Annotated in this window: 197 protein-coding genes and 1 pseudogene (1 of these 198 cut by a window edge); 121 read left to right on the top strand and 77 right to left on the bottom strand. The window is 71.1% G+C overall.

Annotation, left to right across the window (positions count from 1 at the left end; genetic code table 11):
• The first annotated feature begins 158 nt into the window (after positions 1-158).
• From ACFYUV_RS16290 to truA, 39 genes are all read left to right on the top strand, one after another.
• Complete coding sequence (locus tag ACFYUV_RS16290; protein ID WP_357982792.1) at positions 159-4034, top strand: DNA-directed RNA polymerase subunit beta'; 3876 nt, start codon at positions 159-161, stop codon at positions 4032-4034.
• A 559-nt stretch (positions 4035-4593) separates the two neighbouring features.
• On the top strand, positions 4594-4968 hold the full coding sequence (gene rpsL / locus ACFYUV_RS16285; RefSeq protein WP_020542315.1) for a 30S ribosomal protein S12: 375 nt from the start codon (positions 4594-4596) through the stop codon (positions 4966-4968).
• A gap of 2 nt (positions 4969-4970) precedes the next feature.
• Positions 4971-5441 carry a 30S ribosomal protein S7 gene (rpsG, locus tag ACFYUV_RS16280; RefSeq protein WP_043623423.1) on the top strand — a complete coding sequence of 157 codons (471 nt, stop codon included), beginning with the start codon at positions 4971-4973 and terminating at the stop codon, positions 5439-5441.
• A gap of 90 nt (positions 5442-5531) precedes the next feature.
• A complete protein-coding gene (gene fusA, locus ACFYUV_RS16275; protein ID WP_387669283.1) occupies positions 5532-7580 on the top strand; it encodes an elongation factor G in 2049 nt (682 codons plus the stop codon).
• Positions 7581-7689: 109 nt separating this feature from the next.
• Positions 7690-8883 carry an elongation factor Tu gene (tuf, locus tag ACFYUV_RS16270; protein ID WP_352327252.1) on the top strand — a complete coding sequence of 398 codons (1194 nt, stop codon included), beginning with the start codon at positions 7690-7692 and terminating at the stop codon, positions 8881-8883.
• A 253-nt stretch (positions 8884-9136) separates the two neighbouring features.
• Entirely contained in the window at positions 9137-9445 is a 309-nt protein-coding gene (rpsJ, locus tag ACFYUV_RS16265; protein ID WP_012887830.1) for a 30S ribosomal protein S10, read from the top strand.
• A gap of 14 nt (positions 9446-9459) precedes the next feature.
• The gene (gene rplC / locus ACFYUV_RS16260) at positions 9460-10113 is read left to right on the top strand and encodes a 50S ribosomal protein L3 (protein ID WP_358282128.1); all 654 of its coding nucleotides are present in this window, start codon (positions 9460-9462) and stop codon (positions 10111-10113) included.
• A complete protein-coding gene (gene rplD / locus ACFYUV_RS16255; protein ID WP_352362901.1) occupies positions 10110-10760 on the top strand; it encodes a 50S ribosomal protein L4 in 651 nt (216 codons plus the stop codon). Before rplC ends, rplD begins: the two co-directional genes overlap by 4 nt.
• The gene (gene rplW, locus ACFYUV_RS16250; RefSeq protein WP_352327250.1) at positions 10760-11062 is read left to right on the top strand and encodes a 50S ribosomal protein L23; all 303 of its coding nucleotides are present in this window, start codon (positions 10760-10762) and stop codon (positions 11060-11062) included. Before rplD ends, rplW begins: the two co-directional genes overlap by 1 nt.
• A gap of 106 nt (positions 11063-11168) precedes the next feature.
• On the top strand, positions 11169-12005 hold the full coding sequence (rplB, locus tag ACFYUV_RS16245; protein WP_125644676.1) for a 50S ribosomal protein L2: 837 nt from the start codon (positions 11169-11171) through the stop codon (positions 12003-12005).
• Between the two features lie 11 nt (positions 12006-12016).
• Entirely contained in the window at positions 12017-12295 is a 279-nt protein-coding gene (gene rpsS / locus ACFYUV_RS16240; protein ID WP_030451498.1) for a 30S ribosomal protein S19, read from the top strand.
• A 31-nt stretch (positions 12296-12326) separates the two neighbouring features.
• A complete protein-coding gene (gene rplV, locus ACFYUV_RS16235) occupies positions 12327-12680 on the top strand; it encodes a 50S ribosomal protein L22 (protein ID WP_080043235.1) in 354 nt (117 codons plus the stop codon).
• A complete protein-coding gene (gene rpsC, locus ACFYUV_RS16230) occupies positions 12680-13525 on the top strand; it encodes a 30S ribosomal protein S3 (RefSeq protein ID WP_352362898.1) in 846 nt (281 codons plus the stop codon). Before rplV ends, rpsC begins: the two co-directional genes overlap by 1 nt.
• 2 nt (positions 13526-13527) lie before the next feature.
• Positions 13528-13947, top strand: coding sequence for a 50S ribosomal protein L16 (gene rplP, locus ACFYUV_RS16225; RefSeq protein WP_125644673.1), 420 nt, complete (start codon positions 13528-13530; stop codon positions 13945-13947).
• Positions 13947-14183 carry a 50S ribosomal protein L29 gene (gene rpmC, locus ACFYUV_RS16220; protein ID WP_080047279.1) on the top strand — a complete coding sequence of 79 codons (237 nt, stop codon included), beginning with the start codon at positions 13947-13949 and terminating at the stop codon, positions 14181-14183. Before rplP ends, rpmC begins: the two co-directional genes overlap by 1 nt.
• Entirely contained in the window at positions 14176-14469 is a 294-nt protein-coding gene (gene rpsQ, locus ACFYUV_RS16215) for a 30S ribosomal protein S17 (RefSeq protein WP_357982781.1), read from the top strand. Before rpmC ends, rpsQ begins: the two co-directional genes overlap by 8 nt.
• Before the next feature lie 191 nt (positions 14470-14660).
• A complete protein-coding gene (rplN, locus tag ACFYUV_RS16210) occupies positions 14661-15032 on the top strand; it encodes a 50S ribosomal protein L14 (protein WP_090769698.1) in 372 nt (123 codons plus the stop codon).
• 8 nt (positions 15033-15040) lie between these two features.
• On the top strand, positions 15041-15328 hold the full coding sequence (rplX, locus tag ACFYUV_RS16205) for a 50S ribosomal protein L24 (RefSeq protein ID WP_352327499.1): 288 nt from the start codon (positions 15041-15043) through the stop codon (positions 15326-15328).
• Positions 15328-15903: a 50S ribosomal protein L5 gene (gene rplE, locus ACFYUV_RS16200; protein WP_352327490.1), complete on the top strand. Its 576-nt coding sequence runs from the start codon at positions 15328-15330 to the stop codon at positions 15901-15903. The genes rplX and rplE overlap by 1 nt, the downstream gene beginning before the upstream one ends.
• 4 nt (positions 15904-15907) lie before the next feature.
• Positions 15908-16093: a type Z 30S ribosomal protein S14 gene (locus tag ACFYUV_RS16195; RefSeq protein ID WP_020542298.1), complete on the top strand. Its 186-nt coding sequence runs from the start codon at positions 15908-15910 to the stop codon at positions 16091-16093.
• Between the two features lie 145 nt (positions 16094-16238).
• A complete protein-coding gene (gene rpsH, locus ACFYUV_RS16190; RefSeq protein ID WP_125644666.1) occupies positions 16239-16637 on the top strand; it encodes a 30S ribosomal protein S8 in 399 nt (132 codons plus the stop codon).
• Between the two features lie 16 nt (positions 16638-16653).
• Complete coding sequence (gene rplF / locus ACFYUV_RS16185; protein ID WP_352327491.1) at positions 16654-17196, top strand: 50S ribosomal protein L6; 543 nt, start codon at positions 16654-16656, stop codon at positions 17194-17196.
• Between the two features lie 2 nt (positions 17197-17198).
• The gene (gene rplR, locus ACFYUV_RS16180) at positions 17199-17582 is read left to right on the top strand and encodes a 50S ribosomal protein L18 (RefSeq protein WP_125644663.1); all 384 of its coding nucleotides are present in this window, start codon (positions 17199-17201) and stop codon (positions 17580-17582) included.
• 25 nt (positions 17583-17607) lie between these two features.
• Entirely contained in the window at positions 17608-18237 is a 630-nt protein-coding gene (gene rpsE / locus ACFYUV_RS16175; RefSeq protein WP_049572667.1) for a 30S ribosomal protein S5, read from the top strand.
• Between the two features lie 2 nt (positions 18238-18239).
• Positions 18240-18422, top strand: a complete 183-nt coding sequence (gene rpmD / locus ACFYUV_RS16170; RefSeq protein ID WP_080043226.1) for a 50S ribosomal protein L30 — start codon at positions 18240-18242, stop codon at positions 18420-18422.
• A 2-nt stretch (positions 18423-18424) separates the two neighbouring features.
• Positions 18425-18880 carry a 50S ribosomal protein L15 gene (rplO, locus tag ACFYUV_RS16165; RefSeq protein ID WP_352327492.1) on the top strand — a complete coding sequence of 152 codons (456 nt, stop codon included), beginning with the start codon at positions 18425-18427 and terminating at the stop codon, positions 18878-18880.
• 171 nt (positions 18881-19051) lie between these two features.
• The gene (secY, locus tag ACFYUV_RS16160; protein ID WP_387669260.1) at positions 19052-20356 is read left to right on the top strand and encodes a preprotein translocase subunit SecY; all 1305 of its coding nucleotides are present in this window, start codon (positions 19052-19054) and stop codon (positions 20354-20356) included.
• Positions 20356-21006: an adenylate kinase gene (locus tag ACFYUV_RS16155; RefSeq protein WP_352327494.1), complete on the top strand. Its 651-nt coding sequence runs from the start codon at positions 20356-20358 to the stop codon at positions 21004-21006. The genes secY and ACFYUV_RS16155 overlap by 1 nt, the downstream gene beginning before the upstream one ends.
• Positions 21007-21132: 126 nt before the next feature.
• Positions 21133-21942: a type I methionyl aminopeptidase gene (gene map, locus ACFYUV_RS16150; RefSeq protein WP_387669259.1), complete on the top strand. Its 810-nt coding sequence runs from the start codon at positions 21133-21135 to the stop codon at positions 21940-21942.
• Between the two features lie 17 nt (positions 21943-21959).
• Positions 21960-22385: a DUF1707 domain-containing protein gene (locus tag ACFYUV_RS16145; protein WP_387669257.1), complete on the top strand. Its 426-nt coding sequence runs from the start codon at positions 21960-21962 to the stop codon at positions 22383-22385.
• Between the two features lie 108 nt (positions 22386-22493).
• Complete coding sequence (locus ACFYUV_RS16140; protein WP_387669255.1) at positions 22494-22871, top strand: hypothetical protein; 378 nt, start codon at positions 22494-22496, stop codon at positions 22869-22871.
• Positions 22872-23147: 276 nt separating this feature from the next.
• Positions 23148-23369 (top strand): translation initiation factor IF-1, encoded by a 222-nt coding sequence (gene infA, locus ACFYUV_RS16135; RefSeq protein WP_012887858.1) that lies wholly within the window; start codon positions 23148-23150, stop codon positions 23367-23369.
• Positions 23370-23393: 24 nt separating this feature from the next.
• A complete protein-coding gene (rpmJ, locus tag ACFYUV_RS16130; RefSeq protein ID WP_003956441.1) occupies positions 23394-23507 on the top strand; it encodes a 50S ribosomal protein L36 in 114 nt (37 codons plus the stop codon).
• Between the two features lie 213 nt (positions 23508-23720).
• Entirely contained in the window at positions 23721-24101 is a 381-nt protein-coding gene (gene rpsM / locus ACFYUV_RS16125) for a 30S ribosomal protein S13 (RefSeq protein ID WP_125644650.1), read from the top strand.
• 42 nt (positions 24102-24143) lie between these two features.
• Entirely contained in the window at positions 24144-24548 is a 405-nt protein-coding gene (gene rpsK / locus ACFYUV_RS16120) for a 30S ribosomal protein S11 (protein ID WP_020542285.1), read from the top strand.
• Between the two features lie 23 nt (positions 24549-24571).
• The gene (rpsD, locus tag ACFYUV_RS16115; protein ID WP_352327498.1) at positions 24572-25198 is read left to right on the top strand and encodes a 30S ribosomal protein S4; all 627 of its coding nucleotides are present in this window, start codon (positions 24572-24574) and stop codon (positions 25196-25198) included.
• 103 nt (positions 25199-25301) lie between these two features.
• Positions 25302-26318, top strand: a complete 1017-nt coding sequence (locus ACFYUV_RS16110; RefSeq protein ID WP_043623495.1) for a DNA-directed RNA polymerase subunit alpha — start codon at positions 25302-25304, stop codon at positions 26316-26318.
• Between the two features lie 159 nt (positions 26319-26477).
• Positions 26478-27014: a 50S ribosomal protein L17 gene (gene rplQ, locus ACFYUV_RS16105; protein ID WP_387669254.1), complete on the top strand. Its 537-nt coding sequence runs from the start codon at positions 26478-26480 to the stop codon at positions 27012-27014.
• Between the two features lie 80 nt (positions 27015-27094).
• Positions 27095-27994 carry a tRNA pseudouridine(38-40) synthase TruA gene (gene truA, locus ACFYUV_RS16100; RefSeq protein WP_387669252.1) on the top strand — a complete coding sequence of 300 codons (900 nt, stop codon included), beginning with the start codon at positions 27095-27097 and terminating at the stop codon, positions 27992-27994.
• On the opposite strand, the gene ACFYUV_RS16095 is transcribed toward truA, so the two are convergent.
• The 3 genes from ACFYUV_RS16095 to ACFYUV_RS16085 form a co-directional block, all read right to left on the bottom strand.
• Positions 27959-30094, bottom strand: coding sequence for a hypothetical protein (locus ACFYUV_RS16095; RefSeq protein WP_387669251.1), 2136 nt, complete (start codon positions 30092-30094; stop codon positions 27959-27961). The genes truA and ACFYUV_RS16095 overlap by 36 nt on opposite strands.
• A 1546-nt stretch (positions 30095-31640) precedes the next feature.
• Complete coding sequence (locus ACFYUV_RS16090) at positions 31641-32771, bottom strand: hypothetical protein (protein WP_387669249.1); 1131 nt, start codon at positions 32769-32771, stop codon at positions 31641-31643.
• 54 nt (positions 32772-32825) lie between these two features.
• A complete protein-coding gene (locus ACFYUV_RS16085) occupies positions 32826-33587 on the bottom strand; it encodes a CAP domain-containing protein (protein WP_364338135.1) in 762 nt (253 codons plus the stop codon).
• Between the two features lie 322 nt (positions 33588-33909).
• Here ACFYUV_RS16085 and rplM point away from each other — a divergent pair, with 322 nt between their 5' ends.
• The 3 genes from rplM to glmM are packed head-to-tail and all read left to right on the top strand — an operon-like array spanning position 33910 to position 36252.
• Positions 33910-34353 (top strand): 50S ribosomal protein L13, encoded by a 444-nt coding sequence (rplM, locus tag ACFYUV_RS16080; RefSeq protein ID WP_352328322.1) that lies wholly within the window; start codon positions 33910-33912, stop codon positions 34351-34353.
• Between the two features lie 26 nt (positions 34354-34379).
• Positions 34380-34901 (top strand): 30S ribosomal protein S9, encoded by a 522-nt coding sequence (gene rpsI / locus ACFYUV_RS16075; RefSeq protein ID WP_125644639.1) that lies wholly within the window; start codon positions 34380-34382, stop codon positions 34899-34901.
• Position 34902: 1 nt separating this feature from the next.
• The gene (gene glmM / locus ACFYUV_RS16070; RefSeq protein ID WP_387669247.1) at positions 34903-36252 is read left to right on the top strand and encodes a phosphoglucosamine mutase; all 1350 of its coding nucleotides are present in this window, start codon (positions 34903-34905) and stop codon (positions 36250-36252) included.
• A 43-nt stretch (positions 36253-36295) separates the two neighbouring features.
• Here the strand turns inward: glmM and ACFYUV_RS16065 are convergent, their stop codons facing one another.
• The 5 genes from ACFYUV_RS16065 to ACFYUV_RS16045 are packed head-to-tail and all read right to left on the bottom strand — an operon-like array spanning position 36296 to position 40646.
• Complete coding sequence (locus ACFYUV_RS16065) at positions 36296-37012, bottom strand: ABC transporter permease subunit (RefSeq protein WP_387669246.1); 717 nt, start codon at positions 37010-37012, stop codon at positions 36296-36298.
• On the bottom strand, positions 37013-37927 hold the full coding sequence (locus ACFYUV_RS16060) for an ABC transporter ATP-binding protein (protein WP_352362865.1): 915 nt from the start codon (positions 37925-37927) through the stop codon (positions 37013-37015).
• On the bottom strand, positions 37924-38778 hold the full coding sequence (locus tag ACFYUV_RS16055; RefSeq protein ID WP_387669244.1) for an ABC transporter permease: 855 nt from the start codon (positions 38776-38778) through the stop codon (positions 37924-37926). The genes ACFYUV_RS16060 and ACFYUV_RS16055 overlap by 4 nt, the downstream gene beginning before the upstream one ends.
• Positions 38771-39679, bottom strand: a complete 909-nt coding sequence (locus ACFYUV_RS16050; RefSeq protein ID WP_352362861.1) for an ABC transporter ATP-binding protein — start codon at positions 39677-39679, stop codon at positions 38771-38773. Before ACFYUV_RS16050 ends, ACFYUV_RS16055 begins: the two co-directional genes overlap by 8 nt.
• 40 nt (positions 39680-39719) lie before the next feature.
• Positions 39720-40646 carry a DUF389 domain-containing protein gene (locus ACFYUV_RS16045; protein WP_387669243.1) on the bottom strand — a complete coding sequence of 309 codons (927 nt, stop codon included), beginning with the start codon at positions 40644-40646 and terminating at the stop codon, positions 39720-39722.
• Positions 40647-40709: 63 nt separating this feature from the next.
• Here ACFYUV_RS16045 and ACFYUV_RS16040 point away from each other — a divergent pair, with 63 nt between their 5' ends.
• Positions 40710-40844: a hypothetical protein gene (locus ACFYUV_RS16040; protein WP_352318657.1), complete on the top strand. Its 135-nt coding sequence runs from the start codon at positions 40710-40712 to the stop codon at positions 40842-40844.
• On the opposite strand, the gene coaA is transcribed toward ACFYUV_RS16040, so the two are convergent.
• Positions 40816-41718 carry a type I pantothenate kinase gene (gene coaA, locus ACFYUV_RS16035; RefSeq protein WP_352362923.1) on the bottom strand — a complete coding sequence of 301 codons (903 nt, stop codon included), beginning with the start codon at positions 41716-41718 and terminating at the stop codon, positions 40816-40818. The two genes, ACFYUV_RS16040 and coaA, sit on opposite strands and share 29 nt — an antisense overlap.
• Before the next feature lie 205 nt (positions 41719-41923).
• On the opposite strand from coaA, the gene ACFYUV_RS16030 reads away from it, so the two are divergent.
• From ACFYUV_RS16030 to tsaD, 12 genes are all read left to right on the top strand, one after another.
• Positions 41924-43327 carry a PhoX family protein gene (locus ACFYUV_RS16030; protein ID WP_387669242.1) on the top strand — a complete coding sequence of 468 codons (1404 nt, stop codon included), beginning with the start codon at positions 41924-41926 and terminating at the stop codon, positions 43325-43327.
• Between the two features lie 13 nt (positions 43328-43340).
• Positions 43341-43691 (top strand): holo-ACP synthase, encoded by a 351-nt coding sequence (locus ACFYUV_RS16025; RefSeq protein WP_357982729.1) that lies wholly within the window; start codon positions 43341-43343, stop codon positions 43689-43691.
• 102 nt (positions 43692-43793) lie between these two features.
• Positions 43794-45257, top strand: a complete 1464-nt coding sequence (locus ACFYUV_RS16020) for an NAD(P)H-hydrate dehydratase (RefSeq protein WP_387669240.1) — start codon at positions 43794-43796, stop codon at positions 45255-45257.
• A 98-nt stretch (positions 45258-45355) separates the two neighbouring features.
• Positions 45356-46504, top strand: a complete 1149-nt coding sequence (gene alr / locus ACFYUV_RS16015) for an alanine racemase (protein WP_387669281.1) — start codon at positions 45356-45358, stop codon at positions 46502-46504.
• Between the two features lie 19 nt (positions 46505-46523).
• Positions 46524-47576: an alpha/beta fold hydrolase gene (locus ACFYUV_RS16010; RefSeq protein ID WP_387669239.1), complete on the top strand. Its 1053-nt coding sequence runs from the start codon at positions 46524-46526 to the stop codon at positions 47574-47576.
• Positions 47576-48028 carry a tRNA (adenosine(37)-N6)-threonylcarbamoyltransferase complex ATPase subunit type 1 TsaE gene (gene tsaE / locus ACFYUV_RS16005; RefSeq protein WP_352318666.1) on the top strand — a complete coding sequence of 151 codons (453 nt, stop codon included), beginning with the start codon at positions 47576-47578 and terminating at the stop codon, positions 48026-48028. Before ACFYUV_RS16010 ends, tsaE begins: the two co-directional genes overlap by 1 nt.
• Before the next feature lie 172 nt (positions 48029-48200).
• Positions 48201-48890, top strand: coding sequence for a hypothetical protein (locus tag ACFYUV_RS16000; protein WP_387669237.1), 690 nt, complete (start codon positions 48201-48203; stop codon positions 48888-48890).
• A 3-nt stretch (positions 48891-48893) separates the two neighbouring features.
• Positions 48894-49430, top strand: a complete 537-nt coding sequence (locus ACFYUV_RS15995; RefSeq protein ID WP_352318670.1) for a class F sortase — start codon at positions 48894-48896, stop codon at positions 49428-49430.
• A gap of 10 nt (positions 49431-49440) precedes the next feature.
• The gene (locus ACFYUV_RS15990) at positions 49441-50370 is read left to right on the top strand and encodes an aminoglycoside phosphotransferase family protein (protein ID WP_387669235.1); all 930 of its coding nucleotides are present in this window, start codon (positions 49441-49443) and stop codon (positions 50368-50370) included.
• A 27-nt stretch (positions 50371-50397) separates the two neighbouring features.
• On the top strand, positions 50398-51042 hold the full coding sequence (tsaB, locus tag ACFYUV_RS15985; protein ID WP_387669233.1) for a tRNA (adenosine(37)-N6)-threonylcarbamoyltransferase complex dimerization subunit type 1 TsaB: 645 nt from the start codon (positions 50398-50400) through the stop codon (positions 51040-51042).
• Positions 51043-51053: 11 nt separating this feature from the next.
• Positions 51054-51485 (top strand): ribosomal protein S18-alanine N-acetyltransferase, encoded by a 432-nt coding sequence (gene rimI, locus ACFYUV_RS15980; protein WP_387669280.1) that lies wholly within the window; start codon positions 51054-51056, stop codon positions 51483-51485.
• Positions 51478-52509 carry a tRNA (adenosine(37)-N6)-threonylcarbamoyltransferase complex transferase subunit TsaD gene (gene tsaD, locus ACFYUV_RS15975; protein ID WP_352318676.1) on the top strand — a complete coding sequence of 344 codons (1032 nt, stop codon included), beginning with the start codon at positions 51478-51480 and terminating at the stop codon, positions 52507-52509. The genes rimI and tsaD overlap by 8 nt, the downstream gene beginning before the upstream one ends.
• A 59-nt stretch (positions 52510-52568) precedes the next feature.
• Here tsaD and ACFYUV_RS15970 read toward each other — a convergent pair whose 3' ends face one another.
• The 3 genes from ACFYUV_RS15970 to ACFYUV_RS15960 form a co-directional block, all read right to left on the bottom strand.
• Positions 52569-54377 carry a hypothetical protein gene (locus ACFYUV_RS15970; RefSeq protein ID WP_387669231.1) on the bottom strand — a complete coding sequence of 603 codons (1809 nt, stop codon included), beginning with the start codon at positions 54375-54377 and terminating at the stop codon, positions 52569-52571.
• Positions 54378-54572: 195 nt separating this feature from the next.
• Positions 54573-55736, bottom strand: a complete 1164-nt coding sequence (locus ACFYUV_RS15965) for a methyltransferase domain-containing protein (RefSeq protein WP_387669230.1) — start codon at positions 55734-55736, stop codon at positions 54573-54575.
• 30 nt (positions 55737-55766) lie between these two features.
• Positions 55767-56264 (bottom strand): MarR family winged helix-turn-helix transcriptional regulator, encoded by a 498-nt coding sequence (locus tag ACFYUV_RS15960; RefSeq protein WP_387669228.1) that lies wholly within the window; start codon positions 56262-56264, stop codon positions 55767-55769.
• A gap of 104 nt (positions 56265-56368) precedes the next feature.
• Here ACFYUV_RS15960 and ACFYUV_RS15955 point away from each other — a divergent pair, with 104 nt between their 5' ends.
• From ACFYUV_RS15955 to ACFYUV_RS15930, 6 genes are all read left to right on the top strand, one after another.
• Complete coding sequence (locus ACFYUV_RS15955) at positions 56369-57223, top strand: NAD-dependent epimerase/dehydratase family protein (protein WP_387669227.1); 855 nt, start codon at positions 56369-56371, stop codon at positions 57221-57223.
• 171 nt (positions 57224-57394) lie between these two features.
• The gene (gene groES / locus ACFYUV_RS15950) at positions 57395-57709 is read left to right on the top strand and encodes a co-chaperone GroES (RefSeq protein ID WP_226899011.1); all 315 of its coding nucleotides are present in this window, start codon (positions 57395-57397) and stop codon (positions 57707-57709) included.
• A gap of 69 nt (positions 57710-57778) precedes the next feature.
• Positions 57779-59398 (top strand): chaperonin GroEL, encoded by a 1620-nt coding sequence (gene groL, locus ACFYUV_RS15945; protein ID WP_352318685.1) that lies wholly within the window; start codon positions 57779-57781, stop codon positions 59396-59398.
• Positions 59399-59762: 364 nt separating this feature from the next.
• Positions 59763-60302 (top strand): GNAT family N-acetyltransferase, encoded by a 540-nt coding sequence (locus ACFYUV_RS15940; RefSeq protein WP_387669225.1) that lies wholly within the window; start codon positions 59763-59765, stop codon positions 60300-60302.
• A gap of 1064 nt (positions 60303-61366) precedes the next feature.
• Positions 61367-62002, top strand: coding sequence for a sigma-70 family RNA polymerase sigma factor (locus ACFYUV_RS15935; RefSeq protein ID WP_090930520.1), 636 nt, complete (start codon positions 61367-61369; stop codon positions 62000-62002).
• Positions 61999-62199, top strand: coding sequence for a hypothetical protein (locus ACFYUV_RS15930; protein ID WP_387669224.1), 201 nt, complete (start codon positions 61999-62001; stop codon positions 62197-62199). The genes ACFYUV_RS15935 and ACFYUV_RS15930 overlap by 4 nt, the downstream gene beginning before the upstream one ends.
• On the opposite strand, the gene ACFYUV_RS15925 is transcribed toward ACFYUV_RS15930, so the two are convergent.
• Positions 62160-62537 (bottom strand): DUF5319 domain-containing protein, encoded by a 378-nt coding sequence (locus tag ACFYUV_RS15925; protein ID WP_090930411.1) that lies wholly within the window; start codon positions 62535-62537, stop codon positions 62160-62162. The two genes, ACFYUV_RS15930 and ACFYUV_RS15925, sit on opposite strands and share 40 nt — an antisense overlap.
• Before the next feature lie 39 nt (positions 62538-62576).
• Positions 62577-63587: a LuxR C-terminal-related transcriptional regulator gene (locus ACFYUV_RS15920; RefSeq protein ID WP_358282180.1), complete on the bottom strand. Its 1011-nt coding sequence runs from the start codon at positions 63585-63587 to the stop codon at positions 62577-62579.
• 435 nt (positions 63588-64022) lie between these two features.
• On the opposite strand from ACFYUV_RS15920, the gene guaB reads away from it, so the two are divergent.
• From guaB to ACFYUV_RS15890, 6 genes are all read left to right on the top strand, one after another.
• The gene (guaB, locus tag ACFYUV_RS15915) at positions 64023-65504 is read left to right on the top strand and encodes an IMP dehydrogenase (RefSeq protein WP_387669222.1); all 1482 of its coding nucleotides are present in this window, start codon (positions 64023-64025) and stop codon (positions 65502-65504) included.
• Between the two features lie 4 nt (positions 65505-65508).
• Entirely contained in the window at positions 65509-66630 is a 1122-nt protein-coding gene (locus tag ACFYUV_RS15910; RefSeq protein ID WP_352362831.1) for a GuaB3 family IMP dehydrogenase-related protein, read from the top strand.
• 195 nt (positions 66631-66825) lie between these two features.
• Positions 66826-68037 carry an RNA polymerase sigma factor gene (locus tag ACFYUV_RS15905; protein WP_387669220.1) on the top strand — a complete coding sequence of 404 codons (1212 nt, stop codon included), beginning with the start codon at positions 66826-66828 and terminating at the stop codon, positions 68035-68037.
• Position 68038: 1 nt separating this feature from the next.
• On the top strand, positions 68039-68725 hold the full coding sequence (locus tag ACFYUV_RS15900) for an SDR family oxidoreductase (protein WP_387669219.1): 687 nt from the start codon (positions 68039-68041) through the stop codon (positions 68723-68725).
• 81 nt (positions 68726-68806) lie between these two features.
• A complete protein-coding gene (locus ACFYUV_RS15895) occupies positions 68807-69583 on the top strand; it encodes a phosphotransferase family protein (RefSeq protein WP_387669217.1) in 777 nt (258 codons plus the stop codon).
• Complete coding sequence (locus tag ACFYUV_RS15890; protein WP_358282190.1) at positions 69580-70014, top strand: GNAT family N-acetyltransferase; 435 nt, start codon at positions 69580-69582, stop codon at positions 70012-70014. Before ACFYUV_RS15895 ends, ACFYUV_RS15890 begins: the two co-directional genes overlap by 4 nt.
• Here ACFYUV_RS15890 and ACFYUV_RS15885 read toward each other — a convergent pair.
• The 4 genes from ACFYUV_RS15885 to ACFYUV_RS15870 are packed head-to-tail and all read right to left on the bottom strand — an operon-like array spanning position 70004 to position 73743.
• Entirely contained in the window at positions 70004-70828 is an 825-nt protein-coding gene (locus ACFYUV_RS15885; protein ID WP_387669216.1) for a ketose-bisphosphate aldolase, read from the bottom strand. The two genes, ACFYUV_RS15890 and ACFYUV_RS15885, sit on opposite strands and share 11 nt — an antisense overlap.
• Before the next feature lie 10 nt (positions 70829-70838).
• The gene (locus ACFYUV_RS15880; RefSeq protein ID WP_387669215.1) at positions 70839-71741 is read right to left on the bottom strand and encodes a 1-phosphofructokinase family hexose kinase; all 903 of its coding nucleotides are present in this window, start codon (positions 71739-71741) and stop codon (positions 70839-70841) included.
• On the bottom strand, positions 71741-72874 hold the full coding sequence (gene nagA, locus ACFYUV_RS15875) for an N-acetylglucosamine-6-phosphate deacetylase (RefSeq protein ID WP_387669213.1): 1134 nt from the start codon (positions 72872-72874) through the stop codon (positions 71741-71743). The genes ACFYUV_RS15880 and nagA overlap by 1 nt, the downstream gene beginning before the upstream one ends.
• Complete coding sequence (locus ACFYUV_RS15870) at positions 72871-73743, bottom strand: SIS domain-containing protein (protein WP_387669212.1); 873 nt, start codon at positions 73741-73743, stop codon at positions 72871-72873. Before ACFYUV_RS15870 ends, nagA begins: the two co-directional genes overlap by 4 nt.
• Before the next feature lie 128 nt (positions 73744-73871).
• Here ACFYUV_RS15870 and ACFYUV_RS15865 point away from each other — a divergent pair, with 128 nt between their 5' ends.
• Entirely contained in the window at positions 73872-74642 is a 771-nt protein-coding gene (locus ACFYUV_RS15865) for a DeoR/GlpR family DNA-binding transcription regulator (protein ID WP_358282199.1), read from the top strand.
• 70 nt (positions 74643-74712) lie between these two features.
• Entirely contained in the window at positions 74713-76449 is a 1737-nt protein-coding gene (locus ACFYUV_RS15860; RefSeq protein WP_352362815.1) for a glycerol-3-phosphate dehydrogenase/oxidase, read from the top strand.
• Positions 76450-76479: 30 nt separating this feature from the next.
• Here ACFYUV_RS15860 and ACFYUV_RS15855 read toward each other — a convergent pair whose 3' ends face one another.
• Entirely contained in the window at positions 76480-78477 is a 1998-nt protein-coding gene (locus ACFYUV_RS15855) for a beta-propeller domain-containing protein (protein ID WP_387669210.1), read from the bottom strand.
• Between the two features lie 32 nt (positions 78478-78509).
• Entirely contained in the window at positions 78510-80681 is a 2172-nt protein-coding gene (locus ACFYUV_RS15850) for a protein kinase (RefSeq protein WP_387669208.1), read from the bottom strand.
• 124 nt (positions 80682-80805) lie between these two features.
• Between ACFYUV_RS15850 and ACFYUV_RS15845 the strand changes: the two genes are divergently transcribed.
• From ACFYUV_RS15845 to ACFYUV_RS15825, 5 genes are read left to right on the top strand one after another with little or no spacing between them, the layout of a single operon-like run.
• Positions 80806-82311 carry a succinic semialdehyde dehydrogenase gene (locus ACFYUV_RS15845; protein WP_387669206.1) on the top strand — a complete coding sequence of 502 codons (1506 nt, stop codon included), beginning with the start codon at positions 80806-80808 and terminating at the stop codon, positions 82309-82311.
• Complete coding sequence (locus tag ACFYUV_RS15840) at positions 82308-83966, top strand: FAD-dependent oxidoreductase (protein ID WP_387669204.1); 1659 nt, start codon at positions 82308-82310, stop codon at positions 83964-83966. Before ACFYUV_RS15845 ends, ACFYUV_RS15840 begins: the two co-directional genes overlap by 4 nt.
• 2 nt (positions 83967-83968) lie before the next feature.
• The gene (locus tag ACFYUV_RS15835; protein WP_387647186.1) at positions 83969-84574 is read left to right on the top strand and encodes a TetR/AcrR family transcriptional regulator; all 606 of its coding nucleotides are present in this window, start codon (positions 83969-83971) and stop codon (positions 84572-84574) included.
• 5 nt (positions 84575-84579) lie between these two features.
• Positions 84580-85320, top strand: coding sequence for an MBL fold metallo-hydrolase (locus tag ACFYUV_RS15830; protein WP_352318722.1), 741 nt, complete (start codon positions 84580-84582; stop codon positions 85318-85320).
• Positions 85321-85343: 23 nt separating this feature from the next.
• On the top strand, positions 85344-86321 hold the full coding sequence (locus tag ACFYUV_RS15825) for a PLP-dependent cysteine synthase family protein (protein WP_387669203.1): 978 nt from the start codon (positions 85344-85346) through the stop codon (positions 86319-86321).
• Here the strand turns inward: ACFYUV_RS15825 and ACFYUV_RS15820 are convergent.
• Complete coding sequence (locus tag ACFYUV_RS15820) at positions 86296-87009, bottom strand: alpha/beta fold hydrolase (protein WP_387669202.1); 714 nt, start codon at positions 87007-87009, stop codon at positions 86296-86298. The two genes, ACFYUV_RS15825 and ACFYUV_RS15820, sit on opposite strands and share 26 nt — an antisense overlap.
• A 50-nt stretch (positions 87010-87059) precedes the next feature.
• Between ACFYUV_RS15820 and ACFYUV_RS15815 the strand changes: the two genes are divergently transcribed.
• The 4 genes from ACFYUV_RS15815 to ACFYUV_RS15800 all read left to right on the top strand — a co-directional run bounded on the left by ACFYUV_RS15815 (position 87060) and on the right by ACFYUV_RS15800 (position 91858).
• Positions 87060-88058 carry a LacI family DNA-binding transcriptional regulator gene (locus ACFYUV_RS15815; protein ID WP_387669201.1) on the top strand — a complete coding sequence of 333 codons (999 nt, stop codon included), beginning with the start codon at positions 87060-87062 and terminating at the stop codon, positions 88056-88058.
• A gap of 133 nt (positions 88059-88191) precedes the next feature.
• Complete coding sequence (locus tag ACFYUV_RS15810; protein ID WP_387669200.1) at positions 88192-89433, top strand: MFS transporter; 1242 nt, start codon at positions 88192-88194, stop codon at positions 89431-89433.
• A gap of 10 nt (positions 89434-89443) precedes the next feature.
• Positions 89444-90934 carry a DUF885 family protein gene (locus tag ACFYUV_RS15805; RefSeq protein WP_387669198.1) on the top strand — a complete coding sequence of 497 codons (1491 nt, stop codon included), beginning with the start codon at positions 89444-89446 and terminating at the stop codon, positions 90932-90934.
• A gap of 39 nt (positions 90935-90973) precedes the next feature.
• Positions 90974-91858, top strand: coding sequence for an SDR family NAD(P)-dependent oxidoreductase (locus ACFYUV_RS15800; RefSeq protein ID WP_387669197.1), 885 nt, complete (start codon positions 90974-90976; stop codon positions 91856-91858).
• Here the strand turns inward: ACFYUV_RS15800 and ACFYUV_RS15795 are convergent.
• The gene (locus ACFYUV_RS15795) at positions 91803-92756 is read right to left on the bottom strand and encodes a hypothetical protein (RefSeq protein WP_387669196.1); all 954 of its coding nucleotides are present in this window, start codon (positions 92754-92756) and stop codon (positions 91803-91805) included. The genes ACFYUV_RS15800 and ACFYUV_RS15795 overlap by 56 nt on opposite strands.
• A gap of 97 nt (positions 92757-92853) precedes the next feature.
• Here ACFYUV_RS15795 and guaA point away from each other — a divergent pair, with 97 nt between their 5' ends.
• The 4 genes from guaA (at position 92854) to ACFYUV_RS15775 (ending at position 97948) form a co-directional block, all read left to right on the top strand.
• The gene (guaA, locus tag ACFYUV_RS15790; RefSeq protein ID WP_364338178.1) at positions 92854-94401 is read left to right on the top strand and encodes a glutamine-hydrolyzing GMP synthase; all 1548 of its coding nucleotides are present in this window, start codon (positions 92854-92856) and stop codon (positions 94399-94401) included.
• Positions 94402-94689: 288 nt separating this feature from the next.
• A complete protein-coding gene (locus tag ACFYUV_RS15785) occupies positions 94690-95868 on the top strand; it encodes a fused response regulator/phosphatase (RefSeq protein WP_358282222.1) in 1179 nt (392 codons plus the stop codon).
• On the top strand, positions 95865-97487 hold the full coding sequence (locus ACFYUV_RS15780; RefSeq protein ID WP_387669195.1) for a CHASE3 domain-containing protein: 1623 nt from the start codon (positions 95865-95867) through the stop codon (positions 97485-97487). Before ACFYUV_RS15785 ends, ACFYUV_RS15780 begins: the two co-directional genes overlap by 4 nt.
• Positions 97484-97948 carry a response regulator gene (locus tag ACFYUV_RS15775; RefSeq protein ID WP_352318742.1) on the top strand — a complete coding sequence of 155 codons (465 nt, stop codon included), beginning with the start codon at positions 97484-97486 and terminating at the stop codon, positions 97946-97948. The genes ACFYUV_RS15780 and ACFYUV_RS15775 overlap by 4 nt, the downstream gene beginning before the upstream one ends.
• On the opposite strand, the gene ACFYUV_RS15770 is transcribed toward ACFYUV_RS15775, so the two are convergent.
• The 10 genes from ACFYUV_RS15770 to ACFYUV_RS15725 form a co-directional block, all read right to left on the bottom strand.
• Positions 97945-99423: a hypothetical protein gene (locus ACFYUV_RS15770; protein ID WP_387669193.1), complete on the bottom strand. Its 1479-nt coding sequence runs from the start codon at positions 99421-99423 to the stop codon at positions 97945-97947. The two genes, ACFYUV_RS15775 and ACFYUV_RS15770, sit on opposite strands and share 4 nt — an antisense overlap.
• A 28-nt stretch (positions 99424-99451) precedes the next feature.
• Positions 99452-100126: a polysaccharide deacetylase family protein gene (locus tag ACFYUV_RS15765; protein WP_387669191.1), complete on the bottom strand. Its 675-nt coding sequence runs from the start codon at positions 100124-100126 to the stop codon at positions 99452-99454.
• Between the two features lie 85 nt (positions 100127-100211).
• Positions 100212-100910, bottom strand: a complete 699-nt coding sequence (locus tag ACFYUV_RS15760; RefSeq protein WP_364338183.1) for a class I SAM-dependent methyltransferase — start codon at positions 100908-100910, stop codon at positions 100212-100214.
• A complete protein-coding gene (locus ACFYUV_RS15755) occupies positions 100897-102147 on the bottom strand; it encodes a glycosyltransferase (protein WP_358282230.1) in 1251 nt (416 codons plus the stop codon). Before ACFYUV_RS15755 ends, ACFYUV_RS15760 begins: the two co-directional genes overlap by 14 nt.
• A 106-nt stretch (positions 102148-102253) precedes the next feature.
• Positions 102254-104428: a hypothetical protein gene (locus ACFYUV_RS15750; protein ID WP_387669189.1), complete on the bottom strand. Its 2175-nt coding sequence runs from the start codon at positions 104426-104428 to the stop codon at positions 102254-102256.
• Between the two features lie 231 nt (positions 104429-104659).
• On the bottom strand, positions 104660-105928 hold the full coding sequence (locus tag ACFYUV_RS15745; RefSeq protein ID WP_387669188.1) for an acyl-CoA reductase: 1269 nt from the start codon (positions 105926-105928) through the stop codon (positions 104660-104662).
• Positions 105928-106956: an acyl-protein synthetase gene (locus tag ACFYUV_RS15740; RefSeq protein WP_387669186.1), complete on the bottom strand. Its 1029-nt coding sequence runs from the start codon at positions 106954-106956 to the stop codon at positions 105928-105930. Before ACFYUV_RS15740 ends, ACFYUV_RS15745 begins: the two co-directional genes overlap by 1 nt.
• Positions 106953-108272, bottom strand: coding sequence for an AMP-binding protein (locus ACFYUV_RS15735; RefSeq protein WP_387669184.1), 1320 nt, complete (start codon positions 108270-108272; stop codon positions 106953-106955). Before ACFYUV_RS15735 ends, ACFYUV_RS15740 begins: the two co-directional genes overlap by 4 nt.
• Entirely contained in the window at positions 108272-109030 is a 759-nt protein-coding gene (locus ACFYUV_RS15730) for an SDR family NAD(P)-dependent oxidoreductase (RefSeq protein WP_387669182.1), read from the bottom strand. Before ACFYUV_RS15730 ends, ACFYUV_RS15735 begins: the two co-directional genes overlap by 1 nt.
• Positions 109005-109253 (bottom strand): acyl carrier protein, encoded by a 249-nt coding sequence (locus ACFYUV_RS15725; RefSeq protein WP_352362763.1) that lies wholly within the window; start codon positions 109251-109253, stop codon positions 109005-109007. Before ACFYUV_RS15725 ends, ACFYUV_RS15730 begins: the two co-directional genes overlap by 26 nt.
• A gap of 162 nt (positions 109254-109415) precedes the next feature.
• Between ACFYUV_RS15725 and ACFYUV_RS15720 the strand changes: the two genes are divergently transcribed.
• The 3 genes from ACFYUV_RS15720 to ACFYUV_RS15710 are packed head-to-tail and all read left to right on the top strand — an operon-like array spanning position 109416 to position 113895.
• Complete coding sequence (locus ACFYUV_RS15720; protein ID WP_387669180.1) at positions 109416-110351, top strand: hypothetical protein; 936 nt, start codon at positions 109416-109418, stop codon at positions 110349-110351.
• Positions 110348-111985 (top strand): hypothetical protein, encoded by a 1638-nt coding sequence (locus tag ACFYUV_RS15715; RefSeq protein ID WP_387669178.1) that lies wholly within the window; start codon positions 110348-110350, stop codon positions 111983-111985. Before ACFYUV_RS15720 ends, ACFYUV_RS15715 begins: the two co-directional genes overlap by 4 nt.
• A 29-nt stretch (positions 111986-112014) precedes the next feature.
• Positions 112015-113895 carry a glycosyltransferase gene (locus ACFYUV_RS15710; protein ID WP_387669176.1) on the top strand — a complete coding sequence of 627 codons (1881 nt, stop codon included), beginning with the start codon at positions 112015-112017 and terminating at the stop codon, positions 113893-113895.
• 9 nt (positions 113896-113904) lie between these two features.
• Here the strand turns inward: ACFYUV_RS15710 and ACFYUV_RS15705 are convergent, their stop codons facing one another.
• Together ACFYUV_RS15705 and pseB are read right to left on the bottom strand one after the other, a co-directional pair.
• On the bottom strand, positions 113905-115032 hold the full coding sequence (locus ACFYUV_RS15705) for a DegT/DnrJ/EryC1/StrS family aminotransferase (protein ID WP_387669175.1): 1128 nt from the start codon (positions 115030-115032) through the stop codon (positions 113905-113907).
• Complete coding sequence (pseB, locus tag ACFYUV_RS15700; RefSeq protein WP_387669173.1) at positions 115032-116009, bottom strand: UDP-N-acetylglucosamine 4,6-dehydratase (inverting); 978 nt, start codon at positions 116007-116009, stop codon at positions 115032-115034. The genes ACFYUV_RS15705 and pseB overlap by 1 nt, the downstream gene beginning before the upstream one ends.
• 78 nt (positions 116010-116087) lie before the next feature.
• Here pseB and ACFYUV_RS15695 point away from each other — a divergent pair, with 78 nt between their 5' ends.
• Both ACFYUV_RS15695 and ACFYUV_RS15690 read left to right on the top strand, forming a co-directional pair.
• Positions 116088-116843 carry a cytidylyltransferase domain-containing protein gene (locus ACFYUV_RS15695; RefSeq protein ID WP_387669171.1) on the top strand — a complete coding sequence of 252 codons (756 nt, stop codon included), beginning with the start codon at positions 116088-116090 and terminating at the stop codon, positions 116841-116843.
• Positions 116840-117814 (top strand): PseG/SpsG family protein, encoded by a 975-nt coding sequence (locus ACFYUV_RS15690; protein WP_387669170.1) that lies wholly within the window; start codon positions 116840-116842, stop codon positions 117812-117814. The genes ACFYUV_RS15695 and ACFYUV_RS15690 overlap by 4 nt, the downstream gene beginning before the upstream one ends.
• On the opposite strand, the gene pseI is transcribed toward ACFYUV_RS15690, so the two are convergent.
• Positions 117807-118850: a pseudaminic acid synthase gene (gene pseI, locus ACFYUV_RS15685; RefSeq protein WP_387669168.1), complete on the bottom strand. Its 1044-nt coding sequence runs from the start codon at positions 118848-118850 to the stop codon at positions 117807-117809. The genes ACFYUV_RS15690 and pseI overlap by 8 nt on opposite strands.
• The gene (locus tag ACFYUV_RS15680) at positions 118847-119356 is read right to left on the bottom strand and encodes a GNAT family N-acetyltransferase (protein ID WP_387669167.1); all 510 of its coding nucleotides are present in this window, start codon (positions 119354-119356) and stop codon (positions 118847-118849) included. The genes pseI and ACFYUV_RS15680 overlap by 4 nt, the downstream gene beginning before the upstream one ends.
• A gap of 139 nt (positions 119357-119495) precedes the next feature.
• On the opposite strand from ACFYUV_RS15680, the gene ACFYUV_RS15675 reads away from it, so the two are divergent.
• From ACFYUV_RS15675 to ACFYUV_RS15665, 3 genes are read left to right on the top strand one after another with little or no spacing between them, the layout of a single operon-like run.
• The gene (locus ACFYUV_RS15675) at positions 119496-120953 is read left to right on the top strand and encodes a glycosyltransferase family 2 protein (protein ID WP_387669166.1); all 1458 of its coding nucleotides are present in this window, start codon (positions 119496-119498) and stop codon (positions 120951-120953) included.
• Positions 120954-121001: 48 nt separating this feature from the next.
• Entirely contained in the window at positions 121002-121859 is an 858-nt protein-coding gene (locus ACFYUV_RS15670) for a CDP-alcohol phosphatidyltransferase family protein (RefSeq protein WP_358282254.1), read from the top strand.
• Between the two features lie 21 nt (positions 121860-121880).
• The gene (locus tag ACFYUV_RS15665; RefSeq protein WP_387669164.1) at positions 121881-122912 is read left to right on the top strand and encodes a sulfotransferase family protein; all 1032 of its coding nucleotides are present in this window, start codon (positions 121881-121883) and stop codon (positions 122910-122912) included.
• On the opposite strand, the gene ACFYUV_RS15660 is transcribed toward ACFYUV_RS15665, so the two are convergent.
• The 8 genes from ACFYUV_RS15660 to ACFYUV_RS15625 form a co-directional block, all read right to left on the bottom strand.
• A complete protein-coding gene (locus ACFYUV_RS15660) occupies positions 122909-123970 on the bottom strand; it encodes a glycosyltransferase (protein ID WP_387669163.1) in 1062 nt (353 codons plus the stop codon). The two genes, ACFYUV_RS15665 and ACFYUV_RS15660, sit on opposite strands and share 4 nt — an antisense overlap.
• Positions 123967-126600, bottom strand: a complete 2634-nt coding sequence (locus ACFYUV_RS15655) for a CDP-glycerol glycerophosphotransferase family protein (RefSeq protein ID WP_387669162.1) — start codon at positions 126598-126600, stop codon at positions 123967-123969. Before ACFYUV_RS15655 ends, ACFYUV_RS15660 begins: the two co-directional genes overlap by 4 nt.
• 89 nt (positions 126601-126689) lie before the next feature.
• Entirely contained in the window at positions 126690-127391 is a 702-nt protein-coding gene (locus ACFYUV_RS15650) for an SRPBCC family protein (protein ID WP_387669160.1), read from the bottom strand.
• Between the two features lie 75 nt (positions 127392-127466).
• Positions 127467-128321, bottom strand: coding sequence for an FAD binding domain-containing protein (locus ACFYUV_RS15645; RefSeq protein ID WP_387669158.1), 855 nt, complete (start codon positions 128319-128321; stop codon positions 127467-127469).
• Entirely contained in the window at positions 128318-130663 is a 2346-nt protein-coding gene (locus ACFYUV_RS15640; protein ID WP_387669278.1) for a xanthine dehydrogenase family protein molybdopterin-binding subunit, read from the bottom strand. The genes ACFYUV_RS15645 and ACFYUV_RS15640 overlap by 4 nt, the downstream gene beginning before the upstream one ends.
• A 50-nt stretch (positions 130664-130713) precedes the next feature.
• On the bottom strand, positions 130714-131196 hold the full coding sequence (locus ACFYUV_RS15635) for a (2Fe-2S)-binding protein (RefSeq protein ID WP_352362730.1): 483 nt from the start codon (positions 131194-131196) through the stop codon (positions 130714-130716).
• Between the two features lie 72 nt (positions 131197-131268).
• Positions 131269-131472, bottom strand: a complete 204-nt coding sequence (locus ACFYUV_RS15630; RefSeq protein ID WP_387669156.1) for a hypothetical protein — start codon at positions 131470-131472, stop codon at positions 131269-131271.
• Positions 131462-133168 (bottom strand): PspC domain-containing protein, encoded by a 1707-nt coding sequence (locus ACFYUV_RS15625; RefSeq protein ID WP_387669154.1) that lies wholly within the window; start codon positions 133166-133168, stop codon positions 131462-131464. The genes ACFYUV_RS15630 and ACFYUV_RS15625 overlap by 11 nt, the downstream gene beginning before the upstream one ends.
• A gap of 114 nt (positions 133169-133282) precedes the next feature.
• Between ACFYUV_RS15625 and ACFYUV_RS15620 the strand changes: the two genes are divergently transcribed.
• From ACFYUV_RS15620 to ACFYUV_RS15610, 3 genes are all read left to right on the top strand, one after another.
• The gene (locus tag ACFYUV_RS15620; RefSeq protein ID WP_358282268.1) at positions 133283-134491 is read left to right on the top strand and encodes a PspC domain-containing protein; all 1209 of its coding nucleotides are present in this window, start codon (positions 133283-133285) and stop codon (positions 134489-134491) included.
• Positions 134488-135120, top strand: a complete 633-nt coding sequence (locus ACFYUV_RS15615; protein ID WP_352323887.1) for a response regulator transcription factor — start codon at positions 134488-134490, stop codon at positions 135118-135120. The genes ACFYUV_RS15620 and ACFYUV_RS15615 overlap by 4 nt, the downstream gene beginning before the upstream one ends.
• Positions 135121-135296: 176 nt before the next feature.
• Entirely contained in the window at positions 135297-136187 is an 891-nt protein-coding gene (locus tag ACFYUV_RS15610; protein WP_387669153.1) for a L,D-transpeptidase, read from the top strand.
• A 183-nt stretch (positions 136188-136370) separates the two neighbouring features.
• Here ACFYUV_RS15610 and pcrA read toward each other — a convergent pair whose 3' ends face one another.
• Entirely contained in the window at positions 136371-138599 is a 2229-nt protein-coding gene (gene pcrA / locus ACFYUV_RS15605) for a DNA helicase PcrA (protein WP_387669276.1), read from the bottom strand.
• Positions 138600-138724: 125 nt separating this feature from the next.
• Here pcrA and ACFYUV_RS15600 point away from each other — a divergent pair, with 125 nt between their 5' ends.
• Positions 138725-139444, top strand: a complete 720-nt coding sequence (locus ACFYUV_RS15600) for a PIG-L deacetylase family protein (protein WP_387669151.1) — start codon at positions 138725-138727, stop codon at positions 139442-139444.
• A gap of 21 nt (positions 139445-139465) precedes the next feature.
• Here ACFYUV_RS15600 and ACFYUV_RS15595 read toward each other — a convergent pair whose 3' ends face one another.
• The 6 genes from ACFYUV_RS15595 to ACFYUV_RS15570 form a co-directional block, all read right to left on the bottom strand.
• The gene (locus ACFYUV_RS15595; RefSeq protein WP_387669150.1) at positions 139466-139894 is read right to left on the bottom strand and encodes a PIN domain-containing protein; all 429 of its coding nucleotides are present in this window, start codon (positions 139892-139894) and stop codon (positions 139466-139468) included.
• Entirely contained in the window at positions 139876-140013 is a 138-nt protein-coding gene (locus ACFYUV_RS15590) for a hypothetical protein (RefSeq protein ID WP_387669149.1), read from the bottom strand. Before ACFYUV_RS15590 ends, ACFYUV_RS15595 begins: the two co-directional genes overlap by 19 nt.
• Before the next feature lie 178 nt (positions 140014-140191).
• Complete coding sequence (locus tag ACFYUV_RS15585) at positions 140192-140911, bottom strand: CPBP family intramembrane glutamic endopeptidase (protein ID WP_387669147.1); 720 nt, start codon at positions 140909-140911, stop codon at positions 140192-140194.
• Positions 140912-140978: 67 nt separating this feature from the next.
• Entirely contained in the window at positions 140979-141236 is a 258-nt protein-coding gene (locus ACFYUV_RS15580) for a WhiB family transcriptional regulator (RefSeq protein WP_352323895.1), read from the bottom strand.
• A gap of 66 nt (positions 141237-141302) precedes the next feature.
• Complete coding sequence (locus ACFYUV_RS15575; RefSeq protein WP_358282280.1) at positions 141303-141950, bottom strand: neutral zinc metallopeptidase; 648 nt, start codon at positions 141948-141950, stop codon at positions 141303-141305.
• Entirely contained in the window at positions 141947-143347 is a 1401-nt protein-coding gene (locus ACFYUV_RS15570; RefSeq protein WP_387669145.1) for a glutamate--cysteine ligase, read from the bottom strand. The genes ACFYUV_RS15575 and ACFYUV_RS15570 overlap by 4 nt, the downstream gene beginning before the upstream one ends.
• Before the next feature lie 192 nt (positions 143348-143539).
• Between ACFYUV_RS15570 and galE (ACFYUV_RS15565) the strand changes: the two genes are divergently transcribed.
• Positions 143540-144517, top strand: coding sequence for a UDP-glucose 4-epimerase GalE (gene galE / locus ACFYUV_RS15565; RefSeq protein WP_387669143.1), 978 nt, complete (start codon positions 143540-143542; stop codon positions 144515-144517).
• Positions 144518-144597: 80 nt separating this feature from the next.
• Here the strand turns inward: galE (ACFYUV_RS15565) and ACFYUV_RS15560 are convergent, their stop codons facing one another.
• From ACFYUV_RS15560 to ACFYUV_RS15550, 3 genes are read right to left on the bottom strand one after another with little or no spacing between them, the layout of a single operon-like run.
• Positions 144598-145482, bottom strand: a complete 885-nt coding sequence (locus ACFYUV_RS15560; protein WP_387669142.1) for a hypothetical protein — start codon at positions 145480-145482, stop codon at positions 144598-144600.
• Between the two features lie 48 nt (positions 145483-145530).
• Positions 145531-146301, bottom strand: coding sequence for a hypothetical protein (locus ACFYUV_RS15555; RefSeq protein WP_387669141.1), 771 nt, complete (start codon positions 146299-146301; stop codon positions 145531-145533).
• Between the two features lie 21 nt (positions 146302-146322).
• Complete coding sequence (locus ACFYUV_RS15550; protein WP_387669139.1) at positions 146323-147138, bottom strand: hypothetical protein; 816 nt, start codon at positions 147136-147138, stop codon at positions 146323-146325.
• A gap of 353 nt (positions 147139-147491) precedes the next feature.
• On the opposite strand from ACFYUV_RS15550, the gene sucC reads away from it, so the two are divergent.
• The 3 genes from sucC to ACFYUV_RS15535 all read left to right on the top strand — a co-directional run bounded on the left by sucC (position 147492) and on the right by ACFYUV_RS15535 (position 151389).
• A complete protein-coding gene (gene sucC, locus ACFYUV_RS15545) occupies positions 147492-148673 on the top strand; it encodes an ADP-forming succinate--CoA ligase subunit beta (RefSeq protein ID WP_352323902.1) in 1182 nt (393 codons plus the stop codon).
• Between the two features lie 3 nt (positions 148674-148676).
• Complete coding sequence (gene sucD / locus ACFYUV_RS15540) at positions 148677-149552, top strand: succinate--CoA ligase subunit alpha (protein WP_125644468.1); 876 nt, start codon at positions 148677-148679, stop codon at positions 149550-149552.
• A 199-nt stretch (positions 149553-149751) separates the two neighbouring features.
• Entirely contained in the window at positions 149752-151389 is a 1638-nt protein-coding gene (locus ACFYUV_RS15535) for a DUF6350 family protein (protein WP_358282292.1), read from the top strand.
• A 13-nt stretch (positions 151390-151402) separates the two neighbouring features.
• Here ACFYUV_RS15535 and ACFYUV_RS15530 read toward each other — a convergent pair whose 3' ends face one another.
• The gene (locus tag ACFYUV_RS15530) at positions 151403-151822 is read right to left on the bottom strand and encodes a hypothetical protein (RefSeq protein ID WP_352323906.1); all 420 of its coding nucleotides are present in this window, start codon (positions 151820-151822) and stop codon (positions 151403-151405) included.
• Positions 151823-151898: 76 nt separating this feature from the next.
• On the opposite strand from ACFYUV_RS15530, the gene purN reads away from it, so the two are divergent.
• The 3 genes from purN to ACFYUV_RS15515 all read left to right on the top strand — a co-directional run bounded on the left by purN (position 151899) and on the right by ACFYUV_RS15515 (position 154374).
• Positions 151899-152528: a phosphoribosylglycinamide formyltransferase gene (gene purN, locus ACFYUV_RS15525; protein WP_352366616.1), complete on the top strand. Its 630-nt coding sequence runs from the start codon at positions 151899-151901 to the stop codon at positions 152526-152528.
• Complete coding sequence (gene purH / locus ACFYUV_RS15520) at positions 152525-154069, top strand: bifunctional phosphoribosylaminoimidazolecarboxamide formyltransferase/IMP cyclohydrolase (RefSeq protein WP_387669137.1); 1545 nt, start codon at positions 152525-152527, stop codon at positions 154067-154069. Before purN ends, purH begins: the two co-directional genes overlap by 4 nt.
• Positions 154070-154197: 128 nt before the next feature.
• A complete protein-coding gene (locus tag ACFYUV_RS15515; protein ID WP_387669136.1) occupies positions 154198-154374 on the top strand; it encodes a hypothetical protein in 177 nt (58 codons plus the stop codon).
• Here the strand turns inward: ACFYUV_RS15515 and ACFYUV_RS15510 are convergent.
• Positions 154334-155881, bottom strand: a complete 1548-nt coding sequence (locus ACFYUV_RS15510) for an FAD-dependent oxidoreductase (RefSeq protein ID WP_387669135.1) — start codon at positions 155879-155881, stop codon at positions 154334-154336. The genes ACFYUV_RS15515 and ACFYUV_RS15510 overlap by 41 nt on opposite strands.
• Positions 155882-156244: 363 nt before the next feature.
• On the opposite strand from ACFYUV_RS15510, the gene ACFYUV_RS15505 reads away from it, so the two are divergent.
• The gene (locus ACFYUV_RS15505) at positions 156245-156730 is read left to right on the top strand and encodes a MarR family transcriptional regulator (RefSeq protein ID WP_358282299.1); all 486 of its coding nucleotides are present in this window, start codon (positions 156245-156247) and stop codon (positions 156728-156730) included.
• A 541-nt stretch (positions 156731-157271) separates the two neighbouring features.
• Here the strand turns inward: ACFYUV_RS15505 and ACFYUV_RS15500 are convergent.
• Positions 157272-158174, bottom strand: coding sequence for an ROK family protein (locus ACFYUV_RS15500; RefSeq protein ID WP_387669133.1), 903 nt, complete (start codon positions 158172-158174; stop codon positions 157272-157274).
• A 247-nt stretch (positions 158175-158421) separates the two neighbouring features.
• On the opposite strand from ACFYUV_RS15500, the gene ACFYUV_RS15495 reads away from it, so the two are divergent.
• The gene (locus ACFYUV_RS15495; protein WP_358282305.1) at positions 158422-159267 is read left to right on the top strand and encodes a bifunctional methylenetetrahydrofolate dehydrogenase/methenyltetrahydrofolate cyclohydrolase; all 846 of its coding nucleotides are present in this window, start codon (positions 158422-158424) and stop codon (positions 159265-159267) included.
• Between the two features lie 76 nt (positions 159268-159343).
• On the top strand, positions 159344-160495 hold the full coding sequence (locus tag ACFYUV_RS15490; RefSeq protein ID WP_387669132.1) for a C45 family autoproteolytic acyltransferase/hydolase: 1152 nt from the start codon (positions 159344-159346) through the stop codon (positions 160493-160495).
• Between the two features lie 6 nt (positions 160496-160501).
• Here the strand turns inward: ACFYUV_RS15490 and ACFYUV_RS15485 are convergent, their stop codons facing one another.
• The gene (locus ACFYUV_RS15485; RefSeq protein WP_387669131.1) at positions 160502-162085 is read right to left on the bottom strand and encodes a thiamine pyrophosphate-dependent enzyme; all 1584 of its coding nucleotides are present in this window, start codon (positions 162083-162085) and stop codon (positions 160502-160504) included.
• Positions 162086-162290: 205 nt separating this feature from the next.
• Between ACFYUV_RS15485 and ACFYUV_RS15480 the strand changes: the two are divergent.
• A pseudogene (locus ACFYUV_RS15480) lies at positions 162291-162698 on the top strand (helix-turn-helix domain-containing protein); the annotation flags it as partial.
• A gap of 51 nt (positions 162699-162749) precedes the next feature.
• Here the strand turns inward: ACFYUV_RS15480 and ACFYUV_RS15475 are convergent.
• On the bottom strand, positions 162750-163622 hold the full coding sequence (locus ACFYUV_RS15475) for a MurR/RpiR family transcriptional regulator (RefSeq protein ID WP_352328557.1): 873 nt from the start codon (positions 163620-163622) through the stop codon (positions 162750-162752).
• On the bottom strand, positions 163607-165037 hold the full coding sequence (locus ACFYUV_RS15470; RefSeq protein ID WP_387669129.1) for a glycoside hydrolase family 3 protein: 1431 nt from the start codon (positions 165035-165037) through the stop codon (positions 163607-163609). The genes ACFYUV_RS15475 and ACFYUV_RS15470 overlap by 16 nt, the downstream gene beginning before the upstream one ends.
• A 205-nt stretch (positions 165038-165242) precedes the next feature.
• Between ACFYUV_RS15470 and ACFYUV_RS15465 the strand changes: the two genes are divergently transcribed.
• On the top strand, positions 165243-166655 hold the full coding sequence (locus ACFYUV_RS15465; RefSeq protein WP_387669128.1) for a glycoside hydrolase family 10 protein: 1413 nt from the start codon (positions 165243-165245) through the stop codon (positions 166653-166655).
• Positions 166656-166887: 232 nt separating this feature from the next.
• On the opposite strand, the gene ACFYUV_RS15460 is transcribed toward ACFYUV_RS15465, so the two are convergent.
• Positions 166888-167538: an FHA domain-containing protein gene (locus ACFYUV_RS15460; RefSeq protein ID WP_352328563.1), complete on the bottom strand. Its 651-nt coding sequence runs from the start codon at positions 167536-167538 to the stop codon at positions 166888-166890.
• A 181-nt stretch (positions 167539-167719) separates the two neighbouring features.
• Here ACFYUV_RS15460 and ACFYUV_RS15455 point away from each other — a divergent pair, with 181 nt between their 5' ends.
• The 3 genes from ACFYUV_RS15455 to ACFYUV_RS15445 are packed head-to-tail and all read left to right on the top strand — an operon-like array spanning position 167720 to position 170408.
• Positions 167720-168841 (top strand): citrate/2-methylcitrate synthase, encoded by a 1122-nt coding sequence (locus tag ACFYUV_RS15455; protein WP_387669126.1) that lies wholly within the window; start codon positions 167720-167722, stop codon positions 168839-168841.
• Positions 168838-169137, top strand: a complete 300-nt coding sequence (locus ACFYUV_RS15450; RefSeq protein ID WP_358282322.1) for a DUF3017 domain-containing protein — start codon at positions 168838-168840, stop codon at positions 169135-169137. Before ACFYUV_RS15455 ends, ACFYUV_RS15450 begins: the two co-directional genes overlap by 4 nt.
• Before the next feature lie 53 nt (positions 169138-169190).
• Positions 169191-170408: an NADP-dependent isocitrate dehydrogenase gene (locus ACFYUV_RS15445; RefSeq protein ID WP_387669124.1), complete on the top strand. Its 1218-nt coding sequence runs from the start codon at positions 169191-169193 to the stop codon at positions 170406-170408.
• 98 nt (positions 170409-170506) lie between these two features.
• Here ACFYUV_RS15445 and ACFYUV_RS15440 read toward each other — a convergent pair whose 3' ends face one another.
• Positions 170507-171088, bottom strand: a complete 582-nt coding sequence (locus tag ACFYUV_RS15440) for a GNAT family N-acetyltransferase (RefSeq protein WP_387669123.1) — start codon at positions 171086-171088, stop codon at positions 170507-170509.
• A gap of 52 nt (positions 171089-171140) precedes the next feature.
• Between ACFYUV_RS15440 and ACFYUV_RS15435 the strand changes: the two genes are divergently transcribed.
• Positions 171141-172064: a LysR family transcriptional regulator gene (locus ACFYUV_RS15435; protein WP_387669121.1), complete on the top strand. Its 924-nt coding sequence runs from the start codon at positions 171141-171143 to the stop codon at positions 172062-172064.
• Here the strand turns inward: ACFYUV_RS15435 and ACFYUV_RS15430 are convergent.
• Genes ACFYUV_RS15430 through ACFYUV_RS15410 form a run of 5 tightly spaced genes read right to left on the bottom strand, consistent with a single transcriptional unit; the run spans position 172033 to position 176847 of the window.
• Entirely contained in the window at positions 172033-172785 is a 753-nt protein-coding gene (locus ACFYUV_RS15430; protein WP_387669120.1) for a serine hydrolase, read from the bottom strand. The two genes, ACFYUV_RS15435 and ACFYUV_RS15430, sit on opposite strands and share 32 nt — an antisense overlap.
• Positions 172782-174365: an amidohydrolase family protein gene (locus tag ACFYUV_RS15425; protein ID WP_387669119.1), complete on the bottom strand. Its 1584-nt coding sequence runs from the start codon at positions 174363-174365 to the stop codon at positions 172782-172784. Before ACFYUV_RS15425 ends, ACFYUV_RS15430 begins: the two co-directional genes overlap by 4 nt.
• A gap of 31 nt (positions 174366-174396) precedes the next feature.
• Complete coding sequence (locus ACFYUV_RS15420) at positions 174397-175149, bottom strand: amino acid ABC transporter ATP-binding protein (RefSeq protein WP_387669274.1); 753 nt, start codon at positions 175147-175149, stop codon at positions 174397-174399.
• A 1-nt stretch (position 175150) separates the two neighbouring features.
• Positions 175151-175981 (bottom strand): amino acid ABC transporter permease, encoded by an 831-nt coding sequence (locus ACFYUV_RS15415; protein ID WP_358282334.1) that lies wholly within the window; start codon positions 175979-175981, stop codon positions 175151-175153.
• A complete protein-coding gene (locus ACFYUV_RS15410) occupies positions 175978-176847 on the bottom strand; it encodes an ABC transporter substrate-binding protein (protein WP_387669118.1) in 870 nt (289 codons plus the stop codon). Before ACFYUV_RS15410 ends, ACFYUV_RS15415 begins: the two co-directional genes overlap by 4 nt.
• A 122-nt stretch (positions 176848-176969) precedes the next feature.
• Between ACFYUV_RS15410 and lysA the strand changes: the two genes are divergently transcribed.
• A complete protein-coding gene (gene lysA, locus ACFYUV_RS15405) occupies positions 176970-178205 on the top strand; it encodes a diaminopimelate decarboxylase (protein ID WP_387669117.1) in 1236 nt (411 codons plus the stop codon).
• Positions 178206-178230: 25 nt separating this feature from the next.
• Here lysA and ACFYUV_RS15400 read toward each other — a convergent pair whose 3' ends face one another.
• The gene (locus ACFYUV_RS15400) at positions 178231-178746 is read right to left on the bottom strand and encodes a pyridoxamine 5'-phosphate oxidase family protein (protein ID WP_387669115.1); all 516 of its coding nucleotides are present in this window, start codon (positions 178744-178746) and stop codon (positions 178231-178233) included.
• 102 nt (positions 178747-178848) lie between these two features.
• Positions 178849-179307: a MarR family winged helix-turn-helix transcriptional regulator gene (locus ACFYUV_RS15395; protein ID WP_387669114.1), complete on the bottom strand. Its 459-nt coding sequence runs from the start codon at positions 179305-179307 to the stop codon at positions 178849-178851.
• A 66-nt stretch (positions 179308-179373) separates the two neighbouring features.
• Between ACFYUV_RS15395 and ACFYUV_RS15390 the strand changes: the two genes are divergently transcribed.
• Both ACFYUV_RS15390 and ACFYUV_RS15385 read left to right on the top strand, forming a co-directional pair.
• Positions 179374-179871 (top strand): SgcJ/EcaC family oxidoreductase, encoded by a 498-nt coding sequence (locus ACFYUV_RS15390; RefSeq protein ID WP_387669113.1) that lies wholly within the window; start codon positions 179374-179376, stop codon positions 179869-179871.
• 108 nt (positions 179872-179979) lie between these two features.
• The gene (locus ACFYUV_RS15385) at positions 179980-181008 is read left to right on the top strand and encodes a polysaccharide deacetylase family protein (RefSeq protein WP_358282346.1); all 1029 of its coding nucleotides are present in this window, start codon (positions 179980-179982) and stop codon (positions 181006-181008) included.
• On the opposite strand, the gene ACFYUV_RS15380 is transcribed toward ACFYUV_RS15385, so the two are convergent.
• Together ACFYUV_RS15380 and ACFYUV_RS15375 are read right to left on the bottom strand one after the other, a co-directional pair.
• On the bottom strand, positions 181002-182084 hold the full coding sequence (locus ACFYUV_RS15380) for a hypothetical protein (protein ID WP_387669111.1): 1083 nt from the start codon (positions 182082-182084) through the stop codon (positions 181002-181004). The genes ACFYUV_RS15385 and ACFYUV_RS15380 overlap by 7 nt on opposite strands.
• The gene (locus ACFYUV_RS15375) at positions 182081-182500 is read right to left on the bottom strand and encodes a hypothetical protein (RefSeq protein WP_387669109.1); all 420 of its coding nucleotides are present in this window, start codon (positions 182498-182500) and stop codon (positions 182081-182083) included. The genes ACFYUV_RS15380 and ACFYUV_RS15375 overlap by 4 nt, the downstream gene beginning before the upstream one ends.
• 133 nt (positions 182501-182633) lie before the next feature.
• Here ACFYUV_RS15375 and ACFYUV_RS15370 point away from each other — a divergent pair, with 133 nt between their 5' ends.
• The 3 genes from ACFYUV_RS15370 to ACFYUV_RS15360 all read left to right on the top strand — a co-directional run bounded on the left by ACFYUV_RS15370 (position 182634) and on the right by ACFYUV_RS15360 (position 186711).
• The gene (locus tag ACFYUV_RS15370) at positions 182634-182855 is read left to right on the top strand and encodes a hypothetical protein (protein WP_387669108.1); all 222 of its coding nucleotides are present in this window, start codon (positions 182634-182636) and stop codon (positions 182853-182855) included.
• 723 nt (positions 182856-183578) lie between these two features.
• Complete coding sequence (locus ACFYUV_RS15365; RefSeq protein ID WP_387669106.1) at positions 183579-185681, top strand: serine/threonine-protein kinase; 2103 nt, start codon at positions 183579-183581, stop codon at positions 185679-185681.
• Between the two features lie 55 nt (positions 185682-185736).
• On the top strand, positions 185737-186711 hold the full coding sequence (locus ACFYUV_RS15360; RefSeq protein ID WP_358282356.1) for a malate dehydrogenase: 975 nt from the start codon (positions 185737-185739) through the stop codon (positions 186709-186711).
• Between the two features lie 34 nt (positions 186712-186745).
• On the opposite strand, the gene ACFYUV_RS15355 is transcribed toward ACFYUV_RS15360, so the two are convergent.
• Both ACFYUV_RS15355 and galE (ACFYUV_RS15350) read right to left on the bottom strand, forming a co-directional pair.
• Positions 186746-187978, bottom strand: coding sequence for an MFS transporter (locus ACFYUV_RS15355; protein WP_387669104.1), 1233 nt, complete (start codon positions 187976-187978; stop codon positions 186746-186748).
• 219 nt (positions 187979-188197) lie between these two features.
• On the bottom strand, positions 188198-189148 hold the full coding sequence (gene galE / locus ACFYUV_RS15350) for a UDP-glucose 4-epimerase GalE (protein ID WP_387669103.1): 951 nt from the start codon (positions 189146-189148) through the stop codon (positions 188198-188200).
• Positions 189149-189234: 86 nt separating this feature from the next.
• Between galE (ACFYUV_RS15350) and ACFYUV_RS15345 the strand changes: the two genes are divergently transcribed.
• Both ACFYUV_RS15345 and trpS read left to right on the top strand, forming a co-directional pair.
• A complete protein-coding gene (locus tag ACFYUV_RS15345; RefSeq protein ID WP_387669101.1) occupies positions 189235-190548 on the top strand; it encodes a hemolysin family protein in 1314 nt (437 codons plus the stop codon).
• A 14-nt stretch (positions 190549-190562) separates the two neighbouring features.
• On the top strand, positions 190563-191567 hold the full coding sequence (gene trpS, locus ACFYUV_RS15340; RefSeq protein WP_364338250.1) for a tryptophan--tRNA ligase: 1005 nt from the start codon (positions 190563-190565) through the stop codon (positions 191565-191567).
• Positions 191568-191607: 40 nt separating this feature from the next.
• Here trpS and ACFYUV_RS15335 read toward each other — a convergent pair whose 3' ends face one another.
• The 3 genes from ACFYUV_RS15335 to ACFYUV_RS15325 form a co-directional block, all read right to left on the bottom strand.
• Complete coding sequence (locus tag ACFYUV_RS15335; protein WP_358282364.1) at positions 191608-191808, bottom strand: hypothetical protein; 201 nt, start codon at positions 191806-191808, stop codon at positions 191608-191610.
• 95 nt (positions 191809-191903) lie between these two features.
• On the bottom strand, positions 191904-193094 hold the full coding sequence (locus ACFYUV_RS15330) for a helix-turn-helix domain-containing protein (protein ID WP_387669099.1): 1191 nt from the start codon (positions 193092-193094) through the stop codon (positions 191904-191906).
• An 80-nt stretch (positions 193095-193174) separates the two neighbouring features.
• The gene (locus ACFYUV_RS15325) at positions 193175-193702 is read right to left on the bottom strand and encodes a MarR family winged helix-turn-helix transcriptional regulator (protein ID WP_387669097.1); all 528 of its coding nucleotides are present in this window, start codon (positions 193700-193702) and stop codon (positions 193175-193177) included.
• Between the two features lie 92 nt (positions 193703-193794).
• Here ACFYUV_RS15325 and ACFYUV_RS15320 point away from each other — a divergent pair, with 92 nt between their 5' ends.
• Positions 193795-194655, top strand: coding sequence for a haloalkane dehalogenase (locus ACFYUV_RS15320; RefSeq protein WP_387669096.1), 861 nt, complete (start codon positions 193795-193797; stop codon positions 194653-194655).
• A gap of 57 nt (positions 194656-194712) precedes the next feature.
• Here the strand turns inward: ACFYUV_RS15320 and ACFYUV_RS15315 are convergent, their stop codons facing one another.
• Entirely contained in the window at positions 194713-195219 is a 507-nt protein-coding gene (locus ACFYUV_RS15315; RefSeq protein WP_387669094.1) for a MarR family winged helix-turn-helix transcriptional regulator, read from the bottom strand.
• A gap of 61 nt (positions 195220-195280) precedes the next feature.
• On the opposite strand from ACFYUV_RS15315, the gene ACFYUV_RS15310 reads away from it, so the two are divergent.
• Positions 195281-196561, top strand: a complete 1281-nt coding sequence (locus ACFYUV_RS15310; protein ID WP_387669092.1) for an amidohydrolase family protein — start codon at positions 195281-195283, stop codon at positions 196559-196561.
• A gap of 34 nt (positions 196562-196595) precedes the next feature.
• A protein-coding gene (locus tag ACFYUV_RS15305) for a YihY/virulence factor BrkB family protein (RefSeq protein ID WP_387669090.1) crosses the window boundary here: on the top strand, positions 196596-197047 show its 5' portion. 559 nt of this gene lie beyond the right edge of the window; the window shows 452 of its 1011 coding nt (coding positions 1-452); the start codon lies at positions 196596-196598; its stop codon lies beyond the right edge, outside the window.

Genomic DNA, 197047 nt, shown 5'->3' with positions numbered 1-197047 from the left:
CTGTGCCTCAACGTCGAGGTGCTGTCCAGCGACGGCATGTCCATCGAGATGCGCGACACCGACGAGGACGTCTTCCGCGCGGCGGAGGAACTCGGTATCGATCTGTCCCGGCGTGAGCCGAGCAGCGTGGAAGAAGTCTGAGGGGGAGATCGCACACAATGCTAGACGTCAACTTCTTCGACGAGCTCAGGATCGGTCTTGCGACCGCCGACGACATCCGTCAGTGGTCGCACGGCGAGGTCAAGAAGCCCGAGACCATCAACTACCGGACTCTCAAGCCGGAAAAGGACGGACTCTTCTGCGAGAAGATCTTCGGTCCGACCCGCGACTGGGAGTGCTACTGCGGCAAGTACAAGCGCGTCCGGTTCAAGGGCATCATCTGTGAGCGCTGCGGCGTCGAGGTGACCCGGGCCAAGGTGCGTCGTGAGCGGATGGGCCACATCGAGCTGGCCGCGCCCGTCACGCACATCTGGTACTTCAAGGGCGTGCCGTCGCGCCTCGGCTACCTGCTCGACCTGGCCCCGAAGGACCTGGAGAAGGTCATCTACTTCGCGGCCTACATGATCACGCACGTCGACACCGACATGCGTGAGCGTGACCTGCCCTCGCTGGAGGCGAAGATCTCCGTCGAGCGGCAGCACATCGAGCAGCGCCGTGACGCCGACGTCGAGTCCAGGCAGAAGAAGCTCGAGTCCGACCTGGCCGAGCTGGAGGCCGCCGGCGCCAAGGGCGACCAGCGGCGCAAGGTCCGCGAGGGCGCCGAGCGCGAGATGCGCCAGCTCCGCGACCGTGCCCAGCGCGAGCTGGACCGGCTCGACGAGGTCTGGAGCCGCTTCAAGAACCTCAAGGTCCAGGACCTTGAGGGCGACGAGCTGCTCTACCGCGAGATGCGCGACCGCTTCGGCCGCTACTTCAAGGGCGGCATGGGCGCGCAGGCGATCCAGGACCGCCTGATCAGCTTCGACCTCGACGCCGAGGCCGAGAACCTGCGCGAGACCATCCGCAGCGGCAAGGGCCAGAAGAAGGCCCGCGCCCTCAAGCGGCTCAAGGTCGTGTCGGCGTTCCTGAACACCACCAACTCGCCGCGCGGCATGGTGCTCGACTGCATCCCGGTCATCCCGCCGGACCTGCGCCCGATGGTGCAGCTCGACGGTGGCCGGTTCGCGACCTCCGACCTCAACGACCTGTACCGCCGGGTCATCAACCGGAACAACCGCCTCAAGCGTCTGCTCGACCTCGGCGCCCCCGAGATCATCGTGAACAACGAGAAGCGGATGCTCCAGGAGGCCGTCGACGCGCTGTTCGACAACGGCCGTCGCGGTCGCCCGGTGACCGGCCCCGGCAACCGGCCGCTGAAGTCCCTCAGCGACATGCTGAAGGGCAAGCAGGGTCGTTTCCGCCAGAACCTGCTGGGCAAGCGAGTCGACTACTCCGGCCGTTCGGTCATCGTCGTCGGCCCGCAGCTCAAGCTGCACCAGTGCGGTCTGCCCAAGCAGATGGCGCTGGAGCTGTTCAAGCCGTTCGTGATGAAGCGGCTCGTGGACCTCAACCACGCGCAGAACATCAAGTCGGCCAAGCGGATGGTCGAGCGCGCCCGCCCCGTCGTGTGGGACGTGCTCGAAGAGGTCATCACCGAGCACCCGGTGCTGCTCAACCGCGCTCCGACGCTCCACCGTCTGGGCATCCAGGCGTTCGAGCCGCAGCTGGTCGAGGGCAAGGCCATCCAGATCCACCCGCTCGTCTGCACCGCCTTCAACGCGGACTTCGACGGCGACCAGATGGCCGTGCACCTGCCGCTGTCGGCTGAGGCCCAGGCCGAGGCGCGCATCCTGATGCTCTCGACCAACAACATCCTCAAGCCGGCCGACGGCAAGCCCGTGACGATGCCCACCCAGGACATGGTCATCGGCCTCTACTGGCTGACCACCCAGAAGGAAGGCGCGACCGGCGAGGGCCGCGTGTTCGGCTCGATCGCCGAGGCGCAGATGGCCTTCGACCGCCGCGAGCTGGAGATCCAGGCGAAGATCCAGATCCGGGTCAAGGACGTCCTGCCGCCGCGCGACTGGGTCGCTCCGGAGGGCTGGGAGCAGGGTGACCCGATCCGGCTGGAGACGACGTTCGGGCGGTGCCTGTTCAACCAGACGCTCCCCGAGAGCTACCCGTTCGTCAACTTCCAGGTGGGCAAGAAGCAGCTGTCCACGATCGTGAACGAGCTGGCCGACACCTACCCCAAGGTCGAGGTCGCCAACTCGCTCGACGCGCTCAAGGACGCGGGCTTCCGCTGGGCGACCCGCTCCGGCGTCACGATCTCGATCGAGGACGTCGTCGCGCCGCCGAACAAGACCGACATCATGGAGAACTACGAGCGCCGGGCCGACAAGGTCCAGCGCGAGTACGAGCGTGGTCTGATCACCGACGAGGAGCGCCGTCAGGAGCTCATCGAGATCTGGACCCACGCCACGGCCGACGTCGAGACCGACATGGTCAACGCCTTCCCGGCGACCAACCCGGTCTGGATGATGGTCAACTCGGGCGCCCGTGGTAACAAGATGCAGGTCCGGCAGATCGCCGGCATCCGTGGCCTGGTGTCCAACACCAAGGGTGAGACGATCCCGCGGCCGATCAAGGCCTCCTTCCGCGAGGGCCTGTCGGTGCTGGAGTACTTCATCTCCACCCACGGTCAGCGAAAGGGTCTGGCCGACACCGCCCTGCGGACCGCCGACTCGGGTTACCTGACCCGTCGTCTGGTGGACGTCGCCCAGGACGTCATCGTGCGTGAGATCGACTGTGGCACCGACCGCGCGGTCCCGCTGCACGTCGGCGAGCGTGACGCGTCGGGCAACCTGGTCAAGGCGGAGAACGCCGAGTCCAACGTGCACGGCCGCATCATGGCCGAGGACGTCGAGGTCGACGGCAAGGTCATCGTCCCGGCGGGTGTCGACATCAACGACATCCACGTGACGAAGCTGGTCGAGGCCGGCGTCGAGACCGTCCGCACCCGCAGCGCGCTCGTCTGCGAGGCCAAGATCGGTGTCTGCGCGACCTGCTACGGCCGCTCGCTGGCCACCGGCAAGCTCGTGGACGTCGGCGAGGCGGTCGGCATCATCGCCGCCCAGTCGATCGGTGAGCCCGGCACGCAGCTGACGATGCGTACGTTCCACACCGGTGGTGTGGCCGGCGCCGACATCACCCACGGTCTGCCCCGTGTCACGGAGCTGTTCGAGGCGCGCATCCCCAAGGGTGTCGCCCCGATCTCCGAGGCCGAGGGCCGGGCCCGGATCGACGAGACCGACAAGACCAGGAAGATCGTCATCACCCCCGACGACGGGTCGGAGGAGATCGCCTACCCGGTCTCGATGCGTTCGCGCCTGCTCGTCCAGGACGGCCAGCGCGTGACGGTCGGCCAGCAGCTGATCGCCGGTGCGGTCAACCCCAACGAGGTGCTGCGCATCCTCGGCCCGCGGGCCGTGCAGCTGCACCTGGTGGCCGAGGTCCAGCAGGTCTACCGGTCGCAGGGTGTGTCGATCCACGACAAGCACATCGAGATCATCGTGCGGCAGATGCTCAAGCGCGTGAACGTGCTGGAGTCCGGTGACACCGACCTGCTGCCCGGTGAGCTGGTGGAGCGTCCGCGCTTCGAGCAGATGAACCGTGAGACGGTGGCCGAGAGCGGCTCGCCGGCCGCGGGCCGTCCGGTGCTCATGGGCATCACGAAGGCGTCGCTGGCCACCGAGTCGTGGCTGTCGGCGGCCTCCTTCCAGGAGACGACCAGGGTTCTGACGGACGCGGCGATCCACGCCAAGTCCGACTCGCTCCTGGGCCTGAAGGAGAACGTCATCATCGGTAAGCTCATCCCGGCCGGTACGGGCATGCCCCAGTACCGCAACATCCGGGTCGAGCCGACCGAGGAGGCCAAGGCCGCCATGTACACCGTCGGCGGTTACGACGGTTCCGCGGCCGACTACACCTTCGGCACGGGCAGCGGCGAGGCCGTCCCGCTGGAGGAGTACGACTTCGGTCAGTACAACCGCTAGCAGTTCGCAGGCGCCGCGCCCGGGTCTCTCTCCGAAGAGGCCCGGGCGCGGCGCTGTTCCGGCCGTACGCGCTGCCGTAGACGCTCCCAGACGCCCTGTGAGGGTGGGGCGGGCCCCGGGGGAGACGGTCCGCCGGCCTGGCGGTCTGTGGGCCGGTTGGGGGGGGGCTCCCCGGCGAATCGGCACACGTCGGTCCCCAGGCCCGGTATCATTGCCGCGGCGCTTCGGATGGGCTGGATGAGACAGGCCCCGGTGGCACGGAGCGGCGAGGCCGACAGGCGTTGCCGTGCCGTTTTGACGTGTCGGCTGGGCCTGGGTAGTCTTGAGCATCGTGCCCGTCTCTAGCGGGCTTTCGGCTGTGCGCTCATATCCATAGGGAGAGCGTCGGCTGGACTCTCAGGCTCGCAAGTCTCCGTGGCTGTGTCTGTGTGAATAGCGCGACACGCCCGACCGCGGGGGCACCGAGACGAGGAAAACCAGCAGGTCATGACACCGGCAGAACCTGCGAAATGCAAGACCCAATGACGTAACACCGGCCAAGGCACGAAACGGAGTGGCAGTGCCCACTATTCAGCAGTTGGTCCGCAAGGGCCGGCAGGACAAGGTCTCCAAGACCAAGACTCCTGCCCTCAAGGGGAGTCCGCAGCGGCGCGGTGTGTGCCAGCGCGTTTACACCACGACCCCGAAGAAGCCCAACTCGGCACTGCGCAAGGTGGCCCGCGTTCGGCTCACGAACGGCATCGAGGTCACGGCTTACATCCCCGGTGTGGGCCACAACCTGCAGGAGCACTCCATCGTGCTCGTGCGTGGCGGTCGTGTGAAGGACCTGCCTGGTGTTCGCTACAAGATCATCCGCGGTTCGCTCGACACCCAGGGTGTCCGCAACCGCAAGCAGGCCCGCAGCCGCTACGGCGCGAAGAAGGAGAAGAGCTAACAATGCCTCGTAAGGGTTCTCCTGGCCGTCGTCAGCTCATGTCTGACCCGGTTTACAGCTCGCCGCTGGTGACCGCCCTGATCAACAAGGTGCTCCTTGACGGCAAGCGCTCCATCGCGCAGTCGATCGTCTACGGCGCCCTCGAAGGCTGCAGGGAGAAGACGGGCAACGACCCGGTCGTCACCCTCAAGCGCGCGCTTGACAACGTCAAGCCCACCCTCGAGGTCCGCAGCCGTCGTGTCGGTGGCGCGACCTACCAGGTGCCGGTCGAGGTGCGCGCCGCGCGCAGCACCACCCTGGCCCTGCGCTGGCTGGTGCAGTACTCCCGCGCCCGCCGCGAGAAGACCATGACCGAGCGCCTCATGAACGAGCTCCTCGACGCCAGCAACGGCCTCGGGGCGAGTGTCAAGAAGCGCGAGGACACCCACAAGATGGCCGAGTCCAACAAGGCCTTCGCCCACTACCGCTGGTAACCCGGCGGGTTCGACGAGACGACGAGGACGCGAGTTAAAGTGGCCGCTACGACCGCTCTTGACCTGGCCAAGGTCCGCAACATCGGGATCATGGCCCACATCGACGCGGGCAAGACCACCACGACCGAGCGCATCCTGTTCTACACCGGCATCAACTACAAGATCGGTGAAGTCCATGAGGGCGCTGCCACCATGGACTGGATGGAGCAGGAGCAGGAGCGCGGCATCACGATCACGTCTGCCGCGACGACCTGTGAGTGGATCGGTCACACCATCAACATCATCGACACTCCGGGTCACGTCGACTTCACCATCGAAGTGGAGCGCTCGCTCCGCGTCCTCGACGGTGCCGTCGCCGTGTTCGACGGTGTCGCCGGTGTCGAGCCGCAGTCGGAGACGGTGTGGCGGCAGGCTGACCGGTACGAGGTCCCGCGCATCTGCTTCGTGAACAAGATGGACCGTGTCGGCGCGGAGTTCCACCGCTGCGTCGAGATGATGGTCAGCCGCCTGGGCGCGACCCCCGCTGTGATCCAGCTTCCGTGGGGTGTCGAGGCCGACTTCAAGGGCGTCATCGACCTCATCAAGATGAAGGGGCTCATCTGGAGCGCCGACGCGGCCAAGGGCGAGATGTACGACACCGTCGACATCCCGGCCGACCACGCCGACGCCGCCCGCGAGTGGCGTGACCGCCTCATCGAGACGGTCGCCGAGAACGACGACGAGCTGATGGAGCTCTTCCTGGAGGGCACCGAGCCCACCGAGGAGCAGCTGGTCGCGGCCATCCGCCGCGCCACGCTGAGCAGCGCCATCAACCCGGTGCTGTGCGGCACCGCGTTCAAGAACAAGGGCGTTCAGCCCCTGCTCGACGCGATCGTCGCCTACCTCCCCGCCCCGACCGACATCCCGGCGTTCAAGGGTTACGCGGTCGGCAACGAGGAGAAGGTGATCGAGCGTCACGCGGACCCGGCCGAGCCGTTCTCCGCGCTGGCCTTCAAGATCGCCAGCGACCCGCACCTGGGCAAGCTCACCTACATCCGCATCTACTCCGGCACCCTCGACACCGGTTCACAGGTCGTGAACTCGGTGAAGGGCAAGAAGGAGCGGATCGGCAAGATCTACCAGATGCACGCCAACAAGCGCGAAGAGCGCCCGCAGGCGATCGCCGGTCAGATCGTCGCCGTCATGGGTCTTAAGGACACCACGACCGGCGACACCCTTGCCGACCCGGCCAACCCGGTCGTGCTCGAGTCGATGACGTTCCCGGCTCCGGTCATCAACGTCGCCATCGAGCCCAAGACCAAGGGCGACCAGGAGAAGCTGTCCACCGCCATCCAGCGGCTGGCCGAGGAGGACCCGTCCTTCCAGGTCCGTCGTGACGAGGAGACCGGTCAGACGGTCATCTGGGGCATGGGCGAGCTTCACCTGGAGATCCTCGTCGACCGTATGCGTCGCGAGTTCAAGGTCGAGGCCAACGTGGGCCGCCCGCAGGTGGCCTACCGCGAGACCATCCGCCGCAAGGTGGAGAAGGTCGACTACACCCACAAGAAGCAGACCGGTGGTTCCGGTCAGTTCGCGCGGGTGATCATCGACCTGGAGCCGCTGGGCGAGGGCAACGACGGTTACGAGTTCCAGAACAAGGTCTCCGGTGGCCGCGTCCCGAGGGAGTACATCCCCTCGGTCGACGCCGGCGCCCAGGAGGCCGCCGAGTTCGGCGTGCTGGCCGGTTACCCGATGGTGGGCGTGAAGGTTACGCTGACCGACGGTGCCGCCCACGACGTCGACTCCTCGGAAATGGCGTTCAAGATCGCCGGCTCGATGGCCTTCAAGGAGGCCGCGCGCAAGGCGGACGCCGTTCTTCTCGAGCCGATGATGGCCGTCGAGGTCACCACGCCCGAGGACTACATGGGTGACGTCATCGGTGACCTCAACGGTCGCCGCGGGCAGATCCAGGCGATGGACGAGCGGGCCGGCGCCCGTGTCGTCCAGGCGCTCGTGCCGCTGTCTGAGATGTTCGGCTACGTGGGTGACCTGCGTAGCAAGACGCAGGGGCGCGCGAGCTACAGCATGCAGTTCGACTCCTACGCGGAGGTGCCTCCGGGCATCGCCAAGGAGATCGTCGCGAAGGCCCGGGGCGAATAACTTCCCGGTCCCTGGCGGGGTGGTGTGAGCCACCCCGCCGCCTAGGGGTCTGGGATTTCCCGGGCCCGAGTGTGTAGACAAGTCAGTCAGATTCTCAAGGAGAGAACCAGTGGGCAAGGCCAAGTTCGAGCGGACTAAGCCGCACATGAACATCGGCACCATTGGACACATCGACCACGGCAAGACCACGCTGACCGCGGCGATCACCAAGGTGCTTCACGACCGTTTCCCCGAGCTCAACAAGGCGACCCCGTTCGACAAGATCGACAAGGCGCCCGAGGAGAAGGCTCGCGGTATTACGATCTCCATCGCGCACGTCGAGTACCAGACCGAGAAGCGTCACTACGCTCACGTTGACTGCCCCGGTCACGCCGACTACGTGAAGAACATGATCACCGGTGCCGCTCAGATGGACGGCGCGATCCTCGTGGTCGCCGCCACCGACGGCCCGATGCCGCAGACGAAGGAGCACGTCCTCCTGGCCCGCCAGGTCGGCGTCCCCTACATCGTCGTGGCGCTGAACAAGGCCGACATGGTCGACGACGAGGAGATCCTCGAGCTCGTCGAGCTGGAGGTCCGTGAGCTCCTGTCCGCGCAGGAGTTCCCCGGCGACGACCTGCCCGTCGTCCGCGTCTCCGCCCTCAAGGCTCTCGAGGGTGACGAGAAGTGGGCCGACAGCATCATCGAGCTGATGAACGCGGTGGACGAGAACGTCCCCGAGCCTCCCCGTGACACGGAGAAGCCGTTCCTCATGCCCGTCGAGGACGTCTTCTCGATCACCGGTCGCGGCACCGTCGTCACCGGTCGTATCGAGCGCGGCATCGTCAAGGTCAACGAGCAGGTCGACATCATCGGCATCAAGCCGGAGAAGACGACGACCACCGTCACCAGCATCGAGATGTTCAACAAGATGCTCGACGAGGGTCACGCCGGCGACAACGCCGCCCTGCTGCTCCGCGGCATCAAGCGCGACGACGTCGAGCGCGGCCAGTGCATCATCAAGCCGGGCACGACGACCCCGCACACCGAGTTCACCGGCCAGGTCTACATCCTGTCCAAGGACGAGGGCGGCCGCCACACGCCGTTCTTCAACAACTACCGCCCGCAGTTCTACTTCCGTACGACTGACGTGACCGGTGTGGTGAACCTCCCCGAGGGCACCGAGATGGTCATGCCGGGCGACAACACCGAAATGCGCGTTGAGCTGATCCAGCCCATCGCCATGGAGGAAGGCCTCAAGTTCGCGATCCGTGAGGGTGGCCGCACCGTCGGCGCCGGCCGGGTCGTGAAGATCATCAAGTAGCTCGACCGTCGGGGCGGCGGTCGGCCCCACATTCAGGGCCGACCGCCGTACCGCGTCAGGGGCCTCGCGTAAAGCGCCGTGATCCAGCAGTCGCTTCGGCCATAGTGACCGAAGTAACTGCCGGATCACGGAAGAAAAGACAGATCAACAGTGTCTGTCTCGTGGGGTCACGCAGGGTCAGACCTGCAGCAACACAGCGGCACAAGGCCGCACGATACTTTTTCAGACGACAGCGAAGGACACCGAGGCCACTATGGCGGGACAGAAGATCCGCATCCGGCTTAAGGCCTATGACCACGAGGTCATCGACAGCTCGGCCAAGAAGATCGTCGAGACGGTGACGCGGACTGGCGCGAAGGTCGCGGGCCCGGTGCCGCTGCCGACCGAGAAGAACGTGTACTGCGTCATCCGCTCGCCGCACAAGTACAAGGACAGCCGCGAGCACTTCGAGATGCGCACGCACAAGCGGCTGATTGACATCATCGACCCGACCCCCAAGACGGTTGACTCGCTCATGCGGCTCGACCTCCCCGCGGGTGTCGACATTTCGATCAAGCTCTGAGGGAACGCACTGACATGGCTAAGACGATCAAGGGCGTCCTGGGCAAGAAGCTCGGCATGACCCAGGTCTTCGACGCGGACAACCGGATGGTTCCGGTGACCGTGGTCGAGGCCGGTCCGTGCGTGGTGACCCGGGTCCGTACCGCAGACAAGGACGGCTACTCCGCCGTTCAGCTCGGCTTCGGGCAGGTCGACCCCCGGAAGGTCAACAAGCCGCTCGGCGACTACCTGCGTAAGCACGACATCACCCCGCGCCGTTACTTCGCGGAGATCCGCACCGACGACGCGAGCGACTACACCCTGGGCCAGGAGCTGCTGGCCGACACCTTCGAGGCCGGCCAGTTCGTCGACGTGACGGGCAAGAGCAAGGGCAAGGGCTTCGCCGGTGTCATGAAGCGGCACGGCTTCGGTGGTCTGGGCGCGTCGCACGGTACGCAGCGCAAGCACCGCTCGCCGGGTTCCATCGGTGGCTGCGCCACCCCGGGCCGCGTATTCAAGGGCCTGCGCATGGCCGGTCGGATGGGTAACGTCCGCACCACTGTGCAGAGCCTCAAGGTTCACTCCGTCGACGCCGAGAACGGTCTCATCCTGATCAAGGGTGCGATCCCCGGCGCGAACGGCAGCCTGGTCCTCGTCCGCACCGCTGCCAAGAAGGGGGCTGCCAAGTGAGCACCACTATTGACGTCCTCGACGCCAGCGGCGCCAAGGCCGGCACCGTCGAACTGCCCGAAGACGTCTTCGGCACGACGGTCAACGTTCCGCTGATCCACCAGGTGGTCGTGGCCCAGCTCGCCGCTCGCCGGCAGGGCACCCACAAGGCCAAGACCCGTGGCGAGGTCAGCGGTGGCGGCAAGAAGCCGTACCGCCAGAAGGGCACCGGCCGCGCCCGTCAGGGCTCGACCCGCGCGCCGCAGTTCACCGGCGGTGGCACCGTCCACGGGCCCGTGCCGCGTGACTACTCGCAGCGCACGCCCAAGAAGATGAAGGCCGCCGCGCTCCGCGGCGCCCTGTCCGACAGGGCCGGTGGCGGTCGCGTCCACGTGGTCAGCACGCTGGTGACGGGGGAGACCCCCAAGACCAAGGCCGCCCTGGACGCCCTTCGCAAGATCACTCAGGCTCCCCGCGTGCTCGTCGTCGTCGACGAGGCCGACGAGCTGACCTGGATGAGCCTGCGTAACGCTCCCGAGGTCCACCTGCTGGACGCCGGGCAGCTCAACACCTACGACGTGCTCGTGCACGACGACGTGGTCTTCACCCAGGAGGCGTACGACCAGGTCGTCGCGCGGCTGAGCCAGGGCGGGAAGGAAGACGCCTGATGGAGAAGATCGCCGACCCGCGCGACATCATCATCAAGCCGGTCGTCTCTGAGAAGAGCTACGGCCTGATCGATGAGAACAACAAGTACACGTTCCTGGTGAAGAAGACCGCGAACAAGACCCAGGTCAAGATCGCCGTTGAGCAGATCTTCGGGGTCAAGGTCACCAGCGTGAACACCATCAACCGGACGGGCAAGCGCAAGCGCACCCGCACCGGTTTCGGCAAGCGTCCCGACACCAAGCGCGCGATCGTGAGCCTGGTCGAGGGCGATCGGATCGACATCTTCGGTCAGATCGGCTAGCAGCGCCATAGATAGGAAGCGGGCCGAAAGGTCTGCGAGGGACGAGACCGTCGCATTTCGGTGCGGCGGGCTCGCCCATGTAACCGACGAAGGATGAACGAAAAAGATGGGCATCCGTAAGTACAAGCCGACGACTCCGGGTCGCCGCGGGTCGAGTGTCTCGGACTTCTCCGAGATCACCCGCAGCACTCCCGAGAAGTCGCTGCTTGCGCCCCTTCACAGCAAGGGCGGCCGGAACGTACACGGCCGGGTGACCGCGCGCCACCAGGGCGGCGGACACAAGCGCGCCTACCGGATCATCGACTTCCGTAGGCATGACAAGGACGGCATCCCGGCGAAGGTCGCTCACATCGAGTACGACCCCAACCGCACCGCCAACATCGCTCTGCTCCACTACGCCGACGGTGAGAAGCGCTACATCATCGCGCCGACCGGCCTCAAGCAGGGCGACCGAATCGAGAACGGCCCCGCTGCCGACATCAAGCCGGGCAACTGCCTGCCGCTGCGCAACATCCCGACCGGTACCTTCATCCACGCGGTGGAGCTCCGTCCGGGCGGCGGCGCGAAGCTCGGTCGTTCCGCGGGCGCCCAGATCCAGCTGCTCGCCAAGGAAGGCCAGTACGCCACCCTGCGTATGCCGTCCGGTGAAATGCGCATGGTCGACGTGCGCTGCCGGGCGTCGGTCGGCCAGGTCGGCAACGCCGAGCAGGCCAACATCAACTGGGGCAAGGCCGGCCGTATGCGGTGGAAGGGCAAGCGCCCGACCGTCCGTGGTGTCGCCATGAACCCCGTTGACCACCCGCACGGTGGTGGTGAGGGCAAGACGTCCGGCGGTCGCCACCCGGTGAACCCCAAGGGCAAGCCCGAGGGCCGCACCCGCCAGGCCAACAAGTCCAGCGACCGGCTGATCATCCGTCGTCGGAGCAAGAGGAAGAAGCGGTAGGAGCAGCCGAAATGCCACGTAGCCTTAAGAAGGGTCCCTTCGTGGACGACCACCTTCAGAAGAAGGTGGACGCCCAGAACGAGAAGGGCACCAAGAACGTCATCAAGACGTGGTCGCGGCGCTCCATGATCGTTCCCGACATGCTCGGGCACACGATCGCCGTGCACGACGGCCGCAAGCACGTCCCGGTGTTCGTCACCGAGTCGATGATCGGCCACAAGCTCGGAGAGTTCGCCCCCACGCGGACGTTCCGCAGCCACGTCAAGGAAGACCGGCGCAGCCGGCGATAGACGCCTTCAGAAGCATTTAGAGGAGTAAGCGATGGAAGCCAGGGCTCAGGCGCGGTTCGTCCGTGTCACGCCCCTCAAGGCCCGCCGCGTGGTGGACCTTATTCGCGGGCTGCCCGCTTCGGAGGCGCAGGCCGTGCTGCAGTTCGCTCCCCAGTCGGCGAGCGAGCCGATCTACAAGGTGCTCAGCAGCGCCATGGCGAACGCCGAGCACAACTTCAACCTCGACCCCAGCACGCTCGTCGTGAGCCGCGCCTGGGTCGACGAGGGCCCGACGCTGAAGCGGTTCCGCCCGCGTGCACAGGGTCGCGCCTATCGGATCAACAAGCGGACGAGCCACATCACCGTGATCGTGGAATCCCGCGAGCCGAAGGGAAGGACCCGATAGTGGGCCAGAAGGTTAACCCGCACGGGTTCCGCCTCGGCATCACGACCGACTTCAAGAGCCGGTGGTACGCCGACAAGCTGTACAAGTCGTACGTCGCCGAGGACGTGGCGATCCGTCGCATGCTGCAGAAGGGCATGGAGCGGGCCGGCATCTCCAAGGTCGAGATCGAGCGCACCACGGACCGTGTGCAGGTGGACATCCACACCGCGCGTCCGGGCATCGTGATCGGCCGCCGCGGCGCCGAGGCGGACCGCATCCGCGGTGACCTCGAGAAGCTGACCAAGAAGCAGGTCCAGCTCAACATCCTCGAGGTCAAGAACCCGGAGATCGACGCCCAGCTCGTCGCTCAGGGCGTCGCCGAGCAGCTGTCCAGCCGTGTCTCGTTCCGCCGCGCCATGCGCAAGGCGATGCAGTCGGCCATGAAGTCCGGCGCCAAGGGCATCCGTGTCCAGTGCGCCGGTCGTCTGGGCGGCGCCGAGATGTCGCGGTCGGAGTTCTACCGTGAGGGTCGCGTGCCGCTGCACACCCTCCGCGCGGACATCGACTACGGCTTCTACGAGGCCCGTACCACCTTCGGCCGCATCGGCGTGAAGGTCTGGATCTACAAGGGCGAGGCTCCGACCAGCCGCGCCGAGCGTGAGGCGGCTGCCGCCGGCGCTCGTGCCGGCCAGCGTCGCGAGCGTGACGACCGTCGTGGTGGCGGCGGCGACCGTCCGCGTCGTGGCGGCGGTGACCGTCCGCGTCGTGGCGGCGGCCGTGGCGACCGCGCCCCCCGTACCGAGGCAGCTTCGCAGGCTGCCCCTGAGACCGGCCCGGCTGCGCAGCCGGGTGCTGAAGGGAGCTGACCATGCTGATCCCGCGCAGGGTCAAGCACCGCAAGCAGCACCGGCCTGACCGCAGCGGAGCCGCCAAGGGCGGCACCAGGGTCGTGTTCGGCGAGTTCGGCATTCAGGCTGTTGAGCACTCCTACGTGACCAACCGCCAGATCGAGTCCGCTCGTATCGCCATGACCCGTCACATCCGCCGTGGCGGCAAGGTGTGGATCAACATCTACCCCGACCGTCCGCTCACCAAGAAGCCGGCCGAGACCCGCATGGGTTCCGGTAAGGGTTCGCCGGAGTGGTGGATCGCCAACGTCAAGCCCGGACGCGTGATGTTCGAGCTGTCCGGCGTGGCGGAGTCGGTCGCGCGTGAGGCGCTCACCAGGGCGATCCACAAGCTGCCGATGAAGTGCAAGATCGTTAAGCGTGAAGTGGGTGAGGCGTGATGGCTAAGGGCCTGACCGCCGGCGAGCTGCGAGTGGAGGACCAGGACACCCTGGTCCAGAAGCTCAAGGAAGCCAAGGAGGAGCTGTTCAACCTCCGCTTCCAGGCAGCGACCGGTCAGTTGGAGAGCCACGGGCGGCTGCGCGCCGTCCGCCGCGAGATCGCCCGTATCTACACCGTGATGCGCGAGCGTGAGCTCGGCATCGTCACGGTCGAGAAGGAGACGAGCGATGGCTGAGACCGAGACCACCGGAACCACCGAGGCGAACGACGCGCGGAACTTCCGCAAGGTCCGTGAGGGCCTGGTCGTCAGCGACAAGATGGACAAGACCGTCGTCGTCGCCGTCGAGGACCGCGTCAAGCACCGTCTGTACGGCAAGGTCATCCGCCGTACGACCAAGTACAAGGCACACGACGAGGCCAACGCCTGCGGCGTCGGCGACCGCGTGCTGCTCATGGAGACCCGCCCCCTCTCCGCCACCAAGCGGTGGAGGGTCGTGGAGATCCTCGAGAAGGCCAAGTAAGGCTCTTCTCGGATATACCGCGCCTCGTGGGGGCCTCAGGGCCCCCATGACGGCGTCCAAGGACGCGAGGTCCTCCGGGCCTCGCGTCGCCTGCGGTGCGGCCCCCTCGTGGACTGTGGCCGTGGGAACAAGACAACGACAGGTTCCGCCAGGCTCAGAGATGAGAACCGGCGCGACTAACAGGAGTTCAAGTGATCCAGCAGGAGTCGCGGCTCAAGGTCGCCGACAACACTGGTGCGAAGGAGATCCTTTGCATCCGTGTTCTCGGTGGCTCGGGCCGACGCTACGCCGGTATCGGCGACATCATCGTCGCCACTGTCAAGGACGCGCTGCCGGGCAGCACGGGCGTCAAGAAGGGCGACGTGGTCAAGGCCGTCGTCGTCCGCACGGTCAAGGAGCGCCGCCGGCCCGACGGCTCCTACATCCGCTTCGACGAGAACGCCGCCGTCATCATCAAGGACAGCGGTGACCCTCGTGGCACTCGTATCTTCGGCCCGGTCGGCCGCGAGCTGCGCGACAAGAAGTTCATGCGCATCATCTCGCTCGCCCCGGAGGTGCTGTAATGCCGAAGCTGCATGTGAAGAAGGGTGACCTGGTTCAGGTCATCGCCGGCAAGGACAAGGGTGCCAAGGGTCACGTCATCGCCACGTACCCGCGCGAGGACCGCGTGGTGATCGAGGGCGTCAACATGATCAAGAAGCACACCAAGGAGTCTCTCCAGGGTCCGCGTGGCGCCAAGACCGGCGGCGTGCAGACGATGGAGGGCCCCATCCACGTGTCCAACGTGAAGAAGCTCAAGGACGAGAAGCCCGCCGACAAGAAGGCCGACAAGGCCGAGGAGACGGGTGAGGACAGCTGATGACCGCCACGACCACTGAGACCGAGCGCCCGACGCCGCGACTCAAGACGAAGTACCGCGAGGAGATCGCGGCCCAGCTTCGCGAGCAGTTCGGCATCGAGAACGTCATGCAGATCCCGGCCCTGACCAAGATCAAGGTCAACATGGGTGTCGGTGAGGCGGCTCGCGACTCCAAGCTCATCGAAGGCGCCGTACGCGACCTCACCGCGATCACCGGCCAGAAGCCGGCCGTCGTCCGGGCGCGCAAGTCCATCGCGCAGTTCAAGCTGCGTGAGGGCATGCCGATCGGCGCGCACGTCACGCTGCGCGGCGACCGCATGTGGGAGTTCCTCGACCGCCTGCTGGCGCTGGCGCTGCCCCGTATCCGGGACTTCCGCGGCCTGTCGCCGAAGCAGTTCGACGGCAACGGCAACTACACGTTCGGTCTGACCGAGCAGGTCATGTTCCACGAGGTCGACCAGGACAAGGTCGACCGCCCGCGGGGCATGGACATCACGGTCGTGACCACCGCGACGAACGACGACCAGGGCCGGGCGCTGCTGAAGCTCCTCGGCTTCCCGTTCAAGGAGGCCTGATCCAATGGCGAAGAAGTCGCTGATCGCCAAGGCGGGGCGCAAGCAGAAGTTCGAGGTCCGGGCCTACACCCGGTGCTCGCGTTGCGGTCGTCCGCGCGCGGTGTACCGCAAGTTCGGTCTGTGCCGCGTGTGCTTCCGCGAGATGGCGCACCGGGGCGAGCTGCCCGGCATCACCAAGTCGAGCTGGTAGATACTCTGGGGGGCGGCTCCGCGTCGTCCCCCGGAGTCCATGTTCAGAAGAAGACAGGACGCTTCGCGTCCATGACCGCGCCGAAGGTCCACCGGCAGAGCGCTGCTTGGCCGACTGGAAACCGCGGCGAGGAAGGCCACTGGCCATGACGATGACCGACCCCATCGCAGACATGCTGACGCGTCTGCGCAATGCGAACTCGGCGTACCACGAGAGCGTGTCGATGCCGTATTCGAAGATCAAGGCGCACATCGCCGAGATCCTCCAGCAGGAGGGTTACATCCAGTCCTGGGCCGTCGAAGACGCCAAGGTCGGAAAGAACCTCGTGGTGGAGCTCAAGTTCGGGCCTACCCGTGAGCGTTCGCTCGCGGGCCTGCGCCGGGTTTCCAAGCCCGGTCTGCGGGTTTATGCGAAGAAGGACAACCTGCCTCGAGTTCTGGGCGGGCTGGGCGTCGCGATCATCTCGACGTCCGCCGGTCTCATGACTGACAAGCAGGCCGGCAAGCGTGGCGTGGGCGGCGAAGTCCTCGCCTACGTCTGGTAGAGGGGAGGAACACAGCATGTCGAGAATCGGACGGCTGCCCATCCCTGTGCCCAGTGGCGTAGACATCACGATCACCGGCCAGGATGTCCAGGTCAAGGGCCCGAAGGGCACGCTTTCTCACACGGTCGCGGACCCGATTACGGTCGGTCGTGACGACGACGGCGCCATCGCCGTCTCCCGGCCCAACGACGAGAACAAGGTCCGTGCGCTGCACGGCCTGTCCCGGACGCTGATCGCCAACATGGTGCAGGGCGTCACCCAGGGGTACACGAAGTCCCTGGAGATCGTCGGCGTCGGTTACCGCGTCCAGGCCAAGGGCCCGACGCAGCTGGAGTTCTCGCTGGGCTTCAGCCACCCGGTCATCGTCGACGCCCCCGAGGGTGTCTCCTTCCGCGTCGAGAAGCCGACCCTGTTCCACGTGGACGGCATCGACAAGCAGAAGGTCGGCGAGGTCGCGGCCAACATCCGCAAGTTGCGCAAGCCTGACCCGTACAAGGGCAAGGGCGTGCGTTACCAGGGCGAACAGATCCGCCGCAAGGTCGGAAAGGCTGGTAAGTAGGCATGGCTCCGAAGACTGCGTTCAGCAAGCACACGGCTGCCCGCACCGTCTCGCGGGCTCGCCGTCACCGCCGCGTCCGCAAGTTCGTCGTCGGTACGGCCGAGCGTCCGCGCCTGGTCGTCAACCGTTCGACCCGTCACATGTTCGTCCAGATCGTGGACGACTCCGTCGGTCACACGCTGGTGAGCGCCTCCACCATGGACGCCTCGCTGCGCACCCTTGAGGCCGACAAGACGGAGAAGGCCAAGAAGGTCGGCGAGCTCCTCGCTCAGCGGGCCAAGGAAGCCGGGATCACCAAGGTCGTCTTCGACCGCGGTGGCAACCGCTACGCCGGTCGCATCGCGGCTCTGGCGGACAGCGCCCGCGAAGGCGGGCTGGAATTCTGATGGCAACTGAGAAGAGGAACCACTGATGGCTGCAGCTCCGCGTCGCGGTGGCGGCACCGGTGGCGAGCGGCGGGACCGTCGTGACGATCGCCGCGGTGGCGCCGCCGACAAGGGCGTCTCGTACATCGAGCGCGTAGTGAAGATCAACCGAGTGGCCAAGGTCGTGAAGGGTGGTCGTCGCTTCAGCTTCACCGCCCTCGTCGTCGTCGGTGACGGCAACGGCCTGGTCGGCGTCGGTTACGGCAAGGCCAAGGAAGTCCCCGCGGCCATCGCCAAGGGCGTCGAAGAGGCCAAGAAGCACTTCTTCAAGGTGCCCCGCATCCAGGGCACCATCCCGCACACCGTGCAGGGCGAGGAGGCGGCCGGTGTCGTCTTCCTGCGTCCGGCGTCGGCCGGTACCGGCGTCATCGCCGGTGGCCCGGTGCGCGCGGTCCTGGAGTGCGCCGGCATCCATGACGTGCTGTCCAAGTCGCTCGGCTCGGACAACCCGATCAACATCGTGCACGCCACCGTGGCGGCTCTGAAGGGCCTTTCCCGCCCCGAGGAGATCGCCGCCCGCCGTGGCCTGCCGATCGAGGACGTGGCTCCGGCTCGCATGCTCAAGGCTCAGCGCGAGGGCATCGCCGAGGCCGCGGCCGCGAAGGCGGTGAGCTAGTCATGGCACGCCTGAAGATCACTCAGGTTCGCTCGAAGATCGGTGGCAAGCAGAACCAGCGTGACTCGCTGCGTTCGCTTGGCCTGAAGCGAATCGGCGATGTCGTCGTCAAGGAGGACCGTCCCGAGATTCGCGGGATGGTGTCCGTGGTGACGCACCTCGTCGAGGTGGAAGAGGTCGACTAGTCATGACTGACAAGGCTCCGCTCAAGATTCACGACCTGCGTCCTGCTCCGGGTGCCAACAAGTCGAAGATCCGCAAGGGTCGCGGCGAGGCGTCCAAGGGCAAGACTGCCGGTCGCGGCACCAAGGGCAGCCACGCCCGTACCACGGTTCCCCTCGGCTTCGAGGGTGGCCAGGTGCCGCTGCAGAGGCGTCTGCCGAAGCTCAAGGGCTTCTCCAACGCCCTGTTCAAGACGACCTACCAGGTCGTCAACCTGGACAGGCTCGGCGAGCTGTTCCCCGAGGGTGGCGACGTCACCGTCGAGGCCCTGGTGGCCAAGGGCGCCGTTCGCAAGAACCAGCTCGTGAAGGTGCTCGGCACCGGCGAGATCTCCGTCGCTGTGAACGTTACGGCTCACGCCTTCTCGTCCGCCGCGAAGGAGAAGATCGCCGCCGCCGGTGGTTCCGTTACCGAGCTGTAGCTCCGCTATGACGAGGCGTGGGGGTTCCGACAATGGGCCCCCACGCCCTTAGTGCGTTAGAGTTCGGCGAGACGGCAGGATTCTGTCCGGCTCGTTTGACTTGAGACTTGACATGGCAGATCCCCGCACCACCGCATACTCACATCGCCATAAAGGCGCGCAGGAGGGACCGTGCTGACCGCGTTTACCCGGGCGTTCCGGACACCGGACCTGCGCAAGAAGTTGCTCTTCACCCTGGGCATCATCGCGCTGTTCCGTCTCGGCTCGGTTCTTCCGACTCCGGGAGTTCACGTCCAGAACCTCGCGGCCTGTTTCGATCAGGCCCGTAACGGAGCCACCGGCAACATCTATGGGATGGTGCAGCTGTTCAGTGGTGGTGCGCTCCTGAAGCTGTCGGTGTTCGCGCTGGGCATTATGCCGTATATCACCGCGAGCATCATTCTTCAGCTGCTCGTCGTGGTGATTCCACGTCTTGAGGCTCTCAAGAAGGAAGGCCAGGCGGGTCAGGCCAAGATCACGCAGTATACGCGTTATCTGACCATCGGCCTCGGCATCCTCCAGTCGACCGCCTTCATCGCGCTCGCGCGGTCCGGTCAGCTGTTCCCCAACTGCCAGCAGGACGTCCTGCTCGACCCCGACAACATCTTCGGCATCGTCACGATGGTCATCATCATGACGGCCGGCACGTCGGTGATCATGTGGCTCGGTGAGCTCATCACCGACCGCGGCGTCGGCAACGGCATGTCCATCCTGATCTTCACCCAGGTCGTCGCGGTCTTCCCGTCCGAGCTGACCAACATCTTCCAGGCGAACAAGTTCACCTTCGCGGTCGTCATGGTCGTCGGTGTCTTCATGATCGCGGCCGTGGTCTTCGTCGAGCAGGCGCAGCGCCGCATCCCGGTCCAGTACGCCAAGCGCATGGTGGGCCGCAGGATGTACGGCGGCACCTCGACGTACATCCCGCTCAAGGTCAACCAGGCCGGCATCATCCCGGTCATCTTCGCCTCGTCGCTGCTCTACCTGCCGCAGCTGCTGACCTCGCTCTTCCCGACCTCGAACAACGCGGTCGTGCAGTGGATCTCCCAGTACCTGGTCAGGGGCGACCACCCGGTCTACATGATCACGTTCTTCGTGTTGATCGTCTTCTTCACGTACTTCTACGTGTCGATTACGTTCAACCCCGCTGAAGTCGCCGACAACATGAAGAAGTACGGTGGGTTCATTCCGGGCATCCGTCCCGGCCGTCCGACGGCTGAATACCTGAACTTCGTGCTCACCCGTCTGACCGCGCCCGGCGCGCTCTATCTGGGTCTGATCTCCATGATCCCGATCGTCGCGCTGGCGGTGGCCGGGGCTAGCCAGAACTTCCCGTTCGGAGGGACGAGCATTCTGATCATGGTTGGTGTCGGCCTGGACACGGTGAAGCAGATCGAGAGCCAGCTCCAGCAGCGTAACTACGAAGGTTTCCTGCGGTAGTGCGTCTCGTTCTCGTCGGGCCCCCCGGAGCGGGTAAGGGGACACAGGCCCAGTACATCGCATCGAACCTGTCCATCCCGAAGATCTCGACAGGTGACATCTTCCGTGCCAACGTCTCGGGCGGCACGGACCTCGGCAAGCTGGCCAAAACCTACATGGACCGTGGCGATCTCGTGCCCGACGAGGTCACCATCGCCATGGTCCGCGACCGACTGTCCGAGGACGACGCGCAGGACGGGTTCCTGCTCGACGGCTTCCCGAGGAACGTCGCGCAGGCGGAGATCCTGCGCGACATGCTCAAGGACTGGGGTCTGGAGCTCGACCTGGTGCTGGAGCTGGTCGTGGACGACGACGAGGTCGTCCGGCGGCTGGCGGGGCGGCGCACGTGCAGTCAGTGCGGCCGTATCTGGCACGTGGAGTTCGACGACAAGAAGGACGACAAGTGCGACGCCTGCGGCGGCGCGCTGTTCCAGCGGGACGACGACAAGGAAGAGACCGTCAGGCACCGCCTGGAGGTCTACCAGGAGCAGACCGCGCCGCTGGTCTCGTACTACGTCGACGAGGGCATCCTCGTGGGCGTCGACGCGACCGGGCCGGTCGAAGAGGTGACGCAGCGGGCCATGGAGGCGATCCGCCCGTACCTGGGATGACGCCGGACACGATCTCCTGCGAAGGTGGCACGGATCTCCGTGCCACCTTGCTTTTTTGTGTGCGGCTATTGTGGGGGAATTAGGGCTCCCACGAGGCCCGTCAGAAACCCCGGGGGGTGCCGAACAATGTTCAAGAGAAACCGACACGGAATCCAGATCAAGTCGCCCGAGCAGCTGGAGAAGATGCGGGCCGCCGGCCTGGTGGTCGGGCGCACGCTCGATCTGCTGAAGCGCTCCGTCGAGCCCGGCATGACGCCGCTCGACCTCGACTCCATCGCCGAGAAGGCGATCAGGGACGAAGGCGCGATCCCGTCGTTCAAGGGCTACCAGGGCTTCCCCGCGACGATCTGCGCGTCCGTCAACGACGAGGTGGTGCACGGCATCCCCACGGACGCCCGCAAGCTGCGCGAGGGCGACGTCATCTCCATCGACTGCGGCGCGATCCTGGAGGGCTGGCACGGCGACTCCGCCGTCACGGTGCCGGTCGGCGAGGTCGACCCGAAGCTGGCCGAGCTGATGCGGGTCACCGAGGAGGCGATGTGGCGCGGCATCGCCGCGCTGAAGGTCGGCCGCCACCTGTCCGACATCGGCTACGAGATCGAGCGCTACGTCAAGACTCAGGGCCGCTTCGGCATCCCCCCGGAGTACGGCGGCCACGGCATCGGCACCGAGATGCACATGGACCCGTGGATCGCCAACCACGGCAAGCCGGGCCGCGGCCCGCTGCTGGAGGAGGGCATGTGCCTGGCCATCGAGCCCATGGTGAACCTGGGCACCGAGCGCACCCGCGTGCTGGCCGACGACTGGACGGTCGTGACGATCGACGGGAAGGCCTCGGCACACTTCGAACACAGCGTCGCGGTGACACATAATGGACCTTGGGTGCTTACCGCCCTGGACGGTGGCGAAGAGCGCCTGAGTCACCTTCAGCCCTGACCCCCGGGAGTGGTGGAATGGCGAACAGCCCCGAGATGCGTGCCTCGGACGTCGACCGCGATCGGGTGGCCGCCATCCTCCGGGAGCACACCGCGCAGGGCCGCATCACGATGGAGGAGTTCAACGAGCGGCTCGAAGAGCTCTACAAGAGCAAGACCTACGGTGACCTGGCCAAGCTGACCGCCGACCTGCCCGACGTCGACCTGCGCCACCGGCCGGCGAAGCCCGAGGCGGCGCCCGCGACGCGCGGCAACCTGCATCCGGGCATGCGGGCGGCCTGGGGCGCCTGGGCCACGGCCAGCGCCATCAACTGGGTGATCTGGCTGATCGTGAGCCTCTCGTCCGATCACATGATCTATCCGTGGCCGCTGTGGGTCATGGGGCCCTGGGGCGTGATCCTGCTGATGAGCACGATCTTCGGGAACGGGCCGAAGCGCAGTTAGCCCGGAGCCGTGTGTGCCGTAATGCACTGTGTGTATTCCTCCGCAGTGCCGGGCGGCGCTGGTTCCTAGCGTGTGCCGTGTCGGGAACACGACTCACGGAGGAATCAGATGCGCAAGGTCCTCGCAGCCGCCGCCCTCGCCGGCTCGATCGCCGTCACCGGTCTCGCCGTCGCCCCCGCCGCCCAGGCGGCCTCGTCCGGGGGGTGGGGCACGTTCTACGCGGCCAACCACAAGGCGTACACGCACGGCAGCACGTACCGGTCGCACGGCAAGGTCTACACCCACTGGTACGGCAAGGAGGCCACGCCGAAGTTCGGCTACGTGTGGTTCCGGTACTACGCGAACGGCAGCTGGCACCAGTTCTCCCGGAAGTGGGACGGGGGCCACGACGAGACCTGGTCCGGCCGGGGGATCAAGAAGATCTACACCTGGACGTGCTGGGGCGGCTCGTCCACGTACTGCGGTGACCGGCACCGCATCTTCTAGGGGCGCTCCGCGAAGGGCTCGCCGGTCCGCCCGGCGGGTCCTTCGGTGTGGGGACGAAGGAGTGCGGGCCGTGGGGTAGACTCTTACATGGTTGTGTCAGGACACCTGGCACGCGTTTCGCGTTTTGGGCTCAGGTGTCGTACACTCCTTAGTCGGCTCACTATGACTATCACGCGTCGGCGGTCTTTGCCGATCGCCGCTCTCTTCGAAGCGTGAGGTCGCGGCTGCTTAGTGAACCGGAGCCTCAGACGACCGATCAGTGAAACGCGAGGGATTTTGGCCAAGAAAGACGGCGCCATCGAGATCGAGGGCACTGTGGTTGAGTCGCTCCCGAACGCCATGTTCCGGGTGCAGCTCGACAACGGCCATAAGGTCCTGGCCCATATCAGCGGACGGATGCGGATGCACTACATCCGAATTCTGCCGGACGACAGGGTAGTCGTTGAACTGAGCCCCTACGACCTGAGTCGCGGGCGGATCGTCTACCGATACAAGTAAGACGTCTGAGGAACACGAAGGACAATGAAGGTAAAGCCGAGCGTCAAGAAGATCTGCGACAAGTGCAAGGTGATTCGCCGGCACGGTCGCGTCATGGTGATCTGCGACAACCTGCGCCACAAGCAGCGTCAGGGTTAGTCGTACGCAAGGTTTCTCCGAGTCCGCCCCGATTTAGGGAGCGGGCTCGACGCATGAGGAGCCCGCGACAGTAATCGCGTCTCACACCTGGGCCGGCGGAGCGATCCGTACCACTCAGGAGACCCCCGGTCGGAGGCCGGGGCCCTCACCCCGGGCATGGGGAGGGGTAGTGCGGCGCAAGACCTCCGCCCAAAAGAAGGAGAATGCCCGACCATGGCTCGCCTGGTTGGCGTCGACCTCCCCCGCGAGAAGCGGCTGGAGATCGCTCTCACCTACATCTACGGAATCGGCCGCACCCGCGCCCAGGAGATCCTCCAGGCGACCGGTGTCAGCGGCGACCTCCGCGTGCACCAGCTCTCCGACACCGAGCTCGTCCCGATGCGTGACTACATCGAGGCGAACTTCAAGATCGAGGGTGACCTGCGCCGCGAGGTCCAGGCCGACATCCGTCGCAAGATCGAAATCGGTTGCTACCAGGGCATCCGGCACCGCAAGGGCCTTCCGGTCCACGGTCAGCGCACGCAGACCAACGCGCGTACCCGTAAGGGCAAGAAGAAGACCGTCGCCGGTAAGAAGAAGCCCGGTAAGAAGTAGTCCACAGCCGCGGACCGAAGATCTCAGGAGTAATGGCAAACAATGCCTCCTAAGAGCCGTCAGGGTGCCCCGAAGAAGGTGCGCCGCAAGGAAAAGAAGAACGTCGCTCACGGGCACGCCCACATCAAGAGCACGTTCAACAACACGATCGTCTCGATCACCGACCCGAACGGGAACGTGATCTCCTGGGCCAGCGCCGGCCACGTGGGTTTCAAGGGCTCCCGTAAGTCCACCCCGTTCGCCGCCCAGATGGCCGCCGAGAACGCCGCCCGCCGCGCCATGGAGCACGGCATGCGCAAGGTCGACGTGTTCGTCAAGGGTCCCGGCTCCGGCCGCGAGACCGCGATCCGCTCCCTCCAGGCCACCGGCCTTGAGGTGGGTTCGATCCAGGACGTCACGCCGGTCCCGCACAACGGCTGCCGTCCGCCGAAGCGCCGCCGCGTCTGAATTTCCCCAGGAGATATTGAGAAATGGCTCGTTACACGGGCGCGGACTGCAAGCTCTGCCGTCGCGAGAAGACCAAGCTCTTCCTCAAGGGCAGCAAGTGCGAGTCCGCCAAGTGCCCCATCGAGATCCGTCCTTACCCGCCGGGTGAGCACGGCCGCGGACGCCCCAAGGAGTCCGAGTACCAGCTTCAGCTTCGCGAGAAGCAGAAGACCCGTCGCATCTACGGCGTCCTCGAGAAGCAGTTCCGCAACTACTACGAGGAGGCCGCGGGCAAGAGCGGCAAGTCGGGTGAGGTGCTGCTCCAGATCCTGGAGAGCCGTCTCGACAACGTCGTCTACCGCGCCGGCTTCGCCCAGTCGCGTGACGCCGCCCGCCAGCAGGTGCGCCACGGCCACATCCTGGTGAACGGCAAGAAGGTCGACATCCCGTCGTACCGCGTTCGCGAGCACGACATCATCGAGGTCCGCGAGACCAAGCGCAACCTGCTGCCCTACGAGGTCGCTCGGGCGACCGCGGGCGAGCGCACGGTTCCCGCGTGGCTCGGCGTCGTGCCGGAGAAGCTCCGCGTCCTGGTCCACCAGCTGCCGGTTCGCCAGCAGATCGACACCCAGGTCCAAGAGCAGCTCATCGTCGAGTACTACTCCAAGTAGTCACTGACGTCCTAGTTCGGGTGCGGATTTCCGTACCCGAACTAGACTGTTTATCGGAGTGGCGTCATATAGCGGGCGCCACACGACAAGGGGAGAACCCACCATGCTGATCGCTCAGCGTCCGACTCTTCTCGAAGAGTCGATCGACGAGACCCGGTCCCGGTTCGTCATCGAGCCGCTGGAGCCGGGCTTCGGCTACACCATCGGCAACTCGCTGCGTCGCACGCTGCTGTCGTCCATCCCGGGCGCGGCCGTGACGAGCATCCGCATCGAGGGCGTGCTGCACGAGTTCTCGACCGTTCCCGGGGTCAAGGAAGACGTCACCGACATCATCCTGAACCTCAAGGAGCTGGTCGTCTCCTCCGAGCACGACGAGCCGGTCGTGATGTACCTGCGCAAGCAGGGCCCGGGTGAGGTCACCGCCGCCGACATCGCGCCTCCGGCCGGTGTCGAGGTGCACAACCCCGAGCTGCGCATCGCCACGCTCAACGGCAAGGCGAAGCTGGAGATGGAGCTGACCGTCGAGCGCGGTCGCGGCTACGTCTCCGCCGCCCAGAACAAGCAGCCGGGCCAGGAGATCGGGCGCATCCCGATCGACTCGATCTACTCCCCGGTGCTCAAGGTCACCTACAAGGTCGAGGCGACCCGAGTCGAGCAGCGCACCGACTTCGACCGTCTCATCCTCGACGTCGAGACCAAGCCCGCCATGAAGCCCCGCGACGCGGTGGCCTCGGCCGGCAAGACCCTCGTCGAGCTCTTCGGCCTGGCCCGTGAGCTCAACGTCGAGGCCGAGGGCATCGACATCGGCCCGTCGCCGACCGACGCCGCCCTGGCCGCCGACCTGGCGCTGCCGATCGAGGAGCTGAACCTGACCGTTCGCTCCTACAACTGCCTCAAGCGCGAGGGCATCCACACCGTGGGTGAGCTCGTCGCCCGCAGCGAGCAGGACCTTCTCGACATAAGGAACTTCGGGGCCAAGTCGATCGAAGAGGTCAAGCAGAAGCTGCACGAGATGTCGCTGGCGCTCAAGGACTCCCCGCCCGGGTTCGACCCGAGCGCGGTGGCCGGCGGCGGCTACGACGACGACGACAGCGCGTACGTCGAGACCGAGCAGTACTGAGCCTCGTGCGGAGACCCGTCTCCGCACGTGCCCCGCACGCGCCGAGTGGCCCAGCCGCTCGGCGCGTGACGAACGTAACGGCCCAGTCGTGGTGACTGCGGCCGGCCCGACTCCGGTACCTGGTACGGCCGGGGCGGGTTAACCCAAGAGGAGAAAGCAATGCCCAAGCCCACCAAGGGTGCACGTCTTGGCGGCAGCCCGGCGCACGAGCGGCTGATCCTGGCGAACCTCGCCACGGACCTGTTCCGCCACGGCAAGATCCGCACGACGGTCGCCAAGGCCAAGCGCCTTCGTCCGCTGGCGGAGCGCCTGATCACCAAGGCGAAGAAGGGCGACATCCACAACCGTCGCCAGGTCCTGACCGTGGTCAAGGACAAGGGCGTGGTTCACCACCTGTTCACCGAGATCGCGGTGACGTTCGCCGAGCGTCCGGGTGGTTACACCCGGATCACCAAGGTCGGCGCGCGTAAGGGCGACAACGCTCCGATGGCCGTCATCGAGCTGGTGTCCGAGCCGCTGAACGGTGTCACCACCCGCCGTACCGAGGCTCCGGCCGCCGCTGCCGCTCCGGCTCCGGCCGCCGAGGAGACCGAGGCCGCCGAGACCGAGGCGCCCGAGGCCGCCGCCGAGGAGACCCCGGCTGCCGCCGAGGAGGCTCCGGCCGCCGAGGCCGAGGCGAAGAAGGACGAGGCCTGATCTCTCAGGCTGGTTGAATCGGGCCCGGATCCCCTTCACGGGGGTCCGGGCCCTTTTCCGTGAACGCGAAAGGGACGATCGTGCTACGGCTCCGCCTGGATCTGGCATACGACGGGACCGACTTCTCCGGATGGGCGAGGCAGCCCGGTCGCCGTACGGTCCAGGGTGAGATCGAGCTGGCGCTCACCAGGATCCTGCGCCTGGGCGAGCCCGCCGCGCTGACCGTGGCCGGGCGTACGGACGCGGGCGTGCACGCGCGCGGCCAGGTGGCGCACGTGGATGTGCCGGCCGCGTCGTTGGCCGAGCTCGACGGCAACCGCGGGCCCCTGGAGCTCGATGAGCGGCTCTCTGCGCTCGTCCGGCGGCTGGGTGGGATCCTGCCGCTGGATGTACGCGTTCATCGGGTCTCGGTGGCTTCTGAGGGCTTTGACGCCCGTTTCTCCGCGATGTTCCGGCGGTACGCGTACCGGGTGTGCGACACGGCGGGCGGGGTCGATCCGCTGCGGCGGCACGAGGTGGTCTGGCACAGCCGTCCGCTGGACCTCGACGCCATGAACGAGGCGGCCCGGCGGCTGGTGGGCGAGCACGACTTCGCGGCGTTCTGCAAGAAGCGCGAGGGCGCCACGACGATCAGGGAGCTGCAGCGCCTGGAGTGGACGCGCGAGGCGGACGGCGTGCTGGTGGCCGCCGTCGTGGCGGACGCGTTCTGCCACTCGATGGTCCGGGCGCTGGTGGGCTCACTGCTGGCCGCGGGCGACGGGCGGCGGCCGGTGGAGTGGCCCGGCCAGGTGCTGACCCGGGCCGTACGCGACTCCGGGGTGCACGTCGCGCCGGCGCACGGGCTGTGCCTGGAGGAGGTGGGCTACCCGGCGGCGGACGAACTCGCCGCGCGGGCCGCCGCCACCCGGCGGGTCCGCACGCTCTCAGCCCTTGGTGACGCGGCCTCAGCCCTTGGTGACGCGGCGCTCCAGGACGAGTGAGGTCTGGTCCCGGAACGCCCCGCTGACCTTGGCCAGCGTCTTGTCGCCGGCGTCCGGGGTGTGGCCGTCGGCGTGGGTGGCGTAGCTGAAGACGATGTACCTGCCCCACACCAGGCCGGCCGCGTAGCCGCCGGCGATGGACACCCGCTCGCCCCCGCTTCCCTTCGCACCCGGCAGCGCGCGGAACCAGACGTTGCGCGAGAGGTTCTTGGCCTGGTCGGTCTGGACGGCGTCCTCCTTGGTCGGCAGCACCGCGATGCCGGTGGTCACGGCGTAGCGGCGCTTGCTGTCGACGAAGGTGGCCCGGATGATCCGGCTGCACTGCCGCTCGCGCAGCGCGTCGGCGAACGCGCCGGTCGCCGCCTTGTCGCAGCTCGTCTCGGTGTCGGTCTTGACCCTGGTGAACGTCGTGCCGGCGGCGGAGACCTTCTTCTTCGGGAACGCCTCCGTCAGGGACATCTTCTTCGGGTCGGTCTCCTCCGAATTGAGCATGGACGCGCCCGGCACGTCGGCGGGCGGGCTGGTGGTCAGCTCCGAGGTGGGCAGCAGCGTGGGCGGGGCGGGGGTGGCGCCCGCGGTCGTGGCGACCGGCGGGGCGGTGTTCAGCGCGCGGTAGGCGAAGAAACCGCCGGTCGCGACGCCGGCCAGGGCCAGGGCGCCGAGGGTCACGAGCAGGGCTCGCTTGCTCTTGCCGCGGGCCGGGGGCGGTGGCGGCGGGATCTGGAACGGGGGCTGCCGGAACGCGCCAGGTGGGAAGGTGGGCGTGCCGTGGGGCGGGGTGGGGAGGTCCAGGGCGGTGCCGGGCCTCTTCGTCCACAGGTCCTGGTTGAAGGGCAGGTCGGGGAGTTTGTCCTGGGTCGGGGACGGGTCCTGACGCGGCTCTGGTGAAGGCTTCAGTTCGGCGTGCTTGTCGTCCTGGCTCTGTTCTGCTGGGTGGGTGTTCTGTGCAGGCGTGTCGGGAGAGTGGCCGGTTGTGCGTTGCGTCGCCTCGTCGGGGCTTTCGTCCGGGTGCCTGTCCTCCGGGCGCTTCTCCTCGGCGGGGGGCATGGGGGGCCATACGGGGACGTCGCCCGGCTCCGGGGGGCGGCCCGTCGGGTTGGTGGGGTGGGGCTCGACGTAGTGGGCCGTCCGCATGGGGCCGGTGGGCTCCTCGCGGGGATCGGACGCGCGCATGCCCTGAGGCGGGGTGTCCAGGGCTGCCGGGTCGTGCTCCTCGTGCGGAGGGGCGGAGGTGGCGTGCTGCTGGACGGTGGCGGCGGCGTCGCGCTTGGCGGCCTCGGGGTCGAAGTAGTGGGCCGCCTTGGGGATGCCGCCCGGACGGGTGGCATCGGGGTCGTACGAACCGGCATCGGGCTCGTACGAACCGGCGCCGGGGGCGTATGACCCGGCATCGGGCTCGTATGAATCGGCTTCGGGAGCGAAGCGTCCGGCGGCGGGGCCGAAGTGTGCGGGCTCGGAACCGAACCGTGTGGCGTCAGGGCCGTCGTGTGGTGCGGCGTCCGGGGTGTCGAGGGCGTCGGCGGGGTACGGCGGGTGGCTGGGGGCGTACGGGGCGGCGTCCTGGTCGTACGGCGTGGCGGGGTCGTGCGGCGTGGCGGGGTCGTGGGGGAACGCCGGTGCGGTGGCGTTCGGGTCGGCGGCCACGCCGGTGGCGGGGGTGCCGGTGGCGGCGGTCGACGGGGTGACCGGCGGCTCTGTGGGGCGGCCGGCCTGGGTGGTCGGGAATCGGGCGGTGGGGTCGCCGAGGGCCGGGTCGTCGGTGTCCGGCTCGGCTACGAGTTCGCCCGTGGCGGCGGGCCACGGGGGCATGACGTGCGGGTCGGCGACCGGGGCGGGCCACACCTGAAGACCCGCGGCGGCGGCCGTGAACGCCGGCGGCGGCTCCCACGGCGGCGCACCCGGTACGACCGGCCCTGGCTGCTCCCACGGCGGCGCACCCGGCGTACCCGGCGCGGCCGACTGGCCTCGCCAGGCGGGAGGGTCTTCCTCCGGGACGGCGGCCCACTGGCCGGGAGCAGGGGTCCAGGAGGCGTCGTCCTCCGGCTGCGGACCCCGCGTGGCGTTCTCCGCGGGCTGTGGACCCTGTGTGGGGTTCTCCACGGGCTGCGGACCCCGGCTGGCGTCGTTCTGGGGTTGCGGACTCCAGGGGGCGCCGGCCTCCGGCTGCGAGCCCTGGGCGGGGCTGCCCCCTGGGTGCTGGCTCCAGCTGGTGTCGTTTTCGGGTTGCGGGCTCCAGGGGGCGTCGGCCTCCGGCTGTGGGCCCACGGCAGGGTTGCCTCCTGGGGGCTGGCTCCAGCTGGCGTCGTTTCCCGGCTGTGGACCCCAAGTGGCTTCGGTGGCGTTTCTGGGGGTCCAGGCGGTTTGGTCGGGAGCTTGGGCGGCCCAGGCGGGTGTGTCGGTGGTGCCTGCGCTCGGCCCGGTCTCGCTGGATGGCCTGGGGCCCCAGCCGGCTTCGGTGGGGGTGCCGAGGGGGCGTCCGGGGCCGGTGACGGCTCTGGGCGGCGACACGGCCTGGTCGGGAGCTTGGGGCGCCCATGAGGGCGGCTGGGCGGGCGATCGGGACGGCTCGCCGGCTGTGTCGGAGATCTGGGGGGCCCAGGCGGGCCTCGTGGGGGCGTCAACAGCCCACTCGGGAGCATCGGCAATCCCTGCGGGATCGGAAGCCGAGACGGGCGTTCCGGGCATGTGGGACGTGGAGGCAGGCGTTCCCGAGGTGCCGGGGGCGGAGGCGGGGGCTCCCGGGTTGGGGCCGGGGGCGGGTGTGCCGGGGATGCCGGATCCGGAGACCGCGGGGCCCGAGGCCGAGGCGGGGGAAGCGCCGGTGGGGGCGGGGGAAGCGCCGGTGGGGGCAGCGGGAGCGCCGGTGGGGGTGTTCGGTGTGCCGGTTGGCCAGGGACCGGTGTCTCTGCGGGGGACCCGTATGGCGGCCACGGTGTCTTCGTCGATTCTCGGGCCCTGAGGGGCGTCGGCCTCGGGAGGCGCGAAGGGGGCGCCGGTGGTGGGGACGGGCGCTCCGTAGGGGGCGTGATGCCCAGGGACGTTGAAGGGGCCAGAAGCTTCGGAGGAGCCCCCCGCGCGGTGGCCGGAGGTCGCGGGAAGGGCACTGGGCCCGGAGGTGGCGCCTGGGGCTGAGGGCCCGGAGACGGCGCTTGGCGAGCGAAGCCCGGAGGACGCGCCTGGGGCATGGGGCCCGGAGGAGGCGACTGGGGTGCCGAAGGGGGTGCTGATGGAGGGGTGTGGAGCGGAGGCGGGGGAGGTCGGGGATGGTGGAGCGGTGGTGTCGGGAGCGTCGTCGGCGAACCAGTCGTAGGGGGCCGAGTCGTCGTCGGCCACCTCCCACGGCTGTACGCCGGCGGACGCCTCCTCGGGCTCCGGTGGAGTGCCACCTGGAACCCGCGTCTCGTCGCCGGTCGGCTCACCTGACGGAGAGAACGCCGACGGGACGCCGCTGCCGATGCGGCCGAAACTCGGCGGTGGCATCGGTGATGCGGTCGTACGGTCGGCTTCCCTGCGATCGTGCTCAGACCCGGGTTCCTGGCCACGCATAGGGCGAGCCTAGCGAGAGTAGCGAGATCGTTATGTCGGTATGGGGGTTCCCCACGGGATCCGCTGCCCTCTTTGGGGGGTTATCGGGCGGGATGCCGGTTCAGCTGAGCGCGCTCCCCGTCATCGAACGGTTGTCCAGAGCCTTGAAGACGGTCGCGTCGCTGAGGTCCTTGATGGCTTCGAGGATGCGCTTCGATTCCTTCTTGTCCGGCTTGCTGCCGTCCTTGTTCTGGAACCACACCATGATCGCGTAGTGGCCGTGGGTCGAGATCTTGGCGCCGCCGCTGCCCGAGCCGAGCATCTTGGTGACGCTGTCCTTGCCGGCCAGCGGCTTGACGTAGTTGCTCGCGTCGCCGACCTTGGCCACCTTGCTGGCGGTGCCGCTCGTCTTGAGGTTGGCCACGCCGATCGTGCCGATCACCTTGCCGGACTTGTCGCGGAAGCTGGCCCGGAGGAGCTGGGTGCACTTGCCCGACTTGAGCGCCTTCTGGAGCTTGTCGCCCAGGGCGCCGTCGGTGCACTTCTTGTCCTTGCTGGTGACCGTCATCTCGTACGAGCGGCCCGAGACGTTGATCTTCTTGGTCGAGCCGAAGATCTCCTTGACCGTGATCGGGTCGGGGTCGGTCTTGCGCTCGGCGGCGAAGCCGTACTTGCCGGGCGGGGCAGAGGGGAGCGGCGCGGAGGTCCTGGTGGGGGCGCCGGCCTCGGCGGTGCTGGGGCCGTCCGCGTTCCACATCAGCGCCAGGCCGCCGCCGAGCAGGCCCAGCAGCAGGACGCCGCCGATCGCGAAGTACAGCGGGGCGCGCGAGCGCCGGCCCTCGTCGTAGGGGCTCCAGCCGACCCGGCTCTGCTGTGGCTGCGGCGGCTGCTCGGACTCCGCCGCCTGCCCTGACTGGCCCGGCTGTCCCGGCTGTCCCGGCTGTCCCGACTGCTCGGACTGCGACGAATACGGCGGCTGACCGAACGACCCCGACTGGCCGAACGATCCGGACTGCCCGAACGATCCGGACTGGCCGAACGACCCCGACTGACCGAACGGCCCCGGCTGGCCGGGCTGCTCGGGCGGCAGGAACTGGCCGGTGCGGGCGGACTGCGGCGGCTGCGAAGGCCCGGGGAAAGGGGACTGCGAGGACGGAGCCTGCGAGGACGGCGGCGGCGGGAACGGAGACTGCTGAGTGGTCTCGCTCTCGGCGGCGCGCTCCCTGCGCAAACGGCGGGGACCGCTGTCCATGCCACGTTCCTCATTGCCGTTGGAAACCATGCGGAGACATTACCGTGATGTTCGTCATTGAGTTCCGAAGTCCTGGGTCCACCATGGGCCGTCCGGTCCGGCGGCGACGCCGACGCCGATGGCCTTGAGGGTGCAGTCCAGGATGTTCCTGCGATGGTCGCGGCTGTCCAGCCAGCCGCGTACGGCCTGCTCGGGCGTGCTGTAGCCGTTGCCGATGTTCTCGGCGGCGCCCCAGTGGTAGCCGGCGCGGTCCATGCGGTCCCAGGGGGAGGCGCCGTCGGGGGAGTTGTGGGCGAGCTGCCCGGTGCGCGCCATCTCCAGCGAGTGCTCGCGCGCCGAGCGTCCCAGCCTGCCGTCCACCCGCAGCGGCCCGCAGCCGTGCTCGGCGCGGGCGGCGTTGGTGAGCGTGACGACCCGGGCGGCCATGCCGGGGATCACCTTGGCCTGGTCGCCGCCGCCGGTGAACACCTGGGTGGGGTCGTCCGCGGCGTCGAAGCCGGCGATCTGCCCTTCGGGGGTCTTCGTGGGCCTCGGGGTGGACCTGCCGCGCGGCGTCCTGACCGTGCTGGCCTGTCGCGGGATGCGGTCCAGCTCGGGCCGGGCCTTCTGCCCGGCGGTGGGCGCGGGACGCGCGGTGGCCGCGGCCGGCGGGGCGGTCTCGTTGAGGTAGATGTGGGCGGTGGGCTCGACGTCGTCGGACAGCCGGCCGAGCAGCACGCCGGTGAACAGCGCGGCCATCAGGCAGGCCAGCACGCCCAGGCTGTTCCGGCGCCGCGCGCCCCGCTGGGTTTGCCGGGTGTGAGAGTTCCGCCACATACCGCAGCTAACGATAGAGATGTCGGGTACTGGGAAAGAAGGGATCCCAGGGAAACGAAATGGAACCGTTCTGCTGTCAGGTAGACTCGTGCAGGGTTACCGGTCTTTTGACCTGCGCGCCGATAGGCGGGTAACCTAATCGTTCGTTGTGTGCATAGGTCCAGCGTGACCGATGCGCGGCGCGTCCGGCGTCATCTCCCATCGTCAAGCCCATCGGGCTCGGGAGACGGAAGGTCCGGGCTGCCGTGTGCCCGCACCGACCGACCCATGTAGCTGTCGCATCCGACAGCGCCGAAGACGCGAGCAAAAGAAGGCTACGACCGTGCGCACGTACTCACCGAAGCCCGCCGACGTCCAGCGTCAGTGGTACGTCATCGACGCGACCGATGTCGTGCTGGGCCGGCTGGCCAGCCACGTCGCGAACCTGCTCCGCGGCAAGCACAAGCCGATCTTCGCCAACCACGTCGACACCGGTGACTTCGTCATCGTCATCAACGCCGACAAGATTGCGCTGAGCGGTAACAAGCGTGAGCAGAAGAAGGCGTACCGTCACTCGGGCTACCCGGGCGGTCTGCGTTCCGTCACCTATGGCGAGCTCATGGACAAGCGGCCGGAGAAGGCCGTCGAGAAGGCCGTCAAGGGCATGCTGCCGAAGAACTCCCTCGGCCGGAAGATGGCCAAGAAGCTGAAGGTCTACGCGGGTTCCGACCACCCGCACCAGGCCCAGCAGCCGGTGCAGTTCCAGATCACCCAGATCGCCCAGTAGTAGTTCGAAAGAGTTAGAGGAGAACCGTGGCTGAGCCCACCGGTGTCGAGACGGTCGTCGAGACCGAGCTGGAGGAATTCTCCGGCGAGGACTTCCCGTCCGAGTACACCACCGAGTCCGCTGCCAGCGCTGACGCGCCCGTGCGCAAGCCCGTCACCACGGGTAACTCGTACGGCACCGGTCGCCGCAAGGAGGCGATCGCCCGCGTGCGCATCGTCCCCGGCACCGGCAAGTGGACGATCAACGGTCGTTCGCTGGACGTCTACTTCCCGAACAAGGTCCACCAGCAGATCGTCAACGAGCCCTTCGTGGTCCTCGGCGCCGAAGAGGCGTTCGACGTCATCGCGCGCATCGACGGCGGCGGCGTCACCGGCCAGGCCGGCGCGCTGCGCATGGGCCTGTCCCGCGCCCTGGCGATCCTGGACGTCGACGTCAACCGCCCGCCGCTGAAGAAGGCCGGCTTCCTCACCCGTGACGCCCGCGCCACGGAGCGGAAGAAGTACGGCCTCAAGAAGGCCCGCAAGGCTCCGCAGTACAGCAAGCGCTAAATTGGCGCGCCTTTTCGGCACCGACGGGGTACGTGGGGTCGCTGGTCGCGACCTCACGGCCGAGCTCGCCATGGACCTGTCCGTGGCGGCCGCCCATGTACTCGGTGATGCGGGCGCGTTCGCGGCCACGGGACGTCGTCCCGTGGCCGTCGTGGGCCGGGACCCGCGAGCCTCCGGGGAGTTCCTGGAGGCCGCAGTGGTCGCCGGCCTCGCGGCGTCCGGAGTGGATGTGCTGCGCCTCGGCGTGCTGCCCACCCCGGCCGTCGCCCATCTCACCGCCGCGCTCGGCGCCGACCTCGGCGTCATGCTGTCCGCCTCGCACAACGCGGCGCCGGACAACGGCATCAAGTTCCTGGCCAGGGGCGGCTTCAAGCTGTCCGACGCGGTCGAGGACGAGATCGAGCGCCGGCTCGGTGAGAGCTGGTCCTTCCCCGTCGGTTCGGGGGTCGGCCGCGTGCGCGACGCGTACGGCGAGGCCGACCGCTACATCTCGCACGTCCTGACCACGATGACCGCCGCGCTTGACGGCCTGCACGTCGTGGTCGACTGCGCGCACGGCGCCGCCCACATGGTCGCGCCCGAGGCGCTGGTGCGGGCGGGCGCCCGGGTCGAGGCCATCGGCGCCAGACCCGACGGGCTCAACATCAACGCCGGGCACGGCTCCACCCACCTGGACAAGCTCCAGCAGATAGTCGTGTCCAGGGGTGCCGATCTGGGCGTGGCCTACGACGGCGACGCCGACCGCTGCCTGGCGGTCGACCACACCGGCGCGGTCGTCGACGGCGACCAGATCATGGCGGTGCTCGCCGCTGCCATGCACGGCGACGGCCTGCTGTCCAAGGACACCGTGGTCGCGACCGTCATGTCCAACCTGGGCTTCAAGCTGGCGATGCGCGAGAGCGGCATCACCGTGATCGAGACCGCGGTCGGCGACCGTTACGTCCTCGAACGCATGAAGTCCGACGGGTTCAACCTGGGCGGCGAGCAGTCCGGTCACGTCATCATGCTCGACCACGCCACCACGGGCGACGGCCTGCTCACCTCGCTCCACCTGCTGGGCGTGGTGGCCAAGTCGGGCGTCCCGCTGAAGGAGCTGGCCTCGGTGATGACCCCGCTGCCGCAGATCCTGATCAACGTCAAGGACGTCGACAAGGGCAAGGCGTCGGTGCCCGAACTCATCGCCGCCGTGGCCGAGGCCGAGGCGGAGCTGGGGGAGACCGGCCGGGTGCTGATCCGGCCGAGCGGCACCGAGCCCATGATCCGGGTGATGGTGGAGGCCGCCTCCGAGGAGCACGCCAACCAGGTGGCGGGCCGCCTGGCCGACGTGGTCCGTACGGCCTGCGCCTCCTGACGCGCCTGGGCGGGTACGGCCGCGCGCCGTACCCGCCGGGCCGCTACTCGTCGCCGGTGAGAGCGAACGCCCGCAGCCTGCGGCCGGCCCAGAAGACCGCCGCCACGGTCACCACGATCAGCGCCGGCACGGCGAAGCCCATCGCGACCTTCGACTGCAGGAACGGCGAGTCGGAGATCTGGTCGGCGATGGCCATGGCCCACGCCTGGATCGAGAACTTGCCCGCCCCCTCGATGAAGCTCACCACGGTGACCTCCCAGACCAGGGCGTAGATGACGCCGATCGTGACCGCGTGCTTGGTCACGACCCCGAGGAGCAGGAAGAGCGCGGCGTAGGCGATGCCGGCGATCAGGGCGCCGAGGGCGAAGCCGGCCGCGATGCCGTCCTCGCCGCCCACCAGGATCCAGGCCGCCACGTACGTCGGCAGGGCCCCGAACACGGCCATGAGCGAGGCCGCCACCCCGAACTTGGTCAGGGCGATCACGGGCCTGGAGATGGGCTTGGACATCAGGTGGATGACGGTGCCGTCGTCGATCTCCGGTGCGATGACGCCGGTGCCCGCGATGACCCCCAGCAGCGGCAGCATCGCCTGGACGGCGAACTTCTGCATCAGGTCCACGGCCAGCTTCTGGTCGGCGCCGGTCGCCACGCGCAGCAGCACGGCCAGGGCGATCAGGGCCAGCGGGAGCAGCAGGAGCAGGATGATGCGGCGACGCCCGAGCAGTGAGCGGTACGTGATGCCCGCGACCACGGTGTTCATTCAGGTGCTCCTGTTGATCAGGTAGGCGAAGACGCTCTCCAGGTCCTCGTCGGCGGGGGAGACCTGGTGCAGGCGCACACCCTCGTCGCGGGCGACGCGGGGGAGCAGCCGGGCGAAGCGCCGCAACTCGGTCGCCTGGACCTCCAGGCCGTCCGGGCGGAGCGTGATGCCGCCGGCCGACTCGTCGCGGATCAGGGCCGCGGCGAGCTTCCTGTCGTCGCTGGACCGGATGACGAACAGGTGGGGCCGGTCGGTCATCAGGCGCCTGATCTCGCGGAAGTTGCCCGAGGCGGCGTGCCGGCCGGACACCAGGACCTCGATGTGCTGGGCGACCCGCTCGACCTCCTCCAGGATGTGCGAGCTGAACAGGATCGTCTTGCCCGCGGTGCCCATGGCGCGGATGAGGTCCATCAGGTGGAGGCGCTGGCGCGGGTCCATGCCGTTGAACGGCTCGTCGAGCAGCAGCACGGCCGGGTCGTGGACGAGGGCGGCGGCCACCTTGACCCGCTGGCGCATGCCCTTGGAGTACGTCTCCACCCGGCGGTCCTTCGGCTCCTCCATCTCGACCGTGGCCAGGGCCTTGCGCGCGGCCTCGACGGGGTCGGGGAGGCCGTGCAGGCGGGCGGCGGACAGGACGAACTGCCAGCCGGTGAGGAAGCCGTACACGCCCTCACGTTCCGGGACCAGACCGATATTTCGGTAGATGTGGTGGTTCTTCCAGACCTGGGTGCCGTCCAGCGTGACCGAGCCGCCGGACGGCGCCAGGAACCCGGCCATCATGTGCAGCAACGTCGACTTGCCCGCGCCGTTGGGCCCGAGCAGGCCGGTGACGCCGGGGCCGATCGTCATGGTCACGTCGTTGACCGCGACCACGTTGCCGTACCAGCGGGACACCTGGGAGAGCTCGATCTTCATCGCGAGGCCGCCTTCCTGTAGCGCAGCGCGAGAGCGGCCAGGCCGACGCCGATCAGCACCACCAGGATCGCCGCCGAGGCGGGACCGTTCGGGTACGGGCCGTCGGCGTGGGACGGGGTGCCGAACAGCCACGACTGCACCGAGTCGACCAGCCAGAACGGGTTCATCAACCAGGCCCAGGCGGCCCCCGACTCGTTCCCGGTGCTGATCATCGTGCCGTAGAGCAGCGGCACCGACGCCGAGGACAGCAGGTAGACCGTGATCACCGAGGCCACCCCCAGCCCGCGCCGCGGCGTGAACGAGGCGAGGGCCAGGCCGAACGCCGACAGCAGCAGCGCCAGCACCAGCGCCATGAGCAGCGCGCCGACGTACTCGCCGGTGGCGGGCGGCCCCGGCATGTCCACGACCAGCTCGCCGATCCACAGCAGCGTCAGCGGCCCGGCGACCAGCAGGAACAGCGCGGCGGTCATCGCGATCACCTTGGCGGCCACGTACTGGAAGACCGAGATCGGCCGCGACAGGTACAGGGGCAGCACGCGGTGGCGCAGGTCGGGGGCGACGACCGTGGGGGCCTGGGAGGCCAGGAAGATGGCCACCACGGCCTGCATGAGGACCGCGAACCCGCTGTAGGGGATGCCGCGCTGCTGGGCCAGCGCCATGAGCGCGATCGACACCACCATGGGCAGCAGCATGATGACGACCAGCGCGAACGGCACGATCTTGCTGCGCGCCGGACGGCCGAGGCCGAAGATGCCGCGCAGGCTGTGGACGGTGAGCGCGCGGGTGGCGTACGCGCCGCCCATGCGGGGGCCGTCGTAGTGCCGGTAGCCGATGTCGTAGATCTCAGACATTGGCCGCCTCCTCCCTGAAGACGTCCTCGATGCGGTGGCGTCCCTGTTCGAGGCGGATCAGGCACAGGTCGAGGTCGACGGCGGCGTCGCGGACGGCGTCGTAGGTCTCGGGCCCGAGCACCTTGACCACCAGCAGGCGGCCCTGCTGGGAGACGGTCTGGCCGGTCTCGGTCAGGCGCCGGGCCAGGGGCTCCAGGCCGTCCTCGACCTCGACCGTGACGGTCTGGGTGGCCTGGGTGAACTCCGAGATCGCCGACGAGCGCAGCAGCCGGCCGCCGTCGATGACGATCACGTGGTCGCAGATGCGTTCCAGCTCGCCCAGCAGGTGGGAGGTGACCAGCACGCTGATGCCGAACTCGGTGCCGATGCGCCTGATCAGCGTCAGCATCTCGTCGCGGCCGCGCGGGTCGAGCCCGTTGGTGGGCTCGTCGAGGAAGACGAGCTTGGGGTCGTGCACGAGAGCCTGGGCCAGCTTGACCCGCTGCTTCATGCCGGTGGAGTAGCCGCCGATCGGGCGGTAGCGCTCTTCGGCCAGGCCCACGTGGCGCAGCACGTCGGCGGCGCGCTCGCGGGCGGCCGTGCGCGGCAGCCCGGAGATCCTGGCGAGGTGGACGACCAGTTCGGTCGCGGAGACGTCGGGAGGGAGGCATTCGTGCTCGGGCATGTAGCCGACGAGCCGGCGGATCTCGGCGCCCTGCGCGGTCACGTCGAGGTCGAGCACTCGCGCGGCGCCCTGGCTGGGCGGCAGCAGGCCGAGCAGCATCTTGATCAGTGTCGACTTGCCCGCGCCGTTCGCCCCCACCAGCCCGGTGACGCCGGATCCCACGGTCACCGTGAGCCCGTCGACCGCGGTGACGGTGGGGAAACGTTTGGTCAGCCCCTCGGTGGCGAGGATGTGCATGTGGCGGACCCTACCGGGCGCGGGGTGGGCCTGGCCTCGTTCACACGGATGAACGCTGTCCTACTTGAGGCCAGAATCTCCGCTGGACCACGAGCGTGGCGGTGCCCGAGATGACCATGCCGAGGATGTTCACCGCGAGCTGCGAGAGCGACCCCGCGACCTCAGCCCAGTCGCCCAGGGCGAGCGCGACGGCGAGGTAGCCCGCCGCCGGAACCGTGGTGACCGAGATGAAGACGCCGATCAGCGCCGAGGACTTGCCCGCGGTCACCGACAGGACCCCGGCCCCTCCGGCCAGCAACGCCACGATGAACGACCATTTGTCGGGCGTGACGATGAAGTGGACCTCGGAGTTGACGGCGAGGTTCTTCTCGGTGATCCAGCCGAGCCAGGTCGAGACCAGCGCGCAGGCGAAGGTCAGGGCGATCGCCGCCGTGAACCCCACGACCAGAGTTCTGAACGAGCCGATGACCAGGTGCCACCGCCCGTGCAGCAGGCCGAAGCAGATCGCGGCGATCGCGCCGAACTCCGGGCCGAGCACCATCGCGCCGACGATCAGGATGGGCGAGTTCTGCAGCACGCCGATGCCCGCGAGCTGCGTCGCGATGGCCAGGAAGGCCAGGTAGGCCCAGGTGATGCGGGAGTCGCTGGAGACCTTGTGGGCCAGTTCCTCCCACACCACCGCGTCGTCGGGATCGCCGGGCGCCTCCTCGACCGCCGCCGTGGCGGCCCTGGACAGCGACAGGTCCACCTGCTCGATGGCGATCGAGCCGACGTCCTCCACCCACTTGAGCCGGCTGATCACCTCGTTGGCCGCCTCGCGGGCGGCGTCGCAGAGGACGACGTCGCCCGCCGGCTCGCGGGCCGCCCCGGGCAGCACGATGACGTTGGTGACGCCCGTGCACTCCTGCAACAGCGCGACGGCCTCGTCGGTGCGGTCGGCAGGGATGATCAGTCGGAGATGCAGCACCCCGCCATTGTTGTCCATCGGACATTGACGTCGCGTTGACCGCCGTACGCGAGGCTGCCTCACATGACTCGCTTCAGATGCCACGATCACGGTGAGGACTGCTGGTTCGCCGACATCGACGACCAGGAGTGCGCGGGCCGGTTCGCCGCCTATGTCTTCGACGAGGTGTTCAGGTCCGGCGAAGCCGTACCCGCCTGACCGCGTGGTCGGCGCCCTTCTGCAGGACGAGGTCGGCGCGTCCCCTGGTGGGGGCGATGTTCTCGACCAGGTTGCGCTCGTTGATGTCGCGCCAGACGTTGACCGCGAAGTCCGTGGCCTGCTCGTAGGTGAGCTCGGCGATGTACTTGAAGTAGGACTTCGGGTCCTCGAAGGCCGTGCGGCGCAGCTTGTGGAACCGTTCGACGTACCAGGTGCGGATGTCCTCGACCTTGGCGTCCACGTAGATGGAGAAGTCGAAGTAGTCGTTGACGGCCAGGGACGTGGGCGGGGCGGGCTGGAGCACGTTCAGCCCCTCGATGATCAAGATGTCTGGATTTTTCACGACCTGGCGGGCGCCGGGGACGATGTCGTACTCCAGATGGCTGTAGACCGGCGCGTACACCTCGGGAGCGCCCGCCTTGACCTCCGCCACGAACCTGACCAGCGCGCGCCGGTCGTAGCTCTCCGGGAAGCCCTTGCGCTGCATGATGCCCTTGGCCTCCAGCACCGCGTTGGGGTAGAGGAAGCTGTCGGTGGTGATCAGCTCCACATGCGGGTGCTCGGGCCAGCGGGCCAGCAGGGTGTGCAGCAGTCGCGCCGTGGTCGACTTGCCGACCGCGACGCTCCCGGCGATGCCCAGGATGTACGGCACGCGCGTCCCCGCGTCGCCGAGGAAGGCGCTCAGCACGCTGCTGCGCTGCTTGGACCCGGTGAAGTGCAGGTTGAGCAGCCGGGTCAGGGGGAGATAGATGTCGGTGACCTCGGTGAGGTCGATGGGGTCATCGACGCCGCGCAGGTCTTCCAGCTCGTCTGCGGTGAGAGTCAAGGGCGTGTTCTTGCGGAGCTCGCTCCACTGCTCCCTGCTCAGTTCCACGTAGCCGTTGTTCACCTAGGCAGCGTAGCGATGGGGGACAAATGCGATCATGGGCGGGTGGCGCGCGGCGGCCATCCACAGCCTGTGGATAAAAACGTGGGATTACCAAAGCATGATTCCGGGAAGAAAGACCGGTCCTGACGATCCGGGCGTGCCGGAACCGGCGGGCGGCTACTGTTCCGGACGTAGCCTCCCGGGAGGTCTTGTGGATCGCCGTCGTTTCCTCGCCAACGTGCTGGCCGTGGCCGGGCCCTTCGCCGGGGTCGCCTGCGCCGGGGCCAGGGGCGGCGTCCGGCCCGCCGCCGGCTACGGGCCGCTGCGACCGGTCGCCGACCTGCGCGACGGCAAGGTGCGCCTGCATCTCCCCGACGGTTTCCGGTACCGCTCGTTCAGCGCCGCGGGCGAGAAGTTCACCGACGGCTCCACCGTCCCCGGCCGGCACGACGGCATGGCGGCCTTCAGCGGCCCCAAGGACAGCACGATCCTCGTACGCAACCACGAGGTCACCGGCCCGGTCGGCGCGTTCGGCGACAAGGAGACCGCCTACGACCCGGCGGCCGGCGGCGGCACCTCGACCCTGCACGTCACCCGCCACGGCGAGGTGCTCAGCAGCGGCCCCTCGCTCAACGGCACCATGACCAACTGCTCCGGCGGCCCGATGCCCTGGCGGGCCTGGGTGAGCTGCGAGGAGACGGTCAACGGCCCCGACGTGGGCGACGACCCGTCCGGGAACGACAACACCAAGCTCAAGCGCAGGCACGGCTACCTGTTCGAGGTGCCGGTCGGCGGGGTCGCGAGCGCGCGCCCGATCAGGTCGGCCGGCCGCTTCCCGCACGAGTCGGCCGCCTTCGACCCCGCCGCCGGAGCCGTCTACCTCACCGAGGACAACTTCTCCTTCCCCTCCGGCTTCTACCGCTACCTGCCGCCCAAGCACCCGATGCGGGAGGGCCGGCTGCTCGACGGCGGCCGGTTGCAGATGCTCGCCGTCGACGGCGTCGAGCGCGCCGACCTGTCGCGCGGGCAGCGGGCGGGGGCCTCCTACGCCACGCGCTGGGTGGACATCGACGAGCCCGACCCCCGCTTCACCGGCAGGCCGCCGTACGAGGAGGCCGTCCAGGCGGTGGGCCGGCAGGGGCGCGCTGGCGGCGCGGCGATCTTCGCCAGGCTGGAGGGCGCGGTCTTCCACCAGGGCGTGGTGTACTTCGTCTCCACCCAGGGCGGAGCCACCGCGCCGGGCGACCGGCCGCCTCCCGGCTTCGGCGACGGGCGGGGCCAGGTGTGGGCGTACGAGACCTGGAGCGGGCGGCTGCGGCTGGTCTACGAGTCGCCGCGCTCGTCGGCGCTCGACCTGCCCGACAACGTGACCGTCAGCCGGCGCGGCACGCTGGTGCTCTGCGAGGACGGCGACGGCGACAACTTCCTGCGCGGCCTCACCAGGACGGGCGAGATCTTCGACTTCTGCCGCCTGCAGCCGATCCCCGGCGATCCGGGCGCCGAGTTCGCCGGCTCGACGTTCGGGCCGGGCGGCCAGACGCTCTACGTCAACGTGCAGGCCGTCCAGGGGCGGTCGTTCGCCATCTGGGGGCCGTGGGAGCGCGGCCTGTTCTGAGTAGCCTGGGACGATGATCCTGGGTATCGGAGTGGACATCGTCGACATCGCCCGCTTCGAGGCGGCTCTCGAACGTACGCCGCAGCTGCGCGAGCGGCTGTTCACGGACATCGAACGGCCGCTGCCGGCGCACTCGCTCGCCGCCAGGTTCGCCGCCAAGGAGGCCGTGGCCAAGGCGCTCGGCGCGCCCAGGGGGCTCGGGCACCTGGAGGCCGAGGTGCGCTGCGACGAGCTGGGCAAGCCCGAGCTGCACGTGTCGGGCAAGGTCGCCGAGGTGGCCTACGGCCTCGGGGTCAAGCGCTGGCACCTGTCGCTCAGCCATGACGGGGGCGTCGCCGTGGCCTATGTGATCGCGGAGGGATAGTTTCGGATCATGCGCGCCAGGGAGTGCCCTCGCGTGGAGCAGCGACCGGAGCGGGGGAAGGCGGCGGCATATGGCGACCGAGCAGCCGAACGGAGTGAGGCCATGAAGACCGCCTACACCGCCGACCAGATCCGCGACGCCGAGCGCACGCTGATGGCGCGCCTGCCCGAGGGCGCCCTCATGCAGCGGGCCGCCCACGGTCTCGCCGCCGCCTGCGCCGACCTGCTGGGCCGGGTGTACGGCGCCCGCGTCGTGCTGCTGGTCGGCAGCGGCGACAACGGCGGCGACGCCCTCTACGCCGGCGAGCGCCTGGCCCGCCGGGGAGCCCGGGTCGAGGCGGTCCTGGCCGGCGCGAAGACGCACGAGGGCGGCCTGCGCGCCCTCCTCGACGCCGGAGGCCGCGTGGCCGGCCCGTCAGCGGTCCAGGAGGTCCGGGACGCCGACCTGATCGTGGACGGGCTGGTGGGCATCGGGGCCGCGGGCGCGCTGCGCGAGCCGTACGCCCGGCTGGCCGAGGAGGCGAACGCGGCCCACGGCACGATCGTCGCGGTCGACGTGCCGAGCGGCGTCGAGGCGAGCACCGGGCGGGTCGCGGGCGCGGCGGTGCGGGCGCGGGTGACGGTGACGATGGGGGCCTGCAAGACGGGGCTGCTGGTCGATCCGGGCGCCGCGCACACGGGCCGGGTCGAGCTGGTCGACATCGGGCTCGGCCCCTTCCTGCCCGACCCCGACGTCGCGGCGCTGACCCGCGCGGACGTGGAGGACCTGCTGCCCAGACCCGGCAACGAGTCCGACAAATACCGCAGGGGCGTGCTCGGGGTGGCCGCGGGCAGCGACCTGTACACCGGCGCGGCCGTGCTGGCCGTGGGCGGCGCGCTGCGGGCGGGCGCGGGCCTGGTCCGCTACGCGGGCACCCACGAGCCGGTCCAGCAGGTGCGCGCCCACTGGCCGGAAGCGGTGATCACGCCGCTCGACCGGCCGTCCGTCGAGGACGTGGGCCGCGTCCAGGCGTGGCTGCTCGGGCCGGGACTCGGCACCGGCGACTGGGCGCACGAGCTGGCCGCCCGCGTGCTGGCCTCGGACGTCCCGGTGCTGATCGACGCCGACGGGCTCACCCTGGTGGCCCGCGACCGGTCGTTGCTGCGCAGGCGGGCGCCCGTGCTGATCACGCCGCACGCGGGGGAGCTGTCGCGGCTGATCGGCGTGAGCCGCGACGACATCGAGGCCGCCCGGCTGGAGCACGCCCGCCGGGCCGCGGCCGAGCTGGGCGTGACCGTGCTGCTCAAGGGCTCGACCACGGTGGTGGCCGAGGAGGCCAGGCCGGTCCGCGTCAACGAGACCGGCACGTCGTGGCTGGCCACCGGGGGCACCGGCGACGTGCTGTCGGGCGTGGCGGGCGCGCTGCTGGCCCAGGGGCTGTGCTGTTACGACGCGGGCTCGGTCGGCGCGTACGTGCACGGGCTGGCCGGCCGGCTGGCCGCCCGCGGCGCCCCGCTCACCGCGGCCGGGGTGGCGGCGGCCGTCCCTGAGGCCATCCGCTCCGTCCACGGCGAATCCCGTCCCTGAGGCGATCCGGTCCGTCCACGGCGAACGCCGTCGCTGAGCGGCGCGAACCGCGCTCGACCACCCGTCTGAGCTGCCACACTGGAGAGATGTACTCCTCGATGGCCACCCCCGCCGAGGCGCGGGTCGACCTGTCCGCGATCCGGCACAACGTGGCCCTGCTCAAGGAGCGGGCGGGCGGCGCCGAGCTGATGGGGGCCGTCAAGGCCGACGCCTACGGCCACGGGCTGGTGCCCTCGGCCAGGGCCGTCCTTGAGGGCGGCGCGTCCAGGCTGGGCACGGCCTTCGTCGCCGAGGCGCTGGCGCTGCGCGAGGGCGGCGTCACCGCGCCCGTGCTGGCCTGGCTGATCACCCCCGGCGAGCCCCTCGACCGGGCCGTGGCACAGGACATCGAGCTGTCGGCCGCCCACGAGAGCCTGCTCGACGAGATCGCGGCCGCCGCCCGCCGGGTGGGCCGTCCGGCCAAGCTGCACCTGGAGGCCGACACCGGCATGAGCAGGGGCGGCGCGCCGCTGGCCGCCTGGCCGGGCCTGCTGAGCAGGGCGCTCGCGCTGCGGGCGGAGGGCGTCGTCGAGATCGTCGGCCTGTGGTCCCACTTCGCCTGCGCCGACCTGCCCGGCCATCCCTCGGTCGACCAGCAGCTTGAGGCGTTCGAGAGCGCGCTGAAGCAGGCCGAGCAGGCGGGCGCCGCCGGGTCGTCGGTGATCAGGCACCTGGCAAACTCGGCCGCCGTCCTGACCCTGCCGGCCGCCCGCTTCGACCTGGTCAGGACGGGCATCGCCATGTACGGCCTGAGCCCCGTCCCCGAGCTGGGCGACTTCGGGCTGCGTCCGGCCATGACCCTGACGGCCAGGATCGCGCTCGTCAAGCGGGTCCCTCAGGAGTCGGGCGTCTCCTACGGTCACCTCTACGTCACCGACCACGAGACCACCCTCGGCCTCGTGCCGCTCGGCTACGCCGACGGCATACTCCGGCACGCGTCGGGAAGAGCCGAGGTGCTGGCGGGCGGGCGCCGCCGGAAAGTGGCGGGCCGGGTGTGCATGGACCAGTTCGTGATCGACGTCGGCGACGACCCCTTGTCGCCGGGCGACGAGGTGGTGCTGTTCGGTCCCGGCGACGGGGGTGAGCCGACCGCCCAGGAATGGGCGGATACCCTCGGCACGATCACGCATGAGATCGTGACCAGGATCGGTTCCCGGGTGCCACGGGTCCACCAGCATGTGACGGCGGGCACTCCGGAGCGGCCATGAGCGGAGAAGGATCGGGGACATGACGACGACAACACGGCGGCGCAGGGTCGGAATCGCCGGCGCGATCGTCGGAGCGGCGTCGGCCGGTGTCGCGGCGGCGGCTCTGGCCAAGCGCTACGCGGTCGGCCGGATCAGGCTGCGGCACGACGAGGAGGCCAGCGAGCCGTTCGGCGAGCTGCGCGGCAGGGAGCGCACGCTCGTCACCTCCGACGGGGTGGCGCTCCACGTCGAGATCGACGGCCCCGAGGACGCGCCGCTGACGATCGTGATGTGCCACGGCTACTGCCTCAACCTCGAATCGTGGCACTACCAGCGCAAGGAGCTGCGCGAGAACCACCGCCTGGTGCTGTGGGACATCCGCTCCCACGGCCGCTCGCAGCGCGGCACGGCCGACGACAGCACGATCGACCGGCTGGGCCAGGACCTCGCCGAGGTGATCGAGGAGTTCGTGCCCGGCCCGTGCGTGGTGGTCGGCCACTCGATGGGCGGCATGACGATCATGGCGCTCGCCGACAGCCGTCCTGAGCTGTTCGGCGACAAGATCCGGGCGGTCGCCCTCATCGCGACCTCGGCGGGCAAGCTGGCCGAGCTGACGCTGGGGCTGCCGGCGATGGTGTCCAAGGCCGTGCACAAGGTGGCGCCGTCCACGGTGTCGCTGCTGGGCAGGAAGGGCGCGCTGGTCGACAGGACGCGGCACGCGGGCAGCGACATCGCGTTCCTGATCACCCGCTACATGGGCTTCGGCGACTCCGCGAACGTGAGCCCGACCGTGGTCGACTTCGCCGAGTCGATGATCAGGCAGACCCCCACCGAGGTGTTCGCCGCCTTCTACCCGGCCCTGATGAACCACGACAAGTTGTCCGCGCTGCACGTCCTCGACCCGGTCCCGACCGCCATCGTCTACGGCGAGCGCGACTGGCTGACCCCGCCCGACCACAGCAGGGCCATCGCGGCGGCGCTGCCCAAGGCGCAGGTCACCGAGATCCCCGACACCTCCCACCTGATCCAGCTGGAGCGCCCGGGGATCGTCAACGACGCGCTGCGCGACCTGATCAAGCGAGTGGAGTTGTAGTGCGACTGGCGACAGCGGAGGACATGCGGGCCTACGGCGCCCGCCTGGCGGCCCACCTGCGGCCCGGTGACCTGATCGTGCTGTCCGGGCCGCTCGGCGCGGGCAAGACCACGCTCGTCCAGGGCATCGCCGAAGGTCTCAAGGTGCGCGGGCCGATCACCTCGCCCACCTTCGTGATCGCCAGGGTGCACCCGTCGCTGCGGCAGGGCCCGCCCCTGGTGCACGTCGACGCCTACCGCCTCGGCGGCGACCTGGAGGTCGACGACCTCGATCTCGACGCCTCGCTGGAGGAGTCGGTCACCGTGGTCGAGTGGGGCGAGGGCCTGGTCGAGGGGCTGGCCGAAGACCGGCTGGAGATCCACATCGACCGGGAGACCGGCGACGACGCCCGCCTGGTGACCCTGCGCGGGGTGGGCGACCGGTGGGCCGACACGCCGTCTGATCCGGCCTAAGGCTAAAACCTCCGTCAATTTCCGGCAAAGCTGTCACCCTTGACGTACCGGACCGATGACATAAATCATGATCGTTGGTCAGGGATTTGCCCAGAATTTCTGGGTATCAGGAGGGGCGACATCCACATTTTTGGTGGATGCTGGGTGCAAGACGGCAAAGTGGGGTGCGGCGGTGCTCAGGGTCAGTCGAGTCGCGTACGCGGGTGCCATCATGGTGGTCGGGCTGACCGGGTGTGCGGCCTCGGCCGAGACCACACCGACAGGCACACCGACGGCCACAGCCACGACGTCCACCACCGCCACCACGACGACCACCGCCACGACCACGACCACCGCGACCGCCCCGCCCACCAAGAGGCCGAGCATCGCGGTCCAGGTCAACCCCGACCGGGTCACCGCGGGGGAGACGTCCAAGGTGTGGATCCTGGCCAACTGCCCGCTGCCGTCCGGCGGACCGGCCCACACCGGCACCGCGACCTCGCGGGCGTTCCTCAACGGCGTCCCGCTCAACCCCGTGCCGGCCGGCTCGGCCACGCCGACCGCGACCAGCAGCCCGGCGAACGGCTCGCCCTGGGTCCGCGGCGAGGCGACGGTCTCCGGCACGGTCAAGCGCGGCTCGTACACCGTCGACGTCAAGTGCGACGGCACCAACGACGTCGGCAAGGCCACGCTCAAGGTGGCCAGGGCCGAGGCCGACCCGACCGGCGTGCCCACCAAGGCGCCCAAGGCGGGCGGCGGCGGCACCTTCGGCCGTGACGTCGACGACGAGTCCTCGATCCCGCTGGGCCCGGCCGGCGCGCTGGTGGCCCTGGTCCTCGTCGGCGGCGCGGTCGTGATGGTCAAGCGGCGCAGCCGGGCTTGATCGATGGCACGTCCAGGACGGGTGGTGCTCGCGGGCGCCGTCACGGGCCTGCTGCTGGTCGCCTTCGGCAAGAGCATGCAGAACTCCTCCACCCCGGCGGCGAGCGTGGTGCCCAAGAGCATCGACATCCCGTCGCTCGATCTTGAGGCCCCGCTGATGAAGCTCGGGCTGAGCAAGGACGGCGAGGTCGAGCTGCCGCCGTACGAGAAGCCGAAGATGGCCGGCTGGTACAGCGGCAGCGCGGTGCCCGGCGAGAAGGGCGCCTCGGTGATCATCGGCCACGTCGACACCAAGACCGCCCCCGCCGTGTTCTACAAGCTCAGGCAGTTACGCAAGGGCGAGACCGTCAAGGTGGAGCGCAGCGACGGCAAGGTCGTCAGCTTCAAGGTGGACGCCATCGAGCAGGTCTCCAAGGACCACTTCCCCGCCCGGCGGGTGTACGTCGACGACGGACTCAAACTCGTCACCTGCGGCGGTAAGTTCGACTACGCCAGAGGCGAATATGTCGACAACATCATCGTCTACGCGTCCCGAGCCTGATCATGGAACGATGAGCACTGACCTCAACCCGCCGGCGTCCGGCGCCCGCGTGCCCTGGCAAGAGGTTCACCCGCTGGTGCGCGAGGCGGTCGAGGGCTTCCTCGGCGGCCGCGTCGTGGAGGCCGTCACCCAGGAGGGCGGCTTCTCCCCGGCGGCCGCGGTGCGCCTGCGGACCGATGACGGCCGGCGCGCGTTCGTCAAGGCCGTCGGCCCCGAGCCCAACCCCGACAGCGTGCGCATCTACCGCTCCGAGCTCAGGAACGCCGCCGCGCTCCCCGAGTCGGTCCCCGCGCCGAAGCTGCTGACGGCGTTCGAGCTGGAGGGCTGGGTCGCCCTGGTCTTCGAGGACGTCGAGGCCGCCCACCCCCAGATGCCGTGGCGGCGCGACGAGCTCGACCGGGTCTTCACGGCCCTGAAGGAGATGTCCGCCGCGCTCACCCCGTCGCCGATCGAGGCCCGCACGATCGGCGAGGTCATGGGCGACTCCTTCCAGGGGTGGCGCAGGCTGCTCGGCGAGGACACCGCCGGGCTCGACCCGTGGGCGCTGCGCCACCTGCCCGAGCTGGCCGAGCTGGAGTCCGGCTGGGAGGCGGCGGCGGCCGGCGACACCCTCGTCCACGCCGACCTGCGGGCCGACAACATCCTGCTCACGCCCGACCGCGTCTACGTGGTGGACTGGCCGTGGGCCTGCCTGGCCGCGCCCTGGTACGACCAGGTGGCCATGCTGCCGTCGGTCGGCATGCAGGGCGGGCCCGCGCCCCACGAGCTGTTCGACGATCCCGACCCGGCCGTCACCGCGGTCGTCGCGGCCCAGACCGGCTACTTCGTCCGGAACGGCCGGCTGCCCGATCCGCCCGGGCTGCCCACGCTCAGGGCGTTCCAGCGGGCGCAGGGAGTGGTCGCGCTGGAGTGGCTGAAACGGCGTACCGGCTGGGTGTGACCCGTCCGGCGGGTAGGCTAAACAGTCGTGCTGGTCCTGGCCTTTGATACCGCGACGCCCGCCGTCACCGCCGCCCTCCACGACGGTGAGCGGGTGCTCGCCGAGTCCACGACGATCGACGCCCGCCGCCACGGCGAGCTGCTCGTCCCCACCATCGAACGCGTGCTGACCGAGTCGGGCGCCGCCCTGCGCGACGTGACGGCCGTCGTCGCGGGCAGCGGCCCCGGGCCCTACACGGGTCTGCGCGTCGGGCTGATGACCGCCCAGGGGCTCGCGACGACGCTCGCCGTGCCCGCGTACGGCATCTGCACCCTCGACGCGGTCGCCTACGGCAGCGGGCTCGGCGAGCCGTTCCTGGTCGCCACCGACGCCCGGCGCAAGGAGGTGTTCTGGGCGCGCTACCAGGACATGCGCACCCGTGCCGGCGGCCCGTTCGTCGACCGGCCCGCCGACGTGCCCGTCGAGGGCCTGCCGGTCGTGGGCGCCGGCGCCGGGCTCTACCCCGACGTCCTGGGCCGCCACGACGCCCCGCCCTACCCCTACGCGGGCGCGCTGGCCGCGCTGGCCGCCGAGCGGCTGGCCGCGGGCGTCCCGCTCGACCCGCCGCGGCCCATCTACCTGCGCAGGCCCGACGCCGTGGTGCCGGGCGCGCCCAAGAGGGTGACGGCGTGAGACTGCGGCCGATGACCGAGGCCGACCTGCCCGCGGTCATGGCGATCGAGCAGGCCACGTTCCCGCTCGACGCGTGGAGCGAGGGCATGATGCGCGGCGAGCTGGCCGACATGCCGCGGTCGCGGCACTACGTGGTGGCCCTGGCCGACGACGAGATCGTCGGCTACAGCGGCATCGCGGTCGCGTCCGACCAGGCCGACGTGCAGACCATCGCCGTGCTGGAGAAGCACCAGGGCACCGGCATCGGCAGCGCGATGCTGACCGAGCTGCTGGCCGAGGCGCGGCGCAGGGGCGCGCGCGAGATCTTCCTGGAGGTACGCGCCGACAACCCGCGCGCCCAGGCGGTCTACCGGCATTTCGAGTTCGAGGAGATCGGCATCCGCCGCCGCTACTACGACGACGGCACCGACGCGATCATGATGAGAAGGAAGCTGGATGGCTGACGCACCCCTGGTCCTGGGCATCGAGACGTCGTGCGACGAGACCGGCATCGGCATCGTCAGAGGCCACACGCTCCTCGCCAACACCATCGCCTCCAGCATGGACGAGCACGCCCGATACGGCGGCGTGGTGCCCGAGGTCGCCTCCCGCGCCCATCTGGAGGCCATGACGCCCACGGTCGAGGCGGCGCTGGCCGAGGCGGGGCTCAAGTTCTCCGACATCGACGCCATCGCCGTCACCGCCGGGCCCGGCCTGGCCGGGGCGCTGCTGGTGGGCGTGGCCGCCGCCAAGTCGTACGCGCTGGGCCTCGGCGTGCCGCTCTACGGCGTCAACCACCTGGCCGCCCACGTGGCCGTCGACCAGCTCGAACACGGGCCGCTGCCCAAGCCGTGCATCGCCATGCTGGTCTCCGGCGGCCACTCCTCGCTGCTGCTGGTGCCCGACGTGGCCGAAGACGTCATCTCGCTCGGCTCGACCGTCGACGACGCGGCCGGCGAGGCGTTCGACAAGGTGGCCCGGGTGCTCGGGCTGCCCTTCCCCGGCGGCCCGCACATCGACCGGGCCGCCCGCGAGGGCTCCGGCACGGCCGTCACCTTCCCCCGGGGCAAGATCGACGACGGCACGCTCGACTTCTCCTTCTCCGGGCTCAAGACGGCCGTCGCCCGCTGGGTCGAGGCGCGCGAGGCGTCCGGGCAGTCGATCCACGTGCCCGACGTGGCCGCCTCCTTCCAGGAGGCCGTGGTCGACGTGCTGACCCGCAAGGCGTTGCAGGCGTGCAAGAAGTACGACGTGCACGACCTGCTGATCGGCGGCGGCGTGGCGGCCAACTCGCGGCTGCGGGCGCTGGCCCAGGAGCGCTGCGACGCGGCGGGCGTGCGGCTGCGGGTGCCCCGGCCGGGGCTGTGCACCGACAACGGGGCCATGGTCGCCGCTCTGGGGTCCGACCTGGTGGCGGCGGGGGTCACCCCCTCGACCCTGGAGATCCCGGCGGACTCGTCGCTGCCGATCACGACGGTCCACGTCTGAGCCCTGGCGGGGCCGGAGGCCGGCGGTGAGGCGCGGGAGGTGCCCCACCGCCGGGCGGGTCAGTCTTTGGTCCTGGTGGGCCGGAGCAGGGCCTCGGCCAGCGCCAGCATGGTCTCCTCCAGCGCGGCCAGCCGCTTGGTGAGGTCGTCGGTGGCCGGCTGCACGATGCCGCTGACCGTCTCGCTCAGCTCGTCGCGGTCGGGCCGGGAGCGCACCAGCTCGGTCAGCGCGTCGGCGGCGGCCGACAGGCGGTCGGCCTGCGCGCCGGCCTGCGACTCGATGAGCTCGCCGACCCGCTCGGGGATGGCCAGGGCGGCCGGGAGCTGGCTGACGTGCTGGTTCATGGCCTCGATGCGGTCGTCGACCGACTCCAGGTGCTCGCCGGCCTGATCGGCGCGGGCGGCCAGGCCGTTGAGGTGGGTGTCGAGGCCGTTGAAGCGGCTGTCGAGCCCGCTGAACTGGCCGTCGAGGGTGTCGAACCGGGTGATCAGGTGCTCCTCCGCCTCGACCAGCCGCTCGTCGATCGACTCCATCTGGTTGTCGAGCTTGTTGAAGCGGCCCTCGCTGCGCACGGCGGTCTCGGCCAGGCGCTGGTCGGTGGCCGAGGCGCGGTCGTCGAGCGCGCTCAGGCGGCCGTCGAGGGCGTCGAAGCGGTCGTCGTGGCGGACGAGGTGGCCGTCGATGGCGCCCATGCGCTTGCCGAGGCCGCCGAGCTGGCCGTCGACCGAGGTGAGGCGCTTGTCGACGCCGCTGATGCGGCCGTCGACGCCGTCGAGCCTGGTGTCGATGTCGGCCAGGCACTCGTCGGCCGACTCCAGCCGGCCGTCGAACCCGGTGAGCCGGGTGTCGAGCCCCATGAGCCGGCCCTCGACCCGGTCGAGCCGGGAGTCGACGCCGTCGAGCCGCCCGCTGAGCCGCAGCTCGCTCTCCCCGAGCTGGACGGCGAGGTGCTGGTCGGCCTCGTCGAGGCGGGCGGTGAGCCGCTGCTCGACGTCGGCCAGCCGGACCGTGAGCCGCTGGTCGCCCTCGTCGAGCTTGGCGGCCAGGCGCTCGTCGGCGCGGTCGAGCCGCTCGTTCAGGCGCTGGGTCAGCCGCTCGTCGGTCTCGTCGAGGCGGCCGGCCAGGCGTTTGTCGGCCTCGTCGAGGCGGGCGGCGATGTGCAGGTCGGTGTCGTCGAGGCGGCCGGTCAGGCGCTGCTCGGCCGCGTCGATCTTGACGGCGACCTGCTGCGACGTGGCCGCGACGCTCTCGGCCAGCTCGCCGACCACGCTCTCGACCCGTTCGGCGCGGCTCGACAGGTCGGCCACCGACTTGTCGAGCCGGGTGAAGCGGCTGGCCGCGGCCTCCATGCTGGAGTTGAGCTGCGTCAGCTTGGCGGCGAAGCCGGACATGTTCTGGGTGATGCCGTCGGTGGTGTCGAGCACCGACTGCAGGCGTTTGAGCGCCTCGTCGACGGCCTCGCCCACGGTGCCCAGGTCCGCCCACAGGCTCGGCAGCTCGGCCACCGGCGCGACCCGGGCGTCGACGTGGCCGATCTTCTCCCCGACGGCGTCGACGTGGTCGCGCACGGCCTCGACGTGCTGGGCCAGGCCCTCCGCCCACATCGGCGGCTTGGCGGTGATGTCGTCGAGCCGCCCGCTCACCGCCTCAAGGGTGCCGCTCAGGCCGCCGAGCTCCCGTTCGCGCACCTCGCGCAGCAGCCACTCCATGCCTTCAAGACGCTGGCGGATCTCGTCGAGCACGGCTCCCTGGGTGCGCTGCTCGTAGACATGGTCCTGGGCGGCGCGCGCGAGGAGGTCTCGCATCCTCTCGGAGATGGCGGACTGGCCGCCTGCCTGAAGAAGGGTGGTGTGGTTGGAATGGTCCACCGAAAGGCTCCTTCGCTCGCCGACGGTCTGCCGCGCAGCGGTGGGATAGGTCCGGTTTGCAGATGAAAGGGCGAGTACGCGGGTTACCGCATAAGGGGGAGAACTCCCGCCCGTCCACCTTAGCCTTTCGATCAAGGTCAGGCGGCGTCGAAGTGAAAGATCGTATTTAGCGGAAGAATGACCGCTTTGGAGTGTTCAGGCAGGTGGGAGGGGGTTGCAGATGATAACTGAAGGCTTATCGAGAATGCGGGTCAGGATAATGACGATCGAGTTCTCGCCGGAAAGGCGGAGATCGGCGCGCAGGCGTTCGATGTCGATCGCCGACGCGCGTTTCTTGATGGTGACATTTCCGATCCGGCGTTCGCGGAGAGCGGCTCGGAGTTTTTTCAGCGAGAACGGCATGACCTCGTCCACCTCGTACCCGGAGGCCCAGGGGGTGTGGCTGGGCTCGTCGGTGGTGATGTAGGCGATCATGGGGTCGGGCAGGCGTCCGCCGATCAGCTCGGCCACCTCGCCGACGAGGTGGGCCCGGATCGCGGCGCCGTCGGGCTCGTAGACGTAGCGGCCCATCGGGCCGACGGCGGCCTGCACGCCGGTGGCGGTCAGCGTGTGGCCGCCGGGCAGCAGGGTGGCGCGCCGGGCGGGGCCGACCTGGGGGCCGGTCCAGAGGGTGGCCTCCTTGACCTCGCCCTTGTAGGAGACCCATTCGGCCTCCGCGCCCTCGGGGATGAACTCGTACGGGATGCCGGGGGCGACCTTGAGACAGGCCCGCGGCGCCCGTGCGACCAGGTCGAGCACGACCGGCCAGGGCGGCGAGTAGGCCATGGGGTCGAACGTGCGGCCCTTGCCGCTGCGCCGGGCCGGGTCGGCGAACAGCGCGTCGTACTCCTCGGGCCGGACCTGCGCCGCGTCGCCCACGCGCACCCGCACCCGGCCGGCCAGCCCGAGGGCGTCGGCGTTGGCGCTGGCCACGGCGACGGTCAGCGGGTCGAGGTCGACGGCGTCGACCTCGCAGCCGGCGCGGGCGAGCGCCAGGAGGTCGCCGCCGACCCCGCAGCAGGCGTCGATCACCCGCCCGGCGCCCATGCGCCGGGCGCGGTGGTCGGCGACCTCCCGGCGGGTGGACTGCTCCAGGCCGTGCGGGGTGAAGTACATGACCGCGGCGTCCGCGCCGAACTTCGCCGCGGCCCGCTCGCGCAGCGCCGCCTGCGTCAGCGCGGCGGAGGTGAGCGCCGCGTCGTAGGAGCGGCGCAGCCTGGTCGCCGCCGCGACCGGATCGGTCCCGGCCAGCTCCGCGGCCTCGGCGAGCGCCCGCTGCCCGCGCGGGGTCAGCAGCTCGCCGAAGGCGTCGAGATCCATGTACGCACTCCGCTCACAACTCGGGATCGCTCACAAGGAGGTGTCGCCCAGGGAGACCAGCAGGCTGCGCAGCAGCCCGGCCAGGGCCTCGCGCTCGCCCTCGGACAGTCCGGCGAGCAGCCGCTCCTCGTTGGCGGCGTGCCGGACGAGCATCTCGTCGGCTACCTTCCTGCCCTCGTCGGTGAGGGCGACCAGCGTCATGCGCCGGTTGTGCGGCGCCGGCCAGCGATGGACCAGGCCGCGCCGGACCAGGTGGTCCATCCGGTTGGTGAGCGCGCCGGGGCTGACCATGGCCGAGCTGGACAGGTCCTTCATGCACATCGTGGCGTCGGCGCCGCTGCGCAGCAGCGTGGCCAGCATGTCGAACTCCCACGCCTCCAGCCCGTGCTCGGCCAGGAAGTCCTTCACGCCGCGCTCCAGCAGGCGCGAGGCGCGTGAGATCCGGCCGATCACGCCCATCGGGGACACGTCGACGTCGGGCCGTGTCCGCGCCCACTGTCCGAGAATCACGTCCACCGCGTCATCCACGGGGCTCACCCTACCAAAGCTTCGACGTTGAAATGTTCGGCATCGTGCAGTACTGTCCACGACGTCGAAATGTTCAACGTAGAAATTTTCGAGGTAGGTTCATCATGAAGGTGCTGGTGCTGGGCGCGACGGGGTACATCGGCGGCGCGGTGGTCGAGCGGCTGGCCGAGCAGGGGCACGAGGTGGCCGTCCTGGTGCGGCCCGCCGCCGACGGCTCCCGGCGCGTGCCGGGCGTGGCGGACGAGCGTCACGGAGACCTGAGTGACGTCGCGGGGCTGGCCGCCGCGATCACCCCGGACATCGACGCGATCGTGGTCGCCGCCCAGCTCGGCGGCGACAAGGAGGCCGACCTCGCCGCGATCGGCGTGCTCGCCGCGTCGGGCCGGAAGGTGGTCTTCACCAGCGGCGTGTGGGTGCTGGGCGCCACCGCCGACGGGCACGAGGACAGCCCGGCCGACCCGATTCCGCTCGTGGCGTACCGGCACGAGATCGAGCAGCTGGTCATCGACGGCGGCGGCTCGGTGATCCGGCCCGGCGTCGTCCACGGGCGCGGCGGCGGCATCCCCGCCATGATGCGCGCGCAGGCCGCCGAGCGCGGGGCCGGGGTCTACGTCACCGCCGGCGGCGAGCCGCACACCTGGACGTTCGTGCACGTCGACGACCTGGCCGAGCTCGTCGTGGCCGTCCTGGAGAGGGGCGGCGCCCGCGTGTACCACGGCATCAGCGAGGAGGCCGTGCCGGTCGCCGAGGTGGCCGAGGCGGCGGCCCGGTCCGCGGGCGTCAAGCCGCAGGCCGAGCCCTGGCCGCAGGCCGAGGCGGCCCAGGTGCTGGGGGCGGGCTTCGCCGAGGCCCTGGCGCTCGGCCAGCGCATCAGCGCGACACGCACGCGCGCCGAACTCGGCTGGAACCCCTCCCGGCCCGGCGTCGTCGCCGATCTGACCGAGGGTTCCTACGTCTGATCGCTCTGAGCAGACGCGTTCGTGTTGACTGTCAAGGCCCTCTTGCATATGTTTCCTGTTGGCACTCTCACCTTGAGAGTGCCAACGTGCGACGAGGCAGGTCTGACACCCGCGACGGCAGGCCCCGCTGGTCGCCTCTTCTAGATCATTCAAATCTGAAGGGGAGGTCCGATCGTGACGACCGCCACCAAGGTTCCCGTTAAGCCGCTCGGCGACCGCATCGTGGTTCAGCCGCTTGAGGCAGAGCAGACCACCGCTTCCGGTCTGGTCATCCCGGACACCGCCAAGGAGAAGCCGCAGGAGGGCAAGGTCCTCGCGGTGGGCCCCGGCAACTGGGATGAGGACGGCGACAAGCGTATTCCGCTCGACGTCTCCGAGGGCGACGTCGTCCTCTACAGCAAGTACGGCGGCACCGAGGTCAAGTACGGCGGCGAGGAGTACCTCGTGCTCTCCGCCCGCGACGTTCTCGCGATCATCGAGAAGTAAGCCGGTTGTGTCGAGCCCCGGGCGCTCTTGAGGGCCCGGGGCTTTCGACGCCAGGAGAGGACTTTCAGCATGGCGAAGATCCTGCAGTTCGACGAGGACGCCCGTCGCGCGCTTGAGCGCGGTGTCAACGCCCTCGCGGACGCCGTGAAGGTAACCCTCGGCCCGCGTGGCCGTAACGTCGTCATCGACAAGAAGTTCGGTGCGCCGACGATCACGAACGACGGTGTGACCATCGCTCGTGAGATCGAGCTGGAGGAGCGCTACGAGAACCTCGGCGCCCAGCTCGCCAAGGAAGTTGCCACCAAGACCAACGACATCGCGGGCGACGGCACCACCACCGCCACCGTGCTGGCCCAGGCCATGGTCCGCGAGGGCCTGCGCAACGTGGCCGCCGGCGCCTCGCCGCTGTCGCTCAAGCGTGGCATCGACAAGGCCGCCAAGGAGATCAGCGACCGGCTGCTGGCCAGCGCGCGCGAGGTGGGCGACAAGAAGGAGATCGCCAACGTCGCCACCATCTCCGCCCAGGACGCCAAGATCGGCGAGCTGATCGCCGAGGCGTTCGACAAGGTGGGCAAGGACGGTGTCCTCACCGTCGAAGAGTCCAACGCCATGGGCATGGAGCTCGAGTTCACCGAGGGCATGCAGTTCGACAAGGGCTACCTGTCGGCCTACATGGTGACCGACCCCGAGCGCATGGAGTCCGTCCTGGAGGACGCGTACATCCTGCTCACCCAGGGCAAGATCTCCTCCATCGCCGACTTCCTGCCGCTGCTGGAGAAGGTCGCCCAGACCAAGAAGCCGCTGCTCGTGGTCGCCGAGGACGTCGAGGGCGAGGCCCTGGCCGTCCTGGTCACCAACAAGATCCGCGGCACCTTCACCTCCGTGGCCGTCAAGGCCCCGGGCTTCGGTGACCGCCGCAAGGCGATGCTCCAGGACATGGCGATCCTCACCGGCGGCCAGGTCGTCAGCGAAGAGGTCGGCCTCAAGCTGGAGCACGTCGGCCTCGAGGTGCTCGGCACTGCCCGCCGCGTCGTCGTCACCAAGGACGCCACGACCATCGTCGACGGCGCCGGCGACCAGCAGGCGATCGAGGACCGCGTCAAGGAGATCAAGATTGCCATCGAGCAGTCCGACTCCGACTGGGACCGCGAGAAGCTGCAGGAGCGTCTGGCCAAGCTTGCCGGCGGTGTGTGCGTGCTGCGCGTCGGCGCCGCCACCGAGGTGGAGCTGAAGGAGAAGAAGCACCGCCTTGAGGACGCGATCTCCGCGACCCGCGCCGCGATCGAGGAGGGCATCGTCTCCGGCGGTGGCTCGGCCCTCATCCACGTGGGCAAGGAGCTCGACGACCTCGGCCTGACCGGCGACGAGGCCACCGGTGTCGGCGTCGTGCGCCGCGCGCTGGTCGAGCCGGCCCGCTGGATCGCCGAGAACGCCGGCCTGGAGGGCTACGTGGTGACCCACAAGGTCGCCGAGCTGCCCGCCGGCCAGGGCCTCAACGCCGCCACCGGCGAGTACGTCGACCTGATCGCCCAGGGCGTCATCGACCCCGTCAAGGTGACCCGGTCCGCGGTGCAGAACGCCGCTTCGATCGCGGGCATGCTCCTGACGACCGAGGCGCTCGTGGTGGACAAGCCCGAGGAGGAGGCTCCGGCCGCCGGCCAGGGCCACGGCCACGGTCACGGCCACTGACCCGGCTGTTTCCCCCGCGCCCGTACGGCCCGCCCGGTTCCCTCCGGCGCGGGCCGTCGGTTTTCCACGGCCCGTTCCCGGTCTCGCCGGTGCGGGCCGTCGGTTTCCACGGCCCGTCCCTGGTCTCGCCGGTGCGGGCCGTCGGCTTTCACGGCCCGTCCCTGGTCTGGCGGATTCGACGGGGTGTTGCAGCACCTGATCAGTTACCGGCCGCAGCCGGCTCAGCGACGGTGCGCACTCTCGGTGTCTTCGGACGCCGGGCGTTCTCCGAGCGGGCCGGACCAGCCGCTCGAAGGATGCCCAAGCACGGGCGCTTTCGGCGATCTTCATGGCATCCTTTCGAGACATGCCCCCTACTCCGCCTGTGTCGGTCGAGCTGTCCACGGCGAAGTTCGTCCTCCGGCCGCCAAGTACGGCGGACGCTCCGGAGGTCCTGCGCCTTGCCAGGGACCCGGACGTGCTCCTCTGGAATCCCCGCTGCCGCATCGAGGACGAGGCCGCAGCCGTTGCGGACTGCCTCAAGGGCGCCGATTGGTCAGACGGGACGCACGCCACGTTCTCGATCCTCGACGCCGAGTCCGGGCGCTACGTCGGCAACATCGCGCTGCATGGGCTTGACCTGGAGAACGCTCAGGCCCGGATCGGATACCGGATCGCGCCTTGGGCACGTGGCCGTGGCGCCGCCACCGCATCCGTCCAGGCGGTCACGACATGGGCGACGTCCACGCTGCAGCTTGAACGGATCGTGCTCACTCATGCCGTCGAGAATCACGCCTCGTGCCGGGTGGCGCAGAAGTCGGGGTTCGTGCTGGAAGGCGTGATGCGATCAGCGAAGAGGTTCGGTGACGGCCGGCTTCACGATGAGCACCTTCATGCTGTCCTGGCCGCAGATCTGGCCTCCTGATCATCTCTCACCCGCCCGGCTACCGGGTCGGTGTACCAGGGGTTCGGTGAGGCGCTCGCTGATCACGACCATGGGGTGCTGTGGCGGGCTGGCGAGGCGGTGCGGGTTGCGCGTGGCGCGACCGGCGTGCAGCGCCTTCGTCAGTTCGCGTCACGCTCCCCGCGCCTTGGATGTAGGGGGCCTGGTGGATGGTCTCGTGGCACGCGTGCGCCTCCGGTCGCTCGGAAAGGCTCGGCGCAGGCTCTGGATGACCTGCTCTGGGCTCCAGCGCTTGTGCGGGTAGTCCCGTAACTCCGGGTTCTGCCCGTTTTTGCTGCGGTTGGGGCGTGGGGTGGGTGCCGCGCGTCGGCGCCGGCCTGGGGCATGCGGCCGGTACTCGCCGTTGCCGCGGTCCTGGTTGCGGTGGATCTCCTGGCTGACGACCGAGGGCGCGCGCCCGAGCTTCCGTGCGATCTGGCGGAAGTGCCGCCGATGTGATCGGCAGCGCCCACGTGCTTGCCGGTCGGGTCGCGGCCATTACGGCATCGTCGGCCGGGTCGGGAGCTGATGCCGGCGACCTGGCACGCCTCCTGGTTGCCCGGGCCCTGCTGCGCGAGCCGCAAGCATGCCGTCCGCTCACGGGAAGGCGCACTGCGACGACCAATCGAAGCACAGCAGCTTCGGTAGGCCGTTGGCCTCTCTCGATCCGGTCTTGATCCCGCCGACAGGACGTCTCGGCCCCTTCGGTGCGGGCCGTTGGTTTCCAGGGGGCGGTGGGTGAGGGGCGGGTAGCGGAGACGGTGCTGGTGGGTTTCGGGTGGTGGGAAATGTGGCTGGGGCTTACGGGGCGGAAGGGGGTGGGGGCGGGGGAAATTGGGGGAAGAGGTGGATTATTGGAGTAAACCGGCAGTGCTGGTTAAGCGTCGGGGTCTGGCAATTGTCGTGCATTTCGGCTTATGGCGTGAAACATTATGTCAGCTCATCAGGCTTAGTGTGGTCGGCTGATTACTGCTAGTTATCGTCGCTTCAATGTGACCAATCCGTAGCCGTTCGCCATGGGGACAGGCCCGATCAGTGCGGGCATCATGCCTATCGTGAGCGAGGGAAGCGTCGCCGACGCCAAAATTGGGGTAAGGCTCGCGTCGAGACTTCCGGCACGGACGGATGACTCCGACCTTAGGGAACTGACGAGCCTCGCCGTGCAGGGAGATCGCAGTGCGATCGAATCCCTGCTCGGGGAGTTGCGTCCCATGGTGGTGCGGTATTGCCGCGCCAGGCTGGGCAGGGTTTCAGGGCAATATCACATTGCCGATGACGTAGCCCAGGAGGTGTGCATCGCGGTGTTGTCCGCGCTGCCGCGATACCGGGACATGGGGCGGCCTTTCGCGTCCTTCGTGTTCGGGATCGCCTCGCACAAGGTGGCCGACGCGCTGCGCAGTTCGGTGCGCTCGGCCGTGCCCACCCAGGATCTGCCCGACGGGCCCGACGACGGCCCGGGGCCCGAGGAGACGGTGGTCCGCTACATCGAGGTCGAGCACGCGCGCAGGCTGCTGGCCAGGCTGCCCGACAACCAGCGGGAGTTGCTGCTGTTGCGGGTGGTGTCGGGGCTGTCTGCCGAGGAGACCGGTAATGTACTCGGCATGTCACCAGGTGCGGTCCGCGTAGCCCAGCATCGGGCGCTGGCCAGGTTGCGGCAGATGGCCGAGCTGGAGTCGGCTTGACGCCGGAGGACGAGCTCCATGCGCTTCTCGAGGCCGACGACCTGCTCAAGACCGACGAGCTGCTCGACGCGGTCGCGCGGGGCCGGGCGCGGGACTCGTCCGACCCTGCGGTGCGGTTGCTGGGCGCGCTACTGAACGATGTCTCGGAGGAAGTCGATCAGCGGCGCTCCTCCGTGTCGATGACGCCGTCGACGTAGCCTCGGGCGTACTCCCAGCTGACGTAGTCGGCGGGGTCGGGGTGGAAGGCCGGCTCGTGCACCTGGGGCTGGCCTTTCTCGATCATCTGGCGAAGGTTGCCGCGCAGCAGCTCCCAGTCGAAGAAGTGCTGCTCGCCGCACTCGGGGCAGTCGAGCACGAGGCCCAGCACCCCCTGCGGTTCGAGCAGGGAGCGAAAGACCTCGACGTCTGCCAGGTCGGTGATGGCCTCGTCGCGCTCGGCCGCGGTGAGTGGCTCGGCGTCGTCGAGAGCGCCCATCGCCGAGGACGGGTCGTTCGGGTCGTCCGCGAACGGGTCGCGGGGGACGTCTTCCAGCACCTTCCCACCATATGACCGAAGCGGCCCCGGCGGAGAGTATTAGCTGAGCCATCCCCGTCTGGCGGCCTCCACGCCGGCGTGGAAGCGCGACTGCGCGCCCAGCTCGGCCATGGCGTCGGCGAACCTGGCCCGCACCGTACGGACCGAGACGCCGAGCTGGCGGGCGATGGAGTCGTCGCACACGCCCTGCGCGGCCAGGCGGAGCACCTGGACCATCCCGTCGCCCCTGCGCCCCCAGGGCAGCGGTACGGCCCGCCCCCAGAGCTCCTGGAACAGCGAGCGCAGCATGCCGACGACGATCGGCGTGCGCACCAGGTAGAAGTTGTAGGCGTGGTCGGGCAGGTTGCCGCCCCACAGCGCGGGCAGGCCGGCGACCTCGGGCCCGGCCGTCATGAACCAGCTCGGCACCCGGTCGAGCGTGCGCACCTTTCCGCCGGTGTCGAGCAGCCGGGTGAGCTGATCGCGTACGCCCGGCAGGCTCAGCGTGGAGACCGGAATGATCGCCTGAACGGTAAGAAGTTGCCGTTTTTGCGCATCAATCCATGGGTCCGCAAATTTACGAACAAAATCTGCCATTGTGCGCTCGTCCGGGATTGCGGTCAACAACTCCATGGGCGGCGATTGCACGGCTATGCCGACGACGCTCTCGTAGAGGACGTCCGCGCCGTTCACCATCTCCACCGGGAATGTGCCGCTCTGATAATCGCGGCCGGCGTCGTAGTCGTGGATCAGGCCGCGGATGGAGCCGAGCGCGGAGTCGATCCTGCGGCTCTCCTCGGCCAGCCGGTCGAGCCGCTCGGCGATGACCCGGCCGAGCGCCGCCGCCGGGTGCCTGGCCAGGTACTCGCCGGACTGCTCGTCGACCACCCCCAGCCTGACCAGGTCGTCGAGCTGGCGGCCGACCTTCTCGACGGGGCCGTCCATGGCCTGGGCGAGGTCGGTGCGCGTGGCCCTGTGCAGGCGTAGCAGCGCCGTGTAAAGGGCGGTCTGCGCCGGGTCGAGGCCCAGCGTCTCGAAGGGCTCTGCGACGCGCCTGGGCTGATTACGCATTATGGGCGGCTCCGTCGGGGGGACACGGGCGTGCCGCGAGGATAACCCCGTACCGCCTGCGTGTCCGGGGCTTGCCGCGGAATCGTCGGCGGAACGTGCAACTTCGTGCAATTGCACGTTTTCACATTGCGTCGTGCCGTTGAGTGACGCAGGCTTTACCTAGCGTCGGCACCCTGAAGCGGGGCCTTGCGGCAGCCGCCATCAGGACGCGGAGGGGGGTTCGGTGGCGTGAACACGCCGCCTGGCCTGGGTGCCGGTGGCCGGGGGATGGGACGGATCACCGACCGTCCCATCCCCCTGCACTTTGCGCGTTCCGGACGGCGAGGCCGGGCGCACGACGGGGCGTGGGGCCGTCGTGCTCCCGGCTTCGTTGCGTTTTGGAGGCAGGCCCTAGACTTAGGTCAATCAGCGCAGAGGTCAGGAGGGGGCCGAGGCATGTCCAAGTTCACCGAGATGGGTTTGACCTTCGACGACGTGCTGCTGGTGCCCGGCTACTCCGATCTCCAACCAGGTGAGGCCGACACCAGATCCCGTCTGTCACGGGACATCACGCTGTCCATCCCGCTCGTCTCCGCGGCCATGGACACCGTCACCGAGGCCCGCATGGCGGTCGCCATGGCGCGCCAGGGCGGCATCGGCATCCTCCACCGCAACCTGTCGGTCGAGGAGCAGGCCCAGCAGGTCGACCTGGTCAAGCGGTCCGAGGCCGGCATGGTGACCAACCCGGTGACCTGCAGCCCCGACGACACGCTGGCCGACGTCGAGCGGCTGTGCGCGACGTACCGGATCTCCGGCGTGCCGGTGACGGACGTGGCGGGCACGCTGGTCGGCATCGTGACCAACCGCGACATGCGCTTCGAGACCGACCAGAGCCGTCCGGTGCGCGAGGTCATGACCAAGATGCCGCTGGTCACCGCGCCGGTGGGGGTCTCGCGCGACGACGCGTTCGCGCTGCTGCGGCAGAACAAGATCGAGAAGCTGCCCCTCGTCGACCCCGACGGCAGGCTGCGCGGCCTGATCACGGTGAAGGACTTCACCAAGAGCGAGCAGTACCCGCTGTCCACCAAGGACGCCGACGGCCGCCTGCTGGTCGGCGCGGCCATCGGCGTCGGCGGCGACGCCGAGCTGCGGGCCAAGGCGCTGATCGAGGCCGGGGTCGACGTCGTCGTCGTCGACGTGGCCCACGGTCACTCCAAGGGCCTGGCCGACATGATCGCCAAGCTCAAGGCCAACAGCAAGGTCCAGGTCATCGGCGGCAACATCGCGACCAGGGCGGGCGCCCAGATGCTGGTCGACGCGGGCGCCGACGCGGTCAAGGTCGGCGTCGGCCCCGGCTCCATCTGCACCACCCGCGTGGTGGCCGGCGTGGGCGCGCCGCAGGTCACGGCCATCCACGAGGCGTCCAAGGCGTGCGCACCGGCCGGGGTGCCGGTGATCGGCGACGGCGGCCTCCAGTACTCCGGCGACATCGTCAAGGCCATCGCGGCCGGCGCCGACACGGTCATGCTGGGCTCGCTGCTCGCCGGCTGCGAGGAGTCGCCGGGCGAGCTGATCTTCATCAACGGCAAGCAGTTCAAGTCGTACCGGGGCATGGGGTCGCTCGGCGCGGTGCGCAACCGCGAGCGCGGCGGCACCTCCTTCAGCAAGGACCGCTACGCGCAGGCCGACGTCGGCGGCGACGACAAGTACATCCCCGAGGGCATCGAGGGGCAGGTGCCCTACCGCGGGCCGGTCGCGGCCGTCGCCCACCAGCTCATCGGCGGTCTGCGCCAGGGCATGTGGTACGCCGGCTGCCGCACGATCGAGCAGATGCACACCGACTGCGAGCTCATGCCGATCACGGCAGCGGGCCTCAAGGAGAGCCACCCCCACGACATCCAGATGACCGTGGAAGCTCCGAACTATCACAGAAGGTAAGTTCATGACTCAGCAGGTGGAGATCGGCCGGGGCAAGACCGGGCGGAGGGCGTACGCGCTCGACGAGATCGGGCTCGTGCCCTCGCGACGCACCCGTGACCCGGAAGAGGTGTCGATCGCCTGGCAGATCGACGCCTACCGGTTCGAGCTGCCCGTCGTCGTCGCCCCCATGGACAGCGTGGTCTCGCCCGCCACCGCGATCGAGATCGGCCGGCTCGGCGGCCTGGCCCCCCTCGACCTCGAAGGGCTCTGGACGCGCTACGAAGACCCGTCCCCGCTGCTGGAGGAGTGCGCCGCCCTCGACGCCGCGGCCGCGACCCGGCGGCTCCAGGAGATCTACGACGCGCCGATCAAGGAGGAGCTGATCGGCCGCCGGATCGAGGAGATCCGGGCGTCCGGGGTGACGACGGCCGTCCGGCTGTCGCCGCAGCGCACGGTCCAGTACCACAAGGCCGTGATCGACGCCGGCGTGGACATCTTCGTCATCCGCGGCACCACCGTCTCGGCCGAGCACGTCTCGGGCCGCGCCGAGCCGCTCAACCTCAAGCAGTTCATCTACGAGCTCGACGTGCCGGTCATCGTCGGCGGCTGCGCCACCTACACCGCGGCGCTGCACCTGATGCGCACGGGCGCGGCGGGCGTGCTGGTCGGCTTCGGCGGCGGCGCCTCGCACACCACCCGCAACGTGCTCGGCGTGGCCGTGCCGATGGCCACCGCGATCTCCGACGTGGCCGCGGCGCGCCGCGACTACATGGACGAGTCCGGCGGCCGGTACGTGCACGTGATCGCCGACGGCGGCATGGGCACCTCGGGCGACATCGCCAAGGCCATCGCGTGCGGGGCCGACGCCGTCATGGTGGGCTCGCCGCTGGCCAGGGCGTCCGAGGCCCCTGGCCACGGCTTCCACTGGGGCTCCGAGGCCCACCACCCCGACCTGCCGCGCGGCCGTCGCGTGGAGTTCGGCACGGTCGGGACGCTGGAGCAGATCCTGCACGGCCCCTCCAGCGTGGCCGACGGCTCGATGAACCTGATGGGCGCGCTCAAGCGCACGATGGCCTCCACCGGCTACTCCGACATCAAGGAGTTCCAGCGGGTCGAGGTCGTGGTCGCGCCGATCCAGCGCTGAGGCGGCGGCTGGCCGACGTCTGCGACGGCTCCCGGGGGTTGCGACCTCCGGGAGCCGACTGCTTTCCGGGGCCTCACCGGCCCGCCGGAGCCGGCTGCTTTCCGGGGTCCCCGCCGGCTCGCGGTGTCGAATCGGGACACCGCCGTTCGTGTAGGACGTGCAAGGTGACGCGCGTGTCGGCGAGGTGGTTGCAGGATGTCCGATCAGGTCGAACGGGCCTTCCGGGAGGAGTACGGCCGGGCGGTGGCCGTGCTCGTCCGCGTGTTCGGTGACATCGACGTCGCCGAGGAGGCCGTGCAGGAGGCGTTCGCGATCGCGCTGCGGCAGTGGCCGCAGGCCGGTCCGCCGCCGAGCCCGGCCGGCTGGATCATCACGACCGCCAGGAACCGGGCCGTCGACCGGCTGCGCAGGGAGTCTGGCCGCCACGACAAGTACGTGCAGGCGGCGCTGCTGCACGCCAGGGACGAGCCCGTCGAGGAGGGGCCCGTACGGGACGAGCGACTGCGCCTGATCTTCACCTGCTGCCATCCGGCGCTCGCCCCGCACGCGCGGGTGGCGCTCACGTTGCGGCTGCTCGGCGGGCTGACCACGGCCGAGATCGCGCACGCGTTTTTGGTGCCCGAGGCGACCATGGCCCAGCGGCTGGTCAGGGCCAAGAGCAGGATCCGGCAGGCGGGGATCCCGTACCGGGTGCCGGCGGCGGCGGACCTGCCAGACCGGCTGCGCGCGGTGCTGGCGGTGATCTACCTGATCTTCAACGAGGGTTACACGGCCAGTTCGGGCGAGCGGCTGGTGCGCGAGGACCTGTGCGCGGAGGCCGTCCGGCTCGGCCGCCTGCTCGCCGAGCTGATGCCGGACGAGCCCGAGGTGTGGGGCCTGCTGGCGCTGATGCTGCTGGTCCAGTCGCGCCGGGCGGCGCGCACCGCGGGCGGCGGCGAGCTGGTGCCGCTGCCCGAGCAGGACCGCGCCCTGTGGGACCGCGCGCTGGTCGAGGAGGGGCAGGCGATCGTCCGGCGCTGCCTGCGGTGGGGGCGGCCGGGGCCCTACCAGGTGCAGGCCGCGATCAACGCCGTGCACGGCGACGCGGCGAGCGCGGGGGAGACCGACTGGCGGCAGATCGTCCAGCTCTACGACCTGCTGCTGGCGTTCACGCCGGGGCCGGTCGTGGCGTTGCACCGCGCGGTGGCGGTGGCCGAGGCGGAGGGCCCCGAGGCGGGGCTGGCGCTGGTGGAGGGGCTGGAGGTGACAGGCTATTACCTGTTCCACGCCGTACGGGCCGACCTGCTGCGGCGGCTGGGACGCGACGAGGAGGCGGCGCGGGCGTACGGCGAGGCCATCGCCCGTGCGGGCAACGAGGTCGAGCGGGAGTTCCTGCGGCGCAGGCGCGCGACGTTGAGGGGGACGTGAGATGGACCGGGTGTGCGTGGTCACGGGGGCCAACCGGGGGATCGGGCTGGAGGTGGCCAGCCAGCTCGCGGCGGCGGGCGACACGGTGGTGCTGACCGCCAGGGACGAGCGCAAGGCCGTCGAGGCGGCGGCCGGGATCGGCGGCGAGGTGCTGGCGCGGCGGCTCGACGTCGCCGACGAGCGGTCGGCGGCCGAGCTGGCGCGGGAGCTGGAGAAGACCCACGGGCGGGTCGACGTGCTGGTCAACAACGCCGCCATCCACTACGACACCTGGCAGCGGGCCTGCGACGCGGACCTGGGCGTGGTGTCGGAGGCGCTGGAGACGAACCTGCTGGGCGCCTGGCGGGTCACGCTCGCGCTGCTGCCGCTGTTGCGCGGCAGCGCGCACGGCCGGATCGTCAACGTCTCCAGCGAGATCGGCTCGCTGGCCTCGATGGGCGGCGGCACGCCCGCGTACACGGTGTCGAAGACGGCGCTGAACGCGCTGACCAGGATGCTCGCGGCCGAGCTGCGCGGGGACGGCATCCTGGTCAACGCCGTCTGCCCGGGGTGGGTGGCGACCGACATGGGCGGCCCCGGCGGGCGGCCGGTCGCCGAGGGCGCGCGGAGCGTAGTGTGGGCCGCGGACCTGCCCGACGACGGGCCGACCGGCGGCTTCTTCCGCGACGGCCTGCCGCTGCCGTGGTGACCGGCGGCTTCTTCCGCGACGGCCTGCCGTTGCCGTGGTGACGGGCGCCGGCTCGTAGGGCAGGCCGTATCCTGCCGTAGCATGGCCGATCTCGTGCACACCCACGTCCTCGACATCGACGGCGACGTCGTCACCAAGCGCTACGTCGACGGCAAGGAGGGCGCGGCCGAGCGCGAGTGGCGGGCGCTCACCCTGCTGGCCGAGCACGCCCCGGGCCTGACCCCGCGGCCGATCGCCTTCGAGGACGGCGTCGTCCGCATGACCAGGATCGACGGCGTGCCCCTGCGCGGCCTGGCGGCCGGGGAGGCGCCGCTGACCGCCATGGCCGAGGCGCTCACGCAGCTGTACGAGGCCGTCCCGCCCGGCGTGCTGGCGGCCGTCCCGGTACGTCCGTGGCAGGTCGAGGCGGTCACCGGCCAGGTCATGGAATGGCTGGCCGCCTGGCGCCCCCGCGGTCCGGAGGCCGACCGCGCGGCCGAGGAGGGCCTGCGCTGGCTGGCGGGCTGGCGTCCGGGGGAGTCGGGCGTACGTCCGGCGTTCGGGGCGGGCGACGGCAACCTGGCGAACTTCCTGTGGGACGGCGTCCGCGTGCGCATCGTCGACTTCGAGGACTCCGGGCGCAGCGACCTGGCCTTCGAGCTGGCCGAGCTGTCCGAGCACGTCTCCATGTGGGTGGACGGCGAGGTGGAGATCGCCGACCGGTTCGAGCTGAGCGGCCCGCAGGCGCGCCGGCTGCGCGACTGCCGCAGGCTCCAGAGCCTGGTCTGGCTGTTCCTGCTCTCGCACGACAGCCCGCGCAATCCGCCCGGCACCTTCGATCGTCAGGTCGACAGGGTGCTGCGATCATTGGGGGCATGAGACTGGCGCAGGAGGCCGACAGGGCCGCCGTCGAGCAACTCGTCCATGACGCCTACCAGCCATGGGCCGAGATCATCGGCACCCGGCCGCTGCCCATGGAGGCCGACTACGCGGCCCTCATCGCCGCGGGCCGGGTGCACGTCACCGACGGCCTCGAAGGGCTGGTCGTGCTCATCCCCGAGGAGGGCGCGCTGCTGGTGGACAACGTGGCGGTGCGGCCCGACCTGCACGGCAGGGGCATCGGCCGGGGCCTGCTGGCCTACGCCGAGCGGGAGGCCGCCCGGCTCGGCCTGCCCGCCCTGCGCCTCTACACCAACGTCAAGATGGCCTCGAACATCGCGCTGTACACCTCGCTCGGCTACGCCGAGATCGGCCGGGCCGACCTCGACGGCCGGTCGGCCGTGGTGATGCGCAAGGAGCTCAGCCGGTGAGCACGCCCAGCAGGTGACTCACCTCGCGGGCCACGGCGTCGCGGCCCGCGTTGAGGTATTTGCGGGAGTCGACCACCCGCTCGTCGTGGGCCAGGTAGTCGCGTACGGCCCGGGTGAACGCCTTGTTCAGGTGGGTGGCGATGTTGATCTTCTTCATGCCGTTGGCCACCGCCTCGCGCAGCACGTCGTCGGGCACGCCGGACGAGCCGTGCAGCACCAGCGGCACCGGCACCGCCGCCCGCAGCTCGGCGATGAGCTCCAGGTCGAGCACTGCGTCCTTGGTGGTCATGGCGTGCGAGGTGCCGACGGCCACGGCGAGCGCGTCGACGCCGGTCCTGGCGACGTAGTCGACCGCCTCGTGCGGCTTGGTGCGGGCGCCGGGCGCGTGCACGCCGTCCTTGCCGCCGACCTCGCCGAGCTCGGCCTCCACCCAGACGCCGCGCTCGTGGCACCAGGCCGCCACCTCGGCCGTGGCCGCCACGTTCTCCTCGTCGGGCAGGGCGGAGGCGTCGAACATGACCGAGCCGAGGCCCAGCGTCACCGCCTCCTCCACCAGCGCGCGGTCGGTGGCGTGGTCGAGGTGGACCGCGACCGGCACCTCCGCGCGGCGCGCGACGGCCAGCGCGGCCAGCGCGACGGGTTCGAGCGCGCCGTGGTAGCGCACGCAGTTCTCGCTGATCTGCAGCACGACCGGCAGGCCGAGCGCCTCGGCGCCGGCCACGATCGCGGTGGCGTGCTCCAACTGGATCACGTTGAACGCGCCCACCCCTGCGGGGGACTGCCGGACGATGTCGCCGATTCCGGCGAGGGCCATGACGAGCTCCTTACGTGATGACGATCTGGGGGTGTATGTCGGCGTAGACCTCGCCGTCGAAGTCGCCGGCGACCGGCGCGGCCACGGCGGCCGCGCCCAGCGCCGCGGCCCGCCGCAGCCGGTCGGGCCACGGGGAGCCCTCGACCAGGCCCAGCGCGAGCCCCGCGACCAGCGAGTCGCCGGCCCCGGTCGGGTTTCCCCGCACGGTGTAGGGCATCCGCGCCCGGAAGGTGCCCTCGCCCGTCACGGCGAGCAGCCCGTCGGCGCCCATGGAGACGACCACGGCCTCGGCCCCCCGCTCGCGCAGCGCCTGGGCGCCCTCCTCGGGGGTGCCGCCGGGAACCGCCCTGGCCAGCTCCTCGGCGTTGGGCTTGACGACAGCCGGACGGCCCTCCGGCGCGTGCCGCAGCGGGTCGCCGTCTGCGTCGACGATGGCCGGCACGCCCGCGCGGGCGGCGACGGCGGCCAGCGTCGCGTAGAAGTCGGCGGGGACGCCGCGCGGCAGGCTGCCGGAGACCACCACCGCGTCGGCCCCGGCCAGCAGCGACGTGTAGTGCTCCACGAACGCGGCCAGCTCGGCCGCGCTCACCTCGGGGCCGGGCTCGTTGAACAGCGTGGCCCCGCCCGGCTCGGAGACCACCAGCGTGGTGCGGGACTCGGCGGCGATGCCGGTCAGCGCGGCGGGCAGCCCCGCGGCTTGCAGGTCGTGCTCGATCGCGCGACCCGTGGGCCCGCCCGCCAGCCCCGTGACCAGGACGTCCTGGCCGAGGGCGGCCAGCACGCGGGCCACGTTGACGCCCTTGCCGCCGGCCCGCCGGTGGACGGCGCCGACCCGGTTGACGCCGTCCCAGGCGACGGACGGGACCTCGTAGGTCACGTCGAGCGCGGCGTTGAGCGTCACGGTGATGATCATCAGGGCTCCGTGATCCAGTCGCCGTTCTTCATCACGCCGTCGACCTCCAGCTCGCCGGAGAGCACCACCAGGTCGGCCGCCTTGCCGACGGCGATCGAACCGATCTCCTCGGCCAGGCCGAGCACCTGGGCGGGGGTCAGCGAGGCCACCTGGACCGCGTCGGGCAGCGACATGCCGAGCTCGCGCACGCCGCGGCGGAAGGCGGCGTCCATGGTGAGGGTGGAGCCCGCGATCGAGCCGCCCTCGACCAGCCTGGCCACGCCGTCGGTCACGCGCACCCGCATGGGGCCGAGCACGTAGTCGCCGTCGCCGAGGCCCGTGGCCGCCATCGCGTCGGTGATCAGCACCGTCCGGCCGGGCCCGGCCACCTCGTAGGCCAGACGCAACATCGCCGCGTGCACGTGGACGCCGTCGTTGACCAGCTCGACCGTGACGCGCTCGTCCTCCAGCAGGGCGGCGATCGGGCCGGGCGCGCGGTGGCCGAGCTGCGGCATCGCGTTGTACAGGTGGGTGGCGACGGTGGCGCCCGCCTCGATGGCGGCGATCGCCTGGTCGTAGTCGGCGTCGCTGTGGCCGAGCGCCGCGATCAGGCCCTCGCCGACGGCCGTGCGGATCGTGTCGAGGCCGCCGGGCAGCTCGGCGGCGACGGTGACCATGCGCGCGTGCCCGCGCGCGGCCTTGACCAGCCCCGACAGCTCCTGCGGCGACGGCTCGCGCAGCAGGGCGGGGTTGTGCGCGCCGCAGCGGGCCTTGGCGATGTACGGCCCCTCGAAGTGGATGCCCGCCAGCAGCCCCTCCTCGCACAGCTCGGCCAGCGAGGCGGCGGCCCTGGACAGCTCGTCGAGCGTGTCGGTGACCAGGCTGGCCATCATCGTGGTCGTGCCGTGCCGCCGGTGCAGGGCCACGGCGTCGCGGGCCTTGTCCTGGTCGCCGGTGGGGAACGACCCGCCCGCGCCGCCGTGGTTGTGGATGTCGACGAACCCGGGGACGACGTGCCGCCCCCCGAGGCTCAGGCCGGGGCTGGGGGCCGATCCGTGGCCGACATGCGTGATGCGGCCGTCTTCGATGGTCAGCCACCCTTCGTGCACCCCTTCGGGGGTCACGATCCGGGCGTCGGCGAGAGTAAGGCTCATGAAGAAAGGATCACAGATCGCGTGAGGTGCATGGGCTCGTCGGGGTTCAGCCCGCGGGCGAAGGCCCGCGCGACCGCCACCCGCTGGGCGCGCACCAGCTCGGCCATGGGGTCGAGGCCGCTCTCGAAGAACGTGCCGCCGGTCGCCTCGACCTGCTCGCGCAGGCCCTCGGGGGCGGTGCCGAGCATCCAGGTGACGCGGCCGGGGCCCGCGATGCTGATCGGGCCGTGCCGGTACTCCATCGCCGGGTACGCCTCCGTCCACGACCGGGACGCCTCGCGCATCTTGAGCGCGGCCTCCTGGGCCAGGCCGACCGACCAGCCGCTGCCGAGGAAGCTGAACTGCTCGGCCTCGACGAGCCCGGCGGGCAGCGGCTCGGCCAGGGCCCGCTCGGCGTCGGCGATCGCGCCGGTCAGGTCCTCGCCGAGGCTGGCGCGGAGCATGGCGAGCTGGGTGGTGGCGAAGCGGGTCTGCACGACGGAGCTCTCGTCGGCGTAGTCGAGCACGATGACCTCGTCGGCGGCCGTCATGACCGGCGTCTTCGGGTCGGCGGTGATGGCCGTCGTGCGGGCGCTCGTCCTGGACAGCAGCTCCAGCACCTCGGTCGTGGTGCCGGACCGGGTCAGCGCGAGCACCCTGTCGTAGGAGCGGCCGACCGGCGCCTCGGACGCGGCGAACGCGTCGGTCTCGCCCTGCCCGGCCCGCTCGCGCAGCGTGGCGTAGGCCATCGCGATGAACCAGGACGTGCCGCAGCCGACGACGGCCACCCGCTCGCCGGGCTCGGGCAGCGCGCCCGCGGGCACGTCGGCCACCGCGCGGCGCCAGCAGGACGGCTGGGACTCGATCTCGGCTTCGGTATGGGTGGTCACCGCGTTCCTCCCCGTTGGTGTTTGTTTCTGCCTTTTTTATACAGTAAAAGCGCAGTTTTGTGCAGTGGTCGCTCTCACCTCCCCGCCTGTGCCACGCTTGATCCCGCCCGGATCTCATTGGAGGCTTCGTGTCCCGCTACGATCGCTGGAACGCCATCCTGGAGCTGCTCGCCCAGGAGGGCAGGCTGTCGGTGGAGGAGGCCGCCCAGGCGCTCGACGTCTCGACCGCCACGATCCGGCGTGACTTCGACCAGCTCGCCCAGCAGCAGATGCTCATGCGCACGCGCGGCGGAGCCGTCGCCCAGAGCGTCAGCTACGACCTGCCGCTGCGCTACAAGACGGCCAGGCACGCCGACGAGAAGCACCGCATAGCGGCCGCGGCGGCCGACCTGGTGAGCGCGGGCGCCGTGGTCGGGCTCAACGGCGGCACCACCACCTCCGAGCTGGCCCGCACCCTCGCCACGCTGTCCACGCTGGAGAGCGGGTTCACGATCGTCACCAACGCCCTGAACATCGCCGCCGAGCTGACCGTGCGGCAGCACGTCAAGATCGTGGTCACCGGCGGGGTGGCCAGGCAGCAGTCGTACGAGCTGATCGGGCCGCTGGCCTCGGGCGTGCTCGAACAGGTCACCCTCGACGTGGCCTTCCTCGGCGTCGACGCGATCGACGTCGAGCTGGGCGCCTCGGCCCACCACGAGGGCGAGGCCAGCGTGAACAACCTGCTGATCAGCCGGGCCGCCCAGGTCGTGGTGGTGGCCGACTCCTCCAAGGTGGGCCGGCGGGCCTTCTCCCGCATCTGCCCGATCGAGCAGATCGACACGCTGGTCACCGACGAGCGGCTCTCCGACGAGCTCACCGGCCGGCTCACCGACGCGGGCGTCAAGGTCGTACGCGCCTGAGCCGTCCCTTGCGTTACATGGAACCGGGCGTACGGGTAGGTACTGACCGCAGTCGACGCAAGGGGAGACGATGACGGCGGGTAGGAGCGTGGCCCGGCTCGGGCCCACCGAGCGCGCGGCGGCGCTGGCGGAGATGTCCGCCCAGGAGTTCGACGTGGTCGTGGTCGGCGGCGGCGTGGTGGGGGCGGGCACCGCGCTCGACGCCGCCACCCGGGGCCTCGACGTGGCCCTGCTGGAGGCCCGCGACTTCGCCTCGGGCACCTCGTCGCGCTCGTCCAAGCTCATCCACGGTGGCCTGCGCTACCTGGAGCAGCTCAACTTCGACCTGGTGCGCGAGGCGCTGCAGGAGCGGGCGCTGCTGCTCCAGCGCCTGGCGCCGCACCTCGTCCGGCCGGTGCCGTTCCTGTTCCCGATGACCCATTTCGGGTGGGAACGCGGCTACGTGGGCGCCGGCGTGGCGCTCTACGACACGCTCGGCTTCGCCTCCGGGGTCACCCGCGGGGTGCCGGGCCACCGGCATCTGTCCAGGTCACGGGCGTTGCGGCTGGCCCCGGCGCTGAAGAAGAGCGCGCTCACCGGCGCCGTCCAGTACTGGGACGCCCAGGTCGACGACGCCCGCTACGTGATGACCATGCTGCGCACCGCCGCCACGTACGGCGCCCGGATCGCGCCGCGCGCCCAGGTGGTCGGGTTCCTGCGGGAGGGCGAGCGGGTCACCGGCGTGCGGGCGCGCGACCTGGAGACCGGCGCCGAGTTCGACGTACGCGCCCAGCAGGTCGTCAACGCCACGGGCGTGTGGACCGACGACATCCAGGAGCTGGTCGGCGGGCGCGGCCAGATCCACGTACGGGCCTCCAAGGGCATCCACCTGCTGGTGCCGCGCGACCGCATCCACTCCCGCACCGGCATCATCCTGCGCACGGAGAAGTCGGTGCTGTTCGTGATCCCGTGGGGCCGCCACTGGATCATCGGCACCACCGACACCGAGTGGACGCTCGACAAGGGCCATCCGGCCGCCTCCCGGGCCGACATCGACTACCTGCTCGACCACGTCAACGCCGTGTTGTCGGTGCCGCTGACCCGCGACGACGTCGAGGGCGTCTACGCCGGGCTGCGCCCGCTGCTGTCGGGGGAGTCCGACGAGACGTCGAAGTTGTCGCGCGAGCACGTCGTGGCGCATCCGGTGCCGGGGCTGGTGATGATCGCCGGCGGGAAGTACACGACGTACCGGGTCATGGCCCGCGACGCGGTGGACGCGGTGGCGCACGGGCTCGACCAGCGGGTGCCGCGCTCGTGCACCGACCGCATCCCGCTGGCCGGGGCCGAGGGCTACCAGGCGCTGTGGAACTCCCGCTACCGCCTCGCCCACACCTCGGGCCTGCACGTCGCCCGGATCGAGCACCTGCTCCAGCGCTACGGCTCGCTCATCGACGAGGTGCTGCAGCTGATCGAGGACGATCCGTCGCTGGGCCGGCCGCTGGCCGGGGCCGACGACTACCTGCGGGCCGAGATCGTCTACGCCGCCACCCACGAGGGCGCCAGGCACCTCAACGACGTGCTGACCAGGCGCACGCACATCTCCATCGAGACCTTCCACCGCGGCCTGGCCGTGGCGCAGGAGGCCGCCGAGCTGCTGGCCGGGCCGCTCGGCTGGGACGCCGAGCAGGTGAAGCGCGAGGTGGAGTACTACACCAAGCGCGTCGAGGCCGAGCGGCGCTCCCAGGAGCAGGACTCCGACCAGGAGGCCGACGCCATCCGGCTGGGCGCCCCCGAGATCGTGCCCGTGGTCGCGCCGGAGCGCGGGTGACCGGCGGACCGATCACCCGCCCTCAGGGGGTCAGCGCAGCGGGATCCAGGCCTGACGGGCCAGCGTCGTGGCGTCGTTGACCTGGAGGCCGTCCCAGGACAGCGTCCAGAGGGCGTCGCCGATGACGATCGAGCGCTGGATGCCGGGCTGGTAGGTGTAGTCCTTGTCCTGGTGGGTGGGGTGCTTGATCATGCCGAGCCTCTTGACGGCCGAGTCGTCGATCTTCAGCACGAGCGCGCCCGACTCCTTGGGGGTCATCAGCGGCAGCACCGACAGGCCGGTCTTCGGCCAGTACAGGAACGCGTGCGGGTCCCACTCGGCCTCGGAGCCCGACTCCTTCTGGAAGAGCTGCGACAGCCTGCGCGGGGCGGCCGGGTCGCTGACGTCGAACAGCGAGACCTGCGTGCCGAGCGTCCTGCCCTTGTCGCTGGCCTCCTGGCCGATGCCGATCAGCCGGCCGTCCGCGCCGGGGTGCAGGTAGGCCGAGTAGCCGGTGATCTTCAGCTCGCCGGTCACCTTGGGGGCGGCCGGGTCGCGCAGGTCGAGCGTGTAGAGCGGGTCCACCTGCTTGAACGTCACGACGTAGCCCACCGGGCCGATGAACCGGACCGAGTAGATGCGCTCGCCCTTCCCGAGGCCGCCGACCTCGCCGGCCTTGGCCATGGTGGCGGCGTCGAGCACGTACACGCTGCTGGCGCTGTTGCCGCCGTCGGTGGCGGTGAGGGTGGTGGCGACGCGGAGGTGGCCCTCGTACTCCGACAGCGAGTACTGGTTCAGCAGGCGGCCGGGGACCTTGCCGGAGGCCACGTACGAGGGGGCGCCGGCGGCGCTGATGTCGAACCGGTGGACCTCGGTCTCCTCGGGCGGAGCCGTGGGGGTGGGCTCGGGTACGGCCTCGGAGGTGGCGGGCGTGGCCGGGGCGCTGCTCGTCACGGCCGGGTCGCTCGGGGTGGGCTCGACGGCCGGGGCGGCGCCGTCGGTGGCCGTCGGCACGGGCTCGACCGGCATCGGCTCGGTGACCACCGGGAACCACCAGCGGGGGTTGCTGGCGACGTACAGGCTCGTGCCGCTGCCGTAGACGGTGTCGCCGTCGGCGGCCAGGCTGATGGGCTCGGTGCCGGTCGCGGCGACGTCCTGGGTCAGGTCGATGCTGTGGACGGTGAGCAGCGAGGTGCCGGTGTAGTCGGCGGGGTGGCTGACCCGCTCGCACTTGACCGTGTCCTTCTTGACCGCGCCGGACCCGCCGGTGATCTCGACGGTGGGCAGCCAGGCGGACAGCGGCGCCCGCCGGACGACGTCCTGGTTGGCCTTCTTGCGGTCGGCCTCGGAGGCGTCCGGGCTCTTGGGCTCGGGGAAGGTGATGTCGGGCTGGCTGCGGGTGACGAGCCGGACCGTGGAGCCGATCATCCTGGCGTCCACGTACGAGCCCTGCGCCCGGATCGTGCTGAGCACCTTCGGCTGTCCGGCCAGGTCGACCACGACGTAACGGGTCTCGCCGGGCGGCGCGAAGGACTTCACCATGATGTCGCCGCCGCGGAACAGCACCAGCGCGCGGTCGCCGGAGAGCAGCAGGTCGGCGGGGGCGAAGGTCGGCTCGTCCTTCTTGGTGAGCTTGAGCGAGGCGGTGACCTTCTTGGTCGCGGTGTCGATGACCCGCAGGGTGCCGTCCACGACCGTGACGATCCGGTTGCCGTCGGTCTTGACCAGGTCGGGCTCGTCCACGCCCGCCTCGTGCACGTTCGTGGTGGAGTGCTCGGGGGTGTCGGAGGTGGTCTTCGCCCGCGCGGTGGCGGCGGTGTCCTCCATGTACATGATCTGCGGGCCGCCGAACCCCCACGGGCCGACGTTCTCCGCGGCGTGCTCCCGCAGGCCCGACAGCATGTCGTCGCAACTGTCGTAGGCGACCAGGCGGACGGCGTCGAGCGTGACCTTCGGCACGGGCGCCTGGCCGGTGGCCGCCGAGGTGCAGGCCGTCGTGGCCATGGCGAGGGCCGCGGCGGTCACGGCCGTACGGAACAGCGTCTTCATGACCTCCATGACGGCTGCGCGGGCCGGATGGTTCAGGAGCCCTTGGCCGGGTTGGCGGTGAAGACCGGGCTGAAGTCGACGTCTTCGGGCACGTCGAGGATCTTGCGGAGCAGGGTGCCCTTGAGGTCGACGACCTGGATCTCGTCCCTGGTGTTGTTGTCCTGCTCCCAGCAGTAGAGGTGGGTCTCGTCGTACCAGCCGAGCACCTTGTCGCAGTCGGAGGCGAACTTGTGCGTGCGGTCGCCCGACTTGACGTCCCACACGCAGGTGTCGCCGTCGCTGCCGTTGGGGCAGGTGGACAGGAACGACTCGCCCGAGGGGGAGAAGACGTCCTGGGTGCCGGCGGGCAGCGTGCCGATCGAGCGCAGGTCGCGGGTGGCCTTGCCGTCGGCGTCGAAGAAGCGCAGGCTGCGGTTCTTCTCCGGGCCGAAGATGTTGATCACGCCCGTGCCCTCGCCGTCCCAGCCGAAGGCGGTCTTGCGGACGGCGGAGTCGTCCACCATGACGGTCTTCGCCTTCTTCGTGGCGACGTCCACGATGACGAAGCCGGGGTAGGTCCAGGTGTCGCCGCTCTTCCGCTCGATGTTGAGCAGGATCTTGGAGCCGTCCTCGGACCAGCCGCGGATGCTGGCGATCAGCGGGCCGCGGACGGTCTTGATCGTGGTGCGCTCGCCCGTCTGGCGGTCGCTGACGATGATGTAGTCGTAGTTGTCGTCGGTGTACTTGCGGCCGCGGGTGGCCAGGTAGCGGCCGCCGGGGGAGACGTTCGACTCCCAGTTGCCGGCGTACTTGCGGAACGGCCCGCGCAGCGAGTCCCTGGCGTGGTCGATCCAGTCCTCCTTCTTCTTGTCGTAGATCTCGTAGGAGGTCAGGACGATCGCGTCGGAGGTGTTCTCGTACAGGCCGATCGCGGCGCCGGGCAGCGCCTTGCGCGGCCCCTCCTCGGGGACGGAGACCGGCGCGACCGACGCCGCGACCGACGGCGTGGCGGGCGGCACGCTGCGCCCGGACGGCCGGCCGGACGCGGGCGTCGTGACGCCGCCGTCGGCGGCCAGGGTCGTCCTGTTGTTGGCGATGAGCACGGCGAGCCCGGCCAGCACGAGTAAGGCGACGGCCAGCGTGGCCCCGATGACCAGCGGCGCCCTGCCCTTGCCGGCCGGCTGCCGGGGGTGGACGCCCGGGTGGGTGGGCTGCGCGTACGGGCCCGGCGGGTGCCACTGCTGCTGCGGGTATGGTTGCCGGCCCCCCGGCACCGGGCCGGTCATCGGCCCGTGCGCAGGCCCCTGTGCAGGCCCCTGCGCGGGCCCGTGCGGCGGCCCCTGCGGCGCTCCCTGCGGGTGCTGCTGCGGCGGCCCCGCCATCGGCCCCGCCATCGGCCCGGTCATGGGCGGCCCGGCGGGGCCGGCCTCGGCGGCGGCCGCGGCGAGGATGGGCGAGTTCGCCGGCATCGGGTGCTGGAGCAGACGCATGATCACCTGCTCGGCCGTCGGCCGCTGCGCCGGGTCCTTGGCCAGGCAGGCGGCCACGACGTCACGCAGCGCGCCGTCGAGCACGCCCAGGTCGGGCTGCTGGTTGAGGACCCGGTTGATCACCGCGGGCATGGTGTCGCTGCCGAACGGCGCCCGCCCCGACGCCGCGTAGACCATCGCGCTGGCCCACGAGAACATGTCGGCCGCCGGCCCGGCGGTGTGGCCCATGATCTGCTCGGGCGGCATGTACGACGGCGTGCCCACGACCATGCTGCTGATCGTCGAGGTCGCGTTGAGCGCCCGCGCGATGCCGAAGTCGATCACCCGCGGGCCGTCCGCGCCCAGGATGACGTTGGCGGGCTTGAAGTCGCGGTGGACGATGCCGGCCTGGTGGATGGCGGCCAGCGCGGTCGCGGTGCCGATGGCCAGCCGGTGCAGCGTGGACCCGGTGCGCGGCCCCTCCTCCTGCACCACCCGCTGCAGGGATGGCCCCTCGATGAACTCGCTGACGATGAACGGCCGGTCCAGCTCGACGCCGGTGCCGAGGACGGCCGCGGTGCAGAACGGCGCCACCTGCTGGGCCACCTGGACCTCGCGCAGGAACCGCTCGACGCTCACGTCGTCGCCGGACAGGTCGGGGCGCAGCCATTTGACGGCGACGTGCGCGCCGGAATGATCTTTCGCGAGGTAGACGACGCCCTGGCCGCCCTCGCCAAGCCTGCCGAGGAGATCCATGCCGGCCAGACTCGCCGGATCTCCCGGGCGTAGCGGAGCGAACGATGGCATAAGAGGATTCTGACCCCACCCCGCGAATCCGCAAAAACTACCCGCCGGTAGCCAAGCGGAATATCCTTCGGGCATGCACGTCACGTCCAGCGGCAAGACCCGGCAGATCACCGCCCCCTTCACCGGCGAGCCGCTCGCCGAGCTGCCCATTTCCACGGCCGACGACGTACGCCTGGCCTACGAGCGCGCCAGGGCCGCCCAGGCCGAGTGGGCGGCCAGGCCCGCCGCGGCGCGGGCCAGACCGTTCCTGCTGCTGCACGACGCCATCCTCGACCGCAGGGACGAGATCCTCGACATCGTCCAGAACGAGACCGGCAAGGCCCGCAAGCACGCCTTCGAGGAGGTGCTCGACGTCGCCGGGTGCAGCCTCTACTACGCCCGGCGGGCGTCCGGCCTGCTCGCGCCGCGCACCCGCAAGGGCATCTTCCCCGGCGCCACCCGGGTGACCGAGCTGCGCCAGCCCAAGGGCGTGGTCGCGCTGATCTCTCCGTGGAACTACCCGCTCTCGCTCGGCGTCACCGACGCCGTGCCGGCGCTGCTGGCCGGGAACGCGCTGGTGCACAAGCCGGACACCCAGACCGCCATGTCCACGTTGTGGACCATCGACCTGCTGGCCGAGCTGGGCATGCCGCGCGAGATCTGGCAGGTCGTGCTGGGCGAGCCCGCCGAGATCGGCGACGCGCTGCTCGACGACGCCGACTACGTCGCGTTCACGGGTTCGACCAGGGGCGGCAGGAAGATCGCCGAGGAGGCGGCCAAGCGGCTCATTGGCTGCTCGCTGGAGCTCGGCGGCAAGAACCCGATGGTGGTGCTCGAAGACGCCGACGTGCCGCTCGCCGTCCAGGGGGCGATCCGGGCCTGCTTCACCAACGCCGGCCAGCTCTGCCTGTCCATCGAGCGGCTGTACGTGCACACGTCGGTGTTCGACGACTTCGCCGCGCGCCTGGTCAGGCAGGTCGGCAACCTCAAGCTCGGCGCGGGCCACGACTGGTCGGTCCAGATGGGCTCGCTCACCTCGCAACGCCAGCTCGACGCGGTCAGCGCCCACGTGGACGACGCCGTGGCCAAGGGCGCGACCGTGCTGACCGGCGGCCGGGCCAGGCCCGACCTCGGCCCGCTGTTCTACGAGCCGACCGTGCTCACCGGCGTGCGCGACGACATGGACCTGTGCCGCAACGAGACGTTCGGGCCGGTGGTCGCCCTCTACCCCTTCGACTCCGAGGAGGAGGCGATCGAGCTGGCCAACGACACCATCTACGGCCTGAACGCCTCCATCTGGACCACCAATCCGGCCCGCGGCCGCGCCCTGGCCGCCCGCGTCAAGGCCGGCACGGTCAACATCAACGAGGGGTACGGCTCGGCCTACGCCTCCTACGACGCGCCCATGGGCGGCATGAAGGCGTCGGGCCTCGGCCGCCGGCACGGCGCGGAGGGGCTGCTGCGCTACACCGAGTCCAAGACCGTGGCCTCGCAGGCGTCCTGGCTGGGCTTCGAGCCGCCCTTCGACCTGACGTACGAGACGTGGGCCGACGTCCTGGCCGGCACCCTCAAGGCGATGCGGAAGCTGCGGATCAAGTGACGTTCGACGTTCTGGTCATCGGGTCGGGGTTCGGCGGCAGCGTCTCGGCGCTGCGGCTGAGCGAGAAGGGGTACAAGGTCGGCGTGCTGGAGGCGGGCCGCCGGTTCGACGACTCCGCGCTGCCGGCCACCTCGTGGAAGCTGCGCGACTTCCTGTGGGCGCCCTGGCTCGGCATGAAGGGCATCCAGCGCATCCACGTGCTGCGCGGCGAACGCGGCACCGGCGTGATGGTGCTGGCCGGAGCCGGGGTGGGCGGCGGGTCGCTGGTCTACGCCAACACCCTCTACGAGCCGCTCGACCCGTTCTTCCGCGACCCGCAGTGGGCCGGCATCACCGACTGGAAGTCGGAGCTGGCCCCCCACTACGACCAGGCCAGACGCATGCTCGGCGCGGTCACGAACCCCACCGTCACCCGCGCCGACGACGTCATGCGCCGGGTCGCCGAGAAGATGGGCGTGGGCGACACCTTCCACCTGGCCCCGGTCGGCGTCTACTTCGGCGAGGACGGCGTCGACCCGTACTTCGGCGGCGCCGGGCCGCGGCGGCGCGGCTGCATCGAGTGCGGGCAGTGCATGACCGGCTGCCGCCACGGCGCCAAGAACACGCTGGTCAAGAACTACCTCCACCTGGCCGAGCGGGCGGGGGCCCGGGTCTACGCCGAGTGCACGGTCACCTCGGTGCGCCCGCTGCCCTCCGGCGGCTACCGGGTCGTCGCCCGCCGGACGGGGTCGGCGCTGCGCCGCCGTTCGTTCACGGCCAAGCAGGTGATCTTCGCGGCCGGCACGTACGGCACCCAGCGCCTGCTGCACAAGCTGCGCGCCACCGGCGACCTGCCCGGCCTGTCGCCCAGGCTCGGCACGCTGACCAGGACCAACTCCGAGGCCCTGCTCGGCTTCGAGCGCACGTCGGCGGGCGGCGAGAAGCTCAACAAGGGCGTGGCCATCACCTCCTCCATCCACCCCGACGCCGAGACCCACATCGAGCCCGTGCGTTACGGCGACGGCTCCAACGCCATGGGCCTGCTGCGCACCCTGCTCGTGGACGGCGGCCAGCCGAGGTGGCCGGCGCTGTTCCGGGAGATCGCCGCCCGGCCCCTGGAGGCGCTGCGGCTGCTCGACCTGCGCCGCTGGTCGGAACGGACCGTCATCGCGCTGGTCATGCAGGCCAAGGACAACTCGATCACCATCCGGCGCACCCGCTGGGGCCTGCGGTCGGCCCGCGGCCACGGCGAGCCCAACCCGACCTGGATCCCGGCCGGGCACGAGGCCGTCCGGCACGCGGCGGCCGAGATCGGCGGGGTGCCCGGCGGCACCTGGCTCGACCTGTTCGACATCCCGACGACGGCCCACTTCCTGGGCGGCTGCGTGATCGGCGACTCGCCCGAGACCGGCGTGATCGACGCCTACCACCGCGTCTACGGCCACGAGGGGCTGCACGTCGTGGACGGCTCGGCGGTGTCGGCCAACCTCGGGGTCAACCCGTCGCTCACCATCACCGCGCAGGCCGAGCGGGCCATGTCCCTGTGGCCCAACGCCGGCGACCCCGATCCCAGGCCCGCCACGGGCTCGCCGTACGTCCGGCTGCCCCCGGTGGCGCCCCGCCGGCCCGCCGTGCCGGAGCGGGCGCCGGGGGCACTCCGCCTGTATACACTGTAAACGTGAGCGAACGAGGGACGGCTGCGCGCATCGAGGCCGTGGCCCGGCAGATCCTGCTGGAGGAGGGCGCCGACGCCGTCAGCATGCGGCGGGTCGGCGAGGCCGTGGGCGTCACCGCCATGGCCATCTACCGGCACTTCCCCAACAGGGAGGCGCTGCTGCGCGCCGTCGCCGACGCCGCCGCCCGCGAGCTGGCCGAGGCGTGGACCCGCCGGCCCGGCACGGGCGACGTGGAGGAGCGCATGATGGCGGCGCTCGACGACTTCCTCGACTTCGCGCTCGGCAGCCCCCACCTGTACAACTTCCTGACCTCCGACGCATGGGCGCGGGCCCGCCGCTTCCCCGACGACTTCCGCGACGGGGAGGGCCCTCCGTTCAGCGTGGTGGTGGCGCTGGCCGAGGAGGGCATGCGCGCGGGCGTGCTGCGCGAGGACGACCCGCTGGAGACCGCGCTCGCGGTCACGGCGAGCACCCAGGGCCTGGTCCAGCAGTACCTGAGCGGCCGGATGAGCATGGCCGAGCCCGACTTCCGCGCCCTGTGCCACCGCACGGTGACCCGCGTGCTCAACGGCGTACGGAATAAACCTTATGTACCCCCGTGTCCTTGACGGACATGAAGATTCGTTACGCCGGTGGCCCGACCGCCGTCATCGAGCTGGGCGGCGTCCGGCTGCTGGTCGATCCCACCTTCGACGCGCCGGGCGACCACCCGGTCGGCGCCAGGGTGCTCAAGAAGACGGCCGGCCCCGCCTTCGGCCCCGACGAGGTGGGCCCGGTGGACGCCGTGCTGCTCTCGCACGACCAGCACCCCGACAACCTCGACGACGCGGGCCGCGCGTTCCTCGCCACGGCCCCGCTGGCGCTGTCCACCGCCTCGGCGGCCGAGCGCGTCGGCGAGCCGGTGCGCGCCCTGCCCAACTGGAGCGAGACCGAGGTCGGCCCGCTGCGGGTGACCGGCGTGCCCGCCCAGCACGGCCCCGACGGGACCGAGCACCTGACGGGCGAGGTCACCGGCTTCGTGCTCAGCGGCGAGGGCCTGCCCACCGTCTACGTGAGCGGCGACAACGCCTCGCTCGACGTCGTGCGGGCCGTGGCCGCCAGGTTCCCGCGGATCGACGTGGCGCTGCTGTTCGCGGGCGGCGCGCGCACCCCGCTGGTGGCCGGGTTCCTGACGCTGACCAGCGAGGACGCCGTCACCGCCGCCGACATCCTGGGCGCGCGGCACGTCGTCCCGCTGCACTTCGAGCAGTGGGCGCACTTCACGCAGGGCCGCGACACGCTGGAGAAGGCGTTCGCGGGGCTCGGCGAGCGGTTCGTGCTGCTCGCCCCTGGCGAACAGGTCGAGCTTTCCTGAGCTCGTCCTGACAAGGTGGTCCGGTGAGCTGGAGCACGCGCGCGCTCGACGCGCTGGCCGCCGGGCCGCCGACCAGGCTGATCGACTTCCCCGTCCGGGTCCCCGGCGTGCGCCTGCTGTTGAAGGACGAGTCCGGTCAGCCCACGGGCAGCCTGCGGCACCGGCACGCCAGGGCGCTGTTCCGGCGGGCCGTGCTCGACGGCTCGATCACCGAGGGCACCACCGTGGTCGAGGCGACCGGCGGCAACGCGGCGGTCGCGCAGGCGTGGTTCGCCCGGCGGCTCGGCCTGCCCTACGTCGTGGTCATGCCGGGCGCGCCCGACCCGGCACGGGCCCGCGCGGTCGAGGCGCTGGGCGGCGAGTGCAGGTTCGTGACGCCGCCCCTGGCCATCTACGACGCGGCCATGGAGGCGGCCGGGCAGGTCGGGGGCCACTACCTCGACCAGTTCGGCCGGGCCGCGCCGCACGACCTGGCCGAAGAGCTGTTCGCCCAGGTCCGTCCCGACTGGGTGGTGACCGGCGCGGCCACCGGCGCGACCTCGGCCACGCTCGGCGCCGTGGCGGGGGAGCACGGCTGCCGGGTGGCGGTCGCCGATCCCGACAACTCCGCCTACTTCCCGGGCTGGACCCTCGACGTGCCCGACTACGCCACCGGCATGCCCTCGCGGATCGAGGGCGTCGGCCGTCCGCGCGTGGAGCCGGGGTTCCGGCCCGACCTGGTCGATCTGGTGGTGCCGGTGCCCGACGCGGCGAGCGTGGCGGCGGCCAGGCGCATCAGGGAGGTCACCGGGCTGCCGGTGGGCGGCTCGTCCGGCACCGCGCTGTGGGCCGCGCTCGAACTGGCCGGGCGCATGCGGGCCAGGGGCGAGAGCGGCACGATCGTCTCGCTGGTGGGCGACGCGGCCGAGCGGCACCTGGCGACGTACCACGACGACGCCTGGGCCGCCGGCAAGGGCCTCGACGTCGCCGGCCGCCTCACCGAGCTGCGGCAGCGGGTCTGATCCAGCCTTCCAGCCCGGCCAGGAAGTCCTCGAACAGGTGGCGGTGGATCGTGTGCTCGGCCCCCGTGACCACGCGCACCTCGAACCCCTTGCCCCGCAACTCCTCCTGGAACGCCGGCGGCACCAGCAAGCTCGGATCGGCCACCTGCACCAGCGACGGCACGACGGGAGCGGGCGTGAAGTCCATGCCCGACGCCTCGACGAGCGACAGCGCCGACCGCCGGTCCCAGCGCGCGAGCATCTCGACCTCGACCGCCACCTCCTCGGCCGAGAAGCCGGGGTGCAGGGCGGCGATCAGCTCGCCGGTCTCGTCGGTGAAGCCGGCCATCGACTCCAGGGCGCCGCTCTCCGGCGTCGGCAGGCGGAAGGCCGGGTCGGAGTAGATCGCCCGTCCGGGCATGAGCCGTTCGACGGCGAGGCCGAGCGTGAGGCCGCCCAGGGAGTGCCCGATGGCCAGTTCGGGGCGCGCGGGCACCGACTCCGCCAGCGACGAGGCGAACAGCTCGGGCGGGTAGGCGTCGGCGCGGGGGCTCTCGCCGTGGCCGGGCAGATCGACGGCGATGACCCGGTAGCCGCGCGCGGCCAGCTCGGGGCCCACCCGCCACCAGCATCGCGAGTCGGCCATGATGCCGTGGACGAGGACGGCCAGGCGGTCGCCCGAACCCCATTCACGAGTGTGCAGCTTCATGCGGCGGCCTCTCCTGATTATACGTATAAGCAGTTGATACCATCCACCCCGTGAACACGACAAGGGGGGACCGTCCGCCGACCAGCGTCGACGTGGCCAGGGCCGCGGGAGTCTCCCAGGCCACGGTCTCCTACGTGCTCACCGACAACCCCCACGCCCGGGTGAGCGAGGAGACCCGCAGGCGGGTCCGCGACGCCGCCGCCCGGCTCGGCTACGTCCCCGACGCCGCCGCCCGCGCGCTGCGCACGGGCCGCAGCAACATCGTGCTCATGCCGCTGTCGCGGGCCAGGACGGGCCGGCTGGCGCAGCAGGTGTCCGAGGAGCTGGAGGAGGAGTTCAGGACCCGCGGCTACACCCTGGTCCAGTACGGCGAGCGCACCCTCAAGGGCGTGGCGGCGGCCAGGAGCTGGCTCGCCCTGCGGCCCTCGGCCGTCCTCGTCGAGGCCGCGCGGCTGACCAGGCCCGCCGTGGACCTGCTGCACGCCTCGGGCGTCCGGGCAGTCGTCGGCCTGTCCGACCAGCCCTCGCCGCTGGTGCCGGCCCTGGTGTTCGACCACCGGGCCCTCGGCGCCGTGGCCGCCCGCCACCTGGTCGCGCGGGGGAGCAGGCGGCTGGCGGCCGTCGTGCCCCGGGAGGAGGGCGTCGACGCCATGGGGCGGGCCCGGCTGGCGGGGGTGCGGGAGGTCGTCCCGGGGGCCGCGCGCATCGACCTGGCCTTCTCGGAGGAGGAGGCGGGGCGGATCGTCCGCGCGGGCGACCTGCCCGACGGCGTCTTCGCCTACAACGACGAGTACGCGATGCTGCTGATCAGCGCGTTGCAGGACGCCGGGCTGCGGGTCCCCGGCGACGTCGCCGTGGTCGGCGCCGACGACCTGCCGATCTGCACGCTCATGCGGCCCCGGCTGACCAGCGTGCACTTCGACGCCACCGCCAGCCCGGCCGATCTGGCGGAGGAGATCGACGGGATAGTCCGCGGTGTGCGGCCGTCCGTGGCGGGCGAGGTCGTCGCCCGGTTCGAGCCCCGGCTGGTGGTCCGGTCCAGCGCCTGAGGCGCGTGACGAGGGGCCGGCGCCTGAGGCGCGTAACGAGTTGGACGCGCGTCTTGTCAGCCCTTCCCGCGCGACCTACAGTCCAGAGCAATCGTCGGTGATACGTATCACCATCGCTCGGAGAGGTCCCCCCATGGCTGAAGTTCTGAGCGGCGCGCACCGGGACACCCGGCGCCTCGGGCCGCTCTACCTGACGCTTCCGCTGGCCAACGTCGCCGTCATGTTCCTGTGGTTGAGCGTGGGCGCGTTCGTCCTGCCCGTTCACGTGCAGCGCATCACCGGCGTCAACGACGTGGCCGCGCTGGGCCTGGCCAACTCGATCGGCCCGCTCATGGCCACGCTCGCCAACCCGGTCTTCGGCCAGATCTCCGACCGGACCAGGTCGCGCTTCGGCCGGCGTTCGCCGTGGATACTCGGCTGCGTCGTGCTCGGCGTGCTCGCCCTGTTCGCGCAGGCCAATGCGGGCAGCGTGCTCATGCTCGGCCTCAGCTGGGCGGGCGTGCAGACCATCATGAACGGCTACCAGGCCGCCATGACCGCGATCCTGCCCGACCGGGTCCCGCCGAGCCGGTACGGCACCTACTCCGGCCTGTTCGGGCTCGGCACGCCGCTGGCCACGATCGCGGCGGCGATCATGTTCATCGTGTTCCCGCAGCTGGCCGCCGGCGGGGCGTACTACGTGGTGATGGCGCTGCTGCTGGTCGCGGCGGTGCTGGTCGTGGTCGCGACGCCGGACACGTCCTCGGTGGGGATGGCGCGCGAGCCGTTCGGGCTGGGCGCGTTCCTGGCCGGGTTCCTGCGGCCGCTGAAGACCCCGGACTTCGCCTGGGCCTTCGTGTCGCGTTTCGGCGTCATGCTCGGATATTTCGTCATCTTTACCTTCAACCTCTTCCTCCTTGAGGACTTCATCAAGATCCCCAAGGGCGAGGTGGTCGCCACGATGGGCCTGCTGATGCTCATCGGCCAGGCCGCCACGCTGCTCGCGGTGCTCGTGATCGGCCCGATCTCCGACCGCCTCGGCCGCTTCCGGCTGTTCGCGCTGGTCGCCGGGCTGTCCTCGGCGGTGTTCCTGGGCATCCCGCTGGCGATGCCGACGTTCGAGGGCATGATCGTCTACAACGTCGCGCACGGCATCGCGTTCGGCGTCTACATGGCCGTGGACATGGCCCTGGTGACGAAGGTGCTGCCGGACCCCGGCGACGCGGGCAAGGACATGGGCGTCCTCAACATCGCCAACGCCGGGCCGCAGATCCTGGCGCCCGCCCTCGCCGCCGTCGTGGTGGGGACGGGCGGCTATCCGGCGCTGTTCGTCGTGGGGATCGTGATCTCGCTGGTCGGCTCCGTCGGGGTCCTCAGGATCAGGGGTGTGCGCTAGCGTCGGCGACATGACGGAACTTGACCCCAGATTGCGCGCGATCACCGATTTGATGGTGTCCGAGGCACGCGAGGGGGGCGGCAGGCACGAGTACGACGGCCAGATCCAGGACCTGTCGCCCGAGGGCGTACGGGACGGCCTGGCGCGCCTCGGCAAGGGCGACGCGCCGGCCGACCCGCACGACGCCGAGCATCTGCAGATCTTCGAGGAGGCCATGCGCGTCCAGTTCGGCGAGCTGGAGCTGCACCGCAAGAACCCGCTGATCCACCTGTCCAACCTCGACCTGGCCTGCTACGACCGCGACTACGGCCCCGAGGCCGAGCGCGCCGCCGCCAGGGCCGCCCACCTCGCGCAGTGGCCGGCCGCCGTGGACGCCGCGGTCGCCTCGCTCGACCAGGTCGCGGCCCCGGTCGCCACGTCCCTGCTGGGCGCGGTCAAGGGCCTGGCCGCGGGCATCACCGACGAGGCCGCGATCGAGGCCCACGGCAGGCTCGTGGCCCACGTGGCCCGCGCCGCCGCCGAGGGCGACCCCGACGCCGCGCTCGGCGGCGCGGCCCTGGTCAAGCTCATGAGCAGCGCCGAGGGCCTGCCGGTCGACCTGGGCAGGCTGGCCGAGCGCGCCGACGCCGAACGCGACCGGCTCATGGGCCTGCTCGCCGAGTCCTGCGCCAAGCTCGGACGTTCCGAGCGGCCCCTCGACGTCGTGCGCGAGCTGGTCAAGGACCACCCCGACGCCGACGGCGTGATCGAGGCGGCCCGGGTCGGCACCGAACGGGCCATCGCCTTCACCCGTGAGAAGGACCTCGTGCCCTACCACGACGGCGAGTGCCAGGTCGGGCTGGCGCCGGAGTCGCGCCGCTGGGCCATGGCCATGATGGCGTGGAACTCGCCGGGCGAGCCCGAGGGGCCGTCCTGGTACCACATCACGCCGCCGGACGCGTCCTGGAGCCAGCAGGACCAGGAGGAGTGGCTGGAGGTCTTCAGCGCCACCACGCTGCCCGCGATCAACGTGCACGAGGTGGCCCCCGGCCACTTCTCGCACGGCCGCGCGCTCCGCCGGGCCCCCTCCGACGTGCGGCGGCTGCTGCAGTCGATGGCCTTCGTCGAGGGCTGGGCCCACTACGCCGAGGAGCTGTGCGTCGAGGAGGGCTACGCGCCCGACGACCCGCGGTTCGAGATCGGCGTCTGGGTGGAGGCCCTGATCCGGGTCACCCGGCTGGCCTGCGCGATCGGCGTGCACACCGGGCAGATGACGGTCGAGGAGGGCGCGCGGCGCTTCGAGTCCGACACCCACCTGGCCGGTCCCGCCGCGCTGTCGGAGGCCCGCCGTGCCTCCTTCGACCCGACGTACGGCCGCTACACCTGGGGCAAGCTGCTCATCCTCGACCTGCGCGAGCAGGCGCGCACGCAGTGGGGAGCGGGGTTCACGCTCCAGCGCTTCCACAAGGCGCTGTTCGACCTCGGCTCGCCGCCCCTGGGCCTGATCGGCGCGATCCTGTAGCGTCGGGGTAGCCGAGCGAGCGCTAGGGAGGTTCAGGCGGTGCGTGAACTGTCCGGCAGGGTCGCGGTGGTGACGGGCGCGGCCAGCGGCATCGGCAGGGCCCTGGCCGTCCGGTTCGCCGCCGAGGGCATGGCGTTGATGCTGGCCGACGTCGATCCCGGCGGGCTGGCCGAGACGGCCGCGCTCGCGGGGAAGGCGTCCGCCGGGCCGGGCGAGGTGCTCACGCAGGTCACCGACGTCTCGGACGCGGCGGCCGTGCAGCACCTGGCCGACCGGAGCTTCGGCGAGCTGGGCGCGGTGCACGTGCTGTGCAACAACGCCGGCGTCCACCAGGGCGGCCGCCTGTGGACCAGGACCGCCGAGGACTTCGCCTGGCTGCTCGGCGTGAACCTGTGGGGCGTGCTGCACGGCGTGCGCGCGTTCGTGCCGCGCATGATGGCACAGGACACCGAGGGGCACGTCGTCAACACCGTGTCCGTGGCGGGGCTGCTCGCCGCGCCGGGCGCGGGCGGTTACGCGGTCACCAAGTACGCCGCGCTGGCCGCCTCGCAGTCGCTGGCCCAGGACCTGGCCGCCGTGGGCTCCAAGCTCCGCGTGACCGCGCTGTGCCCCGGCGCGGTCAGGACGCGGATCGACGACTCGGCCCGCTCCCGCCCGGCCGACCTGGTCAGCACCCCGACGGACGACGAGACGGCCGCCCGCGAGGCCGTCGGGGCGGCCATGGCGCGCGGCGTCGAGCCCGCCGAGGTGGCCGCCCTGGTCGTGCGGGCCATCCACGAGGAACGGTTCCTCGTGCTGACCCACCCCGAGTTCGCCGACCGGCTGCGCAGGCAGACCGAGCTGCTGCTGGCCGGCGAACTGCCCGGCGCTACCAGCGGCGCTCGTGGGACAGCACGCTCACCACGCTCCCGCGCCGCGGATTGACCAGCAGCCGGACGAAGTCGCCCGGCAGCACGTCCTGGTAGACGCGCTCCTTGGCCCGGTACGCCGGCGCCCGCTCCGACGTGCCGTCGTGCACCGCCAGGTAACAGGTGCGTGAGGAGGACAGGTCGTCGCCGTGCTCGGTCACGATCCAGCGCTTGACCACCCGCCCCTCGACCTCCTGCCGCTTGGGCCCGCCGCCGTCGCGCGGAGCGGGCTCGACCAGGACGCCGCGCCACCCGTCGCCGGTGAAGATCCACTCCTGCCGCGGGTCCACCGGAGCCGGCTCGGGCCCGGCGACCTCACGGCCGAGCGGCGTCAGCACGAACCCCCGCCCGCCCAGCAGCAGCGCGGCCCCGGCCACGAACGCCCCCGCCGTCGCGATCCAGCCGGGCCACGACACGCCCGCCTGCGAGATGGTGACGTACCAGGGCACGGCGAGCCCGGCGGCCAGCAGCAGCGGCACGAGCATGCTCTGCCAGCGCCGCCGGGCCAGCCCGAGGTCGATGGCGCTCTGCCGCACCAGGGGCACGAACTCGGCGTCGAGGTCGCCGCTGTCCGGCATCAGGGCGACGACCGGCGCCTGCGGCGCTCCGCCCATCCGCGCGGCCACCCGGTCGAGCACCCATCGCTCGTACGGCCACACCTGCCCCTCGCCCGTCGCGGAGAGCGTGAGCCGGTCGCCCCGGATCGTCAGGAACCCGCGCCTGGCCAGCTCGAAGACCGTGGCGTGGAAGACCTCACCGGCCCGCAGCCCGCGTAAGAGCTCGACGACGGCGGGCGGCGCCGGGGGAGCAGGGGCCGCCGGGGGCGCGGCGGCCCGGCGCGTCGTCAACCCGAACGCGGCGGCCAGCGCGGCGAACCACAGGGCCCACGCCGAGGCCGGCCAGACAAGATCCACCGTTCTGTGTTAGCACGAGTGACGGTGTGAGGCCAGGCGTAATACCCGAGGCCGATACAATGAAGGCACCGCATTTCGCCTTTGGGGGGTTCTCACGGTGTCTGAATTCGACACAGTGCTGGTGGTCGACTTCGGCGCACAGTACGCGCAGCTCATCGCGAGGCGGGTGCGCGAGTGCCACGTCTACTCCGAGATCGTGCCGTCGTCGATGTCCGTCGAGGAGATGATGGCCAAGAAGCCCAAGGCGATCATCCTGTCCGGCGGCCCGTCGTCGGTCTACGCCGAAGGCGCGCCGCCCGTGCCGCACGGCCTGTTCTCGACCGGCGTGCCCACGTTCGGCATCTGTTACGGCTTCCAGGCCATGGCCCAGGCGCTGGGCGGCGAGGTCGCCCGCACGGGCGTCGCCGAATACGGCGGCACCGCGCTGGAGGTGCTCGACGAGGGCGTCATCTTCCAGGGGCTGCCCGCCGCGCAGACCGTCTGGATGTCCCACGGCGACAGCGTGGCCGCGGCCCCCGAGGGCTTCGCGGTCACCGCCTCCACGAGCGAGACGCCGGTCGCCGCCTTCGAGCACCCCGAGCGCGGCCTGTACGGCGTGCAGTTCCATCCCGAGGTGCTGCACTCCGAGCACGGTCAGGCCGTGCTCAAGCACTTCCTCGACGCGGCCGGCTGCCGGCCGTCGTGGACCATGCTCAACATCGTCGAAGACTCCGTCGAGGCCGTGCGCCGGCAGGTCGGCGACGGCCGCGCCATCTGCGCGCTGTCGGGCGGCGTCGACTCCGCGGTGGCCGCGGCGATCGTCCAGCGGGCCATCGGCGACCGGCTGACCTGCGTCTTCGTCGACCACGGGCTGCTGCGCAAGGGCGAGGCCGAGCAGGTCGAGCGCGACTTCGTGGCCGTCACGGGCGTCAAGCTGCGCGTCGTCGACGCCGCCGACCGCTTCCTGAAGGCGCTGGAGGGCGTCACCGACCCGGAGGAGAAGCGGAAGATCATCGGCCGCGAGTTCATCCGCGTCTTCGAGGACGAGCAGCGCGCCATCATGGCCGACGGCCCGGTCGACTTCCTGGTCCAGGGCACCCTCTACCCCGACGTCGTCGAGTCCGGCGGCGGCACGGGCACCGCCAACATCAAGTCCCACCACAACGTCGGCGGCCTGCCGGAGGACCTCCAGTTCAAGCTGGTCGAGCCGCTGCGCGCGCTGTTCAAGGACGAGGTCCGCCGGGCCGGCGAAGAGCTGGGCCTGCCGCCCGCCATGGTCTGGCGGCAGCCGTTCCCCGGCCCGGGGCTCGGCATCCGCATCGTCGGCGAGGTCACCCGCGACCGCCTGGCGCTGCTGCGCGAGGCCGACGCCATCGCCCGCGAAGAGCTCTCCCGCGCCGGCCTCGACCGGCAGATCTGGCAGTGCCCGGTGGTGCTGCTGGCCGACGTGCGCTCGGTGGGCGTGCAGGGCGACGGCCGCACCTACGGCCACCCGGTCGTGCTCCGGCCGGTGACGTCCGAGGACGCGATGACGGCCGACTGGGCCCGGGTGCCCTACGACGTCCTGTCGCGCATCTCCACCCGCATCACCAACGAGGTGCGCGAGGTCAACCGGGTGGTGGTCGACGTCACGAGCAAGCCCCCGGGCACCATCGAGTGGGAATAACGCCGTGTGCGAACGGCCCGGACCGGCTGACGGTTCCGGGCCGTTCGCATGTCCGGCTATGAGCGGTTAATGCAGGTCAGGGCGTTGGTTATGGTGGAAGGAGGTCGATTCGCCAGACCCCCTCGACCCCGGCCCGTGACGATTGCTCAGCTCGTGGACGCATACCGGAAAGTTTCTTGGGAAAAGTGTGTGAGTTTGGGCCACTTCTTGGCCGTAGTGGGCAGTGGGGCACCTGAGGCGTCGATTCGTTAGAGCTCGGTGCCGGTGACGAAGGGTGCAATTGCCAACATGGCCCATGCGAGTGAGGATGTCCGGCAGCCGTTGGTGTTGCTCGTGGAGGACGATCCGCAGGATGCGCTGATCGTCCAGGAGCTGCTGGAGGACAGCGGCCTTGCCGTCCGGCTGGAGTGGGCGCGTTCGGTGGACGAGGCCCGCAGGGCGCTGGCCCGGCTGCGCCCTCAGTGCGTGCTGCTCGACCTCGGCCTGCCCGACGCCTACGAGTTCTCCGCCCTGTCGTCGGTGCTGGAGGAGGCCGGGGACGCCGCGGTCGTCGTGCTGACCGGCCTGGCCGAGGAGAGCGCGGGCCTGGCCGCGGTGACCGCCGGAGCCCAGGACTACCTGGTCAAGGGCCGGGTCGAGGCCGAATGGCTGGGCCGCACGCTGCGCTACGCCATGCAGCGCAAGCAGGCCGAGCAGGCGGCCGTGGCGCTGCACACCGCACGCATGCGGGCCAAGGAGAACGCCCGCCTGGAGCGCGGCCTGCTGCCGACGCCGCTGCTGCAGGAGATGCCCCTGGAGGTCGCCTCCCGCTACCGGGCCAGCCGCGGCTCGGCCACGCTCGGCGGCGACTTCTTCGACGTCGTCGAGACCGACGACAAGGTCGTGCACGCGGTGATCGGAGACGTCTGCGGCCACGGGCCCGACGAGGCGGCGCTCGGCGTCTGCCTGCGCATCGCCTGGCGGGCGCTGGTGCTCAACGGCATGACCGGCGTCCCGCTGCTGCGCCAGCTCGAACGCATCCTGCGGGCCGAGCGGGCCGGCTCGGAGATCTTCGTCACGATGTCCACGGTGGTCCTGGAGCCCGACCGGCACACGATGCGCGTCTGGCGCGCCGGACACCCCGGCCTGCTGGTGCACACGGCCGACTCCGTGCTCCTCGCCGACCCGCGGCAGGGGCCCGCGCTCGGCCTGCCCATCGAGGCCGACTGGGAGGAGGACCTCCTGGAACTGCCCGAGGGCGGCGGCGTGACGCTCTACACCGACGGCCTCTTCGAGCGCCGGCTGCCGGGCGACACGCCGCGGTGGCTGGGCGAGGAGGGCCTGCTGGAGCTGTCCTCCCGGTGGACGGGTCTGGGCAGCGAGGAACTGCTCGACGCGATCCTCGCCGACGTCGAGGCGGCCTCCGTCCACGACGCGGCGGCCGACGACGTCGCCGTCGTGCACCTGCGCTGGAAAGACGAATCGTGAGCGAACAGGCGTCCGTGCTGGAGAGGCAGGCCGTGCAGAAGGTTTCCCGTACGCGTGGCGGCGAGCAGGGCTGGCGGCGGCTGACCGTCCACGGCTGGTTCGTGCTGATGATCGCGGCCGTGTCGGTCCTGGTGGTCACCTGCGTCGTCGTCGCCACCGTGATGCTCGACCGCACCGCGCGGCTGTCCGACCAGGTCATCCTGCGCATCTCGCCGGCCAGGATCGAGGCCGCCCAGTTGCGCAGCACCCTGATCGACCAGGAGACCGGCGTACGCGGATTCCTGCTGACCGGCAACGAGGACTTCCTCCAGCCGTACACGGCGGGCGTGGCAGCCGAGCGGCACAGCCGCGAGCGCATCGCCGCGCTCATCGGCGACCGTCCGGAGCTGGTCAGTGAGCTGAACGCGGTCAGGGACGCGGCGGCCACCTGGCGGCGCGACTACGCCGAGCCGCTCACCGCCGACAAGCGGGCCGACGGGGTCATCTCCGCCGCCCGCATCGAGAGCGGCAAGCACGCCTTCGACCAGATCAGGGCGCTGCTCGACCGGCAGGACGACCGGCTGGCCAAGGCCCGGCAGCGCGCCCAGGAGGAGCTGCGACAGGTCGAGCAGATCCGCAACCTGGCCTTCGTCATCATGCTGATCCTGTTCCTGGTGGCCGGCGTCGCGATGGCGGTGCTGCTGCGGCGGGCGATCGGGCGTCCGCTCGACGAGCTGCGCGAGGCCGCCCGCGACATCGCCGCCGGCGACTTCGACCGTGCGATCCCGGTCACCGGGCCGGCCGACATCCGCGAGGTCGCACAGGACGTGGAGTCGATGCGGACGAAGATCGTCTTCGCCCTCGAAGAGTTCCGCAAGCAGCACGTCGTGCTGCGCGAGCAGGCGGCCGGCCTCGACGCCCAGGCAGAGGAGCTGCGGCGGTCGAACGCCGAGCTGGAGCAGTTCGCCTACGTCGCCTCCCACGACCTCCAGGAGCCGCTGCGCAAGATCGCCACGTTCTGCCAGCTCCTCCAGAAGCGCTACGGCGACGTGCTCGACGAGCGCGGCCTCCAGTACATCCACTTCGCCGTGGACGGCGCCACCCGCATGCAGGTCCTGATCAACGACCTGCTCACCTTCTCCCGCGTCGGCCGCCTGTACGACGACCGCAAGCCGGTCGACCTGGCGGAGTCGCTCGACAAGGCGCTGGTGGACCTGTCGGCGGTGATCGAGGAGACCGGCGCCGAGATCGAGCGGCCCGACCCGCTGCCCAACGTGATCGGCGACCCCACCATGCTCGGCATGCTCTGGCAGAACCTCGTCGGCAACGCGCTGAAGTTCCGCGCCCCCGACCGTGCCCCGCGCATCCGGATCACCTGCGAGCAGCGGGAGAACGAGTGGCTGTTCTCGGTCATCGACAACGGCATCGGCGTGGAGGCCGAGTTCGCCGATAAGATCTTCATCATCTTCCAGCGCCTGCACAGCCGGGAGGCCTACAGCGGCACCGGCATCGGCCTGGCGATGTGCAAGAAGATCGTGGAGAACCACGGCGGTACGATCTGGCTCGACACCGGCCACACCGAGGGAGCCCGGATCAGCTTCACCCTGCCCGCCGTCACCGACGAAGGAGCAACCGCATGACCGTCCAGCCCATCGAAGTGCTCCTGGTCGAGGACGATCCCGGTGACGAGCTCATCACCCGCGAGGCGTTCGAGGACAACAAGATCCGCAACAACCTCCACGTCGTGCGCGACGGCCTGGAGGCGCTCGACTTCATCTACCAGCGCGGGGCGCACGTGGGCGCGCCGCGGCCCGACCTCGTCCTGCTCGACCTCAACCTGCCCAAGTACGACGGGCGGCAGGTGCTGGAGAAGATCAAGGGCGATCCGGAGCTGCGGGCGATCCCGGTCGTCGTCCTGACCACCTCCTCGGCCGAGGAGGACATCCTGCGCAGCTACAAGCTGTTCGCCAACGCGTACGTGACCAAGCCCGTCGACCTTGAGCAGTTCATGGCCGTCATCCGGCAGATCGACGAGTTCTTCGTCACCGTGGTGCGGCTGCCGGGCCGTACCCGGCTGCCCGACGGCCAGGGCCTGGCCTAGCCGCCCTGGTCGTCCGGCCCGGTCTTGGCGGCGGGCGGGGCCGGCCGGCGCAGCGCGCGCCACGCCGACCGGGCCGCGGCGCGCAGCAGCCGCCCGGCGCTCGCCAGGAGCAGCGGCACCAGCAGCAGCCCGACGAAGATCGGCGCGGCCATGTACCGGAAGTCCTGGGCCGAGATGTTGGCCAGCACGGCGAGCTGCTGCCCGGCCACGACCGCCGCCACCCCGGCCACGTAGCGGTTGCGCAGGGCCAGCGCCCCCAGCGCCACCGCCGCGTACGACAGGTAGGCCCACGAGGCTCCCCGCCACAACACCCAGTCCCACTGCGGGAGCAGCGCCCCCGTCAGCCACGGCTCGGCCACCTGGTTCAGCTCGGCCGACAACGGCCGGAGCGAGAACACCCCCCGGCCGGCGAAGTCCGGCACCTTGCCGGGCCCCACGTAGGTGTCGGCGGTGGGCCGCCGCGAGAACCGGTACGTCATCCCGCCGACCACGTACGGGTCCTGCACCGGGCTCCACGCGATCGCCCCCCGGCACAGGCGGGTGCCGACGATCATCCCGGGGTCACTGGTCAGCAACCGCTCCCACAGGCCGAGCAGCTCGCCCGCGTGCGCGTCGGCGGCCGGCCAGCTGAAGTCGCGACGCCAGATCAGCAGGTTGACCGTGGCGCAGGTGCCGCCCTCCCACCACCTGCTGAGCGGCGCGACCGAGGTCATCAGCGCCTTGTCCTGCTCGGTGAACAGCTCCGGCCGCTCCCTGAACGCCACCGCCACGTCGGCGTAGGCCGTGTGGTAGACGTACGTGCTGGACGGCGGCGTGATGCCGAACCGGGGGAACAGCAGGTTCGTGAGCAGCAGCGGCACGGCGGCCGCCACCGTGCCGACGAGCGCGAGCCGGACCCGCCGCGTGGCGACGACCACCAGCAGGACGACGACGGCGATGCCCACCACCAGGAAGCCGTTCGCGCGGAACAGCCCGAGCAGCGTCATGAGCACGCCGAGCCCGGCCAGGGAGACCCGCCGGTGCGCGGCCATGCGCGCGCAGACCCCCGCGATCATGATCGCGCAGATCGTGAACGGCACGTCCTTCCACAACGTGACCGTGAACGCCCCCACCGTCGGCGTCACCGGCGCCAGCACCGCCACCAGCGTCGTGGCCCACCGCGGCGCCCCCAGCGCGCAGAGCGACCGCGCCAGGTACGTCAGCGCCCCCGCCATCGCCGTGGTCTGCGCGAACGTGACCGCCCCGAGGTCACCCGTCTTGGTGAAGCTCAGCCACAACAACGCGTCGTAGGCCACCGAGTGATCGCTCACCCACGGGCCGACGATCGTGTGGCTGAGATAGAGCACCGAGTCGCGGCTGAACAGCCCGGGGTAGAAGGCCGCCCACCAGCAGGCGAGCACCGCCTGAATGATCAGGAAGGTGACGAGGGCGACCCACGGCCTGGGACGTGCGGCGGCGGGGCTGACGCTCTCCATGGTTCCAGCACTCAGGAGGGAGACGTGCTCAGAAGTAGCTCAGTCCGGAGTCGGGCCCCTTGCCGCGCAGCAGCGTCGGGACGGTGACGAGGGTGTAGCCCTGCTTCTTGAGCTCCTTGAGGATCTCGGGCATCGCCTTGACGGTCTGCGGGACCGTGTCGTGCATGAGGATGACGCCGTCGCGCTTGGCCAGCTTGAGCACGGTCGCCTTGATCTTCTTGGCGTCGCGCAGCTTCCAGTCGAGGGTGGTGCCCGTCCACAGGATCTCGGCGAGGTCCTGCTGGTCGGCCATCCGCAGCACGCGTTCGTCGGTGTGCCCGTAGGGCGGGCGGTACATCGTCGGCCGCCGGCCCGTGGCGTCCTGGATGAGGGCCTGGGTGGTGCGCAGCTCCTCGATGATGTCGTCGTCGCGCAGCGTCGGCAGCGAGGGGTGGGAGTAGGTGTGGTCGCCGATCGCGTGCCCCTCGGCGGCCTGCTGCCGGGCCAGCGCCGGACGCCGCTCGACCTGCTTGCCGACGAGGAAGAAGGTGGCCTTGGCCCCCTCCTTCTTGAGCGCCTTGAGCAGCGTCGCCGTGTGCTCGCCGGGGCCGTCGTCGAAGGTCAGCGCCAGGCACTTGAGCCGGGCGCAGTCGATCTTCGGGGCGGCGGCCGCGGGCGTGGCGGTCAGGGCCAGGGTGGCCGCGAGGAGGGCGTGAATCACCACACGCGACAGCCTAGAACCATCCGGGCCCGTCCGCGTCACCGGACATCGACTTGAGACCTGACCCGGGCCTGTGGTGCGGAACCCGTCACCTGCCCAGTCTGGCCCGCAGGAACAGCGTCACGCCCTTCAGCGACCTGACCGGCAGGTAGCGCTCGGCGCGCACCACCATCGACAGGCCCGCGTTGACCACCGCGGGCGTGCGCTGCAGGTCGCTGCCCCTCGACCGCCGCCGGTGCCGGGCCACCAGCGGACGCAGCAGCACGTTCCAGCTCCACAGCCGGTCCACCCTCAGCCCGGCCTTCTCCACCACGACGGTCAGCGTGTCGCGGCCGTAGCGGCGGACGTGTCCCACGGCGTCGTCGTGCGCCGACCACAGCGCCATGTCGCACGGGACGGCGATCAGCGCGTGCCCGCCGGGCGCCAGCACCCGGGCGATCTCCTCGGTGACGAGATGGTCCTCGTGGATGTGTTCGAGCACGTCGAACGCGGTCACCAGGTCCATGCTCGACGACTCGAACGGCAGTGCCCGCGCGTCGGCGTGCACGGCCTTGAGCCCGCGTTCCCTGGCGACCTCGACCGCCGTCTCGCAGTAGTCCGTCGCGGTGGCGTCCCAGCCCGCCTCGACCAGCACCCGGGTGTTCCCGCCGCCGGCCGCGCCGACGTCGAGCGCCCGTCCGGGACGGCCCAGCTCGCGCAGCTCCCTGCGCAGGATCGCCCGGCGCTCGCGGTACCACCAGTGGGTGTCCTCAAGGTCGAGCAGCCGGCGGATCTCAGTGGTTTCCATGTGGTTGGTTCCTTGTGCGGGAGAAGACCCAGCGGTCCAGAGCGGTGAAGCGGATCAGGGTGAGCAGTCCGTACGTGGCGACCACCGCGCTCATCTCCATCAGCCGCCCGGCCCCCGGCGACACGCTGCGCAGGCCGAGCACGGCGGAGGTGGTCAGGAGGTAGTTCGCCAGGAAGAGCAGCGCCGCCCGGAAGTGCATCGCGGTACGCCGTCCGCCCAGCCGGTTGAACGTCCAGCGCCGGTTCGCCTCGGTGTTGACGAACCCGGTGAGCACCAGCGCGCCCAGGTTGGCCGGCGCGGGCGCCCAGACGCCGCGCAACGGCAGGTAGATGAGCGCGTACAGCAGGACGGAGAACACGCCGATCGCGGCGAACGAGGCGAACTTCGCCAGCGTCACCGCCCTCGGCCGGGCGACCACCGCGTCGGGATGCGTGGGCCTGAGCTCCGAACGCGCCACCTCGACGTCGGCCCGGCCCATGGACATCGACCAGGCGACCCTGGCCAGGCCCTTGAGGTCGTCGATCGCCGTCCTGACCACGCGGACGCGCGAGTCGGTGTCCTCGATCCAGTCGACCGGCACCTCGTGCACGCGCAGGCCGTTGTGCTCGGCCAGCAGCAGCAGCTCGGTGTCGAAGAACCAGGCGTCGTCCTCGATCTTGTCCATGAGCGGCCGGACCACGTCGGTCCTGGCCGCCTTGAACCCGCACTGGGCGTCGCTGAACCTGACCCCGAACCCGTACCTGAGCAGCGCGTTGTAGCTGCGCGAGACCACCTCGCGGCGGATCGAGCGCAGGGTGCGGGCGCTGTGCGCGAGCCGGGTGCCGATGGCGATCTCGGAATGCCCGCTCGCCACCGCCGCGACCAGCGGGAACAGCGCGCCCAGGTCGGTGGACAGATCGACGTCCATGTACGCGACGATGTCGGCCGGGCTCTCCCGCCAGGCCGCCTTGAGCGCGGCTCCGCGGCCCCGGATGTCCAGGCGGCGGGCATGCACCCGGTCGTGCTCGGCGGCCAGCCGGGTGGCGATGGGCCAGGTGTCGTCGGTGCTGCCGTTGTCCACGACCGTGATGCGCCACGGCAGCGGGAACCTGTCCTCCAGGAACGCGGCCAGCGTGCGCACGCAGCCCGGCAGCGCCCGCTCCTCGTTGAGCACCGGGATGACGATGTCGACGGTCGCCAGGCCGGCCGAGGTGTCCAGGACGTTGGGGCTCGGGTCCATGGCGGCACGCGTGTCCATAGAATTCCCTGATCGCTTGCGGCGGTAGGTTCACGGAAATGGTGCTGGGGGCGTCCAGCGGGGCGCGTGCCGTTTCTGCTCACCATTCCATGAACGGGGACAAGCTTTACCCGGTCGTGAGCTCGTACACGGAGACGTCGGCGTTGCGGAAGCGCAGTTCGGCGTATTTCTCCAACGCCGGATCATTGCTGGTGAACAGCCATTTGACGCCGTATTTCCACCGGAGCCGGCGGACGTTCGCGGCCGACGGCTCGCGGAAGGCCGCGTCGTTGTCCGCCAGCCTGGCCTGGTCGGCGAACGGCACCTGGAGGTAGGGGGTCACGAACATCTCGGCGCGCGACAGCGTGCTCTCGGCGTACGCCCAGCCCTCGACCAGCACCCGCCGCTCGGTGAACCCCGACACCCAGAAGTGCCTGCTGTCGCACGTACGGCGGGGCGCCGGGTTGCGGCAGTGGAGGTCGGTGGCCACCACGTCACCGGGCGCGGAATGGTCGCGCAGCCACCGTCCGGCCTCCAGCGCCCCGGCCGGGATCAGCCGCTCGCGCTCCCACGGCTCGGGCGCGACGTGCACGACCACCTCCCGCAGCGAGGTCGGCACCGCGTACCCCGCCAGCAGCGCCACCACCGCCAGCGAGAACCCCCTGCGCCGGAACGCCAGCACCACCACGGCCACCCCCGCGAGCACCAGGTACGGGACCAGCACCCGCACCAGCACCGCACCCGGCGGCACCAGCCGCGCGGCCGCGACGGCCACCGCCGCCCCCGCCCCGGCCAGGCCGGCGACCACCGCCCACGGCACCCGCCGCCGCTCCACGGCCGCCACCACCCCGCACACCGCGGCCACCGACAGGTACGGCCGCACCCCCTCCAGGAAGTAGAGCTGCGCGTCGGACGGATGACCGAGCACCATGATCGCGCCGATGCCCGCCAGCCCGACGCCCACCGGCAGCAGCACCCCCGGGTCCAGCAGCCGGGCCTTCAGCGCCGCCACGCCGCCCCACACGCAGAGCAGGCAGAACAGGTGCACACCGGCGAACACCAGCACCGGCCCCCACGGCTCGGCGGCCAGCGCGGGCGGCTGCACGTCCGCCACCACCCCCCACAACGTGCGCATCGTGGCGAACGGCGCCACCACCGTGCCCTGCGCCCCCCGCCCGAACACCACGAACTGCGCGATCAGCAGGCAGCCGGACGTGATCGCCGCCGGCACCAGCCACTCCCGCCGCAGCCGCCGCTCCACCGGCAACCGCACGACCAGCACGAACACCAGCCCGGCCAGCAGCAACGGCAGGAACGTCGCCTTCGCCCCGGTCAGCGCCAGCAGCAGCACGGCCACCGCCGTCCACCCCCGCGGCCGCATGGCGGTGAGCAGCAGCATCACGGGCGCGAACAACAACGCGCCGAACGTCTGCGTCGGGCTGGCCCACGCGGTGAACATCGACCGCGAGGTGAACACCACGCCCTCCTGCAACACCGGCGCGAACAGGAAGTACGTGACGCCGACCGCCGCGAGCCCCGCCCCCCACCGCCCGCCGAGCCGCCGCCCGAGCACCGCCACGAGCACGACCATCGCGAACGTCATCGGCAACGTGGACAGCCGGTAGACCAGCGTCACCGGCTCGATCCCGGTGACCCAGCTCGTGGCCGCCATCTCGGCGTAGACGAACCAGTGGTAGGACAGCCGCTCGCCCAGCACCGACGGCAGCGTGGGCGGCACGTGGTTCCTGACCTCGCCGAGCAGGGCCAGGTGGTAGGGCATGTCGACGTACGCGTCGGTGATCGGCACGCGGTAGAGCGACCGGGCGCAGAAGGCCAGCAGGTAACCGGCGACCCCCGCCAGCGACCAGGCGCACCACCAGGGCATCCGTTCGCGTTCGGCCCGGCCCCGCCAGTGGCGCCGCAACCGCGGCACCGCGAGGAACAACGCGACGGCGGTGACCGGCCAGCCCAGGACGAGCAGCGGCAGGCCGGCCGCGCGGGCGGGGATGTAGACCAGGACCTCGACCGCGTACCCGAGGGCCAGCCCGGCGGCCACGTCCTCGGCGAACGACCGGCCGCCGCCGGTGAGTGCCCGCCAGAGCAACGTCCCCGGCAGCGCCACCCCGAGCAGGACGTACGCGCCGAAGGCCGCCAGATCGCCCGCCGGAACGCCGCACCAGAGCAACACCCAGGCCGCCCCGCCCAGCACCGTCCCGGCCGGCAGCCACCCCGCGAGCAGCCGCCGCGCCCATTCCGGCGCCCGCGGTTCCCTGACCGCGGCCTCCGCCACCACAGCCGTCATCCCCAAGCCACCCCCTCATGCCCCCGAGCCCCGGCCAGGGATCGCGGGTCGTGTCCAGCCCGCATCGGCGCGACGACCACGAAGGAGAGCGCCAGGCGCCGGGGGCCGCCCGTCCCGGATGACGGGCCGGTCGCCACGGGGGGATCACCGCCCGGCGGCGCGATGGCCTGCGGAGGAGCGGTCGTCATCGGTGCTCCGGCCCCGAGTGCGGCCGGTTCGTCCGATGAGGGCTCATCTGACCACGGTCACCAGTCGCGTGAACTCGCCCGGCAGGTCGACGCCGTCCCACACCCGGTGGAAGCTCAACGCGCTGCCCACCGGCACCATGCGATCGACCCCGCGCCCGGCGAGCTCCCGGGCCAGCTCCTCCAGCTCGCCCAGCGAGAAGCCGAAGTGGGTCAACGTCTGGTCCTTGCGCTCGACCATCGGGATCAGCTCCGCCAGGGTCCGCACCCGCGCGTGCGCGAACGTGCCCGCGCCCAGCCACCGCCGCGGCATGGCGGCCGCCGCCGCCAGCGTCACGTTGGCCAGCGCGTTGCCCCGGAACTCGATCAGATCGACCAGCCCGTCGGCGGCCAGCCCGTAGACCGAGACCCGCTTCTCCACCGCCATCGCGGCGTCGACGTCCCAGCCGCGCCCGGCCAGCACCCGCGACACCTGCTCGGTGAAGTCGGCCCGCGCCGCCTCGCAGTCGTCGTCGGCCCCCACCCAGAACACGGTGCGGGGGGAGGAGCAGGCGGCCTGGTCGAACCAGTAGCTGTCGTTGACGAACCCCTCGGCCGCCGCCACCCTGGCCGCGCGCGGCGCGCACAGCCAGGCCGCCGCGTTCACCACCGCGAAGGACGAGCGGTCGGGGAAGGTCAGGTCGCGGGCGTGCGGCGCGAGCGGGTGGCGGCGCACCTCGCGTACGGTGTCGTCGCCGCCCCAGATCACCCGCAGGTCGCAGGCCGCCGACAGGGCGGCGGTGACCGCCTCGGCACGCCGGTCGTAGGAGACGATGCGCTGCGTGGCCGTCACCACCGGATCGGCGTCGGCCAGCGCCTCCCGGAGCGTGTCGAGGACGACCGCGGCGACCGCCCCCGCCCGCGGCGACAGGCGGACGACGTTGCGGTTGCCCATCAGGGCCGACAGGGCCCAGGAGTAGACGAAGACCGTGTCGACGTTGGCCGGCGGGAGGTGGAAGACCAGGCCGCGCGGCACGCGTACGTGCGGGGTGCGCAGCTCTTCGAGGGTGCGGGCCAGCTCGCTGGGCCGCAGGAAGAACCCCAGCGAGCCCAGCTCGGGATGGCGACGGGCCAGCGCGGGCCGCAGCAGCCGCTTGCCGAACGCCGCCAGGAACGCGCGCATCCGCTCGTCGCCCACCTCAAGGGGCTCACCCTGCCGCACCTGCGCGACCAGCTCCTCGACGGGGACGGGCGAGCCGCCGGGCGGAAAACGCACCTCGACCCCGCCCGCGTCGCCCACTCGCGGGATCCGGGTGGTGATCGATCGATCGGTCATCAGCCGCCCTGCCCGAACGTGTCGCTGCAGCCGCGCGCCTCGGCCCGCGGCAACCTGCCCAGCACGGTGAACCGCTTGCCCGGCCAGTGGCCGTCGTCGACGCCGTGCACCATGCCGAGGTCTTCGGTCAGCAGCGCGTGGCCGGGATAGGAGGTGGGCAGGGTGCTGACCACCTCGATCAGCCCCGGCTCGCCGGGCGGGACCTCCCGCCAGGTGCCGGGGTCGCGGATGACGACGTCGGCGAAGTCGGGGCAGTAGAGCCCGTCGCCGTCGGGGCCCTCCAGGAAGACCGTGCCGATCTGCTCGACCATGCCGTAGAAGTTGTGGACCCTGGTCAGCCCGCACTCGGACGCCAGCCGCCGGCGGAAGGCGTCGTTGTCGACCGCCTGCTCGGCCAGCCGCTTCCAGCCGCCCGAATGGATCAGCACGCCCTGGGACAGATCGGCCCCCAGGCCGAGCAGGTGGAGCCAGACCATGAACGTGAACCCGAAGACCAGGAACGGCTCGCCGCCGTGGCGGGCCAGGAACGCCCCGACGGCCGCCGCGTCGACCTCGCCCTGCTCGTCGAGGACGAAGGTGTGGTCTCTGCCGAAGTTCATCATCCCGAGCACCCCGGCCCCCCGGGCGCTCAGGGCCGGGCCGCGGACGACCGAGCGGCCGTCGACGATCAGCATCGGCAGCCGCCGCTCGCCCAGCACCGCCCGCAGGGTCGCGGCCAGCATGCGCGGCTGCGCGGCGGCCGCCTCCCGGTCGAGGTAGACCCGGCTCGGCCGCTGCCCGGTCGTGCCGCTGGAGGTCAGGACCCGGAACACCGCCTCGGCCGGGACGCTGCGCAGCTCGTGGGTCTTGAACAGCCGCACCGGCAGCCACGGCAGGTCGGCCACCCGCTCGTAGGGCGGACGGGCGCCGATCGCGTCGAGGATCCGCCGGTAGGGCGGGCACGCCCGCCGGTGCCGCTCGGTCAGCGCCGCCAGCTCCCCGGCCAGCACCTCCTCCCGCGCGGCCGCGTCGAGCGTGAACACGCTCACCGCCCGGCCTCCGCGGCCGACTCCAGCGCCCGGTAGTCGATCTTGCCGGTGGCCAGCAGCGGCAGCCGTTCGACGGCGCGCACGTCGAAGCCGCTCCAGTGGAGCCGCAGCTCGGCGCCCAGCCGACGGGCCAGGTTGCGGCACCCGGCCGCGTCGAGCCCTTCGGCCCACACCGTGACCCGGTCGTCGCCGCTGGTCGCCGCGACCGGCACGGTGTCGCGCAGCAGCTGCTCGACGTCGTCGAGGTTGATCCGTACGCCGAAGATCTTGGCGATGCGCCTGAGCCGGCCGGTGACGTAGAGGAAGCCCTCGTCGTCGAGCCGGCCGAGGTCGCCGGTGCGCAGCACCCCGCCCAGGTCGTCGGGCCTGGCCAGGTCGGCGGCGGTCTCGGCGTAGCCCATCATCACGTTGGGCCCCTGGTAGACGACCTCGCCGCCGTCGATCGTCAGCCGCCCGCCGGGGACGGCCTGCCCGGCCGAGCCCGGCTTGTCGGCGAGCCGGTCGGGCGGCAGGACGGCGATGCGGGCCGTGGCCTCCGTCTGCCCGTACATGACGAAGAAGCGGTCGGCCTGGGCGGCGAACAGGGACACCAGCTCGGGGCTGAGCCGGCCGCCGGCCTGGGTGAGCGTGCGGATCGTGGGATGCTCGGCGCGGTCGAAGCGGAGCCTGCGCAGCATCTCGTACTGGTAGGGGACGGCCGCGAGCGAGGTGCACTTGTGCTCGTCGAGGTGTGTCCAGAAGGACCGTTCGAGCAGCCCCGCCTCGGTCAGGACGACCGTCGCCCCCGCGTGCAGGTGGCTGTTGAGCACCGACAGGCCGTAGCTGTAGTGCAGCGGCAGGCTGGTGGGCGCGATCTCGCCGGGCATGATCGACAGCGCCGAGGCGATGGCGGCGGCGTTGGCCGCGACCGCCTCCCGGGACAGCCGCACCAGCTTGGGGTTGCCCGTCGAGCCCGAGGTGGCCAGGAGCACGGCCAGGTCGGGATGCGGGTCGGGGGCCTGGCCGCGGGCGCCCGGCGGCCCGTCGGGCGCGTGGGTGAACCCCACCAGCGCCGCGGGCCGGAACCGGCCCACCAGGTCGGCCAGGGCCGCGGCCGACAGGTCGGGGTCGAGCAGCGCGATCGGCCTGCCGGTCTGCCAGGCGGCGAGATAGCGCAGCACGGACGCCAGGTTGTTGCGCATGCCGCAGAACAGCGGCCCAGGGCGCAGCCGGGACAGGGCCTCGGCCACGCGGGCGACGCGCCGGGCCAGCTCGTCGCCGGCCAGCCCCTCCTGCTCGCCGGCGACGACGAGCCCGGCCTGCCGGGATGGGAACATCACGGCACCAGCCCGCCGTCGACCCCGAGCACCTGGCCGGTGATGTACGACGCGGCGGGCGAGAGCAGGAACGCCACCGCCTGGGCGACGTCGTCGGGCCGGCCGATGCGCCGCAACGGGGTCGCCGAGATCGCCGTCTCGCGGTCGTCGGGCCGCAGCGTCTTCAGCATGTCGGTCTCGACGTAGCCGGGGGCCACGGCGTTGACCCTGATGCCGGCCGGGCCCATCTCCCTGGCCGCGGCCAGGGTGAGGCCGATGACGGACGCCTTGGTCGCGGAGTAGGCCGCCTGGTTGGCGCCGCCCGCCCGGCCCATGAGCGAGGAGACCAGCACGACGGCGGGGCCCTGCCCGCGCAGCAGCAGCCGGAACGCCAGCTGCAGCGTGTGGGCCGGGGCCAGGGCGTTGGTGCGGTAGAGCTCGTCGAGGGTCTCGGCGCGGGTCATGGCCAGCGGGCCGGAGGCGTAGACGCCGGCGTTGACCACCAGGGCGTCGAGCCGCTCGTGGCGCCGGCCGATCTCGCGCATGTGGCCGGCGACCACGGCCCGGTCGGCGACGTCGCCGTGGACGGACCATGTGCGGCCGCCGGTCGCCGCGGCCACCTCGGCGGCGGCCTTCTCGGCGCGCTCGGCGTCGCGGCCGTGCAGGACGACGGTGTGGCCGGTGGCGGCCAGGGTGGTGGCGATGGCCCGGCCGATGCCCCTCGTCGACCCCGTGACCAGGGCGACGCGGGCCTCAGACCGCGGCTGCGCCGATGCCATGCTTCTCCAGCAGCTCGCCCGCCTTGGCGAACGAGCTCATGTCGATCATGTCGTCGGTGTCGATCATGATGGAGAACTCGTCCTCCATCGCCGCGATCAACGCCATGTGGGCCAGGGAGTCCCACTGGGGGATGCCGCGGTATTCGAGACCGTCGACGTGTGCGTCGGCCGGCAGGTTGAGCGCCGTGCGGAAGACGGCCCGCAGGCGGTCGAGATGACTCATGATGTCTCACTCTCTGTCCTCAAGCCACGACGCAGTGTAGCGGGGATTGCGGTGGCAGGAGAAACCAAACCCCCGACGTGAGTAATGGAAGCGTATAACGGCGCGTGGCCGTCGTTCGGGGCTGGGAATGTCCCAAGGGGCGCGCCAACCGCTACAGGGGGAATGATGGACGAATCCAATCACTGGTACGGGCACTCGCGCATTCTGGGCAGGTACTGCGAGCTGCCGGACGAGACGCCGAAGCGAATTCAGGGCTTCCTTCAACACGGATGGAACTATCTCCACGGATTTCCCCCGAACGACCATTGGTGCAGCCCCGGATATCCCCGTTTCGTCTGGTCTGACGTGCTTCGTCGCCGGGGCTGGTCGATGGGCAGACGCGGCCACTACCTCATCGGCGCGCCCTGGATCTACCTGCTTCACCTGGAGCCTGAGCTCGGCGTGGTCTCCGAACGCAAGGGTACGATCTGGTATCCCTTTCATGGGTGGGAGAAGTCGTCCGTGACCGGGGATCATGCCCTCCTCGCCGACGAAATCCGAAATGTCGAGACCGAACCGGTAACTGTCTGTCTTTACTGGCTGGAATATGCGAATCCGGACATTCGGCGGGCGTACGAATCGAGGGGATTCAAGGTCATCTGTCACGGCGAGCGCGGCTCCCGGTGGGAGAGCAAGGGGCGCGACTTCCTGCGCCGGCAGCTGATCCAGTTGCGGCGCCACCGCAGGGTGGCCTCCAACCGGCTCGGCAGCGCGCTGTTCTACGGCGCCTCCGTCGGCTGCGAGGTCGCCGTCTACGGAGACCCGATGCAGTACGAGGACGAGCGCCCCGAGTACGGCGGCACGGCGCGCCGCATGCGGCTCTGGCCCGAGCTGCACGGCACGCACGTCGATCCCGAGCTGGCCGCCGAGGTGGCGCGGCAGGAGCTGGGATTCGAACATCAGGCGACACCGGAGGAGCTACGGCGAATGTTCGGATGGAAGCGGGTGCCCGGGGGAGCGCCGCCGGGCGGAGGCGCGCCGGGAGCCGGACGTCCCGGGCCCTGGTTGAGGGCGACCGCCTCCGGGCGGCCGGGTGCGCTCCACGGGGTGACGTCATGAGCGAGCGCGTGAGCGAGGCGCCCGCGAACGTGCGCCTGATCGGCGGCGAGATGCTGCTGTGGTCGGACCTGTCCAACGTGGCCGGCGTCACCGACTGGCGCGGCGCGGCCCTGGAGCTGGTCAGCCGCGTGATCCCGGCGACCGGCCGGGTGCTGCTGGTCGGGCCGCACCCGCAGGTGCTGGTCGACGACGTGGTGGACCGGGCCGGCGAGACGGCCGTGCTGCTGCGCTCCTACCCCGACGCCTGCGCACTCGGCGAACGCCATCCGCGGCTCGCCGTCCACTGCGGGCGGCTCGACCTGTTCGACGCGGCCGAGCCGTACGACCTGGTGCTGGCGCTCGACGGGCTGCTGCGCACGCACTCGGCCGAGGCGCCGGCGGCGGCGTGGATCGAGTCGCTGCACGCGCTGTCGGCCCTCGTCGCGCCCGGCGGGCGGCTGGTGCTGGGCGTGCGCAACGACCTGGGCGTCGACCGGTTCATCGAGGCCAGGCCCGCCGACCGGGAGGGCGGCGACGACCAGTGGGCCCCGCACGGGTTCGACCCCAGCCACCCGAGCGGGCCCGGCGCGCTCGACGGCGCCCTTGAGGGGGCGGGGCTGAGCGTCGAGCGCTGCTACGCGGCCTATCCGGGGCGGCAGGCCCCCCGGGCGTTGCTGGCGCGCGAGGCGCTCGCCTTCGACCTGCCGGAGGCGATCACGTTCCCGCTGAGCGCCAAGGGCGGCGACCGCCTGCTGGTGGCCGACCCGCTGCGGCTGACCCGGCTGGTGTTCCGCCACCGGCTGGGGGAGGAGCTGGCCCCGCTGTGGCTCGCCGTCGCCACCCGGCCGCCGTCGCCCCCGCACACGCCAGGCGCGGAAGCGGCGGAGGGCGCGGTCGAGCTGCCGCTCGGCCTGTTCGAGGAGGGGGCCGTCGTCCACGAGCTGACCAGGGGCGGCATGCGGCGGTTGCCCGACGGCGCCGAGCGTCCGGTCCCGGCCGGCCGGGTGGTCGAGGAGATCCTGGTCGAGGCGTGCGCCCGCGAGGACACCAGGGCCGTGCGCGAGCTGCTGTCGGCGCTGGCCGACTGGCTGGAGACCGACGGCGGCCCGTGCGTGACCGCCGACGGCCTGGTCCACGACGGCGAGCGGTTCGCCGCCATCGTCCAGACCGCCGCGCCGGCCGTGCCGCCCGAGCCGCGCGTGGTGCTGTGCCGGGTCCTGTGGCGGTTCGCCGTACGGCTGCTCGCCGCGGGCCACCACCACCCGTGGCCGTGGCCGCTGGAGGCCGACCAGCTCACGCTGACCCTCTGCGGCATGGCCGGACGTCCGTGCGACCAGGGCGACCTCGACCTGGCCCGCAAGTTCGACGCCGAGCTGGGCCACCCGGCCGAGCACGCCGACCCGCCCACCTACCGTGACCTGCTCGGCGCCCGCGACCGCCTGGCCGACCAGCTCACCGCCGCCCTGGCCAGGATCTCCCGGCTGGAGACCAAGCTCTCCTACCGCGAGCGCGAGCTGGTGCGGGCCAGGTCCAAGCTGAGAAGGACCCAGCGCAAGACCGCCGCCTACCGGCGCACGCTCGGGTACCGCCTCTCCCGCCGTCTGGCCCGCCCGCGCAAGGTCGCCCGCCGGGTCTTCCGACTGCTGTCCGGCTGACGAGCCGACGACAACGCTGAGGAGTGCATGTGCCGGTTCTTTCGGTGATCGTCCCGTTCCACAACGTCGAGAAGTACATCGGCCCCTGCCTGGACTCCATCTCCGGCCAGACGATGTCCGACCTGGAGGTCATCTGCGTCGACGACGGCAGCCGCGACGACGGGTGCGCCGAGGTCGAGTCCAGGCAGGCGGCCGATCCCCGGATCCGTCTCATCAGGCAGCCCAACCAGGGCGTCGGAAAGGCCCGCAACGTCGGCCTTACCCAGGCCACCGGCCGCTACCTGGCCTTCGTCGACGGCGACGACACCGTGCCGCGGGAGGCGTTCAAGCGGCTGGTGTCCTCGCTGGAGTCCACGGGCTCCGACCTGGCCTGCGGGAACGTCATGCGGCTCTACCGCAACCTGCTCATCCCCTCCTGGGCCCATCGGGAGGCGTTCGCGACGCCGATGCGGCGTACCCACATCACCCGCCACCCGCTGCTGATCCGCGACCGCATGTTGTGGAACAAGGTCTACCGCCGGTCCTTCTGGGACCGGCTGGGCCTGAGCTTCCCCGAGCGCATGTACGAGGACCAGCCCGTCGCCATGGCCGCCCACGTGGGCGCCCGGTCGGTGGACGTGCTGTCCAAGGTCGTCTACCACTGGCGGCAGCGCGACGAGCCCGGCTCCTCGATCACCCAGCGCCGCCTGGAGCCGGGCAACCTGCGCGACCGGATGTTGTCGGTGCTGCAGACCGCCGACCTGCTGGCCCGCGACGCGCCCGGGCTCAAGCCCGACTTCGACCGCGACACGCTCGACATCGACATGACGGTGGCGGTCGAGGCGGCCGCCACGACGGGGATGCGGCCCGAGCTGCTCGACCTGATGGTCCGCTACCTCGACGGCGTGTCCCGCGAGTCCTGGCTGAGCGTCCCGTTCGAGCACCGGATCCAGGTGCACCTGCTGCACCGGCGGCGGCTGCAGGAGCTGGCCGGGGTGCACGAGCAGGCCCGCGAGGGCCGGCTGCAACCCCGCGTCAGACCGGCGGGCCTGCTGCGCAGGCGCTGGTTCGGCCGCCACCCGGCGATCCCGGCGCACCTGTCGGAGGTCTCCGAGGAGCTGGCCCTGACCGCCCGCCTGGTGTCGCTGGAGTGGCGCGACGGCGTGCTGACCGGGGCGGGCCGGGCCGCGCTGGGCCGCTTCGACGCCGGCGCGCTGCGCCGTGTGCGCCTGCGCGCCTGGCTGGCCGAGCGCGCGACCGGCGAGGTCATCCGCCTGTCGGACGAGGAGAGCGCCCCGGTCTGGGAGACCGTCGAGCTGGAGGAGGGCGTCGAGGCGCCCGAGCACGCCTTCCCGTTCGCGTTCGCGGTCGATCCCGCGGTGTTCACGCCCGTCCAGCTCGCCCGTCGCGGGCACTGGGACCTGCGCGTGCAGCTGCGGGGCCACGGGCTGAGGCTCGACGCCAGGGTGGCCGGCCCGCGCTGGCTGCCGCCGCAGGTGCCCGCGCCGCGCCGCAGGTCGGGCGTGTGGCTGGTGCCGGCGCGCGGTTCCAAGGGCGGGTGGGGGCTGCGGCTGCGCAACGCCCAGGCGCTCATCGGCGAGTGCCGCGTGGACGACGGCGACCTGGTGTTCTCGGGCCGGATCAACGACCTCGGCGACGGCGAGCCGGTGGTGCGGCTGCGGCGCAAGAGCGACGGCGAGGAGATGTACTTCCCCGTCGCGCTGGCCGGCCAGGACTTCTCGGCGCGGGTGCCGCTGGCCGGCATCGACGAGAGCGTCGGCCGCGAGTCGTGGTGGGAGGTGGTCATCGACCAGGGCCGGCCCATCCGCCCGCTCGTGCGGCGGGCCGGGCGCCAGGTCGCCACCGTGGACGACCGGCGCTTCCTCATCGACCGCAGCGAGGACGGCTGCCTGCTGCTGGCCGAACGCTGAGCGCCGGGCTCATCCGGCGAGGATCGAGGTGAGGGTCTCGACGACGAGGTCCTGCTCGCCGTCGGTCAGGTCGGCGAACAGCGGCAGCGACAGCTCCTCGGCGTAGTACGCCTCCGCGCGCGGGCACAGCCCACGCCGGTAGCCGAGGTCCTCGAACACCGGGTGCCAGTACGCCGGGATGTAGTTGACCTGCACGCCGATGCCGGCGGCCCGCATGCGGTCGTAGACCTCCCGGCGGCGGCCGTCGCGCACCCGGACGGGGTAGAGGTGCCAGCTCGGCGTGACGTAGGCCCGCCGGCCGGGCAGCGTGAGGCCGGGCACGTCGCGCAGCAGCGTGTCGTACCGGGCGACCAGCTCGGAGCGGCGGGCGCGGAACCGTTCGAGGCGGCGCAGCTGGCTGACGCCAAGCGCGCAGAGCACGTCGGGCAGCCGGTAGTTGAGGCCGAACTCGTGCACCTCCTGGTGCCAGCCGCCGTGGCCGGGGTCGCGCTGCCCGGCCGGGTCGCGGACCAGGCCGTGGTCGCGGAACCGGGCGGCCCGGTCGAGACGGCCGGGGTCGGCCACCGCCACCGCGCCGCCCTCGGCGGTCGTGACGGTCTTGGTCGGGAAGAACGAGAACGTCGTCAGGTCGGCCACCGACCCCACCGGCCGGTCCTTGTACGACGCGCCGATCGAATGGGCCGCGTCGGCCACCAGCACCGCGCCGGCCCGCTCGGCGACCGTGCGCAGCTCGTCGTAGTCGGCGGGATGGCCCGCGTAGTCGACGCCGGTGACGGCCTTCGTGCGGTGGGTGACCAGCGCGGCGACCGAGTCGGGGTCGATGTTGCCGGTGTCGGGCTGGACGTCGGCGAAGGCCACCCGCGCGCCGCGCAGCACGGCCGTGGCCGCCGTGGCGACGAACGTGAGCGGCGAGGTGATCACCTCGTCGCCCTGGCCGACGCCGGCCGCCACGTAGGCGACGTGCAGCGCGGCCGTGCCGGACGTGACCGACACGCAGGGCACGCCGCCGGTCCAGCGGGCCAGCTCGTCCTCGAACAGCCGGACCGCGGGGCCCGTGGTCAGCCAGTCGCCGCGCAGCACCTCAGCCACCGCCTCGATGTCGGACTCGATGATGGACTGCCGTCCGTAGGGCAGCATCAGCCGGCCACCATGTCACGCAGGTCGCGCACGGACAACCACCGGTCGTTGGTGTCGGAACGGTAGGAGAAGCCCTCGGGCAGCAGCTCGCCGGTCTGCGGCGCCTGGTAGCCCCAGGTCGCGATCGTGGGCTGGACGACGTAGCGGTCGGCCAGGCGGAGGGTGCGGCGGCCGTCGTCGGGGCCGATCATCTCCTCGTGCAGCTTCTCGCCCGGCCTGATGCCGATCTCGTAGACCGGGCTGTCGGGGGCCAGCGCCTCGGCCAGGTCGGTGATGCGCATGCTGGGGATGCGCGGCACGTAGAGCTCGCCGCCCTGCATGAGGTCGAAGGAGTCGACCACGAACCGCACGGCCTGGTCGAGGGTGATCCAGAACCGGGTCATGCGCTTGTCGGTGATCGGCAGGCTGCCACCCTGCTCGGCCAGGCGCAGGAAGAACGGCACCACCGAGCCCCTGCTGCCCACGACGTTGCCGTAGCGGACGACGGCGAAGCGGGTCTCGTGGGCGGCGGCGTAGTGGTTGGCCGAGACGAACAGCTTGTCGGCGACCAGCTTGGTGGCGCCGTAGAGGTTGATCGGGCTGGACGCCTTGTCGGTGGACAGGGCGACGACCCTGCGCACGCCGCAGTCGATGGCCGCCTCGACCACGTTCTGGGACCCGGCGACGTTGGTGCGGACGTACTCGAACGGGTTGTACTCGGCGGTGTCGACCTGCTTGAGCGCGGCGGCGTGGACGACGTGGTCGACGCCGTGCATGGCGCGGGTGAGGCGGTCGCGGTCGCGGACGTCGCCGATGAACCAGCGCAGCCGGTCGTCGTCGCGGAAGAGCTGCTTGAGCTCGTACTGCTTGAGCTCGTCGCGGGAGAAGACCACCAGGCGGCGCACCCCGAGCGAGTCGAGCGCGTGGCGGATGAACGCCTTCCCGAACGACCCCGTGCCTCCGGTGATCAGAATGGACGATCCACTGAGAATGCTCACGCGGCCCCCTGAAAATCGCGCTGACGAACTGTGGTCGTTGGAGCAGGCCGGTAGCATAGCGCGATCGATCAACCACGTATGGTCACACGGGGGAATGTGGTTTTGATGCGTATTGTCGGAATCATCCAGGCTCGGATGGGCTCCACTCGGCTGCCCGGGAAGGTGCTGCGCGACCTCGGGGGGCGGTCCGTCCTGGGCTGGGTCGTGCGCGCCGCGCGCGAGTCGCGGGCGCTCGACGACCTCGTGGTGGCCACGACGACGCAGGCCGCCGACGACGCGGTGGCGGCCGAGTGCGACCGGCTCGGCGTGGCCTGCCATCGCGGGCCCGTCGACGACGTGCTCACCCGGTTCGTGCAGGCGCTGGCCGGCCGCGAGGCGGAGGCGGTGATGCGGTTCACGGCCGACTGCCCGCTGCTCGACCCCGTCGTGATCAGGGAGGCGGCGCTGGTCTTCCGCGCGGTCCCGGGCCTCGACTACCTCAGCACGAGCCTGGCCAGGACGCTGCCGCGCGGGCTCGACGTGGAGATCGTCGGCCGGGCGGCCCTGGAGCGCGCCGACGCCGAGGCCACCGGTTTCCACCGCACCCACGTGACCTCTCACGTCTACGCGCACCCGGGCGAGTCGCGGCTGCTCGGCCTCGCCCACCAGCCCGCGGCCGACGACCTGCGGGTCACCCTCGACACCGAGGACGACTGGCGGCTCATCGCCCGCGTGGTGGAGGAGCTGGGCGACGCCTGCGTCCCGGTGCGCACGCTGGTGAGCTGGCTGCGGGCCCGGCCCGAGGTCTGCGAGCTCAACGCCCACGTGCGCCAGAAGGAGCTGCAGGACGCATGAGCGGGCGGGTGGGCGTGCGCTGCGACGCCGCGGCGGGGAGCGGGGCCGGACATCTGGTGCGGTGCGTGGCGCTGGCCGAGGAGCTGTGCGCGCGGGGCGTCGAGGTGGTCTTCCTCGGCGCGGTCTCCGGTTCGGAATGGGCCATGGACCAGCTCAGGAGCCGTGGCCTGCCGCTGGTGGCGGCCCCCGGGCGGCCCGACCGGCTCGCCGCGCTGGCGTGCGAGCTGCGGCTCGACGCCGTGGTGCTGGACTCCTACGAGCTGCCCGAGGGCACCGGCGGGGCGCTGCGGGCGGCGGGCTTCCCGGTGCTGGCGATCGTCGACGGCGACCCGCTGGGCCAGGAGGCCGACCTCTACCTCGACCAGAACCTGGGCGCCGAGGACCGGCCCTTCCCGCTGCCGCGCGACTCCTGGCGGCTCGCCGGCACCCGGTACGCGCTGCTGCGCGACAGCGTCCGGGGGCGGCGCAGGGTGCGGCAGCCGGGGCCGGTGCCGCGGGTGTTGTGCTTCTTCGGCGGCACCGACAGCGCGGGCGTGGCCCCCGCCTGGGCGGAGGCGCTGGCCTGCACGGGCGTGCCGTTCCAGGCCACGCTGGTCAGCCCGGAGCCGTTCGAGGCGGGCGAGGGCATCACCGTCATCCCGCCCACCGACCGCCTGCCCGAGCTGATGGCGGCCGCCGACCTCGTGGTCACCGCCGCCGGGTCGGCCATCTGGGAGCTGCTGCACCTCGGCGTGCCCACGGCGCTGAGCTGGGTGGCCGACAACCAGCTCGCCGGCTACCGGGCGCTGGTGGGCCGGGGGGTGGCCGCCGGGCTGGGCCGGGCGGCCGACGCCGAGGCCGTCGGCGTGCTCGCCCGGCTGCTCGCCGACCCCGCGCTGCGGGAGGAGCACGGCAGGCGGGGCGGCGGGCTGGTCGACGGCAAGGGCAGGGAACGCGTCGCCGACGCCTTCCTCGACCTGTGGGTCAGATGAGGTCCCAGGTCAGCGGCGTGCCGAGGGGCGCGTCGCGGGTGAAGCGGCGGCCGGTCACCTCGTCGATGGCGTCGGGGGGCAGGCCGCCGGCGGGGCGGATCGACCGGACGTTCTCCCTGGTCACCGCCTCGCCCGCGCGAACGTCGCGCACCACGTGGAGCGAGCGGCGGAAACGCAGGCCCTCGCGCTCGGACTCGCGCGGCCCGAGCACCGGCCGGCCCAGCGACTGCCACGCGCGCTCGCTCTCCTCCACCAGCGCCGCCAGCTCGGGCGGCTCCAGCGAGAAGGCCGCGTCGACGCCGCCGTCGGCCCGCGACAACGTCACGTGCTTCTCGATCAGGCACGCGCCCAGCGCGACCGCCGCCAGGGCGGCCCCGATGCCGGGAGTGTGGTCGGAGACGCCGACCTCGGCGCCGGTGAGGGCGGCCAGCAGCGGCAGCGAGCGCAGGTTGCTCTCGGCGGGGGAGGCGGGGTAGGAGGCGGTGCAGGACAGCACGGCGAGCTGCGTGCAGCCCGCCTCGCGGGCCGCCGTCACCGCCGCCTCGATCTCGCCCGCCGTGGCCATGCCGGTGGAGATGACCAGCGGCTTGCCGGTGGAGGCGGCCAGCCTGATCAGCGGCAGGTCGACGATCTCCGACGACGCGATCTTGTACGCCGGCGTGTCGAGCTTCTCCAGCAGCTCCACGGCCGTGGGGTCGAAGGGCGCGGAGAAGGCCAGCAGGCCGTGCTCGCGGGCCCGCTCGAAGATCGGCTCGTGCCACTCCCAGGGGGTGTGGGCGCGTTCGTACAGCCGGTAGAGGTTCTCGCCGCCCCACAGCGCGTGCCCGTCGCCCACGCGGAAGGCGGGGCCGTCGGCGTCGACGGTGATCGTGTCGGGCCGGTAGGTCTGCAGCTTCAGCGCGTGCGCCCCGCCGGCCGCCGCCGCGTCGACGATGGCGAGGGCCCGCTCCAGGCTGCCGTTGTGGTTGCCGGACATCTCGGCGATCACGAACGGCGGCCGGTCGGCCCCGATCGTCCGCCCTCCGATGGACATCATCCTTGCTCCTCCTTGGTCAGCTGGACGGCGACGACCTCGCGCGGCACCCCGTCGACCGGCATCCGGTAGGTCGCGACCTCGGCGAACCCGAAGCGCCTGTGCAGCCGCCGTACCGACTCGTTGTCGGCCAGCACCTCGCCGCGCAGGGTCGTCAGCCCGAGCGGGCCGAACGCGTGGTCGATGGCGGCCCGCTCCAGGCCCACCCACGCCCTCAGCACCGCGCCGGACCGTTCGAGGCCGTCGAGGTCGAGGTAGAAGCCCCAGTAGGCGCTGTCGCCGCCGAGCTCCGAGTACGTCACGACCCCCGCGCCGGTTCCGGCGTGGTCGTAGATCAGCACCTGCCTGGTCGCGTCCGCGCGGACGGCGGCCCACCAGCGGGCGTGCTCGTCCTCGGAGATCTCGTGGCCGGTGAAGCTGGCGGCGCGCACTTTCGGATGGTTGCGCCAGTGGCGCATAACGGGCAGATCATCGTCCCGGACGCGTCTCAGCACCGCTCCCCCTACCATTCGTGCTCGACTCATTGCACAACGTAGCGGATTCGGTGCCGGGTAAAGAGCTCATCAGGGACGGGCATCGAACGCGGAACAGGCGAGGCGGCCACGGCATGCTGCCCTCGACCGCCTTCCACGAAAGCCAAGGAGCGTCATGATCCCCCTGCTCAGTGTCGTCGTCCCGGTCCACAACGTGGAGCCGTACCTGACGGAGTGCCTGAAATCGCTGGCCGCCCAGACCATGGAGGACTTCGAGGTCATCATGGTCGACGACGGCTCGATCGACGGCAGCCGGCGGCTGGCCGACGACTTCGTGGCCCGAGATCCCCGCTTCACGCTGATCGAGCAGCAGAACCTGGGGCCGGGGCCGGCCCGGAACGAGGGCGTCAGGCGGGCCAGGGGCACCTACCTGGCCTTCGCCGACAGCGACGACGTCGTGCCGCCGCACGCGTACGAGGTGCTGATCGCCAAGCTCGGGGAGACCGGCTCCGACCTGGCGTGCGGCGCGGTCAGGCGCATGGTGGACGGCGTGCTGGAGGAGTCGATCCTGCACGAGCGCGTCTTCCGGCGGCCCGTGCTGTGCACCCACATCACCGACAAGAAGGTGCTGGTCAGGGACCGTACGGTGTGGAACAAGGTCTACCGCGCCGACTTCTGGCGGCGGCACGGCCTGCGCTTCCCCGCCGGCATCTACGAGGACGTGCCGGTCGCCATGCAGGCCCACGTCCTGGCCACCAGCGTGGACATGGTGAACGACGTCGTCTACCACTGGCGCCGGCGCGACGAGGGGGAGACCTCGATCACGCAACGCCGCTCGCAGCTGCCCAACCTGCACGAGCGCCTGACCGCCATCCGCGCCGTGCGCGCCTTCCTGGACGACGGCGCGCCGGAGCTGCTGCCCGAGTTCGACGCCCTGGTGCTGGAGAAGGACATCGTCTTCCTGTTCCAGGCGCTGGAGTCGGCGCGGGAGGCGGGCGAGGACCTGGTGCCGCTGCTGGGGCTGGCCGACGCCTGGCTGGACGAGCTGAGTCCCCGCGCGCTGGCCGGCGCGCCCTCGCTGCGCCGCCTGGAGCTGCACCTCGTCCGGCGCGGCATGATCGACGAGCTGCGCGCGGTCCGCGACTTCCGGCGCAGCCGCGTGGACGGCACCCGCGTGCGCCCCCGCGGCTTCCGCACCGTCAACTGGTACGGCGACTACCCCTACTTCCGGCGGCGACGGCGGCTCGGCATCCCCGACGACGTCTACGACGCCCGCGACGAGCTCAAGCTGATCGCCAGGGTGGACGACTGCTCCTGGACGGGCGCCGCGTACCGCCTGCGCGGCGAGGTGGCCATCCACCGGGTCGAGCGCAAGGTGGGCAAGGTCAACGTGTGGCTGAGCGACGGCCGCCGCCGGGTGCCCCTGGAGGTCCGGCGCACCGGGCGCCACGGCGTGGTGGCCGACATCGACCCCAGGGCGCTCGAAGGCGGCGGCCCGACCTGGCGGCTCCTGGTCAAGGCCGAGACCCGCGGGCTGGTGCTCAAGGGCTCGTTCCGGGACGGAGACGCGCACGGTGCGTGGCGGTTTTCCCTGCAGGGTTGGTCAAGAAGCGGCATGGACATGCCCCAGTAGTTCCAGACAGTAATCGTCAGACGGCGTTCCGTAGCCATGCTGGGATCCATGAGGACCTATTCGCTGGATGACGTCTACGAGACACGCAAGCGGAGAGACTCCTGGTGGACCGTGTATTTCGTGGATCCGGTCGCCTGCCGGGTCGCCCTTCCCGTCGCCAACCGCACCCGGATCACGCCCAACGGGCTCACGGTGTTCTCGCTGGTCCTCGGCATGGTGTCAGCCGCCTGCTTCGCGCTGGACCAGCTCGTCGCCGGCGCCCTGATGTTCTACCTGAGCTTCACCATCGACTGCGTGGACGGCAAGATAGCCCGGCTCAAGGGCACGGGGACGCCCTTCGGCCTCTGGCTGGACTACGTGGGGGACCGGGTCAGGGTCGTCCTGTGCGCCGGGGGGCTGGCGTACGGGCAGTACGTCCTGACGGACGATGTCCGCTACGTGGTGCTCGGCGCGGCGGTGGCCGTGCTCGACCTGTTCAGGTACGTCAACGCCCCGCAGATGAAGCGGGTGCGCGAGGCGGTCAGGGAGGAGCGGGGCGAGCCGGAGCTGCCCGGCGAGGACACCGTCCCGCTGGAGTGTGCGCCCGCGGACCTCGACCTGCACCTGCTCGTGGAGCGCGGTCCGCGCCCCGGCGGCCGCAGGCGGCGGCTGCCTTCCTTCTTCAGGCGCCTCAACAGGTTCCTGGCCAGGCACCGGGTGCGGTCGCACCTGATCAGCGGCATCGAGTTCCACGCCGCGGTCTTCGTGGTGGCCCCGCTCGCGGGGGCGTGGGCGCTGATCCCGCTCGCCATGGCCGCCGGCGTCCTGCTCCTGGCCAACGAGATCTTCCTTGTCTACCGGATGTGGCTCTTCACGCGCAGGCACAGCGTGCCCTCCCAGGAGAGCCGAGAGCACGTTCTCGTCTAAGTTTTCGGGGGTTAGTACGAAATGTCCGACCGGCCAGTCTTCGTCATTGGATGCCCGCGGTCCGGCACCACGATGCTCCAGCTCATGCTCCACTCGCACCCGCGCATGGCGGTGCCGCCGGAGACGCGCTTCCTCGTTCCCGCTTATTACCGGCGCCGCACATGGGGCGACCTGCGGGTCCCCCAGCGGCGCAAGGCACTGGCGCAGTGGATCGCGACCGACCGCAGCACGAAGTTCCGCGAGCTCAAGATCGACAAGGACGAGTTCATCCGGCAGGCCGTGGAGGGGCCGGGCTCGCTCGGCTCGGTCATCGGCACCGCCTTCCGCATGTACGCCGACCGCTTCGACAAGGCCCGCTGGGGCGACAAGAGGCCCAGCTACGTCAAGCAGACCGACCTGCTGCTGCGCCTCTTCCCCGACGCCCAGTTCATCCACCTGATCAGGGACGGCCGCGACTGCGTGGCCTCGCTGAAGGAGATGCCCTGGTACACGCTGGACTCCTTCCACGCGATCTCCACCTGGGCCGAGGCCATCGACGCCGGCGAGCGGCTGCGGCGCACGCTGCCCGACGACACCTACTACGAGCTGCGCTACGAAGACCTCACCGACGACCCGATGACCGAGATGAAGAAGCTCTGCCACTTCCTGGAGGAGGACTTCGCGCCGTCGATGATCTCCCCCCGCGAGGCCGCCGTCCAGGCCGTCCCGCAGCACAAGGTCTGGCACAGCAACACCCACCGCGAGGTCACCCGCAGCCGGGTCGGGAGCTGGGCCAACCGCCTGGACGACTGGGAGATCGCGCTCTGCGAGCAGGTCCTCGGCGAGCGCCTCCAGGCCAACGGCTACGAGCTGACCGGCGCGCCCAGGCCGGCCAAGGAGCACCTGACGGCCTGCCAGAAGACCATGCAGAAGCGCAAGGCCAGCCGGTCGCGCAAGGCCATGCGCGACCGCTTCAACCGGCTGCGCGAGCCCAGCCCGGTCGGCGCGCTGCTCACCTCCACGCAGAAGACGCTGGCCGGCATCCCGCAGCAGCGTCCCGAGGTGACCGTCTAGCGCTGGATGTGCGCGAACAGCCGCTCCCAGCGGTCCAGCACGTGGTCGAGGCGGAACGCCTCGGCCCGTGCCCGGGCGGCGGCCCCCAGCCGCCGCCGCTCCGGCGCCGATCCCATCAGCGCGGCCAGCTCGGCGGCGAACGCGTCCACGTCCCCCGGCGGCACCCGTACCGGGCCCGCCGAGCGCACGCCGCCCGACACGTCGAAGGCCACCGACGGCACCCCGTGGGCGCACGCCTCCAGCAGCACGACCGGCAGGCCCTCGTGCTCGCTGGTCAGCGCCACCAGCGAGGCGTTCAGGTACTCCTCCCGCATCCGGTGAGCGGGCACCAGGCCGCGGAAGACCACCCGGTCCGCGACGCCCTCCCGGGCCGCGTGCGCCCGCAGCCGCTCGCGTTCCGCGCCGTCGCCGATCAGATGCAGCTCCCAGGACGGCGGCGGCTCGGCGCGGGCGAACGCGCTGATCAGCCGGTCGAACCGCTTGACGCCCTCCAGCCGCCCCACGCCCAGCACCCGCGGCACGTCCAGCGCCGACGTCTCCCGCGGCCAGGCGCCCAGCGGGTTGGGCAGCGTCCAGGCGTTGGGCAGCAGGGCGTGCTCGGAGAAGGCCCAGGCGTCGTCGTCGCTGAGGAAGAGCGCCTGGTCGAGGTCGGGGTAGTGCTTCTTGATCGAGGCCAGGTGCCAGCAGTCGCGGGCGTGGTCGTAGGAGCCGTGGTACTGGCCGATCGAGCGGAACCCGGCGGGCAGCAGCCCTGACAGCCTGGTCACCACCGACGGCGACGTCAGCACCGCGTACCCGGGGCGCACGCCGCGCAGCAGCTCCTTCACCCTGCGGTCGGCCAGCCGCCTGGCCAGCGGGCCCTGCTCGCCGAGCGGGCCGCCCACGACGTGCTGCCGGTAGAGCGGCCGGTCCACGTAGCGGAAGGGCGCGGCGGCGCGGTGCAGGCCGACGACGTGCACCTCGTGGCCGCGTTCGGCCAGGCCCTGGGCCAGGGTGTGGGTGACCCGCTGGACGCCGCCGAGCGTGTCGGCGTCCAGGCAGGCGAAGACGACGGTCATCGCGCGCGCCCTTCGAAGAAGTCGTCCACGATGCGGGCGGAGGCGTCGCCGTGCTCGTCGGCGCACCACAGGGCGCGGAAGGCGGCGTACTTGGCGGCGAAGGCGGCGTGCACCTCGGGCAGGTTCCGCAGCACGTCCACCAGCTCCGCCGTGGTCGTCACGCACGGGCCAGGGGCGATGGCGGGCAGGTCGTGGTAGACGCCGCGCTCGGAGAGCCGGTAGTCGTCCCAGTCGTCGATGAGGAACACCATCGGCCGGCCGGTCAGCGCGTAGTCGCACATCACGGACGAGTAGTCGGTCAGCAGCGCGTCGGAGGCCAGCATCAGGTCGTTGATCTCCGGATAGGACGCGGCCGGCCGCACGAAGTGCCTGAGCCGCTCGGGCGGGTCGTACTTCTCGACCGGATGCGTGCGCAGCACCACCACCCACTCGCCGGCCAGCTCCGCGGCCATGAGGTCCAGGTCGGCGCGTACCGAACGGCCGCTCGTCCTGTCCCGGTCGCGGTAGGTGGGCGCGTAGAGCAGGACCTTGCGCCCCGGCGGGATCTCCAGCCGGGCCCGCACGTCGCCGGCCGCCTCCGCCCGCACCAGCGCGTCGCAGCGCGGGGTGCCGCACCGGTAGACCTTGCCGTCGTAGCCGTTGGAGGGCAGGAACACCCGCGAGAACTCGGCGCTCGGCGAGACCAGCGCGTCCCACCGGGCGACGGCGGCCCGCCACTGCTCGCGCGGCCGGTCGAAGTCGCCGCGCAGGTCGGGCGCGTCGAAGCCGATCGACTTGATGCCCTGCCCGTGCCAGGTCTGCAGGTAGCGGGTGCCGGGCGGCTTGGGGTAGTCCAGCGGGAAGCCGTGGCTGTCCACCCAGATCCCGGCGCGGGCCATCGTCCACAGGTAGCGCCAGCTTCCCCGGCGGACCAGCCGCACGTCGGCGGGGAAGTTCTTGCGGCCCTTGGCGACCGACCAGACCGCCTCGATCGGCAGGCCGCGCCGCCGCACCTCCTCGTAGATGGCGCGGGGGCTGCCGTTGTAGCCCTTGCCGACGTCCGACTCGAACAGGGCGAGGTCGTCGCGCCGCGGCACCACCCTGATCAGCAGCTTGTACGCGCGCAGCTTGGCGCGCGGCGTGTTGAGCTTCCTGAGCAGCAGCCGCCGCGCCCGCCGCAGCGCCGAGCGGGTGCGCGAGTGCGTGCGCACGCACAGGTAGGCGGCGTAACCCTCGGCCTTCACCGTGCAGGCGGGCAGCTCGATCGGCTCCAGGTTGGGGTCCACGATCAGCCGGTCGGTGGTGACGTGGCCGTCGGAGCGGCGCCGGAAGCCGATGCGCGGGTCGCTCCTGCCGCAGGGCGCGAAGACGACCTCGCTGACGTAGCCGCCGTCGCCCGAGGGGACCGGCCGGATCGGCACCCGTTCCCGGCCCGCCTCCAGGAAGGCGTCCCACTCGGCCGGCAGCACGCCGAACGGGTCGTAGGTGCGCACGGTCATCCGCACCCGCTCGCCGTTCGTGGCCAGGCCGGTCACCTCGTGCCGCAGCCGGGAGTCGGTGTAGGGCAGCTCGGCCAGGCGCAGCGCGGTGATGTCCAGCCCGGGCGCGGCCGTGGTTCCCCAGTACGTGCGCCCGTCCACCTGCACGGCCGCCCGCGGCGCGGCCCGGGGGCCGGTCAGCGAGCCGGCCGCCACGCGCAGGTCCTCGATCCGGTCGTCCAGGATGAGCCGGCAGCAGACCCGGTCCATCGGCTCGATCCGGTCGAACACCGCGCCGGGGATCTCCTCCAGGTACGGCCGCACGACCGAGGCGAACTCCTTGACCCACACCAGGTCGCGCGCGGGCAGCGGGTTGAGGTAGACCCGCAGGTCCTGTCGCAGGAACCGGTACTGCCGGTGCGGCACCAGGTCCTGCGCGCCGTAGCCGCGCAGGATGTCGTCGCTCAGCCGCGCCGCGATCACCCGCTGCCGCACGTTGTCCATCTCGTCGATGCTCAGGGAGATCGACTCGTTCGAGCTCGCCCGGTGCCAGTGGTAGACCACCCACGGCACGATCGCGAACCGGCGGGCCAGCGCGTACAGCTCGGTGGCGAAGACGTGGTCCTCGTAGTGGATGTCCTCGGGAAAGCGCAGCACGTTGTCGCGCAGCCAGGCGACGTCGTAGAGCTTGTTGGTGCTGAAGGAGTCGAGGAAGAGCTCGGGCTCCGCGCGGATGCCCTCGACCACCCGCCGCCGGGCGAACAACGACGGATAGTACGGGCGCAGCCGTCCGTCCCGCTCGAACAGCCGGGAGATCTGCCCCGACACGAAGTCGGCGCCGGTGCGCTCGATCTCGGTGAGCAGGCTCTTGCACGCGTGCCTGGGCAGCTCGTCGTCGCTGTCGAGGAACATGGCGTACGGCGCCCTGGCCGCGTCGATGCCGTCGTTGCGCGGGGCTCCGCAGCCGCCGCTGTTGCTCTGCCTGCGCAGGTAGCGCACCCGCGGGTCCTCGGCCATGAGCCGCGCGGCCACCTCGGGCGTGCCGTCGGTGCTCGCGTCGTCGGAGATGATCACTTCCAGGTCGCGCAACGTCTGCCGCAACACCGAACGCACGGCCCTGGGCAGGCGGGCCGCGTCGTTGTACGAGATCACGACGACGCTGCAGTCCGGCATGCCCATGTCCCCCCAGAAATGACCTGCGGGAATGGCACTTCCCCCTGATAGCGGGAAGTGACCGGACTTTATGTGGTTTTTGCTGAAAATCAGCGCATAAGGCGACGAACCACCCAGATGAGGATCGTGAGCGCCAGCAGGCCGCCCGCGATCGGCGCGAGCCGCCTGAGCAGCGGCTGTCCGGCGATCTCCATCAGGTCGAGCGCCTCCTCGTCGGGCGTGCGCGAGGTCCGCAGCGTGCCCGCGGGCCGCACGTCCGGCTCGGGGACGGTCACCGTGCTCAGGTGCCGCTCCTCCTCCTGAGGCTGCTCCTGCTCCTGGGGTGCGACCGGCTCCACCATGGGCTCGGAGAGGAGCTGGGCCAGGTTGCCGGCGAACCTGTCGATCAGCTTGGCCCCGACCTCGGCCATGACCCCGCGCCCGAACTGCGCCGGCCGCCCGGTCACGTTGAACGTCGTCTCCACGGCCACCGACGTGCCTCCCTCGGCCGGCGTCATGCGCGCCCTGACCGTGGCCGAGGCCGTGCCGGAGCCCCGGGCCTCCTTGCCCGACGCCTGGATGGCCAGCGTGTGGGAATCCTTGTCGACGTCCTCGAACCTGGCCGAGCCCCGGTAGGTGACGGTGATCGGGCCGACCTTGACCTTCATCCGGCCGGTGAACTCGTCGCCCTCGAAGATGTCGAGCGTCGCCCCGGGCAGGCACGGCGCGACCCGTTCGACGTCGAGCAGCACCGCCCACGCCTGCTCGACCGGAACCGGGACAGTGAACTCGTGCTCGAACCGCATCGCCATCGATCCGCTCCTTCCGAGGTTGGTTGCGACACTACGTCGGGGCGGGGGCGCCCGGAAGAGGCGCCCCCGCCTCACTCAGGGGGTCCCGGCGGCCGTGCGCACTGCCCGATGGGTCAGCACCCGGGCCAGGTGACGGCGGTAGTCGGGCTGGGCGTGCAGGTCGGCGGGGGGCGAGGTGCCCTCCGCCGCCTCCTCGCACGCCTGCCGCACCCGGTCGCCGAGCTCGACGCCGCGCAACGCGGCCTCGGTCGCGCGGGCGCGCACCGGGGTCGGGCCCATGTTCGTCAGCGCGACCCTGGCCTCGGCGATCGAGCCGTTGGCACGCCTGACCGCGGCCGCCACGCCGACGATCGCCCACGACTGCGCGGTCCGGTGGAACTTCTCGTAGTGGAAGCCCCAGCCCTCGCCCAGCTTCGGCACCTTCACGCCGACCAGGATCTCCCCGGCGCGCAGCGACGTCTCCAGGTAGTCGACGAAGAACTCGGCGGCCGGGATCTCCCGTTCGCCCCGCGCCGACGCGGCCACGATCACGCCGTCCAGCGCCAGCACCACGGCCGGCAGGTCACCGGCCGGGTCGGCGTGCGCCAGCGAGCCGCCGAACGTGCCCCGGTGCCTGATCGCGGGGTCGGCCACCCTGGCCGTGGCCAGTGCCACCAGCGGGGCGCCGGCGTTCACCACCGGCGACCGCATGACCTCGTCGTGCGTGGCCAGCGCGCCGATGAAGACGTGGTCGCCCCGGTCGTGCACGCCGTTCAGGCCGGGCAGCCGCCCGATGTCCACCAGCTTGGACGGATACGCCAGCCGCAACCGCAACAACGGCAGCAACGACTGCCCGCCGGCCAGCGCCTTGGCGTCCTCGTCGGCGGCGAGCTCCGCGCAGGCCGCCGAGAGCGAGTCGGGACGCACGTAGTCGAACGGTGCGGGGATCATCGCCGCGCTCCTTCCAGCGCTCGCCAGACACGCTCGGGCGTGCACGGCATCCGGATGTCGCCGACGCCGTAGGGCCGCAGCGCGTCCACGATCGCGTTCACCACCGCCGGGGTGGAGGCGATCGTGCCCGCCTCGCCGACGCCCTTGACGCCCAGCGGGTTGCCGGTCGCGGGGGTCTCGGTGCGGTCCGTCGTGAACGACGGCAGGTCCGCCGCCGACGGCAGCAGGTAGTCGGCCATGGTCGCGGTCAGCAGGTTGCCCTCGGAGTCGTGGACGGCCTCCTCGAACAGCGCCTGCGCCACGCCCTGCGCGATGCCGCCGTGCACCTGGCCCTCGACGATCAGCGGGTTGACCACCTTGCCGACGTCGTCCACGGCCACGTACGAGCGGATCCTGGTCATGCCCGTCTCGGTGTCCACCTCCATCGCGCACAGGTGCGTGCCGTGCGGGAAGGAGTAGTTGTCCGGGTCGAAGGTGGCGTCGGAGTCCAGCCGCGCCTCCACGCCGTCGGGCAGGTCGTGCGCCTGGAACGCGGCGTAGGCCAGCTCCTGGATCGTCCGGCCCGACCCGGTGCCGCGCACCTTGAACACGCCGCCGTCGAACTCCAGGTCGTCGGGCGAGCACTCCAGCATGTGGGCGGCCAGCTTCCTGGCCTTCTCCCTGACCTTCTCGCACGCCTGGAGCACGGCGATGCCGCCCACGACCAGCGAGCGCGAGCCGTAGGTGTCCATGCCCTTGTGCGCGACGGCCGTGTCGCCGTGCAGCACCCGTACGTCCTCGAACGGCACGCCCAGCGCGTCGGCCACGATCTGGCTCCACGCCGTCACGTGCCCCTGGCCGTGCGGGGACGTGCCGGTGATGACCTCGACCTTGCCCGTCGGCAGCATGCGCACCGAGCCGTGCTCCCAGCCGCCCGCCCCGAACCTGGCCGCCCCGAGCAGCCTCGACGGCGCCAGCCCGCACATCTCCGTGTACGTGCTGACCCCGATCCCGAGCTGCACCGGATCGCCCCGGTCCCGCCGGTCGGCCTGCTCGGCCCGCAGCTTGTCGTAGCCGAACAGCGACAGCGCCCGCTCCGTGGCCGCCTCGTAGTTGCCCGAGTCGTAGGTCAGCCCCGAGATCGTCGTGTACGGGAACTCCTCGTGCCTGATCCAGTTGCGCCGGCGCACCTCCAGCGGGTCCAGGCCCAGCTCGGCGGCGAGCTCGTCCATCGTCCGCTCGATGCCGAACGTCGCCTCGGGACGGCCCGCGCCCCGGTAGGCGTCCGTCGGCATCTTGGTGGTGAACACGCCCCGGCAGCCGAACTCGTAGGCGTCCATCTTGTAGATCGCGTTGAACATGGACGCCCCGAGCAGCGGCACCCCCGGCGTCACCAGCATCAGGTACGCGCCCATGTCGGCCAGCAGGTCGACCTGGAGCCCCCGGATGCGCCCGTCGGCGTCGGCCGCGAGCCGGATGTGCTGGAGCTGGTCGCGGCCGTGGTGCACGGTCAGGTTGCCCTCGGAGCGGGACTCCGTCCACTTGACCGGCCGGCCCAGCCGGCGCGCCATCAGCAGGCAGAGCACCTCCTCGGCGGTGACCTGCAACTTCGAGCCGAAGCCGCCGCCCACGTCGGGGGCGATCACCCGCAGGTCGTGCTCGGGGATGCCGGTCACCACCGCGAGCATGACGCGCAGGATGTGCGGGATCTGGGTGGAGGTCCACATCGTGAACGAGTCGCCGTCGGTGTCCACCAGCACCGCCCGCGGCTCCATGGCCGTCGGGATGAGCCGCTGCTGCACGTACGTCCGGTCGATGACGACGGCGGCGCCCTCGAACGCCGCGTCGACGTCACCCGAGGTGATCTTCATGGAGAACGCCTGGTTGCCCGCCTCGTGCACCTTCGGGCTGTCCGGCGACAGCGCCTCGGTCATGTCGAGCACCGCGGGCAGCGGCTCGTAGTCGACCTCGATGGCCTCCAGCGCGTCGGCCGCCCGGTACCGGTCGGTCGCGACCACGCAGGCCACGGCCTCGCCGACGTACCGGACCTCGGAGGTGGCCATCGGCGGGTGGTCGGGGATGACGACGTCGTCGGTCACCGGCCACGCGCACGGCAGGCTGCCCTGCTCGGCGGCGAAGTCCTGGCCGCTGAACGCGGCCACCACGCCGGGCAGGCCGCGGGCCGCCGACACGTCCACCCGGACGATCCGGGCGTGGGCCATCGGGCTGCGCAGGAACATCACGTGCAGCGTGCCGGGCCTGGAGAGGTTGTCCGTCCAGCGCGTCCGCCCCGTCAGCAGCCGGGCGTCCTCCTTGCGCCGGCGCGGCCGGCCCACCTCGTGCACGCCGGCCGGCTCGTTGATCTGGCCGCTGCCGGCGATCTGCCCGGCGACGGCCTCGGGGCTCAGCTCGCTCACTGCGTCCTCACCGCCTGCCCCATCTCCTGCGCGCCGCGCTTCACCGCGCGCACGATGTTGCAGTAGCCCGTGCAGCGGCACAGGTTGCCCTCCAGCCCGTGCCTGATCGACTCCTCCGACGGCTCCGGGTCCTCCCGGACCAGGTCGATCGCGGCCATGACCATGCCGGGGGTGCAGTAGCCGCACTGCAGGGCGTGCTCTTCGTGGAAGGCCCGCTGCATCGGGTGCATCGACCCGTTCGCGCCCAGGCCCTCGACGGTGACGACGTCGCCGCCGTCGGCCTGCACGGCGAGCACGGAGCAGCTCTTCACGCTCTTGCCGTCGAGCAGCACCGTGCAGGCGCCGCAGTTGCTGGTGTCGCAGCCGACCGGGGTGCCGGTCCTGCCGAGCCGCTCACGGAGTAGATGGACGAGGAGGAGCCGCGGCTCGACGTCCTCCTCGTACTTGATCCCGTCGACGGTGACGGTGATTCGGGGCATACGTCCTCCCTCAGGAGCAGGGGGAAAGGCGGACACACCCGAAACTACGCCGGTGTTTTTCCCGGTCAAGGGTTACTTGCCGCGGACCACCCGAGCGATGATCGCCACCACCCCCGCGAAGGCCAGCCCCACCACGGTCAGCCCGGCCAGGAGCAGCGCGTCCGTGAGCACGCGGGTCACCACCAGGATGCCGAGCACCACGAACAACGTGCCGCTCAGCAGGGCCATCCAGTCGGTCCGGTGCACGCGCCGGACCCGCTCGACGTCACGCGCCACGCCGCACCTCCATGTCGCCCAGGCCGCCCCGCAGGTTCAGCACGATCGTGAACTCCTCGTCCTCGGACCTGACCTCGGGCTCCAGCACCTTGTCGAACTTGACGTCCACGCCGCCCCTGATCGACTGGTCGACCTTGATGTCGCCGACCTTGTTCATCGCGTGCACCTCGACCCTGGCCGTCGGCGGCACGATCACCGTCAGCTCGCCCACGGAGACCCGGGCGTCGAACGTCAGGCTCGTCCCCGGCAGCGCCTTCAGCTCCGTCAGGTCCAGCCGGCCGTCGCCGACGCCGACGTCGTAGACCTTGCCCGCCTCCGAGGGCTTGGTCAGGTACCAGGTGGAGTCGCCGAAGTTGCGGGGCAAGCTGCCCAGCATCAGCCCCACGCCGATCAGCAGCGCGACCGTGGTGCCCGCCGCGACGAGACCGGCGCCGCGGCCCCACCAGGCGGCGATGAGCAGTCCGGCGCCGATGGTGATGAGCACGGCGCCGCCGACGATGGTCGGGCTCACGCCCGCGGCCGACCTGGCCTGGACCGCCACGACGATCCCTCCCACTATGATCGCGAGCAAGATGGTGATGACCCCGATGAACGACCTGGGGCGCCGGGCCCGGGGGGCCGGGGCGGGGGCCGGGCGGCCGTACAGGGCGGGGTCGTAGGGCGACTGGCCGGGCCGCCTGGCCGGGTCGAGCGGGCGGTAGGGGCCCTTCGGGGCGAAGGGCTCGCCGTAGCCGCTGTAGTCGATCGCGGTCCTGGGCTGGGGGCGGTAGGCGGGCGGCTCCTGCCGCGACGCCGCCTGAGCCTCGGCCTGCGGCCGCGGGGCCTCGACCTGTGTCTTCGGGGCCTCAGGGGCCTCTGTGTCTGGCGTCTGTGCCTGGCGGGTCGCGTCGCGGGGGAGCTGGTGCTCCGCCGTCACGGCGCCGGCGGCCTCCATCGCCTGTGCGGCCTCGATCTTCGACATCTCGGCCTGGCCGGCCGCCGCCTGTCCCGCTTCAGGGGTTTCGGGCCGGTCCGTACGGGGTGTCCCGGCCTGCCGGCCGGCGGACATCGCCCGCAGCCGGGCGGCCACGGCCTCGGCGTGCGCGGCGGCCGTCGGCCGGGGAGCCGGGGCCGGGGCCGGGGACTCGGGGTGGGCCGTCACGGTGTCGCCGAGGCCGGACCAGCCGGGTTCGGCGGGACGTACCCGAGGTGCGGACGCGGGCGGCGCGTAGGGCGGCGCGGGCGGCTCCGCGTCGGGGGAGCGCCGGCGACCGAGCCGCTCGGGCATGGAGCGGGCCAGGCCCAGCAGGTCGACGCCTCTGGAGTGGGCCGCGAGCAGCGAGACGGCCAGCAGCACGCCGACCACCAGCGTGCCGGTGTCGAGCCAGACGGTCGCGAGGTTGAGCGCGAGGCCGAACCCGAGCACCGCCGTGAGCAGCGCCATCACGGCCTCGGCGTCGAGGTCGCGGCGGGTCCACTGCTCGATGATCCCCGGCCCGCCGTTGGGCTCCTTCATCAGCAGGTAGGCCGCGATGTACAGGAAGATCCCGATGCCCGAACCGAGCAGGAGCACGGCGAACGCCACGCGGAACACCACGGGGTCGATGCCGGTGTGCCGCCCGAGACCGGCGCAGACGCCCATGAGGAAGCGCCCCTCGCTGCTGCGTCGCAGCTCCCGGGGCGGGGCGGCGGGTTGCCTGGGCGGAGCTTCTGTCATGGAACCATCGTGGACCGTCGGGCGGGGTGGCCGCATCCGGGAGACCCCTGACTCGACCCTGGGGGTTGTTCCCTGATGCCCGAAGTGCCCGCGACATGTGACGATGGCGATGTTATGGCAGACCAGAAGACACTTGCCGAGCCCACCGGCGATCGACCCTATCGCCGGATGCTCCGCCCCATGGAGGGCCGCCTGCTCGGCGGCGTGGCCCAGGGGCTGGCGGCGCAGCTCTCCCTCGATCCCGTCGTGATCAGGCTGATGTTCGTGCTGCTCAGCGTCGTGGACGGGGTCGGCATGGTGGCGTACGCCGTGCTGTGGATGATCACTCCGCGTGAGCCGTACGAGGGGCAGCCGCCGCAGCGCGACTGGAGCCAGCTCGCCGCGTTCAGCGCGATCGGCGTGGCGCTGGCCGCGTTCGGCTGGCTGACCGGGGCCTCCAAGGGCGGGATCGGCATGTTGCCGTTCGCCGTCGGCGGCATCGGCGCGCTCATCCTGTGGCAGCAGGCCGACCCCGAACGCCGCAAGAACTGGGTCAGCGGGGCCACCAAGAGCATCCGGACCAACCGGGTCCGTACGCTGCTCGGCGTGACGCTGGTCGTCATCGGCGCGGCCGGCTTCCTGTACGCCCAGGGCGAGCTGGCCCAGGCCAGGCCCGGTCTGCTGTTCACCGTCGTCGTGGTCGGCGGCATCGCGGTCATCGCCGCGCCGTGGCTGGCCGGCCTGTGGAAGGAATTGCAGCTCGAACGGCGTGAGCGCATCCGCCAGGAGGAACGCGCCGAGGTGGCCGCCATGGTGCACGACTCGGTGCTGCACACGCTCACCCTCATCCAGCGCGTCTCCCACGACCCCCGCGAGGTCACCAGGCTGGCCCGCTCCCAGGAGCGCGAGCTGCGCAACTGGCTCTACCAGCCCGCCCAGGACGCCGACGCCACCGTGGCCGCCGCCGTACGCCGGATCGCGGCCGAGGAGGAGGACTCGCACGGCGTGCCCATCGAGGTCGTCTGCGTCGGCGACATCGACCTCGACCCGCAGGGCAAGCTGGCGGCGATGCTCAAGGCGTCCAGGCAGGCGATGGTCAACGCGGCGAAATATTCTGAGAGCCCGGCCATCTCCGTCTACGCGGAGGTGGAGGGCTTGGAGGTGACCATCTTCGTGAAGGACCGCGGCAAGGGCTTCGACCTTGAGGCGGTGCCCCTCGACAGAATGGGCATCAGGGAGTCCATCATCGGGAGAATGGAACGTCACGGCGGCACGGCCAGGGTCCGCACCGAGCCCGGCGAGGGCACGGAAGTGATGCTGACGATGAAGGTGGACAAGCAATGACACGCGTGTTGATCGTCGACGACCACCGGCTGTTCAGATCCGGCGTACGCGCGGAGCTGGGCGACTCGATCGAGGTCGTGGGCGAGGCGGAGGACGTCGAGACGGCGGTCAAGGCCATCGCCGAGCACCAGCCCGACGTGGTCCTGCTCGACGTGCACATGCCCGGCGGCGGCGGCCAGGAGGTGCTGCGCCGCGTCCTCAGCACCGGCTCGCAGGTGCGCTTCCTCGCGCTGTCGGTCTCCGACGCCGCCGAGGACGTCATCGGCGTCATCAGGGGCGGCGCGCGCGGCTACGTCACCAAGAACATCAGCGGCAAGGAGCTCACCGACGCCATCCGCCGGGTGGCCGACGGCGACGCGGTCTTCTCGCCGCGGCTGGCCGGGTTCGTCCTCGACGCCTTCGCCTCCTCCGAGGCGCCCTCGATCGATCCCGAGCTCGACTCGCTGACCCAGCGCGAGCGCGAGGTGCTGCGGCTGATCGCCCGCGGCTACGCGTACAAGGAGATCGCCAAGGAGCTGTTCATCTCGGTCAAGACCGTGGAGACGCACGTGTCGTCCGTGCTGCGCAAGCTCCAGCTCTCCAACCGGCACGAGCTGTCCCGCTGGGCCACCGCGCGCCGCCTGGTCTGACCCTGCTTTCTGGACCGTTACAAGGTCGTTACGGCGATTCGTAGACGAATCAGGCGTCTCAGTAGTCACACATGGAAGGAGAAGCACATAATCCAGGAGTAACCCCCTTGAATCGCGTCCCCCGGTTGCTTGCCATGGTCGCACTGGTCTCGGCTGCGGCCTGTTCGGCAGAAGGCGTGCCAGCCTCGCAGGCCCCGGCGGTCCGGACGACCGCCCCCGTGGGCGTCGCCGCGGCTGCCCACGTCGCGGCTCCGGCCAAGAAGGTCAAGCTCGACATCGCCGACATCACGCCCATGGCGGAGACGGCGGAGAAAGTCGGTGTCGGTTTCCCGATCATCGTCACGTTCGACCGGGATGTGAAGGACAAGGCCGCCGTGGAGGCGCTGCTGGAGGTCCAGGCCGACAAACCGGTCGAGGGCGCCTGGCGCTGGGTGTCGGCCCGCAAGGTCATCTACCGGACGAAGACGTACTGGAAGCCGCACCAGAAGGTGCTGTTCACCGCGCGCCTCAGCCAGCTGCCCGGCAACAAGGCCGAGGACGTCACCCGCCGCTTCGCCGTCGGCACCGCGAACATCTCGGTCGTCGACACCCGCAGGCACCAGATGAAGGTCTACCGGGACGGCAAGATCGCCAAGAAGATCGCGATCAGCGCCGGCCGGGGCGGCCTCGTGCGCAACGGCGTGGACGTCTACCTCACCACCAGCGGCGTGCATCTCACCATGGGCAAGAAGTCCGTCGAGACGATGACGTCGTCCTGGATGGGGGTGACCGACCCCAAGGACCCGCGCTACTACAAGGAGGAGATCCCTTGGGCGGTGCGCATCTCCGACAGCGGCGAGTACGTGCACCAGAGCGCCGGCTACTACCAGTACCTCGGCCGCTCCAACCAGAGCCACGGCTGCGTGCGCGCCACTCCGCAGGGCGCCAAGTGGTTCTACGGCATCGCCCAGCGCGGTGACGTCGTCAAGATCACCGGAACCAAGCGCAAGCTCGACTGGCGCAACGGCTGGAGCTACTGGCAGCTCAACTGGACCCAGTGGAAGCAGGGCAGCGCCCTCAAGCCCTGACCCGGAGGCGGAGCGGCAGGGCCACCTCCAAGCGCCCTGCCCTCACCACCGCGAACCAGGCGCCTCACCCCCCGACCCGCCGCCGGGACCCGGCTCCTCAGAGCCTGGCCCCCGCTGTCGTGGGCCGGGGCCTCAGAGCTCCGATCCGCCCTGCGCCGTCGGGCGCCCGTCGACCCTCAGAGGTCAGAGCTTCTCCAGGGGTGCGTACGCCAGCAGCAGCGTCTTCTCCCCGTCGGCGCCGAAGTCGATCTTGACCTTGGTCTTCTCCGCCACCCCGTCCACGGCCACCACCGTGCCGAGCCCCCACTTGTCGTGCGTCACCCGATCGCCGGGCGTCAGCGACAGGATCTGCCGCGACCCGCCGCCGCCGCTCCTGGGCGCCGGCCGCGCAGCCGGCTCCCGCCGCGTCGCCGCGCTCCAGGCCGACTTCTCGGGGTCGGTACGCCAGTCGATGAGCTGCCCCGGCACCTCGTTGACGAACCGCGAGGCGGGGTTGAACGACGGCGACCCCCACGAGCTGCGCACCGCCGCCCGCGTGAGGTAGAGCCGCTTCTGCGCCCGGGTGATGCCGACGTAGGCCAGCCGCCGCTCCTCCTCCAGCTCCTTCGGCTCACCCAGCGACCGGACGTGCGGGAAAACGCCGTCCTCCATCGCGGTCAGGAAGACGACCGGGAACTCCAGCCCCTTGGCCGTGTGCAGCGTCATCAGCGTGACGACGCCCTGCCCGCCGTCGGCGTCGGGGATCTGGTCGGCGTCGGCGACCAGCGACACCTGCTCCAGGAACTCCACCAGCGTGCCCTCGGGGTTGGCCTCCTCGAACTCCGAGGCCACCGAGACGAGCTCGTTGAGGTTCTCCAGGCGGGACTCGTCCTGGGGGTCTTCGGAGGCCTCCAGCTCGGCGCGGTAGCCGGTGGCCACCAGGATCTCCTCGGCCAGCGTCGACGGCGGCACGCCCTCGGCCTTGGCGATCAGCTCCTCCAGCATCGCCACGAACTCGCGCACCGCGTTGAGCGAGCGCGTCGCCATGCCGTACGCCTCGTCGGCCCGGCGCAGCGCGTCCCAGAACGAGATGCGCTCGCGCGAGGACAGCGCCTCGATCATGGCCTCGGCCCGCTCGCCGATGCCGCGCTTGGGCACGTTGAGGATGCGCCGCATCGACACGACGTCGGCCGGGTTGGCCAGCACCCGCAGGTAGGCCAGCAGGTCTTTGACCTCCTTGCGCTCGTAGAAGCGCACGCCCCCGACCACCTTGTACGGCAGCCCGGTGCGGATGAAGATCTCCTCGAACACGCGCGAGGCGGCGTTGGTCCGGTAGAACACCGCGACCTCGCTCGGCTTGACGCCCTCCTCGTCGCTGAGCCGGTCGACCTCCTGGGCCACGAACATGGCCTCGTCGTGCTCGTTGTCGGCGACGTAGCCCACGATCTTGGGACCGTCGCCCTGGTCGGACCAGAGGTTCTTCGGCTTGCGGCCCTCGTTGCGCGCGATCACCGCGTTGGCCGCGGCCAGGATGTTCTGGGTGGAGCGGTAGTTCTGCTCCAGCAGGATCGTGCGGGCGTCGGGGTAGTCGCGCTCGAACTCCAGGATGTTGCGGATCGTCGCGCCGCGGAAGGCGTAGATCGACTGGTCGGCGTCGCCCACCACGCACAGCTCGGACATGTCGGCGCCCGGACGCACGACGTCGCCGTCGGCGGTGCGCAGCTCGGGATGGCCCACCAGCTCGCGGATCAGGATGTACTGGGCGTGGTTGGTGTCCTGGTACTCGTCGACCAGCACGTGCCTGAACCGCATCCGGTAGTGCTCGGCCACCTCGGGGAAGAGCTGGAACAACGTCACCGTGTTCATGATGATGTCGTCGAAGTCCATCGCGCCGGCCTCGGTCAGCTTGAGCTGATAGGCCTTGTACGCCTGCGCGAGCGTCTTCTCCAGGTGGGAGCCCGCCCTGTCGAGCGCGGTCTCGTAGTCGACCAGCTCGTTCTTGAAGTTGCTGACCTGCGCCGAGAACGAACGCGGCGGGTAGCGCTTCGGATCGAGCTCCATCTCCCTGCAGACCATCGCCATCAGCCGCTGGGAGTCGGCCTGGTCGTAGATCGAGAAGCTGGACGGGAAGCCCAGCCGCTTGGCCTCGCGCCGCAGGATGCGCATGCAGGCGCTGTGGAACGTCATCACCCACATCGCCTTGGAACGCGGCCCGACGAGCTTGTCGATGCGCTCCTTCATCTCCCGGGCGGCCTTGTTGGTGAAGGTGATGGCCAGGATCTCGCCCGGATGCGCGTTGCGCTCGGCCAGCAGGTAGGCGATGCGGTGGGTGAGCACCCGCGTCTTCCCCGACCCCGCCCCCGCCACGATGAGCAGGGGGCTGCCATGATGGATCACGGCCTCGCGCTGCTGGGGGTTGAGGCCGTCGAGCAAGGGGTGGTCAACAGAGACTTGGGTCGGCACCCACCTAGGTTAAGACGCGCCACCGACAAACGGCGCCCGGAATGCCTCCGACGGGGTGCCGGTTGTCCTCCGTACAGGGTCCAGGAAGGGAAGCCATGCTGGCGAAAGCCGAGATCAACCGGGTACTTGTCGTGACCGCGCATCCCGACGACGTCGACTTCGCGGCGGCGGGAAGCGTGGCGCTGTTCGTGGAGCGGGGCGTGGAGGTCACGTACCTGCTCGTCACCGACGGCGACGCCGGCGGCAACGAGCGCACCCTCGACAACTCCGGCATGGCCGAGCTCCGCAGGACCGAGCAGCTCGCCGCGGCCAAGGCCGTCGGCGTGACGGACGTGCGCTTCCTCGGCTACTCCGACGGCCGGGTGGTGCCCTCGCTCGACCTCCGGCGCGACATCGCCCGGGTGATCCGCCAGGTACGCCCCGACCTGGTCATCACCCACCACCCCGACCGCAACTACCAGTTCGTCGCCCCCAGCCACCCCGACCACCGGGCCGTGGGCGGGGCCGCGCTCGACGCGGTCTACCCCGACGCCCGCAACCCCTACGCCTTCCCCGAGCTGCTGCGCGAGGAGGGCCTGGAGGCGTGGACGGTCAGGGAGGTCTGGCTGAACGGCGGCTCCACCCCCAACCACTGGGTGGACGTCACCGCGGTCATGGACCGCAAGCTCGCGGCCTTGCAGTCGCACGTCAGCCAGGTCGCCCACGTCGAGGGCTTCGTCGACTTCGTCCGTGGCCGCTTCGCCGCCTGGGCCGAGCAGGCCGGCTTCGGCGAGGGCCACTACGCGGAGGGCTTCCAGGTCGTGCCCACGGCCTGACCCGGTCGTTCCGCTCCCGGCTCAGGGGATCGAGCCCGGCGGCACCACCCAGAGCGCGGGCTGCCCGGTGACCTCGGAGATGATGTCGAAGGCCCGGTCGTAGTGCAGGATCGTCGCCTGGTGCACCTCGGCACAGGCGGCGATCAGCAGGTCGCTCGGCCCGATGCCGCGGTGGTGAGAGATCCCGACCAGCTGCCTCTGCACCTCGACGGCCCGCGACTGCACCTCCTGGTTCAGCGGCAGGCTGACGCACTGGCGCTGCGCACGCAGGATGCGCCGGTAATGGGGGAGATCACAGGCGCTGCGGAGCACCTCCAGATCGATGACGGCGCAGGTCGCGACGACCCGGGCCAGATAGAGCGGGTGAAGAGCCCTGGCGACCGCGTCGCTCGTCCGGATGCGGGTGAGGGCGCTCTTGTCGAGGAGGTACGTCAGTCCTGTGGTCGCCACACATGCCGGATGATCCCCCGGTCCAGGAGATCCGGGCTTCCCTCGGTACGCCAGAACTCGAATGCCTCGAATGCGCCGGCCCTCTCCTGGTCCCTGTCGACGTCGATCAGCGTACGCATGCAGCACCACCTCCGTACCTCCACCGCATATCAGGACTTTGATCTTGATAGCCGCATTCAGGGAGTCAGTGAGAGCTCCCGCGATGCGTGTCTCGGGTGAAGGTAAAGGCAGCGAGGCGAACTTCCTGGACCGTTCCAAGGACGTGAGGAAGGATTCTCATCTTCTGAGGTGGAAATCTCATCCCCCGCCGGAGGAAGTCTTCCCCCGGCTGTCGCGCCCGGCCTTCGCCGCGATCCTCGCGAAGAGGTAGCCGAGCGAGTTGGTCGCCAGGTGCAGCATCGACGGCGCCAGCAGCCCGCCGCGCCGTCGGAGCTCGCAGAAGAGCACCCCCGCCGCCGCCGTGGACACCACGCTGCCCGCCACCACCCGCGCGACGTCGAGACGGGCGGGCGACTCGCCCGCGGTCAGCGCGCCGAGCGCCGGGTTCGCGCGGGCCATGTCGATCGCCGGGAGGATGTGCCAGAGGCCGAACAGGGCCGAGGAGACCGCCGTGGCGGCGGCCGGGCCGTGGCGGCGGGCCAGCATGCCGTGCAGCGCGCCGCGGAACCCGACCTCCTCCAGCAGGACCGTGCCCAGGGGGACCTGGAGCAGGGCCTCCTCCAGGGCGCGGGCGCGCGAGAGCGACAGGGCGCGCTCGTCGTGGAAGAGCGGCCTGGTGCGGGGCACGGAGATGCCCACGGTGTAGATGGCGGCCACCGCTGTCGCCAGCGCGCCGCCGACGGCCGCTCCGCGGGACGCCTTCTCGAACCCCAGCTCACGCCACGACACCCCGTGCCCGCGTGCCATGGCCACGAGCGCGGCGGTGGCGGCGGCGGAGGTCAGCGGAGCGAGCCTGGGGGCGATCTTGTTGTTGAGGACGTTGGCGGCGGTGAGGACGGCGATCGAGCGCAACAGCACCCTTGCAGGCTACGTCGCATCACAGAACGCCGGCGCCCGGTGGGGGCGGGGTGGTCGGTGGGTGGGGTCAGGAGGCGGCGGAGTTGCGCCAGCCGGCGGGGAAGCGGGTGCGGCGGCGTTCCTGGGGGGTGAGGCCGCCCCAGATGCCTTCCGTCTCGCCCTCGCGTAAGGCGTAGGAGCGGCACTCGTCGATGACCGGGCAGCGGGCGCAGACCGCCTTCGCGCGGGCCTCCTGCAACGGTGAGGGCGCGAGCGGGAAGAAGAGGTCAGGGTCGCTGGACCTGCACGCGCCTCTGCGCAGCCAGCCGATCTCCTCCAGTGGCATGCCTCCACCGTAGAGGCAGGTCATGATCAGACACATCATCCTCTGGGTTGACCCGCGCGTACACCCTCAGCAGGCGCCCACGCCGTCCTCGTAGCCGCCGGCGAAGGAGGACTGGCGTTGCTCGGCGGTGCCGTGGGCGGCGGGGTCCAGCCAGTCGTCCGTGGGGTCGCCGGCGGCCTCCAGGCTGGTCATGAGCTCGTCCTCGTCACCGGGCTGGGCGCGCAGGGAGCCTGAGCCGACCAGGGCCGCCAGCGTCCCGCCGGCGTAGCAGTCGGCCTGCAGCTCGGCCTGGACGTTCAGCTCGAAGCCGGTCCTGAGCTGGGCCTGTACGGCGTGCCCGAACTCGTGGGGGATGATCACGTACACCGAGCCGTCGCCCATGTCGTTCCACAGGGACTCCATCCAGGCCTGGTCGTAGGCGATGAAATGGCCCTCGGGGCAGTAGAAGGCGTTGTTCGGCACGGACGGCTCGCCCCCGCAGGAAGGCCCCGAACTCCCGGAGTAAGGGATGAAGTCGGCTATAGGCCGATAAGTCATCCCCTGCTGGTCGAAGAACTCCGTCCAGAACGACTCGGTGAGCGTGCGCGCGGCCCGGATGTCGTCCTCGAACGTGTCGGCCCCCTGGACGTCCCTGGACGCGGGCCGGGTGAGGCCGCAGCCGGCCAGCAGCAGGACGAGGGCCAGGACGAGGAGGCGGGGTCGCACGAGGTTCACACGTCCCAAGTGTGCACCGGATCGTTGCCGTGCATGCGCTCGATGTAGTCCAACGTCATGGCGCGTAACGCCTCGTGGCGGTCGCCGCCCTGCGCGCGCACCCGTTCGACCTGCCACGTCGCGCCCGTGCGGCCGGTCAGGCAGCGTCCCTCGATGATGCCGAGCAGCCGGTCGGCGACCGGCGTGTGCACCCCCCACGCGGCCAGGCCCTCGCGCGCCATGGGCAGCAGCCGGCGCAGGATCAGCTCGGCCGCCGGCACCTCGCCCAGCCCCGGCCAGTACAGCCGGGCGTCCAGGCCGTGCCGGGCCGCGGCGGCGAGGTTGTCCTCGGCGGTGCGGAAGGACATCTGGCTCCAGATCGGCCGCTCGGCCGACGGGAGCACGCGCATCAGGCCGTAGTAGAACGCGGCGTTCGCGGCGATGTCGGCGACCGTGGGCCCGGCGGGCAGGACGCGGTTCTCCACGCGCAGGTGCGGCACGCCGTCCACGACCGCGTAGACGGGCCGGTTCCAGCGGTAGATGGTGCCGTTGTGCAGGGTCAGCTCGTGCAGCTGGGGGATGCGTCCCTGGTCCAGCTCGGCCCGCGGGTCCTCCTCCTCGCACAGAGGCAGCAGCGCCGGGTAATAGCTGACGTTCTCCTCGAACAGGTCGAAGACGCTGGTGATCCAGCGTTCCCCGAACCACACCCGCGGCCGCACGCCCTGCGTCTTCAGCTCGGCCGGACGCGTGTCGGTGGCCTGCTCGAACAGCGCGATCCTGGTCTCGCGGTGCAGCTCCTTGCCGAACAGGTAGGGGGAGTTGGCCGCGACGGCGACCTGGGGGCCCGCGATGACCTGGGCGGCGTTCCAGTGCGGCGCGAACGCCTCCGGGCTGACCTGGAGGTGGAGCTGGACGCTGGTGCACGCGGCCTCGGGCGCGACGCTGTCGGCGTGGGTGTCGAGGCGTTCCACGCCCTCGATGCACAGGTGCAGGTCCTCGCCGCGGGCGGCGAAGATCTGCTCGTTGAGCAGGCGGTAGCGGGGGTTGGCCGACAGGGTGCCCTCGCTGATGTCCTGCTCGCGCAGCGTGGGCAGGATGCCGACCAGCACCAGGTGCCCGTCCTGGGAGCGGGCGCGCTCCTCGGCGTGGTTGAGCCGCCTTCGTACGTCCGCCTCCAGGTGGAGCGGGCCGTCGCCGGTCAGCTCCCGGGGCTCGACGTTGATCTCGATGTTGAACTGGCCCAGCTCGGTGGCCCAGTCCGGCTGCTCGATCGCGGCCAGCACCTGGGCGTTGCGCATGGCGGCCTCGCCACGGGCGTCCACGATGTTGAGCTCGATCTCCAGGCCGGCCTGGGGGCGGTCGAACTCGAAGCGGGACTCGCGCAACATCTGGGCGAAGACGTCGAGACATCGACGCACCTTTTCCCGATATTTCCGGCGATCGTCCCGGCTGAACACGACGACTGGCACGTCCCTGCCCATACCAGGAAATGTCGCACGGCTGGGCCGTCATGACCAGCCGGAGATCGACACGATGTCTCCCGCGGGCCGGACCACACGAAGATCATCGAGACGGCGCGCGCCCCCCTGACATCCCCGTAGGGTTCGGGCATGCGCGTATTGATTACCGGTGGGGCGGGCTATATCGGCAGCACGATCGGGTCGGCGTGTCTCGACGCCGGCATCGAGCCCGTGATCCTCGACAGCCTCGTGACGGGCCGCAGGGAGTTCGCCGACGGACGGATCTTCTACGAGGGCGACATCGGCGACGGCGCCCTCGTCGACAAGATCTTCGCCGAGCACCCCGACATCGAGGCCGTCGTCCACTGCGCGGCCCTGATCGTCGTGCCCGACTCCGTCGCGGACCCGGTCGGCTACTACCGCGCCAACGTCGCCAAGAGCCTGGAGTTCGCCGACCACCTGCTGCGCAACGGCTGCGAGCGGATGATCTTCAGCTCGTCCGCGTCGATCTACCAGGCCGGCGCGGACCACACCGTGGACGAGAGCTCGCCGCTCGCCCCGCAGAGCCCGTACGCGCGGACCAAGGCGGTCTGCGAGGCCATGTTCGCCGACATCGCCGCCACCCGGCCGATCCGCATCCTGTCGCTGCGCTACTTCAACCCGATCGGGGCCGACCCGGCGATGCGCACGGGCCTGCAACTGCGCCGTCCCAGCCACGCCCTGGGCAAGATGATCGAGGCGTACGAGGACGGCGTGCCGTTCGCGATCACCGGCACCGACTACCCGACGAGCGACGGCACGGGCATCCGCGACTACGTCCACGTCTGGGACCTGGCCGCCGCGCACGTGGCGGCGCTGCGCCGGTTCGACTCCCTGGACGCCGACGTGATCAACCTCGGCACCGGCGCTGGCACGACGGTCCGCGAGCTGGCCGAGGCGTTCAACCGGGTCGTCGACCGGCCGATCGACGTGGTCGAGGCGCCCGCCCGGCCCGGTGACGTGGCGGGGGCGTACACGCGCAGCGACCGGGCGCGGCGGCTGCTCGGCTGGGAGACGAGGTTCACCGTCGAGGAGGGCATCAGGCACTCGCTGGAGTGGGCCGCCCTGCGCGACTCCCGCCTCGCCTGACCCGGGCCCGGCGGGCCGGGCGCCGCGCCCGTCCCGCCAAGCGGCGACGGGACGGGCGCGGGCCTCGGCACGGGCGGGTGCTACTTGGCGACGCTCACGCCGAACGGCAGGTCGAGGGAGGAGATGTCGTCCTTGCCGTTCTCGAACTCGCTGGAGACGTCCTCAGCCGTCGGAGCCTTGATCGACACGGCGCCGCCCCAGCCGGTGAAGCGGGTGTCGACCCGCACGCCGTCCTTCTTGGAACCGGAGCCGGTGATCGCGGCCTGCGGGAACGTGGCCACCAGGCGCACCGGCAGGCCGGCCGCGTCGAGCGTGAGCTTCCAGCTGATGACGCTCTTCAGCGCCTTGGCCGTGGGCCGCGTGTCGATCCCGGTCGCCCGGTACCAGGGCGAGACCTTCCGCAGGTCGCGGACGGTGATCGTGCCGGCGTAGCCGCCGCTCACCGGCTTGGCGGTCTTGAGCAGGGTCTTGAGCGTGGCCTGCTCGGCGACGTTCACCGGCTGGCCGAACACGCCGGTGATGCCGCCCGTCGGGCCGTTCTTGGCCTTGAACCAGGTCTCGCCCTCAGGCAGGACCGTGGTCCACATGCCGCCGGACAGGTACGACGTCGTGCCGATCCGGATCGTGCGCTCGGGCGTGGCGAGGGCCTTGAGCTCTTCCGAGGCCTCGTCGCCCAGGTCGGACATGTTGAGGGCGAACTTGCCCGTGATGTCCGAGGCGGCGACACCCGACCTGCTGAACTGGAAGGTTCCCGTGCGCCGGATGAAGACCTCGCTGCGCACGCCGTCGGTGACGCTGATGCGCTCGCTGAACTTCACCCCCTTGCCGGGGACGAGCTGCTTCTTCACGGCGGCCACGGGGTTCTTGGGCGCGGCCGCCTGGGCCGGAGTCGCGAGCAGCGCGGGGGTGGCGGCCACCAGGGCGGCGGCCGTCGCCAGCGCGACGCCGGTGAGGGTTCGCTTCATGTGCGGTTGTGTCCTTGATTCGAGGGGGATTGTCGACAGCTCGGCGGCTCAGTCGAACAGGCCGAGCGAGCTGGTTGAACCGTCGGGGATGGCCTGGCGGAGCTTCTCGGCTCTCGCCCGCTTCTCGGCCATCAGCTCCTTGTAGGTGATGACCTCGTCCACCGGAGGGGCCTTGACGCTGACCTTCGCGCCCCAGCCCGAAAGCCGGGTCTCGACGACGCTCCGCGAGCCCGGGGTGAGGCTCTGGCCGGTGACGACGCGGTCGGGCAACGCCTGGGCGTTCAGGCCCAGCCGGTAGCGGAAGCCTTCGTACGCGCCGGCCCCGCGCGCCTGCGCGAGCGTCAGCGCGCCCTGGCGGAGGCCGTCCTTGACGCCGGCGGCATGCGAGACCAGGGCCTTGACCGTCCTGGGCGCCAGCACGTCGACCGGCTGGGCCGAGGTGATCACCTTGCCCTTGAGGTGCTCCATGAGCACCCACGTCCTGCCCATGGGCAGGTCATCGGCCAGGTCGGCCGCCTGCACGTAGACCTTGCCGCCGACGCTGATCCAGCGTTGCCGGCTGTCGTCCGCGCCGATCGTCCGGAACACGACGTCGGCCGCGACGGGCCCGGACGCGCCGAACTCCACGGAGCCGGCCATGCGGGTGACCTGGCCGTCACGCGGACGCTTCGACTCGGTCCGCGCGGTCTCGGAGATCGTCACCCCGTGGCCGGGGACGAACTGCCGCTTCAGGGCGGCGACCGGGTCCACGGCCGCCTGTGCGGGGACGGCCGGGATGAGAGCCGCGGCCGTCACCGCGGCCGCGAGCAATCGCTTCATGAGTGTCCTTAGGAGGGGGGGCTACCTGATGCTGCCCAGGGAGTTGAGGGAGCCGTCCGGGATGTCCTGCGGAACGGCGCTGTCGTCGCCGAGGTCGGTGATGTCGGCCACCTGGTCGGCCGGCGGGGCCTTGACCTTGACCTTGGCGCCCCAGCCGGTGAAGCGGGTCTCGGTCGTGCTGTGGCTGGCGCCGAGGATGCCGAAGTCGAGGGTCCAGTCGCTGACGACCCTGGTGACCAGGCCCTTGGAGTTCACGGCGAGCAGGTACGAGACCTTGACCTTGGCGATCTTCTTCTCGACGCTCTGGCCGTAGATCTTGCCGAGTTCCTTCACCGTGACCGAGCCGCGGTAGATCCCGCCCTTGGTGCTCGCGGCGTGGGAGACGAGCATCTTCAGCACCTTGGGCTCGAAGACGTCCAGCATCTGGTTGGAGGTGCTCATCCGCAGGCCGGTGTCGGGGTAGCGGACCCACTTCTTGCCCTCGGGCAGGCCCTCGCTGTAAAGGCCGCCCTGCGCATATACGTGCTTGCCCACGGTGATGGTCCGCGACGGCAACAGTGACGCGTACAGGTCGGCGTTCTTGCCGGTGCTGCGATTGCGTACGTCCGAGGCGACGATTCCGGACCTGCCGAACTCCAGAACGCCGGACGTCTTCATGGTTCCGGTGCTCTTGCCGTCCATCGAGGAGCGGGACGTCTCGGTGAACCGTACGCCGTGTCCGGCGACGTACTGCTTCTTCAGCGCCTTCGCCGGATCCGCGGGCGCGGCCTGGGCCGGGGTCGCGGTCACGAGCGCCGCCGCACTGGCCAGGGCCAGGCCCGCGATAATTCGCTTCATCCGATTCCTTCAGATCAAGAATGAGGGGAGCAGGAATCCTGCCAATTGAAGATCACGACCATATATCGACAGACACCGCATAAGGCAGCAAATTGGTGCACTTTCGGTGCAGAGGAGGACATGGTGAAGTGAGATCACCGTCACATAGCGGAAGAACCGTGCCCCGATGACCTGTGCAGGTCAAGCTTGGGGCTAGGCTTCACTGGCGGAAACGCCCGGCACGCACCCCTGAGCGTAGGAGCTCGCCGTGAGAGAGCGAGGCACGAAGCCGACACGAGCGGCGAGCGGACGCGACCGTCAGCGCAGTTGCCCGGGCCGTCGAACATCAGTCGGATAAGCAAGGACGGACCCTCGTGGACCTGTTCGAACATCAGGCGAAGGAGCTCTTCGCTGACTACGGCATCCCGGTGCCACGCGGCATCGTCGCCAACACCGTGGAGGAGGTGCGGGCGGCGGCTGAGGAGCTGACCGGCCGCGTTGTCGTCAAGGCCCAGGTCAAGACCGGCGGTCGCGGCAAGGCCGGCGGCGTGAAGGTGGCCGACGACGCCGCCGACGCCGTCGAGAAGGCCACCGCCATCCTCGGCATGGACATCAAGGGCCACACGGTCCACAAGGTGCTCGTGGAGGAGGCCAGCGCGATCGCGGAGGAGTACTACTTCTCCTTCCTGCTCGACCGCGCCAACCGTACCTTCCTCGCGATCTGCTCCGCCGCCGGCGGCATGGACATCGAAGAGGTCGCCCACAGCACGCCCGAGAAGGTCGCCAAGGTGCCGGTCTCGGCCCTCGACGGCATCGACCGCGCCAAGGCCCGCGAGATCGCGGTGGCCGGCGGGCTGCCCGAGAAGTCGCTCGACGGCGCCGCCGAGCTCATCGAGAAGCTGTGGCACTGCTTCGTCGACGAGGACGCCACGCTGGTCGAGGTCAACCCGATGATCCTGTCGGCCGACGGCCAGGTGAAGGCCCTCGACGGCAAGGTCACCCTCGACGAGAACGCCGGCTTCCGCCAGGCCGACCACGAGGCGCTGGCCGACAAGGCCGCCGAGGACCCTCTGGAGGCCAAGGCCAAGGAGAAGGACCTCAACTACGTCAAGCTCGACGGCAACGTCGGCATCATCGGCAACGGCGCGGGCCTGGTCATGTCCACCCTCGACGTGGTGGCCTACGCGGGCGAGGCGTTCCCCGGCAAGCCGTCCCCGGCGAACTTCCTCGACATCGGCGGCGGCGCCTCGGCCGAGGTCATGGCCGCGGGCCTGGAGATCATCCTCTCCGACCCGAGCGTCAAGTCGATCTTCGTGAACGTCTTCGGCGGCATCACCGCCTGCGACGCCGTGGCCAACGGCATCGTCTCGGCGTTCAAGCTGCTGGAGAGCCGCGGCGAGGCCGTGACGCACCCGCTGGTGGTCCGCCTCGACGGCAACAACGCCCAGCTCGGGCGGCAGATCCTGGCCGACGCCGCGCTCCCGCGGGTCGAGCTGGTTGACACGATGGACGACGCGGCCAAGCGGGCCGCCGAGCTCGCTGCGGTAGGTGCGTGAGTCATGGCTATCTGGCTGACCGAGAACAGCAAGATCATTGTTCAGGGCATGACCGGCGGTGAGGGCACCAAGCACACCCGCCGCATGCTCGCCTCCGGCGCGAAGGTCGTCGGCGGCGTCAACGCCCGCAAGGCGGGCATCACGCACGAGGGCCTGCCCGTGTTCGGCACGGTGAAGGAGGCCATGGAGCAGACCGGCGCCGACGTGTCGGTCGTCTTCGTGCCGCCGGCCCACACCAAGGCCGCCGTCAAGGAGGCCGTCGACGCCGAGATCCCGCTCTGCGTCGTGATCACCGAAGGCATCCCGGTCCACGACTCGACCGAGTTCTGGGCGTACGCGGTGGCCAAGGGCAACAAGACCCGCATCATCGGGCCCAACTGCCCCGGCATCGCCTCGCCCGGCGCCTCCAACGCCGGCATCATCCCCGCCGACATCACCACCGCCGGCCGCATCGGCCTGGTCTCGAAGTCCGGCACGCTGACCTACCAGCTCATGTACGAGCTGCGCGACTTCGGTTTCTCGACCGCGGTCGGCATCGGCGGCGACCCGGTCATCGGCACCACGCACATCGACGCGCTCCAGGCCTTCCAGGACGACCCCGACACCGACGCGATCGTGATGATCGGTGAGATCGGCGGCGACGCCGAGGAGCGTGCCGCGGCCTACATCGAGCAGCACGTCACCAAGCCGGTCGTGGCCTACGTCGCGGGCTTCACCGCCCCCGAGGGCAAGACGATGGGCCACGCCGGCGCCATCGTCTCCGGCTCGGCCGGCACCGCCCAGGCCAAGAAGGAGGCCCTGGAGAAGGTCGGCGTCCGCGTCGGCAAGACCCCCTCCGAGACGGCCCGCCTGATGCGCGAGATCATGCAGTCCCGCTAGTCACGCTGGAAAAGCCCCGCCTGGCCGCCGCCATGCGGGGCTTTTCCATGCCGCCGGGCGTCCCAGGGCCCGCCGGGCGGCGCGTAAAGGGCGGGAAAAGGGCGCGGGGCGCGTTCGCGGGGGTCTCACGGCGACAAAGTGGACCCGCTGCGGCGCGTCAACCAAGCGATGGTTGGGAAAGATTGAGAAAATCACATCTGTGACGGCCATTCTCGACCAGTTGCGTACCGCCCCCAAGTCGGTGCTCGGCAAGCTCCCCGGGGTCTCGACCGACGACGACGAGACGAGGCGGCCGCTACCCGTGTCGGGCATGCTCGCCGCCGCCTGCACGCTCGGCGTCGGTCTGGCCGTGCTCACCACGCTCACCCTCGTCGGCTGGATCGCCGCGCCGCGCGGCACGCTCGGCGCGGGCCTGCCCGGCGTGTTCCGCGCCGCGGCGCAGCTCTGGCTGGCCGCGCACCACGCGGGGTTCGCCATGCCCGGCGGCCGGGTCGGGCTGCTGCCCCTCGGGCTGATGGTGCTGCCCGCCTTCCTGCTCTACCGCGCCGGCCGGTGGATGGCCCGCGACGCCGACCTGCGGCTGCGCCTGCCCGCCCGGCTGCCCAAGAACAGCCCGCGCGAGCAGGCCAACGCCCGCCGCCGCGCGCAGCTCGTGCTGGTCGGCCAGGCCGGCGTCTCGCTGGCGGCCCCCTACGCGCTGCTGGCCGGGCTGATCGCGCTGGTGGCGAGCAACGAGATCACCCAGCCGTTCATCGGCGAGGCGCTGCTCAGCCACTTCGTGCTGGCCTTCCTGGCGGGCTCGCTGGCCACCGCGCGCATGATCGGCCCGTGGCGGATCATGCTCAAGCTGCTGCCCGAGCGGCTGCGGGCGGTCACGGTCGGCACGGCGGTCGCCACCACCGCCCTGCTGGCGTCCGGGCTGGGGCTGGTGCTGGTCGCGGTCGTGCTGAACTTCGGCCAGGTCAGGGACCTGTCGAACGTGCTCGCGCCCGGCTTCGTCGGCGGCGTGCTGCTGTTGCTGCTCCAGCTCCTCTACCTGCTCAACGCCGTGATCTGGGCCTCCTCCTACATCGCCGGCCCCGGCTTCGCCATCGGCGCGGACACGCTGGTCGCCCCGACCGGCGTCGAGCTCGGCACGGTGCCGAGCCTGCCGCTGCTGGGCGCGCTGCCCGAGAGCGGGCCCGTGCCCGCGTGGATGATGGCGGTGATCGCGCTGCCGTTCGCGGCGGGCGCGGTGGCGGGCGTGTTCGTGGCCCGGATCTCGCCCTCGCATTCGTACGAGGCCGCCCCCCTGTGGGGCTTCCTGACCGGCGTCTCCACCGGCCTGGTCGCCGGCCTGCTGGCCGCGCTGTCCGGCGGGCCCATCGGCGGCGGCCGGCTGTCGGCGATCGGCCCGTCCCCCTGGGAGGTGGCCCTGTCGGTGGCCCTGGAGGTGGGCGTGGCGGCCGGCATCTCGGCGGGCGTGGCCAACCTGCTGCTGCTCAACAAGAAGGCCCGCGCGCCGCTCGACAAGGCCGCCGCCCCGGTCCGCAAGGCGGGGGCGGCCATCGCCAAGGCGGCCAGCAAGGTGGGCCTGGCCGAGTCCGACCCGCGCCCCCTGCCCGGCCACTGGATGGACGCCACCGAGGCCGACACCCAGGAGATCCCGGTCATCAGGGACGACTGGCAGGACGAGCACGCCTCCGCCGAGGCCGAGACCCTGGCCCAGGCCCGCCCCCGCCCGGCCGAGCCCTCGGACGGCCCGGCCCGCCCGCCGCGCAAGGACATCGTGGACGAGTCCGACGACCGCGGCGGCCACGTCATCTACGTCGACCCCTACGCCTGGGACCGCGACTAGCCGGGGCTCGGGGCTAGGACTGCATCGCCCCGAGCAGCTGGAGGACGTCGGGCGGCAGCTTGCGCTGCGCGGCGTCCCTGAACTGGGTGAAGCACTCGCCCTGGGCCGAGACCGTGCCCGCGCCCTTCATGCACTCCTGGTAGGCGGAGTATTCGTCCATCAGGTAGAGCTGCATCCCCGTGGCCATCGCCGACAGGGCCAGCGCGATGGAGGAGATCGTGATGCCGCCGACGGCCGTGCCGGTGGGCTTGTGGGCGCTGCGCAGCCGCGGTAGCGCGCGGATGCCCGACATGAGTGCGAACAGGGCCATGACCAGGCCGGCGAGCGGCAGCATGAACGTCATGGCCAGCGCCGCGATGGACAACCAGATCGCACGGCGACCCGCTGAATCGGCGGGCTGCTGACCCGCCGGTGCCTGCACCGGTGTCGACACCTGACCTCCTCTGCGTCGCCGGGCGAGGAACAGATACCCTGTCAGCCCCACCCTGTTTCCATTCTTTGGAGTGTGCGTGTCAAAGGCTGGGCGGCTCGTCGTCCTCGTCTCCGGCTCTGGAACCAACCTACAGGCCCTGCTGGACGCTTCCGCCGACCCGTCGTACGGTGCGCGCGTGGTGGCGGTGGGCGCGGATCGGGACGGCATAGAGGGCCTGGCCAGGGCCACCAGGGCAAATGTCCCGACATTTGTTGAAAAACTGGGCGATCATGCGACTCGGGCGGACTGGGATGCCGCTCTCGCCGCCAGGATCGCATCGTACGAGCCCGACCTGGTGGTGTCGGCGGGCTTCATGAAGATTTTGGGCGCGCCCACGCTAGACGCGTTCCCCGTGCTCAACACCCATCCGGCGCTGCTGCCGTCCTTCCCCGGCGCCCACGGCGTGCGCGACGCGCTGGCCCACGGGGTGAAGGTGACCGGCTGCACCGTGATGCTGGCCGACGCGGGGATCGACACGGGCCCGATCGTCGCCCAGGAGGCGGTGCCCGTGCTGCCGGACGACGACGAGCCGGTCCTGCACGAGCGCATCAAGACCGTCGAGCGCCGCCTGCTCGTCGACATCGTCGGCCGGATGGCCCGCGAGGGCTGGACGGTCAGCGGACGCACCGTCCGCATCGGCAACCAATCAGGAGGGGAAAGCACGTGACTCGCATCGCCATCCGGCGCGCGCTGATCGCTGTCTACGACAAGTCCGGGCTCGAAGAGCTGGCCAGGGCACTCGACGGCGCCGGCGTGGAGATCGTGTCGACAGGCGGCACGGCCGCCGCGATCGCGTCCCACGGGATCCCGGTGACCAAGGTGGAGCAGCTCACCGGCTTCCCCGAGTGCCTCGACGGCCGGGTCAAGACGCTGCACCCGCGCGTGCACGCCGGCCTGCTGGCCGACCTCACCAAGCCCAGCCACGTGGCCCAGCTCGACGAGCTGGAGATCGACCCGTTCCAGCTCGTGGTGGTCAACCTCTACCCGTTCCAGCAGACGGTGGCCTCCGGCGCCTCCGACGAGGAGTGCGTCGAGCAGATCGACATCGGCGGGCCCGCGATGATCAGGGGCGCCGCCAAGAACCACGCCACCTGCGCGGTCGTGGTCGACCCCGCCGCCTACGGCGACGTGCTCACCGCGCTGGACGAGGGCGGCTTCACGCTGCACGAGCGCCGCCGCCTGGCCGGGGTCGCCTACGCCCACACCGCCGCCTACGACGTGGCCGTGGCCAACTGGTTCGCCGGGCCGTACGCGGGCGGGGAGGAGGAGTTCCCCGAGTTCACCGGCGTCGCGTACGAGCGCAAGGCGACCCTGCGCTACGGCGAGAACCCGCACCAGCGCGCCGCCCTCTACACCGCCGGCTCCGGCGGCCTGGCCAACGCCGAGCAGCTGCACGGCAAGGAGATGTCCTACAACAACTACCTCGACTCCGACGCCGCCTGGCGGGCGGCCTGGGACTTCGCCGAGCCGTGCGTGGCCATCATCAAGCACCAGAACCCGTGCGGCATCGCCGTCGGCGCCGACGTGGCCGAGGCCCACCGCAAGGCCCACGCCTGTGACCCCGTCTCGGCCTACGGCGGCGTGATCGCGGTCAACCGCGAGGTCACCGTCGAGCTGGCCCGGCAGATCGCCGACGTGTTCACCGAGGTCGTCGTGGCCCCCGGCTTCAGCGCGGAGGCGCTGGAGGTGCTGCGCGCCAAGAAGAGCCTGCGCCTGCTGCGCTGCCCGGAGGGGCCGTCCCAGCCGCTGGAGTTCCGCCGCGTCGACGGCGGCCTGCTGCTGCAGGCGGTCGACCGGATCGACGCCGGCGGCGACGACCCGTCGGCGTGGGAGCTCAAGACCGGCGCGGCCGCCTCGCCCGAGCTGCTGGCCGACCTGGCCTTCGCCTGGCGCGCCTCGCGCTCGGTGAAGTCGAACGCGATCCTGCTGGCCGCCGGCGGCGCCACGGTGGGCGTGGGCATGGGCCAGGTCAACCGGGTCGACTCCTGCCGCCTCGCGGTGAGCCGGGCGGGGGAGCGGGCGGCCGGCTCGGTCGCCGCCTCCGACGCGTTCTTTCCGTTCCCCGACGGGCCGCAGGTGCTGATCGAGGCCGGGGTCAAGGCGATCGTGGAGCCGGGCGGCTCGATCCGGGACCAGGAGGTGATCGACGCCTGTGAGCAGGCGGGCGTCACCCTCTACTTCACCGGCACCCGCCACTTCTTCCACTGATCACCGGTTCATCGGATAGAGGGCAACAAGAGATCACTTGTTGCCCTTTATCCGTTTTGGCGGCGAGCATCGGCACTCCCCGGTTACCCTGATTGCCGCCCTGCTGTGCTGATTCCCCCGGAGTTTCCATGCTCGACGCGACCCTGCATGCCTTCGTGACCATGAACGGCTTCTCGACCAGCCCGTTCGTCCTGCTGGTCCTCGCCTTCATCGGTGCCTACCTCGGCGGCCGGGTCGTCGAGCTCATCCCGTACACCCGCCGGATCATCGAGCGCCGCGAGGCCCGCTTCGCCGAGCGCGACTAGCCGCCGGTTCTCGCATCTGCTGACGGACGCCGACGCCGTCGAGGTAGGTCTCGATCGCGCCGAGTTCGGCGGTGCCGACCACGGCCGCGACGTATCCGTCCGGCCGGATGAGCGCCCACTGCTCGGGCGACAGCCCGTACGCGCTCCGGACATGGCCTCCGGTGTCGAGGACGTCGTCGCCGATGACGTGGATGCGCAGGCCCCTGCGCGGTTCCGGGACCGCGGCGTCGCCGGGCTCGTAGCCGAGCAGGGTCCAGTGCGGTCCCTGGAACAGGCTGAACAACCGCGTGGCCGGCCCGCCCGCGCCGGTGACGGGGGCGTCGGGCGCGCGGTCGCCGGCCGCCACGCCCTTGGAGGGCTCCAGGCCGGTCAGCGACAGCGAGGAGTCCGGGTAGCCGACATCGAGCTGGGTCACCTCGCGGCCCCGGCGCATCTCCCGGTTCCTGGCCGCTTCGAGCAGCTTCTCGGACAGGCCGAGGACCGCCTCGGCGACCGGCCGGCGCTCCTCCTCGTAGGTCGCCAGCAGTGACTCCGGCGCGCCGTCGAGCACGGCGGCGAGCTTCCAGCCGAGGTTGTAGGCGTCCTGGATGCTCGTGTTCAGGCCCTGCCCGCCGGTCGGCGGATGGCAGTGCGCGGCGTCCCCGGCCAGGAGCACGCGCCCACGCCGGTAGGCGTCGGCCAGCCGGGCCTGCATCGTGAACACCGATGCCCAGGAAACCTCGCGGATCACGATGTCGTCCTGACCGCCGCGCTCGTGGAGCAGGGCGGTGAGCCCTTCGGCCGAGAGGTCGACGTCCACGTCGAGGGGGACCGGGGCCATGTACTGGAACATGCCGGTGCCGTGGAGCGGGCACAGCGAGACGCTGCGCTCGGGCTGCTCGTCGCCCCAGCGGTGCCAGACGCGCGACGAGGCGCCGTCGGCCCGCACGTCGGCCACGAGCGCCCGCACGCCGAGGGACTTCCCGCGGAACTCGATGCCGAGGGCCTTGCGGACGAAGCTCGATCCGCCGTCGGCGCCGACCAGGTAGGCGGCTCGCACGGTCCGCTCCCCGCCGGAGGTGGCCATCCGCGCGGTCACGCCGTCGGGGTCCTGGTCGAAGCCGACGAGTTCGCAGCCGTACTCCGGGGCGTGGCCGAGTTCGGCCAGCCGCTCCCGCAACCGGCGCTCGGTGCGGAACTGCGGAACGAGCAGCGGGATCTGGTACGGCTCGGCGGGCGTCGGCTCCGGCAGGATCCCGGCGTGCTTGTCGACCGGTCCGTCGGGGGTGTAGGTGCGCAGGGGAGGATATTCGCCTCCCGAGGCGACGATCCGGTCGACCACGCCGAGGTCCTCGAACACCTCCTCGGTGCGCGGCTGGATGCCCTTGCCGCGTGAGCCGATGAACGGATGCGGCGCCTTGTCGATCAACCGGAACGCGATGTTCCTGCGGGCGAGATCGATGGCGAGGGTCAATCCCGCCGGACCGGATCCACAGATGATCACATCAAGGTCTTCGTTGCGTGCCACGGTTCACTCTCCGTCGGTGGCGGCCGGGCAGGTCGGCCCGCCCGGTGCGAATTTATGTGTATTTAGCACGGAGTATGATCCGTGACTGGAGCGGCCGTCAAGCCGCCGGCCACGGTCGACGCGGCTTCCTGGTCATCGAACACGCCGTCTTGAGCTGCTCTTTCATGGTCAGCCATGTAGGGAGAAAAGTCCGATCCGGGTGTTGTGATCACGCTGTCCCGATGCCTGGAAATTATGTGTATTGTGAGCGCATCTTCGCGTCCTCGCCGTGCGGAGGCGGCGTCTCCGCAGGGCTGCCCGGAGGCTGCCGGTATCCTTGGCACCTCCCCGTCCGCAAGGGCACGTAAGGCATCGGTGGCGAGCATGGCTTCCCAACACCGCCGGCACATCACGTTCCGGCGCCTGCATGAATCGCTCGTCGACCTGATCGCGCTCATGAACCTGCCGCAACGCGACGAGGTCCTCATGGCCGAAGCGGGCATCGATCTCGACCGCGCGTTGTTCAAACTGATCGTCGGAATCCGGCGGTTCGGGCCGATCGGCGTGGTCGAACTCGCCGAACGGGCCGGACGCGACCACACCACCGTCAGCCGGCAGGTGGCCAAGCTCGCCGAGCTCGGCCTGATCGAGCGGCGTCCGAACCCGGCGGACCGACGGGTCAAGGAAGCCGTCATCACCAGCGCGGGCCGTCGCGTGACGGACGCGCTTGAGGAGGCCCGGCAGCGGCTCGTCGACTCCGCGTTCGCCGAATGGAGCGACCGGGACCTCGTTCAGTTCGAGCAACTGATGCGCAGGTGCGTCGACGACATGCTCGCCATGTCCGCGGCCGACAAGGAAGAGAGCGGCTAGGGCGTCGAAGCCGGCGGGCCGCCCCCGGCCATCGCCTGCTGCGCCAGGTTGTCGACCGGCTCGGCGACGACCGGCGTGCCGAGCGCGACCTGCAGGACGTGCTCGCCCCGGCCGACGGTCGCCGATGTCGGGCTAGTGGAAGTGACTGCCGGACGGCTCGGCCGCGGCCCGCAACCTGCGCAAGTCGGGACTGGCGATCGCCGGCTCGCCGACGGGTTCGCGCAGGTGGACGTCAGCCTCACCGAGCTCACCCTCCAGCCCGCCGCGCAGGCCGTCTGACGCGGCCTCCCGCCCGGCTCCGCGCGAGGAGCCGGGCCGGCCTCCGCCCGGCGCTCCACCATCTCGCCCGAGCCGGCCGAACGACGCCCGGACAGCAAGAGCCGCCCCCGGGCGTCTGACGCGGCCTCGGCCGGCGCGACCGGGTGGACGCGGAGGGCCGGCGGCGCTCCAGCTCGGCGAACCAGCGCTCAACCTGGTCGAGCCGGCAGCAGGACCGCCGCTCGCGGCCGGCGCACTGGCCGGATGGCCGCTCGCGGCCGGCTCACTGGCCGGACAGGCGCCAGGCCAGCCGGGCGGCCCCGGCCAGGCCCGCGCGCACGCCCAGCGTGGTCGGCCGCACCTGGACCGCCCGGACGAACGCCAGCCCCGCGACGTCGTCGAGCGCCCGCTCCAGCGGCCCGAACAACACCGCGCCGGCCGCCGACACGCCGCCGCCGATGACCACGGTGTCGAGTTCGACTGCGGCCGCCGTGGAGGCGATCAGGCCGGCCAGCGCCCTGGCGCCGCGCTCGAAGGCCGAAAGCGCCACCGGATGCCCGGCGGACGCGTCGGCGGCCAGCGCCCTGGCGTCGCGGTCGCCGGCGGGCGCCCAGCCGTTCTCCAGGGCCCAGCGGGCCAGGTTGGGGCCGCTGGAGTAGCGCTCGACGCAGCCCCGGCCGCCGCACTCGCAGCGCTCGCCGCCGGGATCGACGCTCATGTGGCCGACGTGCCCCGCGTTGCCCGCCGGGCCGAGCAGCGGCGCGCCGTCGATCACCAGGCCGCCGCCGATGCCGGTGGACACGACGACGCCGAGCAGCGACGTGCTGCCCTGCCCGGCCCCCAGCCAGTGTTCGCCGAGCGCCATGCACTGGGCGTCGCCGGCCAGCACCACGGGCAGGCCGGTCAGCCGCCGCAGCTCGTCGCGCAGCGGGAAGCCGCGCCAGCTCGGCATGTTCACCGGGCTCACCGTGCCCGTGGTGAGGTCGAGCGGGCCCGCGCAGCCGACGCCGACGGCGTGCGGTGCCGGCCCCCCGCCGGTCACCTCCGCGACGAGGGCCGCCAGCGCGGACATGACGTCGGAGCGCGGCGTGGGCCGCGCGGCGGAGCGCAGCAGGGAGCCGGCCTCGTCGACCAGCGCGGCGGCGAGCTTGGTGCCGCCGATGTCGACGGCGAGTACGCAGGTCATCCGGGTATGGGGTGGCCGGGCCGGCGGAGGCCGCCGAGGCGTGGCAGGGGGCAGCGGGCGCGCAAGGGGAACCTCCGTGGGACAGGGTGCCGGCGCCCGACACGATATGCCCTTCCTTGATCGATGACAACGATGTCATCGTTTCCCTGTGGACAACGGACGCCGCCTGCCTCCCATCTGTGGAAAAACTGTGGACGGACGCGCGGCCGGTGCCGGGAAGCCGACCAGTCATGGAAGGATTGACGGCATGAGCGCAGTGAAACTCGACGGCAAGGCGACAGCCGCCAGGATCAAGGCAGACCTCGCGACCCGGGTGGCCGCGCTCAAGGACCGCGGCATCACGCCCGGCCTGGGCACCGTCCTGGTGGGCGACGACCCCGGCAGCCAGATCTACGTCGCGGGCAAGCACCGCGACTGCGCCGAGGTCGGCATCGCCTCCATCCGCGTCGACCTCCCGGCCACCGCCACCCAGAAGGACGTCGAGGCGGCCGTCGACGAGCTCAACGCGTCCCCGGCCTGCACCGGCTACATCGTCCAGCTCCCGCTGCCCAAGCAGATCGACACGATGGCGCTGCTGGAGCGCATGGACCCGGCCAAAGACGCCGACGGCCTCCACCCGGTCAACCTCGGCCGACTCGTCCACATGGTCGACGCGCCCCTGCCCTGCACGCCCCACGGCATCGTGCTGCTGCTCCAGGAGTACGACGTGCCGATCAAGGGCGCCGACGTCGTCGTGGTGGGCCGCGGCATCACCGTCGGCCGCTCGCTCGGCCTGCTGCTGACCCGCCGCAGCGAGAACGCCACGGTGACCCTCTGCCACACCGGCACCCACGACCTGGCCGCCCACGTGCGCCGCGCCGACATCGTCGTGGCCGCGGCCGGCGTGCCCGAGCTCATCACGCGGGACATGGTCAAGCCCGGCGCGGCCGTCCTCGACGTGGGCGTGTCCCGGGTCCACGGCAAGATCGCCGGTGACGTGGCCCCCGACGTCGAGGAGGTCGCCGGTTTCCTCACCCCCAACCCGGGCGGGGTCGGGCCGATGACCCGCGCGCTGCTGCTGTCCAACGTCGTGGAAGCGGCCGAGCGTTCCTGAGTGATCGGGGGATGAAGCCCTGACGGGGGGAATGGGAAGAAGAGCCAGCCCTACCCCCATCACGGAAGGCCGATTCATGGACACCCCGCTCATCGCTGTCGAGGGCACCTACGAGGAGATGGGGGCCGAGGTCGGCCACCGTACCGCCGACCTGGTCGCGCGGAGCGTCGAGACCTACCTGCGGCGGTTCCGCGACAAGTCCGGGCTCTCCTCGGCCGACGTGCTGCGCTGGGGCCAGACCTTCCTCGACGTGGCCAGGGCGTACGACCCGAGCATCGCCGCCATGCTGGAGGGCCTGGCGGCGGGCGCGGCGCAGCCGGTCGAGCACATCGCCGCGCTCAACGCCCGTACCGAGCTGCTCGACGGCACCGGCTACCACGACGACGGCTGCACCGCGCTGGCCGTCCTGCCCAAGTACACCCGCGACGGCCACACCCTGCTCGCCCAGAACTGGGACTGGCATCCCGAGCAGGGCGCGGTCACCTTCCTGCTGGCCACCCGCGACACCGAGGGGTTCGCGGTGCTCACGCTGGCCGAGGCGGGCATGCTCGCCAAGTCGGGGCTCAACTCGGCGGGGCTCGGCGTGTGCGCCAACCGCCTGCAGTCCGACCGCGACCAGGCCGGGGCGGGGGTCCCGTACCACTTCCTGCTGCGCGGGGTGCTGCAGTCCGACCGCATGAGCCGGGCCCACCGCAAGGTGCTCGACGTGCCGCGCGTCTCCTCGGGCAACCTGCTCATCGCCGACGCCGGAGGCGAGGCCATCGACCTGGAGGTGGCTCCGGGCGCGTTCGGCGCGCTGCTGCCGCGCGACGGCCTGCTCACCCACGCCAACCACTTCGAGGCCGAGCTGCCGCTGGAGGACATGAAGGCGGCCAGGTCCGGCCTGACCCTGCTGCGCCCCGAACGCGTGCGCCACCTGCTGGAGGACACCGCCGCCGAGCGCGCGGTCGGCCTCGAACACGTCGTCGCGGCCCTGCGCGACCACTACTCCTTCCCCGACGGCGTCTGCCGCCACCTCGACCCCGACGCCGGCCCGGCCGAGGAGTGCCACACGGTCTACTCCGTCGTCATGGACCTCGACGCCCGCGAGCTGGCGATCGCCGGCGCGCCGCCGTGCGCCCGCCCGTACGAGCGGTGGGCCCTGGACGAGGTCTTCAAGCCGGACGCCGCCCCCGAGCTCTGCTTCGACCCGGCAGCCGACGACGGTCGCCGCCCTCCGGCCTGGTGAGCCGGCTCACGGCCGGAAGTCCCGGTCCACGGCCACGGTGACGTCGAGCAGCAGGGGCTCCTCGCGGGCGGCCAGCGACGGGATCACCTCGTCGAGCACGGTCCCCAGCTCGGCGGGGCCGTCCACCCGCCGGGCGGGGCAGCCCAGCGATCTGGCCAGCGCGGCCATGTCCACCTCCGCGAACGGCGGCCAGGGGGCCTTGCCGCCCTGCCGGTCGGCCAGCCGGTCCATGACCGCGTAGCGGCCGTTGGCGAGCACGACGAACAGCGCGCCCACCCGGTAATGGGCGGCGCTCCACAGGGCGTGCACGCCGTACAGCGCCGAGCCGTCGCCCACGACCGCGACCACCGGGCGTCCGGGCAGCGCCATGCGCAAGCCGACCGCGGCCGGCACGGCGAACCCGAGCCCGCCCATGGCCGCCGAGACGAAGCCCAGCGGGTTCCTGGCCGGGACCAGCCGGTGCAGGTCGGGACGGGACGACGGGGTCTCCTCCAGCAGCACGACGTCGCGGGGCAGCCGCCGGGCCAGCTCGCGCAGCACGTACGCGGGCCGCAACGGCTCCCCGCCGGGCACCTCAGGAGCCGGGGCCGGTGGAACGGCCGCCGCGGCGGCGGGACGGGCCGGCAGCAGGGCCGCCAGCCGCTCGCAGACGGCCCCCGGCGGGGCCAGGACGGCGAGGTCGGCCGGGCTCCGGTGCGCCTCGGCCGGGTCGTCGGTGACCACGGCGACCGCCGTCCCCGGCTCGACCAGCGGTCCAGGCGCGTACGGGTACTGCCGGAAGACCGGCGCCCCCACGGCCAGCACGACGTCGTGCGGCGCGAGCACGGCCCGCAGCCGCTCCCGGTCGGCCGGCAGCACCCCCGCGTACTGCGGATGGTCCTGCGGGAACCCCGCCAGCGCCCCGAACGACTCCTGGAACACCGGGCACGCCAGCCGCTCGGCCAACCGCACCAGCGGCCCCCAAGCCGCCCCCGCCCCCGCCACGATCGCCGGCGACCGCGCCCCGGCCAGCAGCTCGACCAGCGGCGCCAGGCCGGCGTCGGGCACGGCGGCTGGCCGCAGCACCCGGGCCGGGGCCGCCGGGGTCTCGCCGGCGAAGGGCGCGTCCCAGTCGTCCATCGGCACCACGACCAGGGCGGGGCCCCGGTGCGTGACCGCCTCGTGAAAGGCCCTGGCCAGCGCGCCGGGCACGTCCTGCGCCCGCACCGGCTGGTCGGTCCACACCGGGTAGTCGCCGGCCAGCCCGGCCAGCCGTCCGGCGAGGAACGGCTCCAGCGCCAGGTGCCGCCGGTCCTGCTGCCCCACCAGGACGACCAGGGGCGCCCGGTTCGCCCGGGCCGTGGCGAGGGCGCCCACCGCGTTGCCCAGCCCGGCCGTGGTGTGCAGCACGGCCAGCGCGGGCTCGGCGTGCCCGATGGCCCAGCCGGTGGCCATGCCGACGACCGAGCCCTCGTGCAGGGCGAGCACGAAGCGGAGGTCGTCCGGCAGGCCGGTCAGCAGCGACACCTCGGTCGAGCCGGGGTTGCCGAAGATCGTCGTCAGGCCGTACCGCCGCAGCACCTCGAACGCCGCCGCCCGCACTGTGCTCATCGTGCCCCTCTCGCCTGCTGGACCCGCCGGTGGACCTGCCCGCGCAGCTCGCCGAAACGCGGCAGCGACCGGGTGGTGAGCTGGTCCCCGTCGCGCGGCAGGTCGATGGCCAGGTCCTCCAGGTCGGCCCTGGTCTGCGCGTCCGCGGCGGCGAACGGCTCGTGGCGGAAACTACGCCCTTGTCGGCTTCTGTCAAGGGATCACCATGGTCGATCATGTGCAGTCGCCGGCCAGAGGGCCGGCGGTGATCCGCGCGTTCAGCGCCGCGGCGCCCGAGCTGACGCTCAGCCAGGTGGCGCGGGCGACCGGCCTCAGCCGCGCCGCCGCCAGGCGTTTCCTCGTCACGCTGGCCGACCTCGGCTACGTGCGCAACGACGGCCGGCTGTTCGCGCTCACCCCGCGCGTCCTGGAGCTGGGGTACGCCTACCTGTCCGGCCTGTCGCTGCCCGAGGTCGCCGGCCCGCACCTGGAACGCCTGGCCGCCGAGGTGCACGAGTCCGCCTCGGTCGCGGTGCTCGACGGCGAGGACGTCGTGTACGTCGCCCGCGTCGCCACCGCCCGGATCATGAGCGTGTCGATCAGCATCGGCACCCGCTTCCCGGCCTGCTGCACAAGGTCTCGGTGACCCGCGCCTGACGCCCTCCTGCCGGTCGCCGGTCGTCCGTCACCGGTTGCGGTAGCGGTCGGTCGCGTCGCGGGTGGCCCGGATCGCCGCCTCGGCCCGGTCGTAGGTGCGCTGGGCCAGGCCGACGAAGATGCAGTCGACGATCAGCAGCTGGCTGATCCGGCTGGCCAGCGCGCCGGGCCGGAAGGCGGTCTCCCGGCCGGCCGACACCAGCGTGTGGCTGGCCAGGTCGGCCAGCGACGAGCGCGGGTTGTTGGTGATGGCCACGATCAGCGCCCCCGCCTCGGCCGCCGTACGGGCCGGGACCAGCACGTCGGGCGTCTCGCCGCTGCAGCTGATGGCCACCGCGACGTCGCCGTCCCGCAGTAGCGCCGCGCTGGTCAGGGCCAGGTGGGCGTCGCTGAACGGATGGCTGGACAGGCCGATGCGCAGCAGCTTCTGCGACATGTCGGCGGCCACCAGCCCGGAAGCCGCCACGCCGTAGACGTCCACCCGCCGGGCCACCGCGATGGCCTGGACGACCTCGCCGAGCTGGTCGGGGTCGAGCTGCGCCGCCGTGTCCGCCAGCGCGTCGGACTCCGCCCGCGCCACCTTGGCGATCACGTCGGTCAGCGGGTCGTCGGGGGCCAGGTCGCCGGGCACCAGACGTTCGGGCTGCTTGGCCACGGCGGCGGCCAGCGCGAAGCGCATTTGCGAGTAACCGGCGAAGCCGAGCGCCCGCGCGGTGCGCACGATCGTCGCCTCGCTGGTGCCCGACACTGCGCTGAACTCGGTGATCGTGCTCCGCACGACCAGTCCCGGGTCGTCCAGGATGATGCGCCCGATGGCCTGCGCCGCCGGGGTCAGCGACGGCAGCACCGCCCGCACGGTGGCGACCGGGTTCGCGGGCTCGGTGTTCAACGGGTCAGCCATTCGGCCGCCGCCTGCGCGGAGACGCGGGAGATGCCGTGCGTGGCGAGATGGGCGGCCCCGACGGGCGCGTCGCTGATGCCGGTGTCCACCACGATCGCGTCGGGCCGGACGGCCAGCGCCCGCGCCAGCGCCTCGCGCACCCACGGATGCCGGGCCGCGTCGTGCACCACGAGCACCACGGGACGGTCGTCGAAGGCGGGCAGCTCGCCGTCGCGGTCGAGGCGCACCCTGGCGGTGTTCGGCAGGCGGGCGGCCAGCGCGGCCGCGATGCCGGTCGGCGTGGCGGGATCGACCGCCTGGTTGAGCCGGGTGTTGACCTCCACGACCAGCGGCCCCCGGTCGAGCACGGCGGTGCCGGTGGTGGTCAGCGCGGCCCTGGCGGCCTCGAGGCCGACGCCCTCGTCGATGTCGGCGCGGGCCTTCTCGCGCAGCTCGGACCGCTCGGCGTACCAGGCGGACAGGGCGAGCACCCGGCCGGCCGCCTCGGCCAGCCGCTCCTCCGCCAGCCGGCCCGTGCGCACCGCCTCGACGACGGCGTCGCGCATCTCGTGCAAGCTGCGCTCGTCGGCCCGGCCGGCGCAGATGGTGTCGACGCCGGCGGCCAGCGCGCGCACCGCGATCTCGCCGGGGCCGAACATGGCGGCCACGGCCTGCATCTCGATCGCGTCGGTGACCACCACGCCGTCGAAGCCGAGCTCGCCCCTGAGCAGGTCGGTCAGGGCGCTGTGGCTGAGCGTGGCCGGCATCGACGGGTCGAGCGCGGGCACGAGCAGGTGGCCGGACATGATCGAGCGCACCCCGTGCGCGATGGCGGCCCTGAACGGCGGCAGGTCGCGCTCGTCGAGCACCGCCCGCGAGGCGTGCACGGTGGGCAGCGCCAGGTGGGAGTCGGTGGTCGTGTCGCCGTGCCCCGGGAAGTGCTTGGCGCAGGCGGCCACGCCCGCGCCCTGCACCCCGGCCACGTACGCGACGGTGTGCCGGGCGACCAGCTCGGGGTCGGGCCCGAACGAGCGCACGCCGATGACCGGGTTCTCCGGGTTGGCGTTCACGTCGGCGGAGGGGGCGTAGTCGAGGGAGATGTCCAGTTCGGCGAGCATCCGGCCGATCTGCCGGCCGACCCGCTCGGTCAGCTCGACGTCGTCGGCCACGCCCAGCGCCCGGTTGCCGGGGAAGGAGCTGCCGGCGAGCACTTCGAGCCGGGTGACCGCGCCGCCCTCCTCGTCGATCGCGACGATCGCGCCGGGGTTCTCGGCGCGCACCGAACGGACGAGCTGCTCGCCGATGGAGTTGCGGGCGAACAGGATGACGCCGCCCAGGCCCTCGCCCAGCGCGCGGCGCAGCCAGTCGGGAGGCGACGTCCCTTCGAACCCCGGCTGGAGCACCGTCATCGCAAGTCGGACCAGCTCTGCGCTCATGCGGCATTTTCCTTCACGGTTGTTGATCTGAAGGTAATTTTCTGTCATCGTCGCCCTCGACACAACCATTGTCGAGAGGCCACCCCCCATGCCCAGCAGAAGGACTCTCCTGAAGGGTCTCGCTCTCGCCGCCGCCGCGTCAGCCGTGCCGCTGCCGGCCTTCGCCCAGGCAGACTACGTCCCCCCGCTGCGTCAGATGCGCGGCATGTGGATCGCTTCCGTGGTCAACATCAACTGGCCCTCGAAGCCGGGGCTGAGCGCCGACGAGCAGAAGGCCGAATACCTCGCCTGGCTCGACGTGGCCGTGCAGCGCAAGCTCAACTCCGTGTTCGTGCAGATCAGGCCGACCGCCGACGCGTTCTGGCCGTCGCCGTTCGAGCCCTGGTCGCAGTATCTGACCGGCACCCAGGGCCAGGACCCCGGCTACGACCCGCTTGGGTTCGCCGTGGAGGAGACCCACAAGCGCGGCCTGGCCTTCCACGCCTGGTTCAACCCCTACCGCGTGTCGATGCAGCCCGACCCGGGCAAGCTGCACCCCGATCACCCCGGCCGCAAGAACCCCGACTGGATCCTGCCGTTCGGCGGCAAGCTCTACTACAACCCGGGCATGCCCGAGGTCCGCAAGTTCTGCCAGGACGCGATGATGGACGCGATCACCCGCTACGACATCGACGGCCTGCACTTCGACGACTACTTCTACCCGACCAACACCACTGCTTTCGACGACAGCGCCGCCTTCGCCAAGTACGGCGCCGGCTTCCCCGACCTGGCCTCCTGGCGGCGCAACAACGTCGACCTCATGGTCAGCGAGATGCAGCAGCGCGTCCTGCAGGCCAAGCCGGAGATCGCCTGGGGCATCAGCCCGTCGGGCATCTGGCGCAACAAGGGCACCGACCCGCTCGGCTCCGAGACCAACGGCGGCCAGTCCTACGACAACCTGCACGCCGACACCCGCGGCTGGGTCAAGAAGGGCTGGTTGGACTACATCGCGCCGCAGCTCTACTGGTACATCGGGCAGCCGCCGGCCGACTACTCCAAGCTCGTCCCGTGGTGGTCGGACGTGGCCGCGGGCACGAACACGCTGCTGTGGATCGGGCAGGCGGCGTACAAGGCGGGCGACCCGGCCCAGGCCGCCGAGTGGCAGAAGCCGGACGAGCTGTCCAGGCACCTGACGCTCAACCGCGCCCACCCCGAGGTCGGCGGCGACATCTGGTACAACGCCAACGACGTCAAGGTGGACCGGCTCGCCTCCATCACGACCGCCGTCAACGACCACTACCAGCGCCCCGCGCTCGCGCCCGTGCTGCCCCGCCTGGCGAACGGCGAGCCGCCGCGCCGCCCGGTGGTGGCGTACGCGCTGCGCCGCACCGGCGGCGTCGAGGTGCGCGTGGTCGCCACCGGCCGGGACGAGCCGTTCCAGTTCGCCATCTTCCGCTTCCCGGACGAGGCCGGCCAGAACGCCTTCGCCGACGCGCGCAACCTGGTCGCCGTCGTGCCCGCCGACCGTCAGATCCGCTGGACGGACCCCGACGGCAAGCGCGGCGACCACTACTACGCGGTCGCCGTCGACCGGGCCAACAGGACCAGCAAGCCCAGCCACGGTTTCCGGGTGATCTGAAAGACACCGGTGAAGGAACGCTGACCTCCGGCGTCGCGCGCATGGCTCACCAGCGCGCGTCGCCGGCACGTTCCCTGACCGGCGTCGAGCACGGCGCGCGCCACCGGCCTGTCGGCCCGCGGTCGCCCGCCGTCGCCCGTTCCGCGCCCAGCAGGGGTGAGCGCAGTGATCTCTCGATGGTTCCGACGCTGCCGGAACCCCTCGCCGAAGCCCCGGTCGCGATCTGGTTCCTCTAGGAAGCCCTCCTACCGGCCGCCGACGGCTGCTGCTCAGCCGTGGCGCCCGCCGACCGCTGTGGTGGCACCACAGGGGTCGGGCGCACCAGCCCGAGCGCGACGACCTCGTTGGCGAGGCGCGTGCGGCGGTTGGTGCCCTCAGGAATCCTGAACTTCTGGTACAGCCGCAGCAGGTGTTGCTTGACCGCGGCTTCGGTCACGACCAGGTCGTCGGCGATCTCGCGCGCCGTCGCCGGAGCGACGAACGCCTCGTCGGACAGCGCCGGCCTGCAGAGCGAGGTCAGCACATCGACCTCGCGCCTGGTCAGCTCGGGCGCCGCCGCCCTGCGCAGCTCGACCTCGGGGGTGAAGTCCTCACGGGGGACTCCACCGATGCGACCCCGCGCCGCGCCGAACGAGACGACGTCTCCGTCGTCAAGGACCCTCCGGGCGATCGGCCTGCCGTTCACCCGTGTGCCGTTGCGGGACAGGCCCAGATCAACGACGTACAGGTAGGGTCCTCGTCTGACGAACTCGGCATGGAGTCGAGACACACTGGGGTCGGTGAGCCGGATGTCCACACCCCGGCCTCTCCCGACCGTCGTGATCTCGGGGCGCAACGGGACCACGTCGCCGGTGTCCTCGATGCGTATGAACGGCCCCTCCACGGCAGTTCCTCCCCAGGTAGCCCGCCGTAACTATTACTACAGCTCCGGCTTACCCAACCGAGGGGATGCGGAATCTCCTTTGCCGAAAGGAGAATCCCCCGTGAAATTGGTCTGGACCTCTGCGGACGGTTTTACCTGCTCACGGGTAGACTTCGGAGGAAGATAAGCGGAGGAAACACTCATGGCGGACAAGCCCACGAAAGGCCTGGCCGATGTCGTCGCCGCGTCCACAGCGCTGAGTGACATCGACGGCAAGGCCGGTCGCCTGTTCTACCGTGGATACGACATCCACGATCTGGCCGGCCGAGCGACGTTCGAGGAGACCGCGTACCTGCTGCAGCGCGGCAGGCTGCCCGACCGGGCCCAGCTGGAGGCGTACGGCGCCGACCTGGCCCAGGGCAGGGAGCTCGGCGCGCTGGTCGCCGCCAACGTGGCGGAGATCGCCGAGAAGCAGAAACCCATGGAGGCGCTCCGCTCCCTCGTCTCACTCTCCGGCGCCGACGACCCCGACAAGGACTCCACCGCCCCCGACGCGAACCTGCGCAAGGCGGCCCGCCTGACCGCGCAGCAGCCCGTGCTGGTCGCCCGCTACCACGCCGCGCGCACCGGCGGCGCGGCCCCCGAGGCCGACCCCGAGCTCAGCATCGCCGGCAACTTCCTGCTCCAGGTCACCGGACGCGCCCCCGAGCGGCGTGCGGTGGAGATCTTCGACGAGTGCCTGGTGCTGCACGCCGACCACACGATGAACGCCTCGACGTTCGCCGCCCGCGTCTGCGCCGCGACCCTGTCGGACATGCACTCGGCCATCGTCGCGGCCATCGGCACGCTCAAGGGCCCGCTGCACGGCGGCGCGAACGAGCAGGTCATGAAGACCCTGGAGTCGATCCCGCCGGGCGGGGTGGCCCAGGCCGTGCGCGACAAGCTCGCCGCGGGCGAGAAGATCATGGGCTTCGGCCACCGCGTCTACAAGACCGAGGACCCGCGCGCGACGCACCTGCGCCGCATGTCCGCCGAGCTGGCCGAGGCCGCCGGCGACGACACCTACTACCGGATGTCGAAGGAGATGGAGGAGGTCGTCTTCGAGACGAAGGGCCTCTATCCGAACGTCGATTTCTACGCGGCGTCGGTCTACCACTACCTTGGCATTCCGACGGACCTGTTCACCCCCGTCTTCTCGATCAGCCGCATGTCCGGCTGGACCGCGCACGTGATCGAGCAGCATGCCGACAACAGGCTGATCCGGCCCGACAGTGAATACATTGGCGAGCGCGATCAGAAGTGGAAGCCAATAGAAGAGCGTTGAGCCGAGAGAACGAACGTGAACGCTGGGGACCGTTCCCGCTGATCGTGGCGGGAGCGGTCGCCGCCGTGCTCGTGATCCTGTTGGTGGACCCGCGCTGGGGCGGGTTCGCGCTGGGCGGTGTGCTGATGGTCGCCGCCGCGCTCCGGTTCGCCGGGTTCGACGGGCAACTGGCCGTCCGCGACAAGAAGACGGACGTCATCACGCTGATCGCGTTCGGCTTCCTCATGGCCCTGACCTCGCTCGCGCTGTACAACAACGGGTTCAAGGCCTGGCTCCTGTCCCTTTTGGCCGGTTGACGGGACGGTCCGATAGCCTCAACGCATCCATTCATTGAAGGGGAACCATTCGCATGCCCAAGATCAAGGTGGAGGGTCCGGTCGTCGAGCTCGACGGCGACGAGATGACCAGGATCATCTGGCAGTTCATCAAGGACCAGCTGATCCTTCCCTACCTCGACGTCGACCTGAAGTACTACGACCTGGGGATCGAGTACCGGGACTCGACGGACGACCAGGTCACCATCGACGCCGCCAACGCCATCAAGAAGTACGGCGTCGGTGTGAAGTGCGCCACCATCACCCCCGACGAGGCGCGGGTCGAGGAGTTCGGGCTCAAGAAGATGTGGAAGTCCCCCAACGGGACCATCCGCAACATCCTCGGCGGCGTGATCTTCCGTGAGCCGATCATCATGTCGAACGTGCCGCGCCTCGTGCCCGGCTGGACCAAGCCGATCGTCGTCGGCCGTCACGCCTTCGGCGACCAGTACCGCGCCACCGACCTGGTCATCCCCGGCGAGGGCACCCTGACCCTCACGTACACGCCGAAGGACGGCTCCGAGCCGATCGAGCTCGACGTGTACGACTTCCCGGGCGGCGGCGTCGCCATGGCGATGTACAACCTCGACGAGTCGATCCGCGACTTCGCCCGCGCCTCCATGCGCTACGGCCTGGCCCGCAACTACCCGGTCTACCTGTCGACGAAGAACACCATCCTCAAGGCGTACGACGGCCGCTTCAAGGACATCTTCGCCGAGGTCTTCGAGGCCGAGTTCAAGGCCGACTTCGAGAAGGCCGGGCTCACCTACGAGCACCGCCTCATCGACGACATGGTCGCCGCGGCGCTCAAGTGGGAGGGCGGCTACGTCTGGGCCGCCAAGAACTACGACGGCGACGTGCAGTCCGACACGGTCGCCCAGGGCTTCGGCTCGCTCGGCCTGATGACCTCCGTCCTCATGACCCCCGACGGCCAGACCGTCGAGGCCGAGGCCGCCCACGGCACCGTTACCCGCCACTACCGCGAGCACCAGAAGGGCAACCCCACCTCCACGAACCCGATCGCCTCGATCTTCGCGTGGACGCGTGGCCTGGCCCACCGCGGCAAGCTGGACAACACCCCCGCCGTGACCGACTTCGCCAACAAGCTGGAGCAGGTCTGCATCGAGACCGTCGAGAGCGGTCAGATGACCAAGGACCTCGCCATGCTGGTCGGCGGCGACGCCAAGTGGCTCACCACCCAGGACTTCCTGGCCGCCCTGGACGAGAACCTCAAGAAGAAGATGTCTGCTTGAGAGAAAGCGGCCTCTACCTGCGGCTTCGTCGCACGGTAGGGGCCGTTTCGCATGTCCGGGGCCGTCCGCGGGCCGTCCCGGCTCACCCGCTCAACCGGTCACCCGTTCGCGCGGCGCCAGTCGCTCGCGGTGAGGCGGTACAGGACGTGGCGGCGCAGCCGGTGGCCGGGCGGCAGGACGGGATGGTCGAAGTCCCCCTCGGGGTCGTGGACCATCCCGAGGCGGCGCATGACGGCACTGGAGCGGGTGTTGACCGTGGCCGTGAAGGAGACCACCTCCGTCAGGCCGAGCCGGTCGAAGGCGAAGCCGAGCGCGGCTCCGGCCGCCTCGCTCGCGTAGCCGTGCCCCCACGACCCGCGGTCAAGCCGCCAGGCGATCTCCGTCGCGGGCATGAAGGGGGCCTCGAACGTCGGCCGGTGCAGGCCGGTGAAGCCGATGAACTCGCCGGTGTCCAGCCGTTCCAGCGCCCAGCGTCCCCAGCCCTGCCGGGTGATCAGGTCGTCGCTGGCGTCGGCGAGCGCGTCGCTCTGCTCGCGGCTGAGCGTGGCGGGGAAGTGTTCCATGACCTCGGGATCGGCGTTGAGCTCCGCGAAGGGCTCGCGGTCGGAGGGGCGCCAGGGCCGCAGCAGCAGGCGCTCGGTACGCAGCTCGACCGGCGGCAGGTGGGTGGAGTCGATCACCGGGAACATCTTATGCGCGGGGCGAGGTGGGGAAGCTCGTACTCTTGGTCCCGTGTTGAGTAGTAACCGGCTGCGTGTCCTGCTTGAGGTGTTCAGGACAGGCAGTATCGCCGGTGCGGCCAGGGTGCTGAAGTTGTCGCCGTCCGCGGTGTCCCATCAGCTGTCCCGGCTGGAGCAGGAGGCGGGGGTCGGGCTGGTCGAGCGCAACGCCCAGAGCCTGCGGCTGACCGAGGCGGGACGCCGCCTGGCCATCCGCGCCCAGGAGGTCGTCGACATCATCGAGGCGGCCGAGAAGGACCTGCTCGCCCAGGCCAGGGTGGACGCCGGCGAGCTGCGCATCGGCTTCTTCGCCTCCGCCGGGTACCGGCTGCTGCCGCTGGCGTTGTCGCGGTTCGCCTCCCGGTATCCCAAGGTGGCGCTCGACCTGGTGGAGGGCCAGCCGTACGAGCTGCTGCCCGATCTGGAGCGCGGCGCGCTCGACGTGCTGGTGGTCTTCGAGCACGCCCTGGACCCGTGGCAGTGCCCGGAAGGGGTGGAGGTCGTCCACCTGTTCGACGAGCCGCAGCTGCTGGTCCTGCCGACCGGCCACGCCGCCGCTCAGCGGCCCAAGGTGCGGCTGGCGGACCTGGCCGAGGAGCCGTGGATCACCACGTTCGGCGCCGAGCACCCGGTGTCGATCCTGGAACGGGCCAGCACGCTGGAGGGCTTCTCACCGCGGATCCGCTGCCGCAGCGACCACTACGAGGTGACGATCGGCCTGGTACGGGCCGGGCTCGGCGTCGCGCTGGTGCCGAGCCTCGGCCTGCAGGGCGCGACCGGGCTGCACACCTGCCGGCTGGCCACGCCGAACCTGTTCCGCCGGATCGGCGTGGCCAGGCGGCCGACCAATCCCAACCCGGCCGCCCGGTCGTTCCTGGCCTACCTGCGTACGGCCTCGGCCCAGCTCAGGAACTCGCTGGAGCCGTCGCTGCGCTGAGGCGGGCGGCGACGTCCAGGCCGGCCCGCCGTACGGCGGAGGTCAGGTCGTGCTCGCTGCCCGCGGGGCCGTGGGCCAGGACGGCGTAGGCGATGCGGCCGTCCATGATGCCGACGTCGGACCGGACGCCCTCGTCGGTGCCCGTCTTGTTGGCCAGCCAGTCGCCCTCGGGATCGTGCCTGACCAGGGCGGGGACGAGCCCGTGGTCGGTGTTCTGCCGCATCCAGCCGCGCATGAGCGCCTGCCAGCCGCCCGGACCGGCGAGCAGCGCGGCCAGGCCGGACAGCTCGGCCGCGGTGCCGATCGCGAACGTGGGCGGGTCCTGCGGGGTGCGCGGTTCCCTGATGCGGTCGAGCAGCCTGGTCCGCGACAGCCCGAGGGCCGCGGCGGCGGCGTTGACCCGGTCCAGGCCGATCGTGCGCAGCAGCGCGTTCGTGGCGGTGTTGTCGCTGACGGCGGCGGTCAGCAGGGCGAGGTCGCCGATCGTCCAGGCGCGCGCGGACAGCGACGTGAGCAGCCCGGAGCCGCCGCAGTAGTCGTCGTCGTGCAGCGTCACGGGCGTGTCGGGGGCCAGGATGCCGCCCTCGACGCTCATCGCCACCTCGGCCAGCAGCAGCAGCTTGCCGACGCTGGCCAGCGGCAGCTCGGCGTCCTCGTTGACGCCGTGGAACTCGCCCGTCACCAGATCGCGCGTCGCGACGGCGAGCGTGATGTCGTTCACCGCCCGATGATCCTTCCTGGTCTGTCCTCGGTGAGCCTGTTGTCCTCCACGGCGAGCCGTCCGGCCACCACGACGGCCCTGATGCCGACGGGAGGCAGCAGCGGGTCGGCGTAGGTCGCGCCGTCGGCCACCGTCGCGGGGTCGAAGAGCACCAGGTCGGCGTGCGCTCCGTCGCGCACGACGCCCCGGTCCGCCAGCCCGAACCGGTCGGCCGCCATGCCGGTCATCTTGTGGACGGCGGTCTCCACCGGGAACAGTCCCTGGTCGCGGGAGTAGCGGCCGAGCACCCTGGGGAAGGTGCCGGCCAGCCGGGGGTGCGGATGGCCCGGCTTGGGCACGCCGTCCGAGCCGATCATGACGTACTCGCTCGCCAGGACCCGCTGGACGTCGTCCTCGCGCATGGAGTGGCTGATGATGGTCACCTCGCCGTCCTCGGCGAGCAGCAGCTCGGCCGCCGCGTTCACCGGGTCGCCGCCCAGCTCGGCGATCGTGCGGCCCTCGGCCTCGGGATGACGGGTGGCGCAGGCGACCGAGATGCGGTCCCAGCCGCCGTTGCCGACCGTGTTCTCCCAGCCCGGCACGCCGTCCTCGATGGCCGCGCGCATCCGGTCGCGCTGGCCGGGGTCGCGCAGCCGGTCGAGCAGCGCCTCGGTGCCGCCGTCGTTGGCCCACGGAGGGAACATCGCCGACAGCGACGTGCTGCCCTCGGTGTAGGGGTAGACGTCGCAGGTGAGGTCCATGCCCTGGGCGCGCAGCGCGGCGATGCGGGGGAGCGTGCGCAGGGTCTTGCCCCAGGCGTGCTTGCCGGCCGTCTTGTGGTGGCTGACGTGCAGCGCGGCCCCGCTGCTGCGGGCGATCTCGACGGCCTCCTCCAGCGCCTCCTCCACGCGCGACATCTCGTCCCGCAGGTGGGTGACGTACGGCTTGCCGTGCCGGGCCGCGACGCGGGCCAGCGCGACCACCTCGGCGGTGTCGCCGTACGTGCCGGGGGTGTAGATGAGGCCGGTGGACAGCCCGGCGGCGCCGGCGGCCAGCGCCTCGTCGAGCAGCGCGCACATGGTGGCGAGCTCGGCGGGGGTGGCCGGGCGGTCCTCGTAGCCGAGCACGCCGGCCCGCAGGGTGCCGTGGCCGACGAGGGAGGTCAGGTGGTTCGACCGGGGGGCCCGCTCGTGCGCCGCGACGAACCCGTCGTAGTCCTCAAAAATCGGGATGTCACCGCCGAAACCGGCCCGGCTCGACCGGCGCAGCGCCGGCACCCGCTCGGGCAGCGCCGGGAACAGGCTCGACCCGCAGTTGCCGCAGATCTCCACCGTGACGCCCATGAGCACGGGCGCGGCGGCCAGCTCCCGGCCCGCCTCCCCGAGCAGGGTGACCGCGTCGGAGTGGGTGTGCACGTCGATGAACCCGGGCGCGACCACCAGCCCGGCGGCGTCGATCACCCGCCCCCCGCCGCCGTCGGACGGGCCGTCCCCGGGCAGCAGGACGAGGCGGTCACCGCGGACGCCGACGTCGGCCCGGCGCAGCGGCGCGCCCGTCCCGTCGGCCACGAGGCCACCGCTGATCAGCATGTCGAGGCTCACGTGGCCGAACCCTCCCTGAGAAGCGAGCCGTTCACAGCACCTGCCCGAGGAAGGCGCGGGTGCGCTCGTGACGCGGCGCGGACAGCACCTCGCGCGGCGGCCCCTCCTCCACGATCACGCCGTCGTCGATGAACACCAGGTGGTCGCCCGCCTCTCTGGCGAACCCCATCTCGTGGGTCACCACGATCATCGTCATCCCGCTGGCCGCCAGGTCGCGCATGACCTGCAGCACCTCCTGCACCAGCTCGGGGTCGAGCGCGCTGGTCGGCTCGTCGAACAGCATGAGCTTGGGGTCCATGGCCAGGCTGCGCGCGATCGCGACCCGCTGCTGCTGGCCGCCCGACAGCTGCCTGGGGTAGTGGCCGGCCCGGTCGGCCAGCCCCACCCGGTCGAGCAGCGTCATCGCGCGCTCGGCCGCCTTCGCCTTCGGCAGGCGCTTGACCGTGCACGGGCCCTCCATGACGTTCTCCAGCGCGGTCATGTGCGGGAACAGGTGGAAGCGCTGGAAGACCATGCCGATCTCCTGGCGCTGGCGGCACAGCTCGCCGGGCCGCAGCAGGTGCAGCTTGCCGCCCTGCTCGCTGAAGCCCATGAGCTCGCCGTCGACCCACACCCGGCCCGCGTCGATCGTCTCCAGCCGGTTGACGCAGCGCAACAGCGTCGACTTGCCGGACCCGGACGGGCCCACCACGCAGACCACCGCGCCGGCCGGCACGTCGAGGCTGACGCCCTTCAGCACCTCCAGCTGGCCGAAGCGCTTCCGGACCGATTCGATCTTCACCATGCTAGTGGCCACGGCTGAACCTCCTCTCCAGGGAGCGCTGGCCGAAGGTGGCCACGGTGGTGAGCAGCAGGTACCAGGTGGAGGCGACCACCAGCAGCGCGATCACCTCGAAGTTGTCCAGGTAGATGCGCTGGGAGACGGTCAGCAGCTCCGCGCCGGAGATGACCGAGACCATCGAGGTGGTCTTCAGCATGGAGATGAACTGGTTGCCGGTCGGCGGGATGATCACCCGCATCGCCTGCGGCAGCACGACCCTGCGCAGGATCTGCCGGTGCGTCATGCCCAGCGACTCGGCCGCCTCCCGCTGCCCGGGATCCACCGAACGGATGCCCGCGCGGACGATCTCGGCCATGTACGCGCCCTCGTTGATGGTCAGCCCGAGCAGCGCCGCCGTGAACGGCGTGATCAGCTCGTTGGCCGGCCACTGGAGGAACATCGGGCCGCCGAACGGCACGCCGAGCCCGATCTCGGGGAAGACCAGGCCGATGTTGAACCAGAAGATGAGCTGCACCAGCAGCGGCGTGCCCCGGAAGAACCAGGTGTAGAGGCCGGCCGCGCCGCGCAGCACCGGGCTGTCCGACAGCTGCATGACGGCGGCGACCACGCCGAGGGCGACGCCGATGACCATGGACAGCGCGGTGAGCGCGATCGTGATCCACAGGCCGCCGAGCACGCGGCCGTCCAGCAGGAACTCGGCGATGACGTCCCAGTGGAGGTTGGGGTTGACGATGACGGTGTAGGCCAGCCACGCCATCACCAGCGCCGCGACCACCGCCGCGACGAGCCGCCCGGGCCTGGGCGGCTTCACCGCCTCGATCGGGAGTTCCATCATGCGCCGGTGTTGATCGTGACCTTGGGCACGGCGTTGGCCGTCGTGCCGTACTTCTCCAGGATCTTGCCGTACTCGCCGCTGTCGATCAGTTCCTGGAGCGCCTTGGCGACGGCGTCGCGCAGGCCCGTCTGCTTCTTGTCGATCGCGATGCCCCAGGGGCCGGCGTCGTACTGCTCGGCCAGGACCTCGTACTTGCCGGTCTCCTTGGCGTACATGGCGGCCACGGGGGAGTCGACGATCGTGGCGACGGTACGGCCGGAGTCGATGGTGAGCAGGCCGGTGGGGGCGTCCTCGCTCTGCATGATCTCCATCTTCTGGGCGCACTTCTCGTTCTGGCGCTTGCCGATCTCCAGGTTGGAGCTGCCCTTGGCCAGGACGACCTTCTTGCCGCACAGGTCCCCAAGGGTCTTGATGCCCTCGGGGTTGCCCTTCTTGACCATGATCGAGCCGCCGGCGTTGAAGTAGTCGACGAAGTCGACGGCCTTGCGGCGCTGTTCGAGGTCGCTGAGCGCGGCCATGGCGATGTCCCACCGGCCGCCCTGCAGGCCGGGGATGAGACCGTCGAAGGAGGCGTTGATGATCCGGGTCTTCAGCCCGAGCCGCTCGCCGACCGCCACGGCCAGGTCGGCGTCGACGCCGGTCATCTCCTGGGTGCCCGGCTTGTACATCTCCATCGGGGGATAGCCTTCCGAGGTCGCCATGCGGAGCTCGCCGGACTTCCGTACGGATTCCGGGACGAGGTCCTTGGCGCTCTTGCCGGTCGAGGAGGGCGGCGTGGGGGCCGCCGCCGTACCCGAGGTGGATCTCCCGCATCCCGCGCCGAGCGCGCAGGCCGCCACCAGGGCGATGACCAGGTGTGTTCGCATGGCATGTCATCGTGGCCAGGCCGTCAGGCGGCACCAAGCCTCGTGAAGGCATGCGACCCTCAGCAACGAATCCGTCGATGCTCGACCCTTCATGCCCTCGCGGTTGTTTACGCTCGCCCCTCATGAGTTTGGACATCTGGCCCCAGACCACCACATGGCACGACGGGGAGCTGCGGCTCGGCGGGATCGGCGCGGTCGAACTGGCCCGGGAGCACGGCACGCCCGCGTACGTGCTGGACGAGGCCGACTTCACCGCCCGCGCCCGCGCCTGGCTGGACGCGCTGCCCGACGGCGACGTGCACTACGGCGGCAAGGCGTTCCTCTGCCCCGAGGTGGTGCGCTGGCTGGACCGGCTGGGTCTGTCCCTGGACGTCTGCACGGGCGGCGAGCTCGCCGTGGCCATGGCCGGCGGGATGCCGCCGGAGCGGGTCGTCTTCCACGGCAACAACAAGTCGGCCGACGAGCTGCGCAGGGCCGTGGCCTGGGGCATCGGCTGCGTGGTCGTCGACTCCTTCGCCGAGATCGCCAGGCTCGCCGAGATCGCCGCCTCCCTGGGCGTCCGGCAGCGGGTGATGATCAGGGTGACGCCGGGCGTGGACCCGCACACCCACGCCTTCATCGCCACCGGCGGCGAGGACTCCAAGTTCGGCTTCTCGCTGAGCGCCGGCGCCGCCGCGCTCGCGGTGGCGCAGGTGACCGCCGAGCCCGCGCTGGAGCTGTACGGCCTGCACTCCCACATCGGCTCGCAGATCTTCGAGCTGGACGGCTTCGGCACCGCCGCCGCCAGGATGGCCGCCTTCGCCGACGAGACCGGCGTCACCAGGCTCGACCTGGGCGGCGGCCTCGGCATCGCCTACACGCCCGACGACCCCGCCCCGCCCACGCCCGCCGAGCTGCTCGCCGTGCTCAGGAAGGAGACCGCGGGCCTGCACCTGGCCGTCGAGCCCGGCAGGTCGATCGCGGGGCCGTCCACGGTCGCCCTGTACGAGATCGGCACGATCAAGGGCCGGTACGTGAGCGTGAACGGCGGCATGAGCGACAACCCCCGCCCCGGCATGTACGGCGCCGCCTACACCGCCGCCCTGGCCAACCGCGCCTCCGACGCCCCCACGAGCGCGTTCACCGTGGTCGGCAAGCACTGCGAGAGCGGGGACGTGCTGGTCAGGGACATCGCGCTGCCCGGCGACGTGCGGCCCGGCGACCTGCTCGCCGTCCCGGTGTCGGGCGCCTACCAGCGCTCGATGGCCGGTAACTACAACCACGTGCCCAGGCCGCCGGTCGTCGCGGTGCGCGACGGGCAGGCGCGGGTCATCGTCCGCCGCGAGAGCGAGGAGGACCTGCTGCGGCTCTACCTGTGACGCGGCCGCGAAGCGGCGCCGGCGCTCAGGGCGTGAGCTTGGCCAGGTCGGGGGCGTAGGCGGTCATCCAGCTCGGGTGCAGCCGGTAGTAGACCACGTCGTTCTCCCAGTCGAAGGCGTCCGCGCCGTAGAAGTCCTTGAAGTAGTCCAGGATGGCCGGCCAGTCGGCGGCCGGCTCGCCGTCCCGCGGGTTGAGGATCTCCACCCTGCCGTGGGTGAACACGCCCAGGTCCTCCCCGCGCATGTGGGCGACGCTGGCCGCCGGGCGGGCGGCGAGGTGGCGCGCCTTGGCGGCGCCGCGGGCCGTGCCGAAGTGCCATTTGCCGTGCAGGAAGTGGCCGTCGGCGCCGCTGATCCGCGGCTCGCCCTTCGCCGTCACGGTGGACACGGCGAGGACGCGCATGCCGGTCAGGAGCCCGGTGAGCTGCTCGGCGGTCAGGGTGCGCTCGGTGACGATCGAGCGCAGGTGCGAGGTGGAGCGGGAGAGCGAGGCGTCCAGGAGCGCCTGGAGCTCTTCGAGCTCCTGCGGGGTTTCGCGCATTGAGGTCCTTGTCTGTACGTACGTACCGGCCCGCGGTCGGCGCCGGCCGGTGGGACCATGCTCGACCGGAAACCCGACACCCTGTGTCGTCTTTTCCGGAACTCAGGCCGAATCTCTGACGCGGGCCGCCTGTTCCTCCTGGACCCTGCGGGCGGTGCGCAGGAAGCCGAGGATCACCGCCAGCTCGTCCGGCCCGTACCCCTCCAGCGCCCGCGCGCCCGCCTGGCCGACCGGGACGAAGATCTCGGCCTCGGCGGCGCGGGCGGCGTCGGTGGCGGCGACCAGGACGCGGCGGCGGTTGCCCGGATCGGGCGCGCGGGCCACCATGCCCGCGCGTTCCAGCCGGTCGATGACGGTGGTGACGGCCGCCGGGCTCAGCTTCAGCGCGAGGCTGAGCGCGCCCGCGGCGACCGGGCCCTCGGCCAGGACGACGTCGAGGCAGCGCAGGTCGGTGCGGTTGAGGCGGAGCCGGGCCGCGGCGGCCTCGTCGAAGGCGTCGAAGCTCTGCTGCAGCTGCCGGAGCTCCATGGCGATCTCTCCGATGACGGCACGTTTCGACATTCGAACCTTTCTGATATCGTACTTTTCGTCAGTCGAAATGACGATATCACTTCCGGAGGCACCGCCATGCGCTCGACCACCCTCGCCGCGTCCGACACCGCCGAGATCCAGCGGCTGTTCGCCGACTTCATGGCGGCCTGGACCGCCGGGGACGCCCGCGCGTTCGGCGCCCTGTTCACCGACGACTCCGACTACGTCTCCTACGACGGCACGATCGCCCGCGGCCGCCGCGCGCACGAGCTCAACCACGACAAGCTCTTCCGCGGCGTCCTGGCCGGCTCGGCGCTCGTCGGCGACCTGGAGTCGGTGCGCTTCCTCACCCCCGACGTGGCGGTCGTGCACGGCACGGCCTCCGTCCTGATGCCCTGGCGGTCCACGCTGCCCAGGCGGCGGCTGTCCCGGCAGACCGTCGTCGTGGTGCGGACGGGCCAGGGCTGGCGCATCGGCGCGATCCACAACGGCCGGGTCCGGCCGGTCACCGTCCCGGAGCCGGACGCGTTCCCGTCCCGGATGTCGCAGCTGATGGCCCGGGTCGCCGGCCGGCTCGGCCTCGGCAGGGGATGACGCTTTTCGCAATCCCTGACCCTTCTTTGACGAGGTCGCGGCGTGGCGCAGTTGATCATCTGGGTAAGGCCCAACCTGTAACAGTCGTACGCGTCTCGGGGGGTTCGGATGCGACTGGGTATTTTGACAGGAGCGGGGCTCCTTGCGGCCGCCGTCGTCCTGACCGGGTGCGACTCGCCGCCCGACACAGCCAAGATCACCGACAGCAAGGCCGAGGCCGCGGCCAGGCTGAAGCAGAGCAAGGCGGCCAAGATCGCGCTGGCGCGCAAGGTCAAGGCGAACGAGCTGGGCCAGATCCCGGTGCTGATGTTCCACCGGGTCATCAAGAACCCGGCCACCACCGACGACAGGACGCCGCAGCAGTTCCGCTCGGACCTGGAACGGCTGGTCAAGGAGGACTACGTCCCGATCAGCGCGTCGGAGATGGTGACCGGGAAGATCAACGTCCCGGCGGGCAAGCATCCCGTGGTCCTGACGTTCGACGACTCCTCGCCCTCGCAGCTCACGCTGAACGAGATGGGCGTCCCGCAGCCGGACACCGCCGTGGCGATCCTGCGCGAGGTGGCCGCCAAGCACCCGGGTTTCCGGCCGGCCGCCACCTTCTACGTCACCCGCGACATGTTCGGCAAGACCGTGCGCGAGGAGCAGGCCCAGACGCTGGGCTGGCTCAAGGACAACGGCTTCGACATCGGCAACCACACCCGTGACCACGTCAACCTGCACGGACGCTCGGAGAAGGAGGTGGAGGACCAGATCGGCGGCATCGCCAAGCAGATCGACGACCTGACCAAGGTCAAGCCCAACTCCATCGCCCTGCCGTACGGCAACCAGCCGCGCAACAAGAACTGGGCGCTGCACGGCAAGCTCTACAACCACGCCGGCGCGTTCCTGGCCGGATACACGCCCGCGCCGTCGCCGTTCAGCAAGGCGTTCGACCCGGGCGGCATCCCGCGCATCCGGGTCATGGAGAAGAAGGGCGACTGCGCGCAGTTCTGCTCGGCGGCCTGGCTCGACTGGCTCAAGAACAACCCGGACATGCGGTACACCTCGGACGGTGACGTCAGCACGGTCGCGTACCCGAAGTTCAAGAACCCGTACCTGCGCAAGTCCTTCACCACCTGGAGCCTGCCCTACTGACGGACGCGCCCGAGCACCACGCTCAGCTCGGCGGGTTGCAGCATGAAGTCGGCCACCTCGCCGGTGACGTCGACCGGGCGGACGGCCCCGGTGCGCAGGTCCAGCACCAGGTAGGCGGTCTCGCCCAGCGGGCCGTTCGCCCTGACCGTGAGGGTGTCCTCGTCCTCCCAGCGCAGCAGGGCGGCGAGCCACCAGCCGGTGGCCAGCCGCGGCGTGACCGTGCGCACGTGTTCGCCGGTCTTCGTGTCCCACAAGGCGACGCCCTGTGGGAGCACGCCGCCGGGGGTGAGCTCCCGGTGCCGTGACGCGATCAGGCGGCCGGAGGAGGACGGCTCGATGGCCCACTCCACGTTGCCCGGCATGGTGTAGCTGCGCAGCAGGTCGCCCTTGGGCGAGTAGACGGCGAACCACACCGACCTGAGGTGGCCCGGGGAGCGGCGGGCGGGCTCGACGCTCTTCATGACGAGACCTTCCGACGTCCATCCGGCGACCTGCCCGCGGTCCGGGAGGCGGGTGGCGGTGCCGCGCGCGACGTCCACGATCATGGGCGGCTCCAGCACCACGTCGGTGTCCTTGGTCAGATGGTCGGGCTGGAGGAGCACGTGCCGGCCGTCCAGGGAGAACAGCGGCGGCTGAGCGCCGGACAACGCCGTGACGGTCCCGCGCGGCTGCCTGACGGGGAGCCGTTCGACGGCTCCCGTCCGCAGGTCGGCCACGACGTAGGTGTTGCCGCTGTCCCTCAGGAAGGCCGCACGCCGGCCGTCCCGGCTGAGGGCGAACATCGTCTGGTCGAAGCTGTACGGCAGGCGGCCGCGCTCCGCGCCGTCCCCGACGAGGATCATGTGCGCGCACTCCTCGCAGCTCGGGACGTACGCGTAGCGGATCGGGGTGGCGTACTTCGTGCGCTTCGCAGGCTTCGCCGGCTCTTTGGCCGTCCTGCCGGGCGTGACCGGCTGGGAGCGGACGAACCGCACGCCGGGCTCCGCCGACAGGGGCGCGGCGACCCACGCGGCGGCCAGAGCCACGCTCAGGGCGGCGGCCCCCGCCCGCCAGGGGCGCCTCCGGCGGCGCGTCACGCCAGCCTGCCGACGACGACCTCGCCGAGGCGGGAGGGGACGTTCTTCACCTGGCGGCTCTTCCCCGTCTCCAGGTCCACGAGGTACAGGACGGGATCGTCCCAGCCGAGCAGGACGAGCAGGCGCCCGTCCTCCGTCCACCGCACCAGCTCGGCCTCGGCGCCCGGCCCGCCCAGCGTCGCGCGCCCCCGCACCCGGCCGCCGGTGCGCGGATCCATGGTCAGCACCTCGTTGTCCGAGACGAGGACCAGGCGGTCGCCGTCGGGCGTGAGCAGCGCCTGCAACGCCGGGTCGAAGGGCGTCCTGGTGCGTACGGCCCCCTGCGCGTCGAGCGTGACCAGCTCGGTGTCGGGGGCGCCCTCCAGGGCCCGTCGGCCGGTGGTGGCGACCACCTTGCCGGGCACGACGCCGATCACGCGGCCGATGCCGGGCAGCCGCCTCCGGGCCCCGGTGACGGCTGCCGATCACGCGGCCGATGCCGGGCAGCCGCCTCCGGGCCCCGGTGACGGCGTCCACCAGGTCCACTCCGTCCGGCCAGGTCAGGATGACGTGCCGGTCGTCCTGGCCGAAGGCCGCGTCGGGCACGCCTTCGCCGGGCCCGGTCAGCGGGCGCGCGGCTTTCTCGGCGGACAGGTCGTGCAGCACGAGACGGCCGGTCGCCGCGTCCAGGTAGATGAGGCGGTAGCCGTCGCCGCTGATCACGAGCGGCGCCCGCCGATTGCTGATCGGCACCACCGTGCGGGCCTGGGGAAGGTCGACCGTCTGCCATGAGCCGGCGCGTCTCAGGTGCAACCGCCACTGGTAGCGGCTCACGTCGGCGTAGCCGATGGGCGCGGGGAGCGGCCCGGTGAGCGCCGCGGGAGGAGGGGGAGAGCTGTAGCGCCGGACCACGAGGCCGTTCCAGGCCGTGATCAGGCAGACGGTGACCAGCGCCGCCAGTATGGCCCGCCACCGGCCCCGGCACACCGGGCCGGAAACGTCCGGAGAGGATCCAGGCGAGCAGGGGCAGTCCCCAAATCGCCACGTGGCTGAGGAGAAGCAGGTCGTCGCGGAGATCGGGCAGCTCGGAGAGCGGCGCCGCCCACAGCGCTGCCGCGCTCCCGCCCGCCATCAGCGCTGGAGGTCGATCGCTGGTGGGGGAGCGTCGCCGTGCGACCGGAGACCAACGGTGACTCGTTCCATGCGGCGGACCTCAGCTGCCGGTGACCGGCTCATGTTGATCAACCGTAGCGACCGGCAGAGTTGGGACGCCAGGTTGGAAGGAGGATTTCCTGATTGCAGCCTGATGTCCTCGGCGTGCGAGGAGGTCGTCGAAGACCCGATCCGTGATCTGCGACCAACCAGTCAAGACCGCTGTTACAGGGTCCGAATGGACGCTGTGTACGGGCTTTGTGCAAAAACCGGTGAGTCACGAACGGTTAACGGATCCCTGGGAAGTTGCTGAGCGTCGTAAAGTTTGCGTGGTTGGGGTTCAGTGAACGTGGGGAAAGACGAATGCCGCAGATCGCGCCGCTGGTGGCCGGCGATCCAGCGCTGCTGGGATCGTTCCGGCTGTCCGGACGGATCGGCGAGGGCGGCCAGGGGATCGTCTACCTGGGCGTCAACGAGCAGGGCGAGCGGGCCGCGATCAAGCTGCTGCACGTGAAGTTCAGCGGTGACACGATCGCCAGGTCGCGCTTCGCCAGGGAGCTGAAGGCGGCCCAGCGGGTGGCCTCCTTCTGCACCGCGCGGGTGATGGAGGCCGACCTCGACGGCGACACGCCGTACATCGCCAGCGAGTACATCGACGGGCGGGCGCTGCGCGACATCGTCGAGACCGACGGCCCGCTCAGCGGCACGGTGCTCGACCGGCTGGCCATCGGCACGGCCACCGCGCTCACCGCCATCCACCACGCCTCGATCGTCCACCGGGACTTCAAGCCCGACAACGTGCTCATCGCCGCCGACGGGCCGCGCGTGGTCGACTTCGGCATCGCCCGCATCATCGACTCGACCGGCACGATCACCAGCCGCGCGATCGGCACGCCCGCCTACATGGCGCCCGAGCAGATCGCCGGCGACGACATCGGCCCCTTCACGGACGTGTTCGCCTGGGGCGCGACCATGGCCTTCGCGGCCACCGGTAAGGCGGCCTTCGAGGGCAAGTCGATCGCCGTGGTGCTCAACCGCATCCTGAACCACGAGGTCGACGTGGAGATGATGCACGAGCCGCTGCGGGGCGTGGTGCGTTCGGCGCTGGCCAAGTCGCCCGACGAGCGTCCCTCGGCCGACCAGCTCCTGCTGCGCCTGCTCGGGCAGACCGGCACGGCGGCGGGGGCCTCGACGGCGGTGCTCACCAGGGGCGTGCAGGTGGCCGGCGACGACACGACGCCGTTCACGCGGGTGTCGGCCACGTCCATCACCGACCGGCCCGCCACGCAGGCCACCGGCCACCCCGCCGGCCCCCCGTCCGGCACGGCCGCCGGCCCCGCCCCCGCCCACCCGGCCACGACCGGCACCGGCTCCGCGCACCCGACCGGCGCCAGGTCCGCACACCCGACCGGGTCCGGCACCCCGCACCCGACCGGGTCCGGCACTCCGCACCCGACCGGCACCGGGACCGGTGTCTCCGGGCGTGTGGAGACCGTGCAGTCCGGCCAAGGCCAGGGCCAAGTCCAGGGCCAGAGCCCGGCGGTGAGGCCCCTCGACGAGCCCGTGCCGTCCGGCGGGCGGCGGCGGCTCAAGGTGTGGCTCGCGCTGGCCGCCGCGCTCGTCATGCTGGCGGTCGTGGCCGTCGCGGCGATGGCGAACGGCTGGTCGCCGCTGGCGTTCAAGGGCGAGGTCGTGACCCCCGTGCCGACGGGGAAGAAGAACTCGCGGCCCCCCACGTTCGCCTCGGTGGTGGACAAGGTCGCCCAGACCGGAAAGATCATCGTCGGCGTCAAGGGCGACCTGCCGGGCGTCGGCCTGCAGAACGGCGACGACTTCAGCGGGTTCGACGTCGAGGTGGCCAAGCTCGTGGCCGCCGCGCTCGGGGCCGAGGAGACGGTGTTCACCCGGGTCGGCCGCAACGACCGGGCGGCCGCGCTGGCCGAGGGCAGGGTCGACCTGGTCGTCGCCACGTACTCGGTGGACAAGAGCGAGACCAGGTTCGCCGGGCCGTACTACGTGGCCCACCGCGACGTGCTGGTCCGCGCCGGCACCGGCATCGACTCGCTGGACGACCTCAAGGGCAAGAAGATCTGCGCGCTCGACACCCCGACGGTCGGCGAGGTGCAGGACCGGGTGAAGGTCGAGCCCGTGACCGCCGGCGACTACGCGGCCTGCATGGACCTGCTCAGGAACGGCAAGGTCGACGCGGTGCCCGGCGAGGACCTGATCCTGGCCGGGTTCGCCAGCCGGGAGAACATGCGCTACAAGATCATCGGCGCCAAGCTCGACAACGAGCGGTACGCGGTCGGCATCCGCGACGGCGACGCCAAGACCTGCACCGCGGTCAAGGGCGTCATCGCCGACCTCTACCGCACGGGCGCCATCAAGAAGCTCCTGAGCAGCCACTTCGACAAGGTCGACTTCCGGCCCGAGCTGAAGGTGCCCGCGATGGAGCCCTGCGGATGACGAGCGGTAACATCCGAAAGTCCAACGAATTCATCCAGCGAGTTAGGGGAAGGCCATGGCCACGCCCGTCAAGGTAACCGTCACCGGGGCCGCCGGTCAGATCGGCTACGCACTGCTGTTCCGCATCGCGTCGGGACAGCTGCTCGGCGCTGACGTCCCGGTCAAGCTGAGCCTGCTGGAGATCCCGCAGGCGGTGAAGGCGGCCGAGGGCACCGCCATGGAGCTCGACGACTGCGCGTTCCCGCTGCTGTCCGGCATCGAGATCACCGACGACGCCAACGTGGCCTTCGCCGGCGCCAACGTCGCCCTGCTGGTCGGCGCGATGCCGCGCAAGGCCGGCATGGAGCGCGGCGACCTGCTCGGCGCCAACGGCGGCATCTTCGGCCCCCAGGGCAAGGCGATCAACGAGCACGCCGCCGACGACATCCGCGTCCTGGTCGTGGGCAACCCGGCCAACACCAACGCGCTCATCGCCCAGCAGCACGCGCCCGACGTCCCGGCCGAGCGGTTCACCGCGATGACCCGCCTCGACCACAACCGCGCGCTGTCCCAGCTCGCCGCCAAGCTCCAGGTGCCGGTCACCGAGATCAAGAAGATGACCATCTGGGGCAACCACTCCGCCACCCAGTACCCCGACCTGTTCCACGCCGAGGTCGGCGGCAAGATCGCGGCCGAGCAGGTCGAGGGCGAGTGGCTGCGCGAGACGTTCATCCCGACGGTGGCCAAGCGCGGCGCCGCCATCATCGAGGCCCGTGGCGCCTCCTCGGCCGCCTCGGCCGCCAACGCCGCGATCGACCACGTCCACGACTGGGTCAACGGCACCGAGTGGACCTCGGCCGCCGTCGTCTCCGACGGTTCGTACGGCGTGCCCGAGGGGCTCATCTCGTCCTTCCCGGTGCGTTCGGTCAACGGCCGGTACGAGATCATCCAGGGCCTGGAGATCGACTCCTTCTCCCGCGAGCGCATCGACGCCAGCGTGCGCGAGCTGACCGAGGAGCGCGACGCCGTCCGCGAGCTCGGCCTCATCTGAGCCCGGCGCGACACCTCGGACGCGCGTCCCCGGCTCAGCGGGGGCGCGCGTCCGCCGTCGTGAGGGGGAGCGCGGCCCCGCGGGTGCGCTCGGCCCAGCGCGTCACCGGCGGCACGGCCAGCCCGGCGGCCAGGAAGACCCCGCCGAACAGCAGCCAGCCCGGCAGCCCCCAGCCCACGATGACCGTGGTCATGACGGCGGGCACGACGATGTTGGACACCTGCTGGCCCATGCTGTACAGGCCCTGGTATTGGCCGATGGCGTGCGGCGGGGCCAGCTCGTACGACAACCCCCACGAGCCGGCGGCCTGCAGCAGCTCCCCGAAGACGTGCAGCAGCGCGCCGCCGAACAGGGCGACCACCGCCACCCAGGCCGGCTGTCCGGCGGCCAGGGCCAGCAGCACGCAGGCCAGCAGCAGGAACACGCCCGAGCGGCGCTGGGCGCGGGCCGCGCCGGCCGCGTCGTCGGTGCCGCGGCTGAGCCGCACCTGCAGGACCGTGACGGTGACGGTGTTGATCATGGCGACGGCCGCCACCGTCCACGTGGGCGCCGAGGTCCGGCCGGCCACCCAGAGCGGGATCGCGATGGTGAGCAGCCCGTTCTGCATGAACAGCACCGCGTTGAGCAGCGCCAGCACCGCGTACGGCCGGTCGCGCAGCACGATCCAGACCGGCTCGCCCGCCTTGCGCGGCACGGGCGCGACGGCCGGCACCCGGAACCCCAGCAGCGCGCTCCCGAGATAGCAGAGCGCGCACCCGAAGATCATCCCCAGGTACACGGGACGGCTGTCGAAGTGCAGCGCCGCGCCCGCCCCGAGCCCGCCGACCGACCAGCCGACGTTGGTCACGGCCCGCAGGTACGCGCGCACCCGCACCCGGTCGGCCGCCGGCACCGCGCCCCCCACCAGCGCCGCCCGCGCGGTGCCCTCACCGGCCTCGGCGAACGTCACCAGAGTGGCCACCACGACGAACCCGGCGAACCCCGACACCAGCGCGTACACCGGCACCAGCAACCCGCCCGCGGCGGAGAAGGCGATCTGCACCCCGCGCGGGCCGACCAGGTCGGACAGCCGCCCGGCGGGCAGCCCGGCGGCGAGCCCGACGGCCGCGGCGATCGTCATCCCCAGCCCGATCTCGCCGTCCGACAGGCCGACCGACAGTTTGAAGAACAGCACGCTCACCGTGACGAACAGGCCGCGGCCGAGGGCGCGCAGGAGTGTGGCGTACGTGAGCGCGCGCACGGGCCCGCTCTCGGGGAGGAGTGACACGGCGGAACAGGTTACTTGTGTGGGGAAACGTCCTTCTCATCCGCCCCCGGACAGGAAGGGGCGAGCTGGGCGGCCGGCGCGGGCTGGGAGGTCGCGTAGATCACCCCGGCCGCCGCGGCGAGGCTGCCCAGCAGGATGAGGGCACCAAAGAGCAGCTTCGTGACCCTTGGTGAAAAGCTCCTCACATTTCGGTATCACAGCATATAAACGCCGCCCGGATCAGGCGTTCCCGGAAAGTGCCGTCCACGCGTCGGAGACGATGTCGCGCAGCGCCGCCCGTTCCGCCTTCCATCCCAGGTCGCGCTGGATCCGCGCGGACGAGGCCACCAGGACGGCCGGGTCGCCGGGCCGCCGGTCGCCGACGACGGCCGGGATCTCGTGGCCGGTGACCTCGCGGCAGACCGAGATCACCTCCTGCACGCTGAACCCGGTGCCGCTCCCCAGGTTGTAGATCTTGTGCTCGCCCTCGGCGACCGCCTCCAGCGCCAGCAGATGCGCCCGCGCCAGGTCGCCGACGTGGACGTAGTCGCGCACGCAGGTGCCGTCGGCGGTGGGGTAGTCGGTGCCGAAGACGCTCACCGAGTCGCGCTCGCCGGTGGCCACCTTGAGCACGTTCGGGATGAGGTGGGTCTCGACCGTGTGGCGCTCGCGGAAGCGGCCGTAGGCGCCGGCCACGTTGAAGTAGCGCAGGCTCACCGCGCCGAGCCCGCGGATGCCCGCGTAGGCGCTCAGGGCGGTGTCCACGGCCAGCTTCGAGGCGCCGTAGGGGTTGGTCGGGCGCGTCGGGTCGTCCTCCTCGATGGGGGAGCGCTCGGGCTCGCCGTACGTGGCCGCCGTGGAGGAGAAGACGATCCGGCGCACGCCCTTGTCGCGCATCGCGTCGAGCAAAGCCAGCGTGCCGCCGAGGTTGCCGGCCCAGTAAAGGCCGGGCTTCTCCACCGACTCGCCCACCAGGGACTTGGCCGCGAAGTGCAGCACGGCGTCCATGCCGTCGAGCGCGTCGTGGGCGTTCGTGATCGACTCGCGCACGAACCGGGCGCCCTCGGGCACCGCGTCCTCGTGGCCCGTGGACAGGTCGTCGAGCACGGTCACCTCGTGCCCCGCCTCGACGAGCTGCGCGGCGACGACGCTGCCGACGTACCCGGCGCCTCCGGTGACCAACAGCCTCATGTGTACTCCTGTTTACATATGTTTGATTTTGTACGGCTTGCCGTTCAGCATACGCGGGAAACCCGCCGAGTACGCTGCCAACCACCATGTTTGACACCCTCGCGGCGAACATCGCCCTGGTCCTGCTCTTCATCCTGGTCGGCGGGTTCTTCGCGGGCGCGGAGATCGCGATGGTCTCCCTGCGCGAGAGCCAGGTCCGCAAGCTCGCCGAGCGCGGCCGGAGGGGCGAGCGGGTGGCCAAGCTGGCCCGCGACCCCAACCGCTTCCTGTCGGCGGTGCAGATCGGGGTGACCGTCGCCACGATGCTCTCGGCCGCCTTCGGCGCCGACCGGCTCGGGATGGAGCTCGTCCCGGTGCTCGAACGCTGGGGGGTGCCGCGGGGGGTCGCGCCCGTGCTCGGGCTCGTGCTGGTGACGCTGGCCATCTCGTACGTCTCGCTGGTGCTCGGCGAGCTGGCCCCCAAGCGGCTGGCCCTGCAGCGCACCGAGGGGCTGTCGCTGTTCGTCGCGCCCTTCCTCGACCGGATCGCCGCCCTGTCGCGCCCGATCATCTGGATGTTGTCGAAGTCGACCGACGTGGTCGTCCGGCTGCTCGGCGGCAACCCGGAGGCCGACCGGGAGGAGGTCACCACCGAGGAGCTGCGCGACATGGTCGTCGGGCACGCCGAGCTCACCGCCGACGAGCGCAAGCTCATCGCCGAGGTGTTCGCCGCCGGCAAGCGCCAGCTCCGCGAGGTCATGCTGCCCCGCACCGAGGTCGAGTTCATGGACGCCGAGACGCCGCTGGCCGAGGCCGCGAACCTGGCCGCCGCGCTCCCGCACTCCCGCTTCCCCGTCTACCGCGACTCATACGACGAGGTCATCGGTTTCGTGCACGTGCGCGACCTGCTCGACCCCCAGCTGATCGGGCGTACCGAGCCCATCAGCGCGGTCGTGCCGATCCGGCCCGCCAAGTTCGTGCCCGCCTCCAAGCGCCTGCTGAGCACCCTGAACGAGATGCGCGACGAGGGTCAGCACCTGGCCATCGTGGTCGACGAGTACGGCGGCACCGCCGGCATCGTCACCATGGAGGACCTGGTCGAGGAGCTGATCGGCGACATCAGGGACGAGTACGACGTCGAGGAGGACGTCGTCGTCCTGCCCGCCGGCGAGATCGAGATCGACGGCCTGACCAACCTCAACGACTTCGCCACCGAGACCGGCGTACGGCTGCCCGACGGCCCGTACGAGACGCTGGGCGGGTTCGTGATGGCCATGCTGGGGCACGTGCCGGCCGCCGGCGAGCAGGTGGAGATCCAGGGCTTCGAGCTGACCGTCACCGAGCTGGACGGGCGCCGGATCGCGCGGGTGCGGGTGAAACGCCGGGCCGCCGCCGAGTCGCCGCCCGACCAGGATTCCTGACACAATTGCCTGCTATGGCCAGACCTCGTGTTCTCTCCGGCATCCAGCCCACCGCGGACTCCTTCCACCTGGGCAACTACCTGGGTGCGGTCCGTCAGTGGGTCACCATGCAGGAGACCCACGACGCCTTCTACTGCGTGGTCGATCTGCACGCGATCACCGTGCCGACCGAGCCCGCCGCCCTGCGCCGGCGCAGCCGGGTGGCCGCAGCGCAGCTCTTCGCCGCCGGCCTCGACGCCGAGCGCTCGACCGTCTTCGTGCAGTCGCACGTGCGCGAGCACACCGAGCTCGCCTGGATCCTGATCTGCCTCACCGGCATGGGCGAGGCTGCCCGGATGACGCAGTTCAAGGACAAGTCGGCCAAGTTCGGCGAGAGCGCGGCCAGCGTCGGGCTGTTCACCTACCCGATCCTGCAGGCCGCCGACATCCTGCTCTACCAGGCCAACGCCGTCCCGGTGGGGGCCGACCAGAAGCAGCACCTGGAGCTCACCCGCGACCTGGGCCAGCGTTTCAACCACCGCTTCGGCGACACCTTCACGCTGCCCGACCCGTACATCCTCAAGGAGGTCGAGAAGATCACCGACCTCCAGGACCCGACGGCGAAGATGTCGAAGTCGTCCTCCAGCCCGGCGGGCATCCTCGACGTGCTGGAGCAGCCGGGGCCGCTGCGGAAGAAGGTCATGCGCGCGGTGACCGACACGGGCTCGGAGGTGCTGTTCGACGAGGAGAACAAGCCGGGCATCTCCAACCTGCTGCGCATCCAGTCGGCGCTGACCGGCACGCCCATCCCCGACCTGGTCGCCCGCTACGCGGGCCAGGGCTACGGCACGTTCAAGAAGGACGTCGCCGAGGCGGTCGTGGAGACGTTCACGCCGATCCGCGAGCGCACGGAGAAGCTGCTGGCCGACGAGGTCGAGCTCGACCGCCTGCTGGCCGTCGGCGCCGAGCGCGCCGCCGCCGTGGCCCGGCGGACGATGGCCGAGGTCCGCGACCGGGTGGGCTTCCTGCCCAAGGTGTGACGCGGGAAGGGCGGCGGGCCTGCCGCCCTTCCTCCGGTCGTCACAGGCGTGCGCGTTGGTCGAGGGGGCGTACGCGCAGGCGTGCGCGGAGCGCGGCCAGGCTGCGGCCGGTCAGCCGCACACCGCCCGACACGGCGGTCCAGCCCGACCGTCCCCGGCTGAACGCCCAGCCGGGGAACTCGCGCATGGCCTCCTCCAGCAGGCGTTCCATGACGACGTCAGCACTCGGCGTTGTGGTCATGGACGCACAGTGCCACTCCGGGCCCGCTGCGTGACGAACCGCGGCGACAGATCTCCTCGTTCGGCCGGAGCGAACTCAGAGTTCGGTGGACGGCCTCACACGTCGATGTTGTGGCGCTCGGCGAGGAAACGCACCTCCGGCGCCCACGACGGACGCGCGCGGCGCACCAGCGAGCGCACCATCTCCCGCAGCAGCAGCTTGTGGTCGAGCTCCTCGGGACTCTCGCGCTCGATCCGCAGCAGGTAGACCAGGCTCGCGGCGTCGTCGCCCAGGTCTTCGCAGGCGCGGGCGACCTGGCACAGATGCGTGGTGCGCCGCTCGATGGACGGGGTCCTGCGGATGTCGATGTCGTCGGCCAGCCGCAGCACGGCCTCGGGGCGGCCGGTGTCGTGCTCGATGCTGGCCATGTGGATGGCGACGTTGGTGGGGCCGAAGAAGGCCAGGTCGTAGGCGTCGGAGTGGTCGTCGGCGCGGTCGGCGAGCCGGGCGGCGGCGCCGCGCACGGTCTCCCTGGCCTGCTCGTCGTCGCCGCCCCTGGCCGCGCTGATGGCGGCCAGCAGGTGCAGCGCGCCGAGCGCCTTGATGTGCCGTACGTCGCCGTCGGCCACGTGGGGTTCGAGGATCTCGATGCCGCGCCGGGCCACGTCGTGGGCGATCTGGTGCATGTCGTCGGAGAGCATCGACTGGCCGAGGTTCCAGTGGGCCCAGGCGAGCATCAGCGGGTCGGCCGACTCCTCGGCGTAACGCATGGCCCGGTCGGCGGCCAGGTGCGCGAGGTCCACCCGTTGCAGGTGCTTGAGCACCCCTCTGGCCAGCATGTAGGCGTCCGTCGCGGTCCGGTAGGCCGCGGGGGTGCGCTCGGCCGCCAGGCTCTCGGCGTCGGAGACCAGCGAGGGCAGCGCGGCCATCAGGATCGAGTACCGGCGGGCCGAGGTGAACCAGGCGTTGCGTGCCGCCGCCACGCGTTCGGTCAGCTGCTCGGCGTCGGGCGGTTCGAGGTCGGGCTCGCCGGCGCGGCAGGCGAACAGGGCGCGCTCGATGTCGCGGATCTGCGGCCTGCTGGGCTCGTGGGAGTCGCGGGGGGTCTCGCCCAGGAGCACGGCGGTCCGTACGCCGAGGACCTTGGCGATCTCGCGGAGAAGGGGCAGCGAGGGGGTGCGTTTTCCGTGTTCGATCAGTTCGATGTGCCGGGTGGTGCAGCCGGACTGGGTCGCCAGCGCGGTCGTGCTCATGCCCCTTCGTTCGCGCTGGAGTCGCACCATCTGCCCGGTGCTGATGTCGGTCATGGGGGTGACGCCTCCTGGCTCGGTCCCAACACAGCACAGGCTAGGGTCACCGGAGCGGCCCTGCCATGCGTTCCCCCTGGTCAGGAGGTATGTCGGCAAGCTCCCGCGCCTCGGCTTTCACCAGGATTTGCCCGCCATTGGGCTGATCGGGAGTGGTGGTCGCGCAGCCGTCCGAGCAGCCCGACGAGCTGGTCGCGCTCGGGGCCGGTCAGGGGCGCCAGCAGCTCGTCCTGGACGTCGTCCACCAGCCCGTCGAGCCGGGTGAGCCGGTCGCGGCCGCGCTCGGTCATGGAGATGACGTTGCGCCGGCGGTCGGCGGGGTCGGGCGCGCGCTCGACGAGGCCGCGCTCGGCCAGCTCGTTGAGCAGCGCGACCATGTCGCTGCGGTAGATGCCGGTGAGCCGGCTCAGCTCGGCCTGGCTGGCCGGGCCGGACTCGCGCAGCGCGACGAGCACCGCGTAGTGCCACTTGCGCGCGTCGGCGCCCGCGAGCCGGTCGCTGACCAGCCGGTCGGCCTGCATCGCGACATGGGCCAGCAGCCGGCTCGGCAGGCCGCGCAGGCGGTCGGGGGCGGTCCGGTCGGCGGCGTCGGACATGTCGTGGCTCATGCCGGTGATCCTATCGCGTTGCGTTAGTCGCACTAACGATGTAAGTTCGTTAGTGTCATAAACGTTAGTGCGACGAACGAAAGAGGCGTGTCATGCCTGTTGCCGAGGTGCTGGACTCGACCATGTACTACGAGGACCGGGGGGAGGGCGTGCCGATCGTCTTCCTGCACGGCAACCCCAACTCCTCCCACCTGTGGCGCAACGTGCTGCCCGGGGTGGGCTCCGGCCGGTTGCTCGCGCCCGACCTGATCGGCATGGGCCGCTCGGGGCGGCCCGACCTCGCCTACCGCTTCACCGACCACGCCCGCTACCTCGACGCCTGGTTCGACGAGCTCGGCCTGGAGGAGGTCGTGCTGGTCGGCCACGACTGGGGCGGCGCGCTGGCCTTCGACTGGGCGGCGCGGCATCCGGGCCGGGTGCGCGGGGTGGCCTTCTTCGAGACCATCGTGCGGCCGATGAGCTGGAGCGAGCTGGGCGAGGGGCCGCGCGCCCGCAGCGAGCTGATCAGGAGCGAGGCGGGGGAGCGCCTGGTGCTCGACGACGACTTCCTGGTGCGGACGGCGTACACGGGCGGGGTGCTGAACCCGCTGGGCGAGGAGGAGCTGCGGCCGTACCTGGAGGCGTACGCGACCAGGGAGAGCCGCCGGCCGCTGCTGCAGTGGGCGCGCTCGATCCCGCTCGACGGCGACCCGGCCGACGTGGCCGAGGCCGTCGAGCGCTACGACAAGTGGCTGGCCGACAGCGACGAGGTGCCCAAGCTGCTGCTCACCTTCGACTCCTCGCCGACCCTGCTGATCCAGGGCGAGGTGCTCGACTGGTGCGCCCGCACCATCTCGGCCCTGGAGATCGAGCACCTGGGCCCGGCGGGTCACCACGCCCCGGAGGACCAGCCGGAGGCCATCGCGGCGGCGATCGGCTCCTGGGCCGACCGCCACGCCCTGCGCGCGAGCTAGCGGGCGCGTCCGGCGGCCTGGCGGACGGATCCGCGCGCGGAACGGCGGAACGGCGGGCTAGCGGAAGCGGCGGCGGCCGACGAGGGCGAGCACCTCGCGCAGAGCGTCGGCGGCGGCTCTGACGTCCTGCTCCGGCACTCCGGCCAGCACCTCCTCGTGCGCCCGCGAGGAGGCGTCGAGGGCCGCCAGGGCCACCCGGCGCCCCTCGGCCGTGAGCTGCACCCACCGGCTGCGCGCGTCGCCCGCGTTGGCCTCCCGCTCGACGTAACCCGCGGCCGTCAGGCGCTGGAGCACGTTGCTGGTGCCTCCCGAGGTGAGCAGCAGCGCCTTGGACAGCTCGCTCGGCTTCATCCGGTGCGGCGCGGGTGTGCGGGCGAGCGCGGCCAGCACGTCGAACTCGGCGTAGGTCAGCCCCAGCTCGGCCAGCTCCGCCTTGATCGCCTGCTCGAAGACCAGGTGCAGCCGGGACAGGCGCTTGCTCAGCTCCAGACCGGCGATCAGCGACGACGACAGCCCGGACTCCATCCAGCGCGGCACCATCGCGTCGATCTCATCCGGTTTCACGCCAACGAGGATACCCATCGCCAGATTGCTTTCTTAAAAGCTTAATGAGAAGCTTTTCGCCATGACAAAGACTCTGCTGATCAAGAACGGCACCGTGATCGACACCGAGCCCGAGCCCGTGGTGCTCGGCCAGGTCGATGTGCGCGTCGAGGACGGCGTGCTCGCCGAGGTGGGCCCCGGCCTGCCCGACGTCCCGGGCGCCGAGGTGATCGACGCGACCGGGCGGATCGTGCTGCCCGGGTTCGTCGACACCCACCGGCACACCTGGCAGGCCGGCATCAGGGCGGTCGCCCCCGACGTCGCCTTCGACGGCTACCTGAGCCGCGTGCTCGGCGAGCTGGCCCCAGCCCACCGCCCGGCCGACGTCTACGCGGGCAACCTCGCCGGCGCGCTGGAATGCCTCGACACCGGCATCACCACGCTGCTCGACTGGTCCCACATCCAGCTCTCGCCCGCCCACACCGAGGCCACCGTGCGGGCGCTGCGCGAGTCGGGGATCAGGGCCGTGCTCGGCTGGTGCCACGGGGGCGAGCCGGGCGGGCTCGTCCGCGAGGGGCTGCGGGTGCACGAGGAGCACTTCGGCGCGGGCGGCGGCCTGGTCACCATGGTCGTCGCCGCGCTCGGGCCGGAGATCGTTGATGAGGAGCACGCACTGGCGGAATGGCGGCTGGCCCGCGAGCTCGACCTGCCGGTCACCGTGCACATGGGCGTGGGCGGCCCGGACAGCGCCGCCCGCGGCCTGGCGTTCCTGGAGGCGAACGGCCTGCTCGGGCCGCGGACCACGTACGTGCACGCCAACAGCTACACCGACGACGACCTCAAGCGCGTCGCGGCCAGTGGCGGCAACGTGTCGGTCTCGCCGGTGGACGAGATGACGCTCGGCCTCGGCTACCCGGTCAGCGGGCGGGCCAGGGCGGCGGGCGCCCCGACCGGCCTCGGCATCGACACGGTGAGCTGCGCGCCGGGCGACATGTTCAGCCTGATGCGGGCGGCGTACCTGCTGGAGCGCGGCCGGCCGGACGGCGGCGGCATGGGCTTCACCACCCGCGACGTGCTGCGCATGGCCACCGTCGAGGGGGCCGAGGTGGTGGGCCTGGGCGACGTCGTCGGCTCGCTGCGGCCGGGCAAGCAGGCCGACCTGCAACTGCTGCGCACGGACACCCTCGGCATGGCGGCGGCGCACGACCCGATCGGCGCCGTCGTGCTCAACGCCGACCCCGGTGTGGTGGAAACCGTGCTGGTCGGCGGGCGTGTCGTCAAGCGAGATGGGCAGATGCTCCACCAGGATCTGGCGGCGGTCCTCGCGTCACTGACAGAATCGGCCGACGCCGTGACGAGGTGATCGTTCGCCTCCGGCGGGCGGGGGTGAGGGCGTGATGGCGGGTCTGACCGAGCGGATCGCGTCGCTGCGCGCCTGGGGCCGGACGACGCTCGACCACTGGCGGGTCCGCAGGCTGTGGATCGACCACCTGGTCAGGGCCGTGCGCCGCTACCAGCTCCAGGGAGGCGACCGGCTGGCCGGCTCGGTCACCTACTTCTCGTTCCTGTCCTTCTTCCCGCTGCTCGCGCTCGGGTACGCGGTGCTCGGCTACACCCTCGACGCCAGCAGCGCCACCAGGGAGGCGCTGGAGACCGCCATCAACGAACGGCTCCCCGGCATGGCGACCGACCTCAACCTGGAGCAGATCGCCGGCGCCAGGACGACGGCGGGCATCATCGGCCTCCTCGGCCTCCTGTACGCCGGGCTCGGCGCGATGGACGCGCTGCGCGCGGCGCTGCGCGAGATGTCGATGACCACCGTGCCGCCCCCGAACTACTTCCTGGGCAA

Source organism: Nonomuraea sp. NPDC003560 (assembly GCF_042878785.1).
In the GTDB taxonomy this organism is placed as follows: Bacteria; Actinomycetota; Actinomycetes; order Streptosporangiales; family Streptosporangiaceae; genus Nonomuraea.
The sequence above is the reverse complement of the archived record's forward strand: the minus strand, read 5'-3'. Positions and strand labels throughout refer to the sequence as shown.

Bases quoted from the DNA above. Each gene is read 5' to 3' on its own strand.
- ACFYUV_RS15820 (WP_387669202.1), bottom strand. From the start codon at position 87,009: ATGAAGCTGCACACTCGTGAATGGGGTTCGGGCGACCGCCTGGCCGTC.
- fusA (WP_387669283.1), top strand. From the start codon at position 5,532: ATGGCCCACATCGACGCGGGCAAGACCACCACGACCGAGCGCATCCTG.
- ACFYUV_RS15855 (WP_387669210.1), bottom strand. From the start codon at position 78,477: ATGAAGACGCTGTTCCGTACGGCCGTGACCGCCGCGGCCCTCGCCATG.
- tsaD (WP_352318676.1), top strand. From the start codon at position 51,478: ATGGCTGACGCACCCCTGGTCCTGGGCATCGAGACGTCGTGCGACGAG.
- ACFYUV_RS15830 (WP_352318722.1), top strand. From the start codon at position 84,580: ATGAAGATTCGTTACGCCGGTGGCCCGACCGCCGTCATCGAGCTGGGC.
- ACFYUV_RS15805 (WP_387669198.1), top strand. From the start codon at position 89,444: ATGACGGAACTTGACCCCAGATTGCGCGCGATCACCGATTTGATGGTG.
- ACFYUV_RS15990 (WP_387669235.1), top strand. From the start codon at position 49,441: ATGAGCACTGACCTCAACCCGCCGGCGTCCGGCGCCCGCGTGCCCTGG.
- ACFYUV_RS15590 (WP_387669149.1), bottom strand. From the start codon at position 140,013: ATGCGTACGCTGATCGACGTCGACAGGGACCAGGAGAGGGCCGGCGCA.
- lysA (WP_387669117.1), top strand. From the start codon at position 176,970: ATGAGTTTGGACATCTGGCCCCAGACCACCACATGGCACGACGGGGAG.
- ACFYUV_RS15670 (WP_358282254.1), top strand. From the start codon at position 121,002: ATGAGGACCTATTCGCTGGATGACGTCTACGAGACACGCAAGCGGAGA.
- ACFYUV_RS15515 (WP_387669136.1), top strand. From the start codon at position 154,198: ATGCTCGACGCGACCCTGCATGCCTTCGTGACCATGAACGGCTTCTCG.
- ACFYUV_RS15390 (WP_387669113.1), top strand. From the start codon at position 179,374: ATGCGCTCGACCACCCTCGCCGCGTCCGACACCGCCGAGATCCAGCGG.
- galE (WP_387669103.1), bottom strand. From the start codon at position 189,148: ATGAGGCTGTTGGTCACCGGAGGCGCCGGGTACGTCGGCAGCGTCGTC.
- ACFYUV_RS15725 (WP_352362763.1), bottom strand. From the start codon at position 109,253: ATGAGTCATCTCGACCGCCTGCGGGCCGTCTTCCGCACGGCGCTCAAC.
- rpmD (WP_080043226.1), top strand. From the start codon at position 18,240: ATGGCACGCCTGAAGATCACTCAGGTTCGCTCGAAGATCGGTGGCAAG.
- ACFYUV_RS15625 (WP_387669154.1), bottom strand. From the start codon at position 133,168: ATGACAGAAGCTCCGCCCAGGCAACCCGCCGCCCCGCCCCGGGAGCTG.
- ACFYUV_RS15705 (WP_387669175.1), bottom strand. From the start codon at position 115,032: ATGCTGCCCTACGGACGGCAGTCCATCATCGAGTCCGACATCGAGGCG.
- ACFYUV_RS15650 (WP_387669160.1), bottom strand. From the start codon at position 127,391: ATGGCGATGCGGTTCGAGCACGAGTTCACTGTCCCGGTTCCGGTCGAG.
- ACFYUV_RS15490 (WP_387669132.1), top strand. From the start codon at position 159,344: ATGGACACCCCGCTCATCGCTGTCGAGGGCACCTACGAGGAGATGGGG.
- ACFYUV_RS15560 (WP_387669142.1), bottom strand. From the start codon at position 145,482: ATGAAGCGAACCCTCACCGGCGTCGCGCTGGCGACGGCCGCCGCCCTG.
- ACFYUV_RS15615 (WP_352323887.1), top strand. From the start codon at position 134,488: ATGACACGCGTGTTGATCGTCGACGACCACCGGCTGTTCAGATCCGGC.
- ACFYUV_RS15465 (WP_387669128.1), top strand. From the start codon at position 165,243: ATGTGGATCGCTTCCGTGGTCAACATCAACTGGCCCTCGAAGCCGGGG.
- ACFYUV_RS15715 (WP_387669178.1), top strand. From the start codon at position 110,348: ATGAGCGAGCGCGTGAGCGAGGCGCCCGCGAACGTGCGCCTGATCGGC.
- ACFYUV_RS15885 (WP_387669216.1), bottom strand. From the start codon at position 70,828: ATGGCCCTCGCCGGAATCGGCGACATCGTCCGGCAGTCCCCCGCAGGG.
- ACFYUV_RS15410 (WP_387669118.1), bottom strand. From the start codon at position 176,847: ATGCGAACACACCTGGTCATCGCCCTGGTGGCGGCCTGCGCGCTCGGC.
- ACFYUV_RS15845 (WP_387669206.1), top strand. From the start codon at position 80,806: ATGCACGTCACGTCCAGCGGCAAGACCCGGCAGATCACCGCCCCCTTC.
- ACFYUV_RS15880 (WP_387669215.1), bottom strand. From the start codon at position 71,741: ATGATCATCACCGTGACGCTCAACGCCGCGCTCGACGTGACCTACGAG.
- rpsD (WP_352327498.1), top strand. From the start codon at position 24,572: ATGGCTCGTTACACGGGCGCGGACTGCAAGCTCTGCCGTCGCGAGAAG.
- guaB (WP_387669222.1), top strand. From the start codon at position 64,023: ATGTCCAAGTTCACCGAGATGGGTTTGACCTTCGACGACGTGCTGCTG.
- ACFYUV_RS15785 (WP_358282222.1), top strand. From the start codon at position 94,690: ATGGCCCATGCGAGTGAGGATGTCCGGCAGCCGTTGGTGTTGCTCGTG.
- ACFYUV_RS16085 (WP_364338135.1), bottom strand. From the start codon at position 33,587: ATGTGGCGGAACTCTCACACCCGGCAAACCCAGCGGGGCGCGCGGCGC.
- rplW (WP_352327250.1), top strand. From the start codon at position 10,760: ATGGAGAAGATCGCCGACCCGCGCGACATCATCATCAAGCCGGTCGTC.
- rplF (WP_352327491.1), top strand. From the start codon at position 16,654: ATGTCGAGAATCGGACGGCTGCCCATCCCTGTGCCCAGTGGCGTAGAC.
- ACFYUV_RS15955 (WP_387669227.1), top strand. From the start codon at position 56,369: ATGAAGGTGCTGGTGCTGGGCGCGACGGGGTACATCGGCGGCGCGGTG.
- ACFYUV_RS15495 (WP_358282305.1), top strand. From the start codon at position 158,422: ATGAGCGCAGTGAAACTCGACGGCAAGGCGACAGCCGCCAGGATCAAG.
- ACFYUV_RS15965 (WP_387669230.1), bottom strand. From the start codon at position 55,736: ATGGATCTCGACGCCTTCGGCGAGCTGCTGACCCCGCGCGGGCAGCGG.
- ACFYUV_RS15555 (WP_387669141.1), bottom strand. From the start codon at position 146,301: ATGAAGCGATTGCTCGCGGCCGCGGTGACGGCCGCGGCTCTCATCCCG.
- ACFYUV_RS15810 (WP_387669200.1), top strand. From the start codon at position 88,192: ATGGCTGAAGTTCTGAGCGGCGCGCACCGGGACACCCGGCGCCTCGGG.
- ACFYUV_RS15580 (WP_352323895.1), bottom strand. From the start codon at position 141,236: ATGCCACTGGAGGAGATCGGCTGGCTGCGCAGAGGCGCGTGCAGGTCC.
- ACFYUV_RS15720 (WP_387669180.1), top strand. From the start codon at position 109,416: ATGATGGACGAATCCAATCACTGGTACGGGCACTCGCGCATTCTGGGC.
- map (WP_387669259.1), top strand. From the start codon at position 21,133: ATGTTCAAGAGAAACCGACACGGAATCCAGATCAAGTCGCCCGAGCAG.
- ACFYUV_RS15655 (WP_387669162.1), bottom strand. From the start codon at position 126,600: ATGCCGGACTGCAGCGTCGTCGTGATCTCGTACAACGACGCGGCCCGC.
- trpS (WP_364338250.1), top strand. From the start codon at position 190,563: ATGGCCAGACCTCGTGTTCTCTCCGGCATCCAGCCCACCGCGGACTCC.
- rplP (WP_125644673.1), top strand. From the start codon at position 13,528: ATGCTGATCCCGCGCAGGGTCAAGCACCGCAAGCAGCACCGGCCTGAC.
- ACFYUV_RS15755 (WP_358282230.1), bottom strand. From the start codon at position 102,147: ATGGACACGCGTGCCGCCATGGACCCGAGCCCCAACGTCCTGGACACC.
- ACFYUV_RS15750 (WP_387669189.1), bottom strand. From the start codon at position 104,428: ATGACGGCTGTGGTGGCGGAGGCCGCGGTCAGGGAACCGCGGGCGCCG.
- ACFYUV_RS16195 (WP_020542298.1), top strand. From the start codon at position 15,908: ATGGCGAAGAAGTCGCTGATCGCCAAGGCGGGGCGCAAGCAGAAGTTC.
- ACFYUV_RS15320 (WP_387669096.1), top strand. From the start codon at position 193,795: ATGCCTGTTGCCGAGGTGCTGGACTCGACCATGTACTACGAGGACCGG.
- ACFYUV_RS15770 (WP_387669193.1), bottom strand. From the start codon at position 99,423: ATGGAGAGCGTCAGCCCCGCCGCCGCACGTCCCAGGCCGTGGGTCGCC.
- rpsQ (WP_357982781.1), top strand. From the start codon at position 14,176: ATGGCTGAGACCGAGACCACCGGAACCACCGAGGCGAACGACGCGCGG.
- ACFYUV_RS15635 (WP_352362730.1), bottom strand. From the start codon at position 131,196: ATGCCCCGAATCACCGTCACCGTCGACGGGATCAAGTACGAGGAGGAC.
- ACFYUV_RS15395 (WP_387669114.1), bottom strand. From the start codon at position 179,307: ATGTCGAAACGTGCCGTCATCGGAGAGATCGCCATGGAGCTCCGGCAG.
- ACFYUV_RS15935 (WP_090930520.1), top strand. From the start codon at position 61,367: ATGCCTATCGTGAGCGAGGGAAGCGTCGCCGACGCCAAAATTGGGGTA.
- rpsG (WP_043623423.1), top strand. From the start codon at position 4,971: ATGCCTCGTAAGGGTTCTCCTGGCCGTCGTCAGCTCATGTCTGACCCG.
- ACFYUV_RS15550 (WP_387669139.1), bottom strand. From the start codon at position 147,138: ATGAAGCGAATTATCGCGGGCCTGGCCCTGGCCAGTGCGGCGGCGCTC.
- ACFYUV_RS16020 (WP_387669240.1), top strand. From the start codon at position 43,794: ATGAAGACCGCCTACACCGCCGACCAGATCCGCGACGCCGAGCGCACG.
- ACFYUV_RS15745 (WP_387669188.1), bottom strand. From the start codon at position 105,928: ATGACCGATCGATCGATCACCACCCGGATCCCGCGAGTGGGCGACGCG.
- rplO (WP_352327492.1), top strand. From the start codon at position 18,425: ATGACTGACAAGGCTCCGCTCAAGATTCACGACCTGCGTCCTGCTCCG.
- ACFYUV_RS15475 (WP_352328557.1), bottom strand. From the start codon at position 163,622: ATGGCTGACCCGTTGAACACCGAGCCCGCGAACCCGGTCGCCACCGTG.
- rpsE (WP_049572667.1), top strand. From the start codon at position 17,608: ATGGCTGCAGCTCCGCGTCGCGGTGGCGGCACCGGTGGCGAGCGGCGG.
- ACFYUV_RS15345 (WP_387669101.1), top strand. From the start codon at position 189,235: ATGTTTGACACCCTCGCGGCGAACATCGCCCTGGTCCTGCTCTTCATC.
- ACFYUV_RS15665 (WP_387669164.1), top strand. From the start codon at position 121,881: ATGTCCGACCGGCCAGTCTTCGTCATTGGATGCCCGCGGTCCGGCACC.
- ACFYUV_RS15910 (WP_352362831.1), top strand. From the start codon at position 65,509: ATGACTCAGCAGGTGGAGATCGGCCGGGGCAAGACCGGGCGGAGGGCG.
- rplR (WP_125644663.1), top strand. From the start codon at position 17,199: ATGGCTCCGAAGACTGCGTTCAGCAAGCACACGGCTGCCCGCACCGTC.
- ACFYUV_RS16110 (WP_043623495.1), top strand. From the start codon at position 25,302: ATGCTGATCGCTCAGCGTCCGACTCTTCTCGAAGAGTCGATCGACGAG.
- rplE (WP_352327490.1), top strand. From the start codon at position 15,328: ATGACCGCCACGACCACTGAGACCGAGCGCCCGACGCCGCGACTCAAG.
- ACFYUV_RS15860 (WP_352362815.1), top strand. From the start codon at position 74,713: ATGACGGCGGGTAGGAGCGTGGCCCGGCTCGGGCCCACCGAGCGCGCG.
- ACFYUV_RS16140 (WP_387669255.1), top strand. From the start codon at position 22,494: ATGCGCAAGGTCCTCGCAGCCGCCGCCCTCGCCGGCTCGATCGCCGTC.
- ACFYUV_RS16010 (WP_387669239.1), top strand. From the start codon at position 46,524: ATGACGACGACAACACGGCGGCGCAGGGTCGGAATCGCCGGCGCGATC.
- ACFYUV_RS15415 (WP_358282334.1), bottom strand. From the start codon at position 175,981: ATGATGGAACTCCCGATCGAGGCGGTGAAGCCGCCCAGGCCCGGGCGG.
- ACFYUV_RS15470 (WP_387669129.1), bottom strand. From the start codon at position 165,037: ATGAGCGCAGAGCTGGTCCGACTTGCGATGACGGTGCTCCAGCCGGGG.
- ACFYUV_RS15850 (WP_387669208.1), bottom strand. From the start codon at position 80,681: ATGGATCTCCTCGGCAGGCTTGGCGAGGGCGGCCAGGGCGTCGTCTAC.
- ACFYUV_RS16090 (WP_387669249.1), bottom strand. From the start codon at position 32,771: ATGGACAGCGGTCCCCGCCGTTTGCGCAGGGAGCGCGCCGCCGAGAGC.
- rpsM (WP_125644650.1), top strand. From the start codon at position 23,721: ATGGCTCGCCTGGTTGGCGTCGACCTCCCCCGCGAGAAGCGGCTGGAG.
- ACFYUV_RS15500 (WP_387669133.1), bottom strand. From the start codon at position 158,174: ATGACCTGCGTACTCGCCGTCGACATCGGCGGCACCAAGCTCGCCGCC.
- rplC (WP_358282128.1), top strand. From the start codon at position 9,460: ATGGCTAAGACGATCAAGGGCGTCCTGGGCAAGAAGCTCGGCATGACC.
- ACFYUV_RS16025 (WP_357982729.1), top strand. From the start codon at position 43,341: ATGATCCTGGGTATCGGAGTGGACATCGTCGACATCGCCCGCTTCGAG.
- rpmJ (WP_003956441.1), top strand. From the start codon at position 23,394: ATGAAGGTAAAGCCGAGCGTCAAGAAGATCTGCGACAAGTGCAAGGTG.
- ACFYUV_RS15995 (WP_352318670.1), top strand. From the start codon at position 48,894: ATGGCACGTCCAGGACGGGTGGTGCTCGCGGGCGCCGTCACGGGCCTG.
- sucD (WP_125644468.1), top strand. From the start codon at position 148,677: ATGGCTATCTGGCTGACCGAGAACAGCAAGATCATTGTTCAGGGCATG.
- ACFYUV_RS15310 (WP_387669092.1), top strand. From the start codon at position 195,281: ATGACAAAGACTCTGCTGATCAAGAACGGCACCGTGATCGACACCGAG.
- ACFYUV_RS15365 (WP_387669106.1), top strand. From the start codon at position 183,579: ATGCCGCAGATCGCGCCGCTGGTGGCCGGCGATCCAGCGCTGCTGGGA.
- ACFYUV_RS15680 (WP_387669167.1), bottom strand. From the start codon at position 119,356: ATGGTAGGGGGAGCGGTGCTGAGACGCGTCCGGGACGATGATCTGCCC.
- ACFYUV_RS16040 (WP_352318657.1), top strand. From the start codon at position 40,710: ATGACTCGCTTCAGATGCCACGATCACGGTGAGGACTGCTGGTTCGCC.
- ACFYUV_RS15505 (WP_358282299.1), top strand. From the start codon at position 156,245: ATGGCTTCCCAACACCGCCGGCACATCACGTTCCGGCGCCTGCATGAA.
- ACFYUV_RS15890 (WP_358282190.1), top strand. From the start codon at position 69,580: ATGAGACTGGCGCAGGAGGCCGACAGGGCCGCCGTCGAGCAACTCGTC.
- ACFYUV_RS15385 (WP_358282346.1), top strand. From the start codon at position 179,980: ATGCGACTGGGTATTTTGACAGGAGCGGGGCTCCTTGCGGCCGCCGTC.
- ACFYUV_RS16145 (WP_387669257.1), top strand. From the start codon at position 21,960: ATGGCGAACAGCCCCGAGATGCGTGCCTCGGACGTCGACCGCGATCGG.
- ACFYUV_RS15330 (WP_387669099.1), bottom strand. From the start codon at position 193,094: ATGACCGACATCAGCACCGGGCAGATGGTGCGACTCCAGCGCGAACGA.
- ACFYUV_RS15690 (WP_387669170.1), top strand. From the start codon at position 116,840: ATGAGCGGGCGGGTGGGCGTGCGCTGCGACGCCGCGGCGGGGAGCGGG.
- ACFYUV_RS15600 (WP_387669151.1), top strand. From the start codon at position 138,725: ATGCTGGCGAAAGCCGAGATCAACCGGGTACTTGTCGTGACCGCGCAT.
- pseI (WP_387669168.1), bottom strand. From the start codon at position 118,850: ATGATGTCCATCGGAGGGCGGACGATCGGGGCCGACCGGCCGCCGTTC.
- alr (WP_387669281.1), top strand. From the start codon at position 45,356: ATGGCCACCCCCGCCGAGGCGCGGGTCGACCTGTCCGCGATCCGGCAC.
- ACFYUV_RS15485 (WP_387669131.1), bottom strand. From the start codon at position 162,085: ATGAGCACAGTGCGGGCGGCGGCGTTCGAGGTGCTGCGGCGGTACGGC.
- ACFYUV_RS15360 (WP_358282356.1), top strand. From the start codon at position 185,737: ATGGCCACGCCCGTCAAGGTAACCGTCACCGGGGCCGCCGGTCAGATC.
- ACFYUV_RS15455 (WP_387669126.1), top strand. From the start codon at position 167,720: ATGGCGGACAAGCCCACGAAAGGCCTGGCCGATGTCGTCGCCGCGTCC.
- rpsS (WP_030451498.1), top strand. From the start codon at position 12,017: ATGCCACGTAGCCTTAAGAAGGGTCCCTTCGTGGACGACCACCTTCAG.
- ACFYUV_RS15675 (WP_387669166.1), top strand. From the start codon at position 119,496: ATGATCCCCCTGCTCAGTGTCGTCGTCCCGGTCCACAACGTGGAGCCG.
- ACFYUV_RS16055 (WP_387669244.1), bottom strand. From the start codon at position 38,778: ATGTCTGAGATCTACGACATCGGCTACCGGCACTACGACGGCCCCCGC.
- ACFYUV_RS15400 (WP_387669115.1), bottom strand. From the start codon at position 178,746: ATGCGCGAAACCCCGCAGGAGCTCGAAGAGCTCCAGGCGCTCCTGGAC.
- rimI (WP_387669280.1), top strand. From the start codon at position 51,054: ATGACCGAGGCCGACCTGCCCGCGGTCATGGCGATCGAGCAGGCCACG.
- rplB (WP_125644676.1), top strand. From the start codon at position 11,169: ATGGGCATCCGTAAGTACAAGCCGACGACTCCGGGTCGCCGCGGGTCG.
- ACFYUV_RS15695 (WP_387669171.1), top strand. From the start codon at position 116,088: ATGGTCACACGGGGGAATGTGGTTTTGATGCGTATTGTCGGAATCATC.
- ACFYUV_RS16060 (WP_352362865.1), bottom strand. From the start codon at position 37,927: ATGAAGATCGAGCTCTCCCAGGTGTCCCGCTGGTACGGCAACGTGGTC.
- ACFYUV_RS15335 (WP_358282364.1), bottom strand. From the start codon at position 191,808: ATGACCACAACGCCGAGTGCTGACGTCGTCATGGAACGCCTGCTGGAG.
- rpsH (WP_125644666.1), top strand. From the start codon at position 16,239: ATGACGATGACCGACCCCATCGCAGACATGCTGACGCGTCTGCGCAAT.
- ACFYUV_RS15620 (WP_358282268.1), top strand. From the start codon at position 133,283: ATGGCAGACCAGAAGACACTTGCCGAGCCCACCGGCGATCGACCCTAT.
- galE (WP_387669143.1), top strand. From the start codon at position 143,540: ATGCGCGTATTGATTACCGGTGGGGCGGGCTATATCGGCAGCACGATC.
- ACFYUV_RS15730 (WP_387669182.1), bottom strand. From the start codon at position 109,030: ATGGCATCGGCGCAGCCGCGGTCTGAGGCCCGCGTCGCCCTGGTCACG.
- ACFYUV_RS15900 (WP_387669219.1), top strand. From the start codon at position 68,039: ATGGACCGGGTGTGCGTGGTCACGGGGGCCAACCGGGGGATCGGGCTG.
- ACFYUV_RS16065 (WP_387669246.1), bottom strand. From the start codon at position 37,012: ATGAACACCGTGGTCGCGGGCATCACGTACCGCTCACTGCTCGGGCGT.
- ACFYUV_RS15775 (WP_352318742.1), top strand. From the start codon at position 97,484: ATGACCGTCCAGCCCATCGAAGTGCTCCTGGTCGAGGACGATCCCGGT.
- ACFYUV_RS15660 (WP_387669163.1), bottom strand. From the start codon at position 123,970: ATGACCGTCGTCTTCGCCTGCCTGGACGCCGACACGCTCGGCGGCGTC.
- ACFYUV_RS16290 (WP_357982792.1), top strand. From the start codon at position 159: ATGCTAGACGTCAACTTCTTCGACGAGCTCAGGATCGGTCTTGCGACC.
- rpmC (WP_080047279.1), top strand. From the start codon at position 13,947: ATGGCTAAGGGCCTGACCGCCGGCGAGCTGCGAGTGGAGGACCAGGAC.
- ACFYUV_RS15760 (WP_364338183.1), bottom strand. From the start codon at position 100,910: ATGGAAACCACTGAGATCCGCCGGCTGCTCGACCTTGAGGACACCCAC.
- rpsJ (WP_012887830.1), top strand. From the start codon at position 9,137: ATGGCGGGACAGAAGATCCGCATCCGGCTTAAGGCCTATGACCACGAG.
- rplV (WP_080043235.1), top strand. From the start codon at position 12,327: ATGGAAGCCAGGGCTCAGGCGCGGTTCGTCCGTGTCACGCCCCTCAAG.
- ACFYUV_RS15905 (WP_387669220.1), top strand. From the start codon at position 66,826: ATGTCCGATCAGGTCGAACGGGCCTTCCGGGAGGAGTACGGCCGGGCG.
- ACFYUV_RS16050 (WP_352362861.1), bottom strand. From the start codon at position 39,679: ATGCACATCCTCGCCACCGAGGGGCTGACCAAACGTTTCCCCACCGTC.
- rpsK (WP_020542285.1), top strand. From the start codon at position 24,144: ATGCCTCCTAAGAGCCGTCAGGGTGCCCCGAAGAAGGTGCGCCGCAAG.
- ACFYUV_RS15445 (WP_387669124.1), top strand. From the start codon at position 169,191: ATGCCCAAGATCAAGGTGGAGGGTCCGGTCGTCGAGCTCGACGGCGAC.
- groL (WP_352318685.1), top strand. From the start codon at position 57,779: ATGGCGAAGATCCTGCAGTTCGACGAGGACGCCCGTCGCGCGCTTGAG.
- ACFYUV_RS15735 (WP_387669184.1), bottom strand. From the start codon at position 108,272: ATGTTCCCATCCCGGCAGGCCGGGCTCGTCGTCGCCGGCGAGCAGGAG.
- ACFYUV_RS15920 (WP_358282180.1), bottom strand. From the start codon at position 63,587: ATGCGTAATCAGCCCAGGCGCGTCGCAGAGCCCTTCGAGACGCTGGGC.
- ACFYUV_RS15325 (WP_387669097.1), bottom strand. From the start codon at position 193,702: ATGAGCCACGACATGTCCGACGCCGCCGACCGGACCGCCCCCGACCGC.
- ACFYUV_RS15645 (WP_387669158.1), bottom strand. From the start codon at position 128,321: ATGATCCCCGCACCGTTCGACTACGTGCGTCCCGACTCGCTCTCGGCG.
- nagA (WP_387669213.1), bottom strand. From the start codon at position 72,874: ATGAGCCTTACTCTCGCCGACGCCCGGATCGTGACCCCCGAAGGGGTG.
- ACFYUV_RS15420 (WP_387669274.1), bottom strand. From the start codon at position 175,149: ATGGTGAAGATCGAATCGGTCCGGAAGCGCTTCGGCCAGCTGGAGGTG.
- ACFYUV_RS15895 (WP_387669217.1), top strand. From the start codon at position 68,807: ATGGCCGATCTCGTGCACACCCACGTCCTCGACATCGACGGCGACGTC.
- rplQ (WP_387669254.1), top strand. From the start codon at position 26,478: ATGCCCAAGCCCACCAAGGGTGCACGTCTTGGCGGCAGCCCGGCGCAC.